Raw genomic sequence first — 230,686 nt, forward strand, 5'->3', positions numbered from 1 at the left:
TGGTGCAGATCCTGTTCAACATCGGTGGCGGTGCAGGCGCTTTGGGTATCGGCATGCTGATGGACGCGGCGCGCCCGCGCTGGGTGGTATCGGGCATGTATGTCGGCATCATCGCGGCGCTGTCGTTGCTGGCCGCCGCAGGCGGTATGGCATCGATGTCGGCCGGGGCGTTCATGGCCGGGCTGTTTGTGATTGGGGCGCAGTCGGTGCTATACGCGCTGGCGGCGGCCTATTACCCGACTGTCGTGCGCGGTACCGGCGTGGGTGCCGCAGTGGCTGTGGGCCGGCTGGGCTCGATCGCGGGGCCGCTGCTGGCGGGCCAGTTGCTGGCGATGGGGCAGCACGCCACCACCATCATCGGCGCGAGCATCCCCGTCACTGTTGTTGCGGCGCTGGCGGCGTTGCTGCTGCTCAAGCGGCCACGCGTGCAGGACTGACGCAGCGGTTCTTCTTTCTCGCGCCGTCCGCCCGGATGGCGCCTTCCACGCATTCCAAACTGCCGGCCCGCCAGACATGGGGGGCGGGACCGGCTCGACCCTAGGAGGGGCCCCACATGCAAACCACCACCTTGCGCACGCACTGTCTCGCGCTGGCAGCGGCCACCTGCGCACTCGCCAGCGGCGTGGCCAACGCCCAGAGCGTCACGCTTTACGGCCTGATCGACACCGGCATCGAATACGTGAGCCATGCCAACGCCAACGGCAATGGCCTAACACGCATCCCCTCGGTGACGGGTACGTTGCCCTCGCGCTGGGGCCTGCGCGGCGCTGAAGACCTGGGCAGCGGCATGAAGGCCGTGTTCACGCTGGAAAGCGGTTTCAACACAGACACCGGCACCTCCGGTCAGGGAGGTCGTCTCTTCGGCCGGCAGGCGTGGGTCGGGCTCGCAAGCGATTACGGCACCGTCACGCTGGGCCGGCAGTACAGCATGGTGTTTCTGTCGCTGGCCGATGCTGACATTCTCGGCCCCAGCCAGTACGCCATCGGTTCACTGGACGCCTACATCCCCAACGCCCGCACAGACAACACCATCGCCTACAAGGGCACTTTCAGCGGCCTGACGGTGGGCGCCACGTATTCGTTCGGCCACGATGCCGCGGGCGGTGTGCCCGCGTCCGGCACGTGTGCGGGAGAGGTAGCGGGTAATGCATCGGCGTGCCGCACCATGTCGGCAATGGTGAAGTACGACGCCGCCACCTTTGGTGTGGCCGGCGCCTACGAAGAGCAGCGCGGCGGCACCGGGGCTACTGCATCGTTCTTCAACGGCAGCGCGCCCATCGCGTTCACCGATGCGGGCGACAAGGACCGCCGCATCGTCGCCAACGGTTATGTGAAGCTCGGCAACGCCAAGCTTGGCGTCGGCTGGATCGGCCGCCACCTGCAAGCCGTTGCTGGGGATGTCCGCTCCAACCTGTACTTCGTCAACGGCAGCTATCCGCTCACGGGTGCGCTCACGCTCGATGCCGGCCTGCTCCGTATCGTCAATGCCGACCAGAGCCGCAGCGCAACGATGGCCGTGCTGCGCGGCGTCTATGCGTTGTCCAAGCGCATGGCGCTGTATGCGCAGACTGGCTATCTCTGGAACAGCGCCAACGCGCAGTATTCCGTCAGCGCCGGAGGCGGCGGCACCACGCCCGCCAAGGGCGTGAACCAGCTCGGCGCGATGGTGGGGATGCGGACGGCGTTTTGATGATGTGGAAGGGGGGGGAGCATCGCCACCCCGTCACCCATTGACGATCTCCCCCCCATTCGGATGCAGCGTCTGCCCCGTCATGTAACTCGCATCGGCAGACGCAAGAAAGATGTAGCAGGGCGCCACTTCATCCGGCTGGCCGGCCCGGCCGAGCGGTTCCTTGCTGCCAAACTTGGCGACGTGCTCAGCATCGAAGGTGGACGGGATCAACGGCGTCCAGATCGGCCCCGGCGCCACGGCGTTCACCAGGATGCTCTTGTCCGCCAACTGCTGCGCCAGTGAGCGGGTGAACGCCACGATCGCGCCTTTGGTGGCGGCGTAGTCCACCAGGTGCCCGCTGCCGCGAAACGCCGTGACCGACGTGGTCGCGATGATGCGCGCGCCTTCATGCAAGTGCGGTAGCGCCGCGCGTATCAAATAGAACATCGCAAAGACATTGGTGCGGAACGTGCGCTCCAGCTGCGCCGCATCAATGTCGGCCAGGCTTTGCTGTGGATGCTGCTCTGCCGCATTGCTGACCACGAGATCGATCTTGCCGAACATGGCCACCGCCTGCGTAACTACTGCGCGTGCATGCGCTTCGTCGCCCAGGTCGCCGGCAATGGCTTCGCAGCGGCGGCCCGTGGCGCGTACCAGGCGGCAGGTCTGGTTGGCGTCGTCGTGTTCATCCAGGTAGGCGATCAGCACGTCCGCGCCTTCCTTGGCGAAGCCGATGGCGACGGCGCGTCCGATGCCGCTGTCGCCGCCGGTGACGATGGCGACCTTGTCGGTGAGCTTGCCGCTGCCGACGTAATTCTCCATCTCCGCGCGCGGGCGTGGCGTCATGTTGCCCTCGGTGCCGGGCTGACGGTCCTGGTGCTGTGGCGGTTGCTGCTGTGGCTGGTCGGGCATGGCGGGCTCGCTATGAAAGTGCGGATACACCGGCTTTCAGCACGCGGCATGCCATTGCGCACGATCGCGGGGTGAGGTGCAGTCTGCGGCGCATGCATTGAGGCACGCCGCTTGCTCTGCTGGTGGAACAGACTCCACATCGACCACGGGAGGCGCCATGGACACGCTGCTGTTCCTGTTTGGCGAAGGCAAGGATCTCAACCCGCTGCAAACCGCATTGCGCGCGGTGGTCGTGTTCGCCATCGGGCTGGCGCTGGTGCGCCTGTCGGGCCGGCGCTCGTTCGGCCAGCGGGCGCCGTTCGACTTCGTTGTCGCCGTGTTGCTGGGCGCGACGCTGAGCCGAGCGATTGTCGGGGCCTCGCCGTTTGTGGCCACGGTGTCGGCGTCGCTCGCGCTGGTGGCCGTGCACCGCCTGCTGGGGTGGGCATGCGTGCGGCTGCCGAAGCTGGACCGGCTCATCGCGGGGCGCGAACGCGAGGTCTATCGCGAAGGGCGCTTCGACCAAGGGCAGATGGATGCGGCGCTCATCACCATGGGCGACTTGCAAGAGAGCGTGCGCCAGACCTTAGGCTCGCGCACGCTCGACGATGTGGAGGCCGCCATCCTGGAGCGCAACGGACAGGTCAGCCTGATCCGCAAGCGTCGCTGATTTTGCACACACGCACACCGGAGCCAGCCATGCGAAACAAGCAACAGAAGGAAAACCGAGACGCCGAACAACGCAAGGCTGATTGGGAACAGGCCGAATCGCACCGCAAGCCGGGCGACCGGCCGGCCAATGCGGAAGTCGGCCGCACCGGCAGCACGGCACCCAAGCAGCAGAGCCCGCACGACACGCTGCGCCGCATGCGCCAGGGCGAGGTGCCGCCTGGCATCACCCGCGACAAGCTGCACGACCCCGGCGACCAGACCCCCGGCGCTTCACCCACAGATAACCGCAGCTGAGCGCAACGTGCCTGCCGCAGACGACGCCCCGTGGTACCGCCGGCTGGGGCCCGGCCTGATCACCGGCGCCGCAGATGACGATCCGAGCGGGATCGCCACCTATGCGCAGGCCGGCGCGCAGATGGGTACCGGCATGCTGTGGACGCTGTTGCTGACGCTGCCCCTGATGATTTCCATCCAGCTCGTCAGCGCCCGCTTGGGGCGCGTGTCCGGGCAGGGCGTGGTCGCCAACATCCGGCGGCATCAGTCGCCATGGCTTGCCTATGCATTTGTGGCGCTGGTGACGCTTGCCAACATCATCAACGTGGGTGCCGACATTGCGGCCATGGGCGACAGCGTGCGCCTGCTTCTGGGGGGGGCGACAGCGTGGTATGCATGCCTGTTTGCCGTCTTCACGCTCGTGCTGCAAGTCTGGATGCCGTACCGCCGCTATGCGCGCTATCTGCAATGGACGGCGCTGTCACTGCTGGCATATGTGGCGACGGCATTTGTCGTGAAGGTGGACTGGGTGCACGCGCTGCACGACACCGTGGTGCCCCGGCTGCATTGGTCGAAAGACTATGCAATGACGCTGGTGGCGGTGTTTGGCACCACCATCAGCCCCTATCTGTTTGTCTGGCAGGCTGCGGGCGAGGTCGAGGAAACACGGCTGGCCGAAGACGAAGCGCCGCTCAAGAAAGCGCCGTGGCAGGCGAAGGATCAGCTCGCACGCATCCGCATCGACACTACGGTCGGGATGGTGGTGTCGGCGCTGATCGCCTTCTGCATCATGTTGACGGCCGCTTACGCACTGCACACGCACGGCCTCACGCAAATCGAGACCTGCGCACAGGCCGCTGAAGCGCTCAAGCCTGTGGCCGGGCGCTTTGCGCAGACGTTGTTTGCCGTGGGCGTGATTGGCACGGGGCTGCTGGCGGTGCCGGTGCTGGCGGGCTCCGCCGCCTATGCCGCTGCCGAGGCCTTCCAGTGGCACAGCAGCCTGGAGGCGAAGGTGCACCGCGCGCCCAAGTTCTACCTGTTCCTGGCGCTCGTGATGGCGGTGGCCACGGTGATGGTGTTTCTGCCTATCGAACCGTTCAAGTTGCTGTACTGGGCGGCTGTGCTCAATGGTGTGGCGGCCACGCCTGTCATGGTGATGCTGCAGTTGATGTCGCGCCGCAAGGCCGTGATGGGGCCGTTCCGCAGCTCCCGCCTGCTGCATGGCACGGCGTGGCTGGCGACGCTGAGCATGTGCGCCAGTACGCTCCTGTTCTTCGTGCTGGCTGTGCGCGGTTCGTAAAACGGCAGGCACTGGGGTTGCGTGTCTTGGGCGAAACCGCGCAACCGGCGCGGTGCCCTGTTGACCAACTAGGGGTCAATCATGAAAGCTGTCGTATTCCACGGCATTGGCGACATTCCTCTGGAAGACGTGCCCGTAGTGCCGCGCTCCACATCGCAGACCAGCCCGCCCGTCTGCCGGCTTGCATGAAGGCGCGGCCCGAAGTGGGACGGTGCAGAAGACGGACTCGTCACCAGGCGTGGAATTCGGTCAGTCTTGCAACGCGAGGTGCGACGCAAGCCATGTTCCACGCCCGCCCGGGCTCTGGCGCCCAGGCGGCCCCGGAATCGCGCGATAATGCAGGACTTTCCTGCTGTTTCCTGTCCTACCCCGCCTTTCTGCCGCCCCGCCATGACCGGACTGACCACCGCCCTCCTGCACGCCGACCGTGAAGCCGGCGTCGAGCACTACGCCGTCCACAAGCCCCTGCACACGTCAACCACGTACGGCTATGCCGATACACGCGAGCTGATCGACGTGTTCCAGGGCAAGCCCGGCTACACCTACGCGCGCCAGGGCAACCCGACCACCGCCGCACTGGAAGCCAAGATCACGATGATGGAAGCGGGCGTGGCCACCGCGTGCTTCGCCACCGGCATGGCGGCCATCATGGCGGTGTTTTCGACCATGCTGCGCGCGGGCGACCACGTGGTCTCCAGCGCCTTCCTGTTCGGCAACACCAACAGCGTGTTCGAGACGCTGCGCAACCTGGGCGTGGAGGTGACGTTCGTCGATGCCACGTCTGCCCAGGCCGTGGCCGACGCTGTGCAGCCGAATACGCGCCTCGTCTTCGTGGAAACCATTGCCAACCCGCGCACCCAGGTGGCGGATCTGAAGGGCATTGGCGACGTGTGCAAGGCACGCGGCCTGATCTACGTGGTCGACGGCACGATGACCTCGCCGTGGCTGTTCCGCGCGCGCGACGCGCAGGCGAGCCTGGTGGTGCATTCGCTGTCCAAGTACATCGGCGGGCACGGCAACGCGCTGGGCGGTGCGGTGGTCGATACCGGCCTGTTCGACTGGACGACGTATCCGAACATCTACCCGGCGTACCGCAAGGCCAAGCCGGAAATGCAGGGCATCCAGCAGATTCGCAAGAAGGGCCTGCGTGACCAGGGCGCGACGTTGATTGCCGATGCCGCGCACCGCATTGCCGTGGGGGCCGAAACAATGGCGCTGCGCATTGACCGCACCTGCAGCAATGCCCTGGCGCTGGCCCGCACGCTGGCCGCGCACCCGAAGGTGGCACGCGTGTACTACCCCGGCCTGCCGGAACACCCCGAACACGCACGCGCCACCGAGCTGTTCCGCCACTACGGCGGCCTGCTGAGCTTCGAACTGGTGGACGGCGCAGACTACGTCGACATGCTCGACCACCTGCGCTACGCCGTGCGCGCCACGCACCTGGGCGACACACGCACGCTGGTGATTCCGGTCGCGCCGACCATCTACTGGGAAATGGGCGCGGAGCGCCGCGCATCCATGGGCATTGCCGATTCGCTGGTCCGCGTGTCGGTCGGCATTGAAGATGAGGCCGATCTGTTGGCGGATTTCACGCAGGCGCTGGATGCTACGGCCGTCGGCTGAGCTGGCACCGTTCTGGCTTTGAAATTTGAAGGCCCGCTCACTCGCATAGAGTGGCGGGCCTTTTTCATGGCAGGTCAGAACACGTGCCTGATGCCGATCATCGTGCCGAGCTGGTTTCCGCCGGCGGCGGGTGCGGCGCCCGTGGCGGCACTGTCTACAGACAGCGCCAGGCTGCCGCGGTTGTCGATATAGCCGACCGTGGCATACACCGACGAGCGCTTGCTGAACGCGTAGCTGGCGCGCACCGCCCCCAGCCATGCCTTGTTGGCGCTGTTGTGGAACCGCAGGTGGAAGACCTCGCCCGTGAGCGTGAGTGCCGGTGTCAGGTCGTACGCGGCGCCCGCATAGAAGAGGTCGCTGCGCGGCGTGGCCGATGCGCCATTGCGGCGGCCGATCCAGCCCAGACCAACCTTCGCGCGGTCGAACAGCGCATAGCCGCCCAACGCCATGCGCTCATCCTTGAGCGAGCTTGACGTCAACCCCGCAAACGCGCCGGGCTCGCCGCGCTGGGAATCATATGCGGCAGAAACGCCCCACTTGCCGGTCTCGTACATCAGCAGCGCAGACCACTCGCGACAGGCTCGCGTGTCGGCAGGGTTTTCGCCTGCGCAGTTGGTGCCGGACGGGCTGGGCCCGGCGTTGACGGCATCGCGGCCAAAGCTGTAGGTGGCACCGACCGTGAACCCGCCGAACTTGCCCTTGTAGGCAATAGCGTTGTCGGCGCGGGCGTTGGGCAGGTAGGTGTCGAGTGAGCTGGAACCGTACGCGTTGGGGCCGAGCAGGTCGGTATCGAGCGTGGCCCAGAACAGCATCGTGTATTGACGGCCGAGGCTGATCTGCCCCCAGTTGTTGGACAGGCCCACCCACGCCTGCCGACCGAACAGGCGGCCGCCCTGGTTGCTCGTGCCGCTGTCGGGCGCGAAGCCCGATTCCAAGGTGAACAGCGCCTTGGCGCCGCCGCCCAGGTCTTCGGTGCCGCGCAGGCCCCAGCGCGAGGGTACGGTGCCGCTCAGGTTGGGCATGCGCACGACGCTATTGCCGGCCGAGCCGATGCGGTTGACGTATTCGACGCCCGTATCGATGACGCCGTACAGCGTCACGGACTGGGCTGCTGATTGTGCGGCGGCAAGCGCGGGCGCTGCCAGCAGCAAGGGAAACGCCAGGTGGCGCAGGTTCATGAGGTCTCCTCCGTTGTGTTTTTTTGCGTGGATGCCCTACGTGCACCCATCGGTGCATCAGGCGTTTTGGTGGCGAATCAAGCGATGAAATCGGGCTGTTGTGCCGGCGCCGCAGCCTTGAAGGCCGGATGCGCACTGGCGTGTTGGTAGATCGCCATCGCGTGCTCGTACCGCTCCAGCGAACACCCCATGCGCAGCGCGTTGGCAACCTGCGGCACCAGCGCAACGTCGGCCAGCGTCGGCGCATCGCCAAAGCACCATGGGCCGGTGCCGTACCGCGCGAGCAGGCGCTCGACGGTCGCCATGCCTTCGTCGATCCAGTGGCGATACCACGCGTCTTTCTGCTCGGGCGTGACCTTCAGCACGTCTTGCAGATAGCGCAGCACGCGCAGGTTGTTGATCGGGTGGATGTCGCAAGCGATGGCGTTGGCCAGTTCCAGCACGCGCGCCCGCTGCAACGGTTCGAGCGGAATGAGCCGTGGCTCGGGGTGGCGCGCATCGAGGTAATCGATGATCGCGAGCGACTGGCTCAATTGCATCTCGCCGTCGATGAGCGCCGGTACGCCCGCCGACGGGTTGATGTGCTCCACATAGCCTGCCGCGCGATGCTCGCCGGTGCGGATGTTCACCGGCAGCGTCTCGTAAGGCAGCCCTTTGAGCGCCAGCGCAATGCGCACCCGATACGACGTCGAGCTATTGAAGAAGCTGTAGAGCTGCATGGCGCGCCTGCTCAGACGATGCAGGCTTTCAGCTCGCCCAGGCCATTCACGCCCATGACGATGCGGTCGCCGGGCTTCACGGCCCCGACACCTTCCGGCGTGCCGGTAAAGATCACGTCACCCGGCTCCAGACGGAAGAACTGCGACAGGTACGCCACCGTTTCCGCCACCGACCAGATCAGGTGCGATACGTCGCTGCGCTGTTTGGTCTCGCCATTGACGGTCAGCCAGATGCCGGCTTGCTGCGGGTGCCCGATCTTGCTGACCGGATGGATGGGGCCCATCGGCGCGGACACATCGAATGCCTTGCCGATCTCCCATGGGCGGCCCATCTCACGCATCTTCATCTGCAGATCGCGGCGGGTCATGTCGAGCCCGACGGCGTAGCCCCACACATGGTCGAGCGCGGTGTCCACGGAGATGTCGGCGCCGGATTTGCCGATCACGGCCACCAGCTCGGCTTCATAGTGGTAGTTCTGCGTTTGCGAGGGATACGGCAGTTCAAGCGTTTGACCATCCGCCACCGGCACGATGGCGTCTGTGGGCTTGCAGAAGAAGAACGGCGGTTCGCGGTCGGGGTCGTAGCCCATCTCACGGGCGTGGGCGGCGTAGTTGCGGCCGACGCAATAGACGCGGCGGACGGCAAATTGGTCGCTGCTGCCTGCAACGGGCACCGTGGTGAGGGCAGGGGGCGTGAAGACGTAGGTCATGGTGGGCTCAGTGTGGTCGGTCAAAGCGCAGGGGTCAGGCGTGAATCGGCCCGGCGGCGGTGCCGTCTGGCACGCCGCAAGAGCAATGGAGTGGGTTCTTGTCAGGTACGCGCTTCGCGCAGCAGATTCAGTGCGGACAGCACGGGCCGGTCGGAATAGCTGAACAGCACCGCGTCCTCCGATGCGTTGAGCTGCACCGGCGCCCACGACGGCGCGACAAACACGTCGCGCGGCTCGAACTCGAATTGCGCGTCGCCAATGCGTGCCGTGCCGCGGCCTTCCACCACGCTGTAGACGGTGGCGTCGGTGCTGCGGTAGGTCTTGCCCGCAAAGCCCTTGGGCAGGAACTGCATGAAGGTGGCGATGGTAGGCATCGGCCAGCCGCCGGTGGCGGGATTCACGTAGCGCAGCTTCACGCCGTCCCAGGGGTCCAGTTCGCCGTGGCGGTAGAGCGTGTCGAGCGCTTCGAGCGAGCGCGCATACGGGTAGCTGAAGATCGGTGACGTGGGGTCGGTCACGCGATGGCGCACCGGCACCATGTTGTGGCCGAAGCGCGCGTAGCTGTCGCCTTCCGGGCGCATCACGGGTTGCTGCGCTTCCGGATAGTTCTCGGCAAAGCCGCAGTCGAATTGCTGCACCAGCGGAATGTCGAGGCCGTCCAGCCAGACGACGGGTTCGCCACCATCCTCAAGCGTCGGGCAGCCGTGGTCGTGCCACGTCCACGAAGGCGTGATGATGAAATCGCCGGGGTGCATCGTGGTGCGTTCGCCGTTGACGGCAGTCCACGCGCCACGGCCTTCGACAATGAAGCGCAGCGCCGATTGCGTATGCCGGTGGCTCGGCGCGATCTCACCCGGCAGGATCAATTGCAGCCCCGCGTACAGCGTGGATGTCACGCTGGCCTTGCCCGGCAGCCCCGGGTTCTCCAGGATCAGAACGCGGCGCACGGCCTCTTCCGCGCTGATGACGGCGCCGGCCTGCATGACCAGCGGGCGCACCTCGTTGTACTTCCAGATGGCGGGCACGATGCGCGGCGTGGGCTCGCGCGGCACCAGCGAATGCAGCGATTCCCACAGCGGCGCCAGTTGCCTGCCATCGAGTTGCGCGTAGTACGCGCCGCGCTCGGTCTGCAGCGTGGTTGATGTCATGGCCATCCCCTTACAGCTCGACAAAGACGTGGCCGTCTTCGATCTTGATCGGGAACGTGCGCACGTCGGTCGTGAGCGGTTCGCACATCGCCTTGCCCGAGCGCACGTCGAACTTGCCCTGGTGCAGCGGGCATTCGATCTCGTAGCCGTCGAGAAAACCGTCGCACAGGCGCGCGTGGCCGTGCGTGCAGACGTTGTCGGTGGCGAAGACTTCACCGGCAACGCGGTACACCGCGATCTCCGCGTCGCCGGCACTGACGGCAATCACGTCGTCGTCCGGCAGGTCGTCAACGCTGATGAGCTTGAGCCAGGTGGTGGTTGATGTATTGCTCATGGGCAGACCTCAGATCGGATAGATGATCGAGTTCGGGATCATTTCGCTGTCGAACACGCAGGTGCGCGACTTCAGCTTCAATCCCGTTTCGGTGCGGACGATGATGTCGATGTAGCGGCCGACGTTGAACACCGTCGACAACGCATCGGGCTTGGTGCGGAACACGGCGTAGTTGGCCTGCGCTTCAATGCGGTCGCCTTCCACATGCGTGACCTCGGGCAGGCCAACCACATGGCGCTGGTAGTACGGGTCGTGGAAGATCGTCTCTGTGATGCCGTAGATGCGGTCCTTCAACATGCCCTTGCTTTCGAACGACAGCGTGGCGAGCGGAAAGCCGCGTTCGTAGTTTTCGCGCGGCTGGACCTTGTAAGTGCAGTCGTCGACGAAGAGGTCGGTCCATTGATCCCACGCCGCGTTGTCCACGGCGCTGGCGTAACGGGTATAGAGGGCCAGCAGTTGCTGGTAGGTCGAGAAATCGAGCGTGTCAGTCACGTCAGCCATGTCAGATCTCCATCACCTTGCGCCAGTATTCGTACATGCCGCGGATAAGCGTTTCCGTGACCATGTGGTCGGTGTCGCCCACTTCGCGGCCGCCGAGTTCGGCCACGGTGCGGTGGCCCGGCTTCTGCTCAAAGCCTTCCTGGGAGAACTCGATGACCTCGCCGTCGTCTGCCGAGACAAAGCCGGCGGGCCCGAACAGGTTGGCCTGGCGCAGGCGGCGCTGCGTCATCTCTTCGGTGTCGTCTTCAAAGCCGAAGTGGGTCCAGACGAAATCGAATGAGCCGTGGCCGTTGGGCTGGATGTGTCGTGTCGACACGGAATTGACCTGCTGCTGGATGATCACGCTCGGGAAGACGGTCATCATCACGGCCGTCGGGCCGCCCCACCAGGGTTCCTGCACAACATCGAGAAAGCGGTCGTCGTGCAGCGTCATCTTCTCTTTGAAGCTGGTGACGCCGCTGGTGACGGCGCCTTTCCCGCCGGTGCCGCGCGTGGAGATCATCGCGGCGTGGCGATGCAGCGCATCCATCTTCAGCTCGGATTTGTTGTCCGCTCGCCAGAGCCCGAACGTGACGAACCACGTGTGCAGAAGCCCCGGGTGATACGGGTCTTTGATGTTCTCCTGCATCAGCTTCCAGTTGCCCGGAATGCGCTGCTTGTTGTAGCCAAGTATCTTCAGCTTGCGACCGTCGAACACGCGGTCGAAATAGCCAAGGATGGTCGGCCCGAGAAAGTCTTCCAAAGACGGCAAGTCGTGGTCGAACGAGGCAAAGATGACCCCGTTGCGCACGGCCACGTTGAGTTGCATGAGGCCGTGTTCCTTCGGATCGAAATCGGCAGGCATGCCGCCCTGCACCTTGCCTTCGGACTTCACGCCCCGCCGGAATGGCACGCCGATCAGGTTGCCTTTCAGGTCGTAGTTCCACTGGTGGTAGGGGCAGGTGAAGTCTTTGCGGTTGCCGGATCTCTCGCGGCAGAAGCGCACGCCGCGGTGCGCGCAGACGTTCTCCACCACGGCAATCGAGCTGTCCGGCGTGCGTGTGACGATCACCGAACGTTCGCCCACCACCGTGCGCTTGAAATCGCCCGCGTTGGGTATCTCCGCTTCCAGGCCGACGTAGCACCAGTGCCCGTTGTAGAACAGGCGTTCCAGCTCGCGCTGGTGGATCTCGTCGTCGGTGTAGGCGCGGAATGGAATCCGGCTGGAGCCATCGTCTTTCCAGACGGGTCTGGAAAACGTGAGGGTCGACTCTTTCATGGGTGTCTCCGAGGCTTGTAATGGGCGTGCGGCTTCAGACGCCAACGGCGTAGAAGGCATCCGCGTAGATGTGTTCGGGCAGCACGCCGCGCTGGCGCAACAGCAGGCTCGCGGCGTCCACCATGACGGGCGCGCCGGCCAGGTAGGCGCGCCAGCCCGTGAGGCTCTGCCAGTCGCTCGCCACTGCGTCGGTCACGACGCCCGAGCGGTAGCGGTGGTCTGTGTTGGATGTCGTGATGACGACGTGCGTGTGCAGGTTCGGCAGGCGCTCGCGCAGCGCATCCAGCCAATGGGTGCCGTACACGTCGATGGGTGAGCGCACGCCGAAGTACACGTGTACCGGGTTGGTCATGCGCGCATCGGCCATGCCGCGCAGGATGGAGAGAATGGGCGCGAGGCCGGTGCCGCCCGCAACGCAAAGGATCGGGTCTGCATTCCGGCGGCGCAGATACGCCGTGCCCAGCGGCCCGCTCACGCGCACGTCATCGCCCACCTTGAGTTCGCTGGCAATGTACGAAGTGACACGGCCATCCGGCACCACACGCACATGGAACTCAAGCGTGTTCCCTTCGTTGGCCACGGCCATCGAATACGGCCGCACATGCTTGGGCGTGAACTGCAGCGTGGCGTACTGGCCGGGCGAGTAATCGAGCGGCTTGGCGAGATCCAGCCGGATGCGCTTGATGTCGTGGGTCATGTTCTCGATGGACGCGACCTTCGACTTGACGATCCGGGCGGCGTGCACGACCACTTCGTCCACTTCCGGCAGTTCGATTGCGCAGTCTTCTACCAGCGTGGTCTGGCAGGCCAGCACGATCTGGCCCGAGGCCGAGGGGCTGTTCATGTCGGCACCACCCGTGACGGCCACATTGCCGGATACGACACGGCAGCGGCACGTGCCGCAGCGACCGGCCATGCAGCTGTACGAGATAGGGACTTCGTTGGTGCGAAGGACTTCGAGCAGGTTATCGCCCGAGCGCGCGCTGACGATGCGCTGCAGTGGGGTGACGGTGACGTCCATGCCGTGTCTCCGGGCTAGTCGTTTTTCTGTGTGGAAGCATCATGGCCCGCTTGACGACATACATAAATAGAAGCAACCTGATGTCTCATATCACTCGCAGTGATAATGCGAGAACAAGAGGAGACACGCGGTGGAACTGCAGGACATCGACCTCAACCTGTTGGTCGTCTTCAATGAATTGCTTCGGCAGCGTCGTGTCTCGGCCGTGGCGGAAACACTGGGCATCTCGCAACCCGCCATCAGCAATGCGCTGAACCGCATGCGCAAGTTGTTTGGAGATGAGCTGTTCATCCGCACATCCAAAGGTATGGTGCCGACGCCTTTTGCCGAGACACTTGCGGAGCCCATCGCCTACGCGCTCGGGGCGATCTACAACTCGCTCAATGCCACGACCAAGTTCGACCCCAAGACGAGCACACGCGCCTTCACCATTGCGATGACGGACATCGGCGAGATCTACTTCCTGCCCAGTCTGATGCGCCGCCTGGAGAAGGACGCACCCGGGGTCACCATCAGCACGGTGCGCAACCATGCCGACACGCTGCGCGATGAGATGGAGGCCGGCCGTGTGGATCTCGCCATTGGTTTTCTGCCGGACCTGAAGGCGGGGTTCTTCCAGCGCAGGCTGTTCAAGCAGCGCTATGTGTGCCTCTTCAGAAAGGGCCATCCGCTCGCCAAGAACGGCATGACGATGAAGAGCTTCCTGGAAGCCGAGCACGTGTCGATCGTGGCCGAGGGAACGGGCCACGGCATGGTGGATTCAACCATCCTGCGGGCAGGGATGCCGCGGCGGGTGAGCCTGCGTGTGCCGCACTTCGTGGCGCTGGGGCACATCCTGCAGTCGACCGACATGATTGCGGTGGTGCCCGAGGCCTATGCCACGCGCACGCTCAAACCGTTTGACCTTGCCACGGCGCCTTGCCCGGCCAAGATTCCGGATATCACCATCAATGTGCTGTGGCACGGACGCAATCACCGCGAGCCGGCCAACCAATGGCTGCGGCAGTTGTTGTTCGAGATGTTTGCTATCTAGGCAGGACACAAGGGTGTGCCGCCTCGTTGCCTGCGAGTTCTGGAGCATCGCTCCACCGTCGAACATTCGAATTCCAACTGGGGATCGTCAGGACTGAGGCTCGAACACTGATGCTCCAACTTCCGAGGGTCGAGCGTCAGGCTCGATCGCCCGACGATGGCGCTCTGATGGACAAGCTCCACCGTCTGGGTGGCGTGCCTCACTCTCGAACACTCGGCTGCCGCGTGCGGAGGCTGACGTTTCAGCCTCGAAGGCTCGAACGCGACTGTTGGAGGCTCGTGCTCCGCCCTGAAACATTCGACCCTTCCGTGCTCCGAGGCTCGCAATCCGCCCTCGGACCGTCGCGCTCGGCGGGTTGGGGCTGGCGTTCCGCTCTCGGACTGTCGAACGCCGCGCCCTGAGGTCGAAATTTTCGACCTCAAACAGTGACACTCCACTGTTTGAGGTCCGTAATCCGCCCCCAACAGGCCGAATGCTTACGTGCCTTCCGGGGCAATGGGCAATGCCTGCCCGGCGCCGGTACGTTTTGCCTGGCTGCCGCATAGGAAGATGGCCACCGCCGCAATTGCTGCCGGCACCGCCACGATCAGGAACAGCAGCTGGAACCCGATGTTTGCCGTCAGCAATACGCCGCCCACCAGTGCACCGCACACCGAACCGAGACGGCCTACGCCCAGTGCCCAACTGATCCCTGTCACACGGTTGGCGGTGGGGTAGAACTGGGCCGCGAATGCGTTCGCGCCGATTTGCGAGCCGCTGATGCAGAAGCCCACACCCGTGACGGCAAAGGCGAGCATCGTGCCTTGTGTCACGCCTGTCAGGGCGAGGAATATGGCACCCAGGCCGTAGGTGCCGCACAGCACGATCGTCGCGGGGTACCGATCCATCAACCGTCCGATGATGAGCGCGCCAATGGTGCCGCCCACCTGGTACATCACCGCAATGCGCGACGCCAGCGCGAGCGACACGCCACCCGCGTGAATGAGCGTCGGCAGCCAGTTCGTCAGCAGATAGACGATCAGCAGGCTCATAAAGAACACCGTCCACAGCAGCAGCGTGCCCGTGCGGAAAGCCGGCAGGAAGAGCTGCCGCACCGGCGACCCCGGCGCCTTGGCTTCATGCAGCGCGAAGCGCGTGTCGGGCGTGACGGCCAATGGCGCAATGCGGTTGAGCAGCTTGCCGACCGTGGTGTTGTCGGCACCACTGGACACCAAGTAGCGCACCGATTCCGGCAGCGCAAAGGCCATCAATGGCACCAGCACCAGTGGCACGACGCCGCCAAACAGCAGCACGCTGCGCCAGCCAAAGTCGGGCACCAGTTGCGCGGCAACGATGCCGCCAAAGCCCGAGCCCAATGTAAAGCCGCAGAACATGACCGTGGTGAGGAAGGACCGTCGGCGCTCCGGGCAGTATTCGGACGTGAGGGCGATGGCGTTGGGCATGGCGCCGCCCAGGCCAAGGCCCGTCAGGAACCGCAACGCGATCAGCGCGCTCACGTTTGGTGCAAACGCCGATGCCACGGTGGCAACGCCAAACGCCGCTACCGTGATCAGCAGCGTGCGTTTGCGCCCGATGCGGTCGGCCAGTGGGCCAAAGGCAAGGGCCCCAACCATCAGCCCCGCCAGGCCGGCACTGAACACGGTGCCCAACACGCCGGGGGTGACGTGCCAGTCCTGCACGAGCGCCGGCGCGATGAAGCCGACGCAGGCGGTGTCGAAGCCGTCAATGGCAACAATGAAGAAGCACAGCGCAACGACGCGCCATTGGAACGCGGAAAAGCGTTGGCCGTCGAGCCACGCTCGCACGTCGATGGTTGTAGGGTGGGGCAGCATGGTGTCTCCTCAGTTTTTTGTAGGTGTGCGCTGAAGGTAGCGGGCACCGAGGAGGCACGCCAGTCGGCTGGTGAATGCGCGACATTCACCAGATTGATACTGGACGGAAAAGGTAGGTGTGGCTGGCCTGGGCCGGCAAGTCAAGCGACAGCCGAGAGGCGGCTCAGTGGAAGAACAACATGCGCATCCCGAACGTGTGATGCGCCTCCGCCGCCATCAGAACCATCAGCACCAGCAACGCGAGCGGCGGCATGAGAATGGCGTACACCAGTGCCAGCCGCTCCCACATCATGTGCATGAACACAGAGACGATCAGCCCCGCCTTGGCGATCATCAGAACGACGATCAGCACCCAGCGTGTGAGGCCTTCCACGCGAAAGTAATCGACCAGGTACGACAGCGTGCTGAGCACGAACAGCAGGCCCCAGATTTTCAGGTAGACGCTGATGCTGTGCTGCTGGCCATGGGTGTCGGGCACTGCTGGCGTGGAGGATGGGTCGGTGTGGTTCATGGCTGCCTCACCACAGGTAGAACAACGCGAAGATGAACACCCAGACGAGATCGACGAAGTGCCAGTAGAGGCCCGCGATCTCCACGATCTGGAAGTTGCCGTGCTCGGCAAAGCCCGGTTGCCGGATCTTGCGTGCGACCAGCAGCAGGTAGATCACGCCGCAGGTCACGTGAAAGCCGTGGAACCCGGTGATCATGAAAAAGCACGCGCCAAACTGCGCTGCACCCAGAGGGTTGCCCCAGGGGCGCACGCCTTCGAGCACGATCAGCTTGGTCCACTCGAACGCCTGCAAGCTGACGAAGCAGACCCCCAGCAATGCCGTGGCCAGCATGAGCGCGGCGGCACGCTTTGCATTGCGCCGATAACCGAAGTTGACGGCCATGGCCATGGTGCCGCTGCTGCTGATGAGCACGAAGGTCATGATGGCGATCAGCAGCAACGGCACCTCCACGCCACCGATCTTCATGCCGAACACTTCGGCCGTGTCGGGCCACGGCACCGTGGTCGACATGCGCACCGTCATGTAGCCGATCAGGAAACTGCTGAAGACGAAGGTGTCCGACAGCAGGAAGATCCACATCATGGCCTTGCCCCACGGCACCTTGAAGGTTTCGCGGTCGCCCGACCAGTCGTTGACGATGCCGGGCCAGCCCTCGGGCAAGGCGTTGGCCGAGTCGGTGGGAAGCGTGGGGTTGCTCATGGCGTGGCTCCGTACAACGGCCCGCAGATGGCGCTGACGAATGCGGGCGTGATCCACCACATTGCGGCCAGCAGCACGAGCCACACGGCCAGCAGGAAGTGCCAGTACGTCGCGCAGAGGGCAACGGCACGTTGGGTGCGATCGGCGTTCTTGCGCAGCCGCGCGACCGTCACCGCCCAGACGACAAGGCCACCGATGACATGCGCTGCATGCAGGCCGGTGAACACATACAGAAAACTGTTGGATGGGTTGACTGCCACGCCTTGCCCGGTGGCGGACAGTTGCTGCCACGCTGCCCATTGGCCGAAGACGAACAGCGCGGCAAGCACGCCACCCGCCAGCAGCCAGATCGAGCGGCGTGCCTGCGCGCGCCGTGCCAGTTCCATGGCCATGCTCGCCAGCGCCAGCACGCCGGTGTTCCACCACAGCAGCACGGGGTGCGGAACGGGCATCCAATCCGGCTCGCGCATGCGCATGGCATAGGCCAGGATCAGCAGCGAGAACAGCGCCGTCACCACGGCCATGAAGACGCGCAGGCCAATGCGCCCCGCGGGTGGCAATACAGGCGAAGCATCGGGAACAAAGTGGCGGGGCAGGGTCGTCATGTGCGCACCCCGCCGGCGTGAAGGATGTCGGTTCCGGATTCCGTTCCCAGGTCGAGTGCACCGGTGGGCGGTTCGTTCTGGGGCACGAAGTCATCCACACGGTCGGGCGGGCTGTACTCGTATGCCCAGCGGTAGACCACCGGCAGCGCGGGCCCCCAATTGCCGTGCACGGGCGGAGTCTGCGGCGTCTGCCATTCGAGCGTCGTTGCCCGCCACGGGTTGGCCTCGGCCTTCCTGCCGCGCACGAGGCTCCATGCCAGGTTGAAGAGGAACAGCAACTGCGCCACGCCCACGATGATGGCGATGACGGTGATGAACGTATTCAGCGTCTGCGCCGAGGGCGGGATGAAGCTGTAGCCCTCATACGCGTAGTACCGCCGTGGCATGCCCAGCACACCCAGGTAGTGCATCGGGAAGTAGATCAGGTACGTGCCGATGAAGGTGATCCAGAAATGCGCGCGGCCCAGCGTGTCGTTCAGCATGCGGCCCGTTACCTTGGGATACCAGTGGTAGAGCCCGCCGAACACGACCAGGATCGGCGACACGCCCATCACCATGTGGAAGTGCGCCACCACGAAGTACGTGTTGGACAGCGGAATGTCCACGCTCACGTTGCCCAGGAACAGCCCCGTCAACCCGCCAATCAGGAACGTGCTGATGAAGCCGATGGCAAACAGCATCGGCACGGTCAGGTGGATGTCGCCACGCCACAGCGTGAGCACCCAGTTGTAGACCTTGAGCGCGGTCGGGATGGCGATGATGAGCGTGGTGGTGGCAAAGAAGAACCCGAAGTACGGGTTCATGCCTGACACGAACATGTGATGCGCCCAGACGACGAAGCTCAAGGCTCCGATGATGACGATGGCCCATACCATCATCTTGTAGCCGAAGATGTTCTTGCGCGCGTGCGTGCTGATGAGGTCCGACACGATGCCGAAGGCGGGCAGCGCCACGATGTACACCTCGGGGTGCCCGAAGAACCAGAACAGGTGCTGGAACAGCAGCGGGCTGCCGCCGCTGTGCTTGAGCTGCTGCCCCATCGATACCACCGCCGGCACGAAGAAGCTGGTGCCCAGCGTCTTGTCGAGCAACATCATGATGGCCGACACGAACAGCGCCGGAAACGCCAGCAACGCCAGGATGGTCGCGATGAAGATGCCCCACACCGTGAGCGGCATGCGCATGAGCGTCATACCGCGCGTGCGCGCCTGCAGCGTGGTGGTCACGTAGTTCAGGCCGCCCATCGTTGCCGCCACGATAAAGATCCCAAGCGACACCAGCATCAGCACGATGCCCCATTCGGTGCCCGGCGTGCCGGGCAGGATCGCCTGCGGCGGATACAAGGTCCAGCCCGCACCGGTGGGCCCGCCCGGTACGAAAAAGCTCGCCACCAGCACCAGCACGGCCAGCAGATACACCCAGTAGCTGAGCATGTTCAGAAACGGAAACACCATGTCGCGCGCGCCCAGCATCAGCGGGATCAGGTAGTTGCCGAAGCCACCGAGGAACAGCGCCGTGAGCAGGTAGATCACCATGATCATTCCGTGCATGGTGACGAACTGGTAGTAGTGGTTGGCGTCGATAAAGGCGAACTTGCCCGGAAAGCCCAGCTGCAGCCGCATCAGGTTCGACAGCACGAGCCCCACCAGCCCGATGGCGATGGCCGTGAGCGAATACTGCACCGCGATGACCTTGTGGTCCTGGCTCCAGACGTAGCGTGTCCAGAAGCTTTGCGGTGCGTGACCCTGGCCATGGTCGGCGTCGGCGTGTGCGTAGGACATGGTTTCCCCTCGCTACGGTTTTGCAGCGGTCGCCGCAGCGTCGCCACCTTGCGCTTTGATGTACGCCACCAGCGCTGAGAGTTCCTGCTCGCTCAGGTCGAAGTTCGGCATGATGGGTGCGAAGCCTTTGACCACACGCGCTTTCGGATCGCGGATGAAGGCGCGCAGATAGGGTTCATCGGCCACCGCGGTCGAGCCGTCGGCCATGATCTGTGTGGAACCGTACAAACCCTTCCATGTCGGGCCGACGCCAGGGCTGCCATTCACCGAGTGGCAGGCGACGCAGCCTTTGGCCTGGGCGAGCGCCTGGCCCTGATCGGCCAGCGCCTGCGCGCTTCCACCGGCCGCAGCCGGTGCGGCCAGGACTTTTGCTCGCTGGCTTTGTTCGAAGGTGGTCTGCCGCGCCAGCCAGCGCGCAAACGCAGCCTCGTCTTCTACCACCACCACGCCGCGCATATTGGAATGGCCGATGCCGCAAAGCTGCGCACACAGGATGTCGTAGCGGCCTGCCTTGGTGGGCGTGAACCAGAAGGTGGTGACCATGCCCGGCACCATGTTCATGCGTGCGCGGAACGGCGGCACATAAAAGTCGTGCAGCACATCGCGCGAGCGCGCCAGTACCTGGATCGGGCGGTTGATCGGCAGGTGCAGCTCGGGGGTTTCGATCAGGTAGTTGTCGCGTCCGTTCGGGTCAGCCGGGTTCATGCCGAACGGGTTGTTGTTGCTGATGTAGCGCACGTCGGTCGTGCCGAGCTTGCCGCCGGGGCCGGCAAAGCGGAAGCGCCATTGCCACTGCTGGCCGAGCACTTCCATCTGCAGGGCGTTCGCTGGTGGGCGTACGTAATCGGCATAGACGAACAGGCCGGGCGCGAGCAGCGCCGCCACACCCACGCTGGTGACGCCGATCAGCCACCATTCCAGTCGTGTGTTGTGCGGCTCGTAGGCGGCGCGTTGGTTGGGTTGGCCATCGCGATGGCGATAGCGCAGGAGCGCCGCGACGACGAAGAGGTTGATGGCGACAAACAGCACGCCGGTGATGACGATGGTGATCGTCAGCGTGTCGTCCATGCGCACCCAGTTGGAGGCGATCGGGGTGATCCACCACGGGCTGGCAAAGTGAAACCCCACCGCCAGCACGACGATCAGCACGAGCGCAATCGCAAGGGCCATGGGCACCTCCGGCGAGGGACTTCCTCAACACGCTAAAGACAGGCTAGGTCGCGCACTCGGATCGTGCAAGGCAACGTAAGGACGAGGCGCACCCCGCGTACGGATCGCGCCAATGCGGCATCTGCGTGCTGCGCCGCAATGCAAAACGGCCGCCTCCGGCATGTGTTGCCAGAGGCGGCCGCCTCCTGATAGCGCCGCTCAGCTTGCGGCGCCGCAGGAAAAGTCGTGTCAGTGCATTGGTTCCCGCACGCGCCGTTCCAGCATGCCGTAGGTGATGGCCGCCGCGACCCCAAACAGCAGGTTCGCCAGTAGCGGCCCCGAGCCGCGCTCCGACACAAACCACGGAAACACGGCCGTCATGCCGTAGAAGTTCACCACGTACGCCACGATCCCGAAGACCACGCCGACGGCCGCGAGCATGCCCGGGCTCGAATCGAAGTGAAACGGCGCGATGATGGCGCCAAGAATCATCCCCATGATGGCGCCCAGCACGAAGTGCAGCACGAGAGCCGTCGCCACGATGCTGTAGCTGAACAACGACATCTCTTCCAGTGCGCCCCGGCCCATGACCATGGCGGCGATCTTGTGGGTCGGGCGCCATGGGCTTTCATTGAGCACCATGGTCGACCAGAAGAATTCGAGCACGATGACCAGTGCGCCGCCCACGAGGCCGGCCACGCTGGCGGCGAGCCAGTCGGGCATGCGGCGCTCCCAATGATGCGATTGCATGTGCAGTTCCATACGAACCTCCTGCTGATGTATCTACGCAAGCACTTAGGAATCGGAAGCGCCACTTACGGTGCTGCAAAGCGCTGTGCGCCAAGTGCCTTGTGCAAAATCAGTCTGGCAGATACGGGTGCCAACGCAAGGTACAAAATCCGTGCGCATCGCACAGCACTACGGCGTTCTGCTCGAACGTGAGCATCAGGGTGTCGGCGATGGCCGGGTCTTCGATGAACAGGAGCAGGCTCGGCTCGGGCGACCACGTGTTCGCCGGGGCATCTTCTGGCGGGCCGCCTTCGCCAGAGAGCCAGGGCATGCCGCGCGCGATGGCCCAGGCCAGCAGCTCGGCCTGCCGCGCAGCGTTTTCATCGGCAGACACCGCGCGGGAGAAAGGCTGATGCGCCGTCACGAAGACGGCCCACGGTGAATCGGCTTGCGCGAGCAATGCCGCCACACATGGGTTGATGGCATCGACGCGCAGCAGCACGTCGCCTTGCGGTGCGCTGACGCGATACCGCGCGCTGCGGTAAGCAGCAATCAACTCGGGCGTAGGAGCGGGCGGATGACGGTGCATTGTTGCGTCGCATGGTCGCGGCCATCTGATTTGGCGCAACGCAAAAGGGCGTTCGATGTCACAGAATAGCGTGTGGGTGGCCAAAACGCTGCCCCAGCACAGTCAGCACAGTATTCCGACAACCACTCCCCTGCGAGGCTTGAACCATGTACAAGAAGATCCTGGTCGCCATTGATGGCAGCGAAACCAGCAAGCTGGCCCTGGCCGAGGCCGTGCGCCTGGCCAAGGCATTCCAGAGCACCGTCCGTGCCGTCTATATCGTCGACAGCCCCGCCATGTTGTTCGACGTCGGCTATTACGACCCGACCGAGCTGCGCAAGTCGTTCATCCAGGCCGGCACCGCGCTGCTGGCCGACACCGCCGCAACGCTCACCTCTGCCGGTTTGCAGCAGGAAACGGTGCTGGTGGAAACGCAGAACGTGGGTGAGGATGTGGCCGCCGCTCTGCAAGGCGAAGCGGTGCGCAGTGGCGCCGATGTGGTCGTGATCGGCACGCACGGCCGCCGTGGGCTGGCGCATGCGATGCTGGGCAGCGTGGCCGAGAAGTTCATCCGCCAGGCGACCACGCCTGTGTTGCTGGTGCGCGGCCCGGCCAAGGGCTGAGTTTCGCTGTCGTTGCGCAGGCAGGGCCTCCTGCCTGCGGGTGCCGGATATGATGTTGGGATTCGATTTGCCCCAACCAGCGTATCCGTCGCCGCCCCATCATGAATATCAATCCCGACGCTGTGCAGCGTCGTGCCATCCGTACCCTCACCGCACTTGAAGGACGCGTGCTTGGCGTTCTGGTCGAAAAGCAGCACACGGTACCCGACACTTATCCGCTGACGCTCAATGCGCTGGCGGCCGGCTGCAATCAGAAAACCGCGCGTGCGCCGGTCATGTCCGTCACCGAAGCCGAGATCCTCACGGCCATCGACGGGCTGAAATCGATGAGCCTGGTCATGGAGGGCAGCAGCAGCCGCGTGCCGCGGTTCGAGCACAACATGAACCGCGTGCTCGGTGTGCCGAGCCAATCCATCGCGTTGCTTACCGTGCTGCTGCTGCGCGGTCCGCAGACCGCAGCCGAGCTGCGACTGAACGCCGCGCGGTTCCACGCCTTTGCCGATATTTCATCCGTTGAAGCGTTTCTGGATGAACTGGCCGAGAACGATCCACCCTATGTCGTCAAACTGCAACGTATGCCGGGGGAGCGTGAAAGCCGTTGGATGCACTTGCTCTGCGGTGAAGTCGCGCAAGCCGACATCCGTCAGGGCGACGGCGTTGACGAGTCCATCGCACCGTCTGAGTTTGAAGCGCTGAAGGCGGAGCAGAAGCAGTTGGCCGACAAGGTGGCCAGGCTTCAGGCGCTCGTCGAACAGATGGCGGGTGAGCTGGGTATCTCGATCGACAAGTCGATGCTGTAGAAGCAACCGGCCCCGGTATCGACCTCTGGGCCGGTCAGTTTGCCTTCAGCTTATGCGCCCGCCGATACGAACAACGTGCAGGCGCCTTCTTCCGCCGCGGACACATTGCGGCGGAAACCCGAGAAGAGGTCTCGCCCCACGCCTGCGTGGTAATGCGACAGATCGGGCGTGCTGACCTGGCGCGCATTCCACTCATCTTCCGACACGCGCACCGAGAGCGTGCCCGCTTCGGCATCCAGCACGACGATGTCGCCATCGCGCACGCGCGCCAGCGGCCCGCCGTTGAGCGCTTCCGGCGTGATGTGAATGGCAGCCGGCACCTTGCCTGACGCGCCTGACATGCGGCCGTCCGTCACCAGCGCGACCTTGAAGCCGCGCTCCTGCAGCACCGACAGTGTGGGCGTGAGCTTGTGCAGCTCGGGCATGCCGTTGGCGGCCGGGCCCTGATACGGCAGCACGGCCACGAAATCGCGCTCCAGTTCGCCGGCCTTGAATGCATTGATCAGATCGTCCTGCGCGAGGAACACGCGCGCTGGCGCTTCCACAAAACGATGCTCCGGCTTGACCGCCGACACCTTGATGACCGAGCGCCCGATGTTGCCGTCCAGCACGCGCAGGCCACCGTCCGGCGAGAACGGCTCGGCCACGCCGCGCACGATGTTGGTATCGAGCGAGGCCGCGGCACCATCGCGCCACACGAGTTCGTCTCCGTCCAGGAAGGGCTCTTGCGAATGACGGCGCAGGCCCTTGCCCATGATCGTCGTCACGTCGTCGTGCAGGAGGCCCGCATCGATCAGCTCGCGAATCACGATGGAGAGGCCACCCGCCGCCTGGAATTCGTTCACGTCGGCCTTGCCGTTCGGGTAGACACGCGCCAGCAGCGGAATCACGCCCGACAGATCGTTGAAGTCATCCCACGTGAGCAGGATGCCGGCCGCGCGCGCCATCGCAATCAGGTGCAGCGTGTGGTTGGTCGAGCCGCCCGTGGCCAGCAGGCCGACGATGCCGTTGACGAAGGCGCGCTCACTCAGCACGTCGGCAATGGGGGTGTACTGGTCGCCGCTGAAGACGAGCTTGAGCGCCTGGCGCGCCGATTCACGCGTGAGCGCCTCGCGCAGCGGCGTGTTTGGGTTGATGAAGGCGGTGCCCGGCAGGTGCAGGCCCATCACTTCCATCAGCATCTGGTTGGAGTTGGCCGTGCCGTAGAACGTGCAGGTGCCGGCGCCGTGGTACGACTTGGATTCGGCTTCCAGCAGGTCGGCGCGCGAGAGCTTGCCCTCGGCGTAAAGCTGCCGCGTGCGGGCTTTTTCATCATTGCTGATGCCGGTGGTCATCGGGCCGGCCGGCACGAACACGGCGGGCAGGTGGCCGAACGACAACGCACCGATCACCAGCCCCGGCACGATCTTGTCGCACACGCCCAGGTACAGCGCCGCGTCGAACATCTGGTGCGACAACGCCACGGCCGTCGACAAGGCAATCGTGTCGCGCGAGAACAGCGACAGCTCCATCCCATCCTGCCCCTGCGTGACGCCATCGCACATGGCCGGCACGCCGCCGGCAAACTGTGCGGTGCCGCCGGCATCCAGCGCGGCCTGCTTGAGCCATGCGGGAAACGCCTCCAGCGGCTGATGCGCAGAGAGCATGTCGTTGTACGCCGAGACAATGCCGAGGTTCGGCCGTTCCAGCGCTTTCAGGCGGATCTTCGCTTCGCCCGGCATGGCCGCAAAACCGTGGGCGAGGTTCGTACACGAAAGCAGCGTACGCTCGACCTTGCGGCCGGCGTTCTTGCGGGTGACGTCCAGATAGGCCTGACGGGGGCCGCGGCTGCGGTCGATGATGCGCTGGGTGACGGCGGCCAAAGTGCGGTGCAGGGCCATGCGGGTTCTCCTGGGGGGTAGGTCCGGGCAGGACGGAATGCTGTAATTTTCCTACAAATGCGCCGGATGTGGTGCAGGGTTTTCCACAGGTATCGCATCCGGTGCAGCGCCGATAACACGGTCGAGCACGCGAATTGCGTGCCAGAAGACGCGCCAGAGCCCGTGCCCTGTGGCAAAAGTCTCGCCGGAAACGCTTGCCGGGGCAGTTTCACGAACGCCTTGCTCGCGATGTAGTAATACTACAAAATGAGCTTAAAACGCGTGTTGTCTTGCTAGTCAGCTAGGCTAGCCTAATCGATGGCTCACACACAGGAGATGACGATGTCGGTGCCCGCATTCGACATGGTGTTGTTCGGCGGTACGGGCGATCTTGCCCGCCGCAAGCTGATTCCGGCCTTGTTCGATGCGCATCAGGGCGGCGAACTGCACCCGCGCGGGCGGATCTTCGCCATCGGCACGCAGCCGCTGGAGACAGCCGGCTACCTTGCCCTGCTGGAGCGTGAAACGCGCCCGACCATGCGCCTGTATTCCGGCGCGCCCGTTTCCGACGACGCCTGGGCCTCGTTTGCCGAGCGCATCGTCTACCAGCAGGTCGACGCCCGCAAACCCGAACAGTTCGATGGACTGGCCGCCGCGCTGGGCGAGGACCGCGCGCCAGTGACCGTGTGCTATCTGGCCACGGCGCCTGGCTTCTTCATCGATATCTGCAAGCAGCTCGCCCGTGTCGGGCTGAATACGCCGAATGTGCGGCTGGTGCTGGAAAAGCCGCTGGGCACCGATCTCGCGTCGAACGAGCGCATCAACTCCGCCGTGGCCGAGTTCTTTGCCGAAGACCAGATCTACCGGATCGACCACTACCTCGGGAAAGAATCCGTCCAGAACCTGATGGCGATCCGCTTCGGCAACGCGCTGTTCGAGCCGCTGTGGCGCCGCGAGTGGATCAAGGACGTGCAGATCACCATTGCCGAGCAGCTTGGCGTGGAAAAGCGCGGCGATTTCTACGACGGTGTCGGCGCGCTGCGCGACATGGTGCAGAACCACCTGCTGCAACTGCTGTGTATCGTCGCCATGGAGCCGCCGTCGAGCCTGTCGCAAGACGCCATCCGTGACGAGAAGCTGAAGATTCTCAAGGCGCTCAAGCCGATCCCGCTGCAAGAGGTGCCCGAGAAGACCGTGCGCGGCCAGTATCTCGAAGGCGCCATTGCGGGGCAGCCGGTGCAGGGCTATCTGCATGAGCAGGGTATTCCGCCGGACAGCCGTACCGAAACGTTCGTCTCGATCAAGGCCGAGATTGCCAACTGGCGCTGGGCTGGCGTGCCGTTCTACCTGCGCACCGGCAAGCGCATGCCGCAGCGCCTGGCGGAGATCGTGGTGCGTTTTCACGATGTGCCGCACGCGCTGTTTCCCAAGCCGCTGATCCAGTTCCCGGAAAACCGTCTCGTCATCCGCCTGCAGCCGGAAGAGAGCATCCGCCTGCAGTTCCTGACCAAGACGCCGGGCGCGGCGCTCGGCCTGCAGCCGTCCACGCTGGACCTGGACTTTACCGACCACGGCGGCGTGCGCCATGCCGGCGCCTATGAGCGTCTGCTGATGGACGCCGTCAATGGCAAGCTGGGCCTGTTCGTGCGCCGCGATGAACAGGCCGAAGCCTGGCGCTGGGTCGAGCCGATCATTGAAGCGTGGAACGAAGCACGCATTCCGCCCAAGGGCTACACCGCGGGTAGCTGGGGCCCGGCGGCATCGAGCGCGCTGCTCTCGCGCGACAACGCTGCCTGGCACGAGGAGATGTAATGGCGATGCGCTGGCACGCAGTTCCGGACGCCACCGCGCAGGTCCAGGCGTTGGCCCAGTCCATTGCGAGCACGCTCACGCATGTGATTGCCGAGCAGGGCAGCGTGTGCCTCGCCGTGTCGGGCGGGCGTTCGCCCATCGCGCTGTTTTCCGCGCTGCGCGTGTTGCCGCTGCGCTGGGCTGATGTGTCGATCACGCTGGTCGACGAGCGTGCCGTGCCGCCCGAGCACGCCGACAGCAACGCGCGCCTCGTCCGCGAGCACCTGTTGCAGGATGCCGCGGCTGCGGCGCGCTTTTTTCCGCTGGTGTTGCCACCGCACGTGCATGGTGAATCGGTTGACGTGGATGCATGCGTGGCGACTGCCAATGATCCGTTTCAGCAACCCGACGTAGTGATTCTCGGCATGGGCGACGACGGGCATACCGCATCGTTGTTTCCCGACGCGCCCGAATTGAACGAGGGCCTCGATCGCACGCAGGCGCCGGCCTATCTGCCGGTGCGTCCGGGCACAGCGCCGCATCGGCGTATCAGCCTGAATCTGTCTGCGCTGTGTGCGGCGCGGCGGTTGTTCCTTTCGATCTCCGGGCCGGTCAAGCGCGGTGTGTTCGACGATGCCGCGCGAGGCGCGGCACAGCGTGCGCTGCCGGTGAGCTACGTCATTCATCAGCGGGAGGTACCGCTCGATGTCTATTGGACTACATGAGGTGAACGCGGGCACTGGGGCCGACCAATTGGCCGATATGCTGGCCTACCCGCGGCTGGTGGCCGACGTTGGCGGCACCAACGTGCGCTTTGCGCTGGAGATGGCGCCGATGCGCCTGGCCCACATCGGTGTGCTGGCCGGCGATGACTACCCGTCGCTCGAAGCGGCCATGCGCGCGTACCTGGCATCGTTGCCGCCGGAAATCGCAACCGCTGGCGTGCGCCATGCGGCCATCGGCATCGCCAATCCGGTGCTGGGCGACCAGATTCGCATGACCAACCGCGATTGGGCGTTCTCGATCGAGGCAATGCGCCAGTCGCTGGGCTTCGACACCTTTGTCGTGCTCAACGACTTTGCCGCGCTGGCGCACGCATTGCCCTATCTGCCCGCAGATGAGCTGGAACAGGTGGGCGGCGGTGCCAGCCTGGCCGATGCACCGCGGGCGCTGCTCGGTGCCGGCACGGGCCTGGGCGTTGCATCGCTGCTGCCGACGCAGGAGGGCCGCTACATCGCCGTGGCCGGCGAGGGCGGCCATGTCGCCTTCCCGCCGATGAACGACGAGGAAGCCGTCATCTGGCGCTTCGCGCGCGAGCGCTTCGGCCATGTGTCGGCCGAGCGGCTGATCTCCGGCATGGGCCTGGAGCTGATCTACGAGGCGCTGGGTGCGTGCTTCGACCTCTGGCAGCAAGGCCCCACCCTGCGCCGCGCGGCCGACATCACCGCCATCGCACTTGGCGAGATGGAAGACGCCGCCGGCGACCATGCGCGCTGCCGCTATGCCGTCGATACGTTCTGCGCGTTTCTCGGCACCATCGCGGCCAACCTGGCGGTCACGCTGGGTGCGCGCGGCGGCGTGTACATCGGCGGGGGCATCGTCCCGCGTCTGGGGCCGGCGTTTGCCAACTCACCGTTCCGGCGCCGCTTTGAAGACAAGGGCCGCTTCTCGACCTATGTGGCGTCGATGCCGGTGTACGTGATTCATTCTCCGTACCCGGGGCTGATCGGCCTTTGCGCTGCCATGGACCACGCGGTGGCCCAGGGACACTGACGCAGCTTTCGCGTTACTCAGGTTGATCGGCGTGATGGAGTGCGCTGCCCTTGCGCAGCGCCACTTCCAGCACCAGCGCATCGAGCAGCGCCAGGTGCAAGATGCGCGCGACCATCGAACGGTCGGCCACGGTATCGTCAACGCCAGCGGGCAGTACCACATCGGCGAGTGCTGCGAGCGGGCTGCCGGGCGCTGTCACGGCAATCACGCGCACGCCCAGTTCGCGCACACGCTCCACCGCTGTCTGCAGTTCGGGCAGCGCACCCGATTTGGAAATGGCGATCACCACGTCGCCTGCCTGCAGCACGTTCAGCGACATCGACACGAGATACGGATCGCTATACGCATTCGCAGGAATGCCGTAGCGGAAGAATTTCGTCTGTGTATCGAGCGCCACCACGCCCGAGCTGCCGAAGCCGTAGAGATCGATGCGGTGGGCGTTGTCGACCAGCGCCACCGCCGCATCGAGCGTGCCCGGGTCGAAGCGGTCCTGCAGCGTGGTGAGCGAATCGATGGCGTTCTGCAGGACGCGCATGCCCGAGGGGGACGCGATGCGCGCCGGCGCGGTATCGCGGGCCACGTTGCCTTGCGCCAGCCGCAGCTTGAAATCCGACAGGCCATGGCAGCCCATCGAGCGGCAGAAGCGGATCACGGTCGGCTGGCTGACACCGGCCTCACGCGCGATGGCCGCCACCGGCAGGCTCAGCACTGTACCGGGCTGGCGCAACACCCAGTCCGCCACCTGGCGTTCGGCCGGCGAGAGCGACGGGCGCGCCATGCGAATGCGCTCGCGCAGGTCGGTCGGTGAATCAGGGGTGGCGGGGGAAGTGGTTTGCTGGGCGCTCATCTGGGCGCGGGTTCGAATCGCGGATCGCATCACGATAAAGGCAAGCGCTGCCTTGCGCAACCGCCCGGCGAGGGGTGCTAGATGCAGCGCGCTCCGGATGCAACTGACTGTTTTCGCACTGTTGCGAGGGCAACGCGTTGGATACGGTGAACGACGCCCACGTCGTCACAAGCGGCGTGGTCCTGCAACGTCGTACTCCTCAAAAGGACATCCGATGCTCCGTACTGCTCTCCCCACGCAGCAACTTTCTACTTTGTGCCGTCAACTGGCTTGTGCATGGCCGCTGGTGCTCGCGGCCGGGCCGCTGCATGCCGCCACCGACTGGGTCGACACCCACACCAAGGCCTTCGTCACCGGCCCGCAACTCATGGCGCGCGGCGCCGCCAACGAGGTCGCGCCCGGCCAGACCACTGATGTACTGATCAGTCTCAAGCTGCGCAATGAGGCCAGCCTTAAGGCGCTCGCGCACGATGTCAACGACCCGAGCAGCTCACACTACCGCAAGTACCTGACCAGCGAGCAGTTCCTGGCCAACCACGCGCCCACGCAGGCACAGGTGGATGCCGTGGTGCGCTATCTGCGGCAGAACGGCTTTATCGATATCGACGTTGCGCCCAACCGGCTGTTGGTGTCGGCGCGCGGTACGGCCGGCACGGTCAAGGCGGCGTTCAACACGCCGCTGGTGCATTACCAGCTTGCCGGCCGCAGCGGGTTTGCGAACAGCAGCAAGGCCCAGGTGCCGCGCGCGCTGGGCGGCATCGTTGGCTCGGTGCTGGGCCTGCAGAACGTGGCGCGTGCGCGTCCGCTGCTGCGTGTGGGGGATGTGGCGGAAGCGCGCACGTTGGCTGCTGGCACCGCGACGGGCCACTATCCGAAGGAATTCCCAGAGCTGTACGGTGCGACCGGCGTTCCGACGGCGGCGGGCACGACCGTGGGCGTCATCACCATCGGCGGCGTATCGCAAACGCTGCGTGACCTGCGTACGTTCACGAGCAACAACGGCTACGCCGCGGTGTCCACCACCACGATCAAGACCAACGGCAGCAGCGGCAACTACACCGATGATCAGGAAGGCCAGGGCGAATGGAACCTCGACAGCCAGTCCATCGTAGGTGCGGCTGGTGGCGCGGTCGGCAAGCTGGCCTTCTACATGGCCGACCTGAACGCGCCGGGCAACACGGGCTTGACCAAGGCTTTCAACAAGGCAGTGACCGACAACACCGCCAAGATCATCAACGTGTCGCTCGGCTGGTGCGAGAACGATGCCAGCGCCGACGGCACGCTCGACGCCGAAGAGGCCATCTTCACAACTGCCGCCGCGCAGGGGCAGACGTTCTCCGTGTCTTCGGGCGACGAGGGCGTCTACGAGTGCAACAATCGCGGCTATCCGGACGGCGCCAACTACAGCGTGTCGTGGCCGGCATCGTCACCGCACGTGCTCGCCATTGGCGGCACCACGCTCTATACGAACGGTTCCAGCTTCGCTAGCGAGACCGTGTGGAACGAAGGCCTGGACGGCAACGGCAAGCTGTGGGCCACCGGCGGCGGCATCAGCCAGATCCTGCCGGCGCCAAGTTGGCAGGGCGGCAATGCGCGCCTATTGCCCGATGTGTCGTTCGACGCAGCACAGAGCACCGGCGCCTACATCTACAACTACGGGCAACTGCAACAGATTGGCGGCACGAGCCTGGCATCGCCCATCTTTGTCGGCTTCTGGGCACGGTTGCTGGCGGCGAACGGCAACCTGGGCTTTCCGGCGGCGCGCCTGTACAGCGCCATTCAGGCCAACGCGTCGCTGCTGCGGTATGACGTGGTCTCGGGCAACAACGGCTACCAGGGCTACGGTTACAGCGCCGCTACGGGTTGGGACTACCCGACGGGTTGGGGCAGCCTGAACATCGGCGCGTTGAATCAACTGATCAAATCGGGCGGGTTCTGATGCGGGGGTGAAACTGCGGGCGGCTCTGCACAAAGTGCGGGCCGCCCGCGCGGCAGTTCTACAATGAGCCCTCCCCGGCTAATTTTTGATTCGCCATGCGCGTACTGCTCGTAGAAGACGACGACATGATCGGCGACAGCGTGCGCAAGGGTTTGCGCCACGACGGTTTCACCATCGATTGGGTGCGTGACGGCGAGGCAGCCGTGCACGCCATCACGGCGCCTGGCGCCGCCGGCGCAGAGTCCGGCGCCACCATGTTCGACCTCATGCTGCTCGACCTCGGCCTGCCCAAGCGCGACGGGCTGGATGTGGTGCGCGAACTGCGCCAGCGCGGCATCGCCATCCCCATCCTGATCCTGACCGCGCGCGATGCGGTGGCCGACCGCGTGGCCGGTCTCAATGCCGGCGCAGACGATTACCTTGTCAAGCCCTTCGACCTTCAGGAACTGGCGGCACGCATGCACGCGCTGCTGCGCAGACAAGGCGGCCGCGCCGATCCGCTCATGCGCCACGGCGAGGTGCTGCTCAACCCCGTCACCCGCGAGGTGCTGCGCGCGGGTGTGCCGGTCAAACTGTCGGGCCGCGAGTTTGCGGTGCTGCATGCGCTGCTGGCGCGGCCGGGCAAGGTGTGGTCGATCGCCCAGTTGCAAGACAACCTCTACGGCTGGGATGAAGAGGTGGGCAGCAACACGGTCGAGGTCTACATTCACGCGTTGCGCAAGAAGCTTGGTAGCCATTTCATCCAGAACATCCGCGGCGTGGGGTATGTGATTCCCCGTGAGGCGTCGACGTCGCCTGCGGAACCTGCCGCTGGCGACGCGCACCAATAAGCCATGCAATCGATCCGTAAAACTCTGCTGTGGTGGCTGGCCGGCGGCCTGCTGGCGGGCATCGTCATCGCCACCGGACTGATCTACGCGCAGGCGCGCCAGGAAGCCAACGCGCTGTTCGACTACCAGATGCAGCAGGTGGCCGCTGCGCTGCCGAGCCAGTGGATCGACCCGCCGCCGCCGGCGCTCGCCGGCATTGCGCGTGACGATGACGTCGTGATCCGCATCTGGGACGGCACTGGCCGCAGCCTGTATCTCTCGCACGCGCGGCCCGATCTGCCGGACCAGGCGGAGCTCGGCTTTTCCGACGCGAACACGCCGGAGGGCCCGTGGCGCATCTACAGCGTCGCGTTTGGGCCCGCCGTGGTGCAGATCGCGCAGCCATATAGCGCGCGGCACGAGGTGGCGGCGCGCATGGCGCTGCGTACGGTCGCACCGTTGCTGATCCTGCTGCCGCTGCTGGGATGGATCGTGTGGCTGGCGGTCGGGCGTGGGCTGGCGCCGCTGGGCTCGGTGGCCAAGCAGGTGCAGGCGCGCGATGCGGCAGCGCTGTCGCCGTTGCCCACGCAGGGTTTGCCTGACGAGATCCGCCCGCTGACACAAGCATTGAACGATCTGCTTGCGCGGCTCGGCACCGCACTTGCGCACCAGCGCGCGTTCGTTGCCGATGCCGCACACGCGCTGCGTACGCCGCTGGCCGCCCTCAAGCTGCAGTTGCAGGTGGCCGACCGCGCTGAGAACGAAGACGAACGCCGCGCCGCGCATGCCGATCTGCATCGCGGTGTGGAACGCATGATCCGTCTCGTTGGCCAGTTGCTGACGCTCGCGCGGCAGGAGCCGGGCGCGGCCGATACGCAACGCGCATCCGTTGCGCTGGACGCCGTGGCGGCCGACGTGGTCGCCGAGTTGTCACCGGCGGCAGTGCACAAGGGCATTGATTTGGGGGTCGCGGTGGAGTCGCAGCCGGCATCAGTCATCGGCAATGCTGATGCGCTGCGCGTGCTGCTGGTCAACCTTGTCGACAACGCGCTGAACTACTGCCCGCGCGGTGCGCGCGTCGATGTATCAACCGAACACACGCCCGACGGTGGCGCGCAGCTGGTGGTGGAAGACAACGGCCCTGGCATCCCTGCGGAGGAACGCGAACGCGTGCTCGATCGCTTTTATCGGCCTGCTCAGGCACCCACGGGCGGTAGCGGCCTCGGCCTCGCCATCGTGCGCGAGATCGCCCAGGCGCACGACGCAACCCTGGCGCTGGAAGCGCGCGAGGGGGGCGGCTTGCGCGTGGTGCTGCGCTTTCCATTCAAGGCCAATGCGTAGAAACATTTTGTTTCGTGTGATGTGCGCGTGCGCCTTGCACCTTTAAGTCTCGTTTAAGTCTGCCCGCCTACGATGCCTTCAACCGATGGGCACGACAGGCGACTCCGCAGGCCGTGACCCTCGTGCTAAGCAAGAGAGGACACGACAATGACGCGTCAAACCCTGGCACGCAGTGCGGCTGGCCTGGCCGCAGTGGTCGCCGTTGCAGGCGGCTATGCCTATCTGCAGAAAGACATGATTTCGCGTGCGGTGGCGGCGCCCGTGGCCACTGCGACGGCAACAACCGCGCCTGCTCCCGGTGCAGCTCCGGTGGCTGTGGCGGCGCCAATGGACTTCTCAGGCATCGTCGATCGCTACGGCCCGGCGGTGGTCAACATCAGCACCACCGCGCACGCGCAGCGCACCAGCATGCAGGGCTTGCCGCCCGGCATGAGCCCGGATGATCCGTTCTCCGAATTCTTCAAGCGGTTCATGCCGCAGATGCCGCAGCAGCGCGGCGACCAGATCGTGCGCGGTCTGGGCTCCGGCTTCATCGTCTCGGCCGATGGCCTGATCCTGACCAACGCCCACGTGGTGGATGGCGCGCAGGAGGTCAACGTCAAGCTGACGGACCGCCGCGAGTTCAAGGCCAAGGTGCTCGGCGTCGACAAGCAATCCGACGTGGCAGTGCTGCGCATCTCCGCCAAGAACCTGCCGATCGTGCAGATTGGCAGCCCAGCCAATACCAAGGTGGGTGAGCCCGTGCTGGCCATCGGTTCGCCGTACGGTTTCGAGAACACCGTCACGGCGGGCATCGTGAGCGCCAAGTCGCGCTCGCTGCCGGACGATACCTATGTGCCGTTCATCCAGACCGATGTGGCCGTGAACCCCGGCAACTCGGGCGGCCCGCTGTTCAACCAGCGCGGCGAGGTGATCGGTATCAATTCGCAGATCTACAGCCAGACCGGTGGCTACCAGGGCTTGTCGTTTGCCGTGCCGATTGATGTGGCGATGAAGGTGGAGCAGCAGCTTGTGTCGACGGGCAAGGTCACGCGCGGCCGCCTGGGCATTGCGGTGCAGGAGGTCGACCAGTCGCTGGCCGATTCCTTCAAGCTGCCCAAGCCCGAAGGCGCATTGGTCAACTCGGTGGAAGACGGCGGCCCCGCAGCCAAGGCCGGCCTGCAACCTGGCGACGTGATCCTGCAGATTGGCGGCGCACGGATCGACCGGTCGGGCGATCTGCCCGAGCAGGTGGCCGACATCAAGCCGGGCTCCACCGTGCCGCTGCAGATCATCCGCCAGGGCAAGCCGACCACACTGACTGTGACCGTCGGTGCCGCCAAGGATGCCAAGGTGGCGTCCAGTGAAAAGGCCGCGCCGGACCAAGGCCGCCTGGGCCTGGCGGTGCGACCGCTGCAGCCGGAAGAGAAGCGCCAGAACGGCCTGCCTGGCGGCCTGGTGGTGATGGACGTGACCGGCCCGGCGGCCAAGGTTGGCATCCAACCCGGCGACGTGATCCTGTCGCTGAACGGCACACCGGTGTCGTCGGTGCAGGAGTTGCGCACGCTGGTGGATCGCGCCGGCAAGCATGTCGCCCTGCTCGTACAGCGTGACGATACGAAGATCTTCGTGCCTGTGGATCTGGGTTGACGTAAATCTCGGCGCTGCCTCTCCTCGCATAGCCGGTCCCCTGGGGCCGGCTTTTTTTTGTTCCCGTCTTGCCGGCCCTACGGCTCTGCCGGGAAAACCCTGCCTTGACTTCTAATATATCAATTAATAGATTTTGATATATCAGAAACTGGCTGACCGGGGACATGCCTGCTCGCAAGGATGCAGTCCTCCGGTAGACGCCAATACAAGAAAGCAGAGAGGAGACGCATGCAATACCCCCGCCACCGGCGGTGGGCGCCAACTCGCGCCCATACGCTTTTCGCGCGTTCACGACGCACGTTGCAGCGCAATACCGGCGCGTGCTGATCCGCCCATTCGGCGCTCGTATTCCCACGTGCGCCCGCCTTCGCCAAACGCGTGCTGGTCCGCCTGCGAGCGGGTAGCACGCGCGCTGAATTCACACCCATACGAAGAAAACGAGGAGAACAACACGATGACCCATTCAAGAGCGATGCGGACAACGCGTGCCTGCATCGGCCTGATCTGCCTATCTGTCAGCCTTGCGTTGACCGGCTGCGGGGGCGGTGATGGCAGCAGCAGCGACATCGCCAGCAGCGGTGGTGGTGTCGCGACCAGCCCTGGAACCGGCCCTGGAGTCGGCACCGGTACATCTACGACAACTTCCACTGCGCTCTGGCCGGCCACGGCGCTTTCTGATCCAGCCGTGCAGGGCAAGGAGCCGTCGCTACCCACTACGGTGTGTGCGACCTTGAGCGCGAGCTTGACCAAGAACAGCAAGGGGCTGCTCGACGCGTCGGTGGATGCGCCGCCGGCCAACTCTGAGCCCGACACCGCCAACATTCAGGCGGCCATCAACGGTTGTCCTGCCGGGCAGGCAGTGAAGCTCGTCAAGGGAAGCCAAGGCCAAAACGCATTCCTCAGTGGCCCGATCGTCTTGACGGGGTCCGTCACGCTGTGGGTCGATGGGGGGGTGACGCTGTTCGCCTCGCGTAAGCCGTCTGACTACCAGATCAGCGGCAAGAACAATTGCGGCGAAACCGCCAGCAGCGACAACGGCTGCAACGCGCTCATCACCACGACGCCCAATGGCAACGGTGTGGTCGGCGACGGCGTGATCGACGGCCGCGGCGGCGAGGTGCTCACCTCCGGCCTGTATGCCAACAAGCTCACGTGGTGGGATGTCGGCGCGCTGACCAAAACCATGAGCAACGCCAGCCAGAACAACCCGCGCCTGATCCAGGTGAATGGCGGCAGCAACTTCAGCCTCTATCGAATTACGTTGCAGAACGCGCCGAAGTTCCACGTTGTCACGAGCGGCGTCAGCGGCGTGACCGCCTGGGGCACCAAGATCCTGACGCCCTCGCTCGAATACTCCGTGGCAGGCTACCAATGCGCAGCCAACACGATGCCGGTCGTCTCAGGTTCGCCCAATACCACCACGCCCAGCACCTGCTTTACGCCTGCCACCGCCAAAAACACAGACGGCATCGACCCGGGCCAATCGCAGAACGTGCTCATCGCGTTCAACCACATCAGCAATGGCGACGACGGCATCGCCATCAAGTCGCACGCCAGCACCACGGGCCCCGTTTCCAACGTGCAGATCCTGCACAACCGCTTCTATTTCACGCATGGCATGTCGCTCGGCAGCGAAACAGACAGCGGCATGAACGGCATCACGATCCGCGACCTGACCATCGACGGCTTCGACATGGGCGCCACCAGCGGCTTTCGCATCAAGACCGACGATAGCCGTGGCGGTGAAGTCAAGAATGTGACGGTTGACGGTGTGTGCGCACGGCGTCTGCAACAGCCGATCGTGATGGACCCGTACTACGGCGACGCTTCGGGCTCGGCCAAGGCGCTCTACCCGAACCTTCACGACATCACGGTGCGCAATTTCCGCTACCTGGATGTGGCCGGCTCCGTCTATGACGGCGCCAACGCGGCCTTGTTGCTGCGCGGCTACCAGTCGCAGAGCCAGTTCAACTATCTCTACAACGTCGTCTTCGACAACGTGGTCTTTGATTCTCTGCCGGGTTGGGCAACGACCAAGCTGACGAATCCCGTGCCGTCCTATGCGGAGTTGACGATGGGTTCGGGGCCGGTGTCGTTTGCCAGCCTGCTGCTCGCGGGCCAGGACATCAACCACGTCCATATCTTCGATAACCGGACGGCAACGCCGGCGCCCTATGACTGCACGAGCGCGTTCGTGGACTTCCCCGCAGTGAATGCGCCGATGTCGATTCACTGAGCGCAACTGCGTCACGCTCATACCAAAAGAAGAAGAGGAGACAACAATGACAAGAATGTTCCAGCACGCAGTTGTGGTTGCAGCCCTGCCAGCACTGCTGTTGGCGGGCTGCGGCGGAGATAGTGGCACCGACACTGCCAGCAGCACCACCGGCGGAAGCGGCGGCTCGGCTGCAACGGCCAACCTCGCTTCTGTGAATGTGTCCGAGACCGCCAGCCAGACGAGCGCCGCCGTTGGCGATCGTGTGATCTGGACGATCACCGCCGTGAACAATGGAAGCGGCGCTACCGGGGATACCGTTTCGCTGGTGGCCACCGTGCCCGGCAACGTCGGCGGTATCGCGGTGAACGCGCAGGGTGCAACATGCGGCCCGGCGGTCAGCACGCTCACGTGCACGATTCCTGCGGGGCTCGCAGCCGGAGCCGCCGCGACCGTCACCCTGACGGCTACGGCCACAGCCGCCGGTAGCCTCACCAGTTCTGTCTCGACGTCCGGCGAAGGGGTGTCGGGCTGCGCGGCTCAGGGCAGTTGCAGTACGTCAGTGACTGTCGCGGCGGCTTCCAGCGGATCGGGGTCTTCCGGTGGTTCGTCGTCAGGCTCGACGAACGCGGTCGGGTTGGTTCCCGCCAATGGAGAAACCGCCGCCTATGTCGACACACGGCTGCAACTCAGCTTTGACGCCACACCCACCTTGGGCGCAACCGGCTTGGTCAAGGTCTTCAATGCCACGACGGGCGTGCAGGTCGACCAGATCGATATCAGCGGAGCGCCGGTCACCGCCGGCGGCGAAACGCAGACCTACATGCCGGCCGCCAACACCGAGATCGACACGCTGGGCAACAACACCGGGCTGACCCAGTGGCGGTATGTGTACTACACGCCGGTCACGATTTCCGGCAACACGGCCACCATCCGCCTGCACGACAACATGCTCAGCAACGGCACCAAGTACTACGTCACGATCGACAACGGTGTACTGGCCGGCAAGATGAACGGTACCCCCTTTGCGGGCATCACCTCGCCTACGGCGTGGACCTTCACGACCAAGGCCGCCCCGGCATCCCAGACGGCCGTGACCGTCGCCAGCACCGGCACGGCGGACTTCCGCACCGTACAGGGTGCGCTCGACTGGATCATGCGTAACAGCAGCGCGAACGCGTCTGCCAGCAAGACGATCACGATCCAGGATGGCAGCTACAACGAGCAGCTGTTCCTGCGCAACGTGAATAACCTGACGATCTCGGGCCAGAGCCAGGCGGGCACCATCGTCTACCAGGACAACTCGGAGTCTTACAACCCGGGCACCGGCGGCAGCAAGACAGCACCGGCCACAACGCTCACGACGGAAGGCAGCGGCACCCGGCGCGCCCTGGGAGGCGGAAGATCTGTCCTTCTGGTGGAGGGCTCCGACCTGCTCAAGCTCACCAACTTCACGTTGCAGAACTCGCACGTCAGACAGTCGAACTTCAACAACCAGGCCGAGGCGCTTTACTACAACACCTCAACCCTGACCGCCAGCCGCATGGTGGCAAGTTTCATGAACTTCCTGAGCGCGCAGGATACGATCCAGACCAAGGGCTGGGTCTGGTACTACAAGTCCTACATTGCGGGAAACGTCGACTTCATCTGGGGCTCGCCCTATGCGGCACTGTTCGAGCAGAGCGAGCTGCATACGACGTTTGACCCGATTGCAGGCTCGGGCGGCAGCTATAGCGCCAACGCCATCATCCAGGCCCGTGCGGCCACGGGTTACCCGGGCTTCGTGGTGCTCAACAGCGCGTTGACCGCGGATGCCACGGTGCCTGCGGGGACCACCTATCTCGCACGATCCCTGACCGGTGCCACCCAGGCCGCGAACAGCTACTGCACCCAGCAATACACGGGCACCGGCAGTTTCGGCAATGCTCAACTGTATTGCGACACAGCTGCGTACATCAGCACGAAGATGGGCACACACATCGCAAGCGGCGGCTGGGAAGATCCGAACACCAACGGCGCCATGGCACCGTACCCCGGAACACCAACCGCCACCGCAGGGTGGCGTGAATGGCTGAGCATGGACGCGGCCGGCAATGCGTTGAGCATGTCGGGTCGCGATACCCAATATGCCACCAGCGCCATTGATTTGAGCGGGCTCAACACCACCGCCAAGGTGTTCGCCAGCTTCAAGGATGGCAACGGCGCGAGCTGGACGCCCACGCCCTGATTTCCCTAACAAGCGTGACGGATGCTGCGGCGCGTGCCCTTTCAGGACCGCGCCGTTTTTTCATGGGATCAGCGGGGGCTGCAGAGCCTTGCCGTTGCACGGTCCAGTGCAATCCGATGCAGGGTGTCGAGCGATTTCTCATGCACGACACGGCCGATGTCGTTTGCTACCTGCACCGGGCAATCCGCCTGGCCGCGTGCGGGGGCAGCGTCGCGCAGTGCTTGCAGGATGGATTTCTGTAGCCCGTCCAGCTTGGGGCGGATCACATCCGGCAGGCTCTGCCGTTGCGCGGTGGGCGCAGCCCCGGCCCGGCGCCAGTCGTTCAGCAGGGCGTATTGCACCTCCTTGTTCGCCTCGATCTGGTCTGTGAAGACGTTGCTCACGTCTGCCGCCGCCAAGCCGTAGGCGGGCGCCTGCGCCGAGGCATTGGCGATGACCTTGTCCTCGCGCGCCGGGTCGTAGACCGACTGGCCGCTGTCCCATTTGCTCAGCGCAACCTGGTCAGCGGTGACCAGCCGATCGGCCAGATGGCGGAGTAGCGGCGCGAATGCGCCTTCCTGGGCGTTGGCCTGGGTGGCGAAGCTTGCCGCCAACAACAGGGTGCAGGCGATTCGGGGTGTCATCAACGTGTTAAGGGCGTTCTTCATGCTAGGTACCGGTCGATTGCCGCGTGTCATGAAACTGGGAGCGGCCATCATACCGAAGCGCTGATCGGACGACGTGCGCAACGTTGTTCCGATGCCCGCCGTTAGGCCGTTTGCACGTGCTGTCTGCCATAAACCCAGGTATCATGCGGGCTGCGCGCCGTGTTTGTCTGCAAAGCCTGCGGCGGCGCGGCTAGCTGAGCATACGACGATGGATTTCTACCCCGATCTGGAAGGTTTGCCGCTGTTTGCCAAACCCGCTTTCGGCTGGGAGGAACCAGCGTCGGCATCACCAGCCGAAACGTCCCCCACCAAACCCCGCCGCTTGCGCCGATGGCGCGGCCCGATCACGCATTGGGAACGCGGCTACCGCTCCCACTACTACCGTGACAAGCGCGGCAAGAAGCTCGGTGAAATCCACCTGAGTCCGCGCGGTCAGGCGCCGCTGCTTTACCGCTGGCTGGCCGGCACGCTCTCGGGCATCGAGGGGTCGCTCACGCACGCGCGCATGCGGGTGGAAGAGGCGATCGGGTTTGGGATGCGGCAGATGGCGCTGTTCTGAGCCACCCGCCCGGCGTGCCGCTGGGCACGGCCGATGCGTCAACTTTGGGTTCACCACGACGAGGAGAACCCCATGCCAACCATCGTCCGCATCTTCACAGACCATGCTGCTGCTGAGGCAGCCCGCCAAGCCGTGCTCAACACCGGCCTCACGCTGGAGCGCGTCGCGCTGTCGCACCAGGGCGACGAGGCAGGTGCCTTGTGCGGCAACTTCCTCTGTGGCGACTACGAGCCCGGCGGCGAAAACGCCGAGACCTACGAACGCAAATTCCAGAATGTCGTGATCGGCGGGCGCTTTCTGCTGACCATCGACGCCGAGCCCGCACAGGTGGACGCCGCCGAAGCTGCGTTGCAGCCCGCCGGCGGACATGCCGTAGACGATCTCGGGCCGAAGGCCTGACCTTGCGCGGCGGTTCCTTCATGCAAGGGTTGTCATCACACGATGGAAGCCACCGGCTGCGTTGATTTGCGGCTTTCGGCCCAGGTTGTGCCCCACCACCCGGTGATGTCCGCAATGCGCCGCTTTTCGTAGAATCCCCGCCACAGAAGACTTGCGGGAGTGCTCATGCTGGATCCAGGCGTCGCCATTGCCACGTCGGCGCTGATGAGCTTTGTGCTCCTGGGGCTGCTAGGCTCGTTGCTGCGCGCTGGCAAGGCCGGCATTGCCGAATGGTTTGGTGCCAATCTGGCTGTGGTGCTGGCGTTGCCATTGATCCTGCTGCGCGGGAAGATTCCCGACAGCCTCTCGGTTGTTGTGGCGAATATTCTGTTGGCGCTCGGTGGCGCTGCCTACTACGCGGGCTGCGCGCGTTTTCTCGGCCGCCGGCCGCAGTGGCCAGTCCTGCTGGCAGGTGTGACGGCGGTGGGGGTGGCGGTCATCTACTGGCGCTACGCTGTCGACAGTATCCCCATGCGGGTGTTTTCGACGACGCTGTTTTCCGCCGCATTCTGCACTGCACTGGTGTGGATGTTGGTGCGCCATTCGCCCGCCGGTCGACCGACCTATCCGTATCGGGTAACGGCCATCATTGCTTTCGTGTTCGGCGTTTGTCAGCTCGTACGCGGTGTCTATTTCCTGACGCTGGATGCGGCTTCCAGCCCGAGCATGTTTGCCAGCGCCGGCAGCGTGCTGCTGCTCGTGGTGGCGGCGGCGATCATGCCCATCCTGTCGATGTCGGCCATGCTGATGGTGCATGACGCGCTGCTGGCCGACGCGCGCGATGCGGCCAACCGCGATTTCCTGACCGGTGCGCTGTCGCGCCAGGGCTTTGAGGCGCTGGCGCGCCGCCATGTCGGCCGTGTGCAGCGACACGCCAAGCCGCTCGCATTGCTGATTCTCGATCTGGATCACTTCAAGCGCATCAACGACAGCCTCGGTCATGCTGCCGGCGATGCGGTGCTGCGCGCGTTCGTGCAGATGGCGCATGTGCAACTGCGGCCGACCGACGTGCTCGGGCGCATCGGTGGCGAAGAGTTTGCGCTGCTGCTGCCTGACACTGACAGCGGCAACGCCATGCATCTCGCAGACCGCTTGCGCAAAGCTGCCGCCGCGCAAGTTGTCATGGCTGGTGCGCAGCCGTGCCGCTACAGCATCAGCGGTGGCGTGGCGGCGTGGCAACCCGGCGAATCGTTCGACCGGCTGAGCGCACGCGCAGACCGCGCGCTGTACGACGCCAAGCATCAGGGGCGCAACCGGATTTGCGCTGCCGATGCTGGCAACGTCGTTACGGTGGCGTAGCGCTGCGCAAGGCAATGGCAATTCGTGCGGCGTAACATCTCGCTCCTAAATTTCAACGGGAGCCCGCCATGTCGAAGACGCAGTACTACGCCGCTACCACCCTGGACGGCTTCATCGCCACGACGGATCACTCGCTCGATTGGCTGATGCAGTTTGGCTCGCTGGAAGGCACGAGCTACGACGGCTTCATTCGCGACGTCGGCGCGCTGGCGATGGGTGCGTCCACCTACGAATGGCTGCTGCGCGAACTGACCAAGCCCGGCCCGGCGGGGCAAGCCCAGCCATGGCCTTACGTGCAGCCCGCGTGGGTCTTCACATCGCGCACGCTGCCGGCGGTGCAAGGTGCAGACATCCGCTTCGTGCGTGGTGATGTGGCGCCCGTGCACCGCGACATGCTCGCGGCAGCCGGCGGACGCAATCTCTGGATCGTTGGTGGTGGTGAACTCGCCGGCAAGTTTCTCGATGCAGGGCTGCTTGATGAACTCATCGTGCAGGTGATGCCTGTCACCCTGGGCTCCGGACTGCCGCTGTTGCCACGCCGCATCGTGCAGCCCGCGCTCAAGCTCACTTCCGCAGTGCCCTACAAGAACACCTTCGTGGAGATGCGCTACGAGGTCGTGCGCGGGTAGAGCAGGTTCCAGCGTAGGCCCGACGGGCCCGACGGGCGGGCCAAGCATCGCTGCGCATCAGCAAGTTGCTTGCCCGCAGCGCCCGATATGGCGCCATTTCTGGCGCTTCGGCATGGTGCTGTTTTGCGCAAAACCTGTCGATTTGACAACGCTGTCCGCGTCTCCTTTTCTGGACTGGCTTTCCGTCCACCAGGCAGGAGATGACGATGCATCGACAGGCTCACTTTTTGATCCGGTGCCGCGCGGCCAATGTTGCTGCATGGCTGGCGTTCGGTTTGGCGGCGTCGTCCGCATTGGCCGATGTGGGCGTGGGTGCCGCGCTGCCGCCGTCGCCCGACAAGCTCTACGGCGACTTGTTCGTGGCCGTGCAGACCGCGCAGGTGTATCCGGATCAGAAGACGTTTGTCGATGCCGTGCCCAAAGCCGCACCGGCCGTCATCCTGCAGGCCTACCAGGCACAGAAGAACGTGCCGGGTTTCTCGCTCAAGGCGTTTGTCGATCAGTACTTCACGCCACCGGTGGATACGCCCGTGACACCGCCTGCAGGGCAGACCTTGCGCGCACACATCGACTGGCTCTGGCCGGCGCTCACGCGCACGACGACCACCGCGCCTGACAACAGCTCGCTCATTCCTCTGCCCAAGCCGTACGTCGTGCCCGGCGGCCGTTTTCGCGAGGGCTATTACTGGGATACCTACTTCACCATGCTGGGTCTGCAGGAGGCTGGCCGCGAAGACCTGGTCGATAACATGCTAGACAATTTCGCCTATGCCATTGATCAGTTCGGCCACATTCCCAACGGAAATCGCACGTATTACCTCAGCCGCTCGCAGCCGCCGTTCTTTGCGTTGATGGTCGAGCTGGCCGCTCAGCAGGAGGGCGACGCGGCGCTCAAGCGCTACCTGCCGCAACTGCGCAAGGAGTATGCGTACTGGATGCGCGGCGCCACCACCACGCCCGTCGGGCAGGCGAGCAACAACGTCGTCGTCATGCGCGACGGCGTTGTCCTCAACCGTTACTGGGACGACCAGGACACCCCGCGCCCCGAGTCCTATCTGCAAGACATGACCACCGCGCAGCAAACACCCGCACGCCCCGCCAACGAAGTCTGGCGCGACCTGCGCGCAGCGGCCGAAAGCGGCTGGGATTTCAGCTCGCGCTGGTTCGGCGACAACGCCACGCTGGGCACCATTCGCACCACGTCGATCGTGCCGGTGGATTTGAACAGCCTGATGTTCCAACTGGAGAAGACCATCGCTCGCGGCTGCACAGCGGCGCGCGATTTTGCATGCACGGTCGAGTATTCAGTGCGCGCCGGAAAACGTGCCGTCGCCATCGAGCGCTACCTGTGGCACCCCGCCGGCTACTACGCAGACTACGACTGGCAGCTCGGCCGCATTCGCGACAACAAGTCTGCTGCGATGACGTATCCGCTGTTTGTGGGCGCCGCACGGCCAGACCGCGCGTGGAAGACGTTGCAGTGGACGCAGCAGGCGCTGCTGCAGGTGGGCGGGCTGTCCACCACCACCTTCAAGACAGGCCAGCAGTGGGATGCGCCCAACGGCTGGGCGCCGCTGCAATGGATCGCGCTGCGCGGTGCGCAGCGATACGGCTGGCAGCCACTCGCGCAGGCAATCGGCGAGCGTTTTCTCGGCAGCGTCGAGCAGCTCTACGCCAGCCAGCAGAAGCTCGTCGAGAAATACATCGTCGATGGAACGGGCACGGGCGGTGGCGGAGGGGAATACCCGTTGCAGGACGGCTTCGGCTGGACCAACGGTGTCACGCTCAAGCTGCTGGATGCGTATGGCCGCGGGCAGTAAGCTGGCGGTTCCATCCGCCACTGAGCCCCTCGCATGCCCATCGAACTTGACCGCGACGTCCGCGAAGAGGCCGTGCAATCCATCCAGCGTTACTTCACCGAGCACATGGAAGAGCGCATCGGCAACATTCAGGCCGGTGCGCTGCTGAGTTTCTTTCTGGAAGAGATCGGCCCGGTGGTCTACAACCTTGCCGTGCAGGAGGCGCAGGAACGCCTGCACACGCGTGTGGCCGAGCTGGACTACGAGTGCCATCAGGAGCCGTTCGGGTACTGGAAGAAATTCGACAAGCGCCGATAGTTCCCGGCTACCATGCCCGGATTCCATCGGGCTGCTCCGCTTCCATGTCTTCCTTGCGCGCATTCTTCAGCACAGCCTTCCGCTGGCAGCGCGGACGCCAGGGCACCGGCTACGACAAGATGCTGCTGGCCACCGCGCTGTGGCCCATCCCGTTTGATAGCTACCTGATCCGCTATCCGGACGGTTCAGAAATTCCGCCGCATACCGACCCCGTAACGAACGGCCGGCACTATCGGCTGAACATCGTGCTGAAGTCACCGAGGGCGGGCGGCGAGTTCGTCTGTGCCAGCCCGATCTTCCAGACGCGGCGCATCAAGCTTTTCCGCCCCGATGCGTGCGAGCACAGCGTGACGCGCGTGGTGGGTGGCAGCCGGTATGTGCTGTCGGTCGGATGGGTGCTAGGGCGGCGGGCTTGAGGGGTGGGAACAGAATCGTGACGCACGCATTTGCCGCCAACCCCTGGTTCCAGAGCCTGCCACCGCACGTGGCCAATGCGCTGCTCGAAGCTGCGGTGCCCCTGCACATCGCAGCCGGCGCATTTCTCTTTCGCCAGGGCGATCCGATGGACGCCGGTTCGCACGCGTTCTTTGGCGTGGCCAGCGGCGCGCTCAAACTTTCCATCTTCAACGCTGACGGAGATGAGGCCATCCTCACGTTGGTGGAACCTGGCAACTGGTTTGGCGGGGTGTCGACGCTTGATCAACAACCGCGCGGCCATTGCGCAATCGCGCTGGAAGCATCGGAAGTGCTGGCTGTGAGCGTGGAGCGCTTTGAAGCATTGATGCGCGATGCCGCATTTGCCGGAGCGATTGCGCGGCTGGTGGCGACGCGCTTGCGTCTGGCGTATGGCTCACTGGCGAGTGCGGCGCTGCACGGTACGCGGGCGCGTGTGGCGCGGCGTATTGCTTCACTGGCACACGGCGATGTGTCGCAATCGGCAGAAGGCCGCGCGAGCATCTCCACCTCGCAAGACGCGCTGGCGATGATGTTGGGCATCAGCCGGCAGACGCTCAGCAAGGAGCTGCAGGCGCTGGTCAAACTCGGCGCGATCCGCCTGCGCTATGGCCACATCGAGATTCAGGACATGACGTTGTTGCTGGACGCGAGCGAGGCCGGCGCCGACTAACCCGCAGCCCGCAAGGCCGCCAGCAGATCACTGCCTGACCAGCTTGGGCGCGTGGCAGCAGATTCGGCGGCATGCACCATCGCACACAGCTGCGCGTTTACGGGGGCGCGTTGCCCCAGGCGCTCCGCCAGGCGCACAACTTCGCCGTTGATCCAGTCGACTTCGGTCGTGCGTCCGGCGGCAAGGTCGTCGGACATGGATGAACGCGCGAGCGGGTCTATGGCGAGCATCTTGCCGCCCAGCCGCGCAAACACTGCATCGGGTGTGGCGAGCAGGCGTGGAATCCACGTGGGCGGTATGGGCGTCAGCTTGGCGGGCTGGATGCCCGCGCGCGACAGCAGCCGCAGCGCCTCCATTTGCGCCAGCGCGAGGCAGCGCCGATATGCACGCTGCGACAGCTCTTCTTTCAGTGGCTGGTTGGCCAGTGCGTTGATGGCGTTGTTCAGGTTGAGCAGCAGCTTGGCCCACTGCACGGCTGTCATGTCGGTCCGTTCCGTGAGCGCCAGACCCGCGCGGAGGAAATCACCGAGAAACGGCTGCAGCAAGGGTGACGCTGCCACTTCCAGCTCACCGCCCGTGCCTTGGTGGAAGGCGCCGGGGCCAGGCTGCATCACATTGAAGGGCACCATGCCGGCCAGCACGGTGTGCTGCGGCAGGGTGGCCCGCAGCACGTCGGCGTTGCCAAGACCGTTCTGGAAGCTGATGACGATGGCGCCCGCGCGCAGCAGGGGCTTCAGCTCATCGGCCACGGACTGCGTGGCTGCAGATTTGACCGTGACGAGCACGAGATCGGCATCGGCGGCCGCGCCGGGATCGGTCGCGTAGCGCACCTCAGCCGCCGGTACCTGCCAGCGGCCGTTGCGGTAGTCCGTCAAGGTGAGGCCGTGCTCACGCAGTGCGTTGCCGATGCGCGCGCGGCCGACCAGCGAAACATCGGCACCGGCTGCCAGCAGACGGCCACCCAGATAGCAGCCGATCGAGCCGGCCCCCACGATGCAGATTTGCGCCATGCGTCTCCCTGTTGTTGCGCTGACTTGTCACGCCAGCCGCGGTACCTCGTACACCAGCGCCGGCTGCAGTGTATCGATGGCTTCCACTGGTTCGGGCGGGCGCCACATGAACAGCGAGAAAGTCATCTTCTCGGGCGTCACGTCGATGATGGTAAAGCCATTTTTCTCCGTCGGGCGCAGCGCCTCCTGCATGGCGACGGACAGTGCGGGTGTGGTTTCGATGCTGCGGAATGCCGAAGGGAAGGCGAGGTCGCCGGTGCCGAGCGTGCCGGTCATGACCGTATGCACCGGATGCGCGAATGTCAGATCGCCCGAGCGCGACATGGACCCGGCCGCCGATGCATGGAAGTCGCCCTGCACGATCACGGCCGCACGTTGTTTCTGCTCGGCAAGCGCTGCCACCAGGCGCTGGTGCTGCGAGTGCCAACCGGCCTGCCAACCGGGCTTGGGCTGGTTGGCGACGAGGCGGCCGGTCTTCCTGTCGAGCAGGTCCGGATACCAATCGCCCAGCTTGCCCGACGAATACGCAAACGGTAGCGACGGCACATGGAAGAAATGCGCGGTGTCTTCGGCGCGCGTGCGGGCTACGAGCCAGTCCTCCACCCATTGCGGCACCACGCGTGCGTGGATGCCCTTGTTGTCGAGAAAGCGCCGGCAGTCGTACAGCACGGCTTCGAGCAGCGCGCCGTAGCGCAGCGTGCCGAAGGCGCTGTTGGTGTCGGTGGGCATGCCGGCCTTGTCACCGCCGGGCAGCCACACGGGGCGGTTCGCGTCGGGCAGGAACTCGGGGTAGTAGCGATGTTGCGTGAGCTCAGCGCCCACCAGACCGTACGGCTCCGGCGGCAGTGTGGCGACCTTGTCGTCGAACTCGTCGTTCTCGAAGGTGTCGTGGTCGTCGGTCAGGAAATACGCCGGCGTGGAGCGCAGCGTGGTGCCGTACAGGCCGCTGATCTGGTAATCGCACACGCGCGTGAAGATGGCTTCGTTCTTCGGGTGCGACATTGGCACCGATGTGTCGAGCGCGCCGCCAAATTTTGCCCACATCAGTTCGCGCACCTGGCGTGCGAACGGCTTGTTCTGCGAGGTCTGCAGATCCCAGTAGATGTGGTCGCCATTGGCGATGACGGTGTCGGGCGCGAACGACATGCCGCGTGCGAGCAGGCGACGGCGGGCGGTCATGTCCAGCCATGCGGTCTTGCCGGCTACCGGCGGGCCGTCATAACCGCCGGCGCAGGTGTAGGCCAGGATGCGCAGGCGCGCGGGGGCGGCATCGGGTGCGGGAAAAGTCCGCAGCGGCCATGCGTCGGCCAGCGGCTTGCCGGCCGCATCGACAATGCGCAGCGTGTATTGCGTCGCGGGCTGCAGGCCCCGTGCATCGAAGCGCCAGAAGCGGCCGGCGGCATCGGTCTGCTCCCCGGCGACGCGCTTGCCGTTGACCATCAGCCACGGCGCACGCGCAAGCGGTGCCTGGAACGATGCCTTGATGAGAAAGCGGTCGTGGCTCGCCGCCGGAATCAGATGCGTGAGCTGGCCGGCATGCCAGTTGGCGTCGGCGGCATGCGCGGCGGCTTGCGCGCCTTCCGGCAGGCTCACGCCCAGTGCGCCAAGGCTGGCAGCGGCGGTGCCGAGCGTCAGAAAATCGCGCCGGCTCATGCCGTGCGCAGGGGTGTTCGGGGGTGTGCGGGAGGGCATCGTGATCCTCTGGCGTGGAGCGGAGACGCCATCGTGCCGAGCCCTGCACAGGCTGAATGTTCAGCTTTTGACAATTTAGGGGTAGGCCCCAATGCGGCGCGCCCATCGCACCAATGACAAACACCCCGGGGGCCGAAGCCACCGGGGCGTTTGTCATGTCAGATGATGCCGGTGCTGCTGCTTAGTAGCCCCACACCTGCATCTCGTCCAGCGAGTAACCCCATTGCGTGGCGCGCTGCGTGCCGTACATGCGCACATAGCGGCCGCTGCCCTTGAGGTTGGCCAGCGCTGTGTGGCCCCACGAAGCACCGCTCGACGTCGAGTAGATGTTCGTCCAGGTCACGCCGTCATTCGAGGTTTGGATGTAGTACACCTTGGCGCCGGCGTCCCAGTACAGGTCGACGCCGGTGATGGTGCGGGTCGAGCCCAGATCCACCATCAACCATTGCGCGCCGGCAACGCCTTCCACTGAATCCCAGCGCGTGCTGGTGGTGTTGCCGTCAAACGCGTAGGCGGGGCCGAAGCTTGCGCTGTAGCTGGTGGACGCGCTGGCCGGCTTGCCCTGCGAGAGCAGGGTGACAGCCTGTGCGGCGGCCGTCGGCGTGCCCGGGTAGTAGTTCGAGCCGAGCTTCGCCTTGGTCGTGTCCGAGTTCACACCAAACTGCGACAGGCTCCAGCGCTGGCCGTTGCTCGCATCGCCCAGGTAGAGCTGGTAGCCGCCCGCGCTCGTCGACGAGAAGAACACGTAGTTCGTGCCGTTCACGGGCGACGGGTCGGAGTTGTTGCTGTTGCAGTCGTTGAGTGTGAGCTGGTTGGGTGTGTCGCTCGGGTTGACCTTGGTGTAGATCTGGTCGGCCTGGCTGGTAGCGTCGTACCAGCGGGCATAGAAGACGGTGCCGTCGGCGCGCACGATCGGGTAGTACGTCGCCAGGCCCGCCGGCGTGTCGAACGCCACCTTGGTGGTGCTGCCCACGGTCTGTTTGTACAGGCCCATGCCCGAACCTGTGCCCGTGGTGTAGTAGACGGCCGTGCCGTCCGGCGTGGCAAACGGCATCGAGTTTTCCAGCGTCGGTGCCGTGCGCGTCAGATTCACAGTGGAAGTGAAGACGGGGCCCGAGCTGGTGTACGACAGCGCGGCCTGCATGACATCGCCGTTCTGCTTGAAGAACAGCGATTTGCCGTCGGCGCTGAACTTCGGGTCTTCATTACGCGTCTGGCCGGTGCTGTTGGTCAGGTTGATCGGCATGCTGGTCGAACCGACTTGCCAGAAGAACACGTTCCACGCGTTGTTGGTGATGCCCATGAAGGCGATCCACTTGCCGTCGGGGCTGAACACCGCATTCATCGGGTCCTGGATGCCCCAGGCCGCCTTCGACACCTGCTGCAGCGTGCGTGCCGAAAAATCGTAGATGAAGAGCTGACTGGTGCCGTCGCCGTAGCTGACGTAGCTGTGATACGCGAGCTTGCCGGTCAGGCTGGCAGGGAAGGTCGTGTTGGATTGCGTGGGCGGATTGGCAACGCAGTTGGCCTGGGCACCGGCAGAGAACAGACCGAGGGCAGCGGTGGCGACAAGGCCAAGAGAAATCAGAGTGGAGCGCATGAAACGGGACTTCCTATGCAAATGGGTCAGTGGGGCGGGACAACCGCCGCATTAAGTCCGCGTCACTTTTTTGAATTTGGGCAAAGCTCCGCCAATTCCGGGAAATCCGGATTTGAAAAAGCGCCACAAACCGGGGGAGTGACGAGGATGAAGACGCGCCAAAAACCCTGTTGCTTCGTACCGTCGTGTTTCTTGTCGGGGTCTCGACTACATCGAGAGGGCGAGTCGCGGACCAGACTGTAAGGGTTTCGCTGACACTGTGAAACCCCAATAAGAAAGCCCTTCTTGCCCTAATTCGCTGCCGTGGTAGCGAATCGCCACACGCGTGTGTAAATCTGACACGTCAATTTTTCCGAACGTCGGTCAATCTGCACGTGCAACGTCGATATTGTTATTTTTACTGCGGCGTTTCGTCGCGGGGCGGCGGTGTGGTCCTTGCTGGGTGTCGCGCTTTCGCACCACTGCAATGTGGCGCCGGCGCACGCTTTGCGGCGTTTTCTGCACCGCAACGCGACGATGCGTACGGAGACGCACCTAGGCAGGAACCGCGAGCAATGGTGGAAACGGACGATACGAATTCCGCCTCCCCGGACTTTGTAAGAAGGGCCGATCAGGTAGACAGATTGCAATGGCGATTGCGGACATCTCGCGCATAAAGATCTGATTTAAATAATGGGCGTGTTTTTGCGCAAAGCCGTTTGACTATCCATTCATTTATCACTGTATTGCACTATTCCAATATTCGAGAAAACCTACTAATTGCATAGGCTATGCCTGTGCGCGCAATTCGTTTTGGATTATGTATAGTTCCAGCACGCCAACGATTGCCCTCAGCAAAACGCAAGGCTGATCACGCTTTCCGCCCGTTTTGAAATGAGGAAAGCCAGTTGGCGGGAATGGGCCGGGCATGGCGATTTAGCGTGTGTTCTGGGGGCTAATGGGATGGGCGTTCACAACCAATTGCCGCACGGCTGCGCAACATCCTGGCGTGCGGAATTGCTGCGCGAGTTGAACGCCCTGCGCGATGCCGATGCGGTCATCCGTTGCCTGCAACAGGCGGTGGCTCTACTGGGTTTCGACTATTGCGCCTACGCCCTGCGTGCAGCCATTCCGATCACGCGCTTCAACACCATCTGCTGGAGTACCTACCCGGAGCACTGGCGCGAGCACTACCGGGTGCGCGGCTACTTGGCCATCGACCCGGTGCTGCAATTTGGGCAGCGCTGCGTCAAGCCAATGCTGTGGTCCGACATCGCCACGGCAGACGCACCGTTCTGGATGGACGCGCGCCGGCACGGGCTCAACCACGGGTGGTCGCACACCATTCGGGATCACACCGGCATCTTCGGCACCTTCAGCCTGGTCCGCAGCGCCACGCCTATCACCGAAGATGAACTGGCCGCCCGCGAGCCCGAAATGATCTGGCTGAGCCAGCGCGCGCACGACAGCATCAGCACGCTGATGGCAGAAAAGGTCTTGCCCGATGCCGCCACGCGCCTGAAAGAGGTTGAACGCCGGACACTGCACTGGACGGCCGAAGGCAAGACGGCGGCCGAAGTCGCGGCCATCCTGGAGATGACCGAGCGCAACGTGAACTTTCACATCCGCAACGCCATCACCAAGCTCAATGCTGCCAACAAGACGCATGCCGTGGTGAAGGCCGCGCTGCTCGGGCTGATTCCGGCAACGCTGTAGCGCAGTTTTAGAGGTATCAGGCCGTGGCCCGCACGACCCGGGCGGGGCGCATGGCTTCAAGGTAAAACCCATCGTCACTTTGCTTGGCACGCCGCTTGGCGAGTGCGGCGGCAGTGCCGATGTCGTCGCTGCTGCGCGCGGCACCAGGGTACACGTGCAGCGCGCCCACCGCCATCGTCACAAAGCGGAAGAAGGCTGGCAGCCCTTTGCGGTCTTCGGCGTGGATGCCGCCCGCAGAGCGGTCTGCCGGCGTATACATGGCGAGCGCGTTGGCGTTGAACGCCGCCATGGCCTGCGTGATGCGCGCCTGCCAGTCGGCACTCTGAAACAGGATCAGGAAATCGTCGCCGCCCACGTGGCCGAGAAAGTCGCGCGTGGGCTCGCAGGCAGTGGCCAGCACGGCGGCGGCCATCTTCAGCATCTCGTCGCCTTGCCAGTAGCCGTATTGGTCGTTGAAGGGCTTGAAGTGGTTGAGGTCGACATAGCAGGCATAGAACTCTGCGCGCGCCTCCAGCAAACGTTCAATGTGCAGATTCAACGGAATGTTGCCCGGCAGGAATGTGAGCGGGTTGGCGTAGCGTGCGGCCTCGATGCGGATTTCCGTCACGGTGCGCACCAGCTCTTCACCGGTGCCCAGGCCCAGGTAGCGGCCATGCTCGGTGATGATGAAACCGTCGGTCAGGTAGCGTTGGTCTTCGCTCATCAGCAGCGCGGACATGTCTTCGAGCGAAGCGGATTTTTCCACCAGCACCGGCTGCCGGTTGGCAAACGCCAACGCCGGCTTTTTGCCGTACAGCTCGCGGTGATATGGCATCGCATAGCGGTCGATAAAGGCTCGGCGCGCGACGAGCGCGAGCGGCCGCTCGTCTTCATCGAGCAGCGCCACGGCGTGCAGATCGGGGTGGCGGTTGAACAGGTGCAGTACGTCGTCGTTGCTGCTGCGCAGGGGCACGGTGGGTGCCACGCGCAGCAGCTTGCTGGCCGTGATGGCGCGCCAGCCCACGCGCACAGCCTGAGGAAACACCGCAATCTGCGAAGACTGCAGCACGCGCGCCGCGTGGCTCGACATGTCGCTCGCGGGCTTGTCCTGTGGGCGTGCGAGGAAGAAACCTTGCCCAAAGCGGATGCCCAGATCGCGCACCACGCCCAGTTCGTCTTCGGTCTCCAGCCCTTCGGCAATGATGCTGGTGGCGCTGCCCTTGAGTGTCTGTTGCAGCGTGCGTGCCATGTCCAGCTTGGCCGGGTGCTTGGCAATGTCACGCAGGAAATATTTGTCGAGCTTGATGAAGTCTGGCGTCAGTTCGATCAGCAGGTTCAGGTTGGCATTGCCGGTGCCGAAATCGTCAAGCGCGCATTGCAGGCCAAAGTCGCGTGCCACCGACAGTGCCTCGGCAAAGCTGGCCAGATCATCGATCGGCGTTTGCTCGGTCAGTTCGATGACGATGCGCGAGGGGTGCAGGTCGTGGTCGGCAATGGCATGCAGCAGGCGGGCATGGTCTTCCAGTAACTGGCGTACGCCCTGCGCGCTGAAGTTCAGGAACAGCTTGCCCGGCAACCGCATCGCCGAGAAATTGGCGATGGCCAAACGCGCAGCGGTGGTCTCCAGGGCAATCGTGCCGGCTGTGTCCGACGCTGCGGCAAACAGCGCTGCGGGCGACTCCATGGCCGAACCCACCGGCCCGCGCAGCAGGGCTTCGTAGCCGAGCACCTCGGTGGTCGACAAGCGGAAGATCGGTTGGAACACCGTGCGCAGCATCTCGGGCGCAATGCCCGCAGGCAGGGGAAGCGGTGAGAAAGTCATGACGTTGGCGGTAGACGCAAGATCGGACATTCCGCTAAACGACCCGCTGAACACAGAGTTGAATGAATTTTTTGTGACGCACGCAGCGGCGCGGGTTCGCGGGACATTGTCCCCACCACAGAGGGGCGTGGTTCAGTATGCTCGATACGCCTGCGTCTTCATCGGGCGCTGTCCATTTCGATCCCATTCACGCCGCGCTTGACCCTCACACTGTGTGAGGTCCTAGCCTACATCCAAGCCAGAAGACAGGAGCCACGATGTTGTTGAAAGTGGGCGATCTCGCCAAACGCTGCGGCCTCTCGGTGCGCATGCTGCATCACTACGACACCATCGGCCTGCTCACGCCTTCGGCCCGCTCCGACAGCGGCTACCGGCTGTACGACAAGGCTGACGTCGCCCGTCTGCACCAGATCCAGGCCTTGCGGCGCTTCGGCATGTCGCTGGCCGATGTCGGGGCTTTCCTGGCCAATCCGGACATTCCCCTGACCACGATCGTGGAACGGCAGATTGCGATGCTCGATCAGCAGATCACGCAAACCAGCGTGCTGCGCGATCGGCTGTCGCGGCTGCACGGCCAGCTCGTGCGCAAGGAGGAGCCCGAATTGACCGAGTGGCTCACAACCTTGGAATGGATGACCATGTACGACAACTATCTTTCGCAGGAAGAGCGTGCCCGCGCCGAACGCATGGACGCCGATACGGCCCGTCATGAACGGTGGGCGGCATTGGTATCGACCGTGCAGGATGCGATGACGCGCCAGGTGCCCTCACGCAGCAGCGACGCACAGGCCCTTGCAAAGCAATGGATGGCACTGCTCGCGCAGGACGCGGCACTGGACCCGGTTCTCACGGCGAAGCTGCACACGATGCACATCAACGAGCCGGCGTTGCAGCAGCGCACCGGCATCAGCCTGGAAATGCTCGACTTCATCATGGAGGCGGCGAACGAAACCAAGCTGGCGATCTATGCGAAGTATCTGTCGGCGCAAGAGCTGGAGTTCATGCGCGCAAACTTTGGCAAGCGCGCTAACGAGTGGCCGACGTTGATTGCCGAGGTGCGGCAGCATCTGGCCAAGGGCACGCCACCGCATGCGCCGGCCATGCAGGAGCTTGCGCGGCATTGGATCGAGCTGTTCCGCTCATATGCCGGGGATGATCCGCAAACGCAGGCCAAGGTGCGCCTTGCAATGGAGCGGGAGCCGGAGCTTTCCGCCAGCCCGTGGATGGGTCCGGATCTGATCGCCTATGTGCGCGAGGCGATGGAAGGGCTGATGAAGGCGGCATAGCGGCGGCGCTACAGACGGCGGGTTCCATCGCGTTTCGATGATGACTCGGTGGGCCCGCCAAGCGTTTGCACAAAATCAGGCGGCCTCGTCCGTGGAAAGTGCAACGGCGTCGAGTTCGCGCATCGCCTCTTCCGGCAACGCAATCGCTGCCGCAGCGAGGTTCTCGCGCAGGTGGGCGACCGACGAGGTGCCCGGGATCACCAGAATGTTCGGTGACCGGTGCAGCAGCCATGCGAGGGCCGTCTGCATGGGAGTCGCGCCGAGCCGCGTCGTCACATCGTTGAGCGTGGACGATTGCAGCGGGTTGAACCCGCCTAGCGGAAAGTACGGGACATACGCGATGCCGTCGGCGGCCAGTGCGTCGATCAGGCCGTCGTCGTTTCGGTGCGCGAGGTTGTAGTGGTTCTGCACGCAGACGATGTCGCAGATTCGCCGCCCTTCTGCGATCTGGTTGGCCGTGACGTTGCTCAGCCCGATGTGCCGCACGAGCCCCTGCCGTTGCAGTTCGGCCAGGGCCGTGAGCGGCGCTTCGATCGATCCTTCGGCGGGGCCATGCGTGTCGAACATGATCCGCAAGTTCACCACGTCCAGAGCATCCAGACCGAGGTTGCGCAGGTTGTCGCGCACGGCTTCGGTCAGCGCCTGCGCTGAAAATGCCGGCAGCCACGCGCCCTGGGCGTCGCGCCTGGCGCCGATCTTGGTGACGATGAGCAGATCGTCGCGATAGGGATGCAAGGCTTCGCGGATCAGTTGATTCGTGATGTGCGGGCCGTAGAAGTCGCTGGTGTCGATGTGATTGACGCCCGAGGCAACGGCTTCACGCAACACCGCAAGCGCCGCGTCACGGTCCTTGGGCGGGCCGAAGACGCCGGGGCCGGCGAGCTGCATGGCGCCGTAGCCGAGACGCTGCACGCGATGGCTGCCGATGGAAAACGTACCGGACTGAACGATGGGGGACATGGTCACACTCCTGTGTGAAAAACGAGGTGACGGCAGATTAGGCGTAAGCGCCCTGCTCGATAAGAGGACATAATCCGCACGGGCTGTGCGAAAAAATGAACAATGCAAGTCGATCTGGGTGATCTGAATGCCTTCGTGGCGGTGGCGCAAGCCAAGGGCTTTCGCGAGGGCGCAAGGCTGATGGGCGCGAGCGCATCGGGGCTGAGCGAGGCGGTGCGTCGGCTGGAGACGCAGCTTGGTGTGCGCCTGCTGAACCGCACGACGCGCAGCGTCTCGCCAACCGAAGCGGGGCAGCGCCTGCTTACCCGTCTGCGGCCGGCCTTGAGCGAGGTGGAAGCCGCGCTGGACGTCGTCAACAATTTCCGCGAAAGACCGGCAGGCACCCTGAAGCTCAATGTGCCGATGAGCGCCGCGCGGCTCGTGCTGCCCGCCATCATCCCGGGCTTTCTTGAGGCCTATCCCGAGATCCGGCTGGAGGTCGTGGCCGAGGAAAGTTTCGTCGACATTCTTGCCGCCGGCTGCGACGCGGGCATCCGCTATGACGATCGCCTCGAACAGGACATGATCGCCGTTCCGATCGGGCCGCGAACGCAGCGGTTCGCGACGGCGGCGGCACCCGGCTATCTCGATCGACGCGGCCGCCCCACGCATCCGCGCGACCTGTTGGACCACGCCTGCATGCGCGGGCGGTTTGCGAGCGGCGCCATGCCGCCGTGGGAATTCGAGCGCGACGGTGAAGTGGTCAACGTGGACCCGTCGGGCCCGCTGCTCGTCCGTATTGGCGGTGCGACCGATCTTGTCGTGGACGCCGCTGTTGCCGGCGTCGGCGTCGTGCATCTGTACGAAGACTGGCTGCGCCCGCATCTTGCGAGCGGGGCGCTTGAACCCGTGCTCGAAGATTGGTGGCGGCCGTTTCCCGGGCCGTATCTCTACTATCCGGGGCGGCGGCTCGTGCCGGCTCCGCTGCGGGCGTTCATCGATTTCATCAAAGCCGGTTCGGATAAAGACGCGATCTGAGCTTTCGCACCCGGGGCTCTCGCTAAGGCGTCACTGCTGCAACGAAAAAAACGCCCGCCGGCAGAACCGGTCGGGCGTTTTTTCTTGCGAGCAACAGCGGTGTCAGGCGCGTTGCGGCACGGCGCGCGGCGCACGCTTGGTGTCGTGCGCTTGCACGTCGTCATGTACGTGTTCGACTTCATCCAGATAGCGCGTGTGCCAGCCGCTGGCCACGCCCCAGTGGTAGAAGAACAGTGAGAGCACTGCCACGATGCCCATGTCCCAACCGTAGGGGATGTAGCCGTGGCCGCCGAACTCCGTGCTGCCGCAGTACGACAGCGCGGCGATGGTCGGCAGGTAGGCGATCATCCACCACGCGCCCTTGAGTTCCGTCTTGAAGTCGGGCCAGCCGGCCTTGGCCTGGTAATAGAAGTACACGGGCAGCGCCACCAGCATCAGCACGATGATCTCGCCCGTCAGCGGCCACTTGGCCCAGTACAGGATGAGCGATGCGCACACAAACGCGAACGGCGCGACGAGCGACAGCCCCGGCAGACGCAGCGGGCGATGCAGTTGCGGCGACGTGCGGCGCAGCGACATCACGCTGATCGGGCCCGTCAGGTACGAGATGACGGTGGCCACCGAGATGACGGCAGCCAGCGCGCCCCAGCCACGGAAGAAGAACAGGAAGATGAACGACACCGCCAGGTTGAACCACATGGCCGGACGCGACACGCCAAACAGCGGGTGCACGCGGCCGAAGATGGCCGGCATGGTGTTGTTGCGCTCCATCGCGTAGATCATGCGTGTGGTGGTGGCCATGTACGTGCTGCCGGTGCCTGACGGGCTGACGAAGGCGTCGACGTACAGCACGACGGCCAGCCAGTTCAGGTTCAGCGCAATCGCCAGTTGGGCGAACGGCGAGTGGTAATCAATGCCGTGCCAGCCATTGACGAGCGACTCAGGCGGCACCGCGCCCAGGAAGGCCACTTGCAGCGCCACGTAGATCACCGCGGCCAGCAGGATCGAACCGATCACCGCGATGGGCACGTTGCGGCCCGGGTTGCGTGCCTCGCCCGCAAGGTTGATCGGGCTCTGGAAACCGTTGAATGCAAACACGATGCCGCTGGTGGCAATGGCGGTCAGCACCGCAGACCAGCCGTACGGGGCAAAGCCCTGTCCTGCCACGTTCGCACCCGTGGCCGTGCCAAAGTTGCCCGGGTGGAACCCTGCTGCAACCAGGGCCACCGCAGTTGCGGCCGGAATGATGAACTTGAAGATCGTGATGGCGTTGTTCGCCTTGGCAAACACCTTCACACCCCAGTAGTTCAGCAGGAAGTACACGACGACGAGCACCGCCGACAACACAAGCCCCGGCGGCGTGAGCTCACCGTGCTGGAACAGCGACTGCGCCCAGGGCCACGGCCAACTGCTCATGTACTGGATGGATGCCTCGGCCTCGATGGGGATGACGGTGACGATGGCGATCCAGTTGGCCCATGCCGCCACGAAGCCCACCAGTGAGCCATGCGAGTAGCGCGCATAGCGCACCATGCCGCCCGATTCCGGGAACATCGCGCCCAGTTCGGAATACGTCAGGGCAATGGCCAGGATGACGACTGCGCCGATGATCCAGGTGAAGATGGCAGCGGGGCCCGCCACCTTTGCAGCGTGGCCGGCGCCGAACAGCCAGCCGGAACCGATGATCGAGCCCAGCCCGGTCAGCATCAATGCCCAGGCGCCCAGATTGCGTTGTACGTTTTTTTCCAAGAGGAGTCTCCGCCCCGGCGAGTCGGAAGTTCGACAGGGCATCGCGGTTGCTTACCAGTCCGCTTAGTTCTACCGAGGCGACGCTGTTTGGGCGCCGCCCGCCGTCCCATGTGGTGGGTGTCACCAGCCTGGGACATGCGTGTGCCGGATGATGCGCAGCATCAACCGCACCCGTCCGGCCGCGATGAAAGGCAAAACACGGTGTCTGCCTTCCGGGGGGATTCGCGTATAGTCATCGACGGCGTTGTGCGGGGTGCCGCACTTGCCGCCCGATTCCGGAGCCCGCAATGGGGCGCAATGATAGCGAAATCGTGAGCGGTTGCACCGCCTTTTTCATCGTTCCTCGCAGTTTTTTCTCCCCATGGAGTCCTCTTTCGCCACTTCGGTTGCACCTGCGTCACCTGCGCAGTGGCACAGGCGCGTGCTGACGCTGGCGTTTCCCATCGTGCTGGCCAACCTGACGCAGCCGATCCTCTCGGCGGTGGATACCGCCGTGGCCGGGCATCTGCCGGGGCCGGAATACATTGGCGGCGTGGCGCTGGGCGGGGTCTTCTTCAACTTCGTGTTCTGGGGGTTTGGCTTCCTGCGCATGGGCACCACGGGGCTGGTGTCGCAGGCGCACGGCGCGGGCGACACGCAAGCGTTGCGGGCCAGCGTGGTGCGCGCGCTGCTGCTGGCATTCGCCATTGGAGCGGCATTGCTGGTGCTGCAGGTGCCGGCGATCCGCATCACGCTGGCGCTGCTTGGTGCGAGCGAATCCGTCACCCGCATGGCCGAGGTGTATTGCCACACGCGCATCTGGTCGGCGCCGTTTGCGCTGGCCAACTACGTGGTGCTCGGCACGCTGCTCGGGCGCCAGCAGGTGCGGCGTGCTTTGCTGCTGCAGGTGTTCATCAACACCGTGAACATGGTGGCAGTGCTGACCCTGGTGCTGGGGGCTGGCATGGGCGTGGGCGGTATTGGCGCGGCAACGGCGCTGGCTGACATTGCCGGGTTTGGGCTCGGCATGCTGCTGCTCTGGCTGCAACGGCCGATGGGTTTGCCGGCGCTCACGCGCGCCGAATTGCTCGCTCGCGACGCCTGGCGCCGCCTGATGGGCCTGAACACCGACATCTTCCTGCGCACGCTGTGCCTCCTGGCCGCCTTCGGCTGGTTCGCCCACGCGGGCGCCAAGCAGGGCGACGTGGTGCTGGCGGCCAACGCGCTGCTGCTCAACTTCCTGACCTTCATGGCCTACGGGCTGGACGGCTTTGCGCACGCCGCAGAAGCGCTGGTGGGCGCCGCCATGGGCGCGCGCGACCGCGCTGCGCTGCGGATGGCGATTCGCGTGTCGACGTTCTGGTCGGTGCTGGGCGCAGGGCTTTTTGCCGCCGCATACGCGCTGGCGGGCGCCGGCATTATTGGCATGCTGACCGATCAGGCCGCCGTGCGCGAAGCCGCGCGCCACTATCTGGTGTGGGCGGCACTCCTGCCGATCGTGTCGGTATGGGGCTTCCAGTTTGACGGCGTGTTCATCGGCGCGACGCGCACACGTGAACTGCTGGTGACGATGGCCGTGGCGGCTGCCGCGTTCTGGGGCTTGTCGGTCACGCTGCAGCCGCTGTGGGGCAACCACGGGCTGTGGTTGTCGATGCTGGGGTTTATGGCGTTGCGCGGGCTGATGCTCGGGGTGCTGCTGCCGCGCGTGTGGCGGGCGCCTCAACTGCAGGCAGCCTAGGCAGCATCAATCTGCAGCGGCTACTGCGCGTATTCCACCACCAGCAACGCCGTCGCCACCGTCTTGCCGGCGTTTGAGATGGCGTGCTGCACATCCCCTGGGTAGCGCGCCGATTCCCCGTGCCGCACCTTCTTCTCACTCGGGCCGGATTGCACGTTCACCGTGCCGCTGAGCACGGAGATGTGCTCCTTCGAGCCCAGCTCGTGCGGCTCTGACGCGAGCACGCCGCCGGGCTGGATCGCCAGTTCATACCATTCAAAGCGCGCCGCCAGGTCCACAGGGCCAAGAATCTTCAATTCGCACTTGCCATCCGGGCTTTTGATGACTGGGATGGAGTGAGCGGGGATGACCGTCACCGCGGGCGCCGCATCGGCCGCGCCTTCGGGCGACAGAAAATCTGCCAGCCCTACGCCAAGCGCGCTGGCCAGGCGCCACAGCACCGCGACGGTCGGGTTGGCCAGATTGCGCTCGACCTGCGAGAGCATGGATTTGGACACGCCTGCGCGCCGCGACAGTTCATCGAGCGACAGCTTGCGCGCCTGGCGCAGCGCTTGCAGCTTGGCACCAACGGCGGGCGGGCCGTCGGCAAGGACATCGGTGGCGGGGGCTTGTGCCATCGGTTGGTATCTTGTAAATTGAACGAATTATTCGATATATCGAACATGTTCGATTTATCGATCAACGCAGTCTACAGGAGCAGCACCATGGGGACAACGCAAGCCAATGCTTCCACCGACGCCTTCTACGCGCACATCCGCCGCGAACTGGAGGCGATCGAGGAAGCCGGTCTCTACAAGACCGAGCGCATCATCACCTCGCCGCAGGGCGCTGTGATCCGCACGGCTGACGGCAAGGAGGTCATCAACCTCTGCGCCAACAACTACCTGGGCTTGTCGTCGCACCCGGAGGTGCTCAAGGCTGCGCACGAAGCGCTTGACACGCACGGTTTCGGCCTCAGTTCGGTGCGCTTCATTTGCGGCACGCAAGACCTGCACAAGACGCTGGAAGCGCGGCTGGCGAAGTTTCTTGGCACGGAAGACACCATCCTCTACGGTTCGGCGTTCGATGCCAACGGTGGCTTGTTCGAAACGCTGCTGGGCGCGGAAGACGCCGTCATCAGCGACGAGCTGAACCACGCGTCCATCATCGATGGCATCCGCCTGTGTAAGGCGCAGCGCTATCGCTACAAGCACAACGATCTGGATGATCTGCGCGCGCAACTGAAGGCGGCCGATGCGGCGGGCGCGCGCTTCAAGCTGGTGTTTACCGACGGCGTGTTCTCGATGGACGGCACCATCGCGCGGCTGGATGAAATCCGCGCCATTTGCGACGAGTTCGGTGCGCTGCTGGGCATTGACGAATGCCATGCCACGGGCTTTCTCGGCAAGCGGGGGCGCGGCTCGCACGAACACCGCGGCGTGTTCGGCAAGATCGACATCATCACCGGCACGCTGGGCAAGGGCCTGGGCGGTGCATCGGGCGGCTTTACGAGTGCGCGCAAGGAGGTGGTGGCACTGCTGCGCCAGCGCTCGCGGCCGTATCTGTTCTCGAACACGGTGGCGCCGTCCATTGTTGGGGCCACCATCAAGGTGCTCGATCTGCTGGAAGCCGACACCGCGCTGCGCGACAAGCTTGAAGACAGCGCGCTGTATTTCCGCCGCAAGATCGTCGAGCTGGGCTTCGATATCAAGCCGGGCGACCATCCCATCGTGCCGATCATGGTGTACGACGCCCAGAAGGCGCAGGCCCTGTCCAAGCGCCTGCTGGAGTTGGGTGTGTACGTGGTCGGCTTTTTCTACCCGGTGGTGCCCAAGGGGCAGGCGCGCATCCGCGTGCAGATCAGCGCCGTGCACGAGCGCGCGCAACTCGATGCGGCGCTCAAGGCGTTTGAAACCGCCGGCAAGGAACTGGGGATCATCTGATGAGCACCGGAACCAGCGCGAATTTTGGAACGGCGCCGCGCATTCTCATCATCGGCGCCAACGGGCAATTGGGGACGGAGCTGGCCGCCGCGCTGGCCGAACGCTACGGCACTGGCAACGTCGTGACCAGCGACATGGTGCCCCGGGGCCGCCACCCGCAGATCCGCCACGAAACACTGGATGTGACCGATCGCGGCCAGTTGCGCGAGATCATCGAGCGCCACGGCATTACCCAGATCTATCACCTGGCGGCGGCGCTGTCGGCCGCGGCAGAGCAATCGCCCACGTGGGGCTGGGCGCTCAACATGAATGGCCTGCTGAACGTGCTGGAGGCCGCGCGCAATCATCAGCTTGAGCGCATCTTCTGGCCCAGCTCGATTGCCGCGTTCGGGCCCACCACACCTGCGGACAACACGCCGCAGAGCACGATCATGGAGCCCAAGACCGTCTACGGCATTTCCAAGCTGGCGGGCGAGGGCTGGTGCCGCTGGTATTTCGAGCATTACGGCGTGGATGTGCGCAGCCTGCGTTATCCGGGCCTGATCTCGTACAAGACCGCACCGGGCGGCGGCACGACCGACTACGCCATCGACATCTTCCATTCGGCCGTGAAGGGTGAGCGCTATACGTGCTTCCTTGATCACGACGAGGCGCTCCCCATGATGTATATGCCAGATGCCGTGCGCGCCACCATCGAGTTGATGGAGGCACCGGCCGAGCGCATCACCGAGCGCGGCAGCTACAACCTGGCAGGCGTGAGCTTTACGCCGGAGCAGCTGGCGGCCGAGATCCGCCGGCATCGTCCGTCGTTCGAGGTGGCGTACGCGCCGGATTTCCGCCAGGCGATTGCGGCCAGCTGGCCGAATTCCATCGACGATTCGGTCGCCCGGCGCGATTGGGGCTGGAAGCCCGAATACGGCGTGGCGGAGATGACGACCGACATGCTGCAGAACCTCGCGCACTTGGCTACGCATCCGGCCTAGGCAGCTTTAATTAGGGGAAGTGCGAGTCTTCCCTAGCGCTGTTTTCTGTTTCGCTTCGATCGGTTGTGTTCAACAATGCAGCATGGCCATCACATCTCGTCCCTGCCGCATGTCTTCTTCGACACCCGACCCCGCGCCGCGCCATCGCGACGATCTGCCGCCCGCCAAGCGCACGTGGTGGGTGCCGGTGCTGCGCATGTCGGTGGCGGCCGGCGCGGTGGCGGCCATTCCGCACACGTCGATCCAACTGCCGTTTGCCGACGGTGCCTGGATGCTGCATATGGCGGCGGGCATCATCTTCATGGTGGGCGCCATCGACAGCCTGTTCCTCTTTGCCATGCGCCATAAGCCCTGAAGGGGCGCATCGGTCATCTATCCGCTGCCGGCCTGCCGCTAATGTGGCGCCTGCCGCGCTCGCTCGGTAAGTTTTAAAACAGGTTGTAAAAACGTTCAGTGGACAACCGACGGCATGACCGGGCCTGCCGTCACACGCCGCGAATTCGTAACTGAATCGTTACAGAAATGGAGTGGATTTGCGGCGTCGCACCAATCGATGCCACCGCCCAGCGATCCTTTGCCACAGTGGGTTTTCACCGCCTTCCTCATGACCGCATTTGTGCCGCAAGTGTAAGCAGATGTTGCGCTGCACGTAGGTGGCCCGATGCTTGCTCTATGTCGTGCGGTCACTCTGCATGTGCAAGGCATTTCCGCCACATGCAGAACATGTTCTTCCAATAAGCGAATCCGGAACCGGATTGGTCCCCACGGCACCACGGTTTCCACGGCATTCGCAATTCGCTTCTCCAGATCCGGCACATCGCCGGTGGCAGGGCGCTTCTCTCGGACGGTCCCGGGGTTTCGACGGTCACATGCGTGCTCGCCCGCAGCGGCTGGCCTGCGCGCGCCTGACCGGAATCGCTTCACAAGAAAACGAGGAAACCATGAAAGCAGTCCTGCTGGAGAATCATCCGTTGCTACGAGCCGGACTTGCGCAGTTGCTCGCGCATCCCACCCTTGGCCTGGAGGTCGTCGCCCCGGCATTGCCTGCGGGCATCCCCGGCGAACTGCACGCGTTCGATGAGCGAGCCGATCTGCTCGTCATCGGGCTGGACGAGGCCGAGGGCCCGATCAACGCTGGTCAATTCGCTGCCCAATTGCGCGAGGCCATCGATGCCAGCGAGGCCAGCCGCGTGGTGCTGCTCGCCGCAAGCCTGTCTGCTGAAGAAGCGCACGTCGCCATGACGTGCGGTGTGGACGCCTACTGCGCCAAATCGCAATCGCCCGAAGTCTTGCTGGCCACGCTGCGGCTGGTGCTGGCCGGCGGCCAGTCGTATCCGGCGTTGATGCCGCGTGCGGCGAATGCAGTCATGCCGATGCTCTCGCTGGATGCATCGGAAGCGGCGCAGCGGCTGAATGTTTCGCTGCGACAGTACGAAGTGCTGGTGTTGCTGTCGCGCGGTCACTCCGTCAAGGGTGTCGGCCGCCTGCTGGGCATTTCGGAGGCCACCGTCAAGACGCACGCGTGCACGCTGTATCGACGCCTGAACGTGCGCAACAAGAGCGAAGCGGTGTACGCCGCCATGCGCCTGGGGATTCCACTGGAACTGCAGGGCGGGGCTGCCGCCACCATCAGCGCTGCATCTGCGCACACATCGGTCCAGGTGTCTGGAGATGCGCAAGACGCAGATGTGTTCGTGCAAACCGCTGCACGCACACCGACTCCGCTCCAGGCCGGCGCACCGGCCCGAGACGCGGTGATGGCGTCTTCATCCCCCCAGCCGGGAGCGTCCGAGCGGACCACCACATCGGTGACTGCTTCGGGCGCTGAACTGGGCGCCGAATCGCGCTGGGCCGCCATGACACGGGCCTTTGGGGGCGTGACGCCTGCCAAGCCGATGCGCGCCCCGGTGCGCACCGCCAACGGTACGGCCCGCCTCGGCTGACTCAGCCCGGTCAACTCTTCATGCAATGCGGATGGCGTGCGCCCGCACGCGCCGCCCACTGGACATGACAACAATGACAACCCACGAGCCAATCTCCTGGAGCCTGCCGGCCGAGCGCAACAGCGCGGCCGCGGCATGGCATCCTCGCCGCTGCGCGATTGCTGCCGCCACCGTTGTGGTGGTCGGCACGGTGCCGATGATCGCGCACGCCGCGACCGACGATGCTTCCAACGCGGCCACGCGCCGCTTGATCGATACGCAACTGACCGACGCCGCGGCCAAGGGCCCGGCCACGTTTGCATCCACGACCGTCATCGCCGGCGGTGATGGCGTGCCGGCGTCTCCGGCCAACACGCTCCTTGTTGCGCAACAGGCGGTGCCGCCTGCGGATTCATCCGTCACGACATCGCCCGCGTCAACCGCGCCGGCTGCCACGTCGCCGATGCCTGCTGTTGAGGCGGCGCCCCCGGCGCCACCATCTGCGCCGCCGTCGCCCACGGTGATCCTGCCGCCAGGCGCCCCCGCACCGGATACGGCTGCACAGGCGCCCGCCGTGCCTTCGGGCCCGAGCGCTCAAGGCCCCGGCGCGCTCGAACCGCTGCCGGTGTCGCCAGAAGCGGCCAATGCAGCAGCGACCCACGCCGCCGGCAATGCACCCGACAATGCGCCCGTCGGCCCGATGCCGACCGACCGCCAGGCCTTCCACGATGAGGTCATGCGCGAGTCGCGCGAGGGCGCTGCCACGTTGGCGCAAGAGCACCTGCGCCAGCACCCGGACTGGTTCAAGGAAAGCGAATCGTGGCACGTTGACCATGCCGCCGCCGCGCAGCGCATCCGCTGGGGGCGTCAGCAGTTGAAGGTCATCAACGGGCCGGAACGCTTCGTCATCATCGATCAGGCTGTAGCCGAGATCGAGGCGCTGCTCAAGAAGGTGCCCGATACGCCGGAAAACGCAGAGTTCCGCCAGCAGATCGTGGCGGACGAAGTGGTGGCACTGGCTTCGCGCGGGCGCATGAAAGATGCCGTCAAGCGCTACGAAGCCATGTCGCAGACGGGCAAGGTGCCGGCCTACACGCGTGTGGCAGCGGGAGATGCCTATGCGTATCTCGATACGCCCGACAAGGCTGCAGATGCCTACGCCCGCGCGCTCAAGGATGCCAGCCCCGGCGAGATCGAAACCGGCGACGTTCAGGAAGGCCTGTTCTACGCCATGCTCGACACCGGGCGTTTTGAAGAGGCTCGCGCGCTGCTCGACAAGATGAAGGCCGACAACCCGGAATACGTGCGCCTGGCGCCCGAAGCCGGTACGCCCAATCCCGATTACTCGCGCATCAAGCGTCTGGAAGCGCAGTACCTGATCCTGACGGGCCGCACCCACCAGGGCATTGCCGAGCTGGACAAGTGGCGCCACGAAGCACCGTTCGCCGCATCGCTCGTCAGCGCACGTGCCGACGGCGCGATGGTGCAGACCGAGCCGTACCGCTCGCGCGACATGTACAAGACCGCGCTGGCCGAGCACCCGGATGACCTGAGCGTGGTGGCCGGCTATGGCCGTGCATCGCTGGCAGTGGACGACCTGAAGACCGCGAAGGATGTCGCCAACGGGCTGGACGAGCGCTTTCCGGAGAACGGCTCGGTGCGTGCGCTGCGCAGGGATCTGGACGTCTATCAGAGCCCGCAGCTCATCATTCAGTCAACGGCGGACAAGGGCAATTCGGCGTTCGCCAACAACGAGTACGGTATCGACACCAAGGCCTACAGCGGCCCGTTTGCCGATCACTATCGACTGTTCTTCCACAACTTTGCCGGCCGCGCGCAGTTTGACGGCGCATCGCAGAGCCGTGTGCGCAACGGCGCGGGCCTGCAGTGGTTCGACACCGGCGTCGAGGTGAACGGCGAGGTGCACCAATCGGTTGGCGCGGTGGGCAAGACCGGCGGCACCCTGGATGCAGCGTGGATTCCGAGCGACCACTGGAAGGTGTCGGGCATGGTCACCAACGACGACCTGGAAGTGCCCTACAAGGCGTACCAGGTGGGCGTGACCGGCAAGACCGTCAGCGGCAACGTGCGCTACACCTGGGACGAAACGCGCTACGCCTCGCTCACGTATGGCGTGTCGCGCTACACCGACGACAACCTGCGCCAGCGCGTGGGAGCCAACTTCTATCAGCAGGTGTTCACCTCGCCGCGGCACACCATCGGCGTGCTGTTCGGGGCCGATACCAGCCGCAACACGATGACGGGCCTGAACTACTTCAGCCCATCGCGCGACTACAGCGGCCAGGCCACGGCCATCTGGTCGTGGACGCCCTGGCGCTACGCCGACAAGTCGTTCACGCAGCGCGTGTACCTGACCGGCGGCATGTACAACCAGCAGTCGTTCGGCAGCAGCCCGATGTACGAAGCGCGGCTGGAGCACGTGTGGCAAATCAATCGCAAGACGCAGGTGTCTTACGGCATCGGCTTTGGTCGCCATAGCTATGACGGCCAGCCTGAGAACCGCAAGTTCCTGTACCTGAACCTCAACATTCCGCTGTGATGCCCATGCAAGCTCTCCGACAACCGTCATTGCGACGATTCTTCGCCTGGATGGCACCGAGACTGGCGCTGGCCCTGACGTTGGCTTTCCTTGCTGCCGTTCGGCCTGCCGCCGCCGTTCAGGTGGACTTCCTGCCCAAGCCCGATCCGGACGATGGCAAGACGTTCCGCGTGCTGTGCTTTCACGACATCCGCGACAACCTGCGCGCCAGCTTCGAGACGTTGCCCGATGGGTTTGCCGTCGACACCAAGATGCTGACGAACATGTTCAGTTGGATCGACGCCAACGGCTACCACCCGGTCACGCTCGCGCAGATCGACGAGGCGCGCCATGGCGGCAAGCCGCTGCCCAAGCGCCCGCTCCTGCTGACGTTCGATGACGGCTATGAAAGTCACTACACAAAGGTCTTCCCGCTGCTCAAGCAGTTCCGCTTTCCGGCGGTGTTCGGGCTGGTAACGGAGTGGACCAACGCACCCCAGGGATCGAAGGTCAAGCTGTCGGACAAGCAGATCGTGCCGCGGGACTTCTTCATGAACTGGAACCAGATCCGCGAGATGCAGGCCTCCGGCCTGGCAGAGTTCGCCACCCACACGGCAGATATGCACCACGGCGCGCTGGGCAACCCCCAGGGTAACGAGATGCCGGCGGCGACCACGCATGAATATCTGCGCAATCTGGGCCGCTATGAGACCGATGACGAATACCGCAAGCGTGTGCATGATGACCTGCAGCGCAGCATCGACCTGATCCAGAAGAACACGGGTACCAAGGTGCAGACGGTGGTGTGGCCGTATGGTGCCCACAACCAGATGCTCGACCAGGAGGCCGCCAACGTAGGCCTGAAGTACATGCTCACGCTGGAGCCGGGTCCGAACACGCCGGACGTGCCGCTCACCGCCATCCGCCGAAGCCTGATGGGCTACGACACCAACACCGGCGATCTGGAGCGTTCGCTGCGCGAGCCCGTGACGCACCACGGCATGATCAACCCCGTGCAGCGCGTGGTGCAGGTCGACATGGATTACATCTACGACCCGGACCCGAAGCAGCAGGAGGCCAACCTCGGCAAGCTGATCGACCGCATCAAGGACCTCGCGCCGCGCGTGGTCTACCTGCAGGCCTTTGCAGACCCGAAGGGCAACGGCGCCGTGGACGCTGTGTACTTCCCGAACCGGCACATGCCGATGCGTGCGGACCTGTTCTCGCGCGTGTCGTGGCAGTTGAAGACGCGAGCAAAGGTGGAGGTGTACGCCTGGCTGCCGATGCTGTCGTACAAGCTGCCGGCCAACAATCCGGCCGCCACGCACCTGGTGCAGTCGTTGCCGGGCGCGCCGCAGAAGCCGGGCACCGTCAAGCCGCCGCGACTGTCGCCGTTCGATCCGCAGGCACGCCAGATGATCCGCGACATCTATGAGGACCTGGCCAAGAACTCGATCATCGACGGCGTGCTCTTCCACGACGACGGCGTGCTCGACGACTACGAAGATGCCAGCCCCGCCGCGCTCAAGGCCTACGAGGCCATGGGCCTGCCCGGCGATATCAACAAGATCCGCCAGTCGCCGGAGTTGATGCAGAAGTGGTCGAAGGCCAAGACCGCTGCGCTGATCTCGTTCTCGAAAGAGCTGATCGCGGTGGCCCAGGGCTATCAGAACGGCCGCGACATGCTGACCGCGCGCAACATCTTTTCGGGGCCGGTGCTTGATCCGAAGGCCGAGGCCTGGACGGCGCAGAACTATGACGACTTCCTGGAGGCGTACGACTACGTGGCGCTCGAAGCCATGCCGTACATGGAGGAAGCCAAGGACCCGAAGGACTGGATGAAGAAGCTGACCGCCGCCGTGGCCAAACACAAGGGTGGGCTGAAGAAGACCATCTTCGAGCTGCAGGCGGTGGACTGGCGCAATCAGGACAAGCCGATCCCGACGACCGAACTGCGTGACCAGATGCGCGCGCTGCGCTCGGCAGGTGCTCTGAATTACGGCTACTACCCGGATGATTTCATTGCCGGCCGGCCCGATACCGAGGTGCTGCGTGATGTGATGTCGCTCAAGACGTATATCGAGACGCGCAAGCCGCCCGGCGGCAATACGCGCAGCGTCGAGAAGCTCGACAGCAGTGCTGCCCCGCAGAGCCAGCCGCCGAAGGCCAGCGCGGCGGGCGCAGACAAGCAGCCCGGGACGACCGAAGCGGCAGCGCCGTCCCACACCAACAAGGCGGGAGGCTGACATGGTGGACGCACTCGCCGCTAAGCGCTGGATCTCGGGCTTTGTCTTTTACTACCCGTTCTTCATGTCGTATTTCTGGATGATCGGCGGGCTGCTGCATTACTTCCTGCTTGAGCGGGGCACGCAGAACGTGCGGCATCCGCTGGCACTCCTGGGGGTGAAGAGCTATCCCAAGGTGTCGATCATCGTGCCCTGCTACAACGAAGAGGCCAATGTGCGCGAGGTGATCAGCCACCTCGCACGCATGCGGTATCCGAACTACGACATCATCGCCGTGAACGACGGCAGTTCTGACCGCACCGGTGAACGCCTGAACGAACTGGCGGCGGAATACCCGCAACTCGTGGTGATCCACCAGTCGTCCAACCAGGGCAAGGCGATTGGCCTCACCACCGCGGCGCAGGTGACCGACGCCGAGTACCTGATGTGCATCGATGGCGATTCGATCCTGGATGTGGATGCGATTGCCTGGATGATCCGCCACCTGATGGAGAACCCGACCATTGGCGCGGTGACGGGCAACCCGCGCATCCGCACGCGCTCGACCTTGCTGGGGCGCATGCAGGTGGGCGAGTTCTCGTCGATCGTGGGGCTCATCAAGCGCACGCAGCAGGTCTATGGCCGGCTGCTGACGGTGTCGGGCGTGGTCGTGATGTTCCGCAAGCACGCCATTGAGGATGTCGGCTACTGGAGCAACGACATGCTCACCGAAGACATCGACATCAGCTGGAAGCTGCAGGTGGGCGGCTGGATGATCCGTTACGAGCCGCGCGCGCTGTCATGGATCCTGATGCCCGAGACCTTCCGCGGCCTGTACAAGCAGCGCCTGCGCTGGGCCAAGGGCGGCATCCAGGCGCTGATCAAGTACGCGCCGGCCATGGTGAGCCTGCGGCAATCGATGATGTGGCCGATCTTCTTCGAGTACGCACTGTCGGTCGTGTGGGCGTACAACATGCTGATCGTCATCACGTGGTCGGTGCTCGGCTTCTTCATCACCCTGCCACCCGAATGGCGCATGGAAGCCTTCCCGCGCTGGCACGGCACGCTGCTTTTCATCACATGCGTGCTGCAGTTGCTGATCGGCTGCTTTATTGATCGCCGCTACGACGACAACATCCTGCGCTACTTCATCGACACTGTCTGGTATCCGGTTGCGTTCTGGATCCTGAACCTTGTCACCACGGTGGTCGGCTTTCCGGCCGTCGCCTTCCAGCGTACGCGTGCCCGTGCCCGCTGGACCAGCCCTGACCGGGGCATCCAACAACAACAGGGGAATTCGCCATGACCATGCTTGTCATTGATGTTTCGCGAAACTCGATCCGACAGTCGTTCTCAGACAAGGGTGTCGTCGGCACCTTGCACCACGTGCTTTGGTTCCGCATCTTCCGGCCGGTGCTCGTGATTTCGATCTGGGGCCTGCTGGGCCTGTATGTGGGGTACTCCATCAGCAGCGTTGGCCCCAGCGGCCTGCCATTCGAGCAATTGCGCATGTACGGCAACATCATCGCCGGCATGGGCGGGGTGCTCGTGGTGTGGATGATCCTGTCGCGGCTGGACCGCGCCATTCGCCGCAAGCTCGCACGTGCGCCGGCGGTGCCCGCTCCATCCGCCGGGGCTTCCGCCCGCGCGTCGCGGGGGGCGTTGCATGGGCAGCAGCAACCGGCCTGGCAGCGTCCGCGCAACACGCGCCTGCTGGTGGTCGACCACGACGATGACGGCGATATCACCCACGTGCGCTCGTGGCAGGAGTGGGCGGGTCGCCCGGCACCTGCCGGCACCGCCACACCGCCCACGCCGTTCATCCGCAGCCCCGAATACGACCCGGAAGAGCCGGTACTGGGCATGCGCCCCGTCAGCGAGGCGATCGTGCTGGAGAACCTCGACCGCGAAGAGCCTTCGCTGGCACGCGTTGATGCACCTGCACAGCAACCGCGCGACGTGGTGAAGGCCGTGGATGCGGTGACGGCCGATGCCGCCGGCTTTCATCGCTTTGGCTATCGCGGCCGTCTGGGCCGTAACGATTGGGTCGAGCCGCAATCGGCCCAATCGCCAGCCCAGACGTACGCGATGCGGCCCGGTATGGCCCGCCATTACGGCAGCGTGACCGCCGTGGTGCATGGCCGTGCTGCAGTGCACGCAGCGGACCGAGCCACTGAACGCCATCGCGCGCTGCATGCATTTGGTGCGCATGCACAACTGGATGATCCGTACGCGCGACTCCAACGCGTCGAACGCATTGACCCGCTGCACGGCTTCGGCCGCCGTGCCAACATCGTCGACGACGACCTGTAAGGTCGCCCCCCAGCGCAGCACTCAGCGCCCCGGTGATGTGAGTCACCGGGGCGCGTTCTTTTGGGCAATTGATTTAGCGCAAACGGAGGAGGACGGACTTTTCTGTGATGCGCAATCGTTGCCGCCGGTGCGCAATACAGCACGGCAAACGGTTGATGCACCGTCATCGCCCATGCGGCCGCAGGCGCCGACGGAAGAAGGATGGAATTGCCCTCTTGAATGCCGCTGCGAGGGTGCCTATGCTGGCTTCTCCTGCAAGCCCAGCTGCTCTCTCCCGGTGTTCTTGGTGGCTCTTGCAGTGCTCATGGTGTCAGTGAAAACCAAGCCCACCCACCGTCACGCATGCCGTGGCCAACAGACAAGCTGGAGCCAACTGTGCTGAGTCCCCATGAATTTGCCGTCCTGCTTCTCGTCAACGACGGCGCCGAATCCGACGACCTGGATCGCGCCGATGTCGAAGCGCTCATCGAGCGACAGCTCGTGACGCTGGAACGCCGTGGCCCCGACCACAGCTATGCCCGGGTAACCCTCCAGGGCTACGTTTTGCTCAAGGCTTCCGGACACGTTCGCACCAGCGGCCGCCGTTCGATGGCCGCGTCTCACTAGACGATCCTTCCTCATTGCAGTGCAGCAAGTCGTTGCCTGGGCGCAAAGTCCAGGACGGCGAGTGATGTGCCTGCGATCGATACAGACAGAAACGTGCTGTTCGTGGCCCGGGCGCAGCTGATGCGAGCTTGGCTACTTCCAGTACGGAGGATCGACGTACTGCATGTTTTTCCAGCCCGGTGTGGTGGATGCCTTCGTCATTCAGCCGCCGTTTTCGCACGACACGCCACCAGTGCGCGTCAACGCCGCACTGGCGCGTGCCCGATAGCGGCGTTGATCAAGCGTCGACCTCTGCCAGTGCCTTGAGACCCACCGACAGCATCGCCAGATCAGCCGAGCCGGCCGCCACCTGATCGGCAATCACGCGGTTGTAGCGCGCCAGCGCCTCCTGTCGCGTGCCGCGCCATGTGTCGATGAGGGCATCCGCGCTCGTGCCGGGCGCCGCATCCTGCAAGACGGATTGCGTGAGCCGCCGCCGCAGTTGCCCCAGTTCTTCGAGCAGCGTTGCGCGCGCCAGCATCTGCCAATGCGTTTGCGTCGGCAGGCCGAGGATGCCGCCTTGCAGCCACCCGTAACCCAGCGGTTGGTCGAGGGCAAAGTACACGCGTGCGGCGAGCCGTGCATCGCAGCCGCCGGCGGTCGCAACCTCGGCGATGTCGAGCAATGACACACGCGCCGGCACGCCAGTTGCCACGCGCGCCAGTGCTTCCGGCACGCCGGCATCGGTAAAGACCTGCAGCTGCTGCGCCGCAGCTTGCGCAGATTCCTCAGGCTGCAGCGCGTCAATCTCGGGTGCGAGCGCATCGACCGCAGACCTGAAGTGCTCGACTGCGGTCGGTACATCCGCCACGCGCCGCCGCAGGAACCACAACGTCGCGCGCTCATGCAACTGCGCGAGCGCCGTGAACAGGGCAGTTTGCGTTTCGTGCGGCACCTGGGCGTCCAGGGCATCGACTTGTTGCCAGAGCGCGTCGAGCCGGTAGACCGCGCGTGCGACGAGGCTTGCCCACACCACGGCAAGCGGCTCTGCGCCGGTTTCTTCGGCCATCCGGTGCACGAAGGTCACGCCGGCCCGGTTGACGAGCGCGTTGGCGTGCATCGTCGCCAGAATCTCGCGACGCAGCGTGTGCCGGGGGATCGATGTAGCGCAACGCGTGTGCAGCGGCTGCGGAAAATAGTCCGGCAGACCATCGGCCACGAAAGGCTGGTCGGGCAGATCGCTGCCCAGCAGCACGTCGTACAGCCACATCTTGCTGTAGGCCATCAGCACGGCGCGTTCGGGTGTGGTCAGGCCGCCGCCGCTTGCCCGGCGAGCGTCGATCTCTTCATCGGCAGGCAGGAACTCGATTGCGCGATTCAGGCGCCCGCCGCGCTCCAGATACCGCATCAGCCGCGCCTCGGGGTCGAGCCACAGCGCCGTGCGCGTGCGCGCAAGTGACAGCGCCTGCGTCTGGAAGTAGTTGTCGCGCAGCACCAGTTCGCCCACCTCGTCGGTCATCTCGGCCAGCAGCGTGTTGCGCTGCTTGAGTGTCATCTCGCCGTCGGTCACGACCAGCCCCAGCAGGATCTTGATGTTGACCTCGTGGTCGGAGCAATCCACGCCGGCGGAGTTGTCGCTGGCATCGGTGTTGATGCGCCCGCCATGCTGCGCGTACTCGATGCGGCCGAGCTGCGTGCAGCCCAGGTTGCCGCCCTCGGCCACGACCTTGCAGCGCAGCTCGGCGCCGTTCACGCGCAGGCCATCGTTGGCCCGGTCGCCCACCTGTGCATGCGTTTCGGTGCTGGCCTTGATGTAGGTGCCAATGCCGCCGTTGTAGAGCAGATCAGCAGGTGCCTTGAGGATGGCGTGCAGCAGGTCGTTCGGCGCCATCTCGGTGGCCGTCACATCCAGCATGGCGCGCACCTCCGGCGTGAGCGCGATCGACTTGACCGTGCGCGGGAATATGCCGCCGCCGGGGCTGATCAGTGCCCGGTCGTAATCGGCCCAGCTTGAACGCGGCAGGTTGAACAGGCGCTCGCGCTCGGCAAAGCTCGTGGCCGCATCGGGCGACGGGTCGAGAAAAATGTGCCGATGGTCAAACGCCGCGAGCAGGCGGATATGGCGCGAGAGCAGCATGCCGTTGCCGAACACATCGCCCGACATGTCGCCCACGCCCACGACGGTGAAGTCCTGCGTCTGCGTATCGACACCCATCTCGCTGAAGTGCCGCTTGACCGATTCCCATGCGCCACGCGCGGTGATGGCCATCTTCTTGTGGTCGTAGCCCACCGAGCCGCCCGAAGCGAAGGCGTCGCCGAGCCAGAAGCCGTATTCGGCCGAGATGGCGTTGGCGTAATCGGAGAACGTGGCCGTGCCCTTGTCGGCGGCAACGACCAGGTAGGGATCGTCTTCGTCATAGCGCACGACGTCGCGCGGCGGCACGACGCGGCCGTCGACGTAGTTGTCGGTCAGGTCGAGCAGCCCGCGCAGGAAGGTCTGGTAGCACGCCACGCCTTCGGCCAGATACGCGTCACGGTCGCTGGCCGGCGGCGGTTGCTTGACAACAAAGCCGCCCTTGGAGCCCACCGGCACGATGACGGTGTTCTTGACCATTTGCGCCTTGACCAAGCCGAGCACCTCGGTTCGGAAGTCTTCGCGCCGGTCAGACCAGCGCAAACCACCCCGCGCAACCTTGCCGCCCCGCAGGTGCACGCCTTCTACGCGCGGCGAATACACCCAGATCTCGAACATCGGCTTGGGCTCGGGCAGGCCCGGCACGCGCGCTGGGTCGAACTTGAACGACAGATAGGGCTTGGGCTGCCCCTGTCCGGCATCCGGCAGGCTCTGAAAATAGTTCGTGCGCAACGTGGCTTCCACCACGCCCAGGAACTGCCGCAGGATGCGGTCTTCATCCAGGTTGGGCACGTCTTCGAGCGCCTCGTCGATCTGCTTGCGCAGCGTTTCGCTCGCGCGCGAACGTTCGGCCTCGGCAAGGGCAGGGTCGAATCGCACCAGGAACAGCCGCACCAGCGCCCGCGCAATCGACGGGTTGCCGTTCAGCGCGCTTTCCATGTACGTATTGCTGAAGGTCGAACCGATCTGGCGGATGTAGCGCGCGTATGCACGCAGGATGCGGACCTCGCGCCAAGTCAGGCCGGCCTGCAGCACGAGGCGGTTGAGATCATCGTTTTCCAGCTCGCCGCTCCAAATGCGCGCGAAGGCGTCTTCAAAGCGTGCGCGGGCTTCGTCCAGATTGACTTCGCTGCCGTCGATGGTCTCCATGCCGAAGTCGTGCATCCAGATGGGGGCGGCATCGGCAGGTTCGATGCAGTAGGGGCGCTCTTCGTTGACGCGCACGCCCAAGTGTTCAAGCATCGGCAGGCTGTGCGACAGCGATGTTGGCTGGCCGGCGCGGTAGATCTTGAAACGCAGCGCACCGGGTGGCGCTTCGAGCGGCCGGTAGAGCTGCATGGTCAGCACGTTGTCCGTGGCATTGGCGCCGAGCAGCGGCTCCATCAGTTCGATGTCGCGCACGGCAAGGCGTGCGGCGTAGTCCTCTCGAAAACCTGCCGGAAACGCGCCGGCATAGCGGCGCAGCAGGCGATTGCCGCGCTCTTCGCCGCCGCGTTCGAGCAGCGCGTCGGCCAGGTCGTCCTGCCAGCGCCGGGCGGCCTGCACGATGCGGTCTTCGAGTTCGGCCACGTCCACGTCGGGCACGTTGCCTGGCTGCGTGCGCACGGTGATGTGGATGCGCGCCAGCATCGATTCCGACAGCAATGGCGTGAACTCCACTGCGGTGCCGTGATACGCCGCCTGCAGCAGACCCTGGATGCGCACGCGCAGATCCGTGTTGAACTTCTCGCGCGGCACGAACACAAGGCACGACACGAAGCGGTCAAAAGGATCACGGCGCACGAACAGGCGCGTGCGCTGGCGCTCCTGCAACCGCAGGATGCCGAGTGCGATGTCGTGCAACGCTTCGGCGTCCATCTGGAACAACTCGTCGCGCGGGTATTGCTCCAGGATCGTGACGAGCGTCTTGGCCAGATGCCCGTCGGGAAGGAAGCCCGTGCGTCGGATGACGTCGGCCACCTTGCGGCGCACCAGCGGAATGTCTTCAGCCGGCACCATGTAGACGTTCGACGTGTACATCCCCAGGAAACGCCGCTGCCCACAGACACGGCCCTCGGCGTCAAACAGTTTGATGCCGATGTAGTCGAGATACCCGGGCCGGTGCACGGTGGCCCGCGAGTTGGCCTTGGTGAGGAAGATGGGCTCGGGTGCGTCGATGAACTTGGTCGCGCCCGGTGCCAGGCGCGTCGTGTCCGGCGTGGAGGTGTCGCGCAGCGCTTCACGCAGCACGCCCAGGCCGGTGCCTGGTATGCCGCGCAGGTAATGGCCATCGTCTTGCGTGATCAGTTCGTAATCACGATAACCAAGGAAGGTGAAATGCCGCTCGATCATCCAGGTGAGGAAGGCCTGCGTTTCGGCGATCTCGGCACGTTCCACGTCACCGGTGGAGGGCTGCGCGGCGCGTACGGCCAGCGCATCGATGGCGGCCTGGGCGGCCGTTTGCATGGGCTTCCAGTCTTCCACCGTGGCACGCACGTCGCCAAGTACACGCATGAGGCCGTCGTGCAAAGCCTGCAGGCGGTCCGGTTCGGAGAACCGATCGACCTCGATGTGGATGGTCGATTCGAAGCGGGCTACGCCGTGGGTTTCCCTGTCCGCATCGGCGGGTGTATCGGGCATGTCGCCCGCAAGGGCCGCCGGGCGCTGGACACCGCCGCCGGCCGAGACCGCCACGCGCATGCCTGCGCCATCGCGCTGTACGCGGTAGACCGGGTGGAAGGCGGAATGCAGCGCCAGCCCTTGCCGGTTGATCTCCATGGTCACGGAGTCGAACAGGAACGGCATGTCGTCGTTGACGATTTCAACGACCGTGTGACCGCAGTACCAGCCGTGCTGTTCGAGGCTCGGGTTGTAGACCCGTACGCGCGGTTGGCCCGACACGAATTTCTGGCCCAGTTGCCAGTGCGCCATCGCCGCGCCGTAGAGGTCGGCAACGCTGCGCGAGATCACGTCTTCGGGGTCTGCCAGACCGTAGTAATGCCGCAGGAACGGCTCGAACAGGTCGGCAATATCGGGCGCACGTTCGCGCGCCAGGGCCACTGCATCCGCCATGTGCTGGCGGACCTTGTCTTCGTGCTGGGCAGGCATGAGGCGGCTCCCGAAGAAGGGCTGCCTCATGCTACGCCGCGTGCCCATGGCTGGCAATCAGCGTGCGCGGCGCACGGCTTTTCAGATGCCGCTGTGTGCAGTGCAGCGAGAGAACAGGTGGTTCACTCGCTACTTGCCGCGCGCATCAGCGATGCGTCATCCAGCCTTTACGACGTTGATGCGCAGGGCCGGCTCACCCGCCGCGATGGCCAGCAGGCGGTCCACATTCGGGTGGGCGCCGGGGCGGTTGCGTGCATCGATGGTGTGCTCGGCAAACACGGCCAGGCCGTGCTCGGCGGCCTTGGCGTCGAGCTGCCCGAACGTCTGCTGCAGGTAGTGATACACCGCCACCGAACCTTGCTTGCCCGGCTTGTTTTCGATATCGGCCACCACTGCGCCCTGGCCGTCGACCAGATCGATGCGTTCGATGCCGTCAATGGCGGGCAGTTGGGCGAGGTTGTCCTTGAATACGCTGGTCGGTTGAATCACTGCGGTTGCTCCGTTGGTTGATCAGGCGGGCCGTATGTTAACGGCTCCGGCCCGACCCGCACGAGCTTGCGCGTTCTTCAGCGTTTGGCGCCGGCCTTGTTCACGGCAATGGCTGCCTGGATGAGCGCCTTCAACGCTTTCTCGTTCACCTTGTCGCCCTCGCGGAAATCGATGGCGCGGCGAGTGTTGCCGTCCAGGCTGGAATTGAACAGGGCGGAAGGATCAGGCACTGAGGCGCCCTTGGCAAACGTCATCTTCACCGTCTGCTTGTAGGCCTCGCCGGTGCAGATCAGGCCATGGTGCGACCACACGGGCACGCTCCATTTCCATTCCTCCACCACGTCGGGATCGGCTGCCCGGATGATGGCGCGCAGGCGGGCGAGCATCTCGCCGCGCCAGTCGTCCAGCTCTGCAATGCGTGCGTCGATCAGTTCGGATGCGGATGCGGGTGCGGCGGTGTCCTGCGTGCTCTTCTTCATGTGTCTGCCTCCGTGGTGGGCCCAAGCAGAACATTCTGGCAGGAACATGGGCCGGTAGCCACTCGGCAACGGTGGGCGAGATGCCCCATCTGGCCGCGCGCTGAAAAACCGATAAATGCCGTTTTTTTTTTTGCTTTTGGCATCAACAAAAAAATAATTCGCGAGATAAAAAGAAAATAAAACGGCGCTCAGTTAACGGCGATGAGAAAAATAACTTGAGCGTTTCTGCGCAATTCCCCACTTGAGTGGGGATGTAAAACGATTTCGCCGGGAATCCAAGTGCCGCAAGGGTAGGCGCCGCAATGCCTGTGCCACGAAAATTCAATGCCGCAATGCCCGGATGGTTGATGCGACAGTCATCGATTGGTCATCTTTCGACTTCAATAATTGCGCCTCCGGAGTTTAGGAAAACATATTGAGGCACCCTTCTTTCAGGGGGTGGCTGAATCGAGAGAATTTCAAATGACCATTCGTCATCGCATTACATTGCTGGTGGTGCTGATGTTTGCCGCGCTGGCGGCCATCGGCGGATACGCGGTCTACCAGACCCGGGGCAGCGCGGCAGAAGTCCGCCAAGTGACGGAGGGCGTGGTGCCAAGCGCGCTGGCATCGGCTGATCTTGTATCGCTCGTCAAGGATGTCCAGCTTGCGACGATGGTGCTGGTGTATGCGCCCGACGGCAACATCGTTGCGCAAGCTCGGGACGACCTGAAGGCCAAGGAAGCGGCGCTGCGCGCTGCGTTGGACGTGCAAGCCAAGCGCGCCAACAGCCACGCGCAGGAAGGCCTGGTTGCACAGGCTAAGGAAAGCGTCGACAGCTACGTCGAGGCCATCCAGCAGACCACCGACATGAAGCTCGCGGGCAAGGACGAGCTGGCACAGGCCTTCTTGTTTGCCAACGTGGCCAGCTACCGCGACGTGCTGGAAAAGATTGTCGAAACGCTGCGCATCGAGAAAAACCGTGAGAAGGACGAAGCCATCGCCGGCCTGAACGGCAAGCTTGCGAGCACGGCCACCACCATCGGCGTGGTGAGCGGCGTGGCCATCGTGCTGCTCACCGCCATCGGCATGCTGCTGTATCGCCAGATCACCCGCCCGCTCACGCGCATGCAGGCTGAGATGAGCGAGATCGCCACCAGCCAGGACTTCACGCGCCGTGTGCCGGTGGGCCGCATGGACGAGATCGGCCATTCTGTTGTCGCGTTCAACCAGATGATCGAGAAGATCCAGGAGAACGCCGCGCTGCTCAAGCAGAAGACGGCCGACATCCAGGCGATGCTGCAGAACATGCAGCAGGGCATCCTGACCGTGGTCGATGGCGGCGTGGTGCACGAGGAATACTCGATCTACCTCGAATCGATTTTTGAGACGCAGGAGATCGCCGGCCGCAAGTTGATGGAGCTGATCTTTGCCGATACCAGCCTTGGCGCCGATACGCTGTCGCAGGTGGAGGCGGCGGTCGATGCCTGCCTTGGGCAGGACATCATCAACTTCGCGTTCAACCAGCATTTGCTGGCGAGCGAGGTGGAAAAGCGCATGCCGGATGGGCGCGTGAAGACGCTCGACCTGTCGTGGTCGGCCATTACCGACGAGAGCGACACCATCCTGCGCCTGATGCTGTGCGTGCGCGATGTAACCGAGCTGCGCAAGCTGGCCGCCGAGGCCAGCGAGCAGCGCCGCAACCTGGAGATGATCGGCGAGATCCTGGCGGTGAGCCAGGAGAAGTTCCAGCACTTCATCGACAGCTCCACGACCTTTGTGCACGAGAACGAACGGATCATCCGTCAGTATTCGCAGGCGGACAGCGCGGCCATTGCGGCGCTGTTCCGCAACATGCACACCATCAAGGGCAATGCGCGCACGTACAACCTGCAGCATCTGACCAACGTGGTGCACGAGACCGAGCAGACCTACCACGCGCTGCGCGAACCTGACACCGAACACACATGGGATCAGGACTGGCTGATGGAAGAGCTGACGCGTGTGCGCGAGGCCATCGAAAACTACGCCCGCCTCAATGAGGTGAAGCTCGGCCGCAAGGGCGATGCGGTGTCAGGCCATGCCACGCAAGCCGCTCCCGACGCGATGCTGCGCATTCAAGAAAGCCTGCGCCTGCTGGAATCGGCCAACCCGGGCAGCCTGCACGAACTCGTGGCGATGCGCGATTCGGTCTATCAACTGCTGCGCCTGCTGGGCAGCGAGACGGTGGACGCGCTGTTGTCCGGCGCGTTGCAATCGCTGCCGTCGCTGGCGCAAGAGCTGGGCAAGGAGCCTGTGGCCGTGCGTATCGACGACAACGGCTATCGCGTGCGCACCGAGGCGCGCGGCATCCTGCAGAACGTGTTCATGCACCTGCTTCGCAACTCGATCGACCACGGCATCGAACCGGCGGAAGAGCGTATCGCCCACGGCAAGCCGGCTGCCGGTACGATCGACATCGACGTCGGTGTGGACCAGGGCATGCTCCAGATCACGCTGTGTGACGACGGCCGGGGCCTTGCGCTCGACCGCATCCGCACCATCGCCATGGAGCGCGGCTGGATCGGCGCAGGCCAACACGCGACCGACGAAGACATCGCGCAGTGCATCTTCCGTCCGGGCTTCTCGACCGCCGACAAGGTGACAGAAGTGTCCGGACGCGGCGTCGGCATGGACGCCGTGCTGGAGTTCCTTAAGCGCGAGCATGGCCGCATCGAACTGCGCTTTACCGACGACAACAAGGGTGCTGCGTTTCGCCAGTTCCAGACGGTGGTGTGCATGCCCGAACGTTTTGCAGTCGACAGCGTGAACGCTGCGCTCGGCGCGCAACCGGCAGTGCGCATGGATCTGGATAAGGAAGCATCGTGATGGGGGCGATTGTTCTGGCCGTAATCACCGGCGGCTCCGTGGCTGGTGTGCTGGTGTGGCTGATCCGGCAACGGAAGGTGAGTGCGATGGCGCGCACCTTGGACGATGCCGATGGCCGCATCGCTGATCTGTCGGTCGAGCTTGCAAGGCACGCCGCGCTGGTGGAAACGGGCATGCGTGAGGTTGCCGCACTGGAAACCACCGTCGCCCAGATGCGCGATGCCGCTTCCGATCAACTGGAAGTCATCGAGCAACTGCGCACCGAACTGCAGTCGGCCACGGCAGCGAAGGAACAGTGGGCGAGCCGCGCCACGAAGATTGCTGAAGAAGCCGCACGCCTGCGGGGCCTGGCGCTGACGTTCGAGCGCTGGCATGAGCAGATGATCTCGCTCATGGAGCAGAACCACGACATGCACGCGAAGAACCAGGAGCTGCAGTCCATCGTGCGGCATGTCGTGATCGTCTCGCTCAATGCATCCATCGAGGCGGCGCGTGCGGGCACGGCGGGCCGGGGTTTTGCCGTGGTGGCCAGCGAGGTGCGCGCGCTGGCTGCGCGTTCGGAAGAACTGTCGAAGAGCTACCGGAACAGCCTGCACCTGAACGATCTGACCACCACCGCCACGTTCCAGGACATCCAGGCGGGCGGCAAGATGATCACCGCGTCGCTGTCGAGCGTCGAGGCGCTGGCTAGCCAGTTTCAACACCAGCTTCACTAGGCAGGCCCGACGTGATCCGCAGCAACGCACAAGACAGTTTCGATCGCATCTTCCGCAAGGCCGCACGTACGCGGCTTACGCGGCAGCCGGAAGACACCTGCCATATCAGCACCGCGGCCGAAGATGACACCCTGAGTGGCGAGGACGCCCTCATCCTCACCATCTCGTCCATCGCCTTCCGCCTGCTGCTGGTGTTGCGCTTTGATGACTCCGACGCCACGCGCGCCTACTTCACTGGTGAAGGCACGGGGCGTTCTTTTGAAGAGGCGCGTCTGGAGATCGGCAACCTGTGCTGCGGCGCGCTCAACCAGGAACTGCTGCAGGTGTTTCCCGACCTTGGCATGTCCACGCCCTATGTGGTGAGCGCGCGCTGCCTGCCGTATCTGGACGTGCTCAAGCCAGGCTACGTGGCCGCCTATGCGGTCACCATCAACGACACGGTGCGGGTGGACGCTACCGTGTGCGTGTGTGCCCATGCACCGCTGGATTTCGTGGCCGATGTGAGCGGCGAAGTGGAATCCGGCGGCGAGTTGGAATTGTTTTGATTGGATAGATTGAGAACGAGGAAAGCGTCATGAGCAAGATTCTGGTTGTCGACGATTCGAGCACCGTCCGCGATGAGGTGGCCGGTTTTCTGAAGAAGCACGGTCTGGCGGTGGACACCGCCGTGGACGGCAAGGACGGCCTGGCCAAGATCAAGGCCAACCCCGGCCTCAGACTCGTCATCAGTGACGTGAACATGCCCAACATGGACGGCCTGACTATGGTCGAAAAGGTGCGCGGTGAGCTGGGCAACAAGACGGTCAACGTCATCATGCTCACCACCGAAAGCAGCCCTGCCATGAAAGACCGCGGCAAGGCCGCCGGCGTGAAGGGCTGGATCGTCAAGCCGTTCAAAGGCGATGCAGTGCTGGAGACCTTCAAGAAGTTGGCAAGCTGAAAGACGGGGCGGCACGGCCGGGTGCTTCATGATCAACCCGGCGCTGGAGGGCATGGCGCCCGCGCGATTTTGGAGCCAAACTTGCTTGCCTGAAGCTGGTTTGGCCGAGGGAGCCATCATGCAAGAGCTCGCCTTTCGCACGCTGCTGTACCGCTACTTCTTCTTCGGCTGGCTGTTCAAAGACGCCAGCCGCGGCAACCTGTTCGAGCGCTCGGCCGCGTGGCGTTTCAACCAGGCGCACGCGCACTGGCTGCTGGCCTATATGCGGCGCTGGCTCTGGTGCGGGTTGCTTTTCTACGCCCTGGGCGGCGTGCTGGAACTGGGGCTCAACACGCCGGGCCTGTCGGTGCTGTTCTACGTGCCCAGCGCGTTGAGCGTGCCCGTCAACGTAGTCATTGGGGTGCTGTGGATTGGCCTGAAGGCACTGCCCGGCCCGCTGCGCGAGCGGTAGACGCGTGCGCGGCTAGACCGTGGCCACGAGCAGCTCTTCGGCATTGCGCGGCGGGCGCAGGCCGTCGGCGCGGCCTGCAAAATAGCGGTCCGTCAACATGTCTGCCGAAATGTGCTGGGCATCGCGAAAGCCGTTTTCGCGGGCCAGCGCGAATATTTCGGGCGGCGTGAAGAAGCTGATGAACGGCGTGCCGCTCGCGCGTGCACCTTTCTCCGCCATCTCAAGGCCAGGCCGGACGTCCGGGTCCGCCATCTCCAGCGGCAGCAGGAACGTCATCGCCAGCATCGAGCCCGGCGCAAGCGACGCCACCTGCCGCAGCGTGGCCGCATTCGCTTCTTTCGACAGATACATGCTCACGCCCATGGACACCACAATGGCCGGCCTGCCCGTATCAAACCCGGCGGCGACCAGCGCATCCTGCCAGGATTCGCGCGCCTCAAAATCCACCGGAACGAAGCGCAGCCAATGCGGAACGCCGAAGCCCAGTTCTTCCAGGCGCTGCCGCTTCCAGGCCTGCGGCCCCGGCTGATCGACCTCAAACACCGTCATGCGCGATGCCACATCGGGCCGGCGCTGCGCAAAGCTGTCCAGCCCCGCCCCGAGAATCACGTACTGGCTCAAACCACGGACTGCCTGCTCGATGACGAGGTCTTCGATAAAGCGCGCACGCGCCACAATGGACGCGCGAAACGGACGCGTGAACTGCGGGTCCATGTCGCCGCGTTGTTGCCAGCCGGGTTCTGGGTCCAGCAACTTCAAGCCCACCTCGTCTTCCAGCACGTGCGGCGGTGCATCGCTGTGCACATGCAAGGCGCGCCACAATGCGACGCGCGCTGCGGTGCTGTCGGGGGATGCAGTCTGTGGTTCGTTCATTGCACACACGCCTCCATCGATGGATCAGTCGATCAGGTGATCAATTCGGATGCTGATACTCGGGAAACACAGCAACGGCCTGCACGGGCTGCTTCGTCATGCAGACCTCGAACAGGCGGCTGCCGAGCCACTCGGCCAGCCAGGCCCGCACTGCCGGCAAAGGCTGACCGGCAAACCAGTCCGGCTCTACCGCAGCAAACTGCCGCACGAACGGGAAGATCGCCAGATCCGTTGCGCACGGTGTCGAGCCGCCAAGATAGCGTTGATCCAGCAAGCGTGATTCCAGCGGTATCAGCAGGGCTTCTGTTGCCCGAGCACGGGCCGTCTCGCGGGGCGTGGTCTCGTGCGGATAGCGGTCGGGGTACTTGTAGCGATCGAGCTGGCGTTTGAACTCGCCGTCGTTGGTACGCAGCAGGGCGAGGTTGTCATCGGATTGCGCGCGGCTCCACCAGCCATCGGCGTCGCGTGCGTTGAAGGCCCAGCGCATGATGTCGAGGCTCTCTTCCAGCACGCTGCCGTCTGTCAAATGCAAGACAGGAACAGTGCCCTTGGGAGACAGCGCCAGCAGTTCGGCAGGCTTGTCGCGCATGACGATCTCAAACGTCCGGAAGCGCCGATTGGCCTGCAGCATCGCCAGGCGCGCACGCATGGCGTAGGGGCAGCGGCGATAGCTGTAGAGCAGGGGCAAGTCTTGGCGGTCGGACATCGGTGCGAATGCGAAGTGACGGATTTCAAGCGCGTCAGGGTAGCGGATGCATGGGCGCGGCGTGCTAGGCCACCAGGCGTGTGTGGCCCGATCGTCCCGATCGCCCGGAGCGCCCCGAGCGCCGCACCGATTGCGGCGGCTGCCCGAACACGCGGATGAACGCGCGCCGCATGCGTTCCGGATCGGCAAAGCCCACGGCGCGCGCGACCTGTTCCAGCGATTCATCGCCGGCTTCCACGCGCGGCCGGGCGATTTCTGCACGGAGCTTTTCGATGGCCTTGGCCGGCGTCTGGCCGGTCTCTGCCACAAAGGCGCGGTCGAACTGCCGGCGGCTCAGGTGGGCGACTTCGGCCAGGCGGTCGACATCGAGCGCTTCATGCAGGTGTTCGCGCGCATAGCCCAGCGCACGTGCAATGCGGCTCGATGCCGGGTCCAGCTCCAGCAAGGTCGAGAACTGCGATTGCCCGCCGGGCCGCCGGTGGTAGACCACCAGCTCGCGGGCCACGGCGCGCGATACGTCGACCCCCAGGTCTTCCTCAATGAGCGCCAGCGCCAGGTCGATGCCCGACGAGATGCCGGCCGACGTCCAGACCGGCCCGTCGTGAATGAAGATGTGATCGCTCTGCACCTGCACGCGCGGATAGCGCCGCTGCAGCAGCGCTGCCATGCGCCAGTGTGTGGTTGCGCGCCGGCCATCGAGCAGGCCCGCCGCTGCCAGCGCAAAGGCGCCGGAACACACGCTTGTCATGCGGCGCGAATGCTCGGCCGCTTCCCGCACGAAGGCGATCAGCCGCGGCGAGAACGCGTCTTCGCGTGGGCCGTTGCCGCCCGAGATGATCAGCGTATCGAAGACCGGATCGTCCAGGCCCTGCGTCTGCATGACGAGGCCGGGCGCGCTCTGCACCAGCGTGCCGCTTTCGGACAGCACGTCGATGCGATATGCCGGCTGCGGCGCGAGTCGATTCGCCACGTCAAAGGCCGTCAGCGGGCCGGTGAAATCGAGCAGGCTGCAGCCCGGAAACACCAAAAAGCCGATTCTGCGCATGATGTCTTGAAATAAGGGATTAACGTCATTTAGGCCTGATGTTGCTCCGCCAGACTGCTGCTGTCAAACGCATTTCTGGAGAAACGATCATGACAACCGCGATGTGCTTACCGGCCACTTCCACGCCCATGTCGCGCCATCACCGCTGGAAGGTGCTGGGTGTGGGCGTGGCGGCCAATGCGAGCTTTTCGGCAGCGTTCTCAGGCATCCCTACGACTGCCGTGTTTATCCGCTCGGCGTATCACCTGGGCAATGCGGAACTGGGCGTGGCACTGGGCGCGTTGGGATTGGGCATCGCCATCAGCGAGTTGCGGTGGGGCTTGCTGACCGACCGCTGGGGCGACCGCACGGTGCTGCTGACAGGGCTTGGGTTGACCGCGCTGGCGCTGTTCGTGATGGCATGCTGCGTGGCGCCGCTGCATGGCCACGTGCCGCCGCTGGCGTGGCTGGTGGGCGGCATGCTGAGTGTGGGCCTCTTGGGTGGCAGCGTGAACGGATCAAGCGGGCGCGCCGTCATGGGCTGGTTTCGCGAAGGCGAGCGGGGGCTGGCCATGAGCATCCGCCAGACCGCCGTTCCGCTGGGCGGCGGCATTGGCGCCCTGGTGCTGCCGAGCCTGGCCGCGCACGCCGGGTTTGCCGCCGTGTATGGGGTACTGGCGGCGGCGTGTGCGTTGACTGCGGCGCTGACGTGGTTGTGGGTGCATGACGCACCGGACACGGTGAATGCGGTTGCACACACAGCGGCGCCTGGCGGTACGGGCCCGCTGCGCGATCCGACGCTGTTGCGCATGGCCTTGGCCATTGGGCTGCTGTGCGTGCCGCAAGGGGCGGTGGTCGCCTTCGCCACGGTGTTCCTGCGCGACTTTGCGCACGCCAATGTGCTCACGCTCAGCCTGACCATGGCAGCAGTGCAGGGCGGGGCGGCCGTCATGCGCGTTTGGAGCGGGCGCTGGACCGACCGTCACGGCAATCGCCGCGCCTATCTGCTTACCTGCGCGCGGTTGAGCGCCGGGCTGTTTGTCGTGCTGGCCGGCGTGGCGTGGATGACGTCGGCACTGTCGATCGATCTGTCGGTCATGCGCGTTGCGCTGGTAGCGGCCGTGGTGGCGGGCGGCATCTGCGTATCGGCGTGGCATGGCGTGGGCTATACCGAACTGGCCACCTTGGCCGGTGCGCAGCGTGCTGGAACGGCGCTGGGTCTGGGCAACACGGGCGCGTTTGCGGCGCTCGGGATCACATCGCTGTGCCTGCCGCAACTGCTGGCGTGGTCGTCGTGGCCCGTGGTGTGGCTGGTGACAGCGGGGAGCGCGCTGATTGCTTGGCGTGTGCTGCCGGCGGACCGTCGGTAGGCGCGCGCCACGCCAATCCCCTTCGTTTCTTCCTATAGTGACCCGCAGGGCGCCGCCCCGCGCGGGCCCGCAGAACGAAGCAACGCAACGAAACGAAACGAGGGGGGCGCCATGGCAGGCTTGGATGCAATCGAGCACGTGGTCGTGCTGATGTTGGAGAACCGGTCGTTCGACAACCTGTTCGGCACGCTGTATTCAAAGTGCGCGGAGTTCGACGGCCTGTCGGGCGAAGAGACGAACCCCGACGGCGGCGGCCAGCCCATCCGCGTATGGACATCGCCCTCGCCGCCCAACGTGATGACGCTGCCCAACCCCGACCCGGGCGAGCTGTTCACCGACATCAACCAGCAGCTCTTCGGTCAGCAGATGCCGCTGGGCCAGACGCCCACCATGCAGGGTTTCACCACCAACTACGCCAAGAACGGTGGCGACCCGCGCGACATCATGCATTTCTTCACGTCGGACCAGGTGCCCGCACTCAGCACGCTGGCGCGCAACTACGCCGTGTGCGATGCGTGGTTTGCCTCGGCGCCGTGCCAGACGTGGCCCAATCGGTTCTTTGTGCACACCGGTACCGCGCACGGTTATCCGAACAATTCGCCGGTGCACTTTCCGTATCTCATGCCGACGCTGTTCAATGTGCTCGACGGCGCGGTGCCCGACGATTGGGCCGTCTATTACCACGACTTCGCGCAGTCGCTCACGCTGACGCGGCTGTGGCTGCATCTGGACCACTTTCACCTGTTCGACGATTTTCTCGACGATGCGTCCAGCGGCAAGCTGCCCTCATACAGCTTTATCGAGCCCCGCTACTTTGCCGATCTCGACTGGCCCAACGATATGCATCCGCCGCACGACGTCGGCTACGGCGATGCGCTCGTCGCGCAGGTGTACAACGCGCTGCGCAGCTCGCCGCAGTGGCATCAGACCATGCTCGTCATCACCTTCGACGAGCACGGAGGCTGTTTCGACCACGTGCCTCCGCCCGCCGTGGTGCCGCCCAGCCCGCCGCAACCGGGGCAGCTCTTCGCGTTCGACCGGCTGGGCGTGCGCGTGCCGGCGGTGGTGGTGTCGCCGTGGATTCCCAAAGGCACGATCTTCCGCTCGACGGTGGCGCAGCCGTACGACCACACCGCCATCATCAAGACACTGCGCGTGCGGTACAACATCCAGACGCCGCTCACCGCCCGCGATGCCAGCGCGCCCAACCTGGGGCAGGTGCTGGAGTTGAGCGCGCCCGATGACAACCGCGAGCCCGTCGTCGCGCGTGCCATGGCTGCGAATCCGACGGGCTTGCAGGCCGCCCGCAACGCGCCGCTCAATGACTTCCAATGGGCCATGCACGAATCGGCGGCGATGCTGGCGCCGCTGGGCACCGGCATCAGCATCGATGACCACGTGCGCAACCTGTCGACCGATCAACAACCGCCGGTGCCCGCCGCGCAGAATGCCCAGCAGGCGGCACAGCACATCAAGGATGTGCTCGCGTCGATGGACTTGCCGCACGCGGGGCAATGATCGTGAAAGCAGCGCGAATGTTTCACCCGTTGAACGCGCGTATGTGCAGTGTGCGAAGTGCGTTCAGCAGTGCGCTGTATGCGCCGTATATTCAGTACAAACCCGGACATATTGATTAAAGAACGCTGAGTATCTGTCGTTAATTTGGCTAAAGTCGGCGCCCCGTCTGGGGTCGCGATGTTTTGTTCTTAGCAATCCACGGCAGATATGAAGACGCTCTCCATCAAGGCCCGGCTGGCGCTGGTCCTGTTTGTTTTGGCTGTATTCCTGGCGGGCGTCGGCGCGCTCGGGTTGTACGGCAACATGCGCTCCAACAACGCGCTGAAGGAAACCTATTCGAATCAGCTCGCATCCACCCGTGCGCTGGGTCAGGCCATTTCTCGGCTGGTGCAAGTCCGTACGGCGCTGGATCGTGCCGTCTATGAAACGGATGACGCGAAGATCGCCGACTTGGTGAAGGCCGCCCGCGAACAGGTCAAGGCAAGCGACGACGGTTGGAATGCCTACAGCGCCCTGCCGTTTGCGACGCCCGAGGAAGAGCAGACCGCCGGCGAGGCCAAGCGCCTGCGCGATGCGTTCTTCAACGATGGTTTGAAGCCGGCTCTGGCAGCGTTCGACCGCCACGACTACGCTACCGCGCGCCCGCTGGTGCTCGACAAGCTGTACGAACTGTTCGTCCCGTACGCCATCAAGGCCGATCGACTGAGCGCCATTCAAGCTGAGGTGGCCGCTTCGTCCTACGGTAAGGCGCAGTCGTTCTTCGACGGCCTGGTGTGGGCATTCATCATCGTGATTGCCGTGGGTGTGGCGCTGGCGGCTGCGTGCTACCTCGTGCTCTCTCGTGCCATCTCGCGCCCGCTTGAAGAGATGCTGGTGCACTTCCATGAGATCTCGGGCGGCAACCTGACCACCAACGTACGCATCCACTCGCGTGACGAGATGGGCCTGCTGATGGAAGGCCTGCAACAGATGCAAGCCAAGCTGAAGGAGACCGTGGTGACGGTGCGTCGCGGCAGCGAGTCGATCGCCTCGGCCACGCAGCAGATCGCAGCGGGCAACACCAATCTGTCGCAGCGCACGGAAGAGCAGGCCAGCTCGCTGGAAGAAACCGCATCGAGCATGGAAGAGCTCACGAGCATCGTGAAGCAGAACGCCGACAACGCGCGTCAGGCGAGCACGCTGGCGGTCAGCGCCTCCGAGATTGCCGTGGAGGGCGGTGCCGTCGTGCAGGATGTGGTAACCACCATGGGCGAGATCAGCGAATCGTCGCGCAAGATCACCGACATCATCGCCGTGATCGAAGGCATTGCGTTCCAGACCAACATCCTGGCGCTCAACGCTGCGGTGGAAGCCGCGCGTGCAGGCGAACAGGGCCGCGGCTTTGCCGTGGTGGCCGGTGAAGTGCGCACGCTGGCGCAGCGCAGTGCGGGTGCCGCGAAGGAGATCAAATCGCTGATCGAAGACTCCGCCACGCGTGTGGAATCGGGCTCGACACTGGTGGCGCGTGCAGGCAAGACGATGGAAGAGATCGTCGTGGCCGTAAAGCGCGTGACCGACATCATGGGCGAGATCAGCGCGGGCTCGGCTGAGCAAAGCACCGGCATCGAGCAGATCAATGAGGCGGTCACGCAGATGGACGACGTGACGCAGCAGAACGCGGCGCTGGTCGAGCAGGCCGCAGCCGCTGCACAGGCACTGGAGGAACAAGCGGACGAGCTGCGCCGCGCTGTGGCGGTGTTCCGCGTGGCGATGTAACGCACGATTCCTGATGGGTTGCCCTGGCAGCGAAATGGCTGCCGCGGCGCTACACTGCGGGGTCGGCCTTCGGGTCGGCCCCGCTTTGTTTTATGCGGTGCACTCAGAAGCCGCTCATGGTCCTGCCACGCCCCCCGAGCCGCTCGCTACGCGCCATGAGCCGGTTCACATAACGATTATCCGGAGGTGTCATGCGTTTCCAGTGTCGTCGTGTTCCCGTTCGCGCCTTGGTGTCTGCAGCTGTGTTGGCATGCAGCGCTGGCGCGTTCGCTCAGACCATCCCCGCCAGCAAGCCCGCGCCCACCACGCTCACGCCCGAGCAGCAGCGCTATCACGACATCTACAAAGAGCTGGTCGAGATCAACACGACGCATTCGGCCGGTGACACAACCAACGCTGCGCATGCGATGGAAAAGCGCCTGCGCGACGCGGGGTTTGCCGCTGCCGACATACAGGTGCTTGAGCCGTTCCCGAAGAAGGGCAACCTGGTGCTGCGCTTCAAGGGCAGCGGCGCCAAGAAGCCGATGCTGCTGCTTGCCCACATTGACGTGGTGGAAGCCAAGCGCGAAGACTGGAAGACCGACCCCTTCAAGCTGCAGGAGACGGACGGCTATTTCACCGCGCGTGGCGCGATTGACGACAAGGCGATGGCCTCGGCCTTCGTGTCGGTGCTGGGGCAGCTTAAACAGGAAGGCTTCAAGCCATCGCGCGACATCATCCTGGCGTTGACCACCGATGAGGAGCGCGGCGATGTGCCGACCAACGGCGCGTACTGGATCGTCAACAACAAGCCCGAGCTGGTGAGGGCCGAGTTCGGCATCAACGAAGGCGGTGGTGGCGAGTTGCGCAATGGCAAGCCGGTGCTCCATCGCATTCAGGTGGCCGAGAAGATGTACACGACGTACGAGCTTGAAGTGCGTGACGTGGGCGGCCACAGCTCGGTGCCGACGAAGACGAACCCGATCTATGCGTTGTCAGCCGCGCTGGATCGGTTGGGGGCGTATCAGTTTCCCGTCAAGCTGGCCGACGTGACGCAGACCTACTTCGCACGCAGCGCGCCGCTGGCCACGGGGCAACTGGCGGACGACATGCGTTCGGTCGGTACCGGCAAGCCGGACCATGCTGCGATCGATCGGCTCTCGGCCATTCCGTTCTACAACGCGCAGTTGCGCACCACCTGCGTGGCCACGATGGTCAATGCCGGCCATGCAGAGAATGCGCTGCCGCAATCGGCCAAGGCCACCGTCAATTGCCGCATCCTGCCGCACGATGATCCGGCCGATATTGATCGTCAGTTGAAGCAGGTGATCGGCAACGAGAAGATCAGCGTGCGCTACGTCAACAAGCCGCTTGCGAGCCCCGCGTCGCCGCTCAATGGCGACCTGGTGAAGACGGTGGAGGCGCTGACGCAGCAGATGTGGAATGTGCCGGTGATTCCGGCGATGAGCACGGGCGCGACCGACAGCCGGTTCATGCGCAATGCCGGTATTCCGATGTATGGCGTGTCGGGGCTGTTTACCGAGCCGGCTGACTTGCGCACGCATGGTCTGGATGAGCGCATCGAGATTGCGCGCTTGTATGACGGGCGGGAGTTTCTTTATCGGCTTGTGAGGCAGTTGGCTGAGTGAGTTGTTGGGTGGCTGCGCCCGTGCATTTTGTTTTGCGCGGGTTTGGTTTGTTGGTGCTGGTTTTTGTTGGGTTTCGGCCCCTGGCGGGGTCGACTTACTTTCTTTGTCTTGCCAAAGAAAGGTAAGCAAAGAAAGGCGCGCCCGAGATGGCGACCCACTCCTTGAATTTCTGTCGCAGAGAGGGAGAGGAGGCAAACTCGCTGCGCTCAGACAGCCTCCTCTCTTTTTCCTCCCTGCAACAGAAATTCAAGGCGCCATCTAGGGCAGGGTACGGCCACCCCTTCTGGGCGCCGGGGTTGGCGGCGCGGCGAGCGTCTTTAGACGGTTGCTTCTTAAATGAATCCGCCGTCGGTCATCAAGGTGCGGCCGGTGATCCAGCGGGCGTCGTCCGAGGCCAGGAAGGCGATGGCGTCGGCGATGTCGTCCGGCTCTGCCAGACGGCCCATTGGTGTCGATTCGCGCATGCGCGCTTTGACTTCATCGGGAATCGGGGCAGTCATGTCGGTGCGCGTGAGCGCGGGTGCCACGGCGTTGACGGTGATGTTGCGCGAGCCCAGTTCCACCGCAAACGCGTGGGTGAGGGCGCTGACGGCGGCCTTGCTTGCCGCATACACCGCAAGCCCCGATCGGGGCCGGTACACCAGGCTCGACGACACGTTCACGATATGCCCGCCGCGTGCCGGCACATGCGGCAGCACCGCCTGCGTCACGAGAATCGTCGAGAAGGCATTGGTGCGGAACTGCGCGTCGAACGATGCGAGATCGATGCTGCCGACCAACTGGCTTTCCAGGATGCCGGCGTTGTTGACGAGGATGTCGATGGCGCCGAAGGCCTCGCGCACGGTGCTCACCATTGCGTCGACGGACAGGGCATCGCTCACGTCGGCTTGTACGGCAATGGCTTGTGCGCCGGTGCCGCGGATGGCGTTGACCACGGCGTCGGCTTCCGCAGCGTTGCTGCGATAGACCACGGCCACACGTGCGCCGTCGGCCGCCAGTCGATGCGCCACGGCGGCGCCAATGCCGCGAGAGCCTCCGGTGACGATAGCCGTGCGACCTGCGAGGCGTTGTGCGGGTGTGGATTGAGTTTGAGACATGCTGTTCTCCTGAGGCGCTGAATGTTTCGGGAGAACAGATTACGAACCGGCGGGCTGATGCGCAGCCCGTTTGGCCGCGACGCGGTGTTCCAGCATTGGAACGAGCGAAGTGCGGTCAGCCTTGCTGCCGCTTGCGGTATTCGGCCACTTTGTGGCGGTTGCCGCAGACCGCCATGCTGCACCAGCGGCGCTTGTGCGACTTTGTACGGTCGTAAAACCACAGCGTGCATTCGGGGTGTTCGCACACGCGCACGAGCTGGAAATCGCCCTCGGCTAGCAGGTGCGCGGCGGCTTCGGCCAGCGGCGCCAGGCATTGTTCGACTGAATCGGTCGGGCGCAGGCGTTCGACACGCGGGGTGCCGTTTTCCCATACCAGCACTGGATGGCTCGGCGCCTGCCGCAGGAACACGTTGAGCGCATCGGCGCTGGCTGCACGGCCCGCCTTGCGTGCTTCCACCAATGTGCGAATCACCTCGCGCAGGTGCCGCGCCACAGCCAGCAGCACGCCAGGAGGGTAGCGACCTGCCACCGGCTCAGCGAGCCAGCCCGCGCGCACCAGCCAATCGGAGACATCGACGTCGTTCTGCCAGAAATCGTGCGGCTGGCCGTTGATGTTGGCCACGGTGTTGAGCATGTCCAGGACCGGATCGTCGGCGATCAGCAGGGGCTTATCGGCGGCGGGGGCGGGGGCGGCGGCAGCGGCAGGTGAGGACATGGTGGTCTGCAAGCAAACGGACGGTGGAATTGTAACCAATTTAACGTGATATTCCAGTTACTTGTTGCATGCACGTTTCAACGGCCCAATCCGGTGAAAAGCCCGCCGCATTACCATGTGTCGTCCACGTTTCTTGCCGGAGATGATCATGAGCGCATGGCCTGATGCACGCGTGCTGGAGTTGTTCAATATCGAAGTGCCCATCGTGCTGGGGCCGATGGCGGGTGTGGCCGGCGTGGAGTTGGCGATTGCCGTGGCACGTGGCGGCGGCCTTGGTTCGCTGCCTTGCGCGATGCTCAGCGTCGAGCAGATCCGCCAGCAGGTCGAGCAGTTTCGGGCGGCCATGCGCGGCCCCATCAACCTGAATTTCTTCTGCCACACGCCGCCCCAGCCGGACCCCGAGCGCGATGCCAGATGGCGTGCCCATCTGGCGCCCTACTACGCCGAGTTCGGTATCGACTTGAACGCGCAAGCGCCGGCCGTGAACCGCGCGCCGTTCGACGAAGCCACCTGCGCGCTGGTGGAGGAACTGAAGCCGGAGGTGGTGAGCTTCCATTTCGGCCTGCCCTCGCCGGCGTTGCAGGCCCGCGTGAAGGCCGCGGGGGCGAAGGTCATCTCCGCCGCCACCACCGTGGAAGAGGCGCGCTGGCTGCAAGCGCGCGGCGTAGACGCCATCATCGCGATGGGCAACGAGGCGGGCGGCCATCGCGGCATGTTCCTCGCCAAGACGATCGAATCGCAGGTCGGCACGTTCGCGCTGGTGCCGCAGGTGGCGGATGCGGTGAAGGTGCCCATCATCGCAGCGGGTGGCATCGGCGATGCGCGCGGTGTGGTGGCGGCATTGGCGCTGGGGGCATCGGCGGTGCAGATCGGTACCGCCTATATGTTGTCGCCGGAGGCCAAGACTTCGGCCATTCATCGCGCGGCGCTCAAGCAGGCAACGGATGCCGACACCGCCCTCACCAACCTGTTCACCGGACGGCCGGCGCGCGGCATCGTCAACCGGCTGATGCGTGAGATCGGCCCGATGAGCACGTTTGCCCCGGCCTTCCCCACGGCCGGCGGTGCATTGGCGCCGCTGCGCGCTAAGACGGAGCCCACCGGCTCGGGCGATTTCATCAACCTGTGGTCGGGCCAGGCCGGCCGGCTGGCCACGGAAGACTCGGCAGAAGCCATCACGCGGCGCATTGCCGCCCAGGCGCTCGAACGGCTCACCTGAGTTTTTCTGTTGCATCGTCTCCCGCGCGGGCACGCCAGATGGCGTGCCCGTTTTATTTCGCATCACAAATCGGTATGCGAGCGATGGGAAAATTTTATGTAACTTGTGAAATGTAATTTCAAAGGTTACTATGGCTTCGCTGCTGTTTCCCCGAAACCCATCCCGGAGCCTTGCCATGAACGCCCCTGCCCGAACCGCTGATCTGGTTGTCGATGCGCATGCCCCAAGCGCCGTGCGCCACCGCACGGTGGATGTCGAGGGTGTGCGCGTGTTCTATCGGGAGGCCGGCCCCGCCGATGCGCCGACCGTGCTGTTGCTGCACGGTTTTCCCAGCGCGTCGCATATGTTCCGCAACCTCATCCCCCAGTTGGCGGAGCGCTATCACGTGGTGGCGCCGGATTTTCCCGGCTTTGGCCTGACGCAGGTGCCGAGCGGCTTCCGCTACACGTTCGACAACCTGGCGCGCGTGGTAGACGGCTTTACGCAGGCGATCGGTTTGTCGCGTTACGCAATCTACGTGTTCGACTACGGCGCGCCGGTCGGTTGGCGCCTGGCGACGGCGCATCCGGAGCGCATCAGCGCCATCGTCACGCAAAACGGCAACGGCTATGAGGAAGGCCTGGGCGAGGGGCCGTGGGCGCCAGTCAAGGCCTATTGGGACAACCCGGACGAAGCGCATCGCCGTGAGTTGCATGCGATCGTTTCGGATGAGATGACCCAGTGGCAATACCTGAATGGCGTGCCAGACCCGACGCGCGTGGCACCGGATGGCTACCTGCTCGACCAGTATTTTCTGAGCCGCCCGGGCCAGCTCGACATCCAGATGGATCTGTTCCTGGATTACGCGAGCAACGTGGCGCTGTATCCGACACTGCACGCGTACTTTCGCGCGCATCGCCCACCGCTGCTGGCGGTGTGGGGGCGCAACGACACCATCTTCATTCCGCCCGGCGCGGAGGCCTTCAAGCGCGACCTGCCGGAGGCGGAGATCCACTTTGTCGACAGCGGCCACTTTGCGCTGGAGACGCACCATGCGGAAATTGGTGCGCGCATGCTCGACTTTCTTGGTCGCGTGGTGAAGTAACGCGCGGGTTCACGTCATCGGTTGCATGGTGGCTTCCGCGGCAAAGCGCTCGCGCAGGAACGCCACCAGCGCCTTCACCGAAGGCGGCACGCCTGCACGCGATGGATAGAGTGCGTGCAGGTCGGCCGGCTCGGGTGTCCACCCCGGCAGCACCGTGCGCAGGTGGCCACTGTTAAGCGCCGCATGGCAGCAATGCTGCGGCAGGATGGCCAGGCCAAGCCCCGCTATGGCGGCTTCGCGCAGGGCGATGATGTTGTCGCTGGCAAAGCGCGGGCGAATCGGCAGCGCGAGCCGATGGCCGCGCGCATCCTGCAATATCCAATCGCGGCTGCGGGCGAGCGAGCCTTGCCCCAGGCAAGGGAAATCTTCCAGCGCGGCGGGCGTGTCGGGCTCACCCACACGGGCAATCAATGCGGGGCTGGCCACCAGCACGCGCGGCGAGACCACCAGATGCCGCGCCACCACATCGCGTGAGGGCAGCGGCCCCGTGGCCGCGCGGATCGCCACGTCAATGCGCTGCTCGATCAGGTCGACGTAGGTGTTGGACAAGTCCAGCTCGATGCGCAGCTTCGGATGCGCATCGGCAAATTCGGCCAGCCAGCCGGCCACCAGCGTTTCCGCCAGCAAAGGCGACGTGCCGACGCGCAGCACGCCGGCCGGTTCGCTGCGTGCTGCGCCGGCCAGCGCTTCAATGGCCGCTGACGCATCGGCCATGTCGCGAGCGTGCCGATACACCGCTTCGCCCACCGGCGTGACCGATACGCGATGGCTTGAACGCTGCAGCAGCCGCGTGCCGAGCTGCACCTCCAACTCGGCAATGCGCCGGCTCAGACGTGACTTGGGGATGCCCGTGGCGCGCTCGGCAGCGGAAAAACCGCCGGCTTCCACGACGCGCGTGAAGAGGTACAGGTCGTCGAATCGCTTCATGGTGGTACAGGGTTGCGGTCGAATCGCATTGAAGCATAGGCGTTGCCCGGACGTTGTCGCGGGCAATGGATCAGCGCTGTACAGTGTCGCTGGGCGGGGCTGCGCGTGTCGGAATACCGCGCAGACCGGATCGGAGTCTGGCAAGCCTGCGCCCGGCGCGGGCATCAATGCAAGGAGAAGGCATGGACAGGCAAGGCACGCAAACGCAGGGGATGTCCCGCGATCGGCTCGCACGGGTCGAGCGCTTCATCGATGACGCTTACATTGCGACGGGCAAGCTGCCCGGCGCGCTCGTCCAGGTATGGCGGCGCGGCGAACTGGCCTTGAACTCCGTGCTGGGCCTGGCCGACCGCGAGCGGCAGGTGCCGCTGGCCGAAGACTCGATTTTCCGCATCTACTCGATGACCAAGCCCATCACGTCGGTGGCGTTCATGATGCTGGTGGAGGAATGCAAGGTCGCGCTGGACGATCCGGTCAGCAAGTTCATCCCCGCGTGGGCGAACCTGGGCGTGCACGCCGGCGGCTTCATGGAGGGCTTCCAGTCTCGCCCGGTCAAACGCCCCATGCGCATGGTCGACCTGCTGCGCCACACCTCCGGCCTGACCTATGGCTTCCACCAGAACACGAATATCGACGCGGCGTACCGCCGGCTGAAGCTGGGCGACATCGCCACCGATGGCACGCTCGACGAGATGATCGAAAAGCTGGCCGGCGTGCCGCTGGAGTTCTCTCCGGGCGACGCGTGGAACTACTCCGTCTCCACCGATGTGCTCGGCTACCTGGTCGGCAAGATCAGCGGCATCCCGTTCGAGACGTTCCTGAAGGAGCGGATTTTCGACCCGCTGGGCATGGTCGATACGGCCTTTCATGTGCCGGAAGAGAAGGCGTCGCGCTTCTGCGCGTGCTATGCCGTGGGGGCGATGGGGTCGAAGACGGTGTCCGATCGTGGGCCGGTCTTGCAGGACGATCCGCGCGCCAGCCCGTACCTGAAGCCGCCCAGCTTCATTTCCGGTGGTGGTGGTTTGGTTTCCACCGCAGCGGACTACCTGCGCTTCTCACGCATGCTGCTGCAGGGCGGCGAGTTGGATGGCGTGCGCCTGCTGGGGCCGAAAACGCTGGCGTTGATGACGGCCAACCATCTGCCGGGCGGGCGCGACATGTCGAGCCTGTCGTCGCCTTCGATGTTCAGCGAGGCAGCCTATGACGGCGTGGGGTTCGGGCTGGGCTTTGCAACCACGATCTCCCAGGCGGCCACGTTGATTCCCGGCAGCACGGGCGATTTCTTCTGGGGCGGCGCGGCCGGCACCTTCTTCTGGGTGGACCCGCAGGAGGATCTGATCGGCCTGTTCCTGACGCAGGTCCTGCCGTCGTCTGCTTACCCCGTGCGCCGGCAATTGCGCACGCTTGTCTATAGCGCGATTACGGATGTAGGTGGCACGGCGCGTTGAGCGCGCGTTGACCATCAAGGCGGCGGAGCATTCCGCGCCGCCGCCTGATCATCACGTCGATCAAGTGCCGATCAAACGTCGAACCGGACGCCCTGCGCCAGCGGCAGCGCGCCGCTGTAGTTGACGGTGTTGGTGGCGCGGCGCATGTAACCCTTCCATGCGTCCGAGCCGGATTCGCGCCCGCCGCCGGTTTCCTTTTCGCCGCCGAATGCACCGCCGATCTCGGCGCCCGATGTGCCGATGTTGACGTTGGCAATGCCGCAGTCGCTGCCCGCCGACGACATGAAGCGCTCGGCATCGCTCAGGTTTGCCGTGAAGATGGCGGACGACAGGCCCTGCGGCACGCCGTTCTGGATGGCGATGGCCTGCTCCGTGTCGCCGTCATACGTCACGACATAGAGGATGGGCGCGAAGGTCTCGCTTTCCATCACCTTCGTCGGTGCCGGCATCTTGACCAGCGCTGGGCGCACGTACCAGGCGTCGGTGCCCAGGTCTTCGCGCACCCGCTCGCCACCCAATACTTCGCCCCCTTCAGCGCGGGCCTGCGCCAGTGCCTGCTGCATGCCGTCGAAGGCAGCCTGGTCGATCAACGGGCCGACCAGCGTGCCGTCGGCCAGCGGGTCGCCAATCGCAATGCTCTGGTAGATCTTTTCCAGACGGGCGAGGAGTGTGTCGGCCACCGAGCGGTGCACGATCAGGCGGCGCAACGACGTGCAGCGTTGGCCCGCCGTGCCAACGGCGGCAAAGGTGATGGCGCGTGCCGCCAGTTCCAGATCCGCCGAAGGCGTGACGATCATCGCGTTGTTGCCGCCCAGCTCCAGGATCGAGCGGCCAAAGCGTTCCGCCACTTTCACGCCCACCTGACGGCCCATGCGCGTCGAGCCCGTGGCGCTGACGATCGGCACAAGGTGGCTGGCAACCAGCGCCTCACCCACATCGCGCCCGCCAATCAGCAGTTGGCTCAGCCCAGCAGGAATGGCCCCTGGCTTTTCCGCATTGAACGCGTCGACAACCTGCTGCATCAGGTGCTGGCAAGCAATGGCCGTCAGCGGTGTCTTCTCCGACGGCTTCCACACGATGGCGTTGCCGCACACCAGGGCCAGCGCAGCGTTCCACGACCACACCGCCACCGGAAAGTTGAACGCCGAGATGATGCCCACCACCCCCATGGGGTGCCAGGTTTCCATCATGCGGTGCCCAGGGCGCTCGCTGGCGATGGTCAAGCCATGCAGTTGCCGCGACAGACCGACGGCAAAGTCGCAGATGTCGATCATCTCCTGCACTTCGCCCAGGCCCTCGGAGGTGATCTTGCCTGCCTCCAGTGAGACCAGTTCGCCAAGCGCCGCCTTGTGCGTGCGCAGGACCTCGCCCAAGCGGCGCACCAGTTCTCCGCGCACGGGTGCCGGCACGGTACGCCATGCCAGATACGCCTGATGCGCGCCCTGGATGGCAGCCTCGGCCTCGCTGGCGGTATGCGATTTCACGGTCGCCAATACCGCGCCATCGCGCGGGGCGCGGCTCGTCCAATCCGACCCTTCGTAGGCCTTCAGGTCCAGGCCGAGGGCCTTCAGTACGGTCTGCAATCGTGTTCGTGAATCTGACATGGCGCGAATCCTTGCTGTTCTCTCGTGTTCAATCAAAAAACTGTTGCGTTGCGGCAGCGCTCAACTCAACGCTCGACGGTGCGGTTCCAGCGCTTGCTCCACTCGGGGCGTTCGGCGTTGATCACGTCCCAGTCCAGGGCAACGGCCGTCTTCAGGATGTTGTTCATCTTGTTCTGCTCGTCCGCCGCCTTGCCCTTGAGCGGCGCCTTGGGGTTGACTGGATTGTAGGAGCCGTTTTCCATGGCGAGCGCCTGGGCCTCGGGGCTGATCAGGTAGTCCGCCAGCTTCTGCGCCAGATCGGCATCCGGGTTGTTGGCCAGCACGCACTGCGCGGTCAGCAGAACGACGGCGCCTTCCTTGGGTGCGACGAATTCCATCGGGATGCCCTTGGACTTCATCAGCTCGACCTGCGTGAGCGTGTAGGGGAACAGCGCGGCATCGCCGGCCTGCATCATCTCCACCACCTTCGACGAGTTGGGGATGTACTCGACCACGTTCGGGCCGATGGTGGTGGGCCATGCCTTGAAGGCCGGATCGACGTTCTTTTCAGTGCCGCCCTTGAGGCGGTTGAACATCAGGAAGGCATCCAGCCCAAACGACGAAGCCGGCATGGATTGCACGACCACCTTGCCCTTGTATTTCGGGTCAGCCAGATCGCCCCACGAGGTCGGCGGCGTCCAGCCCTTGTCGGCAAAGATCTTGGTGCTGTAGGCCAGGCCGGTCAGCCCCATCGACAGGCCCACGGCGTAGTCCCCCTTGAGGTGGGCAATGGCGGGCACGGCCGACAGGTTGGCCGAAGGCTTGAGCTTTTCGCATAGCCCCATGCCGATGGCGCGGAACATGACGCCGTCGTCCAGCGTCATCACGTGCATCTGCGCCTTGCCCTTGGTCGCCTGGGCCTTGGCGAGGATGTCGGTCGAGGTGCCGGGCACGACGACGACCTTGACGTTGTTGGCCTTCTCGAACGGCGGGAATACGAACTGCGTGTAGGTGCGTTCCATGTTGCCGCCGTTCATGCCGATGTACAGCGTCTTGGTTTCGGCGTGGGCGGCGCCGGCGGCGAGCAGCGCGGTTCCGGCAGCCGCTGCAATGATGGACGTGAACGATGTTTTCGCGTGTTTCACAAGCATGGTGGTCTCCTGGGGCATCAAGTGCATCAAGCTGCGGGTTGCAGAAAGCGTTGGATGGAAAAGGGTTCGATCGGCGTGGTGGTGCGGCCTTCGGCAATCAGCTCGGCCATGACATCGCCCACGCCTGGCCCGAGCTGGAAGCCGGCGCCGGCAAAGCCAAAGGCGTGGAACAGGCCGGGGCGGCGGGCACTGGGCCCAATCACGGGCTGGTCGTCAGGCAGGTTGCCTTCCGTGCCGCTCCACGTGCGGATGATGTGGGCGCCTGTGAGTTGCGGCAGCAGGGCAGCCAACTGCGGCAACTGGCGCAGGATCGCCACGTGCGACGAGCGCGCGCGCTGGTCGTCCAATACGTAGCCGCGCCCGCCGCCGAACACCACATTGCCGCGCCGCACCTGGCGGCAGTAGATGCCGCCGCCTTCCACGCCCAGGCTCCACGGCAGGAAAAACGGCAGCGGCTCGGTCACGCCCATGGTGGGCGGGATGGTGAACATCGGCACGGGCTCGCCCCACTGCGCTGCAAACTGCGCTGCCCAGGCGCCGGCGCAGTTGACGAGCGCGGAGGCTTTGACCTCCAGATCGCGGTCATGCTGCCGTGCATGAATGACGAAGCGGGCGCCATCGTGCTCGACCGATTGCACCGGCGCGTGCTCGCGCACATCGGCGCCTGCCGCGTGCGCCGCGCGCGCAAATGCGGGCGACAGCAGGCGCGGATTGGCCTGCCCGTCTTCAGGGCACAGCGAGCCGCCGACGATCTGATCGCCGCCCATCGGAAAATACTTCTGCAGCGCAGCCTGGCCTTCAATGAGCTGCAACCCGAGGCCAAAGCCCTCGCTGCGTGCTGCATAGCTGGCCAGCGATTCCATGTCAGCCACGCTACGGGCGATCTTGAAGTGCCCGCTGCGCTCGTACTCGGCCTCGGTGCCGATCAACTCGGTCAGACGCCCCCAGATCCGGTGCGAACGCTGGGCCAGCGGCAATTGCTCAATGGAGCGCCCCTGACGCCGCACACCGCCAAAATTGACGCCGCTTGAGCGCGAACCGCACAGGTCGCGCTCGAGCAACGTGACGGCCAGCCCCCGCCGGCGCAGGAACAGCGCGGTGGCGCTGCCCATGATGCCGCCGCCGATGATGGCCACGTCGCACGCAAGCTGCTCACGCATGGTGGCTCTCCGGTTCGCTTACCTCGGTCACATCCAGCGGTAGCGGCTTGATCGGTGCCTGGCCGCGCAACCGGCCCACTTGCGCCAGCGGAACGGACTGCGCGTGCGCCAGGATTTCCGCTGCCGCTGTGCCGCACATCCGGCCCTGGCAGCGGCCCATGCCCACCCGGCACAGCGCCTTCAGCCGGTTCAGCTCGTGCACGCCGCATTCCGCTGCCGTCTGGCGCAGAGTGCCTGCGGTGACGTTTTCGCAGCGGCATACGACCAGGTCGTCGCTGGCGTGCGCGGCCCAGTCATCGGGAAAGGGGAAGGCCACTTCCAGCGCGTGGCGGAACCGCTCGATCTTCTGCAGACGCTGGCGCAGCGCAGCCAAGCGATTGGTGTCGACGGTGATTTGCCGATCCTGCAACAGGGCGAGCGCCGCCAATTCGCCCGAGTACTCGGCTGCATCGGCGCCCATGATGCCCGCGCCATCGCCTGCCAGATACACGCCCGCGACCGAGCTGCGCCGCATGGCGTCGATGCGCGGCACATGGCAGCGGTGCAGTGCAGAAAACTCGAACGCGCAGCCCAGCAGATCGGCGAGCTGTGTTTCGGGCCGCAGTGCGTAACCCATGCCCACAGCGGAGCAAGCCGTGCGTTGTTCGCGGCCGGCGCTGTCTTGCCAGACGAGGTGCTCCAATGCCGCATCGCCTTCCGCGCGCAGCAAACGCACGCCGTGATGCATGGGGATGCCGTGCAGCTTGAGCCAGCCCACCAGCGCCATGCCCTTGGCCATGACGCCAGGCTGGCCCAGCATGGCCGGCGCCGCCTTGTAGCGCGCGGTGGCCGGGGCAGTGTCCAGCACCGCCACGACGTTTGCGCCGGCCTTGGCGTACTGGCAGGCCACCAGATACAGCAGCGGGCCGGTGCCTGCAAACACGACGGCATCGCCAATCGCGCAGCCCTGGTACTTGAGCGCGACTTGCGCGCCGCCCAGCGTATAGACGCCCGGCAGTGTCCAACCCGGGATCGGCAGCACACGGTCTGTGGCGCCGGTGGCGACAATCACATCGCGCCACGGCAGGCTGCTGACCGCGCGCGTAGGCACATGCAGCAGGTCGAGCAGATCGGGCTGGGCATTCCACACCAGGGTCTGCGGGTGGTAATCGATCTGTGGCTGGAGCTGGTCAAAGGCGGCATGTACGGCCTGCGCACGCGCGGCTTCGGTGCCGTACAGATCGGCCGCGCTCCGGGCAAAGCCATCCGGCTGGCGGCGATAGATCTGACCGCCGGCGCGCGGAGCTTCATCCAGCACGATGGGCTTGAGGCCGTGCGCCAGCAGCGTCTGCGCCGCACGCACACCTGCCGGCCCCGCACCGATGATGACGGGCGGCAGATCCGCCTGCGACTGGCGCTGCAGCGTGGGGGCGGGTTGCGTCATCACGCGGCTCCCTCGCTGCCAGCCGGTTGCGTGCAGATGTGCATGCCGGGTTCGATCATGGTCTGGCACGCGCGCAGCGATTTGCCATCGGCCAGACGCACCCAGCAGTCCTGGCATGCGCCCATCAGGCAGAAACCGGCGCGCGGCTGCTGGCTGAATTCGTTCAAGCGCAACTGGCGTGTTTGCGTGAGCACGGCCGTCAGGACGGTGTCGCCGGCAAGCGCTTCGGCGGGGCGGCCATCCAGCACAAAGGGCACCGCGGGGCGATTGCGCTCTTTGAGGCGCTGGAGCTGCGCGCGGGCCGATGGATTTGCAGGAGCGTTCATCGTGATCTGTGTCTCAATGCTTGCCGATCAGAATGCGGTCCAGGCCGTAGACCTTGTCCAGCAGCAGCATCAGCGCGAGCGTGAGGAAGACGATCAGCGCCGAGACGGCGGCCATCATCGGGTCGAGCGATTCCGTGGCGTACATGTACATGCGCACCGGCAGCGTGACGGTGGCGGGCGACACCACGAAGATCGACATGGTCAGTTCATCAAAGCTGTTGATGAAGGCCAGCAGCCACCCGCCCGTGATGCCCGGCAGGATCATCGGCAGCGTCATGCGGCGAAACACCGTGAAGCTGCTCGCACCCAGCGAATAAGCGGCGTGCTCGACCGAGTGGTCAAAGCCCACCAGCGCTGCCATCACCAGCCGCATGGTGTACGGCGTGACGATCAGTGCATGGGCGAAGATCAGCCAGCCGAAGCTGCCTTGCCCGCCCACCAGCGAGAACATGCGCAGCAGCGCCACGCCCAGCACCAGGTGCGGAATGATCAGCGGTGACAGAAACACGCCTTGCAAATACTGCAGCCCCGGCGCGCGGTAGCGGACGATGGCCATGGCGGCCGGCACTGCCAGCGCGGTAGACAGCGTGGCCGCCGCAAGGCCCAGCCACAGGCTGTTCCAGAACGATTGCACGAAGTCGGGGTGATGCAGCACCTGATCGAACCAGCGCAGCGAGAAATGATGGGTCGGCAGTGTGAGCGTTTCTTCAGGCGTGAAGGCGACGATACACACGATCACCAGCGGTGCCAGCATGAAGATGATGACGAGCGCGTTGAAGATGAGCGCGAGCGGTCCGTTCTTTTGCATGTGCGCTCCTTCAGCCCAGCGTTCTTTTGTAGCGCCCTTCAATCATGCGGTTCCAGCCCAGCATGATGACGAGGTTGGCCGCCAGCAGAATCAGCGCGATGGCTGCGCCCAGCGGCCAGTTCAGTTCGTTCAGGTATTCGTCGTAGATGAGCGTGGCGACCATCTTCACGCGGCGCCCGCCCAGCAGGCCCGGAATGGCGAATGAGCTGGCCGCCAGGCCGAACACGATCAGGCTGCCCGACAGAATGCCCGGCATGACCTGCGGCAGCACCACGCGGCGCAAGGTGGTGAAGTGCGATGCGGACAATGACAGCGCGGCGTTTTCCACCCACGGGTCGAGCTTTTGCAGCGAGGTCCACACCGGGATGACCATGAACGGCAGCATCACGTGCACCAGCGCAATCACGACGGCCGTCTCGTTGTACAGCAGCTTGACCGGGCCGATGCCAACGGCCTTGAACGCGGCGTTGATCAGGCCTTCGGGCTCGAGCAGCATGCTCCAGCCGAAGGCGCGCACCACGACCGAGATCAGCAGCGGCGCGAGAATGACGAGCAGAAAGATCGAACGCCACGGCTTGCGCATCCGGCTCAGGATGTAGGCCTCGGGCGCGCCAATCAGGATGCAGACCAGTGTCACGAGTGCCGAGACGCGCAGCGTGCGCCAGAAGATCTCGTAGTAGTACGGGTCTTGCACCACGTGCAGGTAGTGCACGAACGTGAAGGTGCCCGCAATGGGGCCCTTGTCGGCATCGAACACGTTGAACGACAGGATCACGCTCAGCGCGAGCGGCACGAACAGCATCACGGCAAAGAGGGCCAGCGCTGGGCCGGTCATGCTCCATGGCACCCAGGTCGGTCTGCGGCTCATGCTGCATGCCCCTCGGTACCGATCACGCGGACATAGCGGTCCTGCCAATCCACGCCGACGGTCTGGCCCACTTCGCGCGGGGCATCGCCATCGTTGACGGCGGATACCAGCATCGCGCCGAGCGGCGTGTCGACGGTGTACATCCACTGGTTGCCGAGGAAGAAGCGTTCGGTCACGCGGCCTTCACAGCGGCCGGCGCCGTCGGCGGTGCACGTCATCTTTTCCGGGCGCAGCGCCAGCACAACCTTGCTGCCCACCGGCGTGCCCGGCGGCAGCGCGAGTTGCACGGAACCGATCGATGCGCGAAGTTCGCCGTCGGTGCCCGACACCACCGCGGCATGCAGCAGATTGGCCTTGCCGACAAAGGTGGAGATGAACGCATTGCGCGGATGCTCATACACCGCCAGCGGTGTATCCACCTGGGTGATGCGGCCCGCCTCCATGACGACCACGCGATCGCTGATCGACATGGCTTCGGCCTGATCGTGGGTGACCATGATGGTGGTCGTGCCGACCTTGCGCTGGATCTCGCGCAGCTCGAACTGCATCTCTTCGCGCAGCTTGGCGTCCAGGTTCGACAGCGGCTCATCCAGCAGCAGCACCGGCGGCTTGATGACCAGCGCCCGCGCCAGGGCAACGCGCTGGCGCTGGCCGCCCGACAGCTCGCGCGGGTAGCGATCAACGTGCTTGTCCAGATGCACCAGCGCCAGCGTCTGCATGGCGCGCTCGCGGCGCTCTGCTGCGGGGCACTTGCGCATCTCCAGCCCGAATTCCACGTTCTCGCGCACCGTCATGTGCGGGAACAGCGCGTAGGTCTGGAACACGATCCCCAGGCCGCGCGCGTTGGCCTTGGCACGGGTGATGTCCTTGCCGTCCAGCTCGATCGAGCCTTCGGTCACCTCCGCGAAGCCCGCAATCATCTGCAGGGTCGTGGTCTTGCCGCAGCCCGATGGGCCCAGCAGCGAGACAAACTCGCCCTTGTGCACGTTCAGGTTGAAGTCCTGAACGACCCGCAGGTCGCCGTACTGCTTGGAGACATGGTTGAGGCGCAGAAAACTCATCGGTCATCCTTTGCGACTTGGGGGCGTCGCCAGACGCTTCTGTTTGAACAATATGGCTATGCTATTGCAACACCTGTGCCAAAACACCGTTACAGACTAGGTGTATACGCTGTAGTTGGAATATTTATCGTATTTATTCCGACTATCGGAATACAATCGATCAACCGAATTCAGTCCGTTCCAGCTTTATGTCCGTAGATTCCGAAGACGACGCGCATCAGCGCAGCGCCATGCACCGCACCTTCCAGATCCTGCGCACCATGGCGGAGCAGCAGCACCAAGGTGTGCGCGTCACCTACCTGGCCAAAACCCTGGGAATGACCCCCGCCACCACGCACCGCCTGCTGCAGGGGCTGACGCAAGAAGGCATGGTCGAGCAGGATCAGCAGAACAAGCTGTACCGGCTGAGCCTGGACCTGTTCTGCCTGGCGGCCCAGGCCGGTGCGGTGAACGACTTGCGCTCGGTCGCCCGGCCGGCCCTGCTGCGGCTGAACGCAAGCCTGGGCGATACGGTGTTGCTGCTGGTGCGCTCGGGCTTTGATGCGGTGTGTCTGGATCGCGTGGAAGGCCAATATCCGATTCGCACCTTCACCGGCGACGTGGGCGGCCGGATCGAACTCGGAGTGGGGCAGGGCGCCCTGGTGATCCTGGCGCACCTGCCCGAGGCCGAGCAGGAGGAGGTGCTGCGCTACAACTTGCCGCGCATCCGGCACTACAGCGTGTACGACGAGGTCTATCTGCGCTCCGAGGTCAGAAAGGCGCGCGAACTCGGCTACAGCGCCAAGACGGACGGGCTGCTCGAAGGCATGGCCGGCATTGCCGTGCCGGTGTTCGATCGCAATGGCAATGTCGTCGCCGCGCTTTCTGTGGGGACGCTTGCCAACCGCCTGAGCGCCGAGCGCCTGCCCATCGTCTACGACATGCTGCTGCGCGAGGCCAATCGGCTGACCACGCAGATCAATCCGTTTGACCCGACACTGCGTCGGCCCATGCAATCAATGGCCGTGAGCGACACCTATCGCGCCATCTGATCTGACCAGGCGATCATGCGAGCACGCGACCCGGGTTCAGCAAGTCTTGCGGGTCAAGTGCCTGCTTGATGGTCCGCATCAATTGCAGCGCCACCGGCGCCTTGTAATGCGGAAGGTGATCGCGCTTGAGCGAGCCGATGCCATGCTCGGCTGAGATCGAACCGCCAAATCGGTGGACGGACTGGTACACCGCATCGCCAATCGCAGCCTCATGCGCGGCAACGAAGGCCGCGGCATCCGCCCCCGCCGGCGGCTGCACGTTGTAGTGCAGGTTTCCGTCGCCCAGGTGCCCGAAGTTGATGAGCCGCAGCCCGGGCGCCAGAGCCTGCAGTTGCGCATCGGTCTGCGCCACAAAGTCGGGAATGCGCGAGATCGGCACCGAGACATCGTGTTTGATGTTGGGCCCTTCGGCCGCCTGGGCCAGGGTGATGCTCTCGCGGATGTGCCACAGGTCGTGCGCCTGCCGGATGTTCTCGGCGATGATCGCGTCGGTCACGATGCCGTCTTCCATCGCGGTTTCCAGCAGGTGTTCAAACTGCGCCCGGGCGTGCGCCTCTGACTCACTGTCGGAGGCTTCCAGCAAGACGCACCACATCGTGTCGCGCCACATCGGCACGCGCAGATGTGGATAGTGCGAGTCGACCAGCCGGAGCCCTTCCTGGCTCATCACTTCAAAGCCTGTGAGCGCGGCAGACAGATGCCGGTGCGACAAGGCCAGCAACGCCGTGGCTGCTTGCAGTGAAGGCACGGCTGCCCACGCTGTCAACTGCGCGGCCGGTTGCGGATAGAGGCGCAGCGTGGCCGCCGTGATGATGCCCAGCGAGCCCTCGCTGCCGATGAACAGATTGCGCAGGTCATAGCCGGTGTTGTCCTTGCGCAGGCCTTGCAGGCTCTCCCAGATTTGCCCGTCAGCCAGAACAACTTCCAGCCCCAGGCACAGCTCGCGCGCATTGCCATAGCGCAGCACCTGTGTGCCGCCCGCGTTGGTCGCCAGGTTGCCGCCGATCGTGCAACTGCCTTCCGCGCCCAGGCTCAACGGGAACAGCATGCCCGCCTCGCTTGCCACGTCCTGCAGTGACTGGAGTACGCAACCGGCATCCACCGTCATCGTCATGTTGGCCGCGTCGATGGCGCGCACGGTTTGCATGCGGCGCAGGCTCACAACGATCTGCCCGCCGCTGGCATTGGGCACCGAGCCTTCTACGAGGCCCGTATTGCCGCCCTGCGGCACGATGGACGCTCCAGCTTGCGCACACGCGCGCACGACCGCGGCCACTTCCGCCGTACAGCCCGGCCGCACCACGCACAGCGCCTTGCCGCGCACGCGCTGGCGCCAATCGGATTCGTATTCGGCGCAGTCGTCGCCGGTCAAAACATGGGCGGGCCCCACGATGTCGCGCAAGGCGGGAATCAGGTTGTCGGGTGTCATGGCAATGGCGATGAAGGTTGTCTGTTTGAGGGCGCTATCAACGCATGGACAGCGTTACCGCCGCAGCCAGCCGCCGCACGGCCTGCTCGATCTGCGGCACCTCGGGCGCGGCAAACGACAAGCGCATGGTGTTGAGTTGTGCGTTGTCCGGGTAGAACGCCTTGCCCGGCACATAGAGCACCTGCTGCGACACGGCGGCATCAAAGAGCGCTTGCGGGTCGATCGACTGCGCGAAGGTCGCCCAGACAAACATGCCGCCTGCCGGCGCGGCGCATTGCACATGGCCATCCAGCTGCGTGGCGATGCCTTGCACCAGGGCCAACATGCGCCGCTGATACTCGATGCGGGCGCGCTGCACCGTGGCTGGATAGCGGCCGCTTTCCAGATAGCGGGCCGCCACCATCTGCGCCAGCGGCGACGTGCACAGATCCACCGTCTGTTTGGCAATGGCGCACCGGCGCAGCAGGCTGCTGTCGGCCAGCATCCAGCCGATCCGCAGCGCGGGAGCAACGGTCTTGGACAGGCTGGAGAGATACACCACCGGGTTCATGCCGTCTGCGGCCAACCGATCGCCCAAGGCACGCAAGGTTGGAGGCATCGCAGCGGCGTTGCCCTCCGGCGCATCAAAGCGCAGCTCGCCGTAGGGATCGTCTTCCACCACCCAGAAGCCGTGGGTGCAGGCCAACTGGACGAGGGCTTCGCGCCGCTGTGCAGACAGCAGCGTGCCGCGCGGGTTGGAAAAATTCGGCACCGTGTAGAGCAGCTTGGGGCGCTGCGTGGCGGGCAACCGGTGCAGCAGGTCGGCCAGTGCATCGGTCTGCAGGCCGTGTTCGTCCATCGGCACGGGCACGATACGGGCTTGTGCCAGGCGCAAGGCTTGCAGCGTGGCAGGGTAGGCGGGCACTTCCACCAACACCGTATCGCCGGGTTCGATCAACGCCCGCACCAAAAGGTCGAATGCTTGCTGCGAGCCCGTGGTCACCATCATCTGCTCGGCGCTAGCCTGGATGCCCCGTGCACCCATCAGCGCTGCGAGCGCCGTGCGAAGGACGGGCAGCCCTTCCGTGGCGCCGTACTGCAGGGCTTGCGCATCGCCCGCCATGGCCTGGGCGGCGGCCTGCGCCAGCCCTTCGGCATCGAACAGACTCGGCGACGGATACCCGCCTGCCAGCGAGATCATCCCCGGCTGGCTGAGGTACGGAAACAGTTCGCGGATGGGTGAGCCGGCCGGGTTTGCAAACGGGGCGGCAAAGCCCGGCATGGCGGCGGGTGTGTGCAGGCCGGTCATGCGGCATCCACGACGGCCGTGCCGCGCAGCACGGCGCGCACCTCATCGATCGAGCGCTGCTGCGCCGCCTCGTACAAGGCGATTTCGTCGTGCACGCGTGCACCCAGCGCAGCCTCAAACGCTTGCTGTGCGGCGTGGGCTTGGTACTGCTTTTGCTCCTCGCCACCCAGGTTGGATTGGAAGATGCCTGCCGCGCTCACCGGCAAGAAGTCTTCATAAGTGATGGGATCGGCTTGTACCCAGCCCTTGGCCAGAAGTTCATCCAACGACGCATCGGCCGCCGCTGCGCTGTCGGCGTGTGCATGGCCCGTTGGCGTGAGGGTGTAGCGATAGAACGCCAGCCCTTGCGCACGCAACGCCTCATGGGTATCCGGAAAGGCGCGGAACGCCTGGGCTAGCCGATCTTCGTAGTTGGGTGCGGCACTGCCGGCATTGCCCATGCTGCGCACCTCGGCCAGCAGTTGGTCGTATAGCGCGCGGCCCTTGCGTGTGAGGGCCACACCGCGCTGCTCGATTTCGCCAAAGCGCGCCGTGTGGGCGCCGGCATCGTCGGTAAAGCGCACGGCTTCCTGCAGCGCCTTGAAGCTGGTCTGGCGCAGCAGGATGGGGCAGTTGCGGGGCGGCGGACCTTCCACTACATCTTTGGCGTCCATGCCGCGTGCGGGCATGGCGGCCTGTGCGGCGTCGATGTCGAGCGTGCGCGGCGTCAGGTGGTTGATGTGGGGGCCGCGGAAGCACACCACGTCGGCCACCAGGCGGTGGGCGGCTTGCAGCGCGCGATACGTCTCGGCATCGACCGTGGCGGTGCTGTGCCAGCGGAAGGTCTCCAGCGCCTCGCGCACAAAGGCGTCGGCATCCGCGTCGGCCAGACCGCCGTCAGCTTCGCGTTGGGCGATCAGTTCCAGCACGCGCGGCGTAAAGATCTGCCGTTGCGCCAGGATGGCAGTGGCCTTGTCGCGCAGGGCAGCGTCGGCAATCAGCTCCAACCGCAGCAGCGACGTGAACACGCGAAACGGGTTGGCCAGCAACGCGGCATCGGCCACCGGGCGAAACGCCGTCGAATGCACGGGCACGCCAGCCACCGAAAGATCGTAGTAACCCACCGGCTCCATGCCCATGACGGCAAACAGCCGGCGCAGCGTGGCCAGTTCGGCTGCCGTGCCGACGCGGATGGCGCCGTGGCGCTCGACGTCCAGCCGCTCCAGCTCGCCCGACTGCGCCATCTGCGCGCGCAGCGCGGGCTGGGCGTCCAGCGTGCGAGCGTTGATGTCGGATACCAGCTCGACCAGAGTGCCGTATTGGGGCACTTCTTCGCGGTACATGGCGGACATGGCGCGCGAAAAGCGGGAGCGGATTTCGTTCGCGTGGATGAAGTTCGACGCCGGAGGTTGATGCGCGGTGCTCATGACTGAATGGGGTTTGGCAGGGACGAGGCCATGCTAGGTTGGCCAAGGAACGCCGGTCAAACGATAATCCGGCCCTAGGTCATTCCAAACTAGAATGATTGAGCGACTTCTGCACCGCACAACTCCTGCGCCCCATGTTCCTGTCCCGCCGCTTTCTGCCGCCGATGTCCCTGCTATGCGCGTTCGAGGCCGCCGCGCGCCACCAGAGCTTCACGGCTGCCGCTGCCGAGCTGCACCTGACGCAGAGCGCCGTCAGCCGCCAGATCCGCGCGCTGGAAGATCGCCTGGGCGCCGAGCTGTTCGTGCGTGAACGCCAGACCGTGCGGCTGAGCGCGGCGGGCCAAGCGTATGCGGAGGAAATCCGCGGCGCGTTGGTGCGCATCTCCAGCGCCACGGTCGGGTTCCGCGCCAATCCGCAGGGCGGCAGCTTGAATCTGGCCATCCTGCCGACGTTCGGCACCCGCTGGCTGGCACCGCGCCTGCCGGCGTTTTTTGACGCGCACCCCGGCATCACCATCAATCTGACGACGCGGCTGTCGCAGTTCGACTTTCAACTGGAAGCGGTGGACGCGGCCATCCATTTCGGTACACCGCACTGGCCGGGGGCGGAACTGGCCTTGCTGATGAGCGAAACCGTCGTGCCTGCTTGCAGCCCGGCATTGCTGGCCCGCTACGACTTTGCGCAGCCGCGCGATCTGCTGCATGCGCCGCTGTTGCACCTGGCCTCGCGCCCCGATGCCTGGCCGCGTTGGCTGGCCAGCCACCACGTGACGGGTGCCGAACCCCAGGGCATGCTGTTCGACCAATTTGCCACGGCCGCGCAAGCTGCAGTTGCCGGCCTGGGCGTGGCGTTACTGCCGCGTTTTCTGATCACCCACGAGCTGCAGCAAGGCGACCTGGTGCGGGCACTGCCGCATGTGCCCGAGATGGAAAGCGCCGAGCGTTACTACCTCGCCTGGCCCACGAGCCGCGCGGACTATCCGCCGCTGCAAGCGCTGCGGACATGGCTGGTGAAAGCGGCGCAAGACTTCATGCCCACGCAGTCCGCAGAGTGAGGCGCTGCGCTTTCGCAAAGCGCAAAAACACGCGAGGTGCTCGGCGCCGCGATTTCCTTAACGTGTGGCGGCCGTATAAACAGCCGTATCGGCGCTGATGCCGAGGTCACGGCGGAACGTTTCCGGATCGAACCCCTCCTGAAACTGCTGCACCTCAATCGCGGATTTGGCGGTCTCCATGGCTTGCAGACTGGCCCATTCGACGATGGACACAACGTTGAACTCGGCGGTGCCAGCGGGGTGCGTCAGCACTGAGCTTTTCAAGCAGCCTGGTTGGGCTGCAAGCAGGTTTCTCGCTTGCTGGATGCGCTCCATGAAAGCCGGCATCGCGGCAGGCGGTACGGCAAAGCGGCTGATGCGGAAAACCGCCGTGTGTGAGTCGTCGGAAGCTTGTGCGGATGTCATGCGGAACCTCGTCATTAGGAACGGCCAGGAGATACCGCCGTACTCTAAAATCTCAAGCAAGGTTGAGGTCAAGAGGTTCGCGCATGAAAAAACATCCCTTGGAAGAAATGGGTATTTCGCTCACGTTGAGCGTGGGAGAGGTATCCCGCCGCAGCGGCGTGCCTGTATCGACACTGCATTTCTACGAAGCCAAGGGCCTCATCGAGAGTCACCGGACGAGCGGCAACCAGCGCCGATATTCGCGCGACGTTTTGCGCCGCGTAGCGTTTGTGCGCGTGGCGCAGCGTGTCGGAATTTCGTTGGCTGAGATAGCGGCCGGGCTGGACAAACTGCCGAAGGGCAGCATTCCGGACCGCGAAGCTTGGTCGCGATTGTCGACGACATGGCGCAGTGATCTCGACGAGCGCATCGCTCAACTCAAGAAGCTGCGCGACACATTGGATGATTGCATCGGCTGTGGCTGCTTGTCGATCGACCGGTGCCGCCTGCGCAATCCCCTGGACAAGTTAGCCCAGGAGGGGGCCGGGCCGCGACGACTGATGATCAAACCTCTGAAATCGTAACGGCGGCAACTTGTGGTGGTGTTCCGCAGGGTGGGTAACGCCGGGCTTTGCTCACGTGGCTGCTGGATGCACGTAATACGGCCGCAGGGGCCTGCCAAGTGGGAACGTTGCACTAACGTTGGTGGCGAGGGACTGCCAAATACGTCCTATCCGTGCGAAGAGTCCGAGCGTGGGCGGGGGCGCAATCAGCGTTCAAAACGCCGTGGCGAGTCATTGATTTTATTACCAAGGAAAGCCCTGATCTGGTGGGAAAAAATCTTCCACCTGAGGGGCACTCTGCATTTAGAATCAATGGCTTACAAAAAAAACTCCACCATGTCCATCCAACACGCACTGCTGACATCCCTGCTGGAAAAGCCCTCGTCGGGCTACGAGCTTGCTCGACGCTTTGACAAGTCGATGGGCTATTTTTGGAGCGCCACGCATCAGCAGATCTACCGCGAGCTTGGCCGCATGGCCGAGGCTGGCTGGGTGAGCGTGGAAGAAGAGGAGGACAGCCGCAAGAAGACGTACACCGTGTTGCCGCCCGGCCGGGACGAACTCGCACGCTGGGTGCTGGAGCCGACCGTGTCGTCGGACAACCGCGAGGAAGTGCTGGTGAAGCTGCGTGCCGAAGCGGTGATCGGCCCCCTCGGTTTTGCCGACGAGATGCAGCGCCTGATCGAGCAGCACCGCACGCGCCTGAACACCTTCCGCGAGATCGAGAAGCGCGATTTTTCGCGGGCTGATCTCACACGTGCGCAGCAGTTGCAGCACGCGGTGCTTCAGCGCGGCATCGTTTACGAAGAAGGCTGGCTCGCGTGGGCAGACGATGTGCTGCCGTTGCTGGAGCCAGCCCCTGTGACGGCCTGAAGGCCTGAAGGCCTAAGGGCCTGACTGCTTACACCGTCGTCTTGTCACCCGCCGGAGCGCGCAGGGCTTCGATGTTGTTCAGGCGACGGCGGGCTACTTCGAACTCTTCGGCAAAGCGCTTGACGAGTTCTGCCGCCGGCACCACGCGCTTGACCGCGCCCACGCCCTGGCCGGCGCCCCAGATGTCCTTCCATGCCTTGGCCTTTGCGCCGCCGCCCGAGCCGAAGTTCATCTTGCTTGGGTCCGATTCCGGCAGCGCGTCTGGGTCCAGGCCGGCGCCTTCGATGCTCTTGCGCAGGTAGTTGCCGTGCACGCCAGTGAACAGGTTCGTATAGACGATATCGCTGGCGGTGCTTTCCACGATCGCTTGCTTGTAGCCCTCGATCGCGTTGGCTTCTTCGGTGGCGATGAACGCGGATCCGACGTAGGCCAGATCCGCACCAGCTGCCAGTGCCGCCAGGATCGCATTGCCGTTGGCGATCGCACCCGACAGCAGCAGCGGGCCGTCAAACCATTCGCGTATCTCGTGGATCAGCGCAAAAGGTGAGGTCGTGCCCGCATGGCCGCCCGCGCCCGCCGCCACCGCGATCAGGCCATCCGCGCCTTTCTCGATCGCCTTCTTCGCAAATTTATTGTTGATGACATCGTGCAGGACGATGCCGCCGTAGCTGTGCACCGCCTGGTTCACGTCTTCACGCGCGCCCAGCGAGGTGATGACGATGGGCACCTTGTACTTCACGCACAGCGCCAGGTCGTGCTCCAGACGGTCGTTCGACTTGTGCACGATCTGGTTAACGGCAAACGGTGCCGATGGTTTGTCGGGGTGCTGCGCGTCGTATTCGGCCAGCTCCGTCGTGATGCGCTGCAGCCAGGTTTCCAGCAGCTCGGCCGGCCGTGCGTTGAGCGCCGGGAACGAGCCGACCACGCCCGCCTTGCACTGCGCGATCACGAGGTCGGGGTTGGAAATGATGAACAGCGGCGAGCCCACCACGGGCACGGACAGGCGGTTTTGCAGGATCGGGGGCAGCGACATGGCAGTCTCCGTTGGTTTTGGTTGGAATTCGGAATTGGGGGATGGGTATTCAGGCGCCGGCCTTGAGCATGCCGATCTTGTCGCCCAGCTTTGCACCCATGGCAGCGCCGAGTGCCTGCAAGCCGGTGGCGGGGCGGACCATGACTTCGAACTCGACGATCTTGCCTTCAGCGTTGAAGCGCACCATGTCGATGCCCTTGAGCGCCTTGCCGCTCACGTTGGCGCTGAATTCCAGCACCACGCTGGCGCCGTCGTCGGTGGCGAAGCTGCGGTGGTATTCGAAGTCTTCAAAGACGGTGTTGACGGTGCGCAGCACCAGCGTTGTCGCCGTGCGGCCCGGGTAGGGCGTATGCGCCACGGGTGAGCGGAAGACCACCTCGTCGGCGAACAGCCGGTCGAGATCGTCCATGTTGCCGCTGTCGAGCATGGCATGCCAAGCCTCGAGCGTGGCTTGCGCGGGGGCGTTCAATGTCTGGGGAATCGGCTGCGGCATGCTGGCTCCTGAGCAGAAAGTGCAACGGATTGCATCAACGTGGGGTGCAACATAGCACAGCCGTGTTTTTCTATGCAACAAGTTGCATAGTCGGGCTATTCGACTTCAGACAAGATCAGCCGGCAGCGTGGTCCGGGTGCTGGGCACGTACCACGATGACGGTGCGGTGCGACAGGCGCGCCGTGCGCTCGGCCACGCTGCCCAGCAGAAGGCGCGCGAGCCCGTGCTTGCCGTGCGAGCCCACCACGATGGTGTCGGCCTGCCAGCGCTCGGCCTCGTGCTCGAGCGCGTGGCCGATGTCGTCGTCGGTGGAGTCGAGCATCAGCACGCCGGTTTCAGCAGCGGTGCCGTCAGCGTCGAACAGGCGCTGCAATTCGACCAGCGATGCGCTGGCCGTCCGGTGCGCCTCTTCGCGCAACTTGTCGATGCTGTAGATTTCGCGCGACTCCGGCATGGCCGGCGATCCGATCGCCCAGACGACCCGGACCCGGCCGTTGAATGCACGGGCAAGGGCGGCGGCTTCTTCCACCGCCAGGTGGGCTTCATGGGTGCCGTCGAAAGCGGCAAGAATGCGTTGATGCATGGGGCGCTCCGCAGAATCGGAATGGAATGCCTCACTGTAGCAGCGCAGGTGGGCGATGCTGCACCCCGGATGTGCCCGGGTTGCGTCGCATCAAACGGGCGCTGTCGTGCGCGCGGGGTGCGCCAGCAGCAAGTCCAGCAGCCCTTGCGCCGCCACCGACAGGCTGCGTCCGTCGCGCCGGATGACATACAGCGTGCGCACCAGCCCCGGCAGGGGCAGCGGCCGCACCACCAGCTCTGGCAGGCGGAACTGGAACAGCGCCAGCGCGGGAATGACGGTGATGCCCAGGTTGGCCGCCACCAGCGCAGCCGCCGTGGCCAGGTGTTCGACTTCCATGCCGCTGCGCAGCTTGGTCGGGTGCAACGCCGCCTCGAGGTATTGCCGGATGCTCGTGTTGCGCGCGAGGTGGATGAACGGCGTATCGACGAGATCGCCCACGGCCAGCGCCTGCTTGCGCGCCAGCGGGTGATCCTGGTGACAGACGAGGTGGAAGTCGTCGGTGCAGAACGGTTGTGCGGCCAGACCCGCCATGTCGGCGCCCATGGCCGCGATGGCGAAGTCCGCCGCGCCGCGCCGGACCATGTCGATGCACGGGTCCGAGAGTTGATCGTGCAGCGCCAGTTGAATGCCCGGATGCTGGGCAGAGAACGCGGCCAGCACGCCCGGCAGAATGCCCGCCGCGATCGACGGCAAGGCGGCCACCGTCACGCGCCCCGTGCGTGCGGCGGCGCGATCGCGCAACTCCGAGAATGTCGCCTCGAAATCAGCCAGCAGGCGCAGCGCCGATTCGGCAAAGGCTTCGCCCTCCGGGGTCAGTTCAACATGGCGCGTGTTGCGGTCGAACAGGCGCACGCCGGCGTCGGCCTCCAGGTTCTGGATCAGCGCGCTGAAGGCCGATTGCGACAAGTGGCACGTCTGTGCCGCCTGCGTGAAGTTCTTGTGCTCGCGCAGCGCGGCAAAGGCGCGGAGTTGCTTGACGGAGAGGTTCATGGCGATGCCGGGCGTGGTGCGCCAGCTTAGCCTGGAATCTCCAGCGTGAGCAGCGCGCTTGCGAGCGACTTGCCATGCGCATCCAGCGCCAGGGATCGCGTCACGCCGCCGGCCAGGGCACCGTGGAGCACGAAGTTGAGCGCGCCAAGCTGCGACAGCACGTAGCGCTCGACATCGCCGCGAACAAGGTCAGCGAAATGCGCGCGCACGCGCTCGGCCGTGACGTGTTGTTCAAGCAAGGCAAACTCTTCCGTGCATTCCGGACGAAGCGCGATGACGGAGATGCACGAGATGTCGCCCTTGTCGCCGGCGCGGGTGTGGGCGAGGTCGCGGAGGGTGCGGGGCATGTCAGCTCTCCAGAATGTGCACGGCGTGCGGGGCGAGTTCAGCGGGAATCAACGTCGATGCGACGGCGATGATCTCGCGCGCGCTCTTGGTCGCGCCTCCGCCGCCGGACGGGCCGCACGTCAGCAGGGTTTCCACTTCGTTGCCGATGCGTACGGCTTCGGCCATCGACTCGGTGCGCGCGGCCACGCGCACGCGCACTTCATACGGTTCGGCATCGGTGCGGGAAAGGGCAGCGCCGTGCAGTGCATCCACGCCGATCAGTTCAAAGCGCGTTTCCGTCATCTGCACGTCGGTGAGCGCCAATCGCTCGCGCACGATGTCGAGCGCCAGCTTGCCGCGGGCGACCGCGTTCGGGCCGGCATAGCTGATCTGGCCTTCGCCGATGTAGCTGTCGAGATAGCCGATCGACACCTTCAACTGGCCCGTGCGTGGTGTGCCGGTGGCGCCTTCAATGACGACGCGGTCTTTGCCGCCGCCGCGCATGCGCACGTTGGAGAAGTCCGCCACCACGTCAGGTGTCAGGTACCGCGCCGGGTCATGGATCTCGTACAGCAACTGCTCCTTGCATGTGGCTTCGGTGACGAGGCCGCCGGCCGTGGCGACCTTGGTGATGAGCACCGAGCCGTCTTCACCGACTTCGCCAATGGGGAAGCCCAGACGTGCGAGGTCGGGTACGTCCTTGATGCCGGGGTCGGCAAAGTAGCCGCCGGTGATTTGCCCCGCGCATTCGAGCAGATGCCCGGCGAGCGTGCCGCAGCCCAGGCGATGCCAGTCGTCCATGCGCCATCCAAACGCATGGATGAGCGGCCCGAGCGCGAGCGCCGGATCGGCCACGCGCCCGGTGATGACGACGTCCGCGCCTTGCGCCAGCGCATCGACAATGCCCTGCGCGCCGAGGTACGCATTGGCCGACACCATGCGTGCCTGCAGCGATGCGACCGGTGCGCCGCCATCCATCAGCGTGAAATCCTGGCCGCGGGCCTGCAGCAGATCGAACACATCGTCGCCGGTCACAGCCGCCACGCGCAGCTTGAGGCCCAGCTCACGTGCGATGTCGCGCGTACGCTCGGCAGCCGCCTGCGGGTTGGCGGCGCCCATGTTGGTGACGATGCGGATGCCGCGTGCCGCGCAGGCGGGCAGCACGGCGCGCATGCGCGCTTCGAGCAGCGGGTCGTAGCCGTGCGATGGGTCTTTGCGGCGCACCTGCTGCGCGAGCGCGATCGTGCGCTCGGCCAGGCATTCGAACATCAGCACGTCGATGTCGCCGTGCTCTGCCAGTTCCAGCGCCGGTTCGATGCGGTCGCCCGAATAACCGGCGCCGCCGCCGATGCGGAATGTCTTCAACTCGGTCTTCATGCCATCACCATGGAAGCACGCCCAGCACCACGGCCACTGCAGTCATCAGCAGCGAGGCACCGAACAGGAAGGGGATCGAGAATTTCTGGTGGTCCGCCAGCTCGATACCGCACAGGCCGACCACGAGAAAGGTGGCGGGTGTGAGCGGGCTGACGGGGAAGCCGGTGGTCATCTGGCCGAGCACGGCGGCCTGCGCCACATGCACCGGCGCAACCCCCAGCATCTTCGATGCTTCGGCCACAACGGGCAGCACACCGAAGTAGAACGAATCCGGATCGAACAGCAGCGACAGCGGCATCGACAACACGCCCAGCACCACCGGAATGTGGTGCGCCATGCCGGGCGGAATGAAATCGACCGCCGTCTTCGCCATTGCCGTGAGCATGCCCGACTTGCTCATGATGCCGGTGAACACCCCCGCCGCCAGCAGGATGCTCGCCATCATCAGGGCGGCCTTGGCGTGGGCGTCCACCCGCTGGCGTTGCTCGTCGACGTTGGGGTAGTTGATCAACAGCGCGGCGACCACGCCCAGCATGAACATCACCACCGGATCGACCTTGCCGCTCACCATCACGCCCATCACCACGACGGTGAGGATGAGGTTGATCCAGAAATTGCGTGGGCGGCGCAGCGCTTGTTCCGCGTCCGACAGCGGGCGTGCAACGACTTGCGCGCCGCCGGCGTGGTTGGCCAAGCCCAGGCGTTTTTCCTCATGCTTGCCCAGCAGCCATGCGCACGCAAACACGAAAACGAGCCCCGCAATCTGCACCGGAATCAACGGATTGAAGATGTCCGTGACGGGCATATGCAGCGATGCGGATGCGCGGATCATCGGCCCGGTCCACGGCAGGAAGTTCACGCCGCACGCCATCGACGTCACGCACGCAAGGATGCGGCGGTCCATGCCGAGCCGGTCGTACAGCGGCAGCATGGCGGGAATGGTGATCAGAAACGCCACCGCGCCCGAGCCATCCAGGTGAATGAGCAGCGCCAGCAGCGCCGAGCCCACCACGATGCGCGGCGGGCGGCTGCCCACGGTGCGCAGGATGCGGTCGATGATCGGGTCCAGCATGCCGGCGTCGGTGACGATGCCGAAGTACAGGATGGCGAAGATGAACATCCCCGCCACGGGCGCGACGTCCTTGATGCCGCCGATGATGAACTTGCTGGTGTTGAGCCCGAAGCCGCCCACAAGCGCGGCGATGACGGGAATGGCGATGAGCGCGACCAGCGGCGACATGCGTTTGGTCAGGATGACGACAAACAGCGCAACGATGGTCAGCAGCCCGAGCAGTGCGAGCATGGTCTCCTCCGAGTGAGGGGTCGATGGACCCTAGGATTCGGAATCCCTGTTGGCGGGATTTAGGAGCGACTGTAGAAGTTGGTGATCTGCCTGTGAAACAGAATATTTGGATCGATTATGCGGATTCGCCGATCAGTGCCGCCGACGCCGCGCGCCAAATCCCGGCAGAATGTCTCGCATCCCCAATTCCACCCATCCCTGCCGGAGACACCGTGAGCGCTACCCCGACCGTCCTGATCCTCCCCGGCTGGCAGAACTCCGGCGCCGAGCATTGGCAATCGCGCTGGGAACGCCTGCATGGTGATCGTCGTGTCGAACAGCGCGACTGGTTTGCCCCCAAGCGTGCGGATTGGGTGGCCGCGCTGGAAGCCGAAGTCAGCGCGGCGCCCGGCGACGTCATTTTGGTGGCGCACAGCCTGGGCTGCGTGCTGACGGCGCATTGGGCGGCCACGTCGGCTCGTGCTGTGCGGGTGCGCGGGGCCTTGCTGGTTGCTCCACCGCAGCTCGATCGCGCCGACATGCCACCGGAGCTGGCCGACTTCAGGCCTATTCCGCAACAGCGTTTGCCATTTCCCGCTGTGCTCGTCTTCAGCACCGACGACCCGTTCAGCGACGCAGCGTGGAGCCACAGCCAAGCCGAAACGTGGGGTGCGGAGCCCGTCAACCTGGGCGCGCGCGGCCATATCAATGCCGAATCGGGTCTCGGTGACTGGCCGGAAGCCCGCGCCATCGTCGCCAAGTGGATGAAGGATCTCATCTGAAATCAGCGGAATGGGGGGGCTTGACCCTGAAGCTTCTTCAGGGTTTTGAATGGAGGCATGAAACCCGATCTCGCCTCCACCCTGCCTGTCGACGACCACGCCACGCCGGAAGCCTCTGGCTGTGGCGGTTGCTGCGGTCATGCGCAACCGGTCGCAAGGGACGCCGCCCAACATGCGCATGATCATGGCCACGATCATCACGGTCACGACCACGACGATCATGATCATGATCACGCGCCCGAAGCCGCGGCCCCCGTCGATGTCGAGGCACGCGCAGCCGCCACTGGCCGCACCGTCGTGCGCATCGAGCAGATGGATTGCCCGACTGAAGAGCGCATGATCCGCGCCAAGCTCGGCAGCGCCGACGGCGTTGTCGCGCTGGATTTCAACTTGCTGGAGCGTCATCTCACCATCCACCACACCGTTGACGATGTGGCGCCCTTCCTGGAGGCGCTGCGTGCCATCGGCATGGATGGCGAGGTGCTTGAACAGCACGATCGCCTGGCCGCAGCACCTGCGGAACCGGCCCGCATCTCGCGCCGGACGTGGCTGCTCGGTATCGGCGGCGTGACCGCGTTCGGGGCGGAGGCCATCGCCTGGTCGCTTGGCGATCACGCCTGGCCTGTGCTGGCGCTGGCGCTTGCCTCCACCGCCTTGGCGGGTGGGCCGACGCTGCGCAAGGGCTGGATTGCCTTGCGCGCGCTCACGTTCAATATCAACTTCCTGATGGCGGTGGCCGTCATCGGCGCGCTGCTGATCGGCAAGTGGGCCGAAGCCGCCATGGTGATCTTTCTGTTTGCCGTGGCAGAAGCCATTGAAGCGCGCGCGCTGGTGCGTGCTCGCGACGCTGTGCGCGCTCTCACCGCCATCGCGCCAGACACCGCGGAGTTGGCCGATGGCGCGGGCGGCTGGCGCGAAGTGGCTGTCGACACCGTTGCCGTTGGCGCGCGCCTGCGTGTGCGCACCGGCAGCCGCGTGCCGGTCGACGCGCGCATCGTCAGCGGTCGCGCGGCGCTGGACGAATCGCCCGTCACGGGGGAAAGCCTGCCGGTGGAAAAAGCCATGGGGGACACCATCCTCGCCGGCACCATCGTGACCGACGGCGTGGTCGAGGCGCAAGCCACGGCAGTGGCTGCGGACAGCACGTTGGCGCGTATCGCCGGGGCCATCCAGCAAGCGCAATCGCAGCGCGCGCCCACGCAGCGCTTTGTCGACAAGTTCTCTTCGATCTACACGCCCGCAATGATGTTGTTGGCGCTCGCGGTGGCCGTTATCGGCCCGCTGGTCACGGCCGACGGTTGGCTGGCGTGGACGTATCGCGCGCTGGTGCTGCTGGTGATCGCCTGCCCGTGCGCGCTGGTGATCTCCACCCCGGTCACGGTGGTCAGTGGCCTGGCCGCTGCTGCGCGCCGCGGCATCGTCGTGAAGGGCGGTGTGTATCTGGAAAGCGGCCGGCGCCTGCGTGCGCTGGCGCTGGACAAGACCGGCACGCTCACCGCAGGCCGCCCGGTGTTGGATACGGTGATGTTGCCCGACGGCACACGCCGCGCCGTCGCAGAGCTGAACGCCGCACCCGACGCCACGCAGTTGCATGCGCTGGCAGTGGCCGCAGCGCTGGATGCCAACACCACGCACCCGATTGCCGTGGCCATCGTGCGGGCCGCTGCGGCGCACGGTGCGGTCGATGCGAATGCGGTGGAAGACCTGTCGGTGCTGCCGGGCCGTGGCGTCGCGGGCACGCTCAACGGTGTGCGCTGGCATCTTGGCAACGCGGCGCTTGTCGCAGAGCGTGGCTTCGATACGTCGGCCTGGCGTGCTGCTGCCGAGTCGTTGCAAGCGGTGGGCATGTCCGCTGTCACGCTGTGCGATGCGAACGGTGTCGTGGCGCTGTTCGGCGTGCGTGACCGCGAGCGCGCCGAAAGCGCCGAAGCCATCGCCGCATTGCGCGCACTGGACGTGACGCCCGTCATGCTCACCGGCGACGACCGCCGCGCCGCACGGGCCATCGCCAAGACGGTCGGCATCGACAACGTGCACGCAGAGCAGCTCCCCGCCGACAAGCAACGCGTGGTGGGCGAGCTGGCCGCACAACACGGCTTCGTCGGCATGGTCGGCGACGGCATCAACGATGCCCCGGCACTTGCGCGTGCCGATATCGGTTTCGCCATGGGCGCCGCCGGTACCGCCACCGCGCTGGAAGCGGCCGACGTGGCCATCATGGACGACGACCCGCGCAAGCTCGCCAGCTTCATCCGCATCAGCCGTCGCACGGTGGCCGTGCTGCGTCAGAACATTGTGCTGGCGCTGGGCATCAAGGCGGTGTTTCTGGCGCTGGCCGTGATGGGCGACGCGACGCTGTGGATGGCGATCTTCGCCGATGTGGGCGCGAGCCTGCTGGTAGTGTTCAACGGCCTGCGCGTGATGCGCACGCGCGCCTGATTTGCCGGCACGCGCGGGGCAACGCGATCAGCGCAAGCCGGTGATGCGCGCGTCTTTCGGGTAGGTGATCTGGTAGTCGGCCGAAAAGCGCGCGCTTTCGCCGGCCGGGATCGTCTGCTCCCATGCGATCACGCCGCGGCGGCGTTCCCAGTTGCGCTTGGCGGGCTCCGGCGAGAAGGTGGAGCGCACCTTGATGTCGTCGGACTGGCTGACCGGCGTGGCTTCCAGGATCTGCACGTCGATCGCGTCACGGTGCCGGTTATGCACCGTGTAGAGCGCCGCCAGCTGGCGCTCGTTGCGGTTGTCGAGCAGGCCCACGCTTCGCTGGAAGGTCTTCGGCGTTTCCACCACTACGTTCACGAGATCGTCACGGCCGAAGGGCAGCGTGACCTTCTGGTCCTCGCCAGCCGGATTCCACTGTGTGCTGCCAACTACCGCGCCATCGCGGCGCAACTGCATGTTGCCTGCGGGCCAGATGCCCTCTGGGCGGTCCACCGTCGCAACGAGGTACGCAGTGGTATCCATGCGCGGGGTGCTGCGTGCCGCCAGTTTGGCGGGCAGCGTTTCGCTGGCCAGCGTGAGGGTGATCTTCTGCGCGTCGGATGGCAGTTCGGCTGCGCCCGGCACATCGAACTCGGTGGCAAACGCGGTCTGGACGGCGTTCACTTCGAACAGCGGTTCGCCATCGGCCTCGCGTTGCTCATTGTTCCGGCTGAATCTGGCCTTAGGCGCTGGCGCCATCGCCGCTGCAGGTGCAGCGGGGTAGGGCATCGCCTGCGGGGGCGGTTGAATATCCAATTGCCACGCATACGGTTCCGGCCCGCGCGGCGTGTTGCGCGGCTGGCCCGTTGACAGGCGCAGATGCACGCCGCGCCAGTCTTCGCCGGTGGATTGCGCAAGCGTGGCCTGCCGCTCGACCACGACATTCGAGCGCACAGAATCCACACTCGCCTGATAGGCCGGACGCCAGCCCGCACGCGAGGTCTGATAGCTGACGCGCAACTCACCGCCGCGCGGTGCCGCCACCGCAATGCGCACCGTGCGCAGCGTGCTGGATGCCGAGCCGTGTGTGCGTTGCAGCGCGTCGAGCTGCGCCTTCAATTCGGCGTCGCGCTTCTTCAGTTGTTCCTGGCGGGTAAAGATGTCTTGCGCGTTGCGTGCCAGTGCGTCGGTCGCGCGGCCGAGCGTGGAAAAATCCGTGGCCGGTGCGCGGCCATCGCCGCCGGTGCGTTCGCTCACGGCTTTCAGATAGCTGGCCGACAGCGCATTCGCCTGGATCTGCACGCCAAGCGCGGCGCGCTGGTCTTCCAGCGTGCGGATTTGAGTGTCCAGCGCCGTTCTGGCGCAGCCGCTGCCTTCGCTGGGAATGCTCTCCACGCGCACATCACCCACGCGGATGCTGCTGTCGCTTTCCACACGCAGGCTGTCTGCGTCGAATGTCATCGGCAGGCAGGTCAGTTCTACGGTGCGGGCGCCTGCGGCCACCGTGGCCGTGCGCACGACCGTGGCGCTATCCGGATACAACGTGACATCGGTGATGCGCGAAGGCGTCGCTGCCTGCGCGGTGACTGCCGCGGCAGACGCAATCGCGCCAAGCGCCGCGCAGGCTGCGCGTTGTCGATGCTGGAATCGTGCCGCCGCAGCCGGTTTCGTCTTCATCCGCCTCACCCACGTGTCGTGAAATGCGGCGAGTATCGCACGTCAAAGCGCACGTCAAAGCGCACGTCAAAGTGATGTGCCCGGCATGGGAAAAGACAGCTCAGCGATGCACGCCGCGAATATGCCGGTGCGCGTGTTCGCCCTCGCCATGTTCGTGGCTGAGGCCGTGATGATTGGCGGCGACGGGCTCTTCGTGCAGCGATTGCAGCACGCCGCACTCAGCTACCGATGCGGCCGTCGTGCAGCGTTGCCCGATCGCCTCGATCTGGCCTTTGAGATCGGTCAGCTCGGCAATGCGCGCTTGAACGTGACGCAGGTGTTCGTCCAGCAGGTTGTTGATCTCTTCGCACGAGGCCTGCGGATTGGCCTGCAACTCGAGCAAGCGGCGGATTTCCGTGTGTGCCATGTCGAGCGACCGACACTTCGCAATGAAGGCCAGCAGCTCGACATGCTCGGGCGTGTAGACGCGGTAATTGTTGGCGGCGCGCGCCGGCGGGGGCAGCAGGCCCTGCGCTTCGTAGAAGCGGATGGTCTCGATGCTGATGCCCGTGCGCTGGGCGAGTTCGCCAATTTTCATACGCGTTGAAAAAAGAATCAGAAAACAGTCGGCTCGGCAGTGACCGCTTCAACGCCCGCGACTTTCAGGCAGGCGTCCAGGCAGGCGCGGCAGGCAGTTGCACAGGCGCTGCAATGGCCTTGGCCGTGATGATCGCATTCTTCCGCGCATTGAGAGCAGATCTCGGCGCAGTCTTCCAGCAGCAGCTCTGCGAATTCACTGTTGCGCTCAAGGAATTTGCGCGTGAGGGCGCAGTATTCCGCGCAATCCGTGCACAAGCTGATGCAGCGGGCCATGGCTTCGGCGTGGCCATTCTTGCTGCATTCCGTCGCGCAATGAGTGCAAGCGGCCTCGCATGCCTGCAGCGCCTGGATCACACTGGCAAAACGCTTGGCATTCTCTTTCGCGGTCGGACGAGTGGTCATGTCGGTTCTCCTGTGGCAGTGGATGTGCACGCTGGCGCGCTTGGGAAGGGATGAGCCCGGGCAGGGCCCGAGACCCATCTCTCCAATTTAGCAACTCGCGCTCCACAGCGTGAGCCCGACTTGTGCGTTACACCGCTTGCGCCTCGCTTTTGCCGCTGCGCAGCATGCCGTTACCGGCCCGTGCGATCAGGCGATTGACGCCGCCCACCACGGCGCGAATCGATGCCGTTGTCAGGTTGGCATCCACGCCCACGCCGAATACGCTGCCCGCCACGCCCGGCGCGGCCATTTCTGCAAATGCGATGGCATCGGCATTGGCACCCTGGCCCAGCGCGCGTTCCTCGTAATGGTGGATCGACACGGGGGCCGCCAGCACGTGCGACAGCGCATGCACCAGCGCATCCAGCGGCCCGTTGCCGGTGCCTTCGCAGATGTGCTCGTGGTCGTCAATGTTGACCACCAGACGGATGTGCTGGCTGCCGTCATCGCGCTCGGTCAGGCGGTGCGATACGTAGCCGATCGCGCCGTCGCCGCGCAGATAGGTCTGCTGGAACAGCGTCCAGATGTCGGCGCCCGTGGCTTCGCGGCCGCTCTCATCGGTCAGCTGTTGCACGGTGCTGCTGAATTCCACCTGCAGTCGGCGCGGCATGGCAACGCCATAGCCGGATTCCAGCAGATACGCGATGCCGCCCTTACCCGACTGGCTGTTCACGCGAATGATCGAGTCATACGTGCGGCCCACGTCAGCCGGGTCGATGGGCAGGTAGGGCATTTCCCACAGTGCATCGGGCTTCTGCACCGCAAAGCCCTTCTTGATTGCATCCTGGTGCGAGCCCGAGAACGCCGTGAACACCAGATCGCCCACGTACGGATGACGCGGATGCACCGGCAGTTGCGTGCACTCTTCGCAGGTACGTGCCACGTCATTGATGTGCGAGAAATCCAGCTCCGGATCCACGCCCTGCGAGTACAGGTTCAACGCAAGCGTGACGAGATCCACGTTGCCGGTGCGCTCGCCATTGCCGAACAGGCAACCTTCCACGCGGTCGGCACCGGCCATCACGGCCAGTTCAGCCGCTGCCACGGCCGTACCGCGGTCATTGTGCGGATGCACGGAGAGGATGATTGAATCGCGACGCGCCAGGTTGCGGTGCATCCATTCGATCTGGTCGGCGTAGATGTTTGGCGTAGCCATCTCCACCGTGGCCGGCAGGTTGAAGATGATCTTGTGCTCGGGCGTCGGCTCCCATACCTCGGTCACCGCGTTGCAAACCTCCAGCGCGAAATCCAGTTCGGTGCCGCTGAACACTTCCGGGCTGTATTGGTACGTCCACTGCGTCTCGGGCATCGTTTCCGCAATCTCGCGGATCAGCTTGGCGCTTTGCACGGCAATGCGCTTGACGCCCTCGCGGTCAGTGTTGAACACCGTGCGGCGAAACACCGGCGCGGTTGCGTTGTAGACGTGGATGATGGCGCGCTTGGCGCCGCGCAGCGATTCCATCGTGCGGCGGATGAGGTCTTCGCGCGCCTGCGTGAGCACTTCGATGGCCACGCCGTCGGGGATGTGTCCACCCTCGATCAGCTCGCGCACAAAATCAAAATCGGTTTGGGAGGCGGCCGGGAAAGCGGCTTCGATTTCCTTGAAGCCGATCTGCACGAGCATCTTGAACATGCGCATCTTGCGCTCGGCGTTCATGGGCTCGAACAGGGCCTGGTTGCCATCGCGCAGGTCCGTGCTCATCCAGATTGGTGCACGGGTGATGGTCTTGTTGGGCCAGGTGCGATCGGCGAGGGCGATGGCGGGGAAGGGGCGGTATTTGGTGTTGGGGTTCTTCAACATGGTCTGTGCGTCCTAGGAGATCGAGATCGGTTTCGTACAGCGGGGACGGCCGCGCGGGCAGCGTCCAGGGTGGCCGGAATCGGGTTTGGGATGTGGCGGCCAGACAGCCACGGGCGCGTGGTCTGGCAACCGATCGGTAGTCGTAGCGAAAGCGGGATCGAGGCAGGCATGAGAGGCTCCAACGATTCGGCGCACAGACTGCGCCACACACAAGGTCCGTCGCCGGTTACGGCACGGACCGGTCAAATACCGGAACGAGGGGGAAGAGAGATCTACGCGCTTACACGCGTAGTAGAGAAGCGGATAGCAGACCGCGCACGCACGAGAGGGTGCGGGCAGGAGCGGTTGGGAGGGTGGTCTGCTGGAAGTGCATGCGGCGATACTGATGGGGAAGGCGGGGTGTTGTCAAGCTGGCTGGGCGGGTTCTGGACGGTTTTTTGGGGGCAGATGAAACGCCGGCTCCAGAGCCGACGAAAACGTGTGCCACCCGCTAGGAACCATGTGACGTGGGCGCCAGCAGAACCCATCCGAACCTGCTTTAATACACCCCGTCCATGCCGCCAGCCCGCTATATCAAAGGGGCTATAACGGCAAGACTCCCTCACGCCCCACAAGGAGAATCCCCCAATGGTCACGTTGAACATCAACGGCAAACCAGTGGAAGTTGATGCTGATCCGTCGACGCCGCTGCTCTGGGCGCTGCGCGACAACCTCGGTCTGACTGGCACGAAGTTCGGTTGCGGTGTTGCCTCGTGCGGCGCCTGCACGGTGCACCTGAACGGCCAGCCCACGCGCAGTTGCGTGCTGCCGATCTCTGCGGTGGCCGGCCAGCAGATCACCACGTCTGAACACATCGCCGATGACAAGGTCGGCAAGGCCGTGCTCGATGCGTGGGTCAAACACGATGTGGCGCAATGCGGCTACTGCCAGAGCGGCCAGATGATGAGCGCGGTGGGTTTGCTGCGCACCAAGAAGAAGCCGACCGACGCCGATATCGATAGCGCGATGGCCGGTAACCTGTGCCGCTGCGCGACGTACCAACGCATTCGCGCGGCCATTCACGATGCAGCGAAATCGCTGGCCTGAGCCCCACCGGAGAATTCACGATGCGTATTCGAAATCTTGAAGCGCTGGCCGGTGGCGGCGCGCAACATCAACCGGCGTCTGCGGATGCTGGTTCGGCAACGTTTGATCGCCGCAGCTTTCTGAAACTCACGACGCTGGCCGGCAGCGGCCTGGCGCTGGGTGTGGCTCCGATGCTGGCCGGCGCGCAGGACGCCAAGGCAAAGCCGCCTTCACCGCCGCAGGCGTTCATCATCATCGCGCCGGATAACACAGTCACCGTGGCGGTCAACCGGCTTGAGTTCGGTCAGGGCGTGCACACGGCATTGCCGATGGCGCTGGCCGAAGAGCTCGACGTGGACTGGCGCAACGTGCGCGGCATGCTGGCGCCTGCAGCCGACGCGTACAAGGACCCGGGCTTCGGTATTCAGATGACGGGCGGTTCGACCGCGCTGAACCACTCGTTCCAGCAATACCGCGAGTTGGGCGGCCGGGCACGTGCGATGTTGATCTCGGCGGCGGCGGAACGCTGGAAGGTTGATCCGTCGACATGCCGCACGGCCAATGGCGTGGTCACATCTGGCAGCCACCGCGCCACGTATGGCGAACTGGCCCAGGCGGCGATGGCGCTGCCCGTGCCCGCGCAGGTCACGCTGAAGAACCCGTCGCAGTTCCGCATTGTCGGCAAGCCGACGCCACGTCTGGATGCACGTGCGAAGCTCGACAGCTCGCTTAAATTTGGCCTCGACACGCGCCTGCCCAACATGAAGGTCGCCGTGTTGGCCCGCCCGCCGCGCTTTGGCGGCAAGGTGGCCAAGTACGACGTGGCTGCGGCCAAGTCGGTGAAGGGCGTGGTCGATGTGCTTCAGATCCCGACCGATCGGGGCGGCACGGGCGTGGCCGTCATTGCTGACGGGTACTGGCCCGCCAAGCAGGGCCGTGACGCGCTGCAAGTCACGTGGGAAGACGCAGGCTCGACGGTGTCCACGCCCGCGCTGATGGCGGAGTACAAGAAGCTCGCCGGCCAACCCGGCACGGTGGCCAAGGCTGCCGACATGAGCGCAATCCAATCTGCCGCCACGCGCATCCAGGCCGATTACGAATTCCCGTACCTCGCGCACGCGCCCATGGAGCCGCTGAACTGCACGATCGATCTGCAGAAAGACGGTGGCAAGACCACGGGCGCGAAGGTGTGGGTCGGCTCGCAGTTCCAGACCATCGACCAGGGCGCAATCGCCAAGGTGCTCGGCGTATCGCCCGAGAAGATCGAGCTGAACACGATGATGGCGGGCGGCGGCTTTGGCCGGCGCGCGATCACCACGTCGGACTATGTGGTGGAAGCGGCCAACGTGGCGAAGGCCTATGCGGCGGCCGGGCACAACGGCCCCGTCAAGGTGATCTGGAGCCGCGAGGACGACATCCGCGGTGGCTACTACCGCCCGATGCATCTGCACCGCGTCAACGTGGGCGTGGACAACAGCGGCAAGGTCGTCGGCTGGGACCACGTGATCGTCGGTCAGTCGATCCTCAAGGGCACGCCGTTCGAAGCCTTCATGGTCAAGAACGGTGTGGACGAGACCATGGTCGAGGGCGTGGTCGAAAACGACTACGGCTTCCCGATGCAATTGACGGTGCATCACCCGGACGTGAACGTGCCGGTGCTGTGGTGGCGTTCCGTGGGCCACACGCATACGGCCTACGTGATGGAAACGATGGTCGACGAGGTTGCGCACGCGGCCAAGCAAGACCCCGTGGCCTTCCGCCTTGCGCGCTTTACCGGCAAAGAACACGAACGCCATCGTGCGGCGCTGCAACTCGCCGTCGACAAGTCCGGCTACGGCAAGCGCAAGCTGCCCAAGGGCCAGGCCTGGGGCGTGGCGGTGCATGCGTCGTTCGAATCTGTGGTGGCGTATGTGGTTGAGGTGTCGGTCGACCAGGGCAAGCCGCGCGTGCATCGAGTCACGGCCGGCGTGCATGCCAACCGCGTGGTCAACCCGATGGGCGCGGAAGCGCAGATCCAGGGTGCGTGCGTGTTCGGTCTGGCGATGATTCAACCCGGCTTTGCCATCGACATCGAGAACGGCGCCACCAAGAACAGCAACTTCACCGATTTCCCGCCCGTGCGCATGCCGGACGCGCCGCCGGTGAACGTGTTCTTCGTGCCGTCGGAAGACAACCCGACCGGTCTGGGCGAGCCCGGCACGCCGCCGATTGCACCGGCGGTAGCCAACGCATTGTTCACCCTGACCGGCAAGCGTCAGCGCAAGCTGCCGTTCGACACGGTCTAGTTGTCATCATCGCGTGATGTGATGGAAGCCGGCATGCAGTCATGTGTGCCGGCTTTCTTGTTCTTGCAGCCGTATCCGCCCAGTTTTGCGGACCGATTCTTGTGTCCGCGATTGCGTTGTTCACCCACCGGAGGAGCATGTCATGGCATTGAATATCCTGTACACCGCCCACGCCAAAGCCACAGGCGGCCGCAACGGCCACACACAGACCGAAGATGGCCAGGTCTCGCACGACTTGTCGGTGCCCAAGGCCATGGGCGGCCCCGGCAAGCCCAACACCACCACGCCTGAAGACCTGTTTGCCGCCGGCTATGCCGCCTGCTTTGGCTCGGCGTGCGACTTCGTCGCGAAGAGCATGCTCAAGCTCAATCCGAGCAACATCGAGATCCACTGCGATGTGGGTATCGGTACGCGGGAGGAGGGCGGTTTCGGTCTGAAGGTGGGCCTGATCGCACGGATCAGCGGTCTGTCGCAAGCCGATGCCGAGAAACTGGTGGCCCAGGCGCATCAGGTGTGCCCGTATTCGAACGCCACGCGTAACAACGTGGAAGTCACCCTCAAGACCGAGGTGGTCTGATGCAGCAGCGGCCTGTTGTTGGTGTGTTGCTGGCCGCAGGCCGCGGCAGCCGTTTTGATGCGGCGGGCGTGGCCAACAAGCTGCTTGCCCCGCTGCCCGACGGAACCCCCGTGGCGGTCCAGGCCGCGCGCCATCTGAAGCAGGCATTGGGTGACGTGGTGGCAGTAGTGCCCGCCGCTGCTACGCATGGCGCGCAGGTCGATCAGTTGGCCGCGCTACTGGGCGAAGCAGGCTGCGAAGTCCTGCGCTGTGCTGATGCTGCTCGTGGCATGGGCGCCAGCCTGGCAGGCGGTGTGGCCGCGCGCCCGCAAGCCGGCGGGTGGATCATCGCCCTGGCCGACATGCCGTGGATTGCACCCGAGACCATCACTCAAGTTGCCAACGCACTTGACTCGCACTCTTGTGTGGCGCCCTTTCACGCCGGGCAGCGGGGCCACCCCATCGGCTTCGGCGCCGACTTCTTCGCTGGCCTGACGTCGCTCGACGGCGACGAGGGCGCTCGGCGGCTGATCGATCCCGCCAAGCTCGTCCGCATTGACTCCGATGACGCGGGCATCCTGCGCGATGTCGACACGCCCGCCGATCTGGCTCCGTGATCGAATGGGGTTGACTTACAACGAAGCGCCGCCGTACTCGCCTGCCAGAAATGCTCCATACAGCGCGCACGCACGGCGCATGTCGGTCCAATGCATGCGGCGATCGCCCCTCGGCTGAGTGCCGCAGTTTTCGGCGCGTGTGTCGATCTCAAACATTCGATTTCGACAGTGTGAGGGCCGGGTTTTGAGGCCGGTGCATGTGGTGCTGCTGCGATTGGTCAACAAACTCTGAGACGCTTGATTCGCTCCCGATACCGGCTTGTCCAGTGTCTTTGGACGTTGAGCAGCGGTACCCCGACAGCGCCAGAGAATTGATACTTTGCGCCTGCAGTGGCGGCGTGTAAGGTATCGATTGGTTTCGGATACAGCGACCACAGCAAGACTTCTCGCGCGAGCTGAATCGAGAACAACAATACGGATGGCGCCTTCCACCCATGACACGCGATTTGCGCGCCGCACACGCTAACTCCCACCGCGAGATGCTCAAGGTCGTCATTGCGACGTCGCTGGTCACCTGTCTTGAGCTGTTCGACTTCACGGTGTTCAGCTACTTCGCTGTGATGATCGGAGACCAGTTCTTTCCGGCCACCGATCCGATGACGTCGCTGTTGTTGGCAGTCGGTACCTTTGGCGTCGGCTTCTTCATGCGACCGCTCGGTGCCATGGTGATCGGCGCTTACGCCGACCGGGTCAGCCGCCGAGCCGCCATGACGATCACCATCTGGCTGACTGCCATCGGGACGGCCGCGATTGCCGTATGTCCGCCGTTTGCAGTGATTGGCGTGGCGGCACCGTTCATCATCATCGTCGGGCGGTTGCTGCAAGGCTTTGCCGCCGGCGGTGAAGTGGGGACGGCCGTGACGTTCGCGATGGAAGCTGCACCACCATCACGAAGCGGGATTCTGGTCAGTTGGCAATACGCCAGTCAGGCTGCGGCCGCGTTGCTTGGCGCGTTGCTCGGCACACTGCTCACGAGCACGATGTCGCCGGCAAGCCTGACGCAGTGGGGTTGGCGCATCCCTTTTCTGATCGGGTTGTCGATCGTGCCCGCTGGTCTGTACCTGCGTCGTCGGCTTGTCGATAGCCCCGTTCCTGCCGCCTCCAATCGCGGCACTGCCATACCGTTTGTCGAACTGTGCCGGGAGCACGGCGGCACGCTGGCGCTGGCCACATTGGCGAAAATCTGGAGCACGGTACCGGTCTACGCAGTCATTACGTATATGCCGAGCTACGTGACGCGGGTGTTGCACATGCCCCCCATCATCGGGTTCATGTCGTCGACGTTATCGACGTTGCTGTTGGTGGTGGTGTCGCCGCTGTCGGGCCTGCTGGCAGACCGGTTACCACGCCGCAAGCCAATGGTGCTCATCACATCGGGCACGACGGCGGTCCTGGCGTACCCGGTCTTCGCGATGATGACGCATGCACAGAGCCCGCGGGCCGTCCTGCTCGGGTCTGCAGTGATCAGCGTCTTGCTGGCCCTTGGCACCAGCATCGGCGCGTTGCTTGTTCTTGAGGCGTTTCCGGCGCGGGTGCGTGCCAGCGGCTTTGCGATTTCGCATGCCCTGGGCGTCACGCTGTTTGGCGGCACCGCGCAATTCATCATCACCGGGCTGATCAAGTGGACGGGTGACCCGGTATCCGCTGCCTGGTATGTGGCGCCCGCATGCCTGGTGAGCTTCGTTGCCGTGCTCGCGTTCAAGGAGCGCCGCGCTGCGGCCTGAAACCGCTGCTTATGTACTGATTGCAATCGGCTCGTTGCGCGAAACCTTTGGCCGCGCGTAAGACGTTTTGCCGGACAGCGCCCGGAAGTCTTGCGGTGCCATGTCGTATGCACGACGGAACGCGCGCGTGAAATCGGACGAACTCTTGAAGCCAAGCCCGAACGCGATGTCTGTCACGGTCAGGTAGGGGTGCCGGACCAGTTCGCTTGCCGCCTCGCGCAGACGCAGGTGGCGGATGTAGGCACCCAGGCCGCCCTCGTGCTGAAACAGGCGATACAACGTCTGGCGAGGCAGTTGTAGCGCCTGCAGCACGCTCTCTGGCGAAAGGTCTTCCTGACGCAGATGGGCTTGAATGTAGCGCCGCACGCGACCGAACATGGCAGCCCGCGCTGCCGCGCGCGCATTGCCGCTCAGTTGGGCTTGCTTGCCGAATGCAGAGACCATGAGTTGCGTGCTCGTGCGAATGGCATTGCCCGCCGCGTGTGCGCTCATGTCTGCAATGTTCTGACTGAGTGCGATCACGTTCTCGAAGATCAGTTGCGTGAGCGGCGTCGTGTTCGCGATCACGCGGCCGTGGATGGCTTCGGGGTCGGGAAAGATCTCTCCGGCCAGTGCGCCCGGCACAAAGATGGTGGCGACCCGGCAAGCGCTGCGCTGCATGCGCACAGGCTGGCCCATGTGCAGTGTGAGGATGCTGCCAGCCGTCGGCATGTTGCCGCGCGACGAAGACGAACGCACGGCGACATCAGTGACACCGCCTTCCAGAAATACGTGGAACGCGTAGTCGCGGATCGGGTCGGTCGAGATGCGCGCGAGCGAACGGTCCAGCACCATCGCATCGGACCGGCAATCGGTGAACACCAGATCGTCGACCTTGTAGCGATCGATGGCAGCGTGAAACGGCCTCTCAAGATCGGCGCGCGACGGGAGGACGTCGATGACGTGGCCGACCCGCTCTCGCCACGCCAGCAGCGGCTGCTGATGCGTTTGCGTCCGCACGTCGAAGTGGCTGTGAACGATGGAAGATTCACCCGGCGGGCGAACGTCAGGCGTGAGCGTGCACTGTTCCATGCAAGGGAGTTCCGCCCCGTGAGAATTTTGTGGTGCTGCTTTTATGTACGGCTTTTTATGGTTGGGACTGTATCGAAGAAACCGCGCGCAGCGCGGCGCCCCCCACCAAAGGGTGAGGCTCAGGACCAACACCTTGGGCGCAAAGTGACCTTGCAGGCGTTTTATGGCACTGACGATGCTTCTATATGAAGCGCGTTTGTTGTGTGTGATCGCGCCGGAGCAACGGTGCGTATTCGTGCAATTCGCGCGGCGCGATGTCGAACGCGCGACGGAATGCACGCGTAAAGCTCGACGCATCGTTGAACCCCAATCCCGAGGCAACGTCCTGTATGCCCCGGTGCGGCAGGCGCACCAACTCGTCGGCCGCCATCCGCAGCCTGCGATTGCGGATATACGCGGCCAGGCCGCCTTCATGCTCGAAGAGTCGATAGACGCTGGCGCGTGAGAAATGCAGCGATGCCAAGACGCTTTCAGGCGACAGATTTGGATCACGCAGATGCATTTCCACATGCCGTCGCACCTTGCCATAGACGGCAGCGCGTACCGCCGCGCGGGCGTTGCCGGCAAAGCCCGCCTGCTGGGCGAAGGCCGCAAGGATCAGCTCCACCGCCGTGAGAAAAGACTGGTGCGCTTCTTCCTTATTCAGCCCAACGATTTGGCGCCTGAGCGCGATGACATGCTCGATCAGCAGGCGCGTCAGCGGGGTGGCAGCGTGAATCCAGCGGCCATGTAGCGACGCCGCATCAGGAAACAACTGTTCCACCAGCGCGCGCGGCACAAAAAGAAGAAGGAGCCGGCCCTCAAAGCTTCGGATGGTGCAGGGCTGATCCATGTCCAGTGCGAGGATGCTTGGCACGCCCGGAACGGGCTGCGCTTCAGTGCGCGGCTTGTTGCCCAGAAACTGCGACGGCGGCCCTTCAAGAAAGATGCTGAACGTGACATCGCGAACGCTCTCGGTCGAGACCCGACCCAACGATCGCACGGCCAGATTTGGCGCGGTGAGAAAGTCGATGAGGCTCAGGTTGTCGATCGTGTAGCGGGACAGTGATGCATCAAACGTATCCTCGGCTTGCTTGCCCGGAGGCCGTATGTCGTAGACCGGGCTCATCCTTTCCTGCCAGGCCAGAAAGCTTTTTCGTGCGTCGCCTTGAACGCTGAAATCGCTGTGCACGATGCCGGGCGCGAGCGTCGGTTGCCCGGGCAACAACAGGCGGCTGAGTGGTGGCGCAGTGTGGAGCGCATCGTCGTTCAATGCAGTGCGCATCGCGGAGTCTCGAAATCGGCCCACCATGGCGGCGCGTCACACGGCAGGCGAACGTCAGCCGTGAGCGGGCAGTGTTTCATGCAAGAGCGTCCCCGTCCCGTGAGTATTTTGTGGTGCTGCTTTTATGTACCGCTTTTTATCGCTGGGACTGTATCGAATAAATCGCGTGCGACGCAGCGCTCCCCCACAAAGGGTGAGGCACGGGACCAACACTCCGCAGTGCTTGGCGGCACCTAACGGCGCTGCACCAGCGCATCCTCCATCAATCCGGTCACCTCTTCCAAGGTGCGATCGCGCGGCAAGTTGTGGTAGCGCACCGCAATGGTGCGTGCTGCGTCACGGTATTTCGGATTGCCCAACAGATCGTGGAGCACCGCGCGGAATCCGGTCTCCACATACGCCGGCAGGATGCCAAGGCCGGCGCCCATGGCGGCCACGCGCTCGGTGACCATCAGTTGCTCGATGTGCTGCGGGAGCAGCAGCATCGGCACACCGGCCAGCAAGCAGTTCAATGCCGTGCCGTGGCCCGCGTGGGTGATGGCCAGCGTGCAGCCGGCAAGCAAGGGGAGCAGCCGGACGGGCTGCCGATAGAGCCGCAGGCCGCGGTGGCGGTTTGCCGTCTCCGTGCTGAGGTCGGGGATGACCGCAATCACTTCGGCGCCGGAGGCTTCCAGCGCTGTCAGCACGGTATCGAGCCAGGGCTGCACTTGCAGATACACGAAGACGTGCGGCTTGTCGGGTTGCTGCCATTGCACGCGTTCGCCCGTGTCCGGCTCGGGTATCGGGCCGAGAAAGGTGGTGCCAGGCGGCCGCAACAGGGCGTAGTGGTCCAGCTCCGGTAGCGTCAACAGCCGGGTGTGGTCAGCGGTGAGTAACGTCGTGAGCGGTTGTGGCAAATCGAACAACGCTTGGATGTTGCGCTCCACCGCAGCCTGCGTTTGCGCGCGCGCTTCAGCGTTGCTCGCTTCCCAGGGGCGGAAACACGGTGCCGGAGAGAGCGTGGGCGGGATGGTAAAGCCAGTGCCGACCTGGACAGTGCCGATGCCTGCGCGCTTGGCGGCCAGGAGCGCAAGCGGCGCGTGGTCGATCACGACCAGATCCGGTTGGAGCGTGGCATACAGGTACTGCCAGGCTTGCACCATGCCCCCAAGAAGATCGGGCTGCGTGGCGCCATAGGTGGCGAGAATGTCAGCGTAGGTCGCAATCTCGCGGCCCAGCGTTGTGACGTTCGTCGGCGTTGGGCAGGCAAACCAGCGAATGCCGTGAGGCGCCAGATAGCGCTGGGCCGAGGCCATCGATTTCAGCCCGAACACCACCTCGTGGCCACGCGCTTGTAGCGCCAGGGCAATCGGCAGCAGGCGTCACAGATGCCCGTGGTTCCCACCCAACTCCCACGCAAAAATGATCCGGCTCATGCACGGTCCTGGTGCGTGGTGGTGCGCGTTGGCGTCGCGGGAGTGCGTGGGTGCATGCAAAGGGTTCCGGGCGATGGCGCTCGGATCTTATCGATATTTCCACGCCGCGCGGAACTTTTCAAAAACTGAGACGCACGGTCAAGACTGGCCCAAAAAAAATCGTCACTATCGGGTCCGACACACATGTGTCAGCAGTCCGGGGGGAGTCGGTAGCGGCTCAGGGCTGTCGGTCAAACGCTCGCGTGCGGCATCCGGTGCCGCGTCAGAACAGAGCCAGCCGGCAGGTTTGCCTGATCCAAGAACGTGGCTTGCAGAGGCGCGCAGAACATAACAGCGCCATTTGCCGGAACGTACCGGATTGCGAAACGGGGAAGTCGTTCGACGCAAGCAAACCGCACAGTGTTGAGGCTCGGGGGAAACCGACAGGCAGACCTTGAGCCTCAACACCTGTGGCGGGGCGCCGCTCGAATTGGCCGTTCAACCGCCTATCTCAGGTACGAAAACAATGGCTCAACGCATCAGTTTCCTAAACAGAGCACCTTGACGCTGGCAATCGCGGCAGCGCTCTCCAGCATGGTCCCGGCCATCGCTGCGGCCGATACGACCGTCAGCACTGCGCTGGGGACCGATGGCACGCTCGGCACGCTCAGCAACAGCGGCTCGATCGTCGGGAGCAATGCCGGAATTTCCTCTTACGGTGGCTCGATCGATACGTTGAACAACGCGGCCGGCGGCGTTATCGGTGCGATCGGCCAGGCGGGGGGCAACGGCAAGGCCGGCGGAATCATAATGCCGCCTCCCATGCCGCCAATGCCGGGGCCCGGCGGGGCAGGGAGTGGGGGCGAAAACGCGTTTGGCCTGGCGGCAAGCAACATCACCACGCTGAACAACAACGGCACGATCATGGGCGTCGGCGGTAACGGCGGCGCCGGCGGTTCTGGCGTGCCCGGCGGTGTAGGCGGCGCTGGCGGTAGCGGCACGGGCCTGATCAACAGCGCGCTGATCACGACGCTGAACAACGGTGGCACCATCCTTGGCCAGGGTGGCAACGGTGGCGCTGGCGGCACGGGCGCTGCCGGCGGCGGCGGCGGCAACGGCTTCGGCATTCAGAACCAAGGGACCATCGTCTCGCTCAGCAACACCGGCATCATCAGCGGAACCGGCGGCACCAACGGAACCGGCACCAATGGCGCGGGTACGGGTAGCGGCTTAGGCATTTCCAACAGCGGTGCGATCACCACGCTGAACAACGCTGCGAGCGGCATTATCCAAGGTGGTGTGAACGGCATCCTCAACGGTGCCGCGATCGGTACGTTGACGAACAGCGGCACCATCAGTGGTACCAGTGCCAACTCCGTTGGCGTCGCAAACTACGGCGGTACGATCATCGGGTTGACCAACAACGCGAGCGGCCTCATTAGCGGTGGCATCGAAGGCATCAACAATTTCGGCACGATCCAGACGCTGAGCAACAGCGGCACCATTCTTGGTCTCCCCTCGGGCACCGGTCCCCAGAATGCCGGCGTTTTCAACGGGGGCTCGATCGGTTCGCTCACCAATAGCGGCAGCATCAGTGGTGGCGGTGTCGGCGTCAGCAACGAAGGAACGATCAACTCGCTGACCAACAGCGGTGTGATCAGCGGTCGCGCCCCAGGCCTCTACAACACACGCACGATCGGCGCGCTGGTCAACCGCGGAACGATCAGCGGTGGCACAGTGGGCACCATGCCCTTTGTCGCCGGCATTCTCAACGGCGGGACGATCGGCGCGCTGGACAACAGCGGCACCATAACCGGCGCTGGCAATGCCATCAACAACGCAGGGTCGATCGGCCCGATCACCAACTCAGGCGTGATTGCCGGCAATATCACGAACGGGAGCCCTCAAGATCTGAACATCAATGGTGGAACGGGCACGACATTCGGCACCCTGACCGGCTTTGGCGGAACGATCGGTAGCATCGTCAGCCCCAGCGCGGGCGTCGTATTCGCTTCGGGCAACCTGGTGCTGAATGACAACATCGGTGTCGTGCTCCCCTCTCCCATCAACCCGGCCAGCGTTCGCACGGCCCGTGCCGCCTCCACCGGTTCGGTGGCGGTGAGCAACACGGGCGCGGTCCTGCAAGTCAACAACCCGATCACCATTACCGGCACCTACAGCCAGAGTGCGGCCGGTACGCTGCAGATTGGCGTGAACACTGGTGCGGTGACCAACGGCTCGCTCACCGGCGACAGTGGCTACGGTCGACTGGTGGTTTCGGGTGCAGTGAATCTTGCCGCGGGTTCGGCCGTTTCGTTTGCGCAGGTCAATCCGTATCCGTTTGCCGCGGGTCAGCGTTATGTGATCGTCGATGCGTCCAGCACCGGCACCAACTACAACGAAGGCACGCTGCGGTATGGGATCCGCGGCTACAACAGTGTCCTGACCGGCGCCAACGTTACCGCCAACGGCCGCAGCGATCTGGTGGTGACCGTGGTCAGCGCAGATCTGATCCCGACCACGAGCCCCACGCCGGCACCTGCGCCGGCACCTGCTCCGGCTCCCGCGCCTGCACCGGTCCCCAGCCCGGCGACTGTGCCGAACGCCCAAGCGGCGCTCACGGGTCTGTCGCAGTACACGGGCATCAGCGATCCGGGTCTGCTGAACCTGTACAACGCCTCGATGGCGCTGAACCTGGGCAGCAGCGACGCCGCCAACCACGCCGGCAAGCAACTGAACCCGGTGTCGCAGGGGTCGACGGCCCAGGCCGCACTGGCACCGACGCTGGATGTGCTCAACATCATCTCCACGCATGCCGACAGCATGCGCCTTGCCCAGGCCGGTGGCCTGAGCGGTGTTTCGACCGGTGAAGCGGCTCCGGCATGGGGCGTGTGGGGCCAGGCATTTGGCGGCCACGCACACCAGGGCCAGCGCGATCAGGTGGACGGCTACAGCGCCAACTTCGGCGGCTTGCTGTTCGGCGTCGATCACGCGGTCAGCGACGCATGGCGTGCGGGCGGTGTGTTCAGCTACAGCAACGCCAAGATCAGCAACACGGGCGACACCGATGGCAACTCGACGCGTGTGAATTCGTTCGGCCAGATGGGCTACGCCAGCTACACGGGCAGCCCGTGGTATGCAAACTTGTCGGCGGGTGCCGTGCAGCAGCACTACGACACCACCCGCGCCGTCAACTTTGCCGGCTTCTCGGGCAACGCCAATGGCAGCTTCAGCGGCACGCAGTACGTGGCGCGAGCAGAAGCCGGTTACCCGTTCGCCACGGCTGTTGCCACGGTTACGCCGCTGGCAAGCCTGACGTATGGTTACCTGCGCCAGAACGGCTACACCGAATCGGGGGGCAATGGCGCGGCGCTATCGGTGGGCGCGTCGCACACGACGTCGGTTACCAGCGACCTTGGCGTGAAGTTCTCGCGCGAGCTCGCAACCTCGTACGGCACGCTCGTGCCGGAACTGCAGGTCGCATGGCGCCATGAGTACAACAACACGCGCACTCAGACGCAGGCCAGCTTTGCGGCAGACCCGACGGGCCAGACCAGCTTCACGTCGTTGGGTGCCAGCCCAGTGACGGATTCGGCTGTGCTCTCTGCCGGTGTCAAGTTGCTGCGTGCGAACAATCTGAGCATCAGCGCGCGCTACTCGTTGCAAGTGGGTAGCGGGTACGTGTCGCATGCCGGCAGCCTGCAACTGCGTCAGTTGTTCTAACGACTTGAAGTGATACGCCAATGGCGCGCCTCCCGAAAGGGAGAGCGCGCTCATTGCTTTATGGGGTGGTAGACGCGTCCCCCATCAAACAATGAGCACCCGGTTGCATCAACGCTCTCGCTCGGTGGGCGCGGACTCTTTCCGGTAACCAACTGAGCGCGCGCTATGCGCTGCAGGCGGGCAGGGGTTTTCGTTTCGCAGACGGGCAGCGTGCGTCTGCGCCAGTTGTTCTAAGCAGCGAAAAGAGGTACCGAAGAGCGCGTTTTCTTGCGGGAAGGCGCGCCTTTCCTTCTAGTACGATCACGCTCTTACTCTCATCGAGTGAGCCCTTGGAGTCCCGCATGTCGAGCGCGCCCAATACAGATCCAATCAGCATTCCCGAAGCGCTCAACCGTGCACATGCGCACTGGAACGCAGGCCAGGCGGCGGAAGCGGAAATCTATTGCCAGCATGTGCTGGCCGCATGGCCGGGCCAGGCCGATGCCCTGCATCTGCTCGGGCTCATGGCGCATGCCTACGGCAACCTGGATCTGGCCATTGCCCACCTGCGCCAGGCTTGCATGGCACCACGTGCGCCCGCCATCTACGCAAGCAACCTCGCAGAGATGTATCGCCAGAAGGGCATGCTGGCTGAAGGACAGGAAGCTGCCGAACGCGCGGTGGCACTGGACCCATCGCTTGTTCCGGGCTGGAGCAATCTCGGCATCCTGTTGCAGGAAGCAGGCAAGCTGGAGCAGAGCCTCGCATGTCTGGAACGGGTTGTGACGCTCACGCCTGATGCACCCGAGGCGCACAACAATCTGGCCAATACGTATCGACGGCTGGACAGGCTCGGCCAAGCCGAGCAGCACTACCGCCAGGCGTTGGCGCTGAACCCGCACTATGCCGAGGCACACAGCAATCTCGCTTTCCTGCTGACCGCGCAAGGGCAGTACGACCAGGCTGCCGCAGAAGCGCGCCTGGCCATCGAGCTCAACCCGCGTCTGATCGATGCCTACTTGAACCTGGCCGATGTGGAGGTGACGCGCCATCGGCATGCCGCAGCGCTCCAGGTGCTGGACGCGTTGCAGGCCTTCGCGCCACAGCATCCCGCCGGTTTGACCGCCCGTGCGAAAGCGTTGATGCAACTTGAGCGCCTGGACGCCGCCCTCGCTTGCGCGCAGCAAGCCATGACATTGGCGCCGCGCAGTGCCGAAGCCCATCACGCACTGGCGCAGGTGCTTCAGGCGCAGGGCAAAACCGACGAGGCGCTCGCGCATTTCGAGCAGGCCGCAACGTTGCCAGGCACGGTGGCCGAAGAGGCGTTGGTGGGAAGCGCCACGCTTTGGATGGAATCCGGTCAGAAGGAGGCCGCTCGGGCAGCCTTCGATCGGGCGCTGTCGATGTATCCCGGTTCCATACGGGTGCTCACGGCTCGCGCCGAGGCTAAGACATTCCGTGCTGACGATCCGGATGTCGGGGCCATTGAAGGCTGGCTTGCCAACGAAACATCGAAGCCGATGAACGAACGCATCTCGGCGCATTTTGCGTTGGGCAAGGCCTATCTCGACCTGCACGACGCGCCGCGCGCCTTCGCGCATCTGCATACCGCGAACCAGCGAAAGCGTGCGACGTTTAGCTACGACGCCAGGGCGACCCGGCAATGGATGCAGCGCATCTCTGAAGTCTTCACCGCCGAACGGATGGAGCGCCTGGCTCCCGCTGGCACGCAGTCTGACCTGCCGGTATTCATCATCGGCATGCCGCGCTCTGGTACCACGCTGGTCGAGCAGATCCTGTCGTCGCACTCGCAGGTCATGGGTGCGGGCGAGCTTTCAGCGCTGCGCCAGGTGGTGGAGGGCGCCGGTCTGTTCCCCGACATCGCGCAGGTGCTGACCCCGGAGGACATGCAGCGCATGGGCCGAACCTACCTGAACCGTATCGAACCGTTGGCACAAGGTCGGCGACGCCTGATCGACAAGATGCCGGGCAATTTCATCTATGCGGGGCTGATTCCGCTGATCCTGCCGGGCGCGCGCATCATCCATTGCCGGCGCGATCCGGTGGACACGTGCCTATCGTGCTACACCAAGCAATTCGGCGGTGAACAGCCGTTCGCCTACGATCTGGCGGAGCTTGGTGCGTTCTACACCGACTATCAGAAGCTGATGGCCCATTGGGCCCAGGTCCTGCCAACCGATCGATTCATCGAAGTGGACTATGAGCACGTGGTGGATGACCTGGAAGGCGAAGCAAAACGCCTGGTCAGCTTCCTCGGTCTGCCTTGGGAAGACGCTTGCCTGCAGTTCCACGCAAATGACCGCCTAGTGCGCACCGCCAGCGTCAACCAGGTGCGCCAACCGATCTACACCACATCCAAGGGACGCTGGCAGAAGTACGCCGATCATCTTGGCCCGTTGCTCACCGCACTCGGGATGAGCGCGCCGTGAATGACGTCGATGTCGCCACGGTGGAACGCCAAGGCCGCGCCCTGCTGGCCGACGGACGCCTGAACGAGGCCGAGGCGCTGGTGCGGCCATGGCTGGCATCCGGCACCGGGCCGTTGATCTTGTGGCAGGTGCTGGCCGACACGATTCGCCCGCAAGGCAAGATTGCCGAGACGCAGGCCATTCAAGAGATGCTGGTGGCCAACATGCCAGGCAATCTCACCGCGCGCTTCAATCTGGCCGAAACGCTGCTGCTGCAAGGCGACTTTGAGCGCGGCTGGCGCGAGTATCACCATCGCTACGGCATGCCGCACACCGCGGCCATCGAGCGCAAAGTCCAACGTCCGCGCTGGGACGGTCGCCCCATTCCCGGCAAGACGCTGCTCATCCATGACGAGCAGGGCTACGGCGATACGTTCCAGTTCCTGCGCATGGTGCGCTGGGCAAAGGAGCGCAGCGGCGCGCGCGTCATCCTGGAGGTGAACGCGGAAAGCGCATCGCTGGCCAGCCGTTACGAAGGCTTTGATGCACTGACGGCGCGCGGCCAATTGCCGCCCGCATTCGACGTGCATTGCGAGCTGATGAGCCTGCCGATGGTGATGGGCCTGAAGCTGTCTGATTTGCCCGGTGCCACCCCGTATCTGTCGGCGGACCCGCAACGCGTTGCCAAGTGGCAGGCGCGCCTGGCCGGGTTGCCGCGCCCGCTGGTGGCGCTGGTCTGGGCCGGGCGCCCCACGCACGTCAACGATGCGAATCGCTCGATGAAGCTGGCGGACCTCGCACCGTTGGGCAGGCCCGATGTCACGTTCCTTGCCATCCAGAAAGGTCCGGCCGCACAACAGGCCGCGTCGCCACCGCCCGGTATGTCGATGGTGTCGCTCAGCGACGAGATCCAGGACTTTGAAGACACTGCCGCCATTCTCGCCGTGGCCGATCTGCTGATCTCGGTGGATTCGTCGCCGGTGCATCTGGCAGGCGCCCTCGGTCGCCCCGCATGGGTGATGCTGCCGCTCGTGCCGGACTGGCGCTGGCTGCTCGAACGCAACGACACGCCGTGGTACCCGAGCGTGCGCCTGTTCCGCCAGCCGTCTCGCGGCGATTGGGGCAGCGTCATGGGCGCCATGGCGCAGGCGCTGGCACAACTCGCGGGCGTACACGCATGACTGCTCTGTCGCCTCTCACATCAAAGGTTTTGACGGCGATGTTCGCTGTGCTTCTGGTTGTGCTTTGCAGCCTGCTGTCCGACTGCACGACGCTGGACCGCGATGCCCACGCCGATGCGCTGGCGGCTCCGTTCCAACTGCATCGTGAGCAAGTGAAGACGGAGCACTTCGTATTGACTGCTTTCGTGCGCATGACGCGCGCAGACCAGCCGCTCACTGTCTACATCGAGGGCGATGGCCTAGCCTGGATTTCCCGCACGGAGCCATCGGCCGATCCGACCCCGCGCATGGCCACTGCTCTTGCGCTGGCAGCAGCGGACCCGACACCGAACGTCGTGTATCTCGCCCGCCCCTGCCAGTTCACCCCGATGGCGTTGAACCCGCTGTGTGCTGTGCCGTACTGGACCAGCAAGCGGTTCGCACCGGAAATCGTGGCATCCATGGACGAGGCCGTGAGCCAGTTCGCAGCGAAGGTGCCTGGCCAGCCCGTTCACCTCGTCGGCTATTCGGGTGGCGGCGCGGTGGCTGTGCTGGTTGCTGCACGGCGCGCGGACATCGCATCCATCCGCACTGTGGCAGGCAACCTCGATACAGAGTTCGTCAACCGCCTGCACGACGTCTCGGCGATGCCGGAATCGCTGAACCCGATCGATGCGGCGTCGCGTGTGGCAATGGTCCCACAGGTGCATTTCAGCGGCGCGGACGACACCGTGGTGCCACCGGAAGTGGCGCAGCGTTTTGTGCGGGCGACCGGCGGCCGATGTGCACAGGCCAACATCGTGCCGGGCCTGGACCACAGCGGCGACTGGGCCGGGCAATGGCCGGCGATGCTGCCGTTGGCACCCGTCTGCAAAGCACGCTAAGGAGCAATGCATGCAACCGGTTCCATCCACGCTCTGGCTGACGGGGCTCAGCGCCGCCGGCAAGACCACGGTGGCCCTGGCCGTGGCCGAGTCGCTCACAGCACGAGGCGTGCCGTGCCGCGTGCTCGACGGTGATGCCGTGCGTAAGCAGCTCTGCTCGGATCTTGGATTCTCCCGGGCCGATCGCAGCGAAAACGTGCGCCGTGTGGCGCAATGGTGTGCGCAGATCAACAACACCGGCACGTGGGCAATTGCCGCCCTGATCTCGCCCTACCGCGATGACCGCGAGCGTGCCCGACAGATTGTCGGCGCATCGCGTTTTCATGAGGTGCATGTCGCGACACCGCTGTCCGTGTGCGAAGCGCGTGACCCGAAAGGGCTATACAGGAGTGCGCGCGCTGGAGCGATCTCCAACTTTACCGGCATCAGCGATATCTATGAGCCGCCCCAGGCTCCGGCGTTGTCGATTGATACCGGTCGGCAGTCGATGCAGGCATGTGTCGCAGCCACACTGGCGTTGCTTGGGATGACCATCGCGAGCGCCAGGCCCGCGGCGCGCCTCGCGTAGGGGCGCAACCTTGTTTGGCGGACGAGTTGCCCATGCCGTGAGGAACTGATTCCGGTGTAGGGTCAAACTTGGTCCGTCTCGTCGTCGATAGACAAGCCCTGGCGGCGCATCGTACTGGGCGCCACGCCATACCAGCGCTTGAAGGCCTGCGAGAAGGTGGACAAGTCGGCGAAGCCAAGCCGCTCCGCGATCTCACCGAGCGCCAGTTCACCCTCCCTGAGCAGCGCCTCGGCCATCGCACCGCGTGATTCGGCCAGCAACGCTCTGAAGGTTGTGCCTTCATCGTGCAGCCGACGCTTGAGCGTGCGTTCGCTGGTGTTCATCAGGCGGGCCATGCTGCTTAGCGTGGAGAGCGTGGTGCCGGGCGCGGCGCCCAAGTAATGGCGGATCATCGCCGCCGTGCCCACACGTAAGCGCCGCTCTTCAATGAGACGACTGCACATCTGCTCGCACATCGAAGCCGTGATGGGGTTGGCGTGTGGCAGCGGCCGGCTCAGAAATGATCGGTCGAACGCAAGACTGTTGACGTGCGCTGAATATTCCGGCTCCGCGGCGAAGAGCGTCCTGCGCACCGGAGAAGGCCCACGCGCGAGCGGGGGCCTGGCCCTGAGCGTAAAGCGAGACAGTGCGAAGTCATCTCCCCCGATTTCCTGCAGCAAGACCGCGGCGGCGGCCATGTCGCGCTCCACAACAAAACGCTTCACCTCATCGGCAAGTTCCGGCTCGCCAAAACTCAGCACGGCGAGACGGCCTTCTTCGTGATACGTGATCACGGTAAATGCGTAGGTGAGCGGCAGGAAACGCAACGCCAACGCCATGGCATCGCCTGCCGTGGCGCTGCTGATCAGGCCGTAGCCCCACACCCCATACGCCGAAAAGTGGTAGCGCAGCCCCAGCTCCAGTCCGAGCCCTGGCGGATGCTTCAACAGGCGCAGCAGGTTGCCGACCACGCGCAGCTCCTGCGCAGCGGTCAGCTCCACATTCGGGTCGGACAGTTGGGCCAGCGACAGTTGCGTGCCGGCCAGCAGCTTTGCCGGCGAAAGCCCGCGCTCCTGCCCGAAATCGACCAGTAAGCGTGCGCTGGCTGGGCTCCGAGTGAACTCCCAGAAACGCATACGGAGAAACCCTTGGGACGTGTCATTTGGCCCAAATACTAAAACAGTTGTCCCCGCGCGCCATTGGTGTTTTCCCATGCCGGAAGCAACATCAAGCGCATCCGATATGCCGCCCCGGTGGCGTTGCAACACCCGCTCCCAGGAAGACCCGGATCTTCCCGAGCCCGCGGGCGCCAGCCTTGCACGTCGGATCGCCAAGCGGCTGGCGGCTCACAGCGCTTGGCTCAAAAGACATTGTGGAGACAACAACATGGGCAACATCTTCGACTACGTCATTGTGGGCGGCGGGTCCGCCGGCAGCGTCGTGGCAGGGCGACTTACTGAAGACCCGCAGGTGACGGTCTGCGTTTTGGAGGCGGGCGGTGGCGGCAGCGAACTCGTCATCAACGTCCCGACCGGCGCCGTTGCGATGCTGCCGACCAAGCTCAACAACTGGGCATTCGAGACCGTGCCCCAGCCCGGACTGGGCGGGCGCAGGGGATATCAACCGCGAGGTAAGGCATTGGGTGGCTCATCGGCGATCAACGCGATGGTCTACATACGCGGGCATCGCAATGACTACGACGACTGGGCCGCGCGCGGCAATGTCGGCTGGTCTTATGAAGACGTGCTGCCGTATTTCCGGCTCAGCGAGCACAACGAGCGGCTCGACAACGCATGGCATGGCCGGGACGGCCCGCTCTGGGTCAGCGACCTGCGCTCCGACAACCCCTTCCAGGCACGCTACCTGGAAGCCGCACGCCAAGCAGGGCTTCCGCTGACGGATGACTTCAACGGTGCAGAACAGGAAGGCGTCGGCATTTACCAGGTGACGCAAAAGCACGGTGAGCGGTGGAGCGCAGCACGCGCCTACCTGTTGCCGCACATCGGGCGGCGAGACAACCTGAGCGTCAAGACGTACGCCCAAGTCCAGCGCATCCTGTTCGAGGGCAAGCGGGCCGTGGGCGTTGAAATCCTGCAAGGCGGCCAGCTTCACACCGTGCGGGCACGCCGCGAAGTGGTGATGGCCGCCGGCGCTTTCCAGACCCCCCAGTTGCTGATGCTCTCCGGCATCGGCCCTTCTGATGAACTGGATCGTCTCGGCATTCAGACGCGCGCGCATCTGCCGGGGGTGGGCAAGAACTTGCAAGACCATCCGGACTTCATCTTCGGTTACCGGGCGCGCAGCCTCGACACGATGGGCGTGTCGCTCGGTGGCGGCCTGCGCATGCTGAAAGAGATCCGACGATTCCGCCAGGAACGGCGAGGCGCGCTCACGTCAAACTTTGCCGAAGGCGGTGGCTTTCTCAAGACCCGTGCCGGGCTCGCGATGCCCGACGTCCAGCTCCATTTTGTCGTCGCGCTGGTGGACGACCATGCGCGGTCGTTTCATCTGGGTCATGGGCTGTCTTGCCATGTCTGCCTGCTGCGTCCGCGCAGCCGCGGCTCCGTCACCCTGCAGAGCAACAACCCCCAGGACGCGCCGCTGATCGACCCCGCGTTCTTTCAGGATCCGCAGGATATCCAAGACATGGTGGCGGGCTTCAAGCTCACGCGCAGGCTGATGCAGGCACCCGCGCTGGCTGAATGGATCACGAAGGATGTATTCACCGCCAACGTGAACACCGACGACGAGATTCGCGAGGTCCTGCGGCAGCGCACTGACACCGTCTACCACCCGGTCGGCACATGCCGGATGGGCAACGACCCGCACGCCGTCGTGGACCCTCAACTACGCGTGCGCGGTGTGGAGGGCCTACGCATCGTTGATGCCTCCGTCATGCCCACGCTCATCGGCGGCAACACCAACGCGCCGACGATCATGATTGCCGAGAAGGCGGTCGACATGATGCGGGGCCGCAGCCGGGTGCAGCCGACGCCCCGCGAAGCGGTCTCCATGCCCGCGCAGTTCCAATTCGATGCCTCGAAGGAAGCCAGCCATGCGTTCAGCTAACCCCACCCGCCCTTCCGACGCGGCAACACCGCATGCAGCCATCATCATCGGATCGGGCTTTGCCGGCATTGGCATGGCCGTGGCGTTCAAGCAGGCAGGGCTGCACGACTTCGTCATCCTTGAGCGGGCGCATGACGTTGGCGGCGTCTGGCGCGACAACAGTTATCCGGGGGCGGCGTGCGACGTGCCCTCACACCTGTATTCCTTCTCTTTCGAGCCCAACCCGAACTGGTCGCGCACCTTTGCGCCTCAAGCGGAAATCCACGCGTACCTGCAGCATTGCGCGCGCAAATACGCCGTCGAACCTCACATCAGGTTTGGCGCCGAAGTCGCGTGTGCGCAGTATGACGAACAGCATTCGGTCTGGCGGGTCACGCTACGGGATGGGACAACGCTCAGCGCGAACCGCCTCATCAGCGGCACTGGGCAGTTGAGCCGTCCCGCGTTCCCGCAATTGCCGGGCATGGAAACCTTCAAGGGGCACACCTTCCACTCTGCGCACTGGGATCACGGCTATGCGCTGTCAGGCAAGCGCGTCGCGGTGGTGGGAACGGGCGCTTCGGCTATCCAGTTCGTGCCGGCCATCGCAGATGCCGTGCAGCAACTCACGGTCTTCCAGCGCTCGCCGGCCTACATCATGCCCCGCCCCGATCGCGCTTATCGGCCTTGGGAGAAAGCAGTGTTCCGGGCGCTGCCATGGGCGATGAAGCTGCACCGCGCCATGATCTACACGCGCTATGAATCTCGCGCCCTGGCGTTCACGCGCTTCAAGGGGCTTATGCGACTGGCGGTGGGCGTGCCGTTCCGGCGGCTGCTCTCAAAACAGGTTCCCGACGCCGCGCTGCGCGCCAAGCTCAAGCCCGACTATCCGATCGGCTGCAAGCGCATCCTGCTCTCAAGCGAATACCTCGCGGCCATGAGCAAGCCGAACGTTCACCTGGTGACCGACGGCATCCGCAGGGTGACCCCAGAGGGCATCGAAACCGTTGACGGCACGCACCACCAGATCGATGCCATCATCTACGGCACAGGCTTTGCCGCCACCGAATTCCTCTCGCCCATGCGAATCACCGGACGCGCGGGTCTGGACCTGAACGATGCCTGGCGACGCGGGGCAGAGGCGTACCTCGGCTTGACCGTGCCGGGCTTTCCAAACTTCTTCATGCTGTACGGCCCGAACACGAATCTTGGGCACAACTCCATCGTCTACATGCTGGAGAGCCAGATCGCTCACGTCATCCGCTGCTGCAAGGCGATGACGGCCACCCATACGACCAGCATCGAAACGGATGCGCGCCGCTACCGGCGTTTCAATGCCCGCATTCAGCAGCGCCTGGCCAAATCCGTCTGGAGCGGGTGCAAGAGCTGGTACGTGGATGCCAGCGGGCACAACAGCACCAATTGGCCCGGCTTCACGTTGACCTATCGCTGGCTGACCCGGTTTTCCAGCCTGCAGGCATACCGCCTGACACGAGCACTGCCGGGACCGGTGGGCCTGACCGCTGGCGTTGCCGTAGCCGAACCACCAGGGTGGTGGGAAGCGGCCAACGCATGGTTCCTGCGTAACTTCCTGCGCATCGGTTTTCGCTCGCTCATCGGCCCGCCTTTTGGTGTCACCGTGCAGCGCAGCTTCGTGCGCCTGCTTTCCCCGCTCATGCCCGGTGCGAGCGGGGTGATCCGCTACCGGAACTTGGTCAGCAACGTGCCGGTAGAAGTTGTTGCGCCCAAGCGCGGTGAAACCGAAGGCGCCATGCTCTACCTGCATGGCGGCGCTTTTTGCCTGGGAAGCCCGGGCACGCACCGCAGCATCACGACCCTCCTGGCGGTCGAATCGGGCATGCCGGTCTGCGTGCCCAACTACCGGCTTGCGCCCGAGCACCCGTACCCTGCCGCGCTGCACGATGCGCTCGCGTGCTACGACGCGCTGCGCAGCCAGGGCTATGCCGCAGAGAAGATCGTCGTCGCGGGCGATTCTGCCGGTGGCGCACTGGCCCTGGCACTGGCGCTTGCACTGCGGGAGCGCGGCGATGCCGCTCCTGCAGGCCTGCTGCTGATCTCACCCGTGACCGATGCCACGTTGAGCGGCGACACGCTGGTGTCTCAGCGGACCCGCGATCCAATGATCCGCCGCGGTTGGCTCGAACAAGGATTGCGCTGGTACCAGGCACCCGCCGGAGCGGCTGAGCACACGCCGCTCAAGGTGGATTTGCGTGGCCTCCCGCCCATGCTGATTCAAGTTGGCGAACACGAAGTGCTGCGCTCGGATGCCACCCGGCTGGCAGACCACGCTGCGGGCTGCGGTGTGCCGTGCCGCATCGAGGTCCACGCTGCGCGTTGGCATGTCTTTCACCTTCAATCGTTTTATCTGCGCTCCGCAGTTGATGCACTGCGCACGCTCGCAGATTTTGCCCGCGAGCGGATAGCGAGCGGGGCAAGCGTCGCACGTGCCGATGTGCCGCCGCTTGGTTGACCAGGCATGGGGCGTATCACACCGAAGCCGCGACACGGCGTACTGATTTCCGGCGACCAGGCAAGCCAGACACGCGAGCGGATCGTGGCTTACGCCTTGAAGGCCTTTAACGAGGTCGGCGTGGCGGGCGTTACAACAACGGGCCTCTGTGCGGGGCTCGGCATGAGCCCCGGCCATTTTTACTACTACTTTCGCGGTAAGGAAGCGGTCGTGCTGCATCTCTTCGGTCGCTTCAAGCGCGATATGCAGGCGCAGCTGTTTGTTCGTCCAGGTGGCCCGCTGTCGGGCGCGTACTTAGCCGAACGCCTTCTCAAGGTTCTCGATTGCGTCTGGGAATATCGTTTTCTTTACCGGGACATGAACGGACTGATTGCATCAAGCCGGACGCTTGAGCAAGGATTCAAGGAACTGGTCGACCAAAGCGTGCACGCTCTGAGCGGCGCGCTTTGCGTAGACCGATCTGAGCATCAGGGTGGGCCGCGCCTGGCTCAACTGGAAACTGCTTGCCGCTGCGCGGTCATCGTGGCGACGTATTGGCTGTCATTCCAGTTCTTGCAGAACGCCAGGCAATTCAATGACCGGAGCGTCATGACGCGCTCGTTTCACGCGGCACGTGACCAAATATTGGCATTGCTGCGGCCGTTTCTGCCGACAAAGCTGGACGGCGCCTGCGGTGCGGGCTTGAAAGAGGCGCCCTCTATGCTACGTAACGGCATTGCTTGATATGGACGTCATTGCTGACGCATTCTCCATATCGTCGATTCGTTTCGGTTCGGATACGCCGGACCCGGTAAGGCTCTTCGGGTGGCCCCAGCGCCCCGTATCTCGAACCAATCGATCACTGAGGGACTTGATTAGTTCCGGATACACGTAGTTGATTAGTTCCGGATACTGGCTGGTCTAGTGGCTTTGGAGGTCGAGCAGCGGTGCCTCGACAGCGCCCGGGGATTGATACTTTGCGCCTGCAGCGGTGGCGTGTGAGGTATTGATTAGTTTCGGATACGGCGATAGCCAGGATGCCTTGTGGCACACATGAAGACCTTTCCCGGATTCGCCGCGTCATCGCCTTTCAATATCTTCTGAGTGCCTTTTAGGCCGCATGACGGAAGTGGTCATATAACCTGGAAACTGCTTCAAAACTACAGTAGCTGTAGCAGGCGGCTCAGAATCGGCTGCAGCGCTAGGCCTCCAGGTGCCAGTATCACTACGGCAACCACACCGGCCACGGTCGCAAAGCGACACAACACAAATCGGACATCACGAGATATCAGCGCGTTACGGCGTTCCCGGTCACTACGAAATTCGCAGTAAGGGTCCTCGGGGCTTGAGCGGCTCTGGCGCCCAATCCTAATCTCGTGTCGCTCATCCATCGCAATCTCCCGCGCGGGTTTTATAGATGATACAATAAATTGTGTGTGCGATAAATTCGCTGGAGAAAAGTGTGTCTGATGATCGCTTCCCCTACAAGGAATTCGGAACGCTACTTGGAAGCCTCCGGCTGTCCGCCGGCTTTGCCAAGCAACAGGATCTGGCCGCCCACTTAGGTGTTAAGCAGCAGACCATAAGTAGATGGGAGCAAGGGTTATCTCGGCCCCGCGCAAAGGATGTGGCCACGCTCGCTCAGGCGTTGGGAGTCGACGAAGCGATTCTGTCGGCGCAGGCCGGGCACGCATCCGTCGTCGCGGCTATCCCCGCTGCAGGCACAGCGTTTGACCGTCCTCTGCCGCTGCATGCACTTACACCGGAGGGTTTTGAGCGCTTCTGTCGATTCCTGTTGGAGAGGCTTTACCGGGGGCGTGGCGACGTGCGTGCGTATGGTGGCCCCGGCCATAAGCAAGACGGCATAGACATCCTCGTCACAGGTGCCATTGGTGTGCATACGTACCAGTGCAAGCGGGTCGAGAAATTCGGCGCTCAGAAAGTGCACGCTGCGGTTGCCACCCAAACTTACCCGGCCGATCAAAAAGTGCTCCTTCTTTCGAGCACAGCTAGCCCCGATGCTCGGGATGCCATCGCCATGCACCCGGGCTGGCAACTGTGGGATCGTGAAGACATCTCCCAGCGGCTGCGTTCGCTTTCGATGCAGGACCAGATTGACTTGGTGGACATCTTCTTTCGGGGGCATCGATTTGACCTCCTCGGTGTGGATGAGGCCGGGCCCCTGCAGGCGGAGGAGGAATTCTTCAAGCCATTTCTGGCGGATGATCGACTCTTCAATCACTCCTGGGAATTGGTAGGGCGGGAAGATGAGGTGGACGCTGTAGCTCGGCATCTGCTCGATGCGTCAGTGGTATTGACGTTGCTAGTGGGTGGGCCAGGATATGGCAAGACCCGCCTACTGCGCGAAGTCGTTACGCGGTTGGCGAGCGCCCGGCCCGGCTGGCAGATTCGGTTTGTCTCGCAAACGGAGGAGGTGAAGGCGAAGCACCTGGAGCTTCTGGGGGGCAGCCCACTGCTTTTGGTTGTAGATGACGCACACGATCGAGACGACCTGGGGGTGCTTCTTCGCTTTGCAGCTGCAAACGCCCAGAGGCAGGTGCGGCTGCTCTTCTCGCTGCGCCCATACGGCAAGAACGCTTTGAAGCATCAGGCGGCGACGTTCAGTCTAACCACACCCGAAGTGCAAGAGGTTTGCCTCGAACCGTTGGACAAGGGACAGGCCAAGGCGCTTGCGGAGCGTGTCCTGGATCAGCTTGGTGGCCCGACCGACCAGGCGCAGGCTGTCGCGGAAGCAACTTTTGGCTCGCCATTGGCCACGGTGCTGGGCGCACAGATCGTCGCGAGGGACAAGATCGCGCCGGTGTTGATGAGCAACGCTGGAGACTTCCAAGACCATGTCCTGGCAAGACTGCAGGACGTCATCGCCGGCAAGATCGTGGCAGGCCAGGACGCGGTCCGGCTGCAAGCGGTGCTTCGCATTGCCGCGCTGGTGCAGCCGATTGTTCCCGATGATCCGAATCTGCTGGACCTGCTGCTACAGGTAGAAGGGGTCGAGCGCGCCGACGCTGCAAGGTTGTTGCGCTTACTGATTGACGCCGGCATTTTGTTTAAGCGTGGACGCCGGTATCGCATTGCTCCCGACTTACTCGCGGATTCGATTATTCAGTCGAACTATGTCGGGCCGGATGGAAGTGCGAACGAGCGCTCGGTCGCGGTCTTCGAGCGAGCTGCCGCAGAACAACTCAGAAACTTGCTGGTAAATCTGGGGAGATTGGAGTGGCGCTTGAGGGACGGGCAGACTGAAGGCGGTCGGATTCTTGCAAGCGTTGCTTCCAAACTTGAATGGCGAGATGACTACGTCAACGCGCACGTAGTTGCTGTTGAGGCGGTTGCCTACTATCAACCCAGATTCGCTCTGGACTTCGCCGCTCGACTTATCCGCGAAGGCCATGGAGATGACGCGTCAGTGCGTCGAATGCTGCGCAACGCCGCATTCACCATGACCTATTTGGAAGAGGCTTGCGCGCTGTTGTGGCGTGCTAGCAAAGCCGACAGCCGGACACTCAACTCACATCCTGATCACGGAATTCGGATTCTCAAGGAACTGGCCGAGTTCGAGCCGAATAAGCCCATCGAGTGCGTTCGCGTTGTAGTCCGTTTTGCTCTGTCGCTGCTGGATCGCCCCCATTCCCTCGAAGGTCCATATACGCCGTTCTCTATTTTGGAAGGGGCCCTGGGAACCGAAATGGAGTCTAGAGCGTGGACGTCGCGGGAAATGACGATTACCCGCCATCAGCTTCCATTGCCGCAAGTGAAGCAGGTTCGCGACGAGATTGTGTCGTCGTTGATACAGTACGTTGGCGGTGGGGCAACTCGACATGGCTACTTAGCAGCGGCAACGCTCGCAGAAGCGCTTCGCGCGCCAATGCACGGGGGTGACCGAGACGCATGGGATGATGAACACCGAGACGTTCTCCAGAAACTCTTCACGGCGCTAACGGAGAATGAGGCCCATCCACTCGTCGTGGTTCGTTCGGTGAAGTCAGCATCCTGGCACGCCTTTTATGGGCCCGCAGCGACGAAACCGCTGGCGCAGAGGATCATCGGTCTTCTCGACAGGGACCTGCCGACTCGCGTTGCACGTGCGTTAGTTGACGGTTGGGGCGGCGAAACGTACGAGTTGAAAGAACCCTATGATCGATCTGCAATCGAGTCCGATCGCATCGCACTCATCGAGGAGCTCAAAGCAGGGTTCACGTCTGTTGATGATCTAACGGATTTCTTGAACCAATATCTCAACGAGATTTCCGCGATCAGCGGCAAAGGTCTGGGCTCCGCCTTTGCGCTGATCAATCAGCTCATCGTGGAGATACCTGGTTTTGCAAGCGCCATCCTGCGCAGATACAAGGAGACGAAGAATGCCCCGCTGGCTTTGTACGCCGGCGCGGCTCTTGGGCACTTAATGGGGAGTAACGAGGGCCGCGCACAGGTCAAAGCGCTGCTTGAAGAAGCTGAAACCGAGGAGACGTTGGTTCTCATCGCCGACGCGTACTCTCGGTATCAGCCGCACGGGGCATACGGCGAGGATGATTCGGAGTTGCTGCGCAAGTGCTTTGAATCTCGAGCGCCGGCTGTGTTGGCCATTACCCCAAACATTGCTCAGACAGTTGCGAGACTGGACCCGGCGTTCGCCGTTGATCTCATCTGCAGCGTCAATTTCGAGCTGGCCGGTCGAGCCACACATGACCTCTTTATGTGGTTGTTGCACGAAAGCACGATTCCAAAAGAGCTGCTGCGGAACGAGCGCTATGAGCAGTTGCTCGAAAAGTTGGTTTCTATTCCAAGTCTCGATGACTACTGGATTCAGGAGTTCTTGAAGAAGGCGGTCCCAACTGTTCCGGACAAGGTGATGCACCTCGTCATCAGTAGGCTTGAGCGCGCCAGTCAGGTTGAAGGTTGGTCTTATCGTGTCCTCGAGCGAAGTTATATGGCTCGGCACAATGGAGAAAAAAACCTTGGTCTCGGTTTCACCCAGACAGCAGGTTGGGAAAACCACGTGCGGTTCCTCTTGGATTGGGCTTTGCATTCGAGAGAAGCTGGCGAGTACAGCAATTTCGGAGAGGTCTTCGCGGCGCTTTGTGGCCACTACGACGATTCATTGCTCGATGTGCTTGTGCAATGGCTGCGACAGGGACCGATGACCCGTGCTCGGATAGTTGGCGACGTATTGCGATACGCCCAGAACACGATCATCTATGATTTTCCGCAATTTGTTCGCGACATCTTGGACGTTGCGGAGACCTTGGGAGACGACGCTGTTACCGCGATCCGCTCAGCGTTCTTTTCGGCAACGATTTCGGGAGTGCGAGGCACAACGCCTGGCGAGCCATTTCCAGAGGACATACGTCTGCGCGCCCACGCGCAGCAAGCGCTCGCTGAGTTGAGTCGCGCCGATCCAGCATACGACATGTTTGCCGAATTTCTGCTTGTCGCGGAGCAGGGAATCGAGCGACAGCGTAAAGAGAAGGAGGCTCTCGATGCTGACGATGAGGAGTAGCCGCCGAAAATTGAATCTAAGCCCCCACTTTGCTACTCGAGGCGGAGGAATCCATTGACGACATACGAAGCGTACAAGCCGCTCAGAAACCGTATCGCGAGACTGCCTCTGGAGCGGTCGTTCGAGTGGCTGTGGGCACTATCACAGCACCTACTCAACAACGCACCTCTACCGCAGACGATCCTCCTACCGGGAGGACTGCCTATCAAGGGAAACTTCCATCCGTGGGAGCTAACGCTACTTGCGCGGGAGATTGTTTTGCATGCGGCGCCAAGTGGTACAGCAGATCTCGGCCGGACGCGAGATCTGGTCGACGTTATCAACAGCATACGTAGAGTCGACGAAGCTGTTGCCAAGGAGCATCTTCAGCCTTCACAGGTCTTTGCAGAGTTGCATCGTATCGCTCATCGTCAGTTTCCATTGCAGCAGCGACGTGATCCTGCAGTGATCATGCGTTACTTGAAGATTTTTGGAGAGCGTGACGTCGATGCAGTACTTGCTCGCGAAACGGGTCTCACGATACGTCAACTGTATTTCATGGGCCTAGCTGTGGCGGGCCATCTTGCGAAATATCCCGGCATCAACGCCCACCAAGACTATTCTTCTTTTGGTATCGGTGCGGAAGCAAGAACTACGTTCTTTAGCAAGATGGGCATTGATATCAAGACACTGCGCGCTCGAACCCGAGCGGCGCAGCACTACGACGATCGCTGGGCTTACACGTGGAATCCGCTCGAGGCTACGCCGCTCGTCGCACTGAACCCGCAGGCTCCCCACCTCTTGCACTGCCCGATACCGGCGCTGCTGTTGCAGAGAATCTCGCGCGGTGTGTTCTATGACTTGATCAAAGCGGTTGACTTCGACAACCCTTACGGACGGGCATATCAAGCGTACGTTGGGATGGTGATCCGCGAAGTCTTCGCTGGGCCATCATTTGTACTAGTCGACGAGGAAGAATATAAGGTAGGCCGCAACATTCATCATGGGGTCGACTGGATATTCACGGATGGCAGTGCCAACGTGTTCGTCGAGTGCAAGACCAAACGTCTACGGCAGGATGCCAAGGTCGCGATTGATGGAGCCGTTCTCGATGGTCAACTTGACGTCATGGCGCAAGCGGTAGTTCAGCTGTATAGGAATATTGAAGATGCCATCGCAGGAAAAACAAACTGGCGCCCTAACGACCAGCCTGTTTACCCACTCGTTGTGACGCTGGAAGACTGGTACCTCTTTAGCCCGGTGATAGTCGACCGTCTGGAGTCCATGGTCCGGAATCGCTTGGCCGACGCGCGTATTGACGAGCGCGTACTAGATACGATGCCGTACACCATTGCTTCAATAGAGGAATTCGAGATAGCCGGGCAGGCAATCGCCCGGACGGGAATTCAGCGGTTCTTCTCGTGCAAGACTAGCGTTGATCATCGATCCGTCATGCTGCTTCCCTTCGTGCACTGGCGTTTCTCCGATGCGTTGGAGGGAGCAACGAACTTGCTATTCAAGCAAGACTGGGAACGGCTTGTGCCGGAGATCGCCAATTTACTGTGATCCCCTCTTTGGATTCAGGGCGAGGCCGGCGGTTAGTCAGAAGAAGATGACAATTTGCGACGAACTAATGCCACAACAGTAGCGCCGCGTACACGTACGATGGACTTAGGGGAGCGCGGGGGAAATGATCCACACTCTTTCGATGTTAGAAGTCGTCGCAATACATGAGGTCCTCGTTCAGGACTTTGCTGGAAGCGATGATGCTGTTAGTCCGGCTGGAATCAAGTCGGAGCACCTGCTTGCCTCGGCTCTGTCACGTCAGCACACCGGCTTCGAGGGGCGCCTCAAATACGCCACAGTAGAGGCAAATGCCGCGACTCTCTGCTATGGAATTTGCTGTGACCATCCGTTCCACAATGGCAACAAGCGCACCGCGCTTGTTGCTACGCTGTGCCATCTTGATAAGAACGACAGGACATTTCGCGCAGATCTGACCCAGCAAGAGCTTTACGGCTTCATGGTGGCGATTGCCGGACATGATCTTGGTATCAAAGGCAAGAATCGCGATAAGTCTGACGAGGAGGTCGACTACATCGCGCGATGGCTTCGAAATAACACTCGCCGCGTTGATCGGGCGGACCGCTTGATTACCTACCGGCAACTACGGACGGTATTGCACGCGCACGGTTTTGCCCTCGAGAACCTTGACGGAAACGCGATCGACATCGTGCGGTACGAACGTAGGTCGGAGTGGTTCGGCCTACGCAAGCGTGAAGATCGTAAGCGATTGATTCGGATTGCTTGGCCACGGGATGGTGCAACCGTTGCGAGATCAGTGATAAAGGATGTTCGGAAAGCTTGCGGACTGACGGAAGAGGCTGGCGTGGACTCTGCAGCTTTCTATGCTGCGGAGCGTCCTGCGGACTACTTCGTTCAAACGTATAAGGGTACCCTTCGGCGGCTGGCGAAGACCTAAAGCGCCGCACGCGGAAAGAGCCTTTCATCGCTTAATACGTCGTTACGGATGGTTGCCCACGGCTGGCCAGCAGCGTATCGTGGCTCAGGTTGCACTTCTTCCGCATTCTCTGGCTTTCGCCGGCTTGTCGACATGTTTCGCAACATGTTTTCGCGTCGCTGAGGGCCCCGCCGTTACCTAGCTGGCAATACGAGCTCGCACTCGCCTATATCTGGTCGTCGGTCGCTGGCGCCTCATAGTGCAACAGCTCCCATGGTGTTTTGCCCTGCCATTTCCGGTAAACGCCCCGCAGCCGCTCCTGCCGATAGCCCTCGAAGTCGTGCTCGTACATGCAGCCGAATCGATCCTCGCCCTCGACGACGGGGCATTGCCCCAATCTCATCCACGCGCGGAACTCCGCTCGGAAGGGTTGCTCGATATCAGCTAAGCGAACGTAGTGCGTTTTATCGGCCGTCCGCCGCGCAATGTTCAAATTGCGCAAAACTTCTAGATCTGCCTGCATGAAGGCCTTCCGTAAATGTCTCGGTGTGGGCAAGTCGGTCCGTGCTCAGCGAGTTCATGTAACGCGGCATCCCGTCGTCTGTAGCGAGCGGAAGGGACGCGTTTCAGCGTGCTTGTCAGGTCGTGGGGTCAAGCAATGCCATGATGACCGCTAGCAGAGATGATGGTACGTAGGCTCTATAGCCTCATTCGCGGGGACGTTCAAAGTCTTCGTCCTCACCGACGTTTGGCATATTCACTAGCGCCCATGCAAGTTTTCCGGCTTCTTTTAGGTCTTGCGGCGGCCCGACACGTAGCCATTCGCCGAGCACTTCCCTCACACAGTGCTGACACAGGTCGAGGCCCACTAAGTTGCCGTCACCAAAGATGGAATCGAAGCCGCAGTGGTGGTCGACCGACAGTCGTTCCTGCCATTCGCCCGGATCGTCAGGAGTCAGCCGACGGTGACATCGGTCACAGGTGCATGCTGCCAGCTCTCTGGCAGTAACGGAGCGATATTCGCGCATGACCTTCCTCGGTGCAATATGTAAAGGGTGATCAAGTGTAAACATAGCTTAGTGCGTTCATCACTAGGCCGTAGTAGGTGGGTCCCGGCGCACGGCTGGATGAGTTGCTGTACGTGAAATCGAGGCAGGCAGTTGCGGCGCGTAGGCTGCCGCAGCATCCTCTGGACCATCGAGCGTGATCAGAAAGTAGTTTGCGCTAGGGAAGTGCCCGCCGCATGCTCACGTGCTCCCAAGACAGCGGTCGACGCGTGGCAGCAAGTGAACAGCACAGCAAGTCTATGAGGGTTCATCAGTCTATTAACCCTGTTTGTTGTTCGCCGGCGGCTGATAGTGCGATAACTCCCATGGTGCCTTACCCTGCCACTTGCGGTAGACACCGCTTAGCCGTTCCTGGCGGTAGCCCTCGAAATCATGCTGGTACATGCAACCGCGCGAGTCTTCGCCCTCGATTACGGGGCACTGCCCTAAGCGCATCCACGCGCGAAACTCCGCCCGAAATGGCTCAGGGATATCGACCAGGCGGACGTAGTGCGTTTTATCAGCCGCCATTTGCGCAATGTTCAAATCGCGCAGCACTTCCAAATTAGCTTGCATGGTATTGTTGCTCCGATAGCGAGCGTCGATCATCGGGCGGTTCTACGGTAAGCTTCCTCAGCCTTCCTCGCGGCAGCCGCGAGCAAATCGTCACTGGCGTCTTCGGAAGGCTTGTTTGCTGCGTTAAATTGCGTCGCATCTCCTGAAAGGGGCGATACGCCATAAGCTGCACGTTGGCGCTCAGCCAGTTCAGCATCCCGCCACGCGTTTCCATTTTGTTTGGCTTGCGCCACCGTAGCGCCGCCAGCGCCTGCATAAGCGTTGCCCCGACCATATTCGATTGAATCGATCTCTTCCTGCCGACGCGCTTTCAACGTGCCCGATGATTTTGCGCGCTTCTTCTTGAGCTCGTCTTCTCTCACCAGTTCGTCGATACGGGCGAATTCATGTGCTTTCCAAGAGAGCAAACCGAAACGCCGCTTGTCCTCCTCGATCATCTCTATCTCGAATACGTTCTCGTCCTGATCTTTGCACAAAAGCGATTGAGACAACTGCGTCGTCCGTTTGACGCCGACTTTGAGGGGAGGATTCTTTCCGGGTAATTTGGCCCACTCGGACGAGAGAGCGACCAGCTCGTTCGACGTGTAGGAGGCGTCCGAAAAGGTCACAAGTCCCTTCGAACAAACCCTTTCTTGCCAGGGTATGAGGGCATCATAAAGCTCTCGCTCCGTCCAAGCTCTGGCAGCTTGTCCCCTTCTTGAGGATTGATAGTATTGATGTATCGAGGCTGCAGTGATGCCGACGTTGGCCCTTCTCATGACAGCAGAGCGCAGCTTGCGCTTGTTAGCCGTCATGTTGACATGATTGATTGTTTTCAGTAGCAGACGCTCGAAATCATCGAGAGCAATTGGTTTTGCATTCCTTCTGATTCTTCGCTTTATTTTTTCGAGCAGGCTTTTGTCGCGGGTGTGACCTTCCTCGGTCTCTTCAGCCATGATATGAATCATGGTCCTGTTTAGACGCTCTCCTATCGCTTTCAGATCACCGCGTGCACCCGGCGGATTCAACATGATTCCGCCAAGGTCCTCATTCACGACGGATCGCACGTCCTTCGCTTTGCCTGGGCCATTGTCGACGAACACACCATCTATGTTTCCGTTTAAAAGGCCCGGCAAAGACCCCAAACCGAGCGATGTAGCACGGTCATCCATTGGAAGAATTGCAGATATCAGGCATCGCCGGTATCCCTCACCCTTCTCCCTATTTAGAGATATCTCATAGCCTCTTACTCCTCCGGAGAGTCTTGATACGCCGAAGATGATCGTCACTTCCATGGGCACCATCTTGCCGTTGACTACCGCTCCGATGGGGATCTTTGGCCGAAATCCATCGACATCGAGTATTTCCAACACACCTTGGGTGATGTCGCTCGAACTGCCCGTCCTGGGCTCAAAATACTGCTCCGTTGCAACGCGCCCAAAGCGCTTCTGCTGTAACCCCTTCTCTTGAACGATCTGCTTGTGGCGGTACCAGAACCTGCCATAGCTTGGAACCTTCTCTGGCTTAGCTTTTGCATAATGCGTTTCGCACATTCGACGGTGTGCTGTCACTAGCGAAGTTTTGTTCCCAGCCCATTCGGTCGTAAGAGACTCGGTCATGAAGTCGATATCTGTTTGATCGACGCGCTTGCCTCGCTTTGGCTCGGCATTGCCCTTTGCATGTGCTTTTGAACGCTTCAGTTGTTCCGCTGTGGACAGAGCGCCGGGCTTTTCCGCAGGTGAAAGCCGCGGTTTTCCAGGGCCACCTTGGAACGGTGTCAGCGCGAGCATGGATTTGCGGCCGCCGCCATAGCGCATGTACTTGGTGAAGAGCTTCAACAGGTACGCACGAAAGCCGGCACCCGCGCCTAGTTCTTGCCGCATTTGCTCGATGCGTTCAGAGCGTATTTGCGCATCCCAAAAGATGTAGTCGTTGATGATGTAGTCGTCCTCTCGCCCCAGTCCAGTTGGATCAACTTTGAGAAGCGCATTGATGAGCATCGTCCGCCGGTCCGTTCCCTCGAGCATGCTGGCCTGGACCTCCGCAATAGGAGGGCGCATGCAGGGAGGCTTGACGGGCTTTTGAACTGGTTTGACACGTGACAGCCAATCCTCGTGATCCACCTGAATGGGGATCGGTATCCTGCACTTTGGCGGCGGCTCGTCCAACGTAATAGGTTGAACGTGAAGCATCCTTACGCTCGGCTGCCAGGCTACCGCGACATACGCTTTGTTGTTCGGTTCACCAGCCAGTGCAAATGGCGCAAACCGCCGCAAGCGTGCCGGCCATGTTGCGTTATGGATTTCTCGCAAATGTGCAATGAGACTCGCGTCGGCAGTGGGAGGCAGTATCCGCGACAGAGCAGTCGGGTTGTCCATGATTACGTATCCAGTAAATGGAGTGGGTGGTCAACTCGCAGAGGGTGGCTCGGGTCTAGGCGTAGGAACCCGAAGCAGTTAGCGATGGCAAACAGCTCAAATGCCCGATTGATCGGCATTTGGAGACATCTGGAATGCCGCGACAGAATCGAATCGAGTGTGCCGTTCTGCGAATGAGTTTTAACGCGTTCTGCAAGCACGAGGGCTTCGTCATACGCCTCCCACACATCGATGTTCACGATCCACGTTCGCATCAACGCGTGATTCCCCCACATCAGCTTGCTGAACTGATCGCCGCGCAGCAGCTCCCAAGTCCAGCCACGCTTGGCAGACTGCTCTCGTTCTCGCTCCTGCCTTTTCCAGTCCTGCTCGGTTAGCTGGTCTCTGGCATCCTTGATGGACACCCCGTGATAGTGCAGGCGGTTATCCGGCGGAAGGGTTAAGGTCAGGACGATGTCATAGGTCTGGACAGCGGAAATCGGCATGCGCTTACCACGGCGCTTGGCTCGGTTGTAATCTTCCTGATCGTAGACCGGATATTGGTCACGAATGTCAACTACATAGGGGTTGAACCCGAATGCGAACAACGGGCGCATCTCGTTGAGGGAGAGCGCTTGGTGGGTGCGTCTAAACTTGATTGCGTTGAAGCTAGCTCGTGTTGCCCAACTGATATCGGCAGCGTCGCGCAATGGGACGTATCGACGGCCATGAGGAACGCCGTAGGCGTCGCGTGCGGGCAATGCGACGTGTCTTGGTGTCACAAATGGCGCTGTCAGCTCTAGGATCTGCATCTTCTTCGAACAAAGCAGCTGTGGCTTAGCCATAGGGCGTGCACTTCTTCGTCTGTGAGGTTGTCTACCTCTCCGGCTTGCTTTGGGAGCAAACCGGGGACTAATCCGGCGCGGATCTTTTCAGGTAACAGCCGCCGTCGAAACTTTGCCCAAGTCTCAAAGTGCTTTTTCAGTGCTGCGGCCGTTTTAGGCGACCGGGCACGTACATCTTTATGCTGCCAGGAGTTGCGAAGAGGGTGGTCCTTTAGCAGGCGCATCCTAGACAGGCGATAAGCGACGCCAGCCCGTATTAGAGTCTGTGCTTGCCGTTCAATGTGAGCAGCGCCCGACGCGTCTAACACCTGCGAAATATCCCCTTCGGGGAAGTGAACGCCATGTGCTCGAAGCCGTCCTTTAGTCGCAGCCAAGGCGTTCATGTACGGCAATTGATCGCGGACGCCGGTGTGCGAAAGGTATGGGTGGGTACTACGCAAAGATTCGTAGAGCTGGCATGTCTGAGGAAGTAGCTGGATCGACTGACCCAGCCTACGGGCCCTGTCTTCGGGGCTGTTCCTATGCATTGCTGGGCGTGCCGTGGGAGTGAAAATGTCGGGGGCGCTAGTGGTAGCACTGAGCACGGACTCGATCTCTTCCCAGCTTCCAAACATGGCGAGCAAAACGAATAGCGCGTGAAATGGATTTCGTAGGGTAGTTTCACCCAGCAGGAATCCGCTTACTCGTCTGCTTTTGAAGGGGAACCGCAGGCTGTCGCCCAGCTTGCCAATAGCGGGACTCATAAAGGTGCGGGTATATTGTTCCCACTTGACTTGTCGTCCCTTTGTAACTCCGATTTCCCGTGCTTTCTGTGAGGCAATAGCGGCAATCAGTTGTCCTTGAGCGTGCGGGGCGAAATCGGCGTCCAATAGACGATGCCATCCGCGGGCTATTGAGAACTCGAGACGCTCCATGGTTTTGCCGCGATGGCGCTCCCTTTGCTTCAGTGGCCCGCCACACACGCATCTACTGCGAGGGGCGCCTAAGGTTATGGAGCCTGAAAAGCCGTGAAGACACGTACCACATAGGTCGTAGACCGGTGTGCTGTGTCGTGGACAAACACGGATGTGTCGCATCAATAAATCCCGGCGCCAGAACGGGTCCCCAGTTGGAGCGATATCGTCTTCAAGGCAATCGAGGCAGATTGCAGGGCCCCATACAGAACGGGCTAGGTCGCGATGCCTACTGGACATGAGCCCCAATTTTGCGGTCAGTCCCGCGACCTCTGTGCCGATATGGTGCCGGTGCATGAGTTCCGACTGTGCTGCAGAAAGGAATCGATTGAAGCCGGGGACAAGCGTGTTGTTGGTGAGGACTGATTCCAGTGAGCCGACGCGATCGCCCAAGATCGGAACGTGTTCTTGGAGGCGGGTGGGCAATAGCCAGGGCAGGGAGGCATTTCGGCGACCTAGGAGTTGCACATGTAGGGGCTCCAATGCGCGCAAGTTGTGCCTGGCAACGTATCCAGCGAAGACCTCACCCTTGCAGATGGATGACGCTAAAAAAACACCAATCAAAGTATGACGATGAGTTTGCATATCGGGCATGAATCCGCAGGTTCTGGAGTGACCGCGCAAGTTGAGCCTCTGCATCGCAATGCCAGCTCTCAATTCGCTGCCTGTGCTCTTTCCAAGTAAGGGACGCTAGACACTCGTGGGATCGCGACATGACCCGATTTCCGGCGATGCATTCCCTGTCGACTGCGCTTGATGACAGTTGAGCCATTGGCGATCGTTTCGATATAGCCACATCCAAAGAGCGGCAGCTGTTGATCGGATAGTTTTCCGTGGGCGTCCAGCCTGCTTTGCCTGATGGGCAATCCACAAGTCCCGATTCTCTTGAAGTCTTTGTGGCGTCTGATCTGAAGCAGGAGACTTCGTGTTGCGCTTTGCGGCAACGGGTGAAGTCAGTGTGGGCGAATACTCGATCCGAGATAGAGCGACTTGCAGGAGAGCAACGGCCGTCGGATGCGGGGAGGACTTCGGATGCTCAAAGTAACGTAACAGGCGAACTAGTAGAGCTTCTGAGTGAAGCCACATGTCAAGCCTTACGTCTTCAAATCCGTTGGAAAGCGCCGCCGTGCAATCTCTTGTCAGGGTTGCCGTCCTGAGCTTGCGGGGCTCAGACATATATCCTCGCTCGTGCAACGTTTTAGCCGTTCTATCCAATGCGCTGTGACAAGAAGCGCCCCGCAGCAGCTCCAGGCACATTTCGGCGAGGCTTAGGCTATTGCGCTGTCGCCCCCGATTGGCGGCCGCAAGGAACATCAGCTCGCTAGCGCTGCAATTCTCAACGAGTCTTAATTGACATTGATGTACGGGGCTCCGCGCAGCAACACGCGGCTACGTAGTTGCCGCACTCCGGAATCTGTTGTGGTGGCAGCCAGTGCCATGAGAAGGCTGAATGGCGTCTCGAGGGCGGCGGCTGTATACAGGGTTCGGAGCATAGGGCGCCTACCTAGGAGCCAACAATGGTGCGGGATGTGTTGACGACAACTGCCGAACACCGAGCCAGTCACCGTATCGCGCTAGACTAGATCCCCGGTACAGCCCCCCCATTCCGATCTGCCGAACTGCGTTGACATCGCCTTCGTGCAGAGCGAGCGCCTTCTTGCCATACCTATGGAATGTGTCGGCGTTGAGCTCTTTTACGCCGAGTGACAAGAGTTGCAGCGCGATGCTGCTTAGCGCCGTTGCAAGGAGGCCAGGATAGCCAAACGTCAAGTCGTATGCGGCGGCAGGCAGCCATTCAGGCATCGTGGCAATGCCGGCGACTCGGAGCGTGGCATCGAACTGAGCTTCGCAAACCGCCTTCCAATGGTCTTCCCCAGCCCGTCCTGAGCGTGTGATCTCGAATAGGCCCTGAGGTGCCAAGGCTCCGGCGACACTGGGGAGCTGAGATAAGCCACATATCACGGCTCCCGGGGTCGCAAGACATAACACAGGGATGCCCGTGGTTCGCGTGAATTGAGCAAGTGCGTCCCAGGTTGCGTGGGCGGTTTTGCTGGTGGAGGTTTCAGTGCCAATTCCCTCGACGATAAGCAAGCCAAGGTTGGACACTACGCCAAGCGCGGTGATCACCGCCACAACGTCGCTGTCCCGAAACTGCGGGCTTCGCATACGCTTGGCATATTCTGTGTTGAAAACTGTGTCGAATGCCCCTAAGAATCCCTGCGCAAACCCCGACAACTTGCCTTCGATTGGCCACTGCACGCGCAGGGATCGAAGTTGAGCGTACTCGCTAAAGCCATTGTGCGTTTGCAGGCGATTCATTACGCAGCCCCGCCCGATAACCGATTCGACGATATCGGCAAGGCGGCGTCGCCCCATGCGAACCGGCGCGGCAACTACTATGCCGCGCGGACGTGCTCGCGGTCCTAGCCCAAATCGAGACGGGGGTGTGGCGGCATTTCTTGTCGGTCGATCATGCAAGAAGAGGTTTGCTGCGATGGTGTGGTCCCGATAGTCGGGTATGCGTAGATCCCTATCCATATAGGAGGCACGCACTTGAGCAACAACGGCGCTCACAATGCCCGCAGAGTTGGCGCTAGGAACGTAGATGTTGGATGCTTGGCGCATGATGGTCTCTTCGCGCGAGGAGCGGCTGTAGTTGCTTGTGGCTTTTTGATCCATGAGCCGCATGGCCTGAGATAGCTTTGGGACCGCTGGCATGTTGTCCAGCAGAGGGTTACCCGGGGCCACCAAGCCATCTGAACTGCCAACATCTGGATTTGCTAGCGAGGATGGTCCTTTCATGCCAGAGCCTTATTTGAGGTGACTATCCGTCATTGGCCTGTTGAGTGGATCTGTGCGCGCTTTTTTATTGCATACGCAACATTGGCTGCGACCGTGTCTGGGCAGGAATCCCTGTCGTGCCAAGGCTTCAGCAGAGCGCGCCGACGACTGCCTAAGTCGTCGAGGCGAGTATATGTTCAGAAAAAGATAAAAAGCGTGACTCAGAGTCTCATTTTAGGAATGGGACAAATAACGTCCCGAACGGTGTACTAAACTCATATCATTGGAGCTGCGACACTCATATCAGGAAAATGGGCACATGTGCCTAATGTTTGCAAATGTATGTCCCAATAATCGGACGTCGATGTGCTTTTCAAGATATTGATTTATATGAGTTTATTTTCCCGCGTGAAATTAGAGGTGTCGTGCCATGCGTGATCTTTTGTGTGCCATCAAAACCCGCAGTTTGGTGACGGCGAAACGGGGGCGTAGGCGCTTTCGCGCCGCTGTCGGTGAACTCGCCGCGTATCTTGCTGCGCCACCGGTAAGAATTTCAGGAACATCGGTGTGGGTGTTCGGCAAGCCTCGCACTGCAGTACTCCGGTGGGTCCGGGCGGGTGGCGCCGAGTTCAGGATTCGGATGCAGCGAGGGGAGTCTTTTGTCGTTCTCGGTCTGGAGCAAGTCGCCGCTCTATTCGCTGGGGCACCTTCGCAACAAGTCGCGGGCAAGCTACTTGCACGGCTGCCATTACTTCCAGTGTCGATGTTTAGGCCAGCCAGAAGGGAGGTTCGCATCCGATGCGTTCCTCGCGTCCCGAAGTGAACAGCAGGTGGAGCGGCTGGAATGGAAAACTCAGCTTCTGGACGGTACTAATTCCGCTGTAGGGTCACTCGCGCCGAAGATAAGTCAAAGTTAGCGGAAATTTTCTGCCGAGGAATGGGATGGCATAGTAGTCCGCGCTCAGCATCTTCTTGGCTTCAGGATGCATTCCGCTATGATTCGATTTCAAAAACCCTCATGAGGATCGGTCATGGCGACATACAAAGAGTTGTTGGCTCAGAAGGCAAAGTTGGAAGAGCAGCTCGAGAGCGCGCGTGTCAAGGAGCTCCAGACCGTGATTGAACAAGTCCGTCAGGTCGTGGCTGAGTATGGACTGACCGCAGAGGATCTCGGTCTTGCATCTCGACGTGGTCGGGTTGCAGCGAAGAAGGCAACCGTTGCACCGAAGTATCGCGATCCGAAGACGGGCGCTACTTGGTCGGGACGCGGTCGCGCTCCAGCATGGATCGGCAAGAATCGGGATAAGTTCTTGATTGCCTGACCTCGCGACTAGCAACTTGTCAACGAAGTGGCCGAACAGTGTGGGTTGGTGCTGAGATGCATTGACCTACCCCTCGGATATAGCCTGACCCCTGAAAGGGGCACGATCATTGATAGCGCGCGCCAACCACGCAACCGTGAGAGGATCGCTTTGATCCAAGCCACCTTTCATAGTCTCGTGATGGCGTGCAAATCAGATTAGTGACATGTGATGCCTTTTTGCACCGGCACGCCCCTGCATACACTGGACACTGGCATGCTGAGTGGATCGTTCTAGGTCGAGAATTGGAGTGGGGCTACGTTCAATGTGGCAAGCAGCCTTTGAAGCTGCATTATCATGAGGGTACGACCACGAGAGTTACTTCGTCTCTATCTGCTTGATGCCGTGTCGTTGATAAATGCGACACGGCAGCGAGCATGGACCAATATTGAACACTTAAGGTGCTTGTCTCACACGGAGCTTGGCCAACAGTTGATGCTGTACTTCGGCCTGCTCATGCAGCGCCCCGGCCGCCGCTGCGGCTTCCTCGCCCAGCGCGGCATTACGTTGTGTGACTTCATCCAACCGGCTGATCGCGCGATGGATCGCTTCAACGGCGCGTGTCTGCTCCGCCCATGCCGTCGACATCGCGGCATTCTTCTTTGCGACATGGGTCATCGCTTCGGAAATGCCCCGCATGACGCGTCCGACGACATCCATGTGCTTTGCACCCAACTGCGCGGTGGCAGACGAGTAGTGGGTCAACTTGCGGATGTCCTTGGCTGCTTCCGACGCGCGCTGCGCGAGGCTGCGGACTTCGCCAGCGACGACAGCAAAGCCTCGCCCGGCCCCGCCAGCCCTGGCGGCTTCAATCGCCGCGTTCAAGGCAAGGATATTGGTCTGGAATGCAATGTCGTCGATGAGCGTTGTGATATCCGATATTTTTCCCGCGCAGTCGATGATTTCCTGCACGGTGACGAGCATCTGCGCTGTGGCGGTGTCTCCCTCGACAACGGCTTTTGCCGCGCCGCCAGCCAGGTTGACCGCTTCCTTTGCGTGGCCGGCGTTCTGACGGTTCAACGCGGCCAGCGCTTCCATCGTGCTGGCGGTTTCTTCGAGGGATGCAGCCTGTTCCTCTGTCCGCACAGAAAGGTCGCTATTACCTTTGGCAATCTGCGCCGCAGCCGAAATGATCGAATCGCTCGATGCATGTATGCCGCGTGCAACGCTGGCGAGCTGAGCGTCCATTTGCGCCAGGGCCTGCAGTAGCTCGCCAAACTCGTCGTCTGTGGTGGCGACGATGTCGTTCTCAAGGTAGCCGTCGGCAATGCGACGAGCCACCGCAATGGAGGCATCGAGCGGCCGGGAAATCGCACGAACCAGAGAGATGCCGATCAGCAAGGCGGTCAGAAGCGCAAGCGCGACGCCGACGGCGCACACCCACATCATGCTTCGAGAGGTGTTGGCACCCGCTTCCGCTGTCTGCCGCACATGCTCGGTCTTGATCGTCGCGATGCGATCTACGCCTGAGTAAATCACTTGACTAGCACCTGCAAGTGCATCGAGCAGTTGGCGGGAGCGCTCGATATCCCCTTTCTCGAGCGCCTCACTTGCCTTGACGGACAGGGGGATGAATTCGCTGATTGCAGCGTCAACGCGGCGAGCGATGTCACGTTCCTCCGGCGATTCGGCCTGTGTTGGGAAGTAACGCTGCCATGCTCCCGTTAGCGCTTTTCCGGTCTCGGCCAATCGCGAAATCATCGCTGTCTTCTCGCTGGCATTCGGCAGCCCCGGCATGCGCATGAGCCCCAGACGGATGCGGAGTGCGGAGCTTTCGACCATGGCCAGATCGGCGATGGGTGCCGTGTCTTCCACGTACATGTTGCGCATGTCGCTGCTCAGGACCCACATCCCCCGTGCCCCAATCAAACCGACGATCACGATCAGGATTGCGCACGACCCAAGTGCGATGACGATTCTGGAGCGGATGTTTCGAGAAGCCATTTTCATGGAAGCGCTGACAAGGCGTTCGCGGGGATTGGATGCGGGCTGCGCAGCCCGATCGGAATGCTTGTTCTTGGGGAAACCTCTCGCTGCGAGGTTACAGACCGACGTGCTGATGGGCGGCGCAATGCATCGCCTGGCCGCCCGCTTGGGGTTAGAACGTGTGGCGAATCCCCGCCGTTACCGCGGTCTGCGTTGCATTGCGACCCGGTGCGCCGCCGATGATGCCGGGGCTGTACATGTTCGACGCGCGAAGGTTGGCAACATACGCATACAGGTCGGTGCGTTTGGACAGGAAGTAGTCAACGCCGGCGTTGAACTGGGTGAGTCTGCCCTGTGCCCCTGCGCCCACGAAGGCGTACCGCGATTGCAGCACTGCGCCAATCAACTCCAGGTTCGGCAGCACCCAGTAGTTCACCCCAAGGTCGAAGACGTTCGTGGCGTTGTTGTTGGAGCCTGCGGCGGCGAATGCACCGGAGCTGGCCGCACTCGTCAACGTGGTCGCAAATGGCGCGGATGTGCCGGCAAAGCGCGCCAGCGGCTGCAGGGTGCGAGACCACGAGAAGTAGACGCGTGTCTTGTCGAAGCGGTAGCTCGTACCGACCATCCACGTGCGGACACAAACGTTGCCTGCATTGCCGAATGTTGGATTGCAGCCTGCTGCTGACGCGGCCCCTGCGTCGCTCGACGTGTTCGTCGCGGCTGTACCCGTTCCCAGCCCCGATTGCCAGTAGCCGAAACCCAGGCCGAATCCGCCAGCGGTGTAGTTCGCCCCAAAACCAAACGACTGCCCGGCCGCCATGGACCCTGCGGTCTCACCGAACGCGTAGGTCACGTTGGCCGTGAATCCGCCCCAGTTGGGCGTGTCGTAACGCACCGAATTGTTCGAGCGATTGCCGCCGACGCGGTCGAGGTTGTTGTCATGCACGCCATTGATGAACGTGCCGAAGTTGTAGACGCTCGCATACCACGTGGCGATTTCGTCAATGTAGTCTTTGCGGCGGCCCAGTTGGACAGTGCCGAAGTTGCCGGAGAGCCCAACGACCGACGTGCGTCCGAGCGGCAGTCCACCCTGGGCGGAGGCGCCGTTGTCCAGCGTGATACCGCCCTCCAGAATGAACATGGCCTTCATGCCGCCGCCCAGGTCCTCCGTGCCGCGCATGCCCCAGCGGGACTGCTGCAGGTTGCCGCTGTCCACACCGATGCGGGCGCCTGTGCCGTTTGTGCCGGCGACCTTGCTGGCATAGGTCACACCGCTGTCCAGCAAGCCGTACAGCGTGACGCTGGATTGTGCGCGGGCGCCTGTGGTGCAAAGGCCAAGTCCGCTGGCCACTAGAAGTGCCGTCCGAATGGTTCGATAGTGCATGGTGATTGCTCCCCTTTTTGTGTCGTACATCCCATTGAAAAATCGGTTGATCGCAAGCGACCTGTCAGCGTGAAGACAAAGCGTCTCCCTGGGTGCTTCGCCTAGCGAAGCGCCCCATAAATCGGCAAAACGGAAATGTGAAAGGCGCGCTAGTTCGTCGCGGCTTGTGTTGTGGGGGGCGGTCTCAAGCTGACGAGCGACGCGTTTGGAACAATCGGCAATACGACGTGCGACGCAAAGTCTGCCCCCACATGCACCGTATTGAGCGCGATACGTGGCGCACGCGCTAGCGCAGGCGGTTCGCCGCTATTCGGGTTGACGTCAAAATGCGGGAAGTTGCTGCTCGAGATGTCGAGCCGGATACGGTGTCCGCGCTTGAACAGATTGGCCGTCGCAAATGGCTCGATCGTGATTGAGAAAACGCGGTGCCGTTCCAGCATTTCCGGTTCGGACCACGACCGGTGGAAGCGGCAGCGGAAGATGCCGTCGGTGATGTTCATCGCATAGCCCTGCGGATAGTCGTCATTGAGCGGGCAAACATCGATCAGCTTGGCGGTGAAGTCTGTATCCGGCGCATCGGAGGCGACCCAGAGCTTCACCTCGATCGGCCCGATGACGGCAACGTCTTCTTCTAGGACCGGGGTCTGGAATACCAGCACGTCGGGCCGTGCGGCCAGCGGTATGCCGGTGTCGTCTGCACCAAAAAACCGTGCTGTCTCCCGTTGATCGAACGCGCCGCCCTCAAATACCGGCGCACCCGATGTGAGTGCGCCACCGATGGTCGGCACTGGGTTCGACGGGTCGAAGGCGTATGCAATGGCGGCGCCGGTTTCTGCGGGTCGCTCGGTCGAGAGCGTGCCGTCTGCGTGGCAGTAGTACGGCGTGCGCTGCGTTTGCGGCAATGGCCACTGAGGCGATTCGATCCAGCGGCCGCCGTGTTGCATGCGTCCCTGGGCGTTGCGCCTGCCACTACCCCCACCCATAAGAAAGATGCGCGCCACCGGGGCCGCCACGTCCACCGTGGTGGCTGGCGACTGCGGCTTCAACCACCGATCGAACCAGCGCGCACGGAAGGCGAGCCAATCGCTGTCGATCTGTCCTTCGATCACCGCCGAGGGGCCGAAGTCCACGTCGCCGCTGAAAGGCGTGTTGCGATCTCCGTGCAGCCACGGCCCCATGATCAGGTACGCCGGCGCCGCAGGCGTGTCGGACAGCGCGGCGAAGTTGTCCAGCGTGCTGCGGACATAGGCGTCGTACCAGCTCGACATCATCACGGTCGGCACGCGCGTCATCGTGTCGTAATAGCCTTGCGCGTAGATACCTGACTGCTTCCAGTAGTCGTCGAAGGCGTCCTTCGTCCATTGCTCGAACAGATAGGCTTCGTACTCCGGTACGGCCGCGAGTGGCGAATGCCCCGGACGCCACGGCATGCGGCCAAACCATTCGCGCAGGTCCTGCGCATCGAGTGCGGAAGCCACGACGGGGTTGCGCAATGCGGGCCCGCTCGTATGTGCACGATTGAACGCCCAAGTGGCTTGCTTCAACTCGAACGCGCCGCCCTGGCGGATACCGCAGTGATAGCCATTCGAGAAGCCGCCGGAATCTATCACCATGCAGGCGAGTCCCGGCGGGTTCAGGCAGGCAGCGGCCAACTGGGTGTGCGCCGCGTATGAGAGCCCCATGGTGCCGATCTTGCCGTTCGACCACGGTTGCTGTGTCATCCAGGCCATCGCGTCGAAGCCGTCTTCCCCTTCGGAGATGTACTTGGTGAAGACGCCTTCGGAGTCGTAGCGGCCCCGGCAGTCTTGCATCACGACCGCGTAACCGCGCGCTGCGAAGTAGCGGGCGATGTCGGCCCGGTTTGCAGGCGGACGGCCGTGATGCACTTCGGAACGCGAGACTTCCCGTTTGCCATAGGGCGTACGTTCGAGAATGATGGGCAGCGGAGCATCGGTGCCGATGTGGTAACCGTCCGGCAGGTACACGTCGGTCGCAAGGCGCACACCGTCGCGCATCGCCACCATCACGTTGCCGAGTGTCGGAGTGGCTTCCCACGCTGCTGTGCAGGCGCCGGAAATGGAGGGTTCTTTCATGGTCGTTGGAGTTCGGTGAAGAGCAGGGAGGTCCGTTCCATCTTGTTCGGTCGAAACTCCACGCCGTTGCGGGTAGCCCAGTAGTTGATGGGGAAGTAGAGCGGCACGATGGCGACGTCCTGGAAGCCCGCATAGGCGGCTTCCCGCAGCAGCCGGTCGCGCTGTTGGGCGTCGAAGCTCTGCGCGGCCTGCGCAAGGAGTCTGTCGACCACCGGGTTCGAGTAGCGCGTGCGGTTGAATGCACCTGTACCCAAGTCCCGGTCATAGCTCGCGATGACATTGGTTAGGCCGTTGGCCGAGTCGCTCGTGCTGTTGCCGAAACTGAAGACGAATGCGCTGTAGCTGCGTTTGGCCGCGGCGCCCGCATAGACGTTGTAGGGTTGCGTCACGACGTTCCTGATCGTGATGCCGCCACGCGCAAGCATTGAGCCGAGCGCCTGCCCGAGGTCGCTGTCGCCGGCAAAGCGGTCATTGGACGAATGCAACGTCAACCCGAATCCGCCGGGGTAGCCTGCCTGAGCGAGCAGCTTGCGTGCACCCGCCGGATCGTAGCGTTGCGGCTGCAGTCGCGGGTCGTAACCGCCGATGCCTTCGGGCACGATCTGACCGGCGGGCATGCCGGCACCAGGCAGCAGATGTTGTGTGATGGCCGCGCGGTCAATCATCATCGAGATGGCCAGCCGCACGCGCCGGTCGCGCAACGGGTTCGATGCAATCGGGCCACCATGTGCGTCGGTCACGAAGGGGGATGTCTCCCGTGACGAATCGAGCGCGAGATAGATCAGCCGTGCCGATGCCGATGATACGAGTGTCACGCCAGGCGCGCGGCGCAGCCGGTCCAGCGTAATGGGCGGCACGTTGTCGATCAGGTCCACTGCGCCTGAGAGCAGCAGCGATAGCCGCGATGCATCGTTCGAGACATAGCGGATCGTGCATGTGTCGAACTGCGGTCGAGCGCCCCAGTAGAAGTCGTTGCGGATCAGTTCCACGCGATCGCCGGGAATCCAGCGTTTCAAACGGTAGGGCCCCGTGCCGATGGCTACGGCAGGCAAGCCGTAGTCGCTGCTCGAATGCCCGGTTGCCGCACGTTGCGACACGATGTAGACCATGCCGACCTGCTCGACGAGTGCCGGCGAGGGTGTGATCGTGTGGATGCGCACGGTGAGCGGCGTGGGTGTCTCGATGCGAGTGATGTTGGCCACGGCGCCGCTGAATGGCGCGGGGCTGTTCGGCACATTGCGGGCACGCTGCAGCGAGAAGGCGACGTCTGCCGAGGTGAACGGAGAGCCATCCTGAAACCGGACGCCTGGGCGCAGTGCGAATTCCCACGTCATGGGGTCGAGCGCACGCCACGACACCGCCAAGCCGGGGTGAATCTGCAGGTTGCCGTCTTGAGAAACCAGCCGTTCGAAGATGTTCTCTGCTGACTGGATATTGTTGGCCGTGCGCGAGAACAGCGGGTCCATTGACGTTGGCTCGGACGTGACCGCCATGGTGAGGGCGCGGGCCTGGGCCGCATTGCCGCCGAGCGCAGTCAAACACGCCCATGTGCACAGCAGGAAAGCGATTCGCTTCATTGGGCCTCCGGCATCAAGTGGCACGCCGTCTGGTGGGCTGTGCCGGTGGCGCGCAACACCGGGCGTTCGACTCGGCAGCGTGGCATGGCATGCGGGCAACGCGGATGGAAGTGACATCCCTCCGGCGGCGAAAGCGGCGAAGGTATCTCGCCCTTGATCGATTCAAAGCGCCGCTTGCGGTTCGACAGGCGTGGCACCTGCTCCAGCAGCGCGATGGTGTACGGATGCTGCGGGTTCGCAAACAGCGTTTCCGTTGGTGCCGTCTCGACGATGCGGCCGAGGTACATGACGGCGACGCGATCGCTGATGTGTTCAACTACCCCAAGATCGTGGCTGATGAACAGATAGGTCAGCCCCAGGTCCCTGCGCAGTTGCATGAACAGATTGATGATTTGCGCCTGAATTGAAACATCGAGGGCGGCGATCGACTCGTCGCAGATCAGGAAATCGGGCTTGACAGCGAGCGCCCGGCCAATGCCGATGCGCTGCCGCTGACCACCGGAGAACTGGTGTGGAAAGCGCTGACGAAAGTCCGGATTGAGGCCGACGCGCTGCATCACTTCCACGACGTAGTCGTCGAGATGCCGGCGTGCAACGATGCCGTGCACGAGCGGCGCTTCGCCAATGATGTCGCGCACGCGCTTGCGCGGGTTCAGCGACGACAGTGGGTCCTGGAACACCATCTGTGTCGCAAGTCGGTGACGCGTTGGCTGGTTTGTCGGCGGTGTCGAATCGGCTTCATACGTCTGAATCCGTCCGTCGGACGGCTGCACGATGCCGGCCAGCATGCGGCCGAGCGTCGATTTTCCACAGCCAGACTCACCCACCAGGCCGACGACTTCGCCACGGTGGATGGTCAGGCTCACCTGATCCACGGCATACACGGTTTGTTCCGAGACGTTTGCGCCCAGCCAACCGGCAATCCTCTCGGCGTAATTGAGGCGCCGGACGAATCGGCGTGAAACATGTTCGACGGCGATTAGCGGCGCCGCCTGGGGGGCGTCCACGAAGAGGGCGTCCATGCGGGGCGCGTTCATGCTTGGGCTCCTGCGCGCGGGTTATGCGGATGAACGGTGCGCGGATGGAAGCAGCGGAACGCGTGGGTCTCGCTGCCTTGCACAGTGGGTTCCTGGGTCAGGCAGATGTCGGTGGCATGCCGGCACCGGGGCGCGAAGGCGCAGCCTGCGGGCAGTTTTAGCGCGGACGGTGCGATGCCGGGAATCTGATGCAATGGCTCGCCGCGCCGTACGTTTTCCGGCACCGAACCGAGCAGCCCGATCGTATAGGGGTGGCGCGCGCGCGTGAGGATTGTGTCGCTGTCGCCTGTCTCGACCACGCGGCCTGCGTACATCACGCAGATGCGGTCAGCCAGTCCCGCCACGACGGCCAGATCGTGGCTCACCCATACCATAGCGGTATTGGAGCGCGCGCGGAGTTTCTGCATCTCAGCCAGGATCTGCGCCTGGATCGTTACGTCGAGCGCCGTGGTGGGTTCGTCGGCGATGATCAGCTCCGGCTCATGCAGCATGGCAATGGCAATCGCCACGCGCTGCCGCATGCCCCCCGACAACTGATGTGGGTAGACCGACAGCCGCTCATCAGGCGAGGGGATGCCCACCGCCGTGAGCGCATGGCGGGCGCGTTCGCGCGCCGCTGCCCGTGACACGTTGGCGTGTGCACGTACCGCTTCGATCATCTGGGTGTCGATACGCAGTACCGGATTCAGGGTCATCATCGGATCCTGGAAGATCATGGCGATCCGGTTGCCCCGGAGTTGACGTAGAGCCTCGGGGGTGAGCTGGGTCAGGTCGGTGCCCTTGAACAGCATGCGCCCGCCGACGATGCGGCCCGGCGCGTCGATCAGGCCCAGGATCGAGAACCCGGTAATCGATTTGCCGGAACCGGATTCGCCGACCAGGCCGACGATCTCGCCGGGGCGGACGTCGAAGCTGACGTCGTCGACCGCTTTGGCGACACCGGCATCGGTAAAGAAGTGCGTTCGCAGATGCTGCACGGACAGGGTTGGCGTAAGCATGGCGTGTCCTACTTCTGCAGACGGGGGTTGAGCGCTTCGCGCACGCTGTCACCGACGATGTTCATGCTGAACACCAGCGACAGCAGTAGAAGCCCAGGAAAGACGCTAATCCAGTAGTAACCCGCGATGAGTTGCTGATAGCCGTTTGCAATCAGCAGCCCCAACGAAGGTTGTGTGGCCGGCAAGCCAATGCCAAGGAAGCTGAGCGTCGCTTCGGCGGAGATGGCCGCCGCGACCTGCACCAGCCCGATGACGATGACCGGCGGCAGGCAGTTCGGCAGCAGTTGGCTGAAGAGTGCGCGCCGGTGGCTGAAGCCCAGGCACAGCGCGGCCTCCATGTATTCCTTGCGGCGTTCGACGCTGGCCACGGCACGCACCGTCCGCGCGAAGTAGGCCCATTGCACGACCACGAGCGCCAGGACAACCTTGTCGACGCCCTGTCCGAGAATGGCGAGCATCATCAGCGCGACGAGAATGGTGGGAAAGCCCAGCGTGACGTCGACTGCGCGCATGATGAGCGAGTCGATATGGCCGCCGAAGTATGCGGCGATCAGCCCCAGCGTCGTGCCCAGCGCCATCGCGAACAGCCCGCTTGTCAGGCCAACGCCCAGGCTTGTGCGCATGCCGTACATCATGGCGGCGAGCATGTCGCGTCCCAGGGCGTCGCTGCCGAGCAGGTACAGATGGCCGGTGGCGCCGCGCATGCCGGGGGCTAGCCGGCCGTCGACGATGTTCAGCGCCGCCAGGTCATAGGGATTCTGTTGCGCAAGCCAGGGAGCGAAGACCGCGACGGCAACGAGCGCGAGGCAGATGAGCGTCGCCACGGCGACCATTGGCCGCCCGAACATGCTGCGCAGCACGATGCCCGACGTACTGTTGCCCTCGGGCCACCAGGATGGCGTGGCCGATCGGACAAACGGGAAGGTGGCTTTCATGCGGCCTCCAGGCGAACGCGCGGATCCAGCACCGAATAGATGATGTCGACCAGGAGGTTGAGCACGGTAAACATCGTGACGACGATCAGCAGGTATGCAACCACGACCGGCCGGTCGAGTTTCATGATGCTGTCGATGATCAGCTTGCCGACGCCTGGCCAGGCAAAGATCGACTCGGTCACCGTGGCGAAGGCGATCAACGAGCCGAACTCCATGCCGACCACGGTCACGATCGGGATCATGATGTTCTTGAGCACATGCACGAAGATCACGCGGCGCTCTCGCAGCCCCTTGGCGCGGGCGAACTTCACGTAGTCGAGCGGCAGCGTTTCGCGCACGCCGGCGCGGGTCAGCCGCGTCACTAGCGACATCTTGAACAGCGAGAGATTTAGCGCGGGCAGAAGCAGGTGGGTGACGCCGTCCCATGTCGCCAGGCTGGTGTGGATGCCAAGTACCGTGCCGAGTTCTCCGCGGCCCGCTGAGGGCAGCCAGCCTAGCGTGACGGAGAAGATCAGCACCAGCATCGTGCCTTGCCAGAAATTTGGCAGGCTGAAGCCAAGGATGGATCCGGTCATTACGGTGCGGTCCAGCGCTGAGTTCGCTTTGAGCCCGGCCAGCAGGCCGAGCGGCACGCCAACCAGCAGCGATAGTACGAGGGCGATGAGCGCTAGTTCCAGCGTGGCGGGCAGCCGTTCGAGAATCAATTGGATCGACGGCTGGTTGAATACGAACGAGTGCCCAAGATCGCCATGCAGCGCGTGGCCGATGAAGTGGACGTACTGCTGCCACATCGGCAGGTCGAGCCCGAGCGAGTGGGTTGCCTGGGCAATTTCGGCGGGGCTGGCGTCTGCCGGCACGAGGATCTGAATCGGATCTCCGATGGCAAACACCCCAAAGAACACCAGCACCGATGTGAACAGCAGCACGCCAATGCTCTGCACGAGCCGCCGTATGATGAATGCGATCATTGCCTCTCTGACCTCAACTGATGAGAATGTCGACCCGCACCGACGGGCGCCTCTGATGCCCCGACTGCCGGACGTGCGTAATCATTGGGCTGATAAAAGCAACCTGCAACCTTATGCAGATCTGAGATAGCGTTATGCGAGGATTGCCATGAACCTGAAGCAACTGGAAGCTTTTGTAGCCATTGCCACCCTGAGTACAACCACCGCAGCGGCGCAGCGCTTGGGCATCTCTCAATCGGCAGTCAGCCGCCTGCTGGCTCAGTTGGAGGCGCATCTGGGGCTGAATCTTTTCGTGCGCGAGCAAGGGCGCTTGACGCCAACGCGCGAAGGCACCGCGCTGGTGCAGGAGGCGGAGACGATCGTCCAGGCGGCTAAATGCCTGGAGCGCCATGCGCGGCAATTGCGGCTTGGGGGTATGCGGCGCAAGCTGGTGCGCATCATGGTGCCGAATACGATCGCACAGCATCTGCTGCCCACGGTGATCGAACGGTTCTACGCCAAGCACGATGATGCGGTGCTGGAGGTGTTCTCGGGCACGTACGATCAGTCGGAGCGCGCACTGCTGAGCCGCGAGGTCGACCTGGCTCTAGTGCGCTTGCCGATGGGATTGCCCGGCTTCCGGGTGCGCCACGAATTCGAGGGCGAGTCCGTCTGCGTCATGGCGAAGAATCATCCGTTGGCCACCTTGGAGTCGGTCAGCACGCGCGATCTCGACGGCGTGCCGCTGGTGCTGCTGTGGGGCCGTAGCCAGCTACGTCACGAGGTGGATATGGTGTTCCGGCGCGCCCATATCACGCCCCAGATCGTGGCGGAGGTGCATTCGATCGGCGTGGCATGCTCGATGGCCTCGCGCGGGATTGGGGTGACGATCGTCAACCGGCTGCTCGCCAACTGTTGCGATACCGAGTCGTTTACGATGCGGCCGTTCCAACCGGTCATTCGTTTCCGCTCTGGCATCGCCTCTTTGGACGCCGAACTGCTCAGTCCGACCTGCACCGCCTTGGCAGAGGAATTGGCGCAAGCATTGCAACAGCCGCTTTCGCAAAAGGTGGGCGGGGCATCCGCCGGTGGGGAAGCCGTGCTCGCTTCCCAATAGGTCGAGCGAGAACATGGATGTCGCCGATCTGTAGCACGAGAATCCGGTCATGACCACCATTGATGTGGCAGTGTGGGGCCGATGACCGGCTTGTAGGGTTTTACCCCTAAGCGAAAGGAATGTTTTTGACGACTTGACGAGCAAATCTTAGATTTCCGCTATAGGTTGTCAGGCATTTTGGCAACCCACGGCAACATTGCCGTGCTACACATGGACGGCTATGCAGCCCCCGAACTTGCGTTCAACGCCAGTTCGGGGGCTTTTTGTTTTGGAGAAAAGAAATGCAGATGTGACAGCACCATCCTGCAACCGGTCACGTCAATTCATATCACCGCCTAACGCCCGCTCGATCAAGGCCTTCATGCGGGCCAGAGTCGCGGCGTTGATGGCCTCGGCCGTCATGGGGTCATTCTCTACTTATCACCGGTCCTGTTTCTTAATGTACGGTCACCGCCTCTATGTAACCGTTGTTCGATCGAAGTGAAGGCCTCGCATTTTTCCCGGACTGTTGCTAGGAGCTTAGATGCCGCCACTGAATCCGCGCCAGAATCTATCGTCGGTGCGGCGCCGTCAGCGCTGTCGCGTCTTCTGGGGTGGGGCGAGGGTCACGGTTGAGACGTGCTAATCCCTTCGCTCTGGTGAACCGTCTGACATGGCCGCCAATGCGGACACAGTAGCAAGGTCGGGGGCTTCCAGTGGAGGTCGTCGCGGGTAAAGATGTCGCCGGACAGCTGGGTTTTCACATGCCGGTCGATGGCAGAGGCAAACTCGAGCAAGGAGCCTATGACTGGCGCGCCAGCGAGCGTGGTCGGTTTGGCAGTGCCATCGGTCAGAAGTGCCCCGCCCCGGGGGCGGGGAGCTTTGATGCCCTGGCCATCGCTCCGCTTAGGCCGAGCGATCTTTCTGCACCACGAAAGTGATCTCTAGCAAGGTTTAGATTTACGGCTCGATGCGTTCCGCCGGACGTCGCTTCTGTCTGGAAGCGCATTAGGTCCATCGGTTTAGCGATTTGGCCAAGCCCGTCGTATCGGGTTGCCGCCGAGGCAAGGACTCGCTCTACGTGGCGATAAGATGCTACGGAATCTGCAAACCTAGGGCTTGCGCAGCACGAGACACGTGCGGACGCCCAAGGACTTACCCTGCCTTTCAGCCAGGATTCAGCTTCCGTTCAGGTTTGCCTTCAAACAATAGCGGCATGACAGGTCGTTGTTGAGCCGCCGCATGAAACCCTCTTTCCGCTCTCTGCTTCTGCAAGTGCATCGCTACTCCGGTTTAACAATCGGGTTCGTGATCCTTCTGATCGCGGTGACGGGCGTGTCGATTGTGTACCGCCCCGAGCTAGAGCCCATGCTGAGTCGCGATCTGCTGACGGTGCCGACCTGCACGGACCGCGTGCCGCTGGACACGCTGGTGGCCAATGCGGGAACATCACGCCCATCCGCAACGCTCGACTACATCAGGCTGATTGCCGGTAGGCCCGAAGCACCTCGCATGCCTTCCGCGATGGTTCGCTTCACCGACCAACATTTTGTCTACCTGAATCCGTGTACCGGTGCGGTATTGGGCGATCGCGCGCGCTATGGTGGCCTGCTTGGCACCATCGAGCAGATTCATCGCTTTCGATTCATGAAGAATGGCAGCCTTATTACTGGCACGAGCGCGCTCCTGTTCTGCTTGTTACTCATTGGCGGCGGCCTCGTACTCTGGTGGCCGCGCACGCGCAGCGGCTGGCGGCATGCATTCACGCTTCGGTCCGGCGCTGGGCGCACCGTGTCTTCGTTTCACCTGCATCGGGTTGCGGGTGTGTGTGCAAGTACGATTCTGCTGTCAATGGTGCTGAGCGGTCTGCCACAGGCGTTCGATTGGTACGCACACGGTGTGTATGCGATCGTTGGGTCGCCTGCACCCGCAAAACCTCCGAGATCGACTGTGACCACGAGCGGCGCTACGCGCTTGCCGCTCGAAAGCTTCTGGCGTACCGCACAGAGGCTCTCGCCACAACCGCAGGACGCCCTGCTGCATATTCCGCAGAAGGCTAGCGCTCCGGTGGACATGTACCTGATCGCTCGAGATGCTCCCCATCCGAATGCGCGCACGATGCTGTTCTTGGACGCGTACACAGGGAAAGTGCTGCGGTTTACCCCATACGCGCAGAGCAGTCTTGGGCACAAGCTCTATTTCTGGATGTTGTCATGGCACACCGGTCTGGTCGGTGGCGTGCTCGGGAAACTCCTACTGATGTTTGGTGCGCTGTGTGTTCCGATACTGGCCTACACGGGCACCCACAATTATCTGCGCCGGCTGAGACGGTCGGCATCCAACCAGGGGCGTCTGCTGGTGCGCGTAGCGAGGAAGACGACCGAGACTGAAGGGGTGTGCGCGTTCGAACTGAATCACCCGACGGGCAGGAACCTGCCGCGCTTCTCAGCCGGTGCGCACATCGACGTGCACCTCAATGAAAGTTTGGTGCGCCAGTATTCTCTGTGCAACAACCCGTGGGAGAGGCACCGTTACCTGATCGCTGTGCTGCGCACTGACCCATCGCGCGGTGGGTCGATGGCCATGCACGATCGCATAAAGGAGGGCGACCTGCTCGAGATCGGAATGCCGGTCAACCGCTTTGCGCTCAATGAATCGGCGCCCCGATCATTGCTGTTCGCGGGCGGTATCGGCATTACGCCGATTCTCAGCATGGCGGAACGCCTCGCGCAACGTGGTGCCGACTTTGAAATGCACTACTGCGCGCGTTCACGATCGCGTGCCGCGTTCCTTCAGCGCCTTTCGCAGGCATCTTTCGCTCAGCGCGTGACATGCTATTTCAGCGACGGACCTGTGGATCAGCGTATCGACATCGAATGCGTGCTCGATAGTCAACCGGCGGGAACGCACCTCTATGTGTGCGGCCCAAGCGGATTCATCCATGCAGTGCTGTCTGCAGCGCGTCGACGCGGGTGGCCTGAGCAGCGACTGCACTGCGAGCGCTTTGCGTCGGACACGGACCAACTGGCGGAAGCCCGCGCATTCAACGTCCAGCTAGCGAGCACCGGCGAGATCTACCGGATTCCGCAAGACAGGACAGTGACCGCGCTCCTGGCCGAACACGGCGTCAAGATTCCGACATCGTGCGAGAGCGGCATCTGCGGTACCTGCGTGACACGCGTGCTTGCCGGTGACGTTGAACATCGCGATTGCGTGTTGACGGATGTGCAGCGAGAGCGCAACGAACATTTCACGCCGTGCTGCTCTCGTGCGAAGAGCGACCTCCTGATTTTGGACATTTAATTGAACGGCTGACTCCGGATCGGTGCGCCGTTTGAATCCTCCCCTGACGCAATCTTGACGAGACGCCTATGCCCTCCCATACGCTCCGAACATTTGGCCGCCTGTTCGCCATGGCTGTCGCGCTAACGACATCACTTTATGCAGGTATTACCAGCGCTGCCGAGCCGCCCGACACCGGGCCGGTTTCGCTGGTCATTACGTACCAGGCGACGCCCGCGAATCGATCCGCATTGCGTCACGAGATGGAGCAGTCGACAGCACACGAGTTGGAACGATTGAGGCGCGAACGGCGGATCAGTCAGTACAACGTGCTATTCAACCGCTACGCCGATTCGGAAAACTGGGATGCCATGGTGCTGCTTACGTTTGCGACGCCGGATGACCTGTATCGCTGGCGCGAGGTTGAACGCACGCATCCCGCAGCCCTTTCCGAGAAGGCAGTGGCATTGACGACCTCGATCCAGACGACGGTCGTCGACACAAAGCGAATGCGGGCACTGGACACGAAGTTGCCCCATGCTGTGTACGTGGTCATTCCATACAAGACCCTGGTTTCTCCCGATGAATACGAGAAATATGCAGACGGCTATGTCATTCCACAGTTCCAGGGCTGGATGGAAGAGGGTGTGCTGAGGGGATACTCGCTCTACACGAGTCGATTTCCGGCCGGTCGACCATGGAACGCGATGGTCGTGCTGCAGTACAAGGACGAAACGGCGTTGAGTGCGCGTGAGGCTGTTGTCACCAAGGTCCGAGAGCGCCTGAAGAGCAACGCGGAATGGAAAGCCATCAGCGACAGCAAGAAGAGCGTACGCACCGAGCAGCAAGTGGTGGTGGCTGATCGCATCGGGACGCATCAATAGGCAACTGACCTGACCCATACGGAGCATCAAATGAAAGCGCTCGCCTTTGCCCTGGTGTCCACTGGTCTGCTTACGGGCCTAGCGGCTGCCCACGTGGGAGCCGAAACCATTGCCGCTGAGTCCGGCGCGCCGGCGGCGTCGCAGCGGATTGTTCTGCTTGTTGACGAGATCAAGGCCATCCGCAATTTTCCTGTGGTTCTGGCAGAGCGGCTCGGGTATCTGAACGACGGGAAGACCACCGTGACTGTCATGAACATCCGTGACGACGTATCGACCGCCGAGATGCTGAAGGACGGTCGTGTCGACGCTGTGATGGCCTACTACCACCACAACGTGGTCAATCAGTCGCGCGGCATCGAGACAGAGGCGGTTGTCACTCTGGGAGTCACACCGGGCGCGAAAGTGCTGGTGGCGAATCAGGCGAAAGACAAGTATCGGACCCTGGCCGACCTCAGGGGCGCACGCTTCATCGCAGGCGGGGCAGGTTCGTCGAAGAGCACGCTGGCGAATGCCTTGATACTGGCGGGCGGACACGGCGTTGGTGACTACACACGGCTCGGAACGGACGGGAAAGAAAAGAATATTGAGGCGCTGCGAGATGGAAGGGCAGAGTTCGTTGTCGCACCGACCCCTGACGGCGACGTCTATGAGTCGAAAGGTGTGGCGACTGTATTCGCGGACCTGACGACGGTTGACGGCACGCGTCGGAGTTTTGGTGCGCTGTTCCCTTCGAGTACGGTCTACATGTCGAGCGCGCGTGTGCAGGCGCACCCGGAAATCGCTCGGCATCTGGCTGACGCGTTTGTTCGTACGCTGCGCTACATCAACACTCATACGCCGGAACAGATCTTGGCAGTCATTCCGTCGGAGATCAGTGGCAAGGATAGGGTGGCCTATCTGAACGTGTTGAAGCAGGAGATTCCGATGTTTGCCAACGATGGGCGCATGCCGGAAGACGGTGCCGAGAAGGAGTGGCGAATCCTGGCGGCCGCCAATCCGGGCTACGGGTCGGTGAAGATCGATCGGACCTATACCAACGTGTTCGTCGACGAAGCGTTGAAAGCATTGCGTTGACGATTGATGCACCCTGCAAAGAAAGCGAGAGCGTGGTCAATGCCGCTGTCACGCGTTGTGTGTACTGTTGGGTTTTCTGTTGCGCTGGGGTTGGCCGCTGTGCCGGCGTACGCCGTGCTTCCCGACGAGATCCAGGTGTATACCGGCGATATCAATGCGCCGAGCGAAATTGGCCTGGAGATGCATTTGAATACCACCCCCAGCGGCATTGGTGAGCCTGCTTACCCTGGCGAGGTCACAACCCCGCACGGTTGGCGCGCCACCGCAGAGTTCTCCTATGGATTGACGCCGTCGCTCGAACTCGGGGTGTATCTCCCGACCGCGCTCACGCGGGACAACACGTACTACGTCACCGGCCCCAAGCTGCGCGTGAAATGGATGCCCGTGCGCCTGGAAAACGGCGTTGGCCGGTTTGCTGGGCTCAATGTGGAGCTGGCCCATGTGGCCTCCCGATTCGAGCAATCTCAGCAGGCGGTGGAACTGCGTCCGATCTATGGGTATCAGAACGAGCAGTGGCTATGGGCGGTCAACCCGGTACTAGATTGGAATCTGAGCGGACCGGATCGCAGCGGCTTACCTGAGGTGGCGCCAGCGCTCAAGATTGCCCGTACGGTGGCGACCGGCGTGCGTGCCGGGTTGGAGTACTACGCGGGGCTGGGCCGCGTCAATCACGTTGCCCCGTTGCATGAGCAGCAGCACACTGTCTTTCTGGCATTCGACGTGGATCGCAAACCGTTTGTCTTCAACGTCGGCGTCGGCCGAGGCTTGACCCGAGCGACTGACCGATGGTCGATCAAATGGATTCTCGAAATTCCATTCATCTGATCGAAGCAGCATCGGATGTCGTGCGGTTGAAATCCTTGGTCGGAATGAAGACAAGAATCTTCAAACCAGACTGGTTCACTTGGTCAGAGAACGACAGCTGGACCTCTGCACCAATGCGATCCGTTACCGCTTTGACGATGGCGAGTCCCAGACCGGAGCCAATCTGGTTGCTGCCCAACGTGCGATAGAAAGGCGAGAAGACCAGTTCGCGCTCGCTCAACGGAATGCCTGGCCCCGTGTCCTCTACACAGAGTGCGACACGCCGATCCTCTAGATTGACCGAGAGGTTGACTTGCCCACCCGGCGGAGTAAATCGGATGGCGTTGTCCACCAGATTTCTGACCATCGCGATCATGTCCACCTCGCTCGCCCAAACCTGAGCATCCTGGACGCTTTCGACACCAATATCGATCTGCTTGGCTTCGGCAAGCGGCATGAGGTCTTCCAGAACTCGGCGATAGATGGATTGAACGGAGACGGGAGTGTTTAAAGGCTCCACGGACGATTGCGCTTTGGCCATGCTCAGCAACTGCCCCAGCAAATTCCGGCTTCGCTCGATGCCTTGGCGCAAAGTCCGCAACCGTTCGCATGCGATAGCAGACATCTCCGCTTCCGCAAGTCGCTCGGCTTGTAGTGACAAGGCCGTCAATGGTGATCGCAGTTCGTGCGCGGCGTCCGCGACGAACCGCCGTTGTGCCTCCATCGACTGCGACACCCGGGCGAGCATGCGGTTGATTGCGACCACAAACGGACGCACTTCTGTCGGCAGATGTTCTTCGTCTACGGGGTGGAGATCCCGTTCGCCGCGCCGGTCAATCTCGCTCGATAGCCCCGCAATAGGTCGGAACATCTGGCGCACTAGGTTAGCGACAACCAGCAGCAGGAGAGGTACCAGGACAAGGAAGGGCGTCACGGTGCGAAATGCACTGCCCCGTGCGATTTCATTTCGGAAGCCGATTTCCTGCGCCACTGCGATTCGCTCGCTGCGGGACGTGGTTTTCACCAAAACGCGAAACATTTCTCCGCCAGCGTTCAGCGTTTGAAGGCCTTCCGGCAGGGATGTGGCCAACGGGAGGGCGCCGCCTTCATCCACGGCGATCGATGCCTGATTGCCGTCGCCCAGTCGTTGGACGATGACGCGTGACTCCTCATCGACGCCCGCGGCAATCTTTTCGTTGCTAAGGAAGTCCGGCGAGAGCCGTTGGTGATCCATCAGAGCAGCAACTTGACGCAGCATATCGTCTTGGAGTTCGTGCGCCTCGTCCAGCGCGGACCAAAACGAGAAGCCCCCTGCAATGAGCGCGACGACGAGGATTGCGAGAGCGAGCGCAAAGGAGAGTTTGAGCTGAACCGATTCGTTCAGCTGCCTTTGGAGACCATCCATCCCACCCCCCTCACGTTCTTAATGACTTCTCTCCCCAGCTTGCGCCGTAGCGTGTGGATGAGAAACTCGATTGCATTGCTTTCGACTTCTTCTCCCCAGCCGTAAATGCGATCCTCTAGTTCGCTACGGGAGAGAATAGCTCCCGGCCGTAAGAGCAACGCTTGCAAGAGTGCAAACTCGCGATTGGAAAGCTGTACCGGAGAGTCTCCGCTGGCCACGGCTTCTCGCGTGCTGGGGTCGAGCGACAATGTGCCATTGCTGAGGACGGGGCTCGCATTGCCGCTCTTGCGGCGCTGCACGGCTCGCATTCTGGCAAGGAGTTCCGCCATCTCGAACGGTTTCAGCACATAGTCATCCGCTCCACCGTCCAGACCGCGCAGTCGATCGTCAAGGCCGTCGCGGGCCGTGACGACGAGCAAAGGAATGGGGTTGCCGCCGCTACGAATGGCCGCGAGCACCTGCAGCCCGTCCTTGCCCGGCAGGCCGAGATCAAGCAACACTAGGTCGTAGTGTTGATAGCTCAGCGTTGTGAGCGCAGTGTGCCCGTCTTTGACCCAATCGACGGCGTATGAAGCGTCTTTCAATGCTTCCTGAACCGCTTCGCCGATCATAAGGTCGTCTTCCACCAGCAGTACTCGCATCGGTTCTCCGTACGATGACGCATTCTTTAATGCGCTGTGCTGGCAGCCCTCTGTCGAAGCAGCAAAACCGCGACAAGGATGAATCCGACGAGCGCAGCCGAAGCCGAGTAGCGGCTGAGTGCAAGGCCGCCGGAGCTCAGCGGTTTATCGAGGAAGTCACCCACCACGGCGCCCAACGGGCGGGTCAGGATAAACGCGGCCCAGAACAGCAAGGTACGCGATACGCTCGTCCGGTAGTAGGCCACCACGATCAATGCCAGCAGTGCCCCGAATACGATGGCGGCGCCCGTGTACCCCAGGCCTGCGGAGTCGGCGGTCCAGTCGCCCAGCGCTGTTCCCAACGTCTGCGAGAACATGATCGTCACCCAGTAGAACGCCTCTGCCTTCGGCGTGCTGACGGTGCTGACCGAGATGGAGCCTAGGGTGCGATGCCAGAGCATGAGTGAACCCAGCAGCAGAACCAGCAGTAGGGTCGAACCGCCGGCGTATCCGATGCCGAGCGACCGGTCCGCAAAATCGGCTAGCGTGGTGCCGACCGTGGTGGTGGCGATGATGGTGGTCCAGTAGATGAAAGGGTGGAACGCCTTGGCCTTGATCTGCGCGATAACCAACGCCAGGAAGATCACCGCAAAGATGCCCGTGCTGAGCAGGTAGCCCAAGTTCATGGACATCGAGACGGCATCGCCACCGGTTTCTCCAAGGGTCGTTGCTGCGATCTTGATGATCCAAAACCCAAGCGTGACCTCGGGTACCTTGGCCAGGGCGGCATTTGTTTGATTGAGGGGTCTGCTGAGGGGCATCGTTCTGGTCTCCGCAAGTTCAGATGGGTGATGGTGTGATTGATTCCAGTTGGCAAGCTTGCGCTGCCAGACTTAGCACTTTCATAGGCAGGTTCCGTGCTTTATGCATGCACAACCCTTAAAAAAACCGCGTGCAAATCGTTCTCTAAGTACCAGACCGGATTGCAATTGCCCGCCAAGCAATCATCATCCTGAAGAGTGGCATTGCGTACGCTTGTGCGGCGTGTGAATCGCTAGGATGGTCTTGTGTCAGGGGTGTTGTATGAAGGCATTGATTGTTGAGGATCAAGATCGCTTGGGCCGATTCCTCCAGCAAGGACTGACGGAGTGCTCGTACACCGTCACGTTGGCCCGCACGTGCGCCGCTGCGACCGATGCCATCGTGGAGTCCTCTTACGACGTGGTGATTCTCGATCTGGGGTTGCCAGATGGCGATGGTCTCGATCTGCTTCGCACCTGGCGCAAGGGTGGCTTCCAGGAGCCGGTGTTGATTTTGAGCGCACGTGATGGCGTACAAGATCGCGTGAAGGGTCTGGACATCGGCGCTGACGATTACCTCGCAAAGCCGTTCAGCCTTGAAGAGTTGCTGGCGCGCGTACGTTCGTTGGTCCGTCGCCATTCCGCCGTGAAACAAGTGGTGCTTGAACATGGTGGCATCTGCCTGGATCTGCTCAGTCATACCGTCACACTCAACGGCAAGGCGGTCGACCTGACGAGCCGGGAGTATGCGCTGCTCGAAGTGTTCATGCAGAACCAGGGGCGCATCCTGCCGCGCACGTTGATCTCGGAGAAGATCTGGTCAGCACACTACGATGTGGATACGAATCTGCTTGACGTCTACATGAGCCGACTGCGCGCCAAGCTGGAGGTGCCGGGCAAGCCGCTCTTCAAGACTGTGCGCGGTGTCGGGTACCAGCTCCTCTGATACACGGCTGTAGTATCGGCTACGGCGCCGATGAATTGATTCAGTCTTGCACCGACAGCCGCTGCAGTTCTTCGGCACACTCGCGGGCATTCAACGGCAGGTATCCGAGCCCTTCATGTTCGATCGCCTGCTGCCCTTCGTATGACAGCATCAAACGTAGATACTCGCGGGCGACAGGATCGGCCTTCTGTCGCGCGTCAGTGCGTAGGTAGATTAGTAGATAGCGGTCCAAGGGGTAGCGGTTGGCGAGGATGTCTTCTCGCGTGCCGCTTGAGGGTGCATCACCCTTGTGCTCCGAGAGCGGTACTACCCTGACCGCGGCAATGCCCCGGTTGATGGCAGCGAATCCAATCGCCAGCGGGTCTGCGGCAACGCACGCTACGGCATCTCGAGACTGCGGGAACGCGGCGAACTCGTTGGCGAATGGCCGGTCGCCCAGCCGGCGCTGCATGAGCCGCCCTAGCGCTGTCGAAGGCGCGAGCCCGCACAGATGGATGGGTCGCGAAGCCCATTCGCCTTTCAGCCCGAGCTGGCCCCACGTCGCTATACGATTCGGCGACGCTGCGAACATACGGGCCAGTTGCTCCATGGTGAGGTGGGACAGCGGATTCCGTGCGCCGACGAAGATTGCCAACGGCGCAGACAGCGCAGCGGGATCCAACGAGTCGTGTGCAACCCTGAACATGGCCGGTGCCGATCCGGTGTGTTGCACATAGTCCGCCAGCTCTGTCTCGGAGAACTCGGCGCCCATGGGCGCAAGAAGGGAGGTGCCGCGTGCCAGTGCAGCCGGCGCGGTGCGAGTGCCTTTGAGAATCAGCTCGAATCTAAACTCCGGATGAAAGCGCTGGAAGAGCGCATTGATCCTGACGAGCATGCCCTGCATGTCGTTGTATCCGATGATCCGGATGGCACCGTCGGCATTCTGATAGGGGGCGCCGACGGGCGCTTGTAGCAGTGCAGGTTGAAAGTGTGACGGTGCACTGCTTGTCGCCTGCTGCGTTTCGATGCGTTTATCGATGCCGGCGGCCAAGGCTAAGGATGCTGCGGAGATTGTGCCCAGCGCGATGGTGAATCCAACGTGGTGAGCGATCCGTTGGATGGAGATTGCATACATGGGGTTTGTCTTCCATCCTGTACGCCGGCTCGCGGCGCTTCCGTCGTGACAAACGGCTGCGCCGGAGCGACTACGGTTGCGTCTTCTTAATCGAGCTTCTTAAGCTCTTCCTTCACCACTTCTGGCTGCAGCGGAATGAAGACACGTTCGTTGGCCACCGCCTGCTGGCCTTCTTGGCTCAGCACCAGCTTGAGGAACTCCTTGACCTTGGGCTCAAGCGGCTTGCCAGGGGCCTTGTTGACGTAGATGTAGACGTAGCGGCTAAACGGATACTTGTGCGCATAGACGCTCTCCACCGTCGGCGCATAGCAGGTGCCGCCTTGTGTGGAAGAGAGCTTCAGGACCTTCACGTTGGGCGTGACGTTCGCCATCAGCGCGTAGGTCAGGCCGCCCGGGTGCGTGGCCATGTCTTCCGCTGCCACGGTAAAGGCGTGCGTGAAGCCTTTGCCTTTGACGAACTGGATGTTGTCTTTGTATTCGCCACCCTTCATGGCGACTTCCTTGAAGTACTGCTCGATCCCGTTGACCGGCTTCAAGCCATACAAGTGGATCGGGCGGGAAGCCCATTCACCTGTTGCACCGAGGTCGCCCCAGGTGTTGACCTCCTTGTAGCCGAGCTTGCGCGTCTTCGAGTAGATGGCATCGAGTTGAGGCAGGCTCAGGCAGTCGATCGGGTTGTCTTTGTCGACGAGGATGATGCTGGCTGCGGTCTTGCCCAGCGAGCCGACGCTGCCAGTAGCGACTTTGATCTCGAGCGGCTCATAGCCGAACTTGTCGACGAAGGCCTTGCGCTCGGCGGGGAACATCTCACGGCCGACAGGCGCCAGCTGGCCCTTGCCCGAGACCAGGCCCGGCGCCCCTGCGCCGGAAGCGCGCAGATCCATCGTGAGCGACAGGCGCGGGTACTGCTTGCGATAGATCTTGGTCCACTCCATCACCATCTCGTCCATGATGTCGGCGCCGACGATTGCCAGTTCCTCCTCGGGGTGGCTTTCGACCGGGCCCGGATTCCACTTCGGAATCGACGGGTCGGCCTTGAGCGAATGCTCCGGTGCGGCGTACTTCAGTGCATGTGCCGGTACCGCGCTCAGTGCACAGATGGCCACTGCGATACTGACGGCCAGGGTGGCTGTCCTTGTCATGGATGTCTCCTAAGTGAGGGTGTCAGCGCTCGGTTGGGCGTGATCATCTTTACCTTAAGAGACCCACCCGAATGCAGGATGAATGTGACCTGAAGATTCGTTCAGGATCGGGCTTGGCAAACGTGAAATGCACGTACGTCTGCCACGGCCGGCTGATTACAGGTCGAACTTGACGTTGAACTTGATGGTGCGGTCCATGCCGATGCCGTACGTGCCGGTCGTCACGGAATTCCAGTAGCGCTTGTTGGCGAGGTTGTCGATCGCGAGTTGGAATGTGGTGCGGCGGCCCTGAATGCGCGTGGTATAGCTGGCGCCGATGTTGTACAGGCTATAGCCAGGGATATAGCCTTGGTCCTGTGCGTTGACGGGCCGTTTGGAGATCAGCGCAACGCCACCACGCAACGTTAGCCAGGGCACGGCAGCAGGGCTGTACGACACGCCGAGGTTGCCGGTCCAGTCCGGCGTGTTCTCTGGTGTCATGCCGTTGATCAGGGGCTGGTTGGGGGCTTCCTGTCGAGCTTTCAGCCGCAGTACGGCGGCATGGAGCCGCCAGGCGCGATTGATCTCGTAGGTTGCTGTCGCCTCGACACCTTTGTACGACAGGTCACCGTTGTAGCCGAAGATGTTGGTGACCGGGTCGGTAACGGCGTTGCCGCGCGTGATTTCGAAATACGATGCGCTGACCGACAGCCCCTTGAAGAACGAATCCCGGATGCCGAATTCCTTCTGCTTCGAGATGGCCGGCGCCAGGATCACGTTCGCGTTTGCTGCATTCGCGGGCGCTGTGCCACCGGCTTCGAGACCTTGCATGTAGCTGGCGAACAGCGTGGTGGTGGGCAGGACGTCAAACAGCACGCCATACGCCGGCGAAAACACATGGTTCTGCGAGGTGATGGAGCCGGATTCTTCCGTGTCGAGCACCTGGCGAGCGCCCACCAGCAGCTTTAGCCGCTTGGTGAGCGCGATCGTATCGTAGGCGTACACGGCTTCGTCGGTACTTGTCTGCGAGGGGCTGGTCACTCCGGGCTTGGTGTAGACCGGGGGGGGCAAGACGATCGGGTCAAAGATGTTCTGGCGCTGCGGCAGTGTCATGTTCTGCACGTCGGCCGCCAGCGAATAGCGTGACGTGCGAGAGACGCCCAGGGTGAGGTCATGCGTGATAGGCCCGGTGGCGAAATGGCCAAGCACCTCGGTGCGGATGAAAGTGTTGCGATATTCGTTGGTGACTGGCTGCACGTTAACCAAGCCGTTGGCACCGGTGTTCAGGTCGTAGCCCGAGATGCGAACGGTGGTGCGGTGGCGGTGCGAGCCCGAATAGCCGAGCTGGGTGAAGACTTTCCAGTCGTCGCTGATCTGGTAGTCGGCGCGGCCCTGCCAGTTGAAGGTTTCGGGGGTGTACAAGTCCCACCGCCCCGAGAGCAGGTTGCGCGGGTCCGGTACCGGCGTGATCGGCACGACGCCGTTGACGGCCGGCTTGAGCGAGATGCCGGCTTGCTCGGGCACTTGGCGGCGGTAATACTCGAAGTCGCTCTGGAACGTGAGCCGGGATGTGGCCTTCAGGTCCAAGCCGAGGCTGACGAACTCGCCGTCGCCACCCAGGTCGTGGACGCCGTTCTCGTAGTGCGTGGCCGACGCGTTCAGGCGCACGCCAAGCTGCTTCTGCGGGCCATAGCGTCGACCGATGTCGACGCTGCCTCCGTATTGTCCGAACGCATTGCCCGCCAGGCCGAACGTGGTGACATCTTGCTCGCCCGCGCGCTTGGTGACGAAGTTGATGATGCCGGCGGGGCTGGCGATCCCGAACATGAGCGCGTTGGCGCCCTTGAGCGTTTCGACGCGCTCCTTGTTCTCGGTCGGGTTGGTGATGACGCCGGTCACCGGCAGGCCGCCGTCGAGCCGGTAGTTCGAGAACAAGTTGAGCTTGATGCCGCGAATGGCGAACGCATCGTTGGCGCTGCCAGACGAGTTGGTCGACACTACACCGGCCACGTTCTTGATCGCCTCTGAGTACCCTTCCTGCGTCTGGCTCAGCGCGTGGCCGGACGATACCTCCTTGGTCATCGGCAGGCTTTGCTCGTTGGCTAGCTCGGGCTTGTTGTATTCCTTGATGGCGTCGTTACGCGGCGCCACGCCCGCGGCAGCGTAGGGGGCATCCAGCCCGGACGCGATTGAAATGCGCTCGCGCAAATCGTTGGCGATGCGCTCGGCCTGCTTGCGCAACGCCTCCGGATCGGTGCGGGAGGAATACGGAAACACGACAGCCAGTATGCCGATTGTGGTTCCCACCGCGTCCTTGACTGGTACCTTCCATTCATAGCGGGCGCCACGTGCATCGACAGCGCCGTGTGGGGTGCCGCTTTCAATGACGGCAAGATCACCGGGCTCCGCCGGCTTGCCATATCGGCCAATATTGGAAGCGATGATGGGGTAGCCCGGGTCCTTCGATGTCCGTGCGTGCAGCGCCAGAACCTCCACCCCGGGATACTTTTCAAGCGCGTCGTCAATCAAGAACTGCGCGTAGGACTCGGTGGGGATGCGTTCGTCGAGCTGCATCGGGGCTGTCAGACTCTCCGGGTCGAGAATGCGGCGGCTGAGGTCATTGCGGTATTGCGCAGCCTGACGCAGGAGGGCGTCTTCATCGGTACCGGGCGCATAAGGGAATGTCAGCTCCGCAATGCCAATGGGCCGCCGGGCAATGTCGAACAGCGGCAGCGTGACCTCGACGTTCTGGTCACCCTTGCGGTTGACCTCGACCATCGCCCGCCCGGTGCGGAACACCACCACATCTTCGGGGCTGGACGCCGTGCCCACGAGTGCGGGCGTCTTCGATGCCACGATGGTGCTCCGCGATGCATCGGGCACGGTCGCGTGCAGATCGATACCGATCAGCTCCGGATGCAGGCGTGCGTAACTGTCGACGAGATACTGCGCATAGGATTGCGCACCGTCCTTGCGATCGACCCGGCTGTCCTGCGCGCTGGACGCTTGTGCGTCCGCGGCTAGCGCCCGCATTTGCGGGATCGCCAACAGGATGGCGAGGGCCAGGGTTGTCTTGGCCAGCTTCATATTGTCTCCACCTTTATTTTGCCCGGCCTGTCATGTCGGCCTGGTGCGCTTGAGTACTGCCCGTACTGCCTGACCGATGCCGCCGCGTTTCTCCTTGCCCTTTCTCGCTGGCATGCGGCATCGGCCTGCTTCAGCAGATGTGTTGCTGCATCAGTTGACGCGACCCTCCACCAAAGCGCGCGCCGCGGTCACCTGCGATGCGCGCAGCGGTACGTAGCGCGCATGGTCGAGCACCACCTGTTGCCCCTCGCGGCTGAGCACGAACTTCAAGAACTCCTCCAGCGCGGGGGGCAATGCCTTGCCCGGCACCTTGTTGGTATTGAAATAGGTCAGTCGGCTCAGCGGATACGTGGCTCGTGCGACGTTCTCGTAAGTCGGGGCCTGCGGCGTGTCGCCCGCCTTCTCGACCAACGGCACGAGCTTGACGGGGGCATCCATGTAGGCCATGCCCGAATAGCCGATGGCGTACCGGTCGGCTGCAACGTCCTTAGCCATCGGGAACACGACTTTCTCGAACTTGATGCCGTCGCGCCATTCGCCGCGCTTGCCCTCTGCGCTCAGCACCCGCTGGCGCACGAACTCTTCGAAACCATTCCAGGGGTGGATGCCATACAGGTTGATCGGCTTGTCGGCCCATTCGCCAGTCAGGCCCAGATCGCCCCATTTGGTGATGGCAGAACCCCCACGGGCATGCGTGGACGAGTACATCTGATCGAGCTGCTTGAAGGTGATTTGCTCGATCGGGTTGTCCTTGTTGACGAAGAACGCGACGGTATCAAGCGCACCAAAGTGGCGGTACGAGCCGCCCGAGATCGGCACGCTCAGTGGGTCATAGTTGAACTTCGCCTTGAACTTGTTGATGTCATCCGGCTTGAGCTCGCGCGAGACAAAAACGAAGTCCAAGTCACCCTTGATCAGCTCAATGGCTCCCAGGCTGCCCGCATATGGCGGCGAGATCGAGATGTTGACGTCGGGGTAGTAGCTCTTGAACTTCTCCATCCACTTCTGTGCCAGGACCACCATCACGTCGGACGCCGCGCCCTTGAAGGTGCCGCTGATCTTGATGTCGCGGCGCGGCTGATAGGACGGGAGTTGCGCGTCCAGCGTCGGCTGCAGGATTTCGGGCGCCGGTAGATCGCGCCCGTGTTCCACACCCGCCTTAGCCTGTGCTTCAGTCTGCGGCTTGTTTGTTGGGGTGGTCGGCGTGACCCACGTCAGCATGGGGGTCGTGCCCTGTTGTGCCTGGGCGTGGGCCGGTACGAGCGCCGCCAGCGTGGCCGCAGCGGCCACCACCGTAGTCGCAAACTTGATGGATTTCCTCATGGTCGTGGTCTCCTCACATGTTGTCGTTCTATAAGTGTTTGTGTTTGCTTTCCAACTCACCGCAGCTTGGCAAGTTCTTCCTTCACTTCTTGTGCTGTCAGGGGGTAGTACCCGGAATACAGAATCGGCTCTTGCCCCTGCCGGCTGAGCACGTAGCGCAAAAACTCTTTGGTGGCTGCAGGTAGCGGCTCGCCTGGGTTACGCCGTAGGCGGATATACATGTACCGCGTGAGCGGGTAGCGACCACTCGATGCGGTTTCGTGCGTTCCGGAAACGGCCTGGCTGCCTGCATCGCGCGCCACCGGCACAGTCTTGAGGCCAGGGCCACCATCCTCGAAGCCGCCAAAGCCCATGGCCGCCGTGTCGGCTGCGATGGCTTTTGCGGTTTCGGCCACGGACGCCTCGTGCACGCTATTGCTCCAGGCGCCGCCCTTAAGCGTCATGATCTGCATCGACATGGCGTTCGGCGTGATGAGGGGGGGTACGTCGAGCTTGATCGGCCGATCGGCCCATTCGCCTGTCAGCCCAAGTTGGCCCCAGCGCGTGATGGTGGGTGCGTGGCCGAAGATCGCGGCCAGCTGCTGCATCGTGAGGCGTTGAATCGGATTGCTTGCATTCACGAAGACCGCCTGCGCTGTGGTGCGCTGCTGGGTATCGAACCCGCCGCGTGCGACACGGATCTCGAACGGCTCGCGACCGGTATTCAGTTGCGTGAACGATGCCTTCTCATCAGGCCAGAGCTCGCGGCCCATGGGGGCCAGATCGGTTTCGCCGGCCATCAGGGCGTGGAAGCCGTTCAGCGTGCCGAGGTGCTCCCAGCGGTCACCCTTGCGAACGCCAGGCTGCAGCGCGTGAAAATCGTGCATCCAGCGTTCCATCAGCGATTTCATGCCGTCACTGCCGATGCTGCGGATCTCGCCCTTGATCGGTGGGCCTGCAACGTAGCGGGGCAGTGCAGGGTCGAGCGTGGCGCGGTAGCCGTCCAGCTTGGGCCGCTCCTGCGCGATGTCGTCGGCGGGCAGCGGTGCAAATCCTGGCTGGCGCGCCGCGATCTGCTGTCCCTCCGGACTTAGCGCAAAGCTGACGAACTCCAGGACGGCAGGTGGCAACGGCGAATCCGGTCGCTTGTTGAATGCCAGGAAAACGGGTTTGCCGTCGCGCAACGCCACGCGTACGAGCACTGGGGCCTTCATCATGTCACCGGCGAACTGGTGGGCATAGGGTGCGAGTTCGGCTGGCAGGGGCGGGCGCGTCATTGGCGCGACGTCTGCGAGTTCAAACATCAGCGCGCCGATTGCGGCGGCATCGCTGACATGCTGCCAACGCGTGCCGCGTGTGATGCTGGGCTGCTGCTGGTGCAATGCCTGCAGCCACGCGTTCATCAACGGGCCCATCTCGCTGCTGCCGATGCTGGACACCGTCTCGGTGCCGGTCTGCTGTGCAGAGACAGCGGCGGTTGCACAGGCAGTGCCGGTCAGCAGGGTTGCCACCAGCATCGGGCCCAGCGCGCCTCTAAACTTCAGCATCATGGATCGATCTCCTCAAGCGCCGGCGTTGCAGCAACGCGGGTCTGCAATTCGTCGCGCAGTGCTACCGCGTGGGCCGCCAGGGCTTTTGCATCCTGGCCGCTACCGTAGGCGTAGCCGACGTTCAGCGTGCCGATCGCGACGCCGATGCGATTCCGGATCGGCAGGTCGACGCCAAAGCGCTTGCCGTTCGAATACACGCCGGTGATGGGTGCGGTGGCGTCCAGCACCTTCATGTCGTCCGCATCCGCCTTCTTGCCATGACGGCCGAAGGTGGAGCCCAGCAGGACCAGGTCGCCCTTGGGTTGGACCCGCGCGCGCAACGCCAGCACCGTCACTTCAGGGTGGCGTTGAAGTGCTTCTTCAACCAGGGTCTGCGCGCGGGACTTGGTGGTCACCAGCGGTGTGAAGGGGTAGGGGTCCATCAGGTTGGCGAGACTGAGGATGCGTCGCGAGAGGGCGTCGCGGATGACGCCGGCAATGCGCTCGAATTCAGCATGGTTGCCACCGACCGGATACCGCCAAACTAGGCCGAGACTGCCAACGGTCTGGCCGCCGACATCGTGCAACGGCAGTTCGATTTCGATGCGCTTGTTGCCCTGATCCATTGCTACGTGTGGCTTTCCGGTGGCAATCACATCAAGGTCGTCGGCATCGGCAGGTTTGCCGATACGACCGATATTGGAGGCAATGACGACGTTGTCGGCCGCATTGGGCGGGGTCACGTGCATCACCACGGCCCGGAGATCGGGGTGCTGTGCGACGGTGCGGTCGACGAGTTCCTGTGCGTAGCTTTTCACCGGAAACGACGCCGGCAGCTGCGCAAGCGCTGCCGATGCGCCAACGAGCGCCAGGGCGGCAACGGCGCATTTCGGGACCCTTGCGGCCAGAACTCGGGTTCTTGTTTTGTCGATCTTCATGATGAGGTCTGTTGGTTGGACGCTGACCGAAAACGGGGAGGCGGAGTTCACTGGTCTTCAGAGAACCCCACTGGACTCAGTGCGTGTCCTGCAGCGGCGCCGGGCGCCACTTGGCCAAGCGCGTTTCCACCATCGTCATCAGGTATTCCGCCGCCAACGCCACGACCATGATGATGACGATCGCCGCGTACATCCCGGCTGCGTCGAACGAGCCTTTCGCGATATTGATCAGCAGGCCGATGCCGTAACGTGCGCCCACGAACTCACCGACGATGGCGCCGACGATGGCAAAGCCAAAGCTGACGTGCAGCGAGGCGAAGATCCAGCTCATGGCCGACGGAATGACCACCGAGCGCGTCAGCTGCCAGCCGCGGGCCCCCAGGATCTGGGCGTTGGCCAGCAGGTTGCGGTCGGCTTCACGCACGCCTTGGAACGCGTTGGCAAACACCACGAAGAACACCATCACGAACGACAGCGCCACCTTGGAGGTCAGACCCAGGCCGAAGATCATGATGAAGATCGGGGCCAGCACCACGCGCGGCACCGAGTTGATCACCTTGATGTAGACCGAGAACACATCAGACAGCATGCGGTTGCGCCCCAGCGCGATGCCCGCGATGATGCCGGCCACCGCGCCAGTGATGAAGCCGAGCATCGACTCTTCCATGGTCACCCAGAGGTGGTACCACAGCGGGCCGTCGGAGGTGCCTTCGGTCAGCCACGTGTAGAGGCGCGAGACGATTTCCGACGGCTTGGAGAAGAAGAACTCGTCGATCAGCTTCATGCGGACCAGCACTTCCCAGCCGCCCAGGAAGACGATGAGAATGAAGTACCGCCAGAAGTAGACCGTCTGCTTGCGGCGCTTGGCGCTGCGCGCGGCCGCGGCCTCGATCTGCGCCTCGGACGGGACCGACACGCCGATCGGGGACTTGAGCGTGGCATTGCTGTTCATGCTGCCTCCTTTGCAACGCGCGCTTCTTCCTGCGAGGCACCACGTTGTACTTCTTCACGCAGGTCATTCCAGATGGTGCGTGAGATATCGATGAAGTGCTCGTCGTAGCGGATTTCACTGGCGATGCGCGGGCGCGGAATGTCGATCGGGTAGACCGACTTGACGGTGGCCGGACCGGACGTCAGCACATACACCTTGTCTGCCAGGGTGATGGCTTCCTCCAGGTCATGCGTGACAAACACCACCGACGCCTTCGATTGCGACCACAGGCGCAGCAGCTCGTCGTGCATGAGCACGCGGGTCTGCACGTCGAGCGCCGAGAAGGGCTCGTCCATCAGTAGGATCTGCGGGCCATTGATGAAGGTCTGCGCCAGCGAGACGCGCTTGCGCATGCCGCCCGAGAGCTGGTGCGGGAACTTGGTCTCGTGCCCGGTCAGGTTCACACGCGCCAGCCATTGGCGGGCGCTGGCATACGCTTCCTCCTTTGGTACGCCGCGAAACAGCGGGCCGGCGACGACGTTGTCGATCACACTGCGCCAAGGGAACAGCGCATCGGTCTGGAAGGCGAACCCGATGCGGCTGTCAATGCCGTCGATCGGGCCGCCAAACAGGCGCACCTCACCGGCGGAGGGTTTGGCCAGGCCGGTGATGAGGTTCAGCGTGGTGGACTTGCCGCAGCCGGTCGGGCCGACAACGGCAACGAACTCGCCGCGCTCGACGGTCATCGTGAAATCCCGGATGGCCGTCATCGACTTGCCGTCGGGCGTCAGGAAGCGACGGCTGACGTTGATCAGCTCGATGGCTGGATTGGAGGTGGTCGTTGCCATTGCTGCACCCATGATCACTTCACCTTCGCGACAAACTCGGTCGTGTAGGTCTTCGAGAGGTCAATCTTCTTGCCCTTCAGGTTCGGCGAGAACGAGCCCAACACCGACAGCACCGTTTCCGGGCCGCCCTTGGGCATGACGCCGTCCGTGGTGAACATGGCCTTGCCGCCTTCCAGGGCCTTGATGTAACCCGCCTTGTCACCCACGTAGAAGTCCTTGGGCATCTTCTCGGCAATCTCGGCCGCGCTGTGCGTGTTGATGTAGCGCAGCGTCTTCACGAAGGCGTTGGCGAGCTTCTGCACGGTGGGCTTGTTCTTCTCGACCCAGTCCGTCGGCATGTACAGCGAGGCGGCCGGATAGGTCCCACCCAGTGCTTCCTTTGTCTTCTCGGCCGTGCGCAGGTCGACCAGGACGCGTGCCTCGCCAGTCTTGAGCAGGCGAGTGACGGTCGGTTCAGTCGTCATGCCGGCCTGGATCTTGTCTTGTTGCATGGCCATGATGAACGTTGTGCCAGCGCCCACCGGCAACGATGTGAATTGGCCGAGCGGCACGCCAGCCTTGACCATCATGTACTGGGTCAGGAAGTTGGTGGACGAACCCAGACCCGTCACGCCCATCGTCTTGCCCTTGAGGTCGGCCATGCTCTTAACCTGTGGCTGCTTGCTCGACACCAACTCGACCTCGCCAGGTGCATGGGCCATCTGCACGACCGACTCGATGTACTTGCCTTTGGCTTGCAGGTCGACGCAGTGGTCGTAGAAGCCAACTACGCCCTGCACAGCACCAGCCAGCATCTCGTTTTCGGCATCGACGCCAGCACCTTCGTTGAGCAACTCGACGTTCAGGCCTTCGTCCTTGAAATAGCCCAGGCCTTCGGCCAGCTTCGCGGGCAGGTAGATGATCTTTTCGTAGCCGCCGACCATCAGGGTGATCTTGTCGGCGGCCTGGGCGGCGGGAGCCGCTGCAAACATGCTTGCGATGGCGGCAGACAGCAGGAATTTGTCTCGAGTTTTCATGAAGTTCTAGGTCCGAAAGTTGCAGGGGTCATGTGCTGGCCGGGCTATGCCGACCGTGGCTACACAGTAGTGACCGAGCCTTGCTCGAACGTGAACTCTTCCTGAAAGAGCGTTCAGGTCGCAGGGATTGCGGGGTGGTGATTTCCCCAAGTGCGCAGTTGCAAGTCGATGCGCAAAGCTTTGCGCTACGAATGAGGCAGGACGCGGGCGCCGATCGCCCCGGCAGCTATGCGGCGGGCGCTGCGGGAATTTCGATCACGACACGCAGACCGCGGCCGACATCGAGGCTGGTTGCCCAGATCTTTCCCTTGTGCATTGCCACAATACTGCGGCAGATGGCTAGGCCGAGGCCGCTGCCGCGCTGATCTTGCCCAGGTGAGGGCAGGCGCACGAACCGTTCAAAAATGCGCTCGCACTCCTCGGGAGTGAGGCCGGGGCCCTCGTCGACCATACTGACGCGCCAGGTCCCAGAAGCCAGTGTCGAGTCGACGTAGATCACACCACCCGGAGGGCTCACTCTCAGGGCGTTGGTCAGCAAGTTGAGCAGAACCTGCCGGATGCGCGGTCCGTCGATGTTGACCTCGCCTTCGCCGCGGTGCGACCAAGCGAAGACCTTACCGCTATGTTCGGCCAAGGCGGACGCGTCCTGGCCGAATGCGCTCAGCAGTGCAGCGGGAGCCTGCGCCCGAAGCTCAACGAGCACCGCACCGGCGTCTGCGCGAGAGAGGAACAAAAGCTCATCAATGATCCGGTTTACACGGCCGAGCTCTTCCAGGATGACGGCCACCGAATCCATCTGCTGGGGTGTCAAACCATCGCTGACCAGCAGCCGCTCGGCGTGAAGCGCCACTAGGGACATGGGCGTCTTCAGCTCGTGCGACGCCTCCGCCGCGAAGCGCCTGATCTCGGAAAACGACATTTCGAGGCGATCGAACATTTGGTTCAGGAATGCCGACAACTGTGCGATCTCGTCTTTCACGTCGCCCACGGGAATGCGTTGACTGAGATCGTCGGAGCGGATGCGGTTGGCGGTGGCCTGGATGACGCGAACTGGATGGAGGATCAAGCGGCTCAAGCCGTAGCCTACCGCCACGCTGATCACAAGCGCCGTGCCCAGCAAGCCGAAGAAAACCTGCCGATAGCCGGCCATCAAGTCTTTGACCGGTGCCAGTGGTGTCGCCACGATGACATCGAACGGAGCGAGCTGGAACTCGCTCACCCGCACCTCGCCGATGGTGTCGATGCCGATCGAATACGCGCGTTCCCCCGCGATGTCGGGAATGGACTGCCCATGCAGGTTGCTCGACTTGAAAAACCGGTTCGTCATCGGGCCATGCATGTCGATGTAGAACAGCGACGACGCCGATTCCGTGGCTTGGCGGATGCGGTCGTCGATTTCCGGCGGCGTCAGCTTGGCGTAGTCCCGGCCGAGCGTGGCTTTGAGATGCTTGAACTGGGCCTCGTTGAGCTCATCGAGCTGCTTGATGAGGTAGCGGTCGAGCAGGAAGTGGCCGGCGATGAAGAGGCACGCGAGTGTTGCCGTGACGGTAATGGCATACCAAAGGGTGATGCGGCTGCCGATCGACTTCATGCGGGTGCTCCAGACTCATAGCGATAGCGCGGGAATCGCGTTGTCTTGAGGATGCTATTCGATCCCGCACCGGGCTTGCTGAATGAATTTTAAGGATCACTACAGGAAGCGTACAGAGTCCCCCCCTAGACTCGCCCCACGCTTCCACAGATCGGATGCGATCAATGACATCTCAAGAACGGAGACACCCATGAGCAAGTTCTTCAAGTTGGCGCTGGCAACAGCACTTACCGGCGCGGCCGCTTTGAGCAGCCTGCCTTCCTGGGCGGACAAGAACTGGACGCCACCGTCCCACAAGATCTACGGCCAGCAGCTGTCTGACGAGACGATGTCGAAGCACCCGGAGCTGCTGAGCATCACGCTGCACGGCGTACCGCCGGGCCAGGCCGATGTCTACACGATGTTCGCGGGTTCCTACCCTGACCGTATCGGCAACGCTGATGATCCGGATGACATCGACGTCTCCAAGAAAGGCATCACCATCGTAGACCCGCGCTGGCACCGCACCCAAGACAACCCGAAGAAGTTCGTCGTGCTCATGCCCATGCGCGATGCCAAGGGCAGCAACATTGGTCTGGTCGTTTACGCCTTCAAGAACCCGCCGGCGAACCCGAACACCAGCAGCCAGGAAATGGCCTTCCTGAAGAAGTCGAACGCGCTGCGGGATGCGCTGGCCAAGAAGATCCCGAGCTACGACGCCCTGTTCGAGCAGGCTAAATAAAGCGGCGCACCGCACTTGCGAAGGTAGAAGACCCCTATGAAAGCGAACATTCGCACGGTCGCCACTGTCCTGGCGCTCGCAGCATCGACGTTGCTGTCCAACGTTGCCGTGGCGGGAGAGCCGCTGCGCCTGCTCAGTCGCACCGATCTTCCCGGGTACGACGGTGATTTCGACCACTTCGGTGCCGACGTCAAGGGCAATCGGCTGTTTCTGGCCGGCGAAGACGGCGGAACATTGGAGGTCTTCGACCTGCGCAGCGGCGCACATCTGAAGACTGTCAAGGGCATGGAGACGCCGCATGCCATCCACTACGAACCGAAGACCAACCGGCTGTTTGTCAGCAACAGCGGCGCGACCCTGAGCAAGGTGCTGGATGGCAAGAGCTACGCGGTGACCGGCACGATCAAGCTGACACCGGGTGCAGACGTCATGAGCTATGACGCCTCGTCGCGCCGCCTGTGGTTTGTCACCGGCGGAAAGAACGCACCAACCAAGATGACCAAGACGCTGGTGACGCAGGTGGACGTCGACTCGGGCAAGACCCTGGGCGAAACCGCATTCGACACTGACTTCACAGAAGGCATCGTGGCGGAGCAGGCGGGGTCGCGTGTGTTCGTCAACGTGGCCGGCAAGGGTGAAGTTGCTGTGCTCGACAAGAAGACCGGCCAGCCGCTGGAAGCCTGGCAGATCAAGGAAGGGAAAGACAACTCGCAGATCGACCTTGACGAGAAGAACAAGCGGTTGTTTGTCATCACGCGCAAGCCGTTCAAGCTCGTGGTGATCAACACTGAAACGGGGCAGTCTGTGGCGAGTTTCGATGCGCCGGGCCGCACCAACGGCATGATGTTCGACGCAAAGAACCGGCGCATCTACGCCGCCGGTGACGACTACGTTGCCGTGTTCCAGCAGCACGATGCTGATCACTATGAAGAGATCGCGCGCGTGCCTTCGGAAAAGGGCGCGAAGACAGCATTCCTGGTGCCCGAACTGCATCGGCTGTACGTGGCCGTTGGCGGCTCCGCGCAGACCAAGGCCGGTTTGCTGCGGTACGAAGTGATGCCCCGCGACGCGAAGTAGCGTCGGTCGTGCCGGGCGCATTGCAGCGTGACCACGCCGGTCTGCCGCACTGCGCCTACAGCACGCCTGTCTTGCCTGTAATCGAGCCTGCGCAATGCTGCGACGTCGTCCCCGCTTGTTGGCACAGATCGTCCTCCTGTCTCTGGGCGTCGCAGCCGTCCCGGCGCACGCCATCGACTTGGTCGAATCCTGGCAGGCCGCGCGCGCGAACGATGCCGCGCTGATGGCGTCGCAGGCCGCGCTGCGTGCCGCCGAAGAAAAGGTCACGCAGGGCGACGCGCTGATGGCCTCGCATGTTGACCTTGCGGCCAACACGGGGCAGGCGGGTCAGGACTATCGGCCGGGCGTGCAAACCGCCTCGCATCCGGCGTCCTATACGAGCGGCCGCAGCTACGGTACGAGTGTTGTCTGGAGCAAGCCGTTGTACGACGCGAGCGCGAACTTCGCGCGAGAACGCCTGTATCGCGAAGCCGAACAAGCGCGGATTCAGTATCGGCAGATCGAGCAAGATTTGATGCTCCGGGTCGCGCGCAGCTACTTCGACGTGCTGGTCGCCCGTGAGAGCGTTGCGCTTGCCGATACCCAGGCGCAAGCCATCGGAGAACAACTCGCGCTGGCCAAGCAGTCGTACGTGCTGGGCTTGAGCACGGCGAGCGATACCGATGACGCCCAGGCACGGCACGACAGTGTCATGGCCGCGCAGATTGCCAATGCGAACGATCTCACCAACAAGTCGGATGCGTTTGCCGTGCTGACCGGGGTGGATTCGCAGCACCTTGTGCCGATCTCACCGGGCTTCTCGGCGACTGCGTTGCCGCCGGGCACGCTGGATCTCTGGCTTGACCAGACACGGCGCGGCAATCCCAATGTTCGCCAGCTTGAGCTGGGCGTGGAGATCGCCGAGCTGTCCAGCGACCAGTACACCTGGCGCGGTGCGCCGGTTATCGCTGCGGTGGCCAGTGTGGGACGGCAATACGAGGCGGGCAGCATTTCGACGTCCGGTGGCCGTGATGCCCTCACGGCCGGAAGTATCGGTCTGCGCCTGACGATTCCGCTCGTCGATGGCGGAACCAGGCAGTCCTTGTTACGCCAATCGATGGCGTTCAAGGATCAGCAACGCTACGCGCTGGAAGCGGGCCTGCGCGAAGCGCAACGTGCCACGCGCCAGTTCTTTGCCAGCCTTCGGGATGGTGCTCAGCGCATTCGGGCGCTGGACCGCGCCCGGGTCTCTGGCGAATCATCGGTGCGATCGAGCAAGGTGGGCCAAGAGGTGGGCGTGCGAACCATCATCGACGTGCTCAACGCCGAGCAGAACTACTACCAGACGCTCTACAACCTCACGTCCGCCCGTTCCGACTACCTGTTTGCGCGCCTGCAACTGGCCGCCTCAGCCGGCGCGTTGGACGACGCGGTGCTGGCGCAGGTCAATGCGGCGCTCAATCCAGCCCAATGAGAAGCGAACCATGACGCTAAACAAGCCCTGGATGTTGCGTGGCGCGTTCGCTCTGGGAGCCATAGGGCTGGTGATCGTGTTGATGCAGGTCACGCTCTTCGGCAAGAAATCCGATGCGGCAAAAACATCCGCCAAGCCGTTGCCATTGGTCAGCGTGGTACGGGCCGAGGCGCGCGACTTGCCCGTCAAGCTGTCCGCGCACGGGCACGTGGTACCGCTCAATCAGGTCGACGTGCGTCCCCAGGTGGGCGGAACGGTGCGCGGCATCCACTTTCGGGAGGGCGATGAAGTCAAGGCGGGGCAACTGCTGTTCACGATCGACTCGAGCGATGTGATCGCGCAGCTGGAGCGCACCCAGGCCAGCGCGGCGCAGATCGAGGCGCAGGTTGACGAGGCGGAACGCGACCTCGCTCGCATCAAGCAACTAGCCAAGCTGCGCTATTACTCGACCAGCGCGGTCGACACCAGCACCAGCAAGCTCGAGTCTTTGAAGGCGCAGCACAAGGCCGTCCAGGCGGAAGTCGCAAGCTCCAGGCTGCAGGTGGAGCGCACGCGCATTGCGGCCCCCATGGCCGGGCTGACCGGCGCGCTTGCGGTGCACCCCGGGAGCCTCGCGCAGACGACGGCTGCGGTGCCGCTGGTCACGGTGGTGCAGATCGACCCAATCGGCGTGGAGTTCTCGCTACCGGAATCGCAACTGGCGCGGTTGCTGGACGCGCGCGCCGCCGGTACCGTCCGCATCGAATTGCAGACGCCGGACGGCAACCGACTGCCCGGCTCGCTCGTCTTCGTCAACAACACCGTCAATACCGACAGCGGCACGATCACGCTCAAGGCGTCGTTTCCGAATGGCGCGCGCTCGCTCTGGCCAGGTGCTTACGTGGAGCTTGTCATCGACGCGGGAGTCAGCCGTGGCGCGATTGTGCTGCCGCCGCAAGCCCTGCTCGAAGGGCCGCAGGGCCGCTTCGTCTATGTGCTCGATCAGGACAACAAGGCGCAGGTGCGGCCAGTGGAGTTGCTCCGCCTGCAGGAGCAGATGGCGGTGGTCGACGGCCTCAACGGCGGTGAGCGCGTCGTTGCCGAGGGGCATGCTGGCCTCAAGCCTGGCGCCGCAGTGCGCATTGCGGCACGTACAGGCAAGGACGCGTGATGCGGCTATCCGAGGCTTGCCTGCAGCGTCCCATCGCTACCATGCTGTTCTGGATCAGCGTGCTCGTCGCGGGCGTGGTCTGTTGGATGCAGCTACCGATCTCGGCCCTGCCGCAGTACGACACGCCCACGCTGGAAGTCAGCGCCAAGCTGCCCGGTGCGAGCCCGCAGAACATGGCCGCCTCGATTGCGACGCCACTGGAGAAGCAGTTCTCGGCGATCCCCGGGCTTGTGATGACCACGTCGTCGAGCATCCAGGGCGAAACCAAGATCCAGCTGGAGTTCGACGCCAGCCGCGACATCGACTCTGCTGCCGCCGATGTGCAGGCCGCGCTGTTCCGCGCCACGCGCTCCCTGCCGAGCGAGCTGCCAGCACCGCCTTCGTACAAGAAGGTGAATCCTGCCGACATGCCAATCCTGCTTGTCGGCCTGAGTTCACCGGCGCTGTCCTTGTCAGACCTCAACGCCTATAGCGACAACGTCGTGGTGCCGGCGCTGTCAGCGATCAAGGGCGTCGCGCAAGTGCAGGTCACGGGGCAAAAGCGCTATGCCGTGCGCATTCAGGCCGACCCCGCGCGGCTGTCCGCACTGGACCTGACGCTGGCGGAACTGGCCGCCGCGCTGAAGAACGCGAACTCCAACGCGCCCATCGGCCAGCTCGACAACCAGCGCCAGATGCTGACGGTGCAGATCAGCGGTAACCTGCGGCACGCGGCTGATTTCGCCCAGATCGTGGTAGCGAATCGCCAGGGTCGTGTCCTGCGCTTGAGCGATGTGGCTGACGTGCGTGACAGCATCGAGAACGTGCAGAACGTCAGCACGCTTGACGGCAAGCCGTCGATCCTGTTGTCGGTGCAGCGTCAACCGGATGCCAACACGGTGGCGGTGGTCGATGCTGTGCGTGTTCTTCTGCCGAAGCTCAAGGCCGCGCTGCCGGCATCTGTCTCGATCGAGACGCGTGGCGACCGCTCGGCGTCGATCCGCGAGGCCATCCACGACGTCAACCTCACGATGCTGTTGACGATCGCGCTGGTCGTGATGGTGATGCTGCTCTTCCTGCGGCGGGTCGCGATCACGCTGGTGCCTGCGGTGAGCGTGCCGCTGTCCTTGTTCGGCACCTTCGGGCTGATGGCAGCGTGCGGCCTGAGCCTGGACAGCATTTCGCTGATGGGGCTGACGATTGCGGTGGGCCTTGTCGTCGACGATGCGATCGTCGTGCTCGAAGCGATCATCCGCCAGATCGAAGAGGGCATGACGCCACGCGAAGCCGCGGCGGCCGGCGTGAAGGAAGTGGGCTTCACGGTGATGTCGATCTCGATCTCGCTGGTGGCGGTCTTCATTCCGATCTTCTTCATGCCCGGCACGATCGGGCGGCTGTTTCACGAGTTCGCGATTGTCGTGTCGCTGGCGATCCTGGTGTCGGCAGCGGTGGCGTTGACGTTGATCCCCTTGCTGGTGCCGCTGGTGATGCGTATGCCGGGCACGCATAGTGAAAGCGGGCGCTGGAGCCGCCCCTTCGAAATCGGGTTCGATCGTTGCGCCGCGGGGTATGCGCGTGTGCTCGACGTCGCATTGCGGCACCGCACCGTCGTGCTTGCCATCGGCGTGGCAACCGTTGCGGTGACAGCCTGGCTTTACGTGAGCGCGCCAAAGGGTTTCTTCCCCCGCGAAGACATCGGGCAGTTGATCGCAAACATCGACGCCCCGCAGGACATGTCGTTTGCCGGCCGGCTTGCAGTGATGCGGCAGATCGAAAAGGTCATCCTCAGCGACGCCAATGTGGCCGGCGTAACGACCAAGGTGGATCACGACACGACGCAGCTCGTGATCGACTTGAAGGATCGCAACCAGCGGCCATCGCTAGACGAAGTGCTTGCGCAGCTGCGTCAGTCCACATCGTTCCTGCCCAGTATCCGTGTGTACTTCAGCCCGGTGCAGAACCTGCGCGTTGGCGGGCGCACCTCCAAGAGCACGTATGAGTACACGCTGCAGTCGGTCGGTGCGAATGAGCTTGACGTCTGGGCCGGCAAGCTGGTGGAAGCACTACGGCACTCCAATGTGCTGGTTGGCGTGAACAGTGACTACCAGAAGAACGGTCTCGAAGCGCAGTTGCAAGTCGATCGGGAAAAGGCGGCGCAGCTTGGCATCGACATGGCGACACTGCGCAACACGCTGTATGGCGCTTTCGGCAGCCGCCAGGTCTCGACCATCTATGCTCCCGAAGACAGCTACCAGGTGATCCTGGAAGTCGTCGACGCGAAGCGGCGGGACGAGAACGACCTGCTGGCGATCGAGGTGCGCAGCGCAACCGGCAAGACCGTGCCACTGAGCGCGTTCGCCACCGTCACGCGTGGCAAGGGCGTGATTGCCGTGAATCACCAGGCGCAGTTGCCGGCTGTAACGCTGTCATTCGAGCTGGCCGCCGGCAAGTCATTGTCCGACGCTGCTGTCGCAATCGCTTCCGCACAGCAGGCGTTGAAGATGCCGGCCACCGTCTTCGGTGCGTTTGGTGGGCAGGCAGCACTGTTCCAGCAATCGCAGACGACGCAGCTTTGGCTGATCGTGATTGCCGTTGCCGTCATCTACGTGATCCTCGGCATGCTGTACGAGAGCTGGATTTATCCGGTGACGATCCTTCTCGGGATTCCCTCTGCTGCGCTCGGCGCGCTGCTTGCGCTGCGATTCGCGGGGATGGAGGTCAGCTTCATCGCCATGGTCGGCATCCTGCTGTTGATCGGCATCGTGAAGAAGAACGCCATCATGATGATCGACTATGCGATCGGGGTCCGCCGCGATGAGGGCCTAGACGCGGAAGACGCCATCCGCAAGGCCTGCCAGCTGCGCTTCCGTCCGATCATGATGACGACGCTGTGCGCGTTGATGGGCGTGCTGCCCATCGCCCTTGGCATCGGTGCCGGGGCTGAGTTGCGCCAGCCACTCGGCGTCTCGATCGTGGGTGGCCTGCTGCTCTCGCAACTGATCACGCTGTTCATCACCCCGGTGCTGTACCTCTGGTTCGACTCGCTTGGCGAGTCGCGCGCGCGACCGACGCCGATGTCCGCGATTGCTCCCCAATCCTGAGCGGATATGCACCCATTTCTTTCAACCAAAGAAGAGACGTTTATGCACAAGCCATTTCCGGGCAGCGCGAGGGCGCGCCTGCGCCGCACCGCGCGCTGGTTGGCGCTGATCGCGGCTGCCACAATTGCAGGACCGGTGTTGGCTCAGGGCGGACCGCCCATGGTGACCGACGATCCGGAAACACCAGGCGACGGCCATTGGGAAATAAACCTTGGCGCGATTGCAACTCGTACACATGGGCGCCTCGAGGTGGCGGCGCCGGACGCCGACATCAACTACGGTTGGGGCGACCACATCCAGCTCAAGGCCGACGTGCCGTGGGTGTTTGCCCGCGATGATGGCCAGCGCTGGAAGTCAGGGTTGGGCAGCGGCAACTTCGGCGTGAAATGGCGCTTTATCGATCAGGAGCAGGCGGGTTTCTCGATGTCGACCTACCCTCAGTACACCCGCAGCATGCTGGACGGTTCCATCCGTCGCGGCGTTACCGGTGGCGGGCACGAGTTCTTTCTACCGCTTGAACTTGCGGCCGATATCGGCGGCTTTGGGGTCTCTACAGAGGTGGGCCGCAACTTCGTTTCCGGTGGTGGAGACAGCCAGTGGATTGCCGGCATCGTAGCCGGTCATGCTTGCGGTGAAGGGCGCGAGTGCATTGCCGAGGTGCGCCAGACTCAGGCGCCCGGCACACACCTCACGTTGTTGAACCTTGGCATGCATTGGAAGATCAACGACACCTACACACTGCTCGGCGCAGTCGGGCGCGAGTTCGGAACGTCTTCCGATGAACGGCGACAAGTCCTGGTCTATGTGGGCGTTCAGATCGTCCGATAGGGTGTTTGACGTCGGTCCTCCGTTCAACACTTGCCTGACAGGCAGGTAGAGGGATGGACCAAACGCTGATCGACGACCAGCTATGGGCGTCGATCGAATCGCTTTTGCCACCTGCAAAGCCGCGGCGCTTTCGCTATCCGGGGCGCAAACCGCTGCCTGACCGCATTGTGCTGACAGGCATCCTGTTCGTGCTGAAGACCGGTATACGGTGGAACCAACTGCCGGCCGAGATGGGGTGCGGGTCGGGTGTAAGTTGCTGGCGTCGGTTGCGCGAGTGGCAACAGACTGGCGTGTGGGATCGACTACACGATGCCCTGCTGGGGCACTTGAACGTTGCCGAGCGTGTCGATTTTTCGAGGGTGGATCGTGGCGTCTTACCGGCGCGGATGATCGCGTCACGCCAGCCGCGTTGAGTGACCGATCGCTGCCGCGGCGACGGTCGCCGGACACCGCTTCGCTCATCGACCAGGGCCCTGCACGGGGCCCTTCATCGAGGCTCAACCGAGCGAATTGAAGGTCTTGAGCAATGCCGCCATGGCTGCGTTGCATTCGGTGGAATCTTGCGGATCAGCCCGCAGTGCCGTCAATGCACGGTCGATCGCGTTATCCATGAGGTGCCAATCGTCTGGAGCCCTGGGTTTCAAGCCGGCTTCAGCCGCGTCCCAGGCGACTTCGAGATCTTTGACGCGGGTCTTGGCGGCCGCCAAGTTTCCCTCATCCACGAAGTTGGCGACGTCGGCGGCGATGATTCGGAACGAGGTCAAGTCCCCCAGTTTTGACGCTGTGTGAATTGCGGAGGGTGTTCCTGCACCCGTTGCGTTCGCGTCGGTCGACTTCGAGCACCCTGTGCCAAGGACCAGGAAAATCACAGTAGCCGCAGCAGCGGCGGAGCGGGGAATTGGACAATTAGCATGGCGCATGAGCTTTTCCTTGAAAGTGGCAGGGCGGGTTATTCGGTAGCTTGAGCGTTTCTGACGCGGGTTACGTTGAGCTGGGCGGCGGCCACCAGCACTGCGATTACCGTCAGAAAGAGGGCGCTGGTCCAGGGCGCTCCCATACCGAGGCCACCGTAGATTCGTGCCTGTGTCAGCAGGTCGCCGAGCGCTGCTCCGAAGGGGCGAGTCAGGATGTAGGCAATCCAGAAAATGAGTACAACGTTCCCGCCAAGACGCCATGCCACATAGGTAGTGGCAATCAATGCGCCGAAGGATACGGAGCCCCAGGCGAAGCCGAGCCCCAAGGCTTCGGTTGCCAAATCGCCGGCGGCGGTGCCGAGTGCAAAGGTGCAAAGGACGGCGCCCCAATACAAGAGCTCCCTCCTGCGCGTGACAATGTCCTGTATAGACAGCGTGCGCTCTATCCGATACCAGGCGCCAAATATGCCGACAAGTAAGATGGCGAAGAACGCGGTGCTGAAATAAAGGCTGACACCTAGGCCGTCGGTCAGCAGATCCGTGATCTGGGTGCCGACCACGCTCACCAGAACAACGGATAACCAATAAACCCACGGGGTATAGCGCTTCGTGCGCAACTGCACTATCAGAGCCACAGCCAGCAGCATCCCCATAATCAAACGGGTTACACCTTGACCCAGCCCGGCGTTAACCGCGAGGAAGTCGGCCGTAGTTTCTCCGACGGTAGTGGATAGGATCTTGATCACCCAGAACGAGAAGGTGACATCAGGAACCTTGCTAAGCCATTGCTTGGGTTGGGATGTTCTGAGCGCATTCACGAGATATGTCTCCCGCTGGTCTGTTCCGTTAGGAGCAGTCTGAATGGCAAAACATAGATGAGACATAGGGCGGACGCTCGTCACTCAGATACAGCATTGACCTCGTCAGATCAGTGATCGGTGTCGATTTATGCGAGCAGGATCGATTCTTCGCGCCTGGCGGGCACCAAAAAATCAGCCAAAAACGCTTCGCGTACATCGAACTCTACGTTCGCGCTTGTAATACCAACGTTGAAAGTCACCTGCGTGGGAGAGTAAGCGTGCAACGCGGGGATGTTGTGTGAACGTGCAGCGGAAGTAGCGGACACCGAGAGGGCACTTCGGCCGGGGGATGAGCGGGCTGTATTCAGCTAGATCGTCAACCCAAGTTGGTTGGTTATGATTCTTTGATCCGTTGTTTTTTACCGCGAGTCAGAAGTTAGCTCGAACATCGCCCAGGGCATCCACTCGGGAGCGGTATGACGTCGAGCAACACAGTCACGACAGGTGCTTAAGCGCCGGCGAGCGGAGAGAGCGCTATCGCCATCGGTCAGCGCACGTGAAGGGGAGCAGTAAGGCTTGATAGGTATCGCCAACGCGGTGATTGACGATTTTTCTAACGCCAGTTGGTGCTAGCCGCGATCACCGAGACGGGTTCGAATTCTTGACACTGACACCGTCCGCGCCAACAACGTATTGACGGTCGGCAGCGATGTAACCATCCCGATAGACGGGGATGGCGGAATGTAGTTCGGCATCAGATCAACGACAGCTGAATCTGGTTCAGGAGACGTTTGAGAGGGGCAGCGCTTGCCGTGAAATCGGATACAGCTTTTGCATGATGGTCGCACCGGTGCCGTTCATCGTGTGAGGGCAACAGGCGATTCGGCCCGTCGATGAGCGCATATCAGCCGTTGACTGCGGGAACGCCTTCAGTGATGTAGACGCGCGAATTCCCCGCACGCTGGCGAATCGGCTTAAGTGCCTCATAGGCAGGCGATCGATACCACGCCTGAGCGCGCTCCAGGCTGTCGAACTCGATGATGACGACCACGCTTTTGGGCGCGGACCCCTCCAACGCCTCCAATGCGCCCCCGCGGGCAATAAAACGTCCACCGAACGGCTTCAGCGTGGACTCCACACGCTCGCTATACGGCTTGATGGCCCCTGGTACAGTCGGCTCAAATTCTGCAATGTAGTAGGCGCGAGGCAAGTCTGGCTTCTCCGTCCGCGTTTGGCCGTGCAATGGTGCGGCAAGCAGAATGGCCAACGCACCTAGCGTACGCATGCCTACCGGAATGGCTAGGGATCTCACCGTCGGTTCTCCGTGTTGGTTGGCGATTGCCCGGCGCTTCAATAACGACCTTACTGCTGTAAATGCACCTGCAGCGCGGCTTGGGCGCGTTGGCTGGCATCGGTGCTGACCGTGTCCGCGAGGACCTGTGCTACGTGCCGCAACTGCTGGGCGGAGACGCCTACATTCATGCTCAGGCGCATGTGAGCCTGCAACTGGGGCTCCACGTCTGACATGGCTGCCAGTGCGGCGACCGTGGCGATCTCACGGTCTTTCCAGTCGAGGTTGTCGCGGGCAAAGATGTCCCCGAACAGATGGGTTTTCAAATACTGGTCGATGGCCGGGGCAAAGTCGAACAAAGCACCTTTGACCGGCGCGCCTGCGAGCTTGGTCTGGTTGGCGGTTCCAGCGGCCAGAAGCGCCGCGCCCTGGGGGACCGGGCCAGCGTCACGGCCGAGCGCATCTTCGATGCCCTGGTCCTTGCGAGCCTGTAGCACATGCATGAGCTCGGAGAGCGCATTGAGGCTCCGCGGGAACCCAGCGTAGGCGTACATCTGTACCAAAATTTCCTTGCAGTCGCTCACGGTTAGCCCAGCATCTAGCCCACGGATCAAGGCGGCATTCAGGCCGGGCATATCGCCAATGGCGGCGTGAGCCGCGATCGGGACGATGGCCTGTTGTCGAGGCTGCAGGGCAGTTTCGTTGGTTTCGGTCGTCATGGGGATGAGGGGATCGTCGGGGGGATGAGGGAGCGTTGCTGCATCAGCGCCCATGCTCTTCACGCCGAGCGCCAGTGCCAATGTCAGGATGCTGGTATGCGCCACGCCGTCACTCGCCAGGTGGCTGCCAGTAGGCCTTCGCGCCCAGCACAACAGGGTCGACATCCAGGAATGTGCGAGAGGTCACCATGGTCTGTGTGGCTTCAAAGAAGCTGCGGAAATGGGGTGTCTCGCGGTGGGCCGCGTAGGTCGCTTCGTCCTTATACATCTCGAAGACGAGAAACCGGTTCGGCTGCGTCTTTATCGCGACTGCGTACAGGGCATAGACGCCGGGTTCCAGGCGTACGGAGGTGGACACGCTCTGCTTAAGCACGGTTTTGAAATCCGCCAAACGCTGGGGATCGACTTCGAGCTGCGCAATGCGCACGTACGGCCCGCCGGCGCTTTGGGGGTGGTCAGTCGCGGTCCACAGACCTGGGTTTTGCATGGCGGCGTCTCCCGATTGTGGGTGGGGTGTCTGTGCGGCGGCGATCTGCATGGCAGAGCACCCCAGCCAGATCAAAGCGATGCGCAGCCACAAGGCCGGCCCCGTTGTGTGAGTCTGTCCCAATTGGCATGCGCGAATTTCCGCTTGTCTTCGTCGCCAAGCGGCAGCGTTTCGACAAAGCGCCGAGCATCCGCACCGGGGCGGTACTGGTATGGGAAATCGGTCGAAAACAGAATCCGGTCGGGCCCCACCAGTTCGATCGCCTGGCGCAGGTACGCCGCGCTGAACATACCGCTGGCGGTCAGATACAGGTGGTCCCGCACGTATTCGGCAAACGGGCGCTGCACGGTCGATACCCGATCGAGCATGGTCAGGCGCTCCAGATAGAACATCACGAGTTCGCCCCAATGGCCGAGGATCACCTGCAGACGCGGATGCCGGTCAAACACACCCGACATGACCATGCGCACAAACTGCATGCCGGCTTCGTAGTGCCATCCGATGCCGAAGGTCGACAACGCGAGATCCATCGGCGCACCCAGGCCCGCGTAGTAAGCGTTGCGCACGCCGGCCTGCGGAATTTGCGGATGGATCAGCAATGGCACGCCGAGTGCTGCTGCGCAGGCGAACGTCGACTCGAACATCGCGTGGTCGAGGTTCTTCTCACCGACGCGGCCGTAGAGGATGGCACCCTTGCAACCGAGCTGTTCGACACTGCGCGTCAGCTCTTGCGCGGCGTCTTCGCCATCGGCAAAGGGCAAGACGGCCAGCGCCTGAAAGCGCGACGGATTGGCTGCAACAGTCTGCGCCAGGAGATCGTTCACGCGTCGTGCCAGCTCGATGCCGTAATGCCCGAGGTTGTTCAGCCCCGGCGTGGTGAGCGAGAGCACTTGCACGTCGACGCCGGTTTCGTCCATGAGCGCTAACCGCTGCTCGGCCAGGTCGGCGAGCCGCTCGCCAACCTGGCCGCCATTCAGGGCGAGCGTGCCATCGTCGCCACCGGGAAGCGTGCTCCACGCCTTCCGTACGGCCTCGGGCAACACATGCTCTTCGATGGCGATGATTTTCATGTCAGGCCGTGCCTGTCAGTTGCTTGACCAGCGCCTCACCAACACCGTGCGCCGATGCGGGGTTCTGCCCGGTGATCAAGCGGCCGTCCACGACCACGTTGGCCGTCCAGTTGGGGGCGGGCTGATGCAGCGCGCCACGCTGCTTGAGTGTCGTTGCCAGCAGGTAGGGAACGACGTTGGTGTACTTAACCTCGGCCTCTTCCTCGTCGGTGAAGGCGGCGACCTTCTTGCCGGCAACGAGATGGCTGCCGTCCGAGAGCGTTGCGTTGACCAGTGCCGCTGGCCCATGGCAGACGGCCGACACGATGCCGCCGGCCTCGTAGATGGTGCGAATCGCGTGCTGCACAGCAGCGCTATCGGCAAAGTCCCACATGGTGCCATGGCCGCCTGCGAAGAACACAGCTGAGTAACGCGAAGGGTCGACCTCGCCAAGCACGAGGGAATGCGCAAGCGCCTCCCGGAACGTTGCGTCATGCCAGAAACGATCGTTGACTGGATCGCTGAGGTCGAAGAAGTCGATGGGCGGGTGACCACCGCGGATCGATGCGATTTCGGTGGGAATGCCGGCCTCACGAAAAACCGCCAGCGGGTGCGTCAGCTCCACCATGGCAAAGCCGGTGGGCTCACCGCTGTCGCCGCGAATCGGGTGGCTGGTGACAACGCACAGAATGGGCTTGATGGTCGCGCTCATGTAGCGGCTCCTGAATGTTTGAGAGAGGCCATGTCGATGACGAAGCGATATTTCACGTCGCTCTTCACCAGGCGCTCATACGCTTCGTCGATCTGTTGGATGGCAATGACTTCAACGTCGGAGACGATGCCGTGCTGCCCGCAGAAGTCGAGCATCTGCTGGGTTTCCGGCACGCCGCCAATGAAGGAGCCGGAAATGGCACGGCGGCCACGCACAACGCCTCCGGCATTCACCGGTGTGCCGAGCGGGCCCAGGTAGCCCACCAGAACCAGCACGCCTTCGAGCGCCAGCGTCGGCATATAGGGGTTGACGTCGTGGTCGTAGGGCACCGTGTCGATAATCACGTCGAACCGGTTCGCCACGGCGGCCATCTGGGCGGGATCGGTCGATAGCACGACGTGATCGGCGCCAAGCCGGAAGGCGTCCTCTTCCTTACCCGGCGAACGCGTGAACAGCGAAACATCGGCGCCGAGCGCCTTGGCGAGCTTCAACGCCATGTGACCCAGTCCGCCCAGGCCAATCACCGCGACCTTGCTGCCTGCGCCCACGTTCCAGCGATGCAGGGGCGACCACGTGGTGATGCCGGCGCACAGGAGCGGCGCCGCTCCGGCCGGGTCCAGTCCATCCGGAACAGAGAGCACAAACTTGTCGCGGACGACGATCGAATCCGAATAGCCGCCGTAGGTGACGGAACCGTCATGCCGGTCGATGCCGTTGTAGGTGAAGGTGGGGCCCTCTGCGCAGTCCTGCTCCCAGCCTTTCAGGCACGGCTGGCAGTGCTGGCACGAATCGACCATGCAGCCGACTCCAACCATGTCTCCGGCCTTGAAGCGAGTCACCTCGCTACCCACCTGCTGGACCCTGCCGATGATCTCGTGGCCCGGCACGATCGGATACGTTGTGAAGCCGCCGTGGTTTCGCGCCAGGTGCAGATCGGTATGGCACACCCCGCAGAACAGGATGTCGATAACAACATCATCCGCGCGGGGCGCTCGGCGCTCGAATACGAAGGGCGCGAGCCCGCTGGTGGCCGATGATGCGGCGTAGCCTGAAACGTTCATGGGGGGCTCCGAAGGAAAGGTCAGGAATTGCCCGGTGCGAAGAGCAGTTGCCAGCCCGTGAAGGGGCCGAGCGGGATCACGTCCCAGCCGATGAGGCCGGCCTTGGCGAGCGGAAATTCGTTCAGCGCGGCGCGTGCGGCTTCAACCGAGTCGGCCTCGGCAATCAGGGCAACGCCCGGGCGGTCTTGACGGAAGTAGAAGTCGCGCACGATGCCGCCGGTGTACAGCTTCCAGGCATGGCGGGTTTCGTCCTGCATGTGCGGTTGGTATTGCTCCAGGGTGGCGCCGGGGTGCGGAATGTCGAGGCAGAGGAATTTCATGGGAAGAGGTTCCTGTGGATATGCGGTTTGGTATCAGGCCGGCTGTAGCCGGCGCAGCGTCTCGGCCACGCGCTGCCCGAGGTAGGCGGCGGTGTCGAGGTCACTCTGGATGGGGGTATCGTCGGGGCCCTGGTCGCCATTGGATTGCGCCATCGCGCCGAGCCAACTTCCCAGGCGGTTGAGGTCATGCACCGTGCCCCGGCTGCTGTCGTTGCCAGGCTTCAGGTCCAGCCCCACCCACAACATGCCGTGCTGTGCAGCAAACAGCGCCATTGAGATCAGCGAGTGCAGCTTGTCACCGTTCTGCGCCCCCGAGTTGGTGAAGCCGGCTGCGACCTTGTTGCGCCACTTCATGTCGATCCAGGCTCGCTTGGTGGAGTCTTCACAGAACTGCTTGAAGCGCGCGCTGGGGGCACCGTTGTAGGTGGGCGCGCCAAAGATGATGGCGTCGCTCGTTTCGAGCGTGTCCCACGGGATATTGCTTTCCGCGACGGGGATCAACCGCGCCACGGCGCCAGTGACACGGCGCACACCATCCGCCACGCTGTTGGCTTGCCGCGCGGTGTGCCCGTAGCCGCTGTCATACACGATCGAAATCTGCATCGGCATGTTGTTGAGGACGAAGAGGACATGAAGAGAGGCGCCTGCAGGTGCCCCGCTTCGGGTGGTGAGACGATGCTACTGTGGAAGGGCATGCTCTAGTGGCGACGGTTTTTCCCACCTTTGTAGAACTGAGTGCTACCAAACGAGCGCTTTGAACGGTTATGGTTGGCACGCGTATGCCAAAGGCGCGCATGCAATCTTTGAAGGGGGGTGTTCATGAAAACCGACATGCGCGGCCGGCTGGACGGCGTTGCCGTCTTCGTGGAAGCGGTGGAGGCTGGCGGTTTTGCGCGTGCTGCCGAACGGCTTGCACTTTCACGCTCGGCGGTGGGCAAAGCGATTGCCCGGTTGGAGACGCGCCTTGGCGTGCGGCTTTTCCACCGCACGACCCGCACCCAGAACCTGACCGAGGACGGCCAGATCTACTACGAGCGTTGCTTGCGCGCGATCGAGGAGTTGCGCGCGGCCGAATCATTGCTTGACTCCGGCAAGCAGGAAGTGGCCGGGCGTCTGCGCGTGACGATGCCGGTGCTGTTCGGCCGCTACTGTGTTGCGCCGATCCTGCTCGATTTTGCCCGTCAGCATCCCAAGCTGGAGCTGGAACTGAGCTTCAGCGACAGGCCCGTCGACATGATCGCCGAAGGTTTTGATCTGGGCATCCGCAACGGCGCGCTGGGCGAGGCTACGGGATTGTGTGCCCGCCCGCTCGCCACCCAGCCAAAAGTCTTGTGCGCGGCGCCCGCCTACCTCGAGAAGCGTGGCCAGCCGGACACGATTGAGGCGCTGGCCACCCACGATGTGCTTATTCACTGGCGGACCGGCCACCCGTATCCGTGGCTGCTGCCCGATACCGATGGCCGCCTAACTGAAGTTCGGCTTGCCTCGCGGTTGCGGTTCGATGACCTGGAGGTCACCGCCGACGCGGCGGTAGCCGGCATGGGCATCACGTGGCTGCCGCATTGGCTGGTGTGCCACCGCATTGACGCGGGCGCACTGACAGTGCTGTGGGAGGATCGACCGGCCGCTTCCATGGACACTCATGCCATTTGGCCGGCAACGGATTACATGCCGCTGCGCGTACGCCTGGCCATCGACACCTTAGTGGAGAACCTGCCGCACGCAATGGGTGTGCAGGCGCCCATCGTGCATCCGGGTTGGCAGGAGCAACAACGTGTCACGGCAGGCCCAGCATCATCCTCAGGACCGGGGAGGCGCCGTACCCGTTGAGATGGGTAAGTTCAGGGCACGCTTGCTCGCTGCACTCATGCGCGAATGATGGTGACAGAAACTGTCCTCACGGGTAGTTAGAGTGGGCTCCACCACGCTGGGAGCGTCGAAGGGCGCCTCGCGTGATGATCTCGATGAGGAGTTGAACATGCCCACATTTGAACCGCTTGATCCTGATTTTCCGGTTGCCCGGCAGGTGGAAATCGACGCAGGCCCTATTGTTATGGTCAACCTATGCACGATGGCGCCCGAGGATGAGGACGCATTTCTGGCTGCGTGGACCAGCGATGCCCGTTTCATGAAGCTTCAGCCCGGCTTCATTTCCACGCAGCTGCACCGCGCCCTCGGCGCCAACCCGACGTATTTCAATTACGCGGTTTTCGACAGCGTGGCAGCGTGGCGCGACGCCTTCAACCATCCCGAATTCCGCGAGCGCCTCCAAGCGCATCCTGCCTCTGTGATCGCGCGGCCGCACCTGTTTGAAAAGGTCGCCGTGCCAGACCTCTGCACGGCGTAACGCTTGGGATAGCCACACATATGCAACGTATTCAATACAACAGATACGGCGGGCCGGAATGCATGGTGATCGGCGCGTTCGAGCTTTCCCCTCCAGCGCCAGGGGAGGTGGCCGTCCGTGTCAAGTTCGCTGCGATCAACCCCATCGATTGGAAGCTGCGCAATGGGCAGATGAAGATCGTGACGGGCCGCGTGTTTCCGCGGGGCATGGGGATGGACTTTTCCGGAACTGTCATGGCTGTCGGCCAGGGCGTGACACGCTTTCGGTTAGGCGACCCAGTGTTCGGGCTCGCCCGCTTCAAGGAAAGCGGCGCGTTGGCGCAGGCAGTGGTCACGAAGGAAGGCTTTATTGCAAGGAAACCGGACAACGTTTCCTTCGAGCAAGCCGCGTGTCTTGGTACACCAGGGGTCACCGCGTGGAATGGCCTGAATGACAAGGCCAAGCTGAAGGCGGGGCAACGCGTTTTCATCAACGGTTGCGCCGGCGCCGTGGGCGAGGCGGCAGTGCAGATCGCTAGGCTTTTTGGCGCGGAAGTCTGGGGCCGTTGCAGCGCGCGCGATATGGACCGCGCCAGGGCGTTGGGTGTGCACCGTGTCTACGACTATCGGGCCACGAGGCTGTCGGACATCGGCGAGCGTTTTGATGTTGTGTACGACACGTCCGCCACAATGCCCGTGTCCGAAGGCGTTGTGCTGGTGCGGCGCGGCGGCGTGTTTCTCGATCTGAACCCGAGCCCGGCCAAGCTGATGCGTGCGCTTGTCGACTGGCGCTTGAAGCCGGTGATTGGCTCGCCTCGGGCAGAGATTCTCGACCGAATCTCTGTGGCTGCGGCGGAGCAGCGATTCCAGATCCCGGTGGGAAACACTGTTCCGCTGAGCGGCGCCATTCAACTGATCACCGAACTCGAGGCCGGGCGGAAGCTCGGCGGAAAAGGTCTCGTGGCCATGGAGTGAATGTGTCGAGAAGCCATCGGTTGTTTGATCTGATGCAAGTGCTACGCCGGCACCGACGCACGGTGTCGGGGCAAACGCTCGCGCGCGAGTTGGGCGTGTCGCTTCGCACAATCCGCCGCGATGTGGCGACGCTCCAGGGTATTGGCGCCGATATCGACGCCGAACCCGGGGTGGGGTACCTCCTGCGGCCGGGCTTTGTTCTGCCGCCACTGTCGTTCACTGAAGAAGAGATACAGGCCTTAGTGATCGGCGCGCAGTGGGTCAGCCGTCAAACAGATGACGCCCTCGCCCGTGCCATCAAAAACGCGCTCGCCAAGATCTATGCCGTTCTGCCACAGGAGATGCGGGTGGCCTTTGATGACGACACGGTATACGTTGGACACCCGCAAAGGCTCGTCGTGCCGGTGGACCTGAGTGCGCTCAGGCGCGCGCTCCGGGAGCAGCGCAAGGTCCGCATCAACTTGCGCGATGCACTCGCTCGGATTCCAGAGCAAATTATCTGGCCGATCATGCTTGGCTTTGTCGATGGAAGACGATTCATTGCGGCCTGGTGCGAATCGGATGGCGAATATCGTGTGATCGGCTTGGACGATATCGTCACGGCAGAAGTTCTCGTCGATCGTTACACGCAAAGTCGGCACCAACTCGTGAAGGGGTGGCGCAGCCGGGAGATGCGGCCGTGTAATGGCCAGGGCGAAGTTTGCTGAGGGTTTAACGTTTCGAAACTCAGTTAGGACGTTTCGAGGGTATTGGCAGACGCTCGAGCACGTACCGACCGAGGGGACGCTTTGATCTGCTGGTCCGATGCGTGCAACGGGACAGCGCGATGTCATCCTGCTCCCGAAGTTCATGCACCAATACTTGCTTGCTGCAAGCGTTTCAGACGACGGCGCTGGACGACGCCTGTGGCGCAGAGTTGGAACGTGCCCGATGCACGGTAGGACACGTTCTCGCCAGCATGATCCAAGCGGGGCGGGATAGTGTCGTTCGAACTGAGCCGAGGCAATCTTTCTTCCTTGGCATGGGCTCGAAATAGGTTTTACGAATGCTGCGCCGCAGCATCACTCGATATGACAGTTGTAGGCGCCCATGCTCACGATCTCTGATTAGTTTCGGATACGCCTCGCCCCGTCAGGCTTTGCGGGTCGCCGTCGCAGCTTGTATCCGGAACTAATCAAGCGCTGTATCCGCAACTAATCGATCGTTTCATCACTTGAGGCTCTCGATTAGTTCCGGATACACGCTGTTGATTGGTTCCGGATACTGGCCTGTCTAGTGGCTTTCCAGGTCGAGCAGCGGTACCTCGACAGCGCCAGGGAATCGAGATTTTGCGTCTGCAGGGGCGACGTGTGAGGTATTGATTAGTTTCGGATACGGCGATCGCCAGGGTTCCTTGTGGCGCACATGAAGACCTTTCCAGGATTCTGCCTCGTAGCGTTCCGCTGACGTATCCCCGTTTGCGAGCCCAGGCTGCCGGTAGGTCATGCAAAATCGCCCCTTTATGGCGCGACAATCGACCTGCGGACGGCGTAAGCTATATACGGAAGTTCGTATTCGGACGCCCCAATTAGAGGTTGCCATGCGCGAATACCGAGCCCGGACAATCCAAGTGCTCGCTGCGAGTACCTGTGATCGTTGTCATCGTCGGCTGACGCCGGATGACCCCGGCGAGTGGCAGGAACGACTGTCGTTGGACCACAGTTGCGGCTTCGATTCAGTGTTTGGCGATGGCAGCACGGTTAGCCTTGACCTATGCCAGCACTGTGTAAGGGAAGTGCTCGGCGAATGGTTGCGCGTCGGACCACCTGTTGCGATAGATGAGATTGGCGAGGCACAGGAACCCATGAACATGCCAGCGTCAGACTAGACGCTGGCCTTGCGTGCAGCCCACAAGATGTACTGCATGGCTCTGAGGCTGTGCTGAAGTTGTTCTTAGTACCGTCGACGAGCCTTTCGTCGATCGTATTTTCACATCCGGTGCAAGGCTGCGATCGGAGCGAAAGCGTTTTCACGCGCTGCACATGACTTCAAAGTGGACTTGGTAGGTCTCATGCAGAAAGCGCTCAGTCACACCGAGCAGGGCAAGCTGCTGGGTAGTAGCGTGTGTTTTTGAAAGACCCGGCTGAACCACAAAAATGCGCAAGCTGATCGCGCATGTCCGACTCAGATCTCGGATCTGTTCAAGCGCTCTGCGATCCCCAGCTTCAAAGCGTGTTGGGCGTCCGCGTTCCACTCTCGAGCCCTCTCTCTTAAGTAGATGGGCAAAGAGGTCTGTACGTCTGTCCTTGTTATGAAGCCACATGACACTCTTCTGAGCTTGCCCGCAGACAACATATAAGTCGTCGATGCGACCGCCCGGGTTGTCTCCGTGTGCATATTTGCAGTGAAACAGGTCCACGGTGACGAGCCGCGGCTTGGTCAAGTCGTCGATTTGTATTCCGACGATATCCGCGGCCTCGCCAGCTCCATCATCATCGATGAGAGCATTGTAGTTGCCCGTTGCTTTGAGGCGTTGGATGGTTCGGTATTGAACAGAGTCGGTACGTCGTGTCTCTCCCTGCGACTCCTTCCGAATGTCGACACCGAACCAATCGCAAGCTACAAGCTTGTCCAAGCGATATAGCGCACTCTGAGTCCTGAGCTGAATGTGCTGGTTGCCTTCAAGGCTGGACCCATCGGCGAACCATATTGTTGGTGGATGCTCCGTGAGGAATTCACACAGATCGTGCATTGTTGTCCCACGGCGGATTTGAATGGGCGCTACCCCGTCGTACACGAAGCGGAAGTCGGCCGAGGAGCCTGAGCCGACAAACTCTAGGCGAACAAAGACTTCGTGAGAGTCGGTGAACAAACGAACAACCAACGGCCCAACATCGGAGCATTCTTTTACTTCAATCCCAACGTTCGTTAAATGCTCGTCATGGAGGGGCGTAAAGATGATGCTAGTCGCAGACTCTACGTGGTCCAGAATCTCCGTGGGCCAATCCACGCCTACGCAGTGGACGCGCGGTCGCTCAGTCACCAGTCTTGGGATAAGCGTGCCGGCAAGAGCTTCCTCAGGGTTAAGCGTCTCGTCGGCAATTTTGGCGCCTGTCCGCTTGCACCAAGCTACAAAAGTGTTGATTCGGAGGCGTAGGTTTGACCATACGCGTCCGCGTTTCCCCGCTCCTATCGATGTAGGGGCTCCGTGCTCAAAGCCCACACCGGCTAGAACCGCCTTCTTGGTTGTACCTAGCGTCGCGTCAGATAGGCGAGCCCCGACATCGGGCCCCATTCGACCGGTATATCGAATCTGACGTCCGATATGCTCATCCAAGCCAACGTTTGTTAGCATCAGTCGGTTAATACCGGACAAAACACGGAATACCTCGGGAGCAGTGACAAGAGAGACGTCTGCTCCGCAGAGGGCTTTGGCTAGATCACCATACAACCCGGTGTTTGTCGATCCATGGATGTACAGGAGCGATTTTTCGCGATCCCACACAGCAACGCAGAGCTCCCAACCGACGCCTTGGATTGATGCAAGATCTGTCCAGGGAACACCTTGACGCCTAGCGGCAAGGACCACGAGCGTTGATTCTGCAGCGTTCAGAATGGGGTAAACATGCTCGTCTTTCGAGAGCCCTCTGAACGCACTTTTATACGCGTGGGGATTCCATGCGGAACAGCGTGTTCGGTACACCACCATGCTTGCTGCGGGGTGTAGTTCAGTAAGTGGAATTTCGTCAAGCTTTCCGTCAAAACCAGCTAAGAACTGCTGCGCGTCGATC

General features: G+C 63.2%; 192 protein-coding genes and 1 pseudogene (2 of these 193 running past the window's edge). 91 read left to right on the forward strand and 102 right to left on the reverse strand.

Features of this window, described 5'->3' with window-relative positions:
* Together mhpT and DOD19_RS17580 are read left to right on the forward strand one after the other, a co-directional pair.
* Window positions 1–437: the 3' portion of a 3-(3-hydroxy-phenyl)propionate transporter MhpT gene (gene mhpT, locus DOD19_RS17575; protein ID WP_024977966.1), read on the forward strand. The gene continues 784 nt to the left of window position 1, outside the view; only the last 437 of its 1,221 coding nucleotides appear in the window; the start codon falls outside the window, past its left edge; it ends in the stop codon at window positions 435–437.
* 116 nt (window positions 438–553) lie between these two features.
* Window positions 554–1,690 carry a porin gene (locus DOD19_RS17580; protein WP_112186872.1) on the forward strand — a complete coding sequence of 379 codons (1,137 nt, stop codon included), beginning with the start codon at window positions 554–556 and terminating at the stop codon, window positions 1,688–1,690.
* A gap of 33 nt (window positions 1,691–1,723) precedes the next feature.
* Here the strand turns inward: DOD19_RS17580 and DOD19_RS17585 are convergent, their stop codons facing one another.
* Window positions 1,724–2,584: an SDR family oxidoreductase gene (locus tag DOD19_RS17585; RefSeq protein WP_112186874.1), complete on the reverse strand. Its 861-nt coding sequence runs from the start codon at window positions 2,582–2,584 to the stop codon at window positions 1,724–1,726.
* A 157-nt stretch (window positions 2,585–2,741) separates the two neighbouring features.
* Here DOD19_RS17585 and DOD19_RS17590 point away from each other — a divergent pair, with 157 nt between their 5' ends.
* The 4 genes from DOD19_RS17590 to DOD19_RS17605 all read left to right on the forward strand — a co-directional run bounded on the left by DOD19_RS17590 (window position 2,742) and on the right by DOD19_RS17605 (window position 6,434).
* On the forward strand, window positions 2,742–3,233 hold the full coding sequence (locus DOD19_RS17590) for a YetF domain-containing protein (RefSeq protein WP_024977963.1): 492 nt from the start codon (window positions 2,742–2,744) through the stop codon (window positions 3,231–3,233).
* 29 nt (window positions 3,234–3,262) lie between these two features.
* Window positions 3,263–3,529, forward strand: coding sequence for a hypothetical protein (locus DOD19_RS17595; RefSeq protein WP_112186876.1), 267 nt, complete (start codon window positions 3,263–3,265; stop codon window positions 3,527–3,529).
* Window positions 3,530–3,536: 7 nt separating this feature from the next.
* Window positions 3,537–4,808, forward strand: coding sequence for an Nramp family divalent metal transporter (locus tag DOD19_RS17600; RefSeq protein WP_024977961.1), 1,272 nt, complete (start codon window positions 3,537–3,539; stop codon window positions 4,806–4,808).
* Between the two features lie 390 nt (window positions 4,809–5,198).
* A complete protein-coding gene (locus tag DOD19_RS17605; RefSeq protein ID WP_112186878.1) occupies window positions 5,199–6,434 on the forward strand; it encodes a cystathionine gamma-synthase family protein in 1,236 nt (411 codons plus the stop codon).
* Window positions 6,435–6,508: 74 nt separating this feature from the next.
* On the opposite strand, the gene DOD19_RS17610 is transcribed toward DOD19_RS17605, so the two are convergent.
* From DOD19_RS17610 to DOD19_RS17645, 8 genes are all read right to left on the reverse strand, one after another.
* Window positions 6,509–7,612, reverse strand: a complete 1,104-nt coding sequence (locus DOD19_RS17610) for a porin (protein ID WP_112186879.1) — start codon at window positions 7,610–7,612, stop codon at window positions 6,509–6,511.
* 77 nt (window positions 7,613–7,689) lie between these two features.
* Complete coding sequence (maiA, locus tag DOD19_RS17615) at window positions 7,690–8,331, reverse strand: maleylacetoacetate isomerase (RefSeq protein WP_112186881.1); 642 nt, start codon at window positions 8,329–8,331, stop codon at window positions 7,690–7,692.
* A gap of 11 nt (window positions 8,332–8,342) precedes the next feature.
* Complete coding sequence (locus DOD19_RS17620) at window positions 8,343–9,041, reverse strand: fumarylacetoacetate hydrolase family protein (RefSeq protein ID WP_112186883.1); 699 nt, start codon at window positions 9,039–9,041, stop codon at window positions 8,343–8,345.
* 101 nt (window positions 9,042–9,142) lie between these two features.
* Window positions 9,143–10,189, reverse strand: coding sequence for a gentisate 1,2-dioxygenase (gene gtdA / locus DOD19_RS17625; RefSeq protein ID WP_112187221.1), 1,047 nt, complete (start codon window positions 10,187–10,189; stop codon window positions 9,143–9,145).
* Window positions 10,190–10,199: 10 nt separating this feature from the next.
* Complete coding sequence (locus DOD19_RS17630) at window positions 10,200–10,523, reverse strand: non-heme iron oxygenase ferredoxin subunit (protein ID WP_024977955.1); 324 nt, start codon at window positions 10,521–10,523, stop codon at window positions 10,200–10,202.
* Between the two features lie 9 nt (window positions 10,524–10,532).
* The gene (locus tag DOD19_RS17635; RefSeq protein WP_112186885.1) at window positions 10,533–11,024 is read right to left on the reverse strand and encodes a nuclear transport factor 2 family protein; all 492 of its coding nucleotides are present in this window, start codon (window positions 11,022–11,024) and stop codon (window positions 10,533–10,535) included.
* Window position 11,025: 1 nt separating this feature from the next.
* Entirely contained in the window at window positions 11,026–12,282 is a 1,257-nt protein-coding gene (locus DOD19_RS17640) for an aromatic ring-hydroxylating dioxygenase subunit alpha (RefSeq protein ID WP_112186887.1), read from the reverse strand.
* Between the two features lie 34 nt (window positions 12,283–12,316).
* The gene (locus DOD19_RS17645) at window positions 12,317–13,303 is read right to left on the reverse strand and encodes an FAD-binding oxidoreductase (protein WP_112186889.1); all 987 of its coding nucleotides are present in this window, start codon (window positions 13,301–13,303) and stop codon (window positions 12,317–12,319) included.
* A gap of 130 nt (window positions 13,304–13,433) precedes the next feature.
* Here DOD19_RS17645 and DOD19_RS17650 point away from each other — a divergent pair, with 130 nt between their 5' ends.
* A complete protein-coding gene (locus DOD19_RS17650) occupies window positions 13,434–14,336 on the forward strand; it encodes a LysR family transcriptional regulator (protein WP_112186891.1) in 903 nt (300 codons plus the stop codon).
* 476 nt (window positions 14,337–14,812) lie between these two features.
* Here DOD19_RS17650 and DOD19_RS17655 read toward each other — a convergent pair whose 3' ends face one another.
* The 8 genes from DOD19_RS17655 to DOD19_RS17690 all read right to left on the reverse strand — a co-directional run bounded on the left by DOD19_RS17655 (window position 14,813) and on the right by DOD19_RS17690 (window position 22,232).
* The gene (locus DOD19_RS17655; protein WP_112186893.1) at window positions 14,813–16,168 is read right to left on the reverse strand and encodes an MFS transporter; all 1,356 of its coding nucleotides are present in this window, start codon (window positions 16,166–16,168) and stop codon (window positions 14,813–14,815) included.
* Window positions 16,169–16,331: 163 nt separating this feature from the next.
* Entirely contained in the window at window positions 16,332–16,679 is a 348-nt protein-coding gene (locus tag DOD19_RS17660) for a cytochrome C oxidase subunit IV family protein (RefSeq protein ID WP_024977949.1), read from the reverse strand.
* A 7-nt stretch (window positions 16,680–16,686) separates the two neighbouring features.
* Window positions 16,687–17,379: a heme-copper oxidase subunit III family protein gene (locus DOD19_RS17665; protein WP_024977948.1), complete on the reverse strand. Its 693-nt coding sequence runs from the start codon at window positions 17,377–17,379 to the stop codon at window positions 16,687–16,689.
* Window positions 17,376–17,984, reverse strand: coding sequence for a cytochrome c oxidase subunit 3 (locus DOD19_RS17670; RefSeq protein WP_112186894.1), 609 nt, complete (start codon window positions 17,982–17,984; stop codon window positions 17,376–17,378). The genes DOD19_RS17665 and DOD19_RS17670 overlap by 4 nt, the downstream gene beginning before the upstream one ends.
* A complete protein-coding gene (gene ctaD / locus DOD19_RS17675; RefSeq protein WP_112186896.1) occupies window positions 17,981–19,765 on the reverse strand; it encodes a cytochrome c oxidase subunit I in 1,785 nt (594 codons plus the stop codon). Before ctaD ends, DOD19_RS17670 begins: the two co-directional genes overlap by 4 nt.
* A gap of 12 nt (window positions 19,766–19,777) precedes the next feature.
* A complete protein-coding gene (locus tag DOD19_RS17680; RefSeq protein ID WP_112186898.1) occupies window positions 19,778–20,935 on the reverse strand; it encodes a c-type cytochrome in 1,158 nt (385 codons plus the stop codon).
* A 228-nt stretch (window positions 20,936–21,163) separates the two neighbouring features.
* Window positions 21,164–21,676, reverse strand: a complete 513-nt coding sequence (locus DOD19_RS17685; RefSeq protein ID WP_112186900.1) for a hypothetical protein — start codon at window positions 21,674–21,676, stop codon at window positions 21,164–21,166.
* A gap of 97 nt (window positions 21,677–21,773) precedes the next feature.
* The gene (locus DOD19_RS17690) at window positions 21,774–22,232 is read right to left on the reverse strand and encodes a DUF3293 domain-containing protein (RefSeq protein WP_024977943.1); all 459 of its coding nucleotides are present in this window, start codon (window positions 22,230–22,232) and stop codon (window positions 21,774–21,776) included.
* A gap of 146 nt (window positions 22,233–22,378) precedes the next feature.
* Between DOD19_RS17690 and DOD19_RS17695 the strand changes: the two genes are divergently transcribed.
* Together DOD19_RS17695 and DOD19_RS17700 are read left to right on the forward strand one after the other, a co-directional pair.
* Complete coding sequence (locus tag DOD19_RS17695) at window positions 22,379–22,834, forward strand: universal stress protein (protein ID WP_024977942.1); 456 nt, start codon at window positions 22,379–22,381, stop codon at window positions 22,832–22,834.
* A gap of 101 nt (window positions 22,835–22,935) precedes the next feature.
* A complete protein-coding gene (locus DOD19_RS17700) occupies window positions 22,936–23,634 on the forward strand; it encodes a YceH family protein (RefSeq protein WP_112186902.1) in 699 nt (232 codons plus the stop codon).
* Between the two features lie 50 nt (window positions 23,635–23,684).
* Here the strand turns inward: DOD19_RS17700 and edd are convergent, their stop codons facing one another.
* The gene (gene edd / locus DOD19_RS17705; RefSeq protein ID WP_112186904.1) at window positions 23,685–25,514 is read right to left on the reverse strand and encodes a phosphogluconate dehydratase; all 1,830 of its coding nucleotides are present in this window, start codon (window positions 25,512–25,514) and stop codon (window positions 23,685–23,687) included.
* Window positions 25,515–25,835: 321 nt separating this feature from the next.
* Between edd and zwf the strand changes: the two genes are divergently transcribed.
* Genes zwf through DOD19_RS17720 form a run of 3 tightly spaced genes read left to right on the forward strand, consistent with a single transcriptional unit; the run spans window position 25,836 to window position 29,057 of the window.
* A complete protein-coding gene (gene zwf, locus DOD19_RS17710) occupies window positions 25,836–27,305 on the forward strand; it encodes a glucose-6-phosphate dehydrogenase (RefSeq protein ID WP_024977939.1) in 1,470 nt (489 codons plus the stop codon).
* Window positions 27,305–28,009 carry a 6-phosphogluconolactonase gene (gene pgl / locus DOD19_RS17715; RefSeq protein WP_024977938.1) on the forward strand — a complete coding sequence of 235 codons (705 nt, stop codon included), beginning with the start codon at window positions 27,305–27,307 and terminating at the stop codon, window positions 28,007–28,009. Before zwf ends, pgl begins: the two co-directional genes overlap by 1 nt.
* Complete coding sequence (locus DOD19_RS17720) at window positions 27,990–29,057, forward strand: glucokinase (RefSeq protein WP_024977937.1); 1,068 nt, start codon at window positions 27,990–27,992, stop codon at window positions 29,055–29,057. The genes pgl and DOD19_RS17720 overlap by 20 nt, the downstream gene beginning before the upstream one ends.
* 13 nt (window positions 29,058–29,070) lie before the next feature.
* Here DOD19_RS17720 and DOD19_RS17725 read toward each other — a convergent pair whose 3' ends face one another.
* Window positions 29,071–29,904 (reverse strand): MurR/RpiR family transcriptional regulator, encoded by an 834-nt coding sequence (locus tag DOD19_RS17725; protein ID WP_112187223.1) that lies wholly within the window; start codon window positions 29,902–29,904, stop codon window positions 29,071–29,073.
* Window positions 29,905–30,118: 214 nt separating this feature from the next.
* Between DOD19_RS17725 and DOD19_RS17730 the strand changes: the two genes are divergently transcribed.
* The 4 genes from DOD19_RS17730 to DOD19_RS17745 all read left to right on the forward strand — a co-directional run bounded on the left by DOD19_RS17730 (window position 30,119) and on the right by DOD19_RS17745 (window position 35,622).
* Complete coding sequence (locus DOD19_RS17730; protein WP_112186906.1) at window positions 30,119–31,843, forward strand: S53 family serine peptidase; 1,725 nt, start codon at window positions 30,119–30,121, stop codon at window positions 31,841–31,843.
* A gap of 95 nt (window positions 31,844–31,938) precedes the next feature.
* Window positions 31,939–32,673: a response regulator transcription factor gene (locus tag DOD19_RS17735; protein ID WP_112186908.1), complete on the forward strand. Its 735-nt coding sequence runs from the start codon at window positions 31,939–31,941 to the stop codon at window positions 32,671–32,673.
* A 3-nt stretch (window positions 32,674–32,676) separates the two neighbouring features.
* Window positions 32,677–33,993 (forward strand): ATP-binding protein, encoded by a 1,317-nt coding sequence (locus DOD19_RS17740; RefSeq protein ID WP_024977933.1) that lies wholly within the window; start codon window positions 32,677–32,679, stop codon window positions 33,991–33,993.
* A 147-nt stretch (window positions 33,994–34,140) separates the two neighbouring features.
* Entirely contained in the window at window positions 34,141–35,622 is a 1,482-nt protein-coding gene (locus tag DOD19_RS17745; protein ID WP_024977932.1) for a DegQ family serine endoprotease, read from the forward strand.
* 288 nt (window positions 35,623–35,910) lie between these two features.
* On the opposite strand, the gene DOD19_RS27530 is transcribed toward DOD19_RS17745, so the two are convergent.
* Entirely contained in the window at window positions 35,911–36,381 is a 471-nt protein-coding gene (locus tag DOD19_RS27530) for a hypothetical protein (RefSeq protein ID WP_162634381.1), read from the reverse strand.
* On the opposite strand from DOD19_RS27530, the gene DOD19_RS17755 reads away from it, so the two are divergent.
* Window positions 36,365–37,858, forward strand: coding sequence for a glycosyl hydrolase family 28 protein (locus tag DOD19_RS17755; RefSeq protein WP_162634382.1), 1,494 nt, complete (start codon window positions 36,365–36,367; stop codon window positions 37,856–37,858). The genes DOD19_RS27530 and DOD19_RS17755 overlap by 17 nt on opposite strands.
* 46 nt (window positions 37,859–37,904) lie before the next feature.
* Window positions 37,905–40,064: an Ig-like domain-containing protein gene (locus DOD19_RS17760; protein ID WP_239498030.1), complete on the forward strand. Its 2,160-nt coding sequence runs from the start codon at window positions 37,905–37,907 to the stop codon at window positions 40,062–40,064.
* A 68-nt stretch (window positions 40,065–40,132) separates the two neighbouring features.
* On the opposite strand, the gene DOD19_RS17765 is transcribed toward DOD19_RS17760, so the two are convergent.
* On the reverse strand, window positions 40,133–40,759 hold the full coding sequence (locus tag DOD19_RS17765; protein ID WP_112187225.1) for a chorismate mutase: 627 nt from the start codon (window positions 40,757–40,759) through the stop codon (window positions 40,133–40,135).
* A gap of 160 nt (window positions 40,760–40,919) precedes the next feature.
* On the opposite strand from DOD19_RS17765, the gene DOD19_RS17770 reads away from it, so the two are divergent.
* From DOD19_RS17770 to DOD19_RS17805, 8 genes are all read left to right on the forward strand, one after another.
* Window positions 40,920–41,270: a hypothetical protein gene (locus DOD19_RS17770; RefSeq protein WP_024977928.1), complete on the forward strand. Its 351-nt coding sequence runs from the start codon at window positions 40,920–40,922 to the stop codon at window positions 41,268–41,270.
* A 72-nt stretch (window positions 41,271–41,342) separates the two neighbouring features.
* On the forward strand, window positions 41,343–41,669 hold the full coding sequence (locus DOD19_RS17775; protein ID WP_024977927.1) for a hypothetical protein: 327 nt from the start codon (window positions 41,343–41,345) through the stop codon (window positions 41,667–41,669).
* A gap of 165 nt (window positions 41,670–41,834) precedes the next feature.
* Entirely contained in the window at window positions 41,835–43,007 is a 1,173-nt protein-coding gene (locus tag DOD19_RS17780) for a GGDEF domain-containing protein (protein WP_112186916.1), read from the forward strand.
* Window positions 43,008–43,075: 68 nt separating this feature from the next.
* On the forward strand, window positions 43,076–43,636 hold the full coding sequence (locus DOD19_RS17785; protein ID WP_024977925.1) for a dihydrofolate reductase family protein: 561 nt from the start codon (window positions 43,076–43,078) through the stop codon (window positions 43,634–43,636).
* A gap of 206 nt (window positions 43,637–43,842) precedes the next feature.
* Complete coding sequence (gene treA, locus DOD19_RS17790) at window positions 43,843–45,456, forward strand: alpha,alpha-trehalase TreA (RefSeq protein WP_204360074.1); 1,614 nt, start codon at window positions 43,843–43,845, stop codon at window positions 45,454–45,456.
* Window positions 45,457–45,489: 33 nt separating this feature from the next.
* Window positions 45,490–45,753 carry a DUF2164 domain-containing protein gene (locus DOD19_RS17795; protein ID WP_024977923.1) on the forward strand — a complete coding sequence of 88 codons (264 nt, stop codon included), beginning with the start codon at window positions 45,490–45,492 and terminating at the stop codon, window positions 45,751–45,753.
* A 44-nt stretch (window positions 45,754–45,797) separates the two neighbouring features.
* Complete coding sequence (locus tag DOD19_RS17800; RefSeq protein ID WP_024977922.1) at window positions 45,798–46,169, forward strand: 2OG-Fe(II) oxygenase; 372 nt, start codon at window positions 45,798–45,800, stop codon at window positions 46,167–46,169.
* A gap of 17 nt (window positions 46,170–46,186) precedes the next feature.
* Entirely contained in the window at window positions 46,187–46,879 is a 693-nt protein-coding gene (locus tag DOD19_RS17805) for a Crp/Fnr family transcriptional regulator (protein ID WP_112186918.1), read from the forward strand.
* Here the strand turns inward: DOD19_RS17805 and DOD19_RS17810 are convergent.
* The 3 genes from DOD19_RS17810 to DOD19_RS17820 all read right to left on the reverse strand — a co-directional run bounded on the left by DOD19_RS17810 (window position 46,876) and on the right by DOD19_RS17820 (window position 51,181).
* Window positions 46,876–47,889 (reverse strand): 2-dehydropantoate 2-reductase, encoded by a 1,014-nt coding sequence (locus tag DOD19_RS17810; protein ID WP_112186920.1) that lies wholly within the window; start codon window positions 47,887–47,889, stop codon window positions 46,876–46,878. The two genes, DOD19_RS17805 and DOD19_RS17810, sit on opposite strands and share 4 nt — an antisense overlap.
* Before the next feature lie 27 nt (window positions 47,890–47,916).
* Window positions 47,917–49,581 (reverse strand): alkaline phosphatase D family protein, encoded by a 1,665-nt coding sequence (locus tag DOD19_RS17815; protein ID WP_112186922.1) that lies wholly within the window; start codon window positions 49,579–49,581, stop codon window positions 47,917–47,919.
* A gap of 181 nt (window positions 49,582–49,762) precedes the next feature.
* Window positions 49,763–51,181: a discoidin domain-containing protein gene (locus tag DOD19_RS17820; protein WP_112186923.1), complete on the reverse strand. Its 1,419-nt coding sequence runs from the start codon at window positions 51,179–51,181 to the stop codon at window positions 49,763–49,765.
* Window positions 51,182–52,123: 942 nt separating this feature from the next.
* On the opposite strand from DOD19_RS17820, the gene DOD19_RS17825 reads away from it, so the two are divergent.
* Window positions 52,124–52,876 carry an autoinducer binding domain-containing protein gene (locus DOD19_RS17825; protein ID WP_112186925.1) on the forward strand — a complete coding sequence of 251 codons (753 nt, stop codon included), beginning with the start codon at window positions 52,124–52,126 and terminating at the stop codon, window positions 52,874–52,876.
* 16 nt (window positions 52,877–52,892) lie between these two features.
* Here the strand turns inward: DOD19_RS17825 and DOD19_RS17830 are convergent, their stop codons facing one another.
* The gene (locus tag DOD19_RS17830) at window positions 52,893–54,677 is read right to left on the reverse strand and encodes a phosphodiesterase (RefSeq protein ID WP_204360075.1); all 1,785 of its coding nucleotides are present in this window, start codon (window positions 54,675–54,677) and stop codon (window positions 52,893–52,895) included.
* Between the two features lie 257 nt (window positions 54,678–54,934).
* Here DOD19_RS17830 and DOD19_RS17835 point away from each other — a divergent pair, with 257 nt between their 5' ends.
* On the forward strand, window positions 54,935–55,963 hold the full coding sequence (locus tag DOD19_RS17835) for a MerR family transcriptional regulator (protein ID WP_024977915.1): 1,029 nt from the start codon (window positions 54,935–54,937) through the stop codon (window positions 55,961–55,963).
* Between the two features lie 75 nt (window positions 55,964–56,038).
* Here the strand turns inward: DOD19_RS17835 and DOD19_RS17840 are convergent, their stop codons facing one another.
* Entirely contained in the window at window positions 56,039–56,923 is an 885-nt protein-coding gene (locus DOD19_RS17840) for an aldo/keto reductase family oxidoreductase (RefSeq protein ID WP_112186929.1), read from the reverse strand.
* A gap of 102 nt (window positions 56,924–57,025) precedes the next feature.
* Between DOD19_RS17840 and DOD19_RS17845 the strand changes: the two genes are divergently transcribed.
* Window positions 57,026–57,940, forward strand: a complete 915-nt coding sequence (locus DOD19_RS17845) for a LysR family transcriptional regulator (protein ID WP_112186931.1) — start codon at window positions 57,026–57,028, stop codon at window positions 57,938–57,940.
* Window positions 57,941–58,042: 102 nt separating this feature from the next.
* Here the strand turns inward: DOD19_RS17845 and DOD19_RS17850 are convergent, their stop codons facing one another.
* Window positions 58,043–59,689 (reverse strand): APC family permease, encoded by a 1,647-nt coding sequence (locus DOD19_RS17850; RefSeq protein ID WP_024977912.1) that lies wholly within the window; start codon window positions 59,687–59,689, stop codon window positions 58,043–58,045.
* A gap of 361 nt (window positions 59,690–60,050) precedes the next feature.
* On the opposite strand from DOD19_RS17850, the gene DOD19_RS17855 reads away from it, so the two are divergent.
* Window positions 60,051–61,406 (forward strand): MATE family efflux transporter, encoded by a 1,356-nt coding sequence (locus tag DOD19_RS17855; protein ID WP_112186933.1) that lies wholly within the window; start codon window positions 60,051–60,053, stop codon window positions 61,404–61,406.
* A 20-nt stretch (window positions 61,407–61,426) separates the two neighbouring features.
* Here DOD19_RS17855 and DOD19_RS17860 read toward each other — a convergent pair whose 3' ends face one another.
* Window positions 61,427–62,023 (reverse strand): XRE family transcriptional regulator, encoded by a 597-nt coding sequence (locus DOD19_RS17860; protein ID WP_112186935.1) that lies wholly within the window; start codon window positions 62,021–62,023, stop codon window positions 61,427–61,429.
* A gap of 87 nt (window positions 62,024–62,110) precedes the next feature.
* Here DOD19_RS17860 and kbl point away from each other — a divergent pair, with 87 nt between their 5' ends.
* The 9 genes from kbl to DOD19_RS17905 all read left to right on the forward strand — a co-directional run bounded on the left by kbl (window position 62,111) and on the right by DOD19_RS17905 (window position 73,916).
* A complete protein-coding gene (gene kbl, locus DOD19_RS17865) occupies window positions 62,111–63,328 on the forward strand; it encodes a glycine C-acetyltransferase (RefSeq protein ID WP_024977909.1) in 1,218 nt (405 codons plus the stop codon).
* Window positions 63,328–64,311 (forward strand): NAD-dependent epimerase/dehydratase family protein, encoded by a 984-nt coding sequence (locus tag DOD19_RS17870; RefSeq protein ID WP_024977908.1) that lies wholly within the window; start codon window positions 63,328–63,330, stop codon window positions 64,309–64,311. Before kbl ends, DOD19_RS17870 begins: the two co-directional genes overlap by 1 nt.
* A 109-nt stretch (window positions 64,312–64,420) precedes the next feature.
* Window positions 64,421–64,666, forward strand: a complete 246-nt coding sequence (locus DOD19_RS17875; protein WP_037032073.1) for a hypothetical protein — start codon at window positions 64,421–64,423, stop codon at window positions 64,664–64,666.
* A gap of 586 nt (window positions 64,667–65,252) precedes the next feature.
* Window positions 65,253–66,254: a response regulator transcription factor gene (locus DOD19_RS17880; RefSeq protein ID WP_112187229.1), complete on the forward strand. Its 1,002-nt coding sequence runs from the start codon at window positions 65,253–65,255 to the stop codon at window positions 66,252–66,254.
* A 73-nt stretch (window positions 66,255–66,327) separates the two neighbouring features.
* Entirely contained in the window at window positions 66,328–68,793 is a 2,466-nt protein-coding gene (gene pgaA / locus DOD19_RS17885) for a poly-beta-1,6 N-acetyl-D-glucosamine export porin PgaA (protein ID WP_024977487.1), read from the forward strand.
* A 50-nt stretch (window positions 68,794–68,843) separates the two neighbouring features.
* Complete coding sequence (pgaB, locus tag DOD19_RS17890) at window positions 68,844–71,018, forward strand: poly-beta-1,6-N-acetyl-D-glucosamine N-deacetylase PgaB (RefSeq protein ID WP_239498031.1); 2,175 nt, start codon at window positions 68,844–68,846, stop codon at window positions 71,016–71,018.
* Window position 71,019: 1 nt separating this feature from the next.
* The gene (pgaC, locus tag DOD19_RS17895) at window positions 71,020–72,303 is read left to right on the forward strand and encodes a poly-beta-1,6-N-acetyl-D-glucosamine synthase (protein ID WP_024977489.1); all 1,284 of its coding nucleotides are present in this window, start codon (window positions 71,020–71,022) and stop codon (window positions 72,301–72,303) included.
* Entirely contained in the window at window positions 72,300–73,310 is a 1,011-nt protein-coding gene (locus DOD19_RS17900; RefSeq protein WP_112186937.1) for a PgaD family protein, read from the forward strand. Before pgaC ends, DOD19_RS17900 begins: the two co-directional genes overlap by 4 nt.
* Before the next feature lie 375 nt (window positions 73,311–73,685).
* Complete coding sequence (locus DOD19_RS17905; protein ID WP_024977491.1) at window positions 73,686–73,916, forward strand: hypothetical protein; 231 nt, start codon at window positions 73,686–73,688, stop codon at window positions 73,914–73,916.
* A 277-nt stretch (window positions 73,917–74,193) separates the two neighbouring features.
* On the opposite strand, the gene DOD19_RS17915 is transcribed toward DOD19_RS17905, so the two are convergent.
* The 3 genes from DOD19_RS17915 to DOD19_RS17925 form a co-directional block, all read right to left on the reverse strand.
* Complete coding sequence (locus DOD19_RS17915; protein WP_112186939.1) at window positions 74,194–79,116, reverse strand: NAD-glutamate dehydrogenase; 4,923 nt, start codon at window positions 79,114–79,116, stop codon at window positions 74,194–74,196.
* A 156-nt stretch (window positions 79,117–79,272) separates the two neighbouring features.
* The gene (locus DOD19_RS17920; protein ID WP_024977493.1) at window positions 79,273–79,605 is read right to left on the reverse strand and encodes a DUF2322 family protein; all 333 of its coding nucleotides are present in this window, start codon (window positions 79,603–79,605) and stop codon (window positions 79,273–79,275) included.
* 77 nt (window positions 79,606–79,682) lie between these two features.
* The gene (locus DOD19_RS17925) at window positions 79,683–80,084 is read right to left on the reverse strand and encodes a DUF1801 domain-containing protein (RefSeq protein ID WP_112186941.1); all 402 of its coding nucleotides are present in this window, start codon (window positions 80,082–80,084) and stop codon (window positions 79,683–79,685) included.
* A gap of 462 nt (window positions 80,085–80,546) precedes the next feature.
* Here DOD19_RS17925 and DOD19_RS17930 point away from each other — a divergent pair, with 462 nt between their 5' ends.
* The 5 genes from DOD19_RS17930 to DOD19_RS17950 all read left to right on the forward strand — a co-directional run bounded on the left by DOD19_RS17930 (window position 80,547) and on the right by DOD19_RS17950 (window position 85,038).
* On the forward strand, window positions 80,547–82,931 hold the full coding sequence (locus DOD19_RS17930) for a HAMP domain-containing protein (RefSeq protein WP_112186943.1): 2,385 nt from the start codon (window positions 80,547–80,549) through the stop codon (window positions 82,929–82,931).
* Window positions 82,931–83,647 (forward strand): methyl-accepting chemotaxis protein, encoded by a 717-nt coding sequence (locus tag DOD19_RS17935; protein ID WP_037031944.1) that lies wholly within the window; start codon window positions 82,931–82,933, stop codon window positions 83,645–83,647. Before DOD19_RS17930 ends, DOD19_RS17935 begins: the two co-directional genes overlap by 1 nt.
* A gap of 11 nt (window positions 83,648–83,658) precedes the next feature.
* The gene (locus tag DOD19_RS17940) at window positions 83,659–84,192 is read left to right on the forward strand and encodes a hypothetical protein (RefSeq protein ID WP_112186945.1); all 534 of its coding nucleotides are present in this window, start codon (window positions 83,659–83,661) and stop codon (window positions 84,190–84,192) included.
* Window positions 84,193–84,221: 29 nt separating this feature from the next.
* Window positions 84,222–84,587: a response regulator gene (locus tag DOD19_RS17945; protein WP_112186947.1), complete on the forward strand. Its 366-nt coding sequence runs from the start codon at window positions 84,222–84,224 to the stop codon at window positions 84,585–84,587.
* A 118-nt stretch (window positions 84,588–84,705) separates the two neighbouring features.
* Window positions 84,706–85,038, forward strand: coding sequence for a hypothetical protein (locus tag DOD19_RS17950; RefSeq protein ID WP_024977499.1), 333 nt, complete (start codon window positions 84,706–84,708; stop codon window positions 85,036–85,038).
* Window positions 85,039–85,050: 12 nt separating this feature from the next.
* On the opposite strand, the gene DOD19_RS17955 is transcribed toward DOD19_RS17950, so the two are convergent.
* The 3 genes from DOD19_RS17955 to DOD19_RS17965 form a co-directional block, all read right to left on the reverse strand.
* On the reverse strand, window positions 85,051–85,911 hold the full coding sequence (locus DOD19_RS17955) for a class I SAM-dependent methyltransferase (RefSeq protein WP_112186949.1): 861 nt from the start codon (window positions 85,909–85,911) through the stop codon (window positions 85,051–85,053).
* Window positions 85,912–85,951: 40 nt separating this feature from the next.
* Window positions 85,952–86,617 (reverse strand): glutathione S-transferase, encoded by a 666-nt coding sequence (locus DOD19_RS17960; RefSeq protein WP_112186951.1) that lies wholly within the window; start codon window positions 86,615–86,617, stop codon window positions 85,952–85,954.
* Window positions 86,618–86,681: 64 nt separating this feature from the next.
* Window positions 86,682–87,662 (reverse strand): DJ-1/PfpI family protein, encoded by a 981-nt coding sequence (locus tag DOD19_RS17965; RefSeq protein ID WP_024977502.1) that lies wholly within the window; start codon window positions 87,660–87,662, stop codon window positions 86,682–86,684.
* An 89-nt stretch (window positions 87,663–87,751) separates the two neighbouring features.
* Here DOD19_RS17965 and DOD19_RS17970 point away from each other — a divergent pair, with 89 nt between their 5' ends.
* From DOD19_RS17970 to DOD19_RS17985, 4 genes are all read left to right on the forward strand, one after another.
* A complete protein-coding gene (locus DOD19_RS17970) occupies window positions 87,752–89,011 on the forward strand; it encodes an MFS transporter (protein ID WP_112186952.1) in 1,260 nt (419 codons plus the stop codon).
* 111 nt (window positions 89,012–89,122) lie between these two features.
* A complete protein-coding gene (locus DOD19_RS17975; protein ID WP_112186955.1) occupies window positions 89,123–90,529 on the forward strand; it encodes an alkaline phosphatase family protein in 1,407 nt (468 codons plus the stop codon).
* Window positions 90,530–90,736: 207 nt separating this feature from the next.
* Window positions 90,737–92,284 carry a methyl-accepting chemotaxis protein gene (locus tag DOD19_RS17980; RefSeq protein WP_112186957.1) on the forward strand — a complete coding sequence of 516 codons (1,548 nt, stop codon included), beginning with the start codon at window positions 90,737–90,739 and terminating at the stop codon, window positions 92,282–92,284.
* 191 nt (window positions 92,285–92,475) lie between these two features.
* Window positions 92,476–93,912, forward strand: a complete 1,437-nt coding sequence (locus tag DOD19_RS17985; protein ID WP_112186959.1) for a M20/M25/M40 family metallo-hydrolase — start codon at window positions 92,476–92,478, stop codon at window positions 93,910–93,912.
* A 332-nt stretch (window positions 93,913–94,244) separates the two neighbouring features.
* Here the strand turns inward: DOD19_RS17985 and DOD19_RS17990 are convergent, their stop codons facing one another.
* Both DOD19_RS17990 and DOD19_RS17995 read right to left on the reverse strand, forming a co-directional pair.
* Window positions 94,245–95,009, reverse strand: coding sequence for a 3-oxoacyl-ACP reductase family protein (locus tag DOD19_RS17990; protein WP_024977507.1), 765 nt, complete (start codon window positions 95,007–95,009; stop codon window positions 94,245–94,247).
* 115 nt (window positions 95,010–95,124) lie between these two features.
* On the reverse strand, window positions 95,125–95,724 hold the full coding sequence (locus DOD19_RS17995; protein ID WP_112186961.1) for an ABATE domain-containing protein: 600 nt from the start codon (window positions 95,722–95,724) through the stop codon (window positions 95,125–95,127).
* Between the two features lie 148 nt (window positions 95,725–95,872).
* Here DOD19_RS17995 and DOD19_RS18000 point away from each other — a divergent pair, with 148 nt between their 5' ends.
* On the forward strand, window positions 95,873–96,943 hold the full coding sequence (locus tag DOD19_RS18000) for a nitronate monooxygenase family protein (RefSeq protein WP_112186962.1): 1,071 nt from the start codon (window positions 95,873–95,875) through the stop codon (window positions 96,941–96,943).
* Window positions 96,944–97,118: 175 nt separating this feature from the next.
* Window positions 97,119–98,027, forward strand: coding sequence for an alpha/beta hydrolase (locus tag DOD19_RS18005; RefSeq protein ID WP_112186964.1), 909 nt, complete (start codon window positions 97,119–97,121; stop codon window positions 98,025–98,027).
* Between the two features lie 9 nt (window positions 98,028–98,036).
* Here the strand turns inward: DOD19_RS18005 and DOD19_RS18010 are convergent, their stop codons facing one another.
* Window positions 98,037–98,954, reverse strand: coding sequence for a LysR family transcriptional regulator (locus tag DOD19_RS18010; RefSeq protein WP_024977511.1), 918 nt, complete (start codon window positions 98,952–98,954; stop codon window positions 98,037–98,039).
* Window positions 98,955–99,136: 182 nt separating this feature from the next.
* Between DOD19_RS18010 and DOD19_RS18015 the strand changes: the two genes are divergently transcribed.
* On the forward strand, window positions 99,137–100,402 hold the full coding sequence (locus DOD19_RS18015) for a serine hydrolase domain-containing protein (protein WP_112186966.1): 1,266 nt from the start codon (window positions 99,137–99,139) through the stop codon (window positions 100,400–100,402).
* Between the two features lie 71 nt (window positions 100,403–100,473).
* On the opposite strand, the gene DOD19_RS18020 is transcribed toward DOD19_RS18015, so the two are convergent.
* From DOD19_RS18020 to DOD19_RS18055, 8 genes are all read right to left on the reverse strand, one after another.
* Complete coding sequence (locus tag DOD19_RS18020; RefSeq protein ID WP_112186968.1) at window positions 100,474–102,006, reverse strand: aldehyde dehydrogenase family protein; 1,533 nt, start codon at window positions 102,004–102,006, stop codon at window positions 100,474–100,476.
* Between the two features lie 65 nt (window positions 102,007–102,071).
* Window positions 102,072–103,136 carry an ABC transporter substrate-binding protein gene (locus tag DOD19_RS18025; protein ID WP_024977514.1) on the reverse strand — a complete coding sequence of 355 codons (1,065 nt, stop codon included), beginning with the start codon at window positions 103,134–103,136 and terminating at the stop codon, window positions 102,072–102,074.
* A 26-nt stretch (window positions 103,137–103,162) separates the two neighbouring features.
* A complete protein-coding gene (locus tag DOD19_RS18030; protein WP_112186970.1) occupies window positions 103,163–104,296 on the reverse strand; it encodes an FAD-dependent oxidoreductase in 1,134 nt (377 codons plus the stop codon).
* Window positions 104,289–105,719 (reverse strand): FAD/NAD(P)-binding oxidoreductase, encoded by a 1,431-nt coding sequence (locus DOD19_RS18035; protein WP_204360077.1) that lies wholly within the window; start codon window positions 105,717–105,719, stop codon window positions 104,289–104,291. The genes DOD19_RS18030 and DOD19_RS18035 overlap by 8 nt, the downstream gene beginning before the upstream one ends.
* Window positions 105,719–106,045 carry a (2Fe-2S)-binding protein gene (locus DOD19_RS18040; RefSeq protein ID WP_024977517.1) on the reverse strand — a complete coding sequence of 109 codons (327 nt, stop codon included), beginning with the start codon at window positions 106,043–106,045 and terminating at the stop codon, window positions 105,719–105,721. Before DOD19_RS18040 ends, DOD19_RS18035 begins: the two co-directional genes overlap by 1 nt.
* Window positions 106,046–106,058: 13 nt before the next feature.
* Entirely contained in the window at window positions 106,059–106,853 is a 795-nt protein-coding gene (locus tag DOD19_RS18045; RefSeq protein ID WP_024977518.1) for an ABC transporter permease, read from the reverse strand.
* A gap of 10 nt (window positions 106,854–106,863) precedes the next feature.
* A complete protein-coding gene (locus tag DOD19_RS18050) occupies window positions 106,864–107,721 on the reverse strand; it encodes an ABC transporter permease (protein ID WP_112186972.1) in 858 nt (285 codons plus the stop codon).
* Window positions 107,718–108,782: an ABC transporter ATP-binding protein gene (locus tag DOD19_RS18055; protein WP_024977520.1), complete on the reverse strand. Its 1,065-nt coding sequence runs from the start codon at window positions 108,780–108,782 to the stop codon at window positions 107,718–107,720. Before DOD19_RS18055 ends, DOD19_RS18050 begins: the two co-directional genes overlap by 4 nt.
* Before the next feature lie 188 nt (window positions 108,783–108,970).
* On the opposite strand from DOD19_RS18055, the gene DOD19_RS18060 reads away from it, so the two are divergent.
* On the forward strand, window positions 108,971–109,813 hold the full coding sequence (locus DOD19_RS18060) for an IclR family transcriptional regulator (RefSeq protein ID WP_112186974.1): 843 nt from the start codon (window positions 108,971–108,973) through the stop codon (window positions 109,811–109,813).
* A 13-nt stretch (window positions 109,814–109,826) separates the two neighbouring features.
* Here DOD19_RS18060 and DOD19_RS18065 read toward each other — a convergent pair whose 3' ends face one another.
* From DOD19_RS18065 to DOD19_RS18075, 3 genes are read right to left on the reverse strand one after another with little or no spacing between them, the layout of a single operon-like run.
* Window positions 109,827–111,242: an FAD-binding oxidoreductase gene (locus tag DOD19_RS18065; protein ID WP_112186976.1), complete on the reverse strand. Its 1,416-nt coding sequence runs from the start codon at window positions 111,240–111,242 to the stop codon at window positions 109,827–109,829.
* 37 nt (window positions 111,243–111,279) lie between these two features.
* Window positions 111,280–112,530, reverse strand: a complete 1,251-nt coding sequence (locus DOD19_RS18070; protein ID WP_204360078.1) for a PLP-dependent aminotransferase family protein — start codon at window positions 112,528–112,530, stop codon at window positions 111,280–111,282.
* The gene (locus DOD19_RS18075; protein WP_112186978.1) at window positions 112,527–113,936 is read right to left on the reverse strand and encodes a VOC family protein; all 1,410 of its coding nucleotides are present in this window, start codon (window positions 113,934–113,936) and stop codon (window positions 112,527–112,529) included. Before DOD19_RS18075 ends, DOD19_RS18070 begins: the two co-directional genes overlap by 4 nt.
* Window positions 113,937–114,070: 134 nt before the next feature.
* Here DOD19_RS18075 and DOD19_RS18080 point away from each other — a divergent pair, with 134 nt between their 5' ends.
* A complete protein-coding gene (locus DOD19_RS18080; protein ID WP_112186980.1) occupies window positions 114,071–114,991 on the forward strand; it encodes a LysR substrate-binding domain-containing protein in 921 nt (306 codons plus the stop codon).
* A 57-nt stretch (window positions 114,992–115,048) separates the two neighbouring features.
* On the opposite strand, the gene DOD19_RS18085 is transcribed toward DOD19_RS18080, so the two are convergent.
* On the reverse strand, window positions 115,049–115,468 hold the full coding sequence (locus DOD19_RS18085) for an antibiotic biosynthesis monooxygenase family protein (protein WP_162634383.1): 420 nt from the start codon (window positions 115,466–115,468) through the stop codon (window positions 115,049–115,051).
* An 11-nt stretch (window positions 115,469–115,479) separates the two neighbouring features.
* Here DOD19_RS18085 and soxR point away from each other — a divergent pair, with 11 nt between their 5' ends.
* Window positions 115,480–115,959 carry a redox-sensitive transcriptional activator SoxR gene (gene soxR, locus DOD19_RS18090; RefSeq protein ID WP_024977527.1) on the forward strand — a complete coding sequence of 160 codons (480 nt, stop codon included), beginning with the start codon at window positions 115,480–115,482 and terminating at the stop codon, window positions 115,957–115,959.
* A 315-nt stretch (window positions 115,960–116,274) separates the two neighbouring features.
* Complete coding sequence (locus DOD19_RS18095; RefSeq protein ID WP_024977528.1) at window positions 116,275–116,811, forward strand: PadR family transcriptional regulator; 537 nt, start codon at window positions 116,275–116,277, stop codon at window positions 116,809–116,811.
* Between the two features lie 28 nt (window positions 116,812–116,839).
* Here the strand turns inward: DOD19_RS18095 and DOD19_RS18100 are convergent, their stop codons facing one another.
* The 7 genes from DOD19_RS18100 to DOD19_RS18130 form a co-directional block, all read right to left on the reverse strand.
* Complete coding sequence (locus DOD19_RS18100; RefSeq protein ID WP_024977529.1) at window positions 116,840–117,844, reverse strand: nitronate monooxygenase family protein; 1,005 nt, start codon at window positions 117,842–117,844, stop codon at window positions 116,840–116,842.
* A gap of 49 nt (window positions 117,845–117,893) precedes the next feature.
* The gene (locus DOD19_RS18105) at window positions 117,894–118,337 is read right to left on the reverse strand and encodes a nuclear transport factor 2 family protein (protein ID WP_112186984.1); all 444 of its coding nucleotides are present in this window, start codon (window positions 118,335–118,337) and stop codon (window positions 117,894–117,896) included.
* 115 nt (window positions 118,338–118,452) lie between these two features.
* Window positions 118,453–118,920 (reverse strand): universal stress protein, encoded by a 468-nt coding sequence (locus DOD19_RS18110; RefSeq protein ID WP_112186986.1) that lies wholly within the window; start codon window positions 118,918–118,920, stop codon window positions 118,453–118,455.
* Between the two features lie 90 nt (window positions 118,921–119,010).
* A complete protein-coding gene (locus DOD19_RS18115) occupies window positions 119,011–119,910 on the reverse strand; it encodes a LysR family transcriptional regulator (RefSeq protein WP_112186988.1) in 900 nt (299 codons plus the stop codon).
* Window positions 119,911–119,936: 26 nt separating this feature from the next.
* Window positions 119,937–120,257, reverse strand: coding sequence for a hypothetical protein (locus DOD19_RS18120; RefSeq protein ID WP_024977533.1), 321 nt, complete (start codon window positions 120,255–120,257; stop codon window positions 119,937–119,939).
* 1 nt (window position 120,258) lies between these two features.
* Window positions 120,259–121,614 (reverse strand): acyclic terpene utilization AtuA family protein, encoded by a 1,356-nt coding sequence (locus DOD19_RS18125; RefSeq protein WP_112186990.1) that lies wholly within the window; start codon window positions 121,612–121,614, stop codon window positions 120,259–120,261.
* Between the two features lie 4 nt (window positions 121,615–121,618).
* Complete coding sequence (locus DOD19_RS18130; RefSeq protein WP_024977535.1) at window positions 121,619–122,917, reverse strand: citrate:proton symporter; 1,299 nt, start codon at window positions 122,915–122,917, stop codon at window positions 121,619–121,621.
* Window positions 122,918–123,129: 212 nt separating this feature from the next.
* Here DOD19_RS18130 and DOD19_RS18135 point away from each other — a divergent pair, with 212 nt between their 5' ends.
* Entirely contained in the window at window positions 123,130–123,678 is a 549-nt protein-coding gene (locus DOD19_RS18135; protein ID WP_112186992.1) for an alpha/beta fold hydrolase, read from the forward strand.
* 57 nt (window positions 123,679–123,735) lie between these two features.
* Window positions 123,736–126,117 (forward strand): cation-translocating P-type ATPase, encoded by a 2,382-nt coding sequence (locus tag DOD19_RS18140; protein WP_112186994.1) that lies wholly within the window; start codon window positions 123,736–123,738, stop codon window positions 126,115–126,117.
* A 27-nt stretch (window positions 126,118–126,144) separates the two neighbouring features.
* Here the strand turns inward: DOD19_RS18140 and DOD19_RS18145 are convergent, their stop codons facing one another.
* The 4 genes from DOD19_RS18145 to leuA all read right to left on the reverse strand — a co-directional run bounded on the left by DOD19_RS18145 (window position 126,145) and on the right by leuA (window position 130,597).
* Window positions 126,145–127,776, reverse strand: coding sequence for a DUF4139 domain-containing protein (locus DOD19_RS18145; protein WP_112186996.1), 1,632 nt, complete (start codon window positions 127,774–127,776; stop codon window positions 126,145–126,147).
* 100 nt (window positions 127,777–127,876) lie between these two features.
* Entirely contained in the window at window positions 127,877–128,353 is a 477-nt protein-coding gene (cadR, locus tag DOD19_RS18150; protein ID WP_112186998.1) for a Cd(II)/Pb(II)-responsive transcriptional regulator, read from the reverse strand.
* A gap of 17 nt (window positions 128,354–128,370) precedes the next feature.
* The gene (locus DOD19_RS18155; protein WP_024977540.1) at window positions 128,371–128,757 is read right to left on the reverse strand and encodes a four-helix bundle copper-binding protein; all 387 of its coding nucleotides are present in this window, start codon (window positions 128,755–128,757) and stop codon (window positions 128,371–128,373) included.
* Between the two features lie 127 nt (window positions 128,758–128,884).
* On the reverse strand, window positions 128,885–130,597 hold the full coding sequence (leuA, locus tag DOD19_RS18160) for a 2-isopropylmalate synthase (RefSeq protein WP_112187000.1): 1,713 nt from the start codon (window positions 130,595–130,597) through the stop codon (window positions 128,885–128,887).
* Window positions 130,598–131,224: 627 nt separating this feature from the next.
* Between leuA and DOD19_RS18165 the strand changes: the two genes are divergently transcribed.
* The 5 genes from DOD19_RS18165 to DOD19_RS18185 all read left to right on the forward strand — a co-directional run bounded on the left by DOD19_RS18165 (window position 131,225) and on the right by DOD19_RS18185 (window position 136,844).
* Window positions 131,225–131,683 (forward strand): (2Fe-2S)-binding protein, encoded by a 459-nt coding sequence (locus tag DOD19_RS18165; RefSeq protein WP_004631388.1) that lies wholly within the window; start codon window positions 131,225–131,227, stop codon window positions 131,681–131,683.
* A 20-nt stretch (window positions 131,684–131,703) separates the two neighbouring features.
* The gene (locus DOD19_RS18170; protein ID WP_024977542.1) at window positions 131,704–133,947 is read left to right on the forward strand and encodes a xanthine dehydrogenase family protein molybdopterin-binding subunit; all 2,244 of its coding nucleotides are present in this window, start codon (window positions 131,704–131,706) and stop codon (window positions 133,945–133,947) included.
* Window positions 133,948–134,089: 142 nt separating this feature from the next.
* Window positions 134,090–134,524 (forward strand): organic hydroperoxide resistance protein, encoded by a 435-nt coding sequence (locus tag DOD19_RS18175; RefSeq protein WP_024977543.1) that lies wholly within the window; start codon window positions 134,090–134,092, stop codon window positions 134,522–134,524.
* Window positions 134,524–135,120: a nucleotidyltransferase family protein gene (locus DOD19_RS18180; RefSeq protein ID WP_112187002.1), complete on the forward strand. Its 597-nt coding sequence runs from the start codon at window positions 134,524–134,526 to the stop codon at window positions 135,118–135,120. Before DOD19_RS18175 ends, DOD19_RS18180 begins: the two co-directional genes overlap by 1 nt.
* Before the next feature lie 434 nt (window positions 135,121–135,554).
* A complete protein-coding gene (locus DOD19_RS18185) occupies window positions 135,555–136,844 on the forward strand; it encodes an MFS transporter (RefSeq protein WP_112187004.1) in 1,290 nt (429 codons plus the stop codon).
* Between the two features lie 9 nt (window positions 136,845–136,853).
* Here DOD19_RS18185 and DOD19_RS18190 read toward each other — a convergent pair whose 3' ends face one another.
* The 3 genes from DOD19_RS18190 to DOD19_RS18200 all read right to left on the reverse strand — a co-directional run bounded on the left by DOD19_RS18190 (window position 136,854) and on the right by DOD19_RS18200 (window position 140,474).
* Window positions 136,854–137,915 carry an AraC family transcriptional regulator gene (locus tag DOD19_RS18190; protein ID WP_112187006.1) on the reverse strand — a complete coding sequence of 354 codons (1,062 nt, stop codon included), beginning with the start codon at window positions 137,913–137,915 and terminating at the stop codon, window positions 136,854–136,856.
* Window positions 137,916–138,096: 181 nt separating this feature from the next.
* Window positions 138,097–139,167, reverse strand: a complete 1,071-nt coding sequence (locus DOD19_RS18195; protein WP_239498032.1) for a helix-turn-helix domain-containing protein — start codon at window positions 139,165–139,167, stop codon at window positions 138,097–138,099.
* 245 nt (window positions 139,168–139,412) lie between these two features.
* Entirely contained in the window at window positions 139,413–140,474 is a 1,062-nt protein-coding gene (locus tag DOD19_RS18200; RefSeq protein WP_162634384.1) for a nucleotide disphospho-sugar-binding domain-containing protein, read from the reverse strand.
* Between the two features lie 660 nt (window positions 140,475–141,134).
* On the opposite strand from DOD19_RS18200, the gene DOD19_RS18205 reads away from it, so the two are divergent.
* The 5 genes from DOD19_RS18205 to cysC all read left to right on the forward strand — a co-directional run bounded on the left by DOD19_RS18205 (window position 141,135) and on the right by cysC (window position 149,316).
* Window positions 141,135–144,296 (forward strand): autotransporter domain-containing protein, encoded by a 3,162-nt coding sequence (locus DOD19_RS18205; protein ID WP_316683607.1) that lies wholly within the window; start codon window positions 141,135–141,137, stop codon window positions 144,294–144,296.
* Window positions 144,297–144,637: 341 nt separating this feature from the next.
* Complete coding sequence (locus tag DOD19_RS18210) at window positions 144,638–146,725, forward strand: tetratricopeptide repeat-containing sulfotransferase family protein (protein ID WP_112187014.1); 2,088 nt, start codon at window positions 144,638–144,640, stop codon at window positions 146,723–146,725.
* A complete protein-coding gene (locus tag DOD19_RS18215) occupies window positions 146,722–147,885 on the forward strand; it encodes a glycosyltransferase family 9 protein (protein ID WP_024977551.1) in 1,164 nt (387 codons plus the stop codon). Before DOD19_RS18210 ends, DOD19_RS18215 begins: the two co-directional genes overlap by 4 nt.
* A gap of 38 nt (window positions 147,886–147,923) precedes the next feature.
* On the forward strand, window positions 147,924–148,748 hold the full coding sequence (locus DOD19_RS18220) for an alpha/beta hydrolase (RefSeq protein WP_235193202.1): 825 nt from the start codon (window positions 147,924–147,926) through the stop codon (window positions 148,746–148,748).
* Between the two features lie 10 nt (window positions 148,749–148,758).
* Window positions 148,759–149,316: an adenylyl-sulfate kinase gene (gene cysC / locus DOD19_RS18225; RefSeq protein ID WP_024977553.1), complete on the forward strand. Its 558-nt coding sequence runs from the start codon at window positions 148,759–148,761 to the stop codon at window positions 149,314–149,316.
* Window positions 149,317–149,378: 62 nt separating this feature from the next.
* Here the strand turns inward: cysC and DOD19_RS18230 are convergent, their stop codons facing one another.
* Entirely contained in the window at window positions 149,379–150,431 is a 1,053-nt protein-coding gene (locus DOD19_RS18230; protein WP_024977554.1) for an AraC family transcriptional regulator, read from the reverse strand.
* Between the two features lie 250 nt (window positions 150,432–150,681).
* Between DOD19_RS18230 and DOD19_RS18235 the strand changes: the two genes are divergently transcribed.
* The 6 genes from DOD19_RS18235 to DOD19_RS18265 all read left to right on the forward strand — a co-directional run bounded on the left by DOD19_RS18235 (window position 150,682) and on the right by DOD19_RS18265 (window position 162,792).
* Window positions 150,682–152,364, forward strand: a complete 1,683-nt coding sequence (locus DOD19_RS18235; protein ID WP_024977555.1) for a choline dehydrogenase — start codon at window positions 150,682–150,684, stop codon at window positions 152,362–152,364.
* Entirely contained in the window at window positions 152,351–154,834 is a 2,484-nt protein-coding gene (locus DOD19_RS18240; protein ID WP_112187016.1) for an alpha/beta hydrolase fold domain-containing protein, read from the forward strand. Before DOD19_RS18235 ends, DOD19_RS18240 begins: the two co-directional genes overlap by 14 nt.
* A gap of 6 nt (window positions 154,835–154,840) precedes the next feature.
* Window positions 154,841–155,557: a TetR/AcrR family transcriptional regulator gene (locus DOD19_RS18245; protein WP_112187017.1), complete on the forward strand. Its 717-nt coding sequence runs from the start codon at window positions 154,841–154,843 to the stop codon at window positions 155,555–155,557.
* A gap of 718 nt (window positions 155,558–156,275) precedes the next feature.
* Window positions 156,276–160,331: a helix-turn-helix domain-containing protein gene (locus DOD19_RS18250; RefSeq protein ID WP_162634385.1), complete on the forward strand. Its 4,056-nt coding sequence runs from the start codon at window positions 156,276–156,278 to the stop codon at window positions 160,329–160,331.
* A gap of 54 nt (window positions 160,332–160,385) precedes the next feature.
* Window positions 160,386–161,876 (forward strand): hypothetical protein, encoded by a 1,491-nt coding sequence (locus DOD19_RS18260; RefSeq protein WP_162634386.1) that lies wholly within the window; start codon window positions 160,386–160,388, stop codon window positions 161,874–161,876.
* Between the two features lie 124 nt (window positions 161,877–162,000).
* Window positions 162,001–162,792: a type II toxin-antitoxin system death-on-curing family toxin gene (locus DOD19_RS18265; RefSeq protein WP_112187026.1), complete on the forward strand. Its 792-nt coding sequence runs from the start codon at window positions 162,001–162,003 to the stop codon at window positions 162,790–162,792.
* Between the two features lie 205 nt (window positions 162,793–162,997).
* On the opposite strand, the gene DOD19_RS18270 is transcribed toward DOD19_RS18265, so the two are convergent.
* The 6 genes from DOD19_RS18270 to DOD19_RS18300 all read right to left on the reverse strand — a co-directional run bounded on the left by DOD19_RS18270 (window position 162,998) and on the right by DOD19_RS18300 (window position 171,206).
* Window positions 162,998–163,294: a hypothetical protein gene (locus tag DOD19_RS18270; protein WP_112187027.1), complete on the reverse strand. Its 297-nt coding sequence runs from the start codon at window positions 163,292–163,294 to the stop codon at window positions 162,998–163,000.
* A gap of 184 nt (window positions 163,295–163,478) precedes the next feature.
* Window positions 163,479–163,799 (reverse strand): hypothetical protein, encoded by a 321-nt coding sequence (locus tag DOD19_RS18275; protein ID WP_112187029.1) that lies wholly within the window; start codon window positions 163,797–163,799, stop codon window positions 163,479–163,481.
* 297 nt (window positions 163,800–164,096) lie between these two features.
* The gene (locus DOD19_RS18280) at window positions 164,097–164,426 is read right to left on the reverse strand and encodes a hypothetical protein (RefSeq protein ID WP_112187031.1); all 330 of its coding nucleotides are present in this window, start codon (window positions 164,424–164,426) and stop codon (window positions 164,097–164,099) included.
* Window positions 164,423–166,750: a hypothetical protein gene (locus DOD19_RS18285; protein WP_112187032.1), complete on the reverse strand. Its 2,328-nt coding sequence runs from the start codon at window positions 166,748–166,750 to the stop codon at window positions 164,423–164,425. The genes DOD19_RS18280 and DOD19_RS18285 overlap by 4 nt, the downstream gene beginning before the upstream one ends.
* A gap of 2 nt (window positions 166,751–166,752) precedes the next feature.
* Entirely contained in the window at window positions 166,753–167,574 is an 822-nt protein-coding gene (locus DOD19_RS18290) for a TnsA endonuclease N-terminal domain-containing protein (protein ID WP_112187034.1), read from the reverse strand.
* A gap of 2,453 nt (window positions 167,575–170,027) precedes the next feature.
* Window positions 170,028–171,206 carry a hypothetical protein gene (locus DOD19_RS18300; RefSeq protein WP_162634388.1) on the reverse strand — a complete coding sequence of 393 codons (1,179 nt, stop codon included), beginning with the start codon at window positions 171,204–171,206 and terminating at the stop codon, window positions 170,028–170,030.
* A gap of 1,133 nt (window positions 171,207–172,339) precedes the next feature.
* Between DOD19_RS18300 and DOD19_RS18305 the strand changes: the two genes are divergently transcribed.
* The gene (locus tag DOD19_RS18305) at window positions 172,340–172,630 is read left to right on the forward strand and encodes an H-NS histone family protein (protein ID WP_112187040.1); all 291 of its coding nucleotides are present in this window, start codon (window positions 172,340–172,342) and stop codon (window positions 172,628–172,630) included.
* A gap of 435 nt (window positions 172,631–173,065) precedes the next feature.
* Here the strand turns inward: DOD19_RS18305 and DOD19_RS18310 are convergent, their stop codons facing one another.
* The 8 genes from DOD19_RS18310 to DOD19_RS18345 all read right to left on the reverse strand — a co-directional run bounded on the left by DOD19_RS18310 (window position 173,066) and on the right by DOD19_RS18345 (window position 183,587).
* The gene (locus tag DOD19_RS18310) at window positions 173,066–174,619 is read right to left on the reverse strand and encodes a methyl-accepting chemotaxis protein (protein WP_112187042.1); all 1,554 of its coding nucleotides are present in this window, start codon (window positions 174,617–174,619) and stop codon (window positions 173,066–173,068) included.
* A 148-nt stretch (window positions 174,620–174,767) separates the two neighbouring features.
* Window positions 174,768–175,979 carry a porin gene (locus DOD19_RS18315; RefSeq protein ID WP_112187044.1) on the reverse strand — a complete coding sequence of 404 codons (1,212 nt, stop codon included), beginning with the start codon at window positions 175,977–175,979 and terminating at the stop codon, window positions 174,768–174,770.
* Between the two features lie 149 nt (window positions 175,980–176,128).
* Window positions 176,129–178,072: a CocE/NonD family hydrolase gene (locus DOD19_RS18320; protein ID WP_112187046.1), complete on the reverse strand. Its 1,944-nt coding sequence runs from the start codon at window positions 178,070–178,072 to the stop codon at window positions 176,129–176,131.
* Window positions 178,069–179,649 (reverse strand): ABC transporter substrate-binding protein, encoded by a 1,581-nt coding sequence (locus DOD19_RS18325; protein ID WP_112187048.1) that lies wholly within the window; start codon window positions 179,647–179,649, stop codon window positions 178,069–178,071. Before DOD19_RS18325 ends, DOD19_RS18320 begins: the two co-directional genes overlap by 4 nt.
* Window positions 179,646–180,686: an ABC transporter ATP-binding protein gene (locus tag DOD19_RS18330; RefSeq protein WP_112187050.1), complete on the reverse strand. Its 1,041-nt coding sequence runs from the start codon at window positions 180,684–180,686 to the stop codon at window positions 179,646–179,648. Before DOD19_RS18330 ends, DOD19_RS18325 begins: the two co-directional genes overlap by 4 nt.
* A complete protein-coding gene (locus tag DOD19_RS18335) occupies window positions 180,683–181,684 on the reverse strand; it encodes an ABC transporter ATP-binding protein (RefSeq protein WP_112187052.1) in 1,002 nt (333 codons plus the stop codon). Before DOD19_RS18335 ends, DOD19_RS18330 begins: the two co-directional genes overlap by 4 nt.
* 8 nt (window positions 181,685–181,692) lie before the next feature.
* The gene (locus DOD19_RS18340; protein WP_112187239.1) at window positions 181,693–182,532 is read right to left on the reverse strand and encodes an ABC transporter permease; all 840 of its coding nucleotides are present in this window, start codon (window positions 182,530–182,532) and stop codon (window positions 181,693–181,695) included.
* An 83-nt stretch (window positions 182,533–182,615) separates the two neighbouring features.
* Window positions 182,616–183,587 (reverse strand): ABC transporter permease, encoded by a 972-nt coding sequence (locus DOD19_RS18345; protein ID WP_112187054.1) that lies wholly within the window; start codon window positions 183,585–183,587, stop codon window positions 182,616–182,618.
* A gap of 148 nt (window positions 183,588–183,735) precedes the next feature.
* On the opposite strand from DOD19_RS18345, the gene DOD19_RS18350 reads away from it, so the two are divergent.
* From DOD19_RS18350 to DOD19_RS18370, 5 genes are all read left to right on the forward strand, one after another.
* Complete coding sequence (locus tag DOD19_RS18350; RefSeq protein ID WP_112187056.1) at window positions 183,736–184,683, forward strand: LysR family transcriptional regulator; 948 nt, start codon at window positions 183,736–183,738, stop codon at window positions 184,681–184,683.
* Window positions 184,684–185,904: 1,221 nt separating this feature from the next.
* Window positions 185,905–187,965, forward strand: a complete 2,061-nt coding sequence (locus tag DOD19_RS28265; RefSeq protein WP_112187058.1) for a PepSY domain-containing protein — start codon at window positions 185,905–185,907, stop codon at window positions 187,963–187,965.
* 68 nt (window positions 187,966–188,033) lie between these two features.
* Window positions 188,034–188,828, forward strand: coding sequence for a hypothetical protein (locus DOD19_RS18360; protein ID WP_112187060.1), 795 nt, complete (start codon window positions 188,034–188,036; stop codon window positions 188,826–188,828).
* A 30-nt stretch (window positions 188,829–188,858) separates the two neighbouring features.
* On the forward strand, window positions 188,859–189,902 hold the full coding sequence (locus DOD19_RS18365) for an ABC transporter substrate-binding protein (RefSeq protein ID WP_112187063.1): 1,044 nt from the start codon (window positions 188,859–188,861) through the stop codon (window positions 189,900–189,902).
* Between the two features lie 39 nt (window positions 189,903–189,941).
* Complete coding sequence (locus DOD19_RS18370) at window positions 189,942–190,727, forward strand: hypothetical protein (protein ID WP_112187065.1); 786 nt, start codon at window positions 189,942–189,944, stop codon at window positions 190,725–190,727.
* On the opposite strand, the gene DOD19_RS18375 is transcribed toward DOD19_RS18370, so the two are convergent.
* From DOD19_RS18375 to DOD19_RS18385, 3 genes are read right to left on the reverse strand one after another with little or no spacing between them, the layout of a single operon-like run.
* Window positions 190,720–192,111, reverse strand: a complete 1,392-nt coding sequence (locus DOD19_RS18375) for a HAMP domain-containing sensor histidine kinase (RefSeq protein ID WP_112187067.1) — start codon at window positions 192,109–192,111, stop codon at window positions 190,720–190,722. The genes DOD19_RS18370 and DOD19_RS18375 overlap by 8 nt on opposite strands.
* Window positions 192,087–192,752, reverse strand: a complete 666-nt coding sequence (locus DOD19_RS18380) for a response regulator transcription factor (protein WP_112187069.1) — start codon at window positions 192,750–192,752, stop codon at window positions 192,087–192,089. The genes DOD19_RS18375 and DOD19_RS18380 overlap by 25 nt, the downstream gene beginning before the upstream one ends.
* A gap of 26 nt (window positions 192,753–192,778) precedes the next feature.
* Window positions 192,779–193,552, reverse strand: coding sequence for a hypothetical protein (locus DOD19_RS18385; RefSeq protein ID WP_112187072.1), 774 nt, complete (start codon window positions 193,550–193,552; stop codon window positions 192,779–192,781).
* A gap of 262 nt (window positions 193,553–193,814) precedes the next feature.
* Here DOD19_RS18385 and DOD19_RS18390 point away from each other — a divergent pair, with 262 nt between their 5' ends.
* Entirely contained in the window at window positions 193,815–194,477 is a 663-nt protein-coding gene (locus tag DOD19_RS18390) for a response regulator transcription factor (RefSeq protein ID WP_112187074.1), read from the forward strand.
* A gap of 40 nt (window positions 194,478–194,517) precedes the next feature.
* On the opposite strand, the gene DOD19_RS18395 is transcribed toward DOD19_RS18390, so the two are convergent.
* The 10 genes from DOD19_RS18395 to DOD19_RS18440 form a co-directional block, all read right to left on the reverse strand.
* Entirely contained in the window at window positions 194,518–195,591 is a 1,074-nt protein-coding gene (locus DOD19_RS18395; RefSeq protein WP_112187076.1) for a substrate-binding domain-containing protein, read from the reverse strand.
* Window positions 195,592–195,677: 86 nt separating this feature from the next.
* On the reverse strand, window positions 195,678–196,733 hold the full coding sequence (locus tag DOD19_RS18400; RefSeq protein WP_112187078.1) for a substrate-binding domain-containing protein: 1,056 nt from the start codon (window positions 196,731–196,733) through the stop codon (window positions 195,678–195,680).
* Between the two features lie 156 nt (window positions 196,734–196,889).
* Window positions 196,890–199,799 (reverse strand): TonB-dependent siderophore receptor, encoded by a 2,910-nt coding sequence (locus DOD19_RS18405; protein WP_112187081.1) that lies wholly within the window; start codon window positions 199,797–199,799, stop codon window positions 196,890–196,892.
* 150 nt (window positions 199,800–199,949) lie between these two features.
* Window positions 199,950–201,122 (reverse strand): substrate-binding domain-containing protein, encoded by a 1,173-nt coding sequence (locus DOD19_RS18410; protein ID WP_112187083.1) that lies wholly within the window; start codon window positions 201,120–201,122, stop codon window positions 199,950–199,952.
* A gap of 56 nt (window positions 201,123–201,178) precedes the next feature.
* Window positions 201,179–202,651 carry a substrate-binding domain-containing protein gene (locus DOD19_RS18415; protein ID WP_239498034.1) on the reverse strand — a complete coding sequence of 491 codons (1,473 nt, stop codon included), beginning with the start codon at window positions 202,649–202,651 and terminating at the stop codon, window positions 201,179–201,181.
* Window positions 202,648–203,568, reverse strand: a complete 921-nt coding sequence (locus DOD19_RS18420; RefSeq protein WP_112187085.1) for a hypothetical protein — start codon at window positions 203,566–203,568, stop codon at window positions 202,648–202,650. Before DOD19_RS18420 ends, DOD19_RS18415 begins: the two co-directional genes overlap by 4 nt.
* A 76-nt stretch (window positions 203,569–203,644) precedes the next feature.
* The gene (locus tag DOD19_RS18425; RefSeq protein ID WP_112187087.1) at window positions 203,645–204,520 is read right to left on the reverse strand and encodes an ABC transporter permease; all 876 of its coding nucleotides are present in this window, start codon (window positions 204,518–204,520) and stop codon (window positions 203,645–203,647) included.
* Window positions 204,517–205,347: an ABC transporter ATP-binding protein gene (locus DOD19_RS18430; protein WP_112187242.1), complete on the reverse strand. Its 831-nt coding sequence runs from the start codon at window positions 205,345–205,347 to the stop codon at window positions 204,517–204,519. The genes DOD19_RS18425 and DOD19_RS18430 overlap by 4 nt, the downstream gene beginning before the upstream one ends.
* A gap of 14 nt (window positions 205,348–205,361) precedes the next feature.
* The gene (locus DOD19_RS18435) at window positions 205,362–206,363 is read right to left on the reverse strand and encodes an ABC transporter substrate-binding protein (protein WP_112187089.1); all 1,002 of its coding nucleotides are present in this window, start codon (window positions 206,361–206,363) and stop codon (window positions 205,362–205,364) included.
* A 226-nt stretch (window positions 206,364–206,589) separates the two neighbouring features.
* Window positions 206,590–207,954, reverse strand: a complete 1,365-nt coding sequence (locus DOD19_RS18440) for an ATP-binding protein (RefSeq protein ID WP_112187091.1) — start codon at window positions 207,952–207,954, stop codon at window positions 206,590–206,592.
* Window positions 207,955–208,144: 190 nt separating this feature from the next.
* On the opposite strand from DOD19_RS18440, the gene DOD19_RS18445 reads away from it, so the two are divergent.
* The 7 genes and pseudogenes from DOD19_RS18445 to DOD19_RS18475 form a co-directional block, all read left to right on the forward strand.
* Window positions 208,145–208,675 carry a hypothetical protein gene (locus tag DOD19_RS18445; protein ID WP_112187093.1) on the forward strand — a complete coding sequence of 177 codons (531 nt, stop codon included), beginning with the start codon at window positions 208,145–208,147 and terminating at the stop codon, window positions 208,673–208,675.
* A 36-nt stretch (window positions 208,676–208,711) separates the two neighbouring features.
* Window positions 208,712–209,752: a hypothetical protein gene (locus tag DOD19_RS18450; RefSeq protein ID WP_112187095.1), complete on the forward strand. Its 1,041-nt coding sequence runs from the start codon at window positions 208,712–208,714 to the stop codon at window positions 209,750–209,752.
* Between the two features lie 94 nt (window positions 209,753–209,846).
* Window positions 209,847–211,205: a TolC family protein gene (locus DOD19_RS18455; RefSeq protein ID WP_112187097.1), complete on the forward strand. Its 1,359-nt coding sequence runs from the start codon at window positions 209,847–209,849 to the stop codon at window positions 211,203–211,205.
* A 10-nt stretch (window positions 211,206–211,215) separates the two neighbouring features.
* Window positions 211,216–212,355, forward strand: coding sequence for an efflux RND transporter periplasmic adaptor subunit (locus DOD19_RS18460; RefSeq protein WP_162634389.1), 1,140 nt, complete (start codon window positions 211,216–211,218; stop codon window positions 212,353–212,355).
* Complete coding sequence (locus tag DOD19_RS18465) at window positions 212,355–215,435, forward strand: efflux RND transporter permease subunit (protein ID WP_112187101.1); 3,081 nt, start codon at window positions 212,355–212,357, stop codon at window positions 215,433–215,435. The genes DOD19_RS18460 and DOD19_RS18465 overlap by 1 nt, the downstream gene beginning before the upstream one ends.
* A 6-nt stretch (window positions 215,436–215,441) precedes the next feature.
* The gene (locus tag DOD19_RS18470) at window positions 215,442–216,263 is read left to right on the forward strand and encodes a hypothetical protein (protein WP_112187103.1); all 822 of its coding nucleotides are present in this window, start codon (window positions 215,442–215,444) and stop codon (window positions 216,261–216,263) included.
* A 53-nt stretch (window positions 216,264–216,316) separates the two neighbouring features.
* Window positions 216,317–216,622: pseudogene (locus tag DOD19_RS18475) on the forward strand (transposase); the annotation flags it as partial.
* A 138-nt stretch (window positions 216,623–216,760) separates the two neighbouring features.
* Here the strand turns inward: DOD19_RS18475 and DOD19_RS18480 are convergent.
* The 10 genes from DOD19_RS18480 to DOD19_RS18525 form a co-directional block, all read right to left on the reverse strand.
* Window positions 216,761–217,183, reverse strand: coding sequence for a hypothetical protein (locus tag DOD19_RS18480; RefSeq protein WP_112187107.1), 423 nt, complete (start codon window positions 217,181–217,183; stop codon window positions 216,761–216,763).
* Between the two features lie 29 nt (window positions 217,184–217,212).
* The gene (locus tag DOD19_RS18485) at window positions 217,213–217,995 is read right to left on the reverse strand and encodes a hypothetical protein (RefSeq protein WP_239498035.1); all 783 of its coding nucleotides are present in this window, start codon (window positions 217,993–217,995) and stop codon (window positions 217,213–217,215) included.
* A gap of 886 nt (window positions 217,996–218,881) precedes the next feature.
* On the reverse strand, window positions 218,882–219,187 hold the full coding sequence (locus tag DOD19_RS18490; protein WP_239498036.1) for a DUF1330 domain-containing protein: 306 nt from the start codon (window positions 219,185–219,187) through the stop codon (window positions 218,882–218,884).
* Window positions 219,188–219,339: 152 nt separating this feature from the next.
* Entirely contained in the window at window positions 219,340–219,987 is a 648-nt protein-coding gene (locus tag DOD19_RS18495) for a carboxymuconolactone decarboxylase family protein (protein WP_112187244.1), read from the reverse strand.
* 109 nt (window positions 219,988–220,096) lie between these two features.
* On the reverse strand, window positions 220,097–220,525 hold the full coding sequence (locus DOD19_RS18500; protein ID WP_239498037.1) for a putative quinol monooxygenase: 429 nt from the start codon (window positions 220,523–220,525) through the stop codon (window positions 220,097–220,099).
* A gap of 20 nt (window positions 220,526–220,545) precedes the next feature.
* Window positions 220,546–221,544: an amidohydrolase family protein gene (locus DOD19_RS18505; protein ID WP_112187114.1), complete on the reverse strand. Its 999-nt coding sequence runs from the start codon at window positions 221,542–221,544 to the stop codon at window positions 220,546–220,548.
* A gap of 1 nt (window position 221,545) precedes the next feature.
* The gene (locus DOD19_RS18510; RefSeq protein ID WP_112187116.1) at window positions 221,546–222,235 is read right to left on the reverse strand and encodes a type 1 glutamine amidotransferase domain-containing protein; all 690 of its coding nucleotides are present in this window, start codon (window positions 222,233–222,235) and stop codon (window positions 221,546–221,548) included.
* Window positions 222,232–223,296, reverse strand: a complete 1,065-nt coding sequence (locus DOD19_RS18515) for an NAD(P)-dependent alcohol dehydrogenase (RefSeq protein WP_112187118.1) — start codon at window positions 223,294–223,296, stop codon at window positions 222,232–222,234. Before DOD19_RS18515 ends, DOD19_RS18510 begins: the two co-directional genes overlap by 4 nt.
* 20 nt (window positions 223,297–223,316) lie before the next feature.
* The gene (locus DOD19_RS18520) at window positions 223,317–223,616 is read right to left on the reverse strand and encodes a superoxide dismutase (protein ID WP_112187120.1); all 300 of its coding nucleotides are present in this window, start codon (window positions 223,614–223,616) and stop codon (window positions 223,317–223,319) included.
* A 33-nt stretch (window positions 223,617–223,649) separates the two neighbouring features.
* Complete coding sequence (locus tag DOD19_RS18525; protein WP_112187246.1) at window positions 223,650–224,219, reverse strand: flavodoxin family protein; 570 nt, start codon at window positions 224,217–224,219, stop codon at window positions 223,650–223,652.
* Between the two features lie 216 nt (window positions 224,220–224,435).
* Here DOD19_RS18525 and DOD19_RS18530 point away from each other — a divergent pair, with 216 nt between their 5' ends.
* The 4 genes from DOD19_RS18530 to DOD19_RS18545 all read left to right on the forward strand — a co-directional run bounded on the left by DOD19_RS18530 (window position 224,436) and on the right by DOD19_RS18545 (window position 227,623).
* The gene (locus DOD19_RS18530) at window positions 224,436–225,446 is read left to right on the forward strand and encodes a LysR family transcriptional regulator (RefSeq protein WP_112187122.1); all 1,011 of its coding nucleotides are present in this window, start codon (window positions 224,436–224,438) and stop codon (window positions 225,444–225,446) included.
* Between the two features lie 148 nt (window positions 225,447–225,594).
* Window positions 225,595–225,963, forward strand: a complete 369-nt coding sequence (locus DOD19_RS18535; protein WP_112187125.1) for an antibiotic biosynthesis monooxygenase family protein — start codon at window positions 225,595–225,597, stop codon at window positions 225,961–225,963.
* Window positions 225,964–225,983: 20 nt separating this feature from the next.
* The gene (locus DOD19_RS18540) at window positions 225,984–226,916 is read left to right on the forward strand and encodes an NAD(P)-dependent alcohol dehydrogenase (protein ID WP_112187128.1); all 933 of its coding nucleotides are present in this window, start codon (window positions 225,984–225,986) and stop codon (window positions 226,914–226,916) included.
* Window positions 226,917–226,936: 20 nt separating this feature from the next.
* Window positions 226,937–227,623, forward strand: a complete 687-nt coding sequence (locus DOD19_RS18545) for a YafY family protein (RefSeq protein ID WP_275426888.1) — start codon at window positions 226,937–226,939, stop codon at window positions 227,621–227,623.
* 1,301 nt (window positions 227,624–228,924) lie between these two features.
* Here the strand turns inward: DOD19_RS18545 and DOD19_RS18555 are convergent.
* A protein-coding gene (locus DOD19_RS18555; RefSeq protein ID WP_112187134.1) for a DEAD/DEAH box helicase family protein crosses the window boundary here: on the reverse strand, window positions 228,925–230,686 show its 3' portion. 1,514 nt of this gene lie beyond the right edge of the window; only the last 1,762 of its 3,276 coding nucleotides appear in the window; the start codon falls outside the window, past its right edge — the gene reads right to left on this strand; it ends in the stop codon at window positions 228,925–228,927.

The organism is Ralstonia sp. GX3-BWBA, from assembly GCF_003290055.1.
Lineage (GTDB): Bacteria > Pseudomonadota > Gammaproteobacteria > Burkholderiales > Burkholderiaceae > Ralstonia > Ralstonia holmesii.

Coding starts and splice junctions, on each gene's coding strand:
- DOD19_RS17695 (WP_024977942.1), top strand. CDS start 22,379: ATGTACAAGAAGATCCTGGTCGCCATTGATGGCAGCGAAACCAGCAAG.
- DOD19_RS18130 (WP_024977535.1), bottom strand. CDS start 122,917: ATGCTCGCACTGCTCGGGCTGCTGACCATCGTTGCGCTGTTTGTCGTC.
- DOD19_RS18185 (WP_112187004.1), top strand. CDS start 135,555: ATGACACGCGATTTGCGCGCCGCACACGCTAACTCCCACCGCGAGATG.
- DOD19_RS18265 (WP_112187026.1), top strand. CDS start 162,001: ATGATCCACACTCTTTCGATGTTAGAAGTCGTCGCAATACATGAGGTC.
- DOD19_RS18365 (WP_112187063.1), top strand. CDS start 188,859: ATGAAAGCGCTCGCCTTTGCCCTGGTGTCCACTGGTCTGCTTACGGGC.
- DOD19_RS18290 (WP_112187034.1), bottom strand. CDS start 167,574: ATGGCTAAGCCACAGCTGCTTTGTTCGAAGAAGATGCAGATCCTAGAG.
- DOD19_RS18535 (WP_112187125.1), top strand. CDS start 225,595: ATGCCCACATTTGAACCGCTTGATCCTGATTTTCCGGTTGCCCGGCAG.
- DOD19_RS18125 (WP_112186990.1), bottom strand. CDS start 121,614: ATGAAGACCGAGTTGAAGACATTCCGCATCGGCGGCGGCGCCGGTTAT.
- DOD19_RS17820 (WP_112186923.1), bottom strand. CDS start 51,181: ATGCGCTCCACTCTGATTTCTCTTGGCCTTGTCGCCACCGCTGCCCTC.
- DOD19_RS17720 (WP_024977937.1), top strand. CDS start 27,990: ATGTCTATTGGACTACATGAGGTGAACGCGGGCACTGGGGCCGACCAA.
- DOD19_RS17800 (WP_024977922.1), top strand. CDS start 45,798: ATGTCTTCCTTGCGCGCATTCTTCAGCACAGCCTTCCGCTGGCAGCGC.
- DOD19_RS17795 (WP_024977923.1), top strand. CDS start 45,490: ATGCCCATCGAACTTGACCGCGACGTCCGCGAAGAGGCCGTGCAATCC.
- DOD19_RS18410 (WP_112187083.1), bottom strand. CDS start 201,122: ATGAGGAAATCCATCAAGTTTGCGACTACGGTGGTGGCCGCTGCGGCC.
- DOD19_RS18515 (WP_112187118.1), bottom strand. CDS start 223,296: ATGAACGTTTCAGGCTACGCCGCATCATCGGCCACCAGCGGGCTCGCG.
- DOD19_RS17815 (WP_112186922.1), bottom strand. CDS start 49,581: ATGCCCTCCCGCACACCCCCGAACACCCCTGCGCACGGCATGAGCCGG.
- DOD19_RS17645 (WP_112186889.1), bottom strand. CDS start 13,303: ATGGACGTCACCGTCACCCCACTGCAGCGCATCGTCAGCGCGCGCTCG.
- DOD19_RS17985 (WP_112186959.1), top strand. CDS start 92,476: ATGCGTTTCCAGTGTCGTCGTGTTCCCGTTCGCGCCTTGGTGTCTGCA.
- DOD19_RS17835 (WP_024977915.1), top strand. CDS start 54,935: ATGTTGTTGAAAGTGGGCGATCTCGCCAAACGCTGCGGCCTCTCGGTG.
- DOD19_RS18170 (WP_024977542.1), top strand. CDS start 131,704: ATGCGTATTCGAAATCTTGAAGCGCTGGCCGGTGGCGGCGCGCAACAT.
- DOD19_RS18300 (WP_162634388.1), bottom strand. CDS start 171,206: ATGGATCAAAAAGCCACAAGCAACTACAGCCGCTCCTCGCGCGAAGAG.
- zwf (WP_024977939.1), top strand. CDS start 25,836: ATGTCGGTGCCCGCATTCGACATGGTGTTGTTCGGCGGTACGGGCGAT.
- DOD19_RS18345 (WP_112187054.1), bottom strand. CDS start 183,587: ATGATCGCATTCATCATACGGCGGCTCGTGCAGAGCATTGGCGTGCTG.
- DOD19_RS18005 (WP_112186964.1), top strand. CDS start 97,119: ATGAACGCCCCTGCCCGAACCGCTGATCTGGTTGTCGATGCGCATGCC.
- DOD19_RS18360 (WP_112187060.1), top strand. CDS start 188,034: ATGCCCTCCCATACGCTCCGAACATTTGGCCGCCTGTTCGCCATGGCT.
- DOD19_RS17665 (WP_024977948.1), bottom strand. CDS start 17,379: ATGAGCAACCCCACGCTTCCCACCGACTCGGCCAACGCCTTGCCCGAG.
- kbl (WP_024977909.1), top strand. CDS start 62,111: ATGGGGACAACGCAAGCCAATGCTTCCACCGACGCCTTCTACGCGCAC.
- DOD19_RS17670 (WP_112186894.1), bottom strand. CDS start 17,984: ATGACGACCCTGCCCCGCCACTTTGTTCCCGATGCTTCGCCTGTATTG.
- DOD19_RS18455 (WP_112187097.1), top strand. CDS start 209,847: ATGCTGCGACGTCGTCCCCGCTTGTTGGCACAGATCGTCCTCCTGTCT.
- DOD19_RS18015 (WP_112186966.1), top strand. CDS start 99,137: ATGGACAGGCAAGGCACGCAAACGCAGGGGATGTCCCGCGATCGGCTC.
- DOD19_RS18210 (WP_112187014.1), top strand. CDS start 144,638: ATGTCGAGCGCGCCCAATACAGATCCAATCAGCATTCCCGAAGCGCTC.
- DOD19_RS18175 (WP_024977543.1), top strand. CDS start 134,090: ATGGCATTGAATATCCTGTACACCGCCCACGCCAAAGCCACAGGCGGC.
- DOD19_RS17585 (WP_112186874.1), bottom strand. CDS start 2,584: ATGCCCGACCAGCCACAGCAGCAACCGCCACAGCACCAGGACCGTCAG.
- DOD19_RS18500 (WP_239498037.1), bottom strand. CDS start 220,525: ATGCAGATCGCCGCCGCACAGACACCCCACCCACAATCGGGAGACGCC.
- DOD19_RS17935 (WP_037031944.1), top strand. CDS start 82,931: ATGGGGGCGATTGTTCTGGCCGTAATCACCGGCGGCTCCGTGGCTGGT.
- DOD19_RS17840 (WP_112186929.1), bottom strand. CDS start 56,923: ATGTCCCCCATCGTTCAGTCCGGTACGTTTTCCATCGGCAGCCATCGC.
- pgl (WP_024977938.1), top strand. CDS start 27,305: ATGGCGATGCGCTGGCACGCAGTTCCGGACGCCACCGCGCAGGTCCAG.
- DOD19_RS18460 (WP_162634389.1), top strand. CDS start 211,216: ATGACGCTAAACAAGCCCTGGATGTTGCGTGGCGCGTTCGCTCTGGGA.
- DOD19_RS18095 (WP_024977528.1), top strand. CDS start 116,275: ATGTCCATCCAACACGCACTGCTGACATCCCTGCTGGAAAAGCCCTCG.
- DOD19_RS17875 (WP_037032073.1), top strand. CDS start 64,421: ATGTCTTCTTCGACACCCGACCCCGCGCCGCGCCATCGCGACGATCTG.
- DOD19_RS18320 (WP_112187046.1), bottom strand. CDS start 178,072: ATGAAAGAACCCTCCATTTCCGGCGCCTGCACAGCAGCGTGGGAAGCC.
- DOD19_RS18310 (WP_112187042.1), bottom strand. CDS start 174,619: ATGAAAATGGCTTCTCGAAACATCCGCTCCAGAATCGTCATCGCACTT.
- DOD19_RS18025 (WP_024977514.1), bottom strand. CDS start 103,136: ATGCTTGTGAAACACGCGAAAACATCGTTCACGTCCATCATTGCAGCG.
- DOD19_RS17735 (WP_112186908.1), top strand. CDS start 31,939: ATGCGCGTACTGCTCGTAGAAGACGACGACATGATCGGCGACAGCGTG.
- DOD19_RS18335 (WP_112187052.1), bottom strand. CDS start 181,684: ATGCTTACGCCAACCCTGTCCGTGCAGCATCTGCGAACGCACTTCTTT.
- DOD19_RS17770 (WP_024977928.1), top strand. CDS start 40,920: ATGGATTTCTACCCCGATCTGGAAGGTTTGCCGCTGTTTGCCAAACCC.
- DOD19_RS18040 (WP_024977517.1), bottom strand. CDS start 106,045: ATGAACGCTCCTGCAAATCCATCGGCCCGCGCGCAGCTCCAGCGCCTC.
- DOD19_RS18510 (WP_112187116.1), bottom strand. CDS start 222,235: ATGAGCGCGACCATCAAGCCCATTCTGTGCGTTGTCACCAGCCACCCG.
- DOD19_RS17605 (WP_112186878.1), top strand. CDS start 5,199: ATGACCGGACTGACCACCGCCCTCCTGCACGCCGACCGTGAAGCCGGC.
- DOD19_RS18520 (WP_112187120.1), bottom strand. CDS start 223,616: ATGAAATTCCTCTGCCTCGACATTCCGCACCCCGGCGCCACCCTGGAG.
- DOD19_RS17880 (WP_112187229.1), top strand. CDS start 65,253: ATGAAAGCAGTCCTGCTGGAGAATCATCCGTTGCTACGAGCCGGACTT.
- DOD19_RS17635 (WP_112186885.1), bottom strand. CDS start 11,024: ATGGCTGACGTGACTGACACGCTCGATTTCTCGACCTACCAGCAACTG.
- DOD19_RS18505 (WP_112187114.1), bottom strand. CDS start 221,544: ATGAAAATCATCGCCATCGAAGAGCATGTGTTGCCCGAGGCCGTACGG.
- DOD19_RS17830 (WP_204360075.1), bottom strand. CDS start 54,677: ATGACTTTCTCACCGCTTCCCCTGCCTGCGGGCATTGCGCCCGAGATG.
- DOD19_RS18395 (WP_112187076.1), bottom strand. CDS start 195,591: ATGTATGCAATCTCCATCCAACGGATCGCTCACCACGTTGGATTCACC.
- DOD19_RS18330 (WP_112187050.1), bottom strand. CDS start 180,686: ATGAACGCGCCCCGCATGGACGCCCTCTTCGTGGACGCCCCCCAGGCG.
- DOD19_RS18385 (WP_112187072.1), bottom strand. CDS start 193,552: ATGCCCCTCAGCAGACCCCTCAATCAAACAAATGCCGCCCTGGCCAAG.
- DOD19_RS18240 (WP_112187016.1), top strand. CDS start 152,351: ATGCGTTCAGCTAACCCCACCCGCCCTTCCGACGCGGCAACACCGCAT.
- DOD19_RS18440 (WP_112187091.1), bottom strand. CDS start 207,954: ATGAAGTCGATCGGCAGCCGCATCACCCTTTGGTATGCCATTACCGTC.
- DOD19_RS18070 (WP_204360078.1), bottom strand. CDS start 112,530: ATGACCGGCCTGCACACACCCGCCGCCATGCCGGGCTTTGCCGCCCCG.
- DOD19_RS18115 (WP_112186988.1), bottom strand. CDS start 119,910: ATGAACCTCTCCGTCAAGCAACTCCGCGCCTTTGCCGCGCTGCGCGAG.
- DOD19_RS18230 (WP_024977554.1), bottom strand. CDS start 150,431: ATGCGTTTCTGGGAGTTCACTCGGAGCCCAGCCAGCGCACGCTTACTG.
- DOD19_RS18120 (WP_024977533.1), bottom strand. CDS start 120,257: ATGCCCCGCACCCTCCGCGACCTCGCCCACACCCGCGCCGGCGACAAG.
- DOD19_RS18525 (WP_112187246.1), bottom strand. CDS start 224,219: ATGCAGATTTCGATCGTGTATGACAGCGGCTACGGGCACACCGCGCGG.
- DOD19_RS17680 (WP_112186898.1), bottom strand. CDS start 20,935: ATGGCCCTTGCGATTGCGCTCGTGCTGATCGTCGTGCTGGCGGTGGGG.
- DOD19_RS17870 (WP_024977908.1), top strand. CDS start 63,328: ATGAGCACCGGAACCAGCGCGAATTTTGGAACGGCGCCGCGCATTCTC.
- DOD19_RS18035 (WP_204360077.1), bottom strand. CDS start 105,719: ATGACGCAACCCGCCCCCACGCTGCAGCGCCAGTCGCAGGCGGATCTG.
- DOD19_RS18450 (WP_112187095.1), top strand. CDS start 208,712: ATGAAAGCGAACATTCGCACGGTCGCCACTGTCCTGGCGCTCGCAGCA.
- DOD19_RS18425 (WP_112187087.1), bottom strand. CDS start 204,520: ATGAACAGCAATGCCACGCTCAAGTCCCCGATCGGCGTGTCGGTCCCG.
- DOD19_RS18060 (WP_112186974.1), top strand. CDS start 108,971: ATGTCCGTAGATTCCGAAGACGACGCGCATCAGCGCAGCGCCATGCAC.
- DOD19_RS18430 (WP_112187242.1), bottom strand. CDS start 205,347: ATGGCAACGACCACCTCCAATCCAGCCATCGAGCTGATCAACGTCAGC.
- DOD19_RS18200 (WP_162634384.1), bottom strand. CDS start 140,474: ATGGCCTCGGCCCAGCGCTATCTGGCGCCTCACGGCATTCGCTGGTTT.
- cysC (WP_024977553.1), top strand. CDS start 148,759: ATGCAACCGGTTCCATCCACGCTCTGGCTGACGGGGCTCAGCGCCGCC.
- DOD19_RS17775 (WP_024977927.1), top strand. CDS start 41,343: ATGCCAACCATCGTCCGCATCTTCACAGACCATGCTGCTGCTGAGGCA.
- DOD19_RS17785 (WP_024977925.1), top strand. CDS start 43,076: ATGTCGAAGACGCAGTACTACGCCGCTACCACCCTGGACGGCTTCATC.
- DOD19_RS18010 (WP_024977511.1), bottom strand. CDS start 98,954: ATGAAGCGATTCGACGACCTGTACCTCTTCACGCGCGTCGTGGAAGCC.
- DOD19_RS18465 (WP_112187101.1), top strand. CDS start 212,355: ATGCGGCTATCCGAGGCTTGCCTGCAGCGTCCCATCGCTACCATGCTG.
- DOD19_RS17685 (WP_112186900.1), bottom strand. CDS start 21,676: ATGGAACTGCACATGCAATCGCATCATTGGGAGCGCCGCATGCCCGAC.
- DOD19_RS18415 (WP_239498034.1), bottom strand. CDS start 202,651: ATGATGCTGAAGTTTAGAGGCGCGCTGGGCCCGATGCTGGTGGCAACC.
- DOD19_RS17960 (WP_112186951.1), bottom strand. CDS start 86,617: ATGTCCGACCGCCAAGACTTGCCCCTGCTCTACAGCTATCGCCGCTGC.
- DOD19_RS17810 (WP_112186920.1), bottom strand. CDS start 47,889: ATGGCGCAAATCTGCATCGTGGGGGCCGGCTCGATCGGCTGCTATCTG.
- DOD19_RS17725 (WP_112187223.1), bottom strand. CDS start 29,904: ATGAGCGCCCAGCAAACCACTTCCCCCGCCACCCCTGATTCACCGACC.
- DOD19_RS17945 (WP_112186947.1), top strand. CDS start 84,222: ATGAGCAAGATTCTGGTTGTCGACGATTCGAGCACCGTCCGCGATGAG.
- DOD19_RS18285 (WP_112187032.1), bottom strand. CDS start 166,750: ATGGACAACCCGACTGCTCTGTCGCGGATACTGCCTCCCACTGCCGAC.
- cadR (WP_112186998.1), bottom strand. CDS start 128,353: ATGAAAATTGGCGAACTCGCCCAGCGCACGGGCATCAGCATCGAGACC.
- DOD19_RS17610 (WP_112186879.1), bottom strand. CDS start 7,612: ATGAACCTGCGCCACCTGGCGTTTCCCTTGCTGCTGGCAGCGCCCGCG.
- pgaA (WP_024977487.1), top strand. CDS start 66,328: ATGACAACCCACGAGCCAATCTCCTGGAGCCTGCCGGCCGAGCGCAAC.
- DOD19_RS18235 (WP_024977555.1), top strand. CDS start 150,682: ATGGGCAACATCTTCGACTACGTCATTGTGGGCGGCGGGTCCGCCGGC.
- soxR (WP_024977527.1), top strand. CDS start 115,480: ATGAAAAAACATCCCTTGGAAGAAATGGGTATTTCGCTCACGTTGAGC.
- DOD19_RS18245 (WP_112187017.1), top strand. CDS start 154,841: ATGGGGCGTATCACACCGAAGCCGCGACACGGCGTACTGATTTCCGGC.
- DOD19_RS17855 (WP_112186933.1), top strand. CDS start 60,051: ATGGAGTCCTCTTTCGCCACTTCGGTTGCACCTGCGTCACCTGCGCAG.
- DOD19_RS17925 (WP_112186941.1), bottom strand. CDS start 80,084: ATGAAGAAGAGCACGCAGGACACCGCCGCACCCGCATCCGCATCCGAA.
- DOD19_RS18495 (WP_112187244.1), bottom strand. CDS start 219,987: ATGACGACCGAAACCAACGAAACTGCCCTGCAGCCTCGACAACAGGCC.
- DOD19_RS17930 (WP_112186943.1), top strand. CDS start 80,547: ATGACCATTCGTCATCGCATTACATTGCTGGTGGTGCTGATGTTTGCC.
- gtdA (WP_112187221.1), bottom strand. CDS start 10,189: ATGACATCAACCACGCTGCAGACCGAGCGCGGCGCGTACTACGCGCAA.
- DOD19_RS18305 (WP_112187040.1), top strand. CDS start 172,340: ATGGCGACATACAAAGAGTTGTTGGCTCAGAAGGCAAAGTTGGAAGAG.
- DOD19_RS18050 (WP_112186972.1), bottom strand. CDS start 107,721: ATGAGCCGCAGACCGACCTGGGTGCCATGGAGCATGACCGGCCCAGCG.
- DOD19_RS17745 (WP_024977932.1), top strand. CDS start 34,141: ATGACGCGTCAAACCCTGGCACGCAGTGCGGCTGGCCTGGCCGCAGTG.
- DOD19_RS18075 (WP_112186978.1), bottom strand. CDS start 113,936: ATGAGCACCGCGCATCAACCTCCGGCGTCGAACTTCATCCACGCGAAC.
- DOD19_RS18350 (WP_112187056.1), top strand. CDS start 183,736: ATGAACCTGAAGCAACTGGAAGCTTTTGTAGCCATTGCCACCCTGAGT.
- DOD19_RS17955 (WP_112186949.1), bottom strand. CDS start 85,911: ATGAACGAACCACAGACTGCATCCCCCGACAGCACCGCAGCGCGCGTC.
- maiA (WP_112186881.1), bottom strand. CDS start 8,331: ATGCAGCTCTACAGCTTCTTCAATAGCTCGACGTCGTATCGGGTGCGC.
- DOD19_RS18280 (WP_112187031.1), bottom strand. CDS start 164,426: ATGATCGACGCTCGCTATCGGAGCAACAATACCATGCAAGCTAATTTG.
- DOD19_RS18420 (WP_112187085.1), bottom strand. CDS start 203,568: ATGAAGATCGACAAAACAAGAACCCGAGTTCTGGCCGCAAGGGTCCCG.
- DOD19_RS18315 (WP_112187044.1), bottom strand. CDS start 175,979: ATGCACTATCGAACCATTCGGACGGCACTTCTAGTGGCCAGCGGACTT.
- DOD19_RS17700 (WP_112186902.1), top strand. CDS start 22,936: ATGAATATCAATCCCGACGCTGTGCAGCGTCGTGCCATCCGTACCCTC.
- DOD19_RS18400 (WP_112187078.1), bottom strand. CDS start 196,733: ATGACAAGGACAGCCACCCTGGCCGTCAGTATCGCAGTGGCCATCTGT.
- DOD19_RS17660 (WP_024977949.1), bottom strand. CDS start 16,679: ATGAACCACACCGACCCATCCTCCACGCCAGCAGTGCCCGACACCCAT.
- DOD19_RS18155 (WP_024977540.1), bottom strand. CDS start 128,757: ATGACCACTCGTCCGACCGCGAAAGAGAATGCCAAGCGTTTTGCCAGT.
- DOD19_RS18340 (WP_112187239.1), bottom strand. CDS start 182,532: ATGTTCGGGCGGCCAATGGTCGCCGTGGCGACGCTCATCTGCCTCGCG.
- DOD19_RS18530 (WP_112187122.1), top strand. CDS start 224,436: ATGAAAACCGACATGCGCGGCCGGCTGGACGGCGTTGCCGTCTTCGTG.
- DOD19_RS18110 (WP_112186986.1), bottom strand. CDS start 118,920: ATGCATCAACGCATTCTTGCCGCTTTCGACGGCACCCATGAAGCCCAC.
- pgaB (WP_239498031.1), top strand. CDS start 68,844: ATGGCACCGAGACTGGCGCTGGCCCTGACGTTGGCTTTCCTTGCTGCC.
- DOD19_RS18190 (WP_112187006.1), bottom strand. CDS start 137,915: ATGGAACAGTGCACGCTCACGCCTGACGTTCGCCCGCCGGGTGAATCT.
- DOD19_RS17595 (WP_112186876.1), top strand. CDS start 3,263: ATGCGAAACAAGCAACAGAAGGAAAACCGAGACGCCGAACAACGCAAG.
- DOD19_RS18180 (WP_112187002.1), top strand. CDS start 134,524: ATGCAGCAGCGGCCTGTTGTTGGTGTGTTGCTGGCCGCAGGCCGCGGC.
- DOD19_RS18065 (WP_112186976.1), bottom strand. CDS start 111,242: ATGACACCCGACAACCTGATTCCCGCCTTGCGCGACATCGTGGGGCCC.
- DOD19_RS17765 (WP_112187225.1), bottom strand. CDS start 40,759: ATGGCCGCTCCCAGTTTCATGACACGCGGCAATCGACCGGTACCTAGC.
- DOD19_RS17845 (WP_112186931.1), top strand. CDS start 57,026: ATGCAAGTCGATCTGGGTGATCTGAATGCCTTCGTGGCGGTGGCGCAA.
- DOD19_RS18055 (WP_024977520.1), bottom strand. CDS start 108,782: ATGAGTTTTCTGCGCCTCAACCATGTCTCCAAGCAGTACGGCGACCTG.
- leuA (WP_112187000.1), bottom strand. CDS start 130,597: ATGTTGAAGAACCCCAACACCAAATACCGCCCCTTCCCCGCCATCGCC.
- DOD19_RS18435 (WP_112187089.1), bottom strand. CDS start 206,363: ATGAAAACTCGAGACAAATTCCTGCTGTCTGCCGCCATCGCAAGCATG.
- DOD19_RS17990 (WP_024977507.1), bottom strand. CDS start 95,009: ATGTCTCAAACTCAATCCACACCCGCACAACGCCTCGCAGGTCGCACG.
- DOD19_RS18390 (WP_112187074.1), top strand. CDS start 193,815: ATGAAGGCATTGATTGTTGAGGATCAAGATCGCTTGGGCCGATTCCTC.
- DOD19_RS17995 (WP_112186961.1), bottom strand. CDS start 95,724: ATGTCCTCACCTGCCGCTGCCGCCGCCCCCGCCCCCGCCGCCGATAAG.
- DOD19_RS28265 (WP_112187058.1), top strand. CDS start 185,905: ATGAAACCCTCTTTCCGCTCTCTGCTTCTGCAAGTGCATCGCTACTCC.
- pgaC (WP_024977489.1), top strand. CDS start 71,020: ATGGTGGACGCACTCGCCGCTAAGCGCTGGATCTCGGGCTTTGTCTTT.
- DOD19_RS18540 (WP_112187128.1), top strand. CDS start 225,984: ATGCAACGTATTCAATACAACAGATACGGCGGGCCGGAATGCATGGTG.
- DOD19_RS17590 (WP_024977963.1), top strand. CDS start 2,742: ATGGACACGCTGCTGTTCCTGTTTGGCGAAGGCAAGGATCTCAACCCG.
- treA (WP_204360074.1), top strand. CDS start 43,843: ATGCATCGACAGGCTCACTTTTTGATCCGGTGCCGCGCGGCCAATGTT.
- DOD19_RS18445 (WP_112187093.1), top strand. CDS start 208,145: ATGAGCAAGTTCTTCAAGTTGGCGCTGGCAACAGCACTTACCGGCGCG.
- DOD19_RS18145 (WP_112186996.1), bottom strand. CDS start 127,776: ATGAAGACGAAACCGGCTGCGGCGGCACGATTCCAGCATCGACAACGC.
- DOD19_RS17740 (WP_024977933.1), top strand. CDS start 32,677: ATGCAATCGATCCGTAAAACTCTGCTGTGGTGGCTGGCCGGCGGCCTG.
- DOD19_RS17760 (WP_239498030.1), top strand. CDS start 37,905: ATGACAAGAATGTTCCAGCACGCAGTTGTGGTTGCAGCCCTGCCAGCA.
- DOD19_RS18020 (WP_112186968.1), bottom strand. CDS start 102,006: ATGTCAGATTCACGAACACGATTGCAGACCGTACTGAAGGCCCTCGGC.
- DOD19_RS18045 (WP_024977518.1), bottom strand. CDS start 106,853: ATGCAAAAGAACGGACCGCTCGCGCTCATCTTCAACGCGCTCGTCATC.
- DOD19_RS18100 (WP_024977529.1), bottom strand. CDS start 117,844: ATGTCGCTGCCCCCGATCCTGCAAAACCGCCTGTCCGTGCCCGTGGTG.
- DOD19_RS17580 (WP_112186872.1), top strand. CDS start 554: ATGCAAACCACCACCTTGCGCACGCACTGTCTCGCGCTGGCAGCGGCC.
- edd (WP_112186904.1), bottom strand. CDS start 25,514: ATGGCCCTGCACCGCACTTTGGCCGCCGTCACCCAGCGCATCATCGAC.
- DOD19_RS17970 (WP_112186952.1), top strand. CDS start 87,752: ATGACAACCGCGATGTGCTTACCGGCCACTTCCACGCCCATGTCGCGC.
- DOD19_RS18080 (WP_112186980.1), top strand. CDS start 114,071: ATGTTCCTGTCCCGCCGCTTTCTGCCGCCGATGTCCCTGCTATGCGCG.
- DOD19_RS17915 (WP_112186939.1), bottom strand. CDS start 79,116: ATGCCTGCCCAGCACGAAGACAAGGTCCGCCAGCACATGGCGGATGCA.
- DOD19_RS18470 (WP_112187103.1), top strand. CDS start 215,442: ATGCACCCATTTCTTTCAACCAAAGAAGAGACGTTTATGCACAAGCCA.
- DOD19_RS18140 (WP_112186994.1), top strand. CDS start 123,736: ATGAAACCCGATCTCGCCTCCACCCTGCCTGTCGACGACCACGCCACG.
- DOD19_RS17690 (WP_024977943.1), bottom strand. CDS start 22,232: ATGCACCGTCATCCGCCCGCTCCTACGCCCGAGTTGATTGCTGCTTAC.
- DOD19_RS18275 (WP_112187029.1), bottom strand. CDS start 163,799: ATGCGCGAATATCGCTCCGTTACTGCCAGAGAGCTGGCAGCATGCACC.
- DOD19_RS17630 (WP_024977955.1), bottom strand. CDS start 10,523: ATGAGCAATACATCAACCACCACCTGGCTCAAGCTCATCAGCGTTGAC.
- DOD19_RS17900 (WP_112186937.1), top strand. CDS start 72,300: ATGACCATGCTTGTCATTGATGTTTCGCGAAACTCGATCCGACAGTCG.
- DOD19_RS17730 (WP_112186906.1), top strand. CDS start 30,119: ATGCTCCGTACTGCTCTCCCCACGCAGCAACTTTCTACTTTGTGCCGT.
- DOD19_RS17655 (WP_112186893.1), bottom strand. CDS start 16,168: ATGCTGCCCCACCCTACAACCATCGACGTGCGAGCGTGGCTCGACGGC.
- DOD19_RS17965 (WP_024977502.1), bottom strand. CDS start 87,662: ATGCGCAGAATCGGCTTTTTGGTGTTTCCGGGCTGCAGCCTGCTCGAT.
- DOD19_RS18325 (WP_112187048.1), bottom strand. CDS start 179,649: ATGAAGCGAATCGCTTTCCTGCTGTGCACATGGGCGTGTTTGACTGCG.
- DOD19_RS17640 (WP_112186887.1), bottom strand. CDS start 12,282: ATGAAAGAGTCGACCCTCACGTTTTCCAGACCCGTCTGGAAAGACGAT.
- DOD19_RS18370 (WP_112187065.1), top strand. CDS start 189,942: ATGCCGCTGTCACGCGTTGTGTGTACTGTTGGGTTTTCTGTTGCGCTG.
- DOD19_RS18105 (WP_112186984.1), bottom strand. CDS start 118,337: ATGCCGCAGCCGATTCCCCAGACATTGAACGCCCCCGCGCAAGCCACG.
- DOD19_RS18000 (WP_112186962.1), top strand. CDS start 95,873: ATGAGCGCATGGCCTGATGCACGCGTGCTGGAGTTGTTCAATATCGAA.
- DOD19_RS18380 (WP_112187069.1), bottom strand. CDS start 192,752: ATGCGAGTACTGCTGGTGGAAGACGACCTTATGATCGGCGAAGCGGTT.
- DOD19_RS18480 (WP_112187107.1), bottom strand. CDS start 217,183: ATGCGCCATGCTAATTGTCCAATTCCCCGCTCCGCCGCTGCTGCGGCT.
- DOD19_RS18030 (WP_112186970.1), bottom strand. CDS start 104,296: ATGCGTGAGCAGCTTGCGTGCGACGTGGCCATCATCGGCGGCGGCATC.
- DOD19_RS17620 (WP_112186883.1), bottom strand. CDS start 9,041: ATGACCTACGTCTTCACGCCCCCTGCCCTCACCACGGTGCCCGTTGCA.
- ctaD (WP_112186896.1), bottom strand. CDS start 19,765: ATGTCCTACGCACACGCCGACGCCGACCATGGCCAGGGTCACGCACCG.
- DOD19_RS17780 (WP_112186916.1), top strand. CDS start 41,835: ATGCTGGATCCAGGCGTCGCCATTGCCACGTCGGCGCTGATGAGCTTT.
- DOD19_RS18270 (WP_112187027.1), bottom strand. CDS start 163,294: ATGCAGGCAGATCTAGAAGTTTTGCGCAATTTGAACATTGCGCGGCGG.
- DOD19_RS17980 (WP_112186957.1), top strand. CDS start 90,737: ATGAAGACGCTCTCCATCAAGGCCCGGCTGGCGCTGGTCCTGTTTGTT.
- DOD19_RS17950 (WP_024977499.1), top strand. CDS start 84,706: ATGCAAGAGCTCGCCTTTCGCACGCTGCTGTACCGCTACTTCTTCTTC.
- DOD19_RS18220 (WP_235193202.1), top strand. CDS start 147,924: ATGTTCGCTGTGCTTCTGGTTGTGCTTTGCAGCCTGCTGTCCGACTGC.
- DOD19_RS17975 (WP_112186955.1), top strand. CDS start 89,123: ATGGCAGGCTTGGATGCAATCGAGCACGTGGTCGTGCTGATGTTGGAG.
- DOD19_RS17860 (WP_112186935.1), bottom strand. CDS start 62,023: ATGGCACAAGCCCCCGCCACCGATGTCCTTGCCGACGGCCCGCCCGCC.
- DOD19_RS17825 (WP_112186925.1), top strand. CDS start 52,124: ATGGGCGTTCACAACCAATTGCCGCACGGCTGCGCAACATCCTGGCGT.
- DOD19_RS18375 (WP_112187067.1), bottom strand. CDS start 192,111: ATGGATGGTCTCCAAAGGCAGCTGAACGAATCGGTTCAGCTCAAACTC.
- DOD19_RS18165 (WP_004631388.1), top strand. CDS start 131,225: ATGGTCACGTTGAACATCAACGGCAAACCAGTGGAAGTTGATGCTGAT.
- DOD19_RS18405 (WP_112187081.1), bottom strand. CDS start 199,799: ATGAAGCTGGCCAAGACAACCCTGGCCCTCGCCATCCTGTTGGCGATC.